220 protein-coding genes and 1 tRNA gene (2 of these 221 cut by a window edge) are annotated in these 226,866 nt (G+C 66.4%); 124 read left to right on the top strand and 97 right to left on the bottom strand.

What is annotated here, in order from left to right:
* Positions 1–63, top strand: the end of a protein-coding gene (locus tag AB4879_RS17600) for a phosphatase PAP2 family protein (protein ID WP_370508609.1). Its footprint begins 657 nt before the window's first position; 63 of the gene's 720 nt are visible here — the last part of the coding sequence; the start codon falls outside the window, past its left edge; its stop codon occupies positions 61–63.
* Positions 64–69: 6 nt separating this feature from the next.
* Here the strand turns inward: AB4879_RS17600 and AB4879_RS17595 are convergent, their stop codons facing one another.
* The 7 genes from AB4879_RS17595 to AB4879_RS17565 form a co-directional block, all read right to left on the bottom strand.
* Positions 70–1,857, bottom strand: coding sequence for a biotin carboxylase N-terminal domain-containing protein (locus tag AB4879_RS17595; RefSeq protein ID WP_370508608.1), 1,788 nt, complete (start codon positions 1,855–1,857; stop codon positions 70–72).
* A 114-nt stretch (positions 1,858–1,971) separates the two neighbouring features.
* Entirely contained in the window at positions 1,972–3,165 is a 1,194-nt protein-coding gene (locus AB4879_RS17590) for a hypothetical protein (RefSeq protein ID WP_370508607.1), read from the bottom strand.
* A 52-nt stretch (positions 3,166–3,217) separates the two neighbouring features.
* Positions 3,218–3,631, bottom strand: coding sequence for a SufE family protein (locus tag AB4879_RS17585; protein WP_199189958.1), 414 nt, complete (start codon positions 3,629–3,631; stop codon positions 3,218–3,220).
* A 2-nt stretch (positions 3,632–3,633) separates the two neighbouring features.
* Entirely contained in the window at positions 3,634–4,530 is an 897-nt protein-coding gene (locus AB4879_RS17580; RefSeq protein ID WP_102808570.1) for a sulfurtransferase, read from the bottom strand.
* Positions 4,531–4,550: 20 nt separating this feature from the next.
* Positions 4,551–5,192, bottom strand: coding sequence for a nucleoside triphosphate pyrophosphatase (locus tag AB4879_RS17575; RefSeq protein WP_370508606.1), 642 nt, complete (start codon positions 5,190–5,192; stop codon positions 4,551–4,553).
* A 7-nt stretch (positions 5,193–5,199) separates the two neighbouring features.
* The gene (locus AB4879_RS17570) at positions 5,200–5,478 is read right to left on the bottom strand and encodes an acyl-CoA carboxylase subunit epsilon (RefSeq protein WP_102808572.1); all 279 of its coding nucleotides are present in this window, start codon (positions 5,476–5,478) and stop codon (positions 5,200–5,202) included.
* 60 nt (positions 5,479–5,538) lie between these two features.
* Positions 5,539–7,167 (bottom strand): acyl-CoA carboxylase subunit beta, encoded by a 1,629-nt coding sequence (locus tag AB4879_RS17565; protein ID WP_370508605.1) that lies wholly within the window; start codon positions 7,165–7,167, stop codon positions 5,539–5,541.
* Between the two features lie 521 nt (positions 7,168–7,688).
* On the opposite strand from AB4879_RS17565, the gene AB4879_RS17560 reads away from it, so the two are divergent.
* The 4 genes from AB4879_RS17560 to AB4879_RS17545 are packed head-to-tail and all read left to right on the top strand — an operon-like array spanning position 7,689 to position 11,408.
* Complete coding sequence (locus AB4879_RS17560; protein ID WP_370508604.1) at positions 7,689–8,945, top strand: methyltransferase domain-containing protein; 1,257 nt, start codon at positions 7,689–7,691, stop codon at positions 8,943–8,945.
* A complete protein-coding gene (locus AB4879_RS17555) occupies positions 8,942–9,724 on the top strand; it encodes a sugar phosphate nucleotidyltransferase (protein ID WP_102808575.1) in 783 nt (260 codons plus the stop codon). The genes AB4879_RS17560 and AB4879_RS17555 overlap by 4 nt, the downstream gene beginning before the upstream one ends.
* A complete protein-coding gene (locus AB4879_RS17550; protein WP_102808576.1) occupies positions 9,717–10,367 on the top strand; it encodes a PIG-L deacetylase family protein in 651 nt (216 codons plus the stop codon). Before AB4879_RS17555 ends, AB4879_RS17550 begins: the two co-directional genes overlap by 8 nt.
* A complete protein-coding gene (locus AB4879_RS17545; RefSeq protein ID WP_370508603.1) occupies positions 10,368–11,408 on the top strand; it encodes an NAD-dependent epimerase/dehydratase family protein in 1,041 nt (346 codons plus the stop codon). It begins immediately after the preceding gene.
* Here the strand turns inward: AB4879_RS17545 and rfbC are convergent.
* Positions 11,380–11,946, bottom strand: a complete 567-nt coding sequence (gene rfbC / locus AB4879_RS17540) for a dTDP-4-dehydrorhamnose 3,5-epimerase (protein WP_370508602.1) — start codon at positions 11,944–11,946, stop codon at positions 11,380–11,382. The genes AB4879_RS17545 and rfbC overlap by 29 nt on opposite strands.
* Before the next feature lie 14 nt (positions 11,947–11,960).
* On the opposite strand from rfbC, the gene AB4879_RS17535 reads away from it, so the two are divergent.
* From AB4879_RS17535 to AB4879_RS17510, 6 genes are read left to right on the top strand one after another with little or no spacing between them, the layout of a single operon-like run.
* Positions 11,961–13,094 (top strand): class I SAM-dependent methyltransferase, encoded by a 1,134-nt coding sequence (locus tag AB4879_RS17535; RefSeq protein WP_370508601.1) that lies wholly within the window; start codon positions 11,961–11,963, stop codon positions 13,092–13,094.
* Positions 13,091–13,954, top strand: coding sequence for a glycosyltransferase family 2 protein (locus AB4879_RS17530; protein ID WP_102808580.1), 864 nt, complete (start codon positions 13,091–13,093; stop codon positions 13,952–13,954). Before AB4879_RS17535 ends, AB4879_RS17530 begins: the two co-directional genes overlap by 4 nt.
* Positions 13,955–13,973: 19 nt before the next feature.
* On the top strand, positions 13,974–14,879 hold the full coding sequence (locus AB4879_RS17525) for a glycosyltransferase family 2 protein (protein ID WP_370508600.1): 906 nt from the start codon (positions 13,974–13,976) through the stop codon (positions 14,877–14,879).
* The gene (locus tag AB4879_RS17520) at positions 14,876–15,820 is read left to right on the top strand and encodes a glycosyltransferase family 2 protein (protein WP_370508599.1); all 945 of its coding nucleotides are present in this window, start codon (positions 14,876–14,878) and stop codon (positions 15,818–15,820) included. The genes AB4879_RS17525 and AB4879_RS17520 overlap by 4 nt, the downstream gene beginning before the upstream one ends.
* Positions 15,817–17,145, top strand: coding sequence for a glycosyltransferase family 2 protein (locus AB4879_RS17515; protein ID WP_370508598.1), 1,329 nt, complete (start codon positions 15,817–15,819; stop codon positions 17,143–17,145). The genes AB4879_RS17520 and AB4879_RS17515 overlap by 4 nt, the downstream gene beginning before the upstream one ends.
* The gene (locus AB4879_RS17510; protein ID WP_370508597.1) at positions 17,112–18,413 is read left to right on the top strand and encodes a lipopolysaccharide biosynthesis protein; all 1,302 of its coding nucleotides are present in this window, start codon (positions 17,112–17,114) and stop codon (positions 18,411–18,413) included. The genes AB4879_RS17515 and AB4879_RS17510 overlap by 34 nt, the downstream gene beginning before the upstream one ends.
* Before the next feature lie 7 nt (positions 18,414–18,420).
* Here AB4879_RS17510 and AB4879_RS17505 read toward each other — a convergent pair whose 3' ends face one another.
* Positions 18,421–19,194, bottom strand: coding sequence for a glycoside hydrolase family 16 protein (locus AB4879_RS17505; RefSeq protein WP_102808583.1), 774 nt, complete (start codon positions 19,192–19,194; stop codon positions 18,421–18,423).
* Between the two features lie 502 nt (positions 19,195–19,696).
* Between AB4879_RS17505 and AB4879_RS17500 the strand changes: the two genes are divergently transcribed.
* Genes AB4879_RS17500 through AB4879_RS17480 form a run of 5 tightly spaced genes read left to right on the top strand, consistent with a single transcriptional unit; the run spans position 19,697 to position 24,685 of the window.
* Positions 19,697–20,917 carry a glycoside hydrolase family 16 protein gene (locus AB4879_RS17500; RefSeq protein ID WP_370508595.1) on the top strand — a complete coding sequence of 407 codons (1,221 nt, stop codon included), beginning with the start codon at positions 19,697–19,699 and terminating at the stop codon, positions 20,915–20,917.
* 40 nt (positions 20,918–20,957) lie between these two features.
* Positions 20,958–23,174, top strand: a complete 2,217-nt coding sequence (locus AB4879_RS17495; protein ID WP_370508594.1) for a hypothetical protein — start codon at positions 20,958–20,960, stop codon at positions 23,172–23,174.
* Positions 23,171–23,365 carry a hypothetical protein gene (locus tag AB4879_RS17490; RefSeq protein WP_102808585.1) on the top strand — a complete coding sequence of 65 codons (195 nt, stop codon included), beginning with the start codon at positions 23,171–23,173 and terminating at the stop codon, positions 23,363–23,365. The genes AB4879_RS17495 and AB4879_RS17490 overlap by 4 nt, the downstream gene beginning before the upstream one ends.
* 51 nt (positions 23,366–23,416) lie before the next feature.
* Entirely contained in the window at positions 23,417–24,139 is a 723-nt protein-coding gene (locus tag AB4879_RS17485; protein WP_370508593.1) for a DUF2510 domain-containing protein, read from the top strand.
* Positions 24,140–24,166: 27 nt separating this feature from the next.
* Positions 24,167–24,685 (top strand): PH domain-containing protein, encoded by a 519-nt coding sequence (locus AB4879_RS17480; protein ID WP_370508592.1) that lies wholly within the window; start codon positions 24,167–24,169, stop codon positions 24,683–24,685.
* Here the strand turns inward: AB4879_RS17480 and AB4879_RS17475 are convergent.
* Positions 24,640–25,299, bottom strand: coding sequence for a GtrA family protein (locus AB4879_RS17475; RefSeq protein ID WP_370508591.1), 660 nt, complete (start codon positions 25,297–25,299; stop codon positions 24,640–24,642). The genes AB4879_RS17480 and AB4879_RS17475 overlap by 46 nt on opposite strands.
* Before the next feature lie 57 nt (positions 25,300–25,356).
* Here AB4879_RS17475 and AB4879_RS17470 point away from each other — a divergent pair, with 57 nt between their 5' ends.
* From AB4879_RS17470 to AB4879_RS17460, 3 genes are read left to right on the top strand one after another with little or no spacing between them, the layout of a single operon-like run.
* Entirely contained in the window at positions 25,357–26,565 is a 1,209-nt protein-coding gene (locus AB4879_RS17470) for a 5-(carboxyamino)imidazole ribonucleotide synthase (protein WP_370508590.1), read from the top strand.
* Positions 26,558–27,070 carry a 5-(carboxyamino)imidazole ribonucleotide mutase gene (gene purE / locus AB4879_RS17465; RefSeq protein WP_102808590.1) on the top strand — a complete coding sequence of 171 codons (513 nt, stop codon included), beginning with the start codon at positions 26,558–26,560 and terminating at the stop codon, positions 27,068–27,070. The genes AB4879_RS17470 and purE overlap by 8 nt, the downstream gene beginning before the upstream one ends.
* A 38-nt stretch (positions 27,071–27,108) precedes the next feature.
* Positions 27,109–28,269: an acyl-CoA dehydrogenase gene (locus AB4879_RS17460; protein WP_102808591.1), complete on the top strand. Its 1,161-nt coding sequence runs from the start codon at positions 27,109–27,111 to the stop codon at positions 28,267–28,269.
* A gap of 1 nt (position 28,270) precedes the next feature.
* Here AB4879_RS17460 and AB4879_RS17455 read toward each other — a convergent pair whose 3' ends face one another.
* The 4 genes from AB4879_RS17455 to AB4879_RS17440 form a co-directional block, all read right to left on the bottom strand.
* A complete protein-coding gene (locus tag AB4879_RS17455) occupies positions 28,271–29,056 on the bottom strand; it encodes a biotin--[acetyl-CoA-carboxylase] ligase (protein WP_370508589.1) in 786 nt (261 codons plus the stop codon).
* 366 nt (positions 29,057–29,422) lie between these two features.
* Entirely contained in the window at positions 29,423–30,415 is a 993-nt protein-coding gene (locus AB4879_RS17450) for a cation transporter (RefSeq protein WP_370508588.1), read from the bottom strand.
* Between the two features lie 112 nt (positions 30,416–30,527).
* On the bottom strand, positions 30,528–31,238 hold the full coding sequence (locus AB4879_RS17445; RefSeq protein WP_370508587.1) for a TIGR03089 family protein: 711 nt from the start codon (positions 31,236–31,238) through the stop codon (positions 30,528–30,530).
* Positions 31,238–32,656, bottom strand: a complete 1,419-nt coding sequence (locus AB4879_RS17440) for an LCP family protein (RefSeq protein ID WP_102808623.1) — start codon at positions 32,654–32,656, stop codon at positions 31,238–31,240. The genes AB4879_RS17445 and AB4879_RS17440 overlap by 1 nt, the downstream gene beginning before the upstream one ends.
* Before the next feature lie 160 nt (positions 32,657–32,816).
* On the opposite strand from AB4879_RS17440, the gene rfbD reads away from it, so the two are divergent.
* Genes rfbD through AB4879_RS17425 form a run of 3 tightly spaced genes read left to right on the top strand, consistent with a single transcriptional unit; the run spans position 32,817 to position 35,661 of the window.
* A complete protein-coding gene (rfbD, locus tag AB4879_RS17435; protein WP_370508586.1) occupies positions 32,817–33,695 on the top strand; it encodes a dTDP-4-dehydrorhamnose reductase in 879 nt (292 codons plus the stop codon).
* Positions 33,692–34,579: a glycosyltransferase family 2 protein gene (locus AB4879_RS17430; protein ID WP_233209402.1), complete on the top strand. Its 888-nt coding sequence runs from the start codon at positions 33,692–33,694 to the stop codon at positions 34,577–34,579. Before rfbD ends, AB4879_RS17430 begins: the two co-directional genes overlap by 4 nt.
* A gap of 5 nt (positions 34,580–34,584) precedes the next feature.
* Positions 34,585–35,661, top strand: a complete 1,077-nt coding sequence (locus AB4879_RS17425; RefSeq protein WP_102808625.1) for a sugar phosphate nucleotidyltransferase — start codon at positions 34,585–34,587, stop codon at positions 35,659–35,661.
* On the opposite strand, the gene AB4879_RS17420 is transcribed toward AB4879_RS17425, so the two are convergent.
* From AB4879_RS17420 to cofD, 3 genes are read right to left on the bottom strand one after another with little or no spacing between them, the layout of a single operon-like run.
* Positions 35,658–36,197: an NUDIX domain-containing protein gene (locus AB4879_RS17420; RefSeq protein WP_370508585.1), complete on the bottom strand. Its 540-nt coding sequence runs from the start codon at positions 36,195–36,197 to the stop codon at positions 35,658–35,660. The genes AB4879_RS17425 and AB4879_RS17420 overlap by 4 nt on opposite strands.
* Positions 36,194–37,537, bottom strand: a complete 1,344-nt coding sequence (locus AB4879_RS17415) for a coenzyme F420-0:L-glutamate ligase (protein WP_370508584.1) — start codon at positions 37,535–37,537, stop codon at positions 36,194–36,196. The genes AB4879_RS17420 and AB4879_RS17415 overlap by 4 nt, the downstream gene beginning before the upstream one ends.
* Positions 37,534–38,535, bottom strand: a complete 1,002-nt coding sequence (gene cofD / locus AB4879_RS17410) for a 2-phospho-L-lactate transferase (RefSeq protein ID WP_370508583.1) — start codon at positions 38,533–38,535, stop codon at positions 37,534–37,536. Before cofD ends, AB4879_RS17415 begins: the two co-directional genes overlap by 4 nt.
* A 392-nt stretch (positions 38,536–38,927) precedes the next feature.
* Here cofD and AB4879_RS17405 point away from each other — a divergent pair, with 392 nt between their 5' ends.
* Positions 38,928–39,194 (top strand): WhiB family transcriptional regulator, encoded by a 267-nt coding sequence (locus tag AB4879_RS17405; RefSeq protein ID WP_172507244.1) that lies wholly within the window; start codon positions 38,928–38,930, stop codon positions 39,192–39,194.
* Positions 39,195–39,221: 27 nt separating this feature from the next.
* Here the strand turns inward: AB4879_RS17405 and AB4879_RS17400 are convergent, their stop codons facing one another.
* A complete protein-coding gene (locus AB4879_RS17400) occupies positions 39,222–39,644 on the bottom strand; it encodes a metallopeptidase family protein (RefSeq protein WP_036340282.1) in 423 nt (140 codons plus the stop codon).
* Between the two features lie 162 nt (positions 39,645–39,806).
* Here AB4879_RS17400 and AB4879_RS17395 point away from each other — a divergent pair, with 162 nt between their 5' ends.
* The 5 genes from AB4879_RS17395 (at position 39,807) to AB4879_RS17375 (ending at position 44,955) form a co-directional block, all read left to right on the top strand.
* Positions 39,807–40,232 carry a DUF3499 domain-containing protein gene (locus AB4879_RS17395; protein WP_199189960.1) on the top strand — a complete coding sequence of 142 codons (426 nt, stop codon included), beginning with the start codon at positions 39,807–39,809 and terminating at the stop codon, positions 40,230–40,232.
* A gap of 77 nt (positions 40,233–40,309) precedes the next feature.
* Positions 40,310–41,701 (top strand): phosphomannomutase/phosphoglucomutase, encoded by a 1,392-nt coding sequence (locus AB4879_RS17390; RefSeq protein ID WP_370508582.1) that lies wholly within the window; start codon positions 40,310–40,312, stop codon positions 41,699–41,701.
* Complete coding sequence (locus AB4879_RS17385) at positions 41,698–42,774, top strand: TobH protein (protein WP_370508581.1); 1,077 nt, start codon at positions 41,698–41,700, stop codon at positions 42,772–42,774. Before AB4879_RS17390 ends, AB4879_RS17385 begins: the two co-directional genes overlap by 4 nt.
* Before the next feature lie 7 nt (positions 42,775–42,781).
* A complete protein-coding gene (gene manA, locus AB4879_RS17380; protein ID WP_370508580.1) occupies positions 42,782–44,008 on the top strand; it encodes a mannose-6-phosphate isomerase, class I in 1,227 nt (408 codons plus the stop codon).
* A 26-nt stretch (positions 44,009–44,034) separates the two neighbouring features.
* Positions 44,035–44,955, top strand: coding sequence for a cation diffusion facilitator family transporter (locus AB4879_RS17375; RefSeq protein WP_370508579.1), 921 nt, complete (start codon positions 44,035–44,037; stop codon positions 44,953–44,955).
* On the opposite strand, the gene AB4879_RS17370 is transcribed toward AB4879_RS17375, so the two are convergent.
* A complete protein-coding gene (locus tag AB4879_RS17370) occupies positions 44,912–46,303 on the bottom strand; it encodes an FAD-dependent oxidoreductase (protein WP_370508578.1) in 1,392 nt (463 codons plus the stop codon). The two genes, AB4879_RS17375 and AB4879_RS17370, sit on opposite strands and share 44 nt — an antisense overlap.
* 58 nt (positions 46,304–46,361) lie before the next feature.
* On the opposite strand from AB4879_RS17370, the gene AB4879_RS17365 reads away from it, so the two are divergent.
* From AB4879_RS17365 to AB4879_RS17285, 17 genes are all read left to right on the top strand, one after another.
* Positions 46,362–47,843 (top strand): amino acid permease, encoded by a 1,482-nt coding sequence (locus tag AB4879_RS17365; protein WP_370508577.1) that lies wholly within the window; start codon positions 46,362–46,364, stop codon positions 47,841–47,843.
* 164 nt (positions 47,844–48,007) lie between these two features.
* A complete protein-coding gene (locus tag AB4879_RS17360) occupies positions 48,008–49,168 on the top strand; it encodes an alkane 1-monooxygenase (protein ID WP_233209405.1) in 1,161 nt (386 codons plus the stop codon).
* Positions 49,165–49,338, top strand: coding sequence for a rubredoxin (locus tag AB4879_RS17355; RefSeq protein ID WP_102808603.1), 174 nt, complete (start codon positions 49,165–49,167; stop codon positions 49,336–49,338). The genes AB4879_RS17360 and AB4879_RS17355 overlap by 4 nt, the downstream gene beginning before the upstream one ends.
* Positions 49,335–49,523 (top strand): rubredoxin, encoded by a 189-nt coding sequence (locus AB4879_RS17350; protein WP_370508576.1) that lies wholly within the window; start codon positions 49,335–49,337, stop codon positions 49,521–49,523. Before AB4879_RS17355 ends, AB4879_RS17350 begins: the two co-directional genes overlap by 4 nt.
* Before the next feature lie 86 nt (positions 49,524–49,609).
* The gene (locus AB4879_RS17345) at positions 49,610–50,152 is read left to right on the top strand and encodes a TetR family transcriptional regulator (RefSeq protein WP_233209406.1); all 543 of its coding nucleotides are present in this window, start codon (positions 49,610–49,612) and stop codon (positions 50,150–50,152) included.
* 106 nt (positions 50,153–50,258) lie between these two features.
* Positions 50,259–51,719, top strand: a complete 1,461-nt coding sequence (ahcY, locus tag AB4879_RS17340; protein WP_102808629.1) for an adenosylhomocysteinase — start codon at positions 50,259–50,261, stop codon at positions 51,717–51,719.
* 16 nt (positions 51,720–51,735) lie between these two features.
* Positions 51,736–52,365, top strand: a complete 630-nt coding sequence (locus AB4879_RS17335; RefSeq protein ID WP_370508575.1) for a dTMP kinase — start codon at positions 51,736–51,738, stop codon at positions 52,363–52,365.
* 72 nt (positions 52,366–52,437) lie between these two features.
* Entirely contained in the window at positions 52,438–53,124 is a 687-nt protein-coding gene (mtrA, locus tag AB4879_RS17330) for a two-component system response regulator MtrA (protein WP_370508574.1), read from the top strand.
* A 22-nt stretch (positions 53,125–53,146) separates the two neighbouring features.
* Positions 53,147–54,820: an MtrAB system histidine kinase MtrB gene (gene mtrB / locus AB4879_RS17325; protein WP_370508573.1), complete on the top strand. Its 1,674-nt coding sequence runs from the start codon at positions 53,147–53,149 to the stop codon at positions 54,818–54,820.
* A gap of 20 nt (positions 54,821–54,840) precedes the next feature.
* Positions 54,841–56,583: an MtrAB system accessory lipoprotein LpqB gene (lpqB, locus tag AB4879_RS17320; RefSeq protein ID WP_370508835.1), complete on the top strand. Its 1,743-nt coding sequence runs from the start codon at positions 54,841–54,843 to the stop codon at positions 56,581–56,583.
* Between the two features lie 11 nt (positions 56,584–56,594).
* Complete coding sequence (locus tag AB4879_RS17315; RefSeq protein WP_370508572.1) at positions 56,595–57,125, top strand: VOC family protein; 531 nt, start codon at positions 56,595–56,597, stop codon at positions 57,123–57,125.
* A gap of 81 nt (positions 57,126–57,206) precedes the next feature.
* A complete protein-coding gene (locus AB4879_RS17310; protein ID WP_370508571.1) occupies positions 57,207–57,527 on the top strand; it encodes a WXG100 family type VII secretion target in 321 nt (106 codons plus the stop codon).
* A complete protein-coding gene (locus AB4879_RS17305) occupies positions 57,520–57,810 on the top strand; it encodes a WXG100 family type VII secretion target (protein ID WP_370508570.1) in 291 nt (96 codons plus the stop codon). The genes AB4879_RS17310 and AB4879_RS17305 overlap by 8 nt, the downstream gene beginning before the upstream one ends.
* Positions 57,811–57,832: 22 nt before the next feature.
* Positions 57,833–60,481, top strand: coding sequence for an ADP-ribosyltransferase (locus tag AB4879_RS17300; protein WP_370508569.1), 2,649 nt, complete (start codon positions 57,833–57,835; stop codon positions 60,479–60,481).
* Positions 60,478–61,047 (top strand): hypothetical protein, encoded by a 570-nt coding sequence (locus AB4879_RS17295; protein ID WP_370508568.1) that lies wholly within the window; start codon positions 60,478–60,480, stop codon positions 61,045–61,047. The genes AB4879_RS17300 and AB4879_RS17295 overlap by 4 nt, the downstream gene beginning before the upstream one ends.
* Positions 61,048–61,050: 3 nt before the next feature.
* On the top strand, positions 61,051–61,509 hold the full coding sequence (locus AB4879_RS17290) for a hypothetical protein (RefSeq protein ID WP_370508567.1): 459 nt from the start codon (positions 61,051–61,053) through the stop codon (positions 61,507–61,509).
* Between the two features lie 166 nt (positions 61,510–61,675).
* A complete protein-coding gene (locus AB4879_RS17285) occupies positions 61,676–62,431 on the top strand; it encodes an SseB family protein (RefSeq protein WP_370508566.1) in 756 nt (251 codons plus the stop codon).
* Positions 62,432–62,447: 16 nt separating this feature from the next.
* Here the strand turns inward: AB4879_RS17285 and AB4879_RS17280 are convergent, their stop codons facing one another.
* Both AB4879_RS17280 and AB4879_RS17275 read right to left on the bottom strand, forming a co-directional pair.
* The gene (locus AB4879_RS17280; protein WP_370508565.1) at positions 62,448–63,677 is read right to left on the bottom strand and encodes an HNH endonuclease signature motif containing protein; all 1,230 of its coding nucleotides are present in this window, start codon (positions 63,675–63,677) and stop codon (positions 62,448–62,450) included.
* A 40-nt stretch (positions 63,678–63,717) separates the two neighbouring features.
* Positions 63,718–64,539, bottom strand: coding sequence for an alpha/beta fold hydrolase (locus AB4879_RS17275; RefSeq protein ID WP_370508564.1), 822 nt, complete (start codon positions 64,537–64,539; stop codon positions 63,718–63,720).
* 52 nt (positions 64,540–64,591) lie between these two features.
* Between AB4879_RS17275 and AB4879_RS17270 the strand changes: the two genes are divergently transcribed.
* From AB4879_RS17270 to secA, 3 genes are all read left to right on the top strand, one after another.
* Positions 64,592–65,221 carry a ComF family protein gene (locus AB4879_RS17270; protein WP_370508563.1) on the top strand — a complete coding sequence of 210 codons (630 nt, stop codon included), beginning with the start codon at positions 64,592–64,594 and terminating at the stop codon, positions 65,219–65,221.
* A gap of 295 nt (positions 65,222–65,516) precedes the next feature.
* On the top strand, positions 65,517–66,191 hold the full coding sequence (gene hpf, locus AB4879_RS17265) for a ribosome hibernation-promoting factor, HPF/YfiA family (protein ID WP_370508562.1): 675 nt from the start codon (positions 65,517–65,519) through the stop codon (positions 66,189–66,191).
* Between the two features lie 99 nt (positions 66,192–66,290).
* A complete protein-coding gene (secA, locus tag AB4879_RS17260) occupies positions 66,291–69,068 on the top strand; it encodes a preprotein translocase subunit SecA (protein WP_370508561.1) in 2,778 nt (925 codons plus the stop codon).
* 19 nt (positions 69,069–69,087) lie between these two features.
* Here secA and AB4879_RS17255 read toward each other — a convergent pair whose 3' ends face one another.
* Positions 69,088–69,549 carry an Rv3235 family protein gene (locus tag AB4879_RS17255; protein WP_370508560.1) on the bottom strand — a complete coding sequence of 154 codons (462 nt, stop codon included), beginning with the start codon at positions 69,547–69,549 and terminating at the stop codon, positions 69,088–69,090.
* 174 nt (positions 69,550–69,723) lie between these two features.
* On the opposite strand from AB4879_RS17255, the gene AB4879_RS17250 reads away from it, so the two are divergent.
* From AB4879_RS17250 to AB4879_RS17230, 5 genes are all read left to right on the top strand, one after another.
* Positions 69,724–71,139: a wax ester/triacylglycerol synthase family O-acyltransferase gene (locus tag AB4879_RS17250; protein ID WP_370508559.1), complete on the top strand. Its 1,416-nt coding sequence runs from the start codon at positions 69,724–69,726 to the stop codon at positions 71,137–71,139.
* 9 nt (positions 71,140–71,148) lie between these two features.
* Complete coding sequence (gene ppk2 / locus AB4879_RS17245; RefSeq protein WP_370508558.1) at positions 71,149–71,997, top strand: polyphosphate kinase 2; 849 nt, start codon at positions 71,149–71,151, stop codon at positions 71,995–71,997.
* A gap of 22 nt (positions 71,998–72,019) precedes the next feature.
* On the top strand, positions 72,020–72,523 hold the full coding sequence (locus AB4879_RS17240) for a hypothetical protein (RefSeq protein ID WP_370508557.1): 504 nt from the start codon (positions 72,020–72,022) through the stop codon (positions 72,521–72,523).
* Positions 72,524–72,582: 59 nt separating this feature from the next.
* Positions 72,583–73,740, top strand: a complete 1,158-nt coding sequence (locus tag AB4879_RS17235; RefSeq protein ID WP_370508556.1) for a ferredoxin reductase — start codon at positions 72,583–72,585, stop codon at positions 73,738–73,740.
* A gap of 70 nt (positions 73,741–73,810) precedes the next feature.
* Positions 73,811–75,073, top strand: a complete 1,263-nt coding sequence (locus tag AB4879_RS17230) for a fatty acid desaturase (RefSeq protein WP_370508555.1) — start codon at positions 73,811–73,813, stop codon at positions 75,071–75,073.
* Positions 75,074–75,163: 90 nt separating this feature from the next.
* Here AB4879_RS17230 and AB4879_RS17225 read toward each other — a convergent pair whose 3' ends face one another.
* The 3 genes from AB4879_RS17225 to aroA are packed head-to-tail and all read right to left on the bottom strand — an operon-like array spanning position 75,164 to position 78,334.
* Positions 75,164–76,012: an aldo/keto reductase gene (locus AB4879_RS17225; RefSeq protein ID WP_370508554.1), complete on the bottom strand. Its 849-nt coding sequence runs from the start codon at positions 76,010–76,012 to the stop codon at positions 75,164–75,166.
* Between the two features lie 40 nt (positions 76,013–76,052).
* Positions 76,053–77,042, bottom strand: coding sequence for a ribosome small subunit-dependent GTPase A (rsgA, locus tag AB4879_RS17220; RefSeq protein ID WP_370508553.1), 990 nt, complete (start codon positions 77,040–77,042; stop codon positions 76,053–76,055).
* Positions 77,039–78,334: a 3-phosphoshikimate 1-carboxyvinyltransferase gene (aroA, locus tag AB4879_RS17215; protein WP_370508552.1), complete on the bottom strand. Its 1,296-nt coding sequence runs from the start codon at positions 78,332–78,334 to the stop codon at positions 77,039–77,041. Before aroA ends, rsgA begins: the two co-directional genes overlap by 4 nt.
* Before the next feature lie 35 nt (positions 78,335–78,369).
* Between aroA and AB4879_RS17210 the strand changes: the two genes are divergently transcribed.
* The 3 genes from AB4879_RS17210 to AB4879_RS17200 all read left to right on the top strand — a co-directional run bounded on the left by AB4879_RS17210 (position 78,370) and on the right by AB4879_RS17200 (position 82,607).
* Positions 78,370–79,134 carry an SOS response-associated peptidase gene (locus AB4879_RS17210; RefSeq protein WP_370508551.1) on the top strand — a complete coding sequence of 255 codons (765 nt, stop codon included), beginning with the start codon at positions 78,370–78,372 and terminating at the stop codon, positions 79,132–79,134.
* Positions 79,135–79,189: 55 nt separating this feature from the next.
* Positions 79,190–80,728, top strand: coding sequence for an aldehyde dehydrogenase family protein (locus tag AB4879_RS17205; RefSeq protein ID WP_102809896.1), 1,539 nt, complete (start codon positions 79,190–79,192; stop codon positions 80,726–80,728).
* Between the two features lie 127 nt (positions 80,729–80,855).
* Complete coding sequence (locus AB4879_RS17200) at positions 80,856–82,607, top strand: diguanylate cyclase domain-containing protein (RefSeq protein ID WP_370508550.1); 1,752 nt, start codon at positions 80,856–80,858, stop codon at positions 82,605–82,607.
* 4 nt (positions 82,608–82,611) lie between these two features.
* On the opposite strand, the gene AB4879_RS17195 is transcribed toward AB4879_RS17200, so the two are convergent.
* Both AB4879_RS17195 and AB4879_RS17190 read right to left on the bottom strand, forming a co-directional pair.
* Complete coding sequence (locus tag AB4879_RS17195; protein ID WP_102809894.1) at positions 82,612–83,457, bottom strand: NAD(P)-dependent oxidoreductase; 846 nt, start codon at positions 83,455–83,457, stop codon at positions 82,612–82,614.
* Between the two features lie 9 nt (positions 83,458–83,466).
* On the bottom strand, positions 83,467–83,955 hold the full coding sequence (locus tag AB4879_RS17190) for a YbaK/EbsC family protein (protein WP_370508549.1): 489 nt from the start codon (positions 83,953–83,955) through the stop codon (positions 83,467–83,469).
* A 244-nt stretch (positions 83,956–84,199) separates the two neighbouring features.
* On the opposite strand from AB4879_RS17190, the gene AB4879_RS17185 reads away from it, so the two are divergent.
* Both AB4879_RS17185 and rsrA read left to right on the top strand, forming a co-directional pair.
* Positions 84,200–84,856, top strand: coding sequence for a sigma-70 family RNA polymerase sigma factor (locus AB4879_RS17185; RefSeq protein WP_199190070.1), 657 nt, complete (start codon positions 84,200–84,202; stop codon positions 84,854–84,856).
* A complete protein-coding gene (gene rsrA, locus AB4879_RS17180; protein ID WP_102809892.1) occupies positions 84,853–85,167 on the top strand; it encodes a mycothiol system anti-sigma-R factor in 315 nt (104 codons plus the stop codon). Before AB4879_RS17185 ends, rsrA begins: the two co-directional genes overlap by 4 nt.
* Before the next feature lie 62 nt (positions 85,168–85,229).
* On the opposite strand, the gene AB4879_RS17175 is transcribed toward rsrA, so the two are convergent.
* Complete coding sequence (locus AB4879_RS17175) at positions 85,230–85,304, bottom strand: 50S ribosomal protein bL37 (protein WP_085976028.1); 75 nt, start codon at positions 85,302–85,304, stop codon at positions 85,230–85,232.
* 140 nt (positions 85,305–85,444) lie between these two features.
* Here AB4879_RS17175 and AB4879_RS17170 point away from each other — a divergent pair, with 140 nt between their 5' ends.
* Together AB4879_RS17170 and AB4879_RS17165 are read left to right on the top strand one after the other, a co-directional pair.
* Complete coding sequence (locus tag AB4879_RS17170; protein WP_036345994.1) at positions 85,445–85,660, top strand: biotin/lipoyl-binding carrier protein; 216 nt, start codon at positions 85,445–85,447, stop codon at positions 85,658–85,660.
* A 5-nt stretch (positions 85,661–85,665) separates the two neighbouring features.
* Positions 85,666–87,162, top strand: coding sequence for a sensor histidine kinase (locus AB4879_RS17165; protein WP_370508548.1), 1,497 nt, complete (start codon positions 85,666–85,668; stop codon positions 87,160–87,162).
* 88 nt (positions 87,163–87,250) lie between these two features.
* Here the strand turns inward: AB4879_RS17165 and AB4879_RS17160 are convergent, their stop codons facing one another.
* A complete protein-coding gene (locus AB4879_RS17160; protein ID WP_047329519.1) occupies positions 87,251–87,505 on the bottom strand; it encodes a WhiB family transcriptional regulator in 255 nt (84 codons plus the stop codon).
* Positions 87,506–87,754: 249 nt separating this feature from the next.
* Positions 87,755–88,762: a diacylglycerol kinase family protein gene (locus tag AB4879_RS17155; RefSeq protein WP_370508547.1), complete on the bottom strand. Its 1,008-nt coding sequence runs from the start codon at positions 88,760–88,762 to the stop codon at positions 87,755–87,757.
* Positions 88,763–88,853: 91 nt separating this feature from the next.
* Here AB4879_RS17155 and AB4879_RS17150 point away from each other — a divergent pair, with 91 nt between their 5' ends.
* A complete protein-coding gene (locus AB4879_RS17150; protein WP_102809889.1) occupies positions 88,854–89,327 on the top strand; it encodes a GtrA family protein in 474 nt (157 codons plus the stop codon).
* Here the strand turns inward: AB4879_RS17150 and AB4879_RS17145 are convergent.
* Complete coding sequence (locus AB4879_RS17145; RefSeq protein WP_370508546.1) at positions 89,287–89,886, bottom strand: TetR family transcriptional regulator; 600 nt, start codon at positions 89,884–89,886, stop codon at positions 89,287–89,289. The genes AB4879_RS17150 and AB4879_RS17145 overlap by 41 nt on opposite strands.
* A gap of 53 nt (positions 89,887–89,939) precedes the next feature.
* Here AB4879_RS17145 and AB4879_RS17140 point away from each other — a divergent pair, with 53 nt between their 5' ends.
* Together AB4879_RS17140 and AB4879_RS17135 are read left to right on the top strand one after the other, a co-directional pair.
* A complete protein-coding gene (locus AB4879_RS17140; protein WP_370508545.1) occupies positions 89,940–90,809 on the top strand; it encodes a lysophospholipid acyltransferase family protein in 870 nt (289 codons plus the stop codon).
* Positions 90,810–90,831: 22 nt separating this feature from the next.
* Positions 90,832–91,224 carry a hypothetical protein gene (locus tag AB4879_RS17135; RefSeq protein WP_102809888.1) on the top strand — a complete coding sequence of 131 codons (393 nt, stop codon included), beginning with the start codon at positions 90,832–90,834 and terminating at the stop codon, positions 91,222–91,224.
* Here AB4879_RS17135 and AB4879_RS17130 read toward each other — a convergent pair.
* Genes AB4879_RS17130 through AB4879_RS17120 form a run of 3 tightly spaced genes read right to left on the bottom strand, consistent with a single transcriptional unit; the run spans position 91,221 to position 93,399 of the window.
* Positions 91,221–91,697, bottom strand: a complete 477-nt coding sequence (locus tag AB4879_RS17130; protein WP_102809887.1) for a GNAT family N-acetyltransferase — start codon at positions 91,695–91,697, stop codon at positions 91,221–91,223. The genes AB4879_RS17135 and AB4879_RS17130 overlap by 4 nt on opposite strands.
* Positions 91,694–92,788, bottom strand: coding sequence for an isochorismate synthase MenF (locus tag AB4879_RS17125; RefSeq protein WP_370508544.1), 1,095 nt, complete (start codon positions 92,786–92,788; stop codon positions 91,694–91,696). Before AB4879_RS17125 ends, AB4879_RS17130 begins: the two co-directional genes overlap by 4 nt.
* Positions 92,788–93,399, bottom strand: coding sequence for an acid phosphatase (locus AB4879_RS17120; RefSeq protein ID WP_370508543.1), 612 nt, complete (start codon positions 93,397–93,399; stop codon positions 92,788–92,790). Before AB4879_RS17120 ends, AB4879_RS17125 begins: the two co-directional genes overlap by 1 nt.
* 70 nt (positions 93,400–93,469) lie before the next feature.
* On the opposite strand from AB4879_RS17120, the gene AB4879_RS17115 reads away from it, so the two are divergent.
* Positions 93,470–94,270, top strand: a complete 801-nt coding sequence (locus AB4879_RS17115; RefSeq protein WP_199190068.1) for a ParA family protein — start codon at positions 93,470–93,472, stop codon at positions 94,268–94,270.
* Here the strand turns inward: AB4879_RS17115 and AB4879_RS17110 are convergent.
* Both AB4879_RS17110 and AB4879_RS17105 read right to left on the bottom strand, forming a co-directional pair.
* The gene (locus AB4879_RS17110) at positions 94,267–95,496 is read right to left on the bottom strand and encodes a hypothetical protein (protein WP_370508542.1); all 1,230 of its coding nucleotides are present in this window, start codon (positions 95,494–95,496) and stop codon (positions 94,267–94,269) included. The genes AB4879_RS17115 and AB4879_RS17110 overlap by 4 nt on opposite strands.
* 20 nt (positions 95,497–95,516) lie before the next feature.
* Positions 95,517–97,031, bottom strand: coding sequence for a DEAD/DEAH box helicase (locus AB4879_RS17105; RefSeq protein ID WP_370508541.1), 1,515 nt, complete (start codon positions 97,029–97,031; stop codon positions 95,517–95,519).
* Positions 97,032–97,281: 250 nt separating this feature from the next.
* Here AB4879_RS17105 and AB4879_RS17100 point away from each other — a divergent pair, with 250 nt between their 5' ends.
* Entirely contained in the window at positions 97,282–97,965 is a 684-nt protein-coding gene (locus AB4879_RS17100; RefSeq protein WP_102807403.1) for a ferritin-like fold-containing protein, read from the top strand.
* Between the two features lie 13 nt (positions 97,966–97,978).
* On the opposite strand, the gene AB4879_RS17095 is transcribed toward AB4879_RS17100, so the two are convergent.
* Positions 97,979–98,545, bottom strand: a complete 567-nt coding sequence (locus AB4879_RS17095) for an MmpS family transport accessory protein (RefSeq protein WP_370508540.1) — start codon at positions 98,543–98,545, stop codon at positions 97,979–97,981.
* A 197-nt stretch (positions 98,546–98,742) separates the two neighbouring features.
* Between AB4879_RS17095 and AB4879_RS17090 the strand changes: the two genes are divergently transcribed.
* Complete coding sequence (locus AB4879_RS17090; protein WP_036340122.1) at positions 98,743–98,994, top strand: DUF3107 domain-containing protein; 252 nt, start codon at positions 98,743–98,745, stop codon at positions 98,992–98,994.
* 12 nt (positions 98,995–99,006) lie between these two features.
* Here AB4879_RS17090 and AB4879_RS17085 read toward each other — a convergent pair whose 3' ends face one another.
* Positions 99,007–99,684 carry a TetR/AcrR family transcriptional regulator gene (locus tag AB4879_RS17085; RefSeq protein WP_370508539.1) on the bottom strand — a complete coding sequence of 226 codons (678 nt, stop codon included), beginning with the start codon at positions 99,682–99,684 and terminating at the stop codon, positions 99,007–99,009.
* Positions 99,685–99,845: 161 nt separating this feature from the next.
* On the opposite strand from AB4879_RS17085, the gene AB4879_RS17080 reads away from it, so the two are divergent.
* From AB4879_RS17080 to AB4879_RS17070, 3 genes are read left to right on the top strand one after another with little or no spacing between them, the layout of a single operon-like run.
* On the top strand, positions 99,846–100,883 hold the full coding sequence (locus tag AB4879_RS17080; RefSeq protein WP_370508538.1) for a DUF3152 domain-containing protein: 1,038 nt from the start codon (positions 99,846–99,848) through the stop codon (positions 100,881–100,883).
* A gap of 17 nt (positions 100,884–100,900) precedes the next feature.
* Positions 100,901–102,076 carry an adenylyltransferase/sulfurtransferase MoeZ gene (moeZ, locus tag AB4879_RS17075; RefSeq protein WP_370508537.1) on the top strand — a complete coding sequence of 392 codons (1,176 nt, stop codon included), beginning with the start codon at positions 100,901–100,903 and terminating at the stop codon, positions 102,074–102,076.
* 48 nt (positions 102,077–102,124) lie between these two features.
* On the top strand, positions 102,125–102,979 hold the full coding sequence (locus tag AB4879_RS17070; RefSeq protein WP_102807407.1) for a TIGR02569 family protein: 855 nt from the start codon (positions 102,125–102,127) through the stop codon (positions 102,977–102,979).
* Here AB4879_RS17070 and AB4879_RS17065 read toward each other — a convergent pair.
* Both AB4879_RS17065 and AB4879_RS17060 read right to left on the bottom strand, forming a co-directional pair.
* Positions 102,976–103,272, bottom strand: a complete 297-nt coding sequence (locus AB4879_RS17065) for an MGMT family protein (protein WP_370508536.1) — start codon at positions 103,270–103,272, stop codon at positions 102,976–102,978. The two genes, AB4879_RS17070 and AB4879_RS17065, sit on opposite strands and share 4 nt — an antisense overlap.
* 2 nt (positions 103,273–103,274) lie before the next feature.
* A complete protein-coding gene (locus AB4879_RS17060) occupies positions 103,275–104,060 on the bottom strand; it encodes an alpha/beta fold hydrolase (RefSeq protein ID WP_370508535.1) in 786 nt (261 codons plus the stop codon).
* A gap of 55 nt (positions 104,061–104,115) precedes the next feature.
* On the opposite strand from AB4879_RS17060, the gene AB4879_RS17055 reads away from it, so the two are divergent.
* Together AB4879_RS17055 and AB4879_RS17050 are read left to right on the top strand one after the other, a co-directional pair.
* Positions 104,116–107,244: an ATP-dependent helicase gene (locus tag AB4879_RS17055; RefSeq protein ID WP_370508534.1), complete on the top strand. Its 3,129-nt coding sequence runs from the start codon at positions 104,116–104,118 to the stop codon at positions 107,242–107,244.
* Positions 107,241–110,474 carry an ATP-dependent helicase gene (locus AB4879_RS17050; RefSeq protein WP_370508533.1) on the top strand — a complete coding sequence of 1,078 codons (3,234 nt, stop codon included), beginning with the start codon at positions 107,241–107,243 and terminating at the stop codon, positions 110,472–110,474. The genes AB4879_RS17055 and AB4879_RS17050 overlap by 4 nt, the downstream gene beginning before the upstream one ends.
* Here AB4879_RS17050 and AB4879_RS17045 read toward each other — a convergent pair.
* Positions 110,449–110,859: a hypothetical protein gene (locus AB4879_RS17045; RefSeq protein ID WP_102807412.1), complete on the bottom strand. Its 411-nt coding sequence runs from the start codon at positions 110,857–110,859 to the stop codon at positions 110,449–110,451. The two genes, AB4879_RS17050 and AB4879_RS17045, sit on opposite strands and share 26 nt — an antisense overlap.
* Before the next feature lie 63 nt (positions 110,860–110,922).
* Here AB4879_RS17045 and AB4879_RS17040 point away from each other — a divergent pair, with 63 nt between their 5' ends.
* Together AB4879_RS17040 and nudC are read left to right on the top strand one after the other, a co-directional pair.
* Positions 110,923–111,999: a TrkA family potassium uptake protein gene (locus tag AB4879_RS17040; RefSeq protein ID WP_102807413.1), complete on the top strand. Its 1,077-nt coding sequence runs from the start codon at positions 110,923–110,925 to the stop codon at positions 111,997–111,999.
* Between the two features lie 4 nt (positions 112,000–112,003).
* Positions 112,004–112,921, top strand: a complete 918-nt coding sequence (gene nudC, locus AB4879_RS17035) for an NAD(+) diphosphatase (protein ID WP_370508532.1) — start codon at positions 112,004–112,006, stop codon at positions 112,919–112,921.
* A gap of 68 nt (positions 112,922–112,989) precedes the next feature.
* Here nudC and AB4879_RS17030 read toward each other — a convergent pair whose 3' ends face one another.
* A complete protein-coding gene (locus tag AB4879_RS17030; protein WP_036340096.1) occupies positions 112,990–113,241 on the bottom strand; it encodes a mycoredoxin in 252 nt (83 codons plus the stop codon).
* 63 nt (positions 113,242–113,304) lie between these two features.
* On the opposite strand from AB4879_RS17030, the gene AB4879_RS17025 reads away from it, so the two are divergent.
* Positions 113,305–115,401, top strand: coding sequence for an ATP-dependent DNA helicase UvrD2 (locus AB4879_RS17025; protein WP_370508531.1), 2,097 nt, complete (start codon positions 113,305–113,307; stop codon positions 115,399–115,401).
* 1 nt (position 115,402) lies between these two features.
* On the opposite strand, the gene AB4879_RS17020 is transcribed toward AB4879_RS17025, so the two are convergent.
* Entirely contained in the window at positions 115,403–115,831 is a 429-nt protein-coding gene (locus AB4879_RS17020) for a hypothetical protein (protein ID WP_370508530.1), read from the bottom strand.
* A gap of 384 nt (positions 115,832–116,215) precedes the next feature.
* On the bottom strand, positions 116,216–116,713 hold the full coding sequence (gene tpx, locus AB4879_RS17015; RefSeq protein ID WP_370508529.1) for a thiol peroxidase: 498 nt from the start codon (positions 116,711–116,713) through the stop codon (positions 116,216–116,218).
* A 277-nt stretch (positions 116,714–116,990) separates the two neighbouring features.
* On the opposite strand from tpx, the gene AB4879_RS17010 reads away from it, so the two are divergent.
* Positions 116,991–117,119: a hypothetical protein gene (locus AB4879_RS17010; RefSeq protein ID WP_370508528.1), complete on the top strand. Its 129-nt coding sequence runs from the start codon at positions 116,991–116,993 to the stop codon at positions 117,117–117,119.
* A gap of 134 nt (positions 117,120–117,253) precedes the next feature.
* Positions 117,254–117,523, top strand: a complete 270-nt coding sequence (locus AB4879_RS17005) for a WhiB family transcriptional regulator (protein ID WP_036340081.1) — start codon at positions 117,254–117,256, stop codon at positions 117,521–117,523.
* 19 nt (positions 117,524–117,542) lie between these two features.
* On the opposite strand, the gene AB4879_RS17000 is transcribed toward AB4879_RS17005, so the two are convergent.
* The 3 genes from AB4879_RS17000 to AB4879_RS16990 all read right to left on the bottom strand — a co-directional run bounded on the left by AB4879_RS17000 (position 117,543) and on the right by AB4879_RS16990 (position 121,182).
* Complete coding sequence (locus AB4879_RS17000) at positions 117,543–118,910, bottom strand: AarF/ABC1/UbiB kinase family protein (RefSeq protein WP_102807420.1); 1,368 nt, start codon at positions 118,908–118,910, stop codon at positions 117,543–117,545.
* 1 nt (position 118,911) lies between these two features.
* Positions 118,912–119,718: a TOMM precursor leader peptide-binding protein gene (locus AB4879_RS16995; RefSeq protein WP_370508834.1), complete on the bottom strand. Its 807-nt coding sequence runs from the start codon at positions 119,716–119,718 to the stop codon at positions 118,912–118,914.
* A gap of 84 nt (positions 119,719–119,802) precedes the next feature.
* Positions 119,803–121,182, bottom strand: a complete 1,380-nt coding sequence (locus AB4879_RS16990; protein ID WP_370508527.1) for a zinc-dependent metalloprotease — start codon at positions 121,180–121,182, stop codon at positions 119,803–119,805.
* Between the two features lie 133 nt (positions 121,183–121,315).
* Between AB4879_RS16990 and AB4879_RS16985 the strand changes: the two genes are divergently transcribed.
* From AB4879_RS16985 to AB4879_RS16975, 3 genes are all read left to right on the top strand, one after another.
* Positions 121,316–122,338 (top strand): PDZ domain-containing protein, encoded by a 1,023-nt coding sequence (locus tag AB4879_RS16985; RefSeq protein WP_370508526.1) that lies wholly within the window; start codon positions 121,316–121,318, stop codon positions 122,336–122,338.
* Between the two features lie 103 nt (positions 122,339–122,441).
* Entirely contained in the window at positions 122,442–125,441 is a 3,000-nt protein-coding gene (locus AB4879_RS16980) for a UPF0182 family protein (RefSeq protein ID WP_370508525.1), read from the top strand.
* A gap of 12 nt (positions 125,442–125,453) precedes the next feature.
* Positions 125,454–126,365 (top strand): ribonuclease Z, encoded by a 912-nt coding sequence (locus AB4879_RS16975; RefSeq protein WP_370508524.1) that lies wholly within the window; start codon positions 125,454–125,456, stop codon positions 126,363–126,365.
* Here AB4879_RS16975 and AB4879_RS16970 read toward each other — a convergent pair.
* Complete coding sequence (locus tag AB4879_RS16970; protein WP_370508523.1) at positions 126,362–126,991, bottom strand: hypothetical protein; 630 nt, start codon at positions 126,989–126,991, stop codon at positions 126,362–126,364. The two genes, AB4879_RS16975 and AB4879_RS16970, sit on opposite strands and share 4 nt — an antisense overlap.
* Before the next feature lie 173 nt (positions 126,992–127,164).
* On the opposite strand from AB4879_RS16970, the gene AB4879_RS16965 reads away from it, so the two are divergent.
* A tRNA-Met gene (locus AB4879_RS16965) sits at positions 127,165–127,241 on the top strand.
* 279 nt (positions 127,242–127,520) lie between these two features.
* On the opposite strand, the gene AB4879_RS16960 is transcribed toward AB4879_RS16965, so the two are convergent.
* The 4 genes from AB4879_RS16960 to AB4879_RS16945 are packed head-to-tail and all read right to left on the bottom strand — an operon-like array spanning position 127,521 to position 130,269.
* Entirely contained in the window at positions 127,521–128,948 is a 1,428-nt protein-coding gene (locus AB4879_RS16960; RefSeq protein ID WP_370508522.1) for a hypothetical protein, read from the bottom strand.
* Entirely contained in the window at positions 128,945–129,487 is a 543-nt protein-coding gene (locus tag AB4879_RS16955) for a Mov34/MPN/PAD-1 family protein (protein WP_370508521.1), read from the bottom strand. Before AB4879_RS16955 ends, AB4879_RS16960 begins: the two co-directional genes overlap by 4 nt.
* Complete coding sequence (locus AB4879_RS16950; RefSeq protein WP_370508520.1) at positions 129,484–129,960, bottom strand: hypothetical protein; 477 nt, start codon at positions 129,958–129,960, stop codon at positions 129,484–129,486. The genes AB4879_RS16955 and AB4879_RS16950 overlap by 4 nt, the downstream gene beginning before the upstream one ends.
* Before the next feature lie 3 nt (positions 129,961–129,963).
* Positions 129,964–130,269, bottom strand: a complete 306-nt coding sequence (locus AB4879_RS16945; protein WP_370508519.1) for a hypothetical protein — start codon at positions 130,267–130,269, stop codon at positions 129,964–129,966.
* A gap of 237 nt (positions 130,270–130,506) precedes the next feature.
* Here AB4879_RS16945 and AB4879_RS16940 point away from each other — a divergent pair, with 237 nt between their 5' ends.
* A complete protein-coding gene (locus AB4879_RS16940) occupies positions 130,507–131,142 on the top strand; it encodes an NUDIX domain-containing protein (protein WP_370508518.1) in 636 nt (211 codons plus the stop codon).
* Positions 131,143–131,708: 566 nt separating this feature from the next.
* Here the strand turns inward: AB4879_RS16940 and AB4879_RS16935 are convergent.
* The 5 genes from AB4879_RS16935 to AB4879_RS16915 form a co-directional block, all read right to left on the bottom strand.
* Positions 131,709–133,436 (bottom strand): SIR2 family protein, encoded by a 1,728-nt coding sequence (locus tag AB4879_RS16935; protein ID WP_370508517.1) that lies wholly within the window; start codon positions 133,434–133,436, stop codon positions 131,709–131,711.
* Between the two features lie 221 nt (positions 133,437–133,657).
* Positions 133,658–133,987, bottom strand: a complete 330-nt coding sequence (locus AB4879_RS16930; protein ID WP_370508516.1) for an XRE family transcriptional regulator — start codon at positions 133,985–133,987, stop codon at positions 133,658–133,660.
* On the bottom strand, positions 133,987–134,286 hold the full coding sequence (locus AB4879_RS16925) for a type II toxin-antitoxin system RelE/ParE family toxin (RefSeq protein ID WP_370508833.1): 300 nt from the start codon (positions 134,284–134,286) through the stop codon (positions 133,987–133,989). The genes AB4879_RS16930 and AB4879_RS16925 overlap by 1 nt, the downstream gene beginning before the upstream one ends.
* A gap of 65 nt (positions 134,287–134,351) precedes the next feature.
* Positions 134,352–135,710: a tyrosine-type recombinase/integrase gene (locus tag AB4879_RS16920; RefSeq protein ID WP_370508515.1), complete on the bottom strand. Its 1,359-nt coding sequence runs from the start codon at positions 135,708–135,710 to the stop codon at positions 134,352–134,354.
* On the bottom strand, positions 135,710–135,877 hold the full coding sequence (locus AB4879_RS16915; RefSeq protein WP_370508832.1) for a helix-turn-helix domain-containing protein: 168 nt from the start codon (positions 135,875–135,877) through the stop codon (positions 135,710–135,712). Before AB4879_RS16915 ends, AB4879_RS16920 begins: the two co-directional genes overlap by 1 nt.
* Positions 135,878–136,865: 988 nt before the next feature.
* On the opposite strand from AB4879_RS16915, the gene mobF reads away from it, so the two are divergent.
* From mobF to AB4879_RS16870, 9 genes are all read left to right on the top strand, one after another.
* Entirely contained in the window at positions 136,866–139,649 is a 2,784-nt protein-coding gene (mobF, locus tag AB4879_RS16910; RefSeq protein ID WP_370508831.1) for a MobF family relaxase, read from the top strand.
* A gap of 322 nt (positions 139,650–139,971) precedes the next feature.
* On the top strand, positions 139,972–141,708 hold the full coding sequence (locus AB4879_RS16905) for an SIR2 family protein (protein ID WP_370508514.1): 1,737 nt from the start codon (positions 139,972–139,974) through the stop codon (positions 141,706–141,708).
* Positions 141,708–142,280: a hypothetical protein gene (locus AB4879_RS16900; RefSeq protein ID WP_370508513.1), complete on the top strand. Its 573-nt coding sequence runs from the start codon at positions 141,708–141,710 to the stop codon at positions 142,278–142,280. Before AB4879_RS16905 ends, AB4879_RS16900 begins: the two co-directional genes overlap by 1 nt.
* Positions 142,192–144,687, top strand: a complete 2,496-nt coding sequence (locus tag AB4879_RS16895; protein ID WP_370508512.1) for an AAA family ATPase — start codon at positions 142,192–142,194, stop codon at positions 144,685–144,687. Before AB4879_RS16900 ends, AB4879_RS16895 begins: the two co-directional genes overlap by 89 nt.
* A 633-nt stretch (positions 144,688–145,320) precedes the next feature.
* Complete coding sequence (locus tag AB4879_RS16890) at positions 145,321–145,650, top strand: WXG100 family type VII secretion target (protein ID WP_370508511.1); 330 nt, start codon at positions 145,321–145,323, stop codon at positions 145,648–145,650.
* Between the two features lie 6 nt (positions 145,651–145,656).
* The gene (locus AB4879_RS16885; protein ID WP_370508510.1) at positions 145,657–147,318 is read left to right on the top strand and encodes an alpha/beta hydrolase; all 1,662 of its coding nucleotides are present in this window, start codon (positions 145,657–145,659) and stop codon (positions 147,316–147,318) included.
* Complete coding sequence (locus tag AB4879_RS16880; RefSeq protein WP_370508509.1) at positions 147,315–147,935, top strand: hypothetical protein; 621 nt, start codon at positions 147,315–147,317, stop codon at positions 147,933–147,935. Before AB4879_RS16885 ends, AB4879_RS16880 begins: the two co-directional genes overlap by 4 nt.
* A 116-nt stretch (positions 147,936–148,051) precedes the next feature.
* Entirely contained in the window at positions 148,052–148,795 is a 744-nt protein-coding gene (locus tag AB4879_RS16875; protein ID WP_370508508.1) for a spermidine synthase, read from the top strand.
* Between the two features lie 112 nt (positions 148,796–148,907).
* Positions 148,908–149,573 carry a DsbA family protein gene (locus AB4879_RS16870; protein ID WP_370508507.1) on the top strand — a complete coding sequence of 222 codons (666 nt, stop codon included), beginning with the start codon at positions 148,908–148,910 and terminating at the stop codon, positions 149,571–149,573.
* Between the two features lie 308 nt (positions 149,574–149,881).
* Here the strand turns inward: AB4879_RS16870 and htpG are convergent, their stop codons facing one another.
* Entirely contained in the window at positions 149,882–151,807 is a 1,926-nt protein-coding gene (htpG, locus tag AB4879_RS16865) for a molecular chaperone HtpG (protein WP_370508506.1), read from the bottom strand.
* Positions 151,808–151,895: 88 nt separating this feature from the next.
* Entirely contained in the window at positions 151,896–152,519 is a 624-nt protein-coding gene (locus AB4879_RS16860; protein WP_370508505.1) for a TetR family transcriptional regulator, read from the bottom strand.
* 97 nt (positions 152,520–152,616) lie between these two features.
* On the opposite strand from AB4879_RS16860, the gene AB4879_RS16855 reads away from it, so the two are divergent.
* Both AB4879_RS16855 and AB4879_RS16850 read left to right on the top strand, forming a co-directional pair.
* On the top strand, positions 152,617–153,540 hold the full coding sequence (locus tag AB4879_RS16855; RefSeq protein WP_370508504.1) for a diiron oxygenase: 924 nt from the start codon (positions 152,617–152,619) through the stop codon (positions 153,538–153,540).
* The gene (locus AB4879_RS16850; RefSeq protein WP_370508503.1) at positions 153,537–153,830 is read left to right on the top strand and encodes a DUF4873 domain-containing protein; all 294 of its coding nucleotides are present in this window, start codon (positions 153,537–153,539) and stop codon (positions 153,828–153,830) included. The genes AB4879_RS16855 and AB4879_RS16850 overlap by 4 nt, the downstream gene beginning before the upstream one ends.
* Here the strand turns inward: AB4879_RS16850 and AB4879_RS16845 are convergent.
* Positions 153,827–154,516: a PAS and ANTAR domain-containing protein gene (locus AB4879_RS16845; RefSeq protein WP_370508502.1), complete on the bottom strand. Its 690-nt coding sequence runs from the start codon at positions 154,514–154,516 to the stop codon at positions 153,827–153,829. The genes AB4879_RS16850 and AB4879_RS16845 overlap by 4 nt on opposite strands.
* A 326-nt stretch (positions 154,517–154,842) precedes the next feature.
* Here AB4879_RS16845 and AB4879_RS16840 point away from each other — a divergent pair, with 326 nt between their 5' ends.
* The 3 genes from AB4879_RS16840 (at position 154,843) to AB4879_RS16830 (ending at position 157,398) form a co-directional block, all read left to right on the top strand.
* Positions 154,843–155,169 (top strand): WXG100 family type VII secretion target, encoded by a 327-nt coding sequence (locus tag AB4879_RS16840; RefSeq protein ID WP_102807435.1) that lies wholly within the window; start codon positions 154,843–154,845, stop codon positions 155,167–155,169.
* On the top strand, positions 155,159–156,871 hold the full coding sequence (locus AB4879_RS16835) for an alpha/beta hydrolase (protein ID WP_370508501.1): 1,713 nt from the start codon (positions 155,159–155,161) through the stop codon (positions 156,869–156,871). The genes AB4879_RS16840 and AB4879_RS16835 overlap by 11 nt, the downstream gene beginning before the upstream one ends.
* A gap of 86 nt (positions 156,872–156,957) precedes the next feature.
* Positions 156,958–157,398, top strand: a complete 441-nt coding sequence (locus AB4879_RS16830) for a hypothetical protein (RefSeq protein WP_102807569.1) — start codon at positions 156,958–156,960, stop codon at positions 157,396–157,398.
* 29 nt (positions 157,399–157,427) lie between these two features.
* Here AB4879_RS16830 and AB4879_RS16825 read toward each other — a convergent pair whose 3' ends face one another.
* The gene (locus AB4879_RS16825) at positions 157,428–158,504 is read right to left on the bottom strand and encodes a phosphotransferase (RefSeq protein WP_370508500.1); all 1,077 of its coding nucleotides are present in this window, start codon (positions 158,502–158,504) and stop codon (positions 157,428–157,430) included.
* A gap of 125 nt (positions 158,505–158,629) precedes the next feature.
* Here AB4879_RS16825 and AB4879_RS16820 point away from each other — a divergent pair, with 125 nt between their 5' ends.
* From AB4879_RS16820 to AB4879_RS16810, 3 genes are all read left to right on the top strand, one after another.
* Positions 158,630–159,223 (top strand): TetR/AcrR family transcriptional regulator, encoded by a 594-nt coding sequence (locus AB4879_RS16820; RefSeq protein ID WP_370508499.1) that lies wholly within the window; start codon positions 158,630–158,632, stop codon positions 159,221–159,223.
* 10 nt (positions 159,224–159,233) lie between these two features.
* Complete coding sequence (locus tag AB4879_RS16815) at positions 159,234–160,103, top strand: LysR family transcriptional regulator (protein ID WP_370508498.1); 870 nt, start codon at positions 159,234–159,236, stop codon at positions 160,101–160,103.
* A gap of 100 nt (positions 160,104–160,203) precedes the next feature.
* Positions 160,204–161,424 carry an MFS transporter gene (locus tag AB4879_RS16810; RefSeq protein ID WP_370508497.1) on the top strand — a complete coding sequence of 407 codons (1,221 nt, stop codon included), beginning with the start codon at positions 160,204–160,206 and terminating at the stop codon, positions 161,422–161,424.
* Here AB4879_RS16810 and AB4879_RS16805 read toward each other — a convergent pair.
* On the bottom strand, positions 161,360–162,010 hold the full coding sequence (locus AB4879_RS16805) for a carboxymuconolactone decarboxylase family protein (protein ID WP_370508496.1): 651 nt from the start codon (positions 162,008–162,010) through the stop codon (positions 161,360–161,362). The genes AB4879_RS16810 and AB4879_RS16805 overlap by 65 nt on opposite strands.
* 66 nt (positions 162,011–162,076) lie before the next feature.
* On the opposite strand from AB4879_RS16805, the gene AB4879_RS16800 reads away from it, so the two are divergent.
* Together AB4879_RS16800 and AB4879_RS16795 are read left to right on the top strand one after the other, a co-directional pair.
* Complete coding sequence (locus tag AB4879_RS16800) at positions 162,077–162,889, top strand: SDR family NAD(P)-dependent oxidoreductase (RefSeq protein WP_370508495.1); 813 nt, start codon at positions 162,077–162,079, stop codon at positions 162,887–162,889.
* 13 nt (positions 162,890–162,902) lie between these two features.
* Positions 162,903–164,504 carry a GMC family oxidoreductase gene (locus AB4879_RS16795; RefSeq protein ID WP_370508494.1) on the top strand — a complete coding sequence of 534 codons (1,602 nt, stop codon included), beginning with the start codon at positions 162,903–162,905 and terminating at the stop codon, positions 164,502–164,504.
* A 26-nt stretch (positions 164,505–164,530) separates the two neighbouring features.
* Here AB4879_RS16795 and AB4879_RS16790 read toward each other — a convergent pair whose 3' ends face one another.
* Positions 164,531–165,718, bottom strand: a complete 1,188-nt coding sequence (locus tag AB4879_RS16790) for a cytochrome P450 (protein ID WP_370508493.1) — start codon at positions 165,716–165,718, stop codon at positions 164,531–164,533.
* Between the two features lie 88 nt (positions 165,719–165,806).
* Here AB4879_RS16790 and AB4879_RS16785 point away from each other — a divergent pair, with 88 nt between their 5' ends.
* The 6 genes from AB4879_RS16785 (at position 165,807) to AB4879_RS16760 (ending at position 172,374) form a co-directional block, all read left to right on the top strand.
* Positions 165,807–166,577, top strand: a complete 771-nt coding sequence (locus AB4879_RS16785) for an SDR family NAD(P)-dependent oxidoreductase (protein ID WP_370508492.1) — start codon at positions 165,807–165,809, stop codon at positions 166,575–166,577.
* Positions 166,578–166,647: 70 nt separating this feature from the next.
* Entirely contained in the window at positions 166,648–167,391 is a 744-nt protein-coding gene (locus AB4879_RS16780) for an SDR family NAD(P)-dependent oxidoreductase (RefSeq protein WP_370508491.1), read from the top strand.
* Between the two features lie 154 nt (positions 167,392–167,545).
* A complete protein-coding gene (locus tag AB4879_RS16775) occupies positions 167,546–168,913 on the top strand; it encodes a cytochrome P450 (RefSeq protein ID WP_370508490.1) in 1,368 nt (455 codons plus the stop codon).
* Positions 168,906–169,769, top strand: coding sequence for an SDR family NAD(P)-dependent oxidoreductase (locus tag AB4879_RS16770; protein WP_370508489.1), 864 nt, complete (start codon positions 168,906–168,908; stop codon positions 169,767–169,769). The genes AB4879_RS16775 and AB4879_RS16770 overlap by 8 nt, the downstream gene beginning before the upstream one ends.
* A gap of 30 nt (positions 169,770–169,799) precedes the next feature.
* The gene (locus AB4879_RS16765; RefSeq protein WP_370508488.1) at positions 169,800–170,978 is read left to right on the top strand and encodes an acyl-CoA dehydrogenase family protein; all 1,179 of its coding nucleotides are present in this window, start codon (positions 169,800–169,802) and stop codon (positions 170,976–170,978) included.
* 22 nt (positions 170,979–171,000) lie between these two features.
* Positions 171,001–172,374, top strand: coding sequence for an LLM class flavin-dependent oxidoreductase (locus AB4879_RS16760; protein WP_370508487.1), 1,374 nt, complete (start codon positions 171,001–171,003; stop codon positions 172,372–172,374).
* 4 nt (positions 172,375–172,378) lie between these two features.
* On the opposite strand, the gene AB4879_RS16755 is transcribed toward AB4879_RS16760, so the two are convergent.
* Positions 172,379–173,023, bottom strand: coding sequence for a TetR/AcrR family transcriptional regulator (locus AB4879_RS16755; protein ID WP_370508486.1), 645 nt, complete (start codon positions 173,021–173,023; stop codon positions 172,379–172,381).
* A gap of 92 nt (positions 173,024–173,115) precedes the next feature.
* Between AB4879_RS16755 and AB4879_RS16750 the strand changes: the two genes are divergently transcribed.
* Positions 173,116–173,700 carry a nuclear transport factor 2 family protein gene (locus tag AB4879_RS16750; protein WP_370508485.1) on the top strand — a complete coding sequence of 195 codons (585 nt, stop codon included), beginning with the start codon at positions 173,116–173,118 and terminating at the stop codon, positions 173,698–173,700.
* Here AB4879_RS16750 and AB4879_RS16745 read toward each other — a convergent pair.
* Positions 173,694–174,593, bottom strand: coding sequence for an MBL fold metallo-hydrolase (locus AB4879_RS16745; protein ID WP_370508484.1), 900 nt, complete (start codon positions 174,591–174,593; stop codon positions 173,694–173,696). The two genes, AB4879_RS16750 and AB4879_RS16745, sit on opposite strands and share 7 nt — an antisense overlap.
* A 105-nt stretch (positions 174,594–174,698) precedes the next feature.
* On the opposite strand from AB4879_RS16745, the gene AB4879_RS16740 reads away from it, so the two are divergent.
* Positions 174,699–175,076: a hypothetical protein gene (locus tag AB4879_RS16740; protein WP_370508483.1), complete on the top strand. Its 378-nt coding sequence runs from the start codon at positions 174,699–174,701 to the stop codon at positions 175,074–175,076.
* Between the two features lie 90 nt (positions 175,077–175,166).
* The gene (locus AB4879_RS16735) at positions 175,167–176,009 is read left to right on the top strand and encodes a nitroreductase (RefSeq protein WP_370508482.1); all 843 of its coding nucleotides are present in this window, start codon (positions 175,167–175,169) and stop codon (positions 176,007–176,009) included.
* A gap of 3 nt (positions 176,010–176,012) precedes the next feature.
* Here the strand turns inward: AB4879_RS16735 and AB4879_RS16730 are convergent, their stop codons facing one another.
* From AB4879_RS16730 to AB4879_RS16685, 10 genes are read right to left on the bottom strand one after another with little or no spacing between them, the layout of a single operon-like run.
* Positions 176,013–176,840, bottom strand: a complete 828-nt coding sequence (locus AB4879_RS16730) for a hypothetical protein (protein ID WP_370508481.1) — start codon at positions 176,838–176,840, stop codon at positions 176,013–176,015.
* A gap of 11 nt (positions 176,841–176,851) precedes the next feature.
* Positions 176,852–177,574, bottom strand: coding sequence for a hypothetical protein (locus AB4879_RS16725; RefSeq protein ID WP_370508830.1), 723 nt, complete (start codon positions 177,572–177,574; stop codon positions 176,852–176,854).
* Positions 177,571–178,536 carry an MlaD family protein gene (locus AB4879_RS16720; RefSeq protein ID WP_370508480.1) on the bottom strand — a complete coding sequence of 322 codons (966 nt, stop codon included), beginning with the start codon at positions 178,534–178,536 and terminating at the stop codon, positions 177,571–177,573. Before AB4879_RS16720 ends, AB4879_RS16725 begins: the two co-directional genes overlap by 4 nt.
* Positions 178,533–179,579 (bottom strand): MlaD family protein, encoded by a 1,047-nt coding sequence (locus tag AB4879_RS16715; protein WP_370508479.1) that lies wholly within the window; start codon positions 179,577–179,579, stop codon positions 178,533–178,535. Before AB4879_RS16715 ends, AB4879_RS16720 begins: the two co-directional genes overlap by 4 nt.
* Complete coding sequence (locus tag AB4879_RS16710) at positions 179,576–180,739, bottom strand: MlaD family protein (RefSeq protein WP_370508478.1); 1,164 nt, start codon at positions 180,737–180,739, stop codon at positions 179,576–179,578. The genes AB4879_RS16715 and AB4879_RS16710 overlap by 4 nt, the downstream gene beginning before the upstream one ends.
* Before the next feature lies 1 nt (position 180,740).
* A complete protein-coding gene (locus AB4879_RS16705) occupies positions 180,741–181,781 on the bottom strand; it encodes an MlaD family protein (protein WP_370508477.1) in 1,041 nt (346 codons plus the stop codon).
* On the bottom strand, positions 181,781–182,791 hold the full coding sequence (locus tag AB4879_RS16700; RefSeq protein ID WP_370508476.1) for an MlaD family protein: 1,011 nt from the start codon (positions 182,789–182,791) through the stop codon (positions 181,781–181,783). The genes AB4879_RS16705 and AB4879_RS16700 overlap by 1 nt, the downstream gene beginning before the upstream one ends.
* Positions 182,788–183,840, bottom strand: a complete 1,053-nt coding sequence (locus AB4879_RS16695; protein WP_370508475.1) for an MlaD family protein — start codon at positions 183,838–183,840, stop codon at positions 182,788–182,790. The genes AB4879_RS16700 and AB4879_RS16695 overlap by 4 nt, the downstream gene beginning before the upstream one ends.
* Before the next feature lie 3 nt (positions 183,841–183,843).
* Positions 183,844–184,704 carry an MlaE family ABC transporter permease gene (locus AB4879_RS16690; RefSeq protein ID WP_370508829.1) on the bottom strand — a complete coding sequence of 287 codons (861 nt, stop codon included), beginning with the start codon at positions 184,702–184,704 and terminating at the stop codon, positions 183,844–183,846.
* 8 nt (positions 184,705–184,712) lie between these two features.
* Positions 184,713–185,690 (bottom strand): MlaE family ABC transporter permease, encoded by a 978-nt coding sequence (locus tag AB4879_RS16685; RefSeq protein ID WP_370508474.1) that lies wholly within the window; start codon positions 185,688–185,690, stop codon positions 184,713–184,715.
* A gap of 657 nt (positions 185,691–186,347) precedes the next feature.
* On the opposite strand from AB4879_RS16685, the gene AB4879_RS16680 reads away from it, so the two are divergent.
* From AB4879_RS16680 to AB4879_RS16640, 9 genes are read left to right on the top strand one after another with little or no spacing between them, the layout of a single operon-like run.
* Positions 186,348–188,042: a thiamine pyrophosphate-binding protein gene (locus AB4879_RS16680; RefSeq protein WP_370508473.1), complete on the top strand. Its 1,695-nt coding sequence runs from the start codon at positions 186,348–186,350 to the stop codon at positions 188,040–188,042.
* Positions 188,042–188,695 carry an SRPBCC family protein gene (locus tag AB4879_RS16675; RefSeq protein WP_370508472.1) on the top strand — a complete coding sequence of 218 codons (654 nt, stop codon included), beginning with the start codon at positions 188,042–188,044 and terminating at the stop codon, positions 188,693–188,695. The genes AB4879_RS16680 and AB4879_RS16675 overlap by 1 nt, the downstream gene beginning before the upstream one ends.
* Positions 188,692–189,714 (top strand): 3-oxoacyl-ACP synthase III family protein, encoded by a 1,023-nt coding sequence (locus tag AB4879_RS16670; RefSeq protein WP_102807452.1) that lies wholly within the window; start codon positions 188,692–188,694, stop codon positions 189,712–189,714. The genes AB4879_RS16675 and AB4879_RS16670 overlap by 4 nt, the downstream gene beginning before the upstream one ends.
* Positions 189,711–189,980 carry an acyl carrier protein gene (locus tag AB4879_RS16665; RefSeq protein WP_370508471.1) on the top strand — a complete coding sequence of 90 codons (270 nt, stop codon included), beginning with the start codon at positions 189,711–189,713 and terminating at the stop codon, positions 189,978–189,980. The genes AB4879_RS16670 and AB4879_RS16665 overlap by 4 nt, the downstream gene beginning before the upstream one ends.
* On the top strand, positions 189,977–191,587 hold the full coding sequence (locus tag AB4879_RS16660) for an AMP-binding protein (protein ID WP_370508470.1): 1,611 nt from the start codon (positions 189,977–189,979) through the stop codon (positions 191,585–191,587). Before AB4879_RS16665 ends, AB4879_RS16660 begins: the two co-directional genes overlap by 4 nt.
* On the top strand, positions 191,581–193,791 hold the full coding sequence (locus AB4879_RS16655; RefSeq protein ID WP_370508469.1) for an MMPL family transporter: 2,211 nt from the start codon (positions 191,581–191,583) through the stop codon (positions 193,789–193,791). Before AB4879_RS16660 ends, AB4879_RS16655 begins: the two co-directional genes overlap by 7 nt.
* Positions 193,784–194,890, top strand: a complete 1,107-nt coding sequence (locus tag AB4879_RS16650) for a methyltransferase (RefSeq protein WP_370508468.1) — start codon at positions 193,784–193,786, stop codon at positions 194,888–194,890. The genes AB4879_RS16655 and AB4879_RS16650 overlap by 8 nt, the downstream gene beginning before the upstream one ends.
* 14 nt (positions 194,891–194,904) lie before the next feature.
* On the top strand, positions 194,905–195,645 hold the full coding sequence (locus AB4879_RS16645; RefSeq protein ID WP_370508467.1) for a class I SAM-dependent methyltransferase: 741 nt from the start codon (positions 194,905–194,907) through the stop codon (positions 195,643–195,645).
* A complete protein-coding gene (locus tag AB4879_RS16640) occupies positions 195,642–196,946 on the top strand; it encodes a cytochrome P450 (RefSeq protein ID WP_370508466.1) in 1,305 nt (434 codons plus the stop codon). Before AB4879_RS16645 ends, AB4879_RS16640 begins: the two co-directional genes overlap by 4 nt.
* Before the next feature lie 32 nt (positions 196,947–196,978).
* Here the strand turns inward: AB4879_RS16640 and AB4879_RS16635 are convergent, their stop codons facing one another.
* A complete protein-coding gene (locus AB4879_RS16635) occupies positions 196,979–198,190 on the bottom strand; it encodes a pyridoxal phosphate-dependent aminotransferase (RefSeq protein WP_370508465.1) in 1,212 nt (403 codons plus the stop codon).
* 178 nt (positions 198,191–198,368) lie between these two features.
* On the bottom strand, positions 198,369–198,680 hold the full coding sequence (locus AB4879_RS16630; protein ID WP_370508464.1) for a hypothetical protein: 312 nt from the start codon (positions 198,678–198,680) through the stop codon (positions 198,369–198,371).
* Between the two features lie 357 nt (positions 198,681–199,037).
* Here AB4879_RS16630 and AB4879_RS16625 point away from each other — a divergent pair, with 357 nt between their 5' ends.
* Both AB4879_RS16625 and AB4879_RS16620 read left to right on the top strand, forming a co-directional pair.
* Positions 199,038–200,204: a serine/threonine-protein kinase gene (locus AB4879_RS16625; RefSeq protein WP_370508463.1), complete on the top strand. Its 1,167-nt coding sequence runs from the start codon at positions 199,038–199,040 to the stop codon at positions 200,202–200,204.
* An 89-nt stretch (positions 200,205–200,293) separates the two neighbouring features.
* Positions 200,294–202,939, top strand: a complete 2,646-nt coding sequence (locus AB4879_RS16620) for a LuxR C-terminal-related transcriptional regulator (protein WP_370508462.1) — start codon at positions 200,294–200,296, stop codon at positions 202,937–202,939.
* Between the two features lie 10 nt (positions 202,940–202,949).
* Here AB4879_RS16620 and AB4879_RS16615 read toward each other — a convergent pair whose 3' ends face one another.
* On the bottom strand, positions 202,950–203,285 hold the full coding sequence (locus tag AB4879_RS16615; protein ID WP_370508461.1) for an STAS domain-containing protein: 336 nt from the start codon (positions 203,283–203,285) through the stop codon (positions 202,950–202,952).
* A gap of 248 nt (positions 203,286–203,533) precedes the next feature.
* Positions 203,534–203,818, bottom strand: a complete 285-nt coding sequence (locus tag AB4879_RS16610; RefSeq protein WP_102807462.1) for a hypothetical protein — start codon at positions 203,816–203,818, stop codon at positions 203,534–203,536.
* Between the two features lie 204 nt (positions 203,819–204,022).
* Here AB4879_RS16610 and AB4879_RS16605 point away from each other — a divergent pair, with 204 nt between their 5' ends.
* Positions 204,023–204,427: a hypothetical protein gene (locus AB4879_RS16605; protein ID WP_102807574.1), complete on the top strand. Its 405-nt coding sequence runs from the start codon at positions 204,023–204,025 to the stop codon at positions 204,425–204,427.
* Positions 204,428–204,437: 10 nt separating this feature from the next.
* Here AB4879_RS16605 and bluB read toward each other — a convergent pair whose 3' ends face one another.
* Positions 204,438–205,082 (bottom strand): 5,6-dimethylbenzimidazole synthase, encoded by a 645-nt coding sequence (gene bluB, locus AB4879_RS16600; RefSeq protein ID WP_370508460.1) that lies wholly within the window; start codon positions 205,080–205,082, stop codon positions 204,438–204,440.
* Between the two features lie 124 nt (positions 205,083–205,206).
* On the opposite strand from bluB, the gene AB4879_RS16595 reads away from it, so the two are divergent.
* Entirely contained in the window at positions 205,207–206,151 is a 945-nt protein-coding gene (locus AB4879_RS16595; RefSeq protein ID WP_370508459.1) for an alpha/beta fold hydrolase, read from the top strand.
* Here AB4879_RS16595 and AB4879_RS16590 read toward each other — a convergent pair.
* The 3 genes from AB4879_RS16590 to AB4879_RS16580 all read right to left on the bottom strand — a co-directional run bounded on the left by AB4879_RS16590 (position 206,141) and on the right by AB4879_RS16580 (position 209,883).
* Entirely contained in the window at positions 206,141–207,481 is a 1,341-nt protein-coding gene (locus AB4879_RS16590; protein ID WP_102807465.1) for a flavin monoamine oxidase family protein, read from the bottom strand. The genes AB4879_RS16595 and AB4879_RS16590 overlap by 11 nt on opposite strands.
* Positions 207,482–207,624: 143 nt before the next feature.
* Positions 207,625–208,737 carry a hypothetical protein gene (locus AB4879_RS16585; protein WP_370508458.1) on the bottom strand — a complete coding sequence of 371 codons (1,113 nt, stop codon included), beginning with the start codon at positions 208,735–208,737 and terminating at the stop codon, positions 207,625–207,627.
* 6 nt (positions 208,738–208,743) lie between these two features.
* Positions 208,744–209,883: a phosphotransferase family protein gene (locus AB4879_RS16580; protein ID WP_370508457.1), complete on the bottom strand. Its 1,140-nt coding sequence runs from the start codon at positions 209,881–209,883 to the stop codon at positions 208,744–208,746.
* 42 nt (positions 209,884–209,925) lie between these two features.
* Between AB4879_RS16580 and AB4879_RS16575 the strand changes: the two genes are divergently transcribed.
* Both AB4879_RS16575 and AB4879_RS16570 read left to right on the top strand, forming a co-directional pair.
* Entirely contained in the window at positions 209,926–210,528 is a 603-nt protein-coding gene (locus AB4879_RS16575) for a TetR/AcrR family transcriptional regulator (RefSeq protein ID WP_102807468.1), read from the top strand.
* 13 nt (positions 210,529–210,541) lie between these two features.
* Positions 210,542–211,429, top strand: a complete 888-nt coding sequence (locus tag AB4879_RS16570) for an SDR family NAD(P)-dependent oxidoreductase (protein ID WP_370508456.1) — start codon at positions 210,542–210,544, stop codon at positions 211,427–211,429.
* A 22-nt stretch (positions 211,430–211,451) separates the two neighbouring features.
* On the opposite strand, the gene AB4879_RS16565 is transcribed toward AB4879_RS16570, so the two are convergent.
* The 14 genes from AB4879_RS16565 to AB4879_RS16500 all read right to left on the bottom strand — a co-directional run.
* On the bottom strand, positions 211,452–212,345 hold the full coding sequence (locus AB4879_RS16565; RefSeq protein ID WP_370508455.1) for a DUF4344 domain-containing metallopeptidase: 894 nt from the start codon (positions 212,343–212,345) through the stop codon (positions 211,452–211,454).
* A gap of 89 nt (positions 212,346–212,434) precedes the next feature.
* The gene (locus AB4879_RS16560) at positions 212,435–213,193 is read right to left on the bottom strand and encodes an enoyl-CoA hydratase (protein ID WP_370508454.1); all 759 of its coding nucleotides are present in this window, start codon (positions 213,191–213,193) and stop codon (positions 212,435–212,437) included.
* The gene (gene nuoN, locus AB4879_RS16555) at positions 213,193–214,755 is read right to left on the bottom strand and encodes an NADH-quinone oxidoreductase subunit NuoN (protein WP_370508453.1); all 1,563 of its coding nucleotides are present in this window, start codon (positions 214,753–214,755) and stop codon (positions 213,193–213,195) included. Before nuoN ends, AB4879_RS16560 begins: the two co-directional genes overlap by 1 nt.
* Entirely contained in the window at positions 214,752–216,311 is a 1,560-nt protein-coding gene (locus AB4879_RS16550; protein WP_370508452.1) for an NADH-quinone oxidoreductase subunit M, read from the bottom strand. Before AB4879_RS16550 ends, nuoN begins: the two co-directional genes overlap by 4 nt.
* A 5-nt stretch (positions 216,312–216,316) precedes the next feature.
* Positions 216,317–218,200, bottom strand: a complete 1,884-nt coding sequence (gene nuoL, locus AB4879_RS16545) for an NADH-quinone oxidoreductase subunit L (RefSeq protein WP_370508451.1) — start codon at positions 218,198–218,200, stop codon at positions 216,317–216,319.
* Positions 218,201–218,211: 11 nt separating this feature from the next.
* Positions 218,212–218,511, bottom strand: coding sequence for an NADH-quinone oxidoreductase subunit NuoK (gene nuoK, locus AB4879_RS16540; RefSeq protein ID WP_370508450.1), 300 nt, complete (start codon positions 218,509–218,511; stop codon positions 218,212–218,214).
* Positions 218,508–219,254: an NADH-quinone oxidoreductase subunit J gene (locus AB4879_RS16535; protein ID WP_370508449.1), complete on the bottom strand. Its 747-nt coding sequence runs from the start codon at positions 219,252–219,254 to the stop codon at positions 218,508–218,510. Before AB4879_RS16535 ends, nuoK begins: the two co-directional genes overlap by 4 nt.
* Positions 219,251–219,769, bottom strand: a complete 519-nt coding sequence (gene nuoI / locus AB4879_RS16530) for an NADH-quinone oxidoreductase subunit NuoI (protein ID WP_370508448.1) — start codon at positions 219,767–219,769, stop codon at positions 219,251–219,253. The genes AB4879_RS16535 and nuoI overlap by 4 nt, the downstream gene beginning before the upstream one ends.
* A complete protein-coding gene (nuoH, locus tag AB4879_RS16525; RefSeq protein ID WP_370508447.1) occupies positions 219,762–220,988 on the bottom strand; it encodes an NADH-quinone oxidoreductase subunit NuoH in 1,227 nt (408 codons plus the stop codon). Before nuoH ends, nuoI begins: the two co-directional genes overlap by 8 nt.
* Complete coding sequence (locus tag AB4879_RS16520) at positions 220,985–223,366, bottom strand: NADH-quinone oxidoreductase subunit G (RefSeq protein WP_370508446.1); 2,382 nt, start codon at positions 223,364–223,366, stop codon at positions 220,985–220,987. Before AB4879_RS16520 ends, nuoH begins: the two co-directional genes overlap by 4 nt.
* Positions 223,366–224,691, bottom strand: coding sequence for an NADH-quinone oxidoreductase subunit NuoF (gene nuoF, locus AB4879_RS16515; protein ID WP_370508445.1), 1,326 nt, complete (start codon positions 224,689–224,691; stop codon positions 223,366–223,368). The genes AB4879_RS16520 and nuoF overlap by 1 nt, the downstream gene beginning before the upstream one ends.
* Positions 224,688–225,422, bottom strand: coding sequence for an NADH-quinone oxidoreductase subunit NuoE (gene nuoE / locus AB4879_RS16510; protein WP_370508444.1), 735 nt, complete (start codon positions 225,420–225,422; stop codon positions 224,688–224,690). The genes nuoF and nuoE overlap by 4 nt, the downstream gene beginning before the upstream one ends.
* Positions 225,423–225,429: 7 nt before the next feature.
* Positions 225,430–226,728 carry an NADH dehydrogenase (quinone) subunit D gene (nuoD, locus tag AB4879_RS16505; RefSeq protein ID WP_102807478.1) on the bottom strand — a complete coding sequence of 433 codons (1,299 nt, stop codon included), beginning with the start codon at positions 226,726–226,728 and terminating at the stop codon, positions 225,430–225,432.
* On the bottom strand, positions 226,728–226,866 hold the 3' portion of the coding sequence (locus AB4879_RS16500) for an NADH-quinone oxidoreductase subunit C (protein WP_102807479.1). The gene runs 557 nt beyond the window's last position; the window shows 139 of its 696 coding nt (coding positions 558–696); its start codon lies beyond the right edge, outside the window; its stop codon occupies positions 226,728–226,730. Before AB4879_RS16500 ends, nuoD begins: the two co-directional genes overlap by 1 nt.

The following is a 226,866-nucleotide window of genomic DNA, read 5'->3' as shown; positions in this document are numbered from 1 at the left end:
CAACGGGTGAGCCCCGCCAGACAGCACGGGGTCAATCAGGCGCGGCGGCGCCTGCGCACCTGATCGGGCTTACTTGATCTCCGCCAACACAGTGCCCTGGGTGATCGCGGCACCCGGCTCGACGGCCAGACCGGTGATGACACCGTCCTTGTGCGCGGTCACCGGGTTCTCCATCTTCATGGCCTCGAGCACCACGACGAGGTCACCGGCAGCCACGGTCTGGCCTTCTTCGACGGCGACCTTGACCACGGTGCCCTGCATCGGCGCGGTCACCGCATCACCCGAGGCGGCGGCGCCGGCCTGGGAGCCGCGCTTGCGCGCCTTCGGCTTCTTGCGGATGGCGCCGGATTCGGCGTGGCCGCCGCCGTTGCCCAACGCCAGGTCGCCGGGCAGTGAGACCTCGACCCGACGGCCGCCGACCTCGACGACCACCTTCTGGCGCTGCTGAGCTTCCTCTTCGTCGACCTGGCCACCACCGGTGAACGGCTCGACGGTGTTGTCCCACTCGGTCTCGATCCAGCGGGTGTGGACGGTGAATCCGTTGCCGTCACCGATGAACGCCGGATCGCTGACGACCGCGCGGTGGAACGGGATGACGGTGGCCAGACCTTCGACCTGGAATTCGTCCAGCGCCCGACGGGAACGCGCCAGCGCCTCCTCGCGGGTGGCGCCGTACACGATCAGCTTGGACAGCATCGAGTCGAACTGCCCGCCGATCACCGAACCGGCCTCGACGCCCGAATCCAGGCGCACGCCGGGGCCGGTGGGGATGTCGTAGCGGGTGACGGGGCCGGGCGCGGGCAGGAAGCCACGGCCGGCGTCCTCGCCGTTGATCCGGAACTCGATCGCGTGGCCGCGGGGAGTCGGGTCCTCGGTGAGTTCGAGCTTCTCGCCGTTGGCGATCTTGAACTGCTGCAGTACCAGGTCGATGCCCGCGGTCTCCTCGGTGACCGGGTGTTCGACCTGCAGGCGGGTGTTGACCTCGAGGAAGGAGATGAGGCCGTCCTGGCCGACCAGGTACTCGACGGTTCCGGCGCCGTAGTAGCCGGCCTCCTTGCAGATGCGCTTGGCCGACTCGTGGATCTCCTTGCGCTGCGCGTCGGTCAAGAAGGGCGCGGGGGCTTCCTCGACGAGCTTCTGGAAGCGGCGCTGCAGCGAGCAGTCGCGGGTACCGGCGACGATGACGTTGCCGTGGGTGTCGGCGATGACCTGAGCCTCGACGTGACGCGGCTTGTCCAGGTAGCGCTCGACGAAGCACTCGCCGCGGCCGAACGCCGCGATCGCCTCGCGGGTGGCCGACTCGAACAGCTCGGGGATCTCCTCGATGGTGCGGGCCACCTTCATGCCGCGGCCGCCGCCACCGAAGGCCGCCTTGATCGCCACCGGCACGCCGTACTCCTTGGCGAAGGCCACCACCTCGTCGGCGTCTTTGACCGGGTCGGGGGTGCCGGGCACCAGCGGCGCCTGGGCGCGGGCCGCGATATGGCGGGCGGTGACCTTGTCGCCGAGGTCGCGGATGGACTGCGGGCTCGGGCCGATCCAGATCAGGCCGGCGTCGAGCACGGCCTGGGCGAAGTCGGCGTTCTCACTCAAGAAGCCGTAGCCGGGGTGGATGGCGTTGGCGCCGGACTTGGCCGCGGCGTCGAGGATCTTGCCGAAGTCCAGGTAGGACTCTGCCGACGTCTGGCCGCCCAGCGCGAACGCCTCGTCGGCGAGCCGCACGTGCGGTGCGTCGGCATCGGGCTCGGCGTAGACCGCCACGCTGGCCAGTCCGGCATCCCTTGCCGCTCGGATCACCCGGACCGCGATCTCACCACGGTTGGCTACGAGGACTTTGGAGATGGTCTGACTGGGCACCGCGCCTCCTGCTTTGCGTGACTCTAAGAACGTTCTTTAAAAATAGGTTCGCACGGCAGTGTAAGCGCCGCTGCTTAGACACGAATCAGCTGGTACCCCTACCAATGAGTAAGTTCAGCATCCGGCGAGCAATCCGATCGGATCCGTCCCGATCGCCTCGGCCGCTTTGCGCAGTAAACGACGGTCGTGGACGTTGTCGTGGTACGAGACCGTGATGCTGCGCTCGTGGCCGATCTTGCCGCTGAAGACCGAGATGTCCGACGGCGCCCACGGCTGCAGTGCCGCGTTGATCGACCGGGGGCGGCCCGGCAGCCAGGGCAGCGCCTCGAACGGGGACAGCCGGCCGACATCGGAGTAGCCCAGCTGAACCGCTGATCGGGCCGCCGGGCGCTTGCCCCGGGTGGCGCGCAGCGGGACGGCTAGCGTGTGCGCTGACGTGGCGGCCAGGGCCAGCAACGGCAACGCCGCCTCCAGATCCTGCTTCACCGCGGCGTCGATCGCGCCGAGGCGCCCGTCGACGGGCGCCGCGACGCTGAGCCCGGAAATGAAGTTGGCGTTGACCCGGTCATCGGACGGCAGATACCGGCGGCAGTCCACGACCAGCCGGGCGGCGTCGGTCAGCGGCAGCCCCGCTCGGGCGAGTGCCGTGCGGACGATCATCAGCCACGTGACCGCTCTGCTGGCGCCCGGGGCGTCGGCTGTCCGCCAGCTGTCGACTTCGCGTTCGAGTGTGGCGTCGACGTGGATCACCTCGACCGCGGGGGAGGGCAGCCCGGTCGGCGCCGGGGGCGGGGCCGCGCGGTGCCAGCCGGGTCGGGGACGTTGCCGCGCTTCGGTCCATGTGGTGAGCAGCCGTCGTGGACTGGCGGCGAACGTGTGCAGCAGCGCGTGCGCGATCGGGTTGGCGGTGTCGCGGTCGCGCAGCCAGCTCGTGTCGACACCGTCGATCAAGCCGAAAATCGTTGTGACGCAATCGACGTAGAGGCGGGCATCGCCGAGTCCGTGATCGATGTCGAACGCGATGTGGCGGTCGGACAGGTAGACGTCCACCGGGCCCCGCGGGCCGGCGGCCTTGTTGATGTACTCGAGCACCGCGCTGGATCCACGGTCCGCGATGTCGGCGGGCAGCTCGCGGACCTCGGGGGCGGACTCGGCCTGCCAGCCCCACATCAGCGCCCGCGGATCGGGACTCAGCCCGAGCCGGGTGTGCGGTCCGCATCGCGTGATGGTGTCCAGTGCCCGGGCCACCAGTTCGCGCGGCGGCACCACGACGTTCTCGAGGCAGCCCACATACCGAGTGCCCGCCATCAACCGGTCGAGGCCACTGGCGTTGGTGCGGCGAAGCAATGGTGGCCCTGCGCTACGTTGTCGCGCGCAGTCGGCGCTTGATCCTGGCCAGCATCGCCGACATTCCCCGCAGCCGAAGCGGACTGATCAACGCGGCCAACCCCAGCTCGGAGTAGAAATCGTCCGGTACGGCCAAGATGTCGTCTTTCGGCTGGCCGTCGAGGCCGGCCGCCAGGATCGACGCGAAGCCGCGAGTGGTCGGCGCCTCCGCGGGGGCGCTGAAGAACAGCCGGACATGTTCGGCGTCGGAGGCGTCGACATGCAGGAACAGCGGCGACTGACACTCCGGCACCGGTTCCATGGCCGCCTCCTCGAGGTCGGCGGGCAGATCGGGGAGGTCGTCGGCGAACTCCAGCAGCAGCTTGAGCTTGTCCTGGCCCTGTACGTCGGCGAAGTCGGACACGACCTCGGCGAGCGCAGCGGGCATGCTCACGATGCCCCGGGCGCTGATCCTGGTTCAGCACCGGCCACGATCGGCACCCGTACGGTGTTGCCCCACTCGGTCCATGACCCGTCGTAATTGCGGACGCCGGGGATGCCCAACAGGTAGGTGAGCACGAACCAGGTGTGACTGGACCGCTCGCCGATGCGGCAGTAGGCGATGATGTCGTCGCCCGGCTCGACGAATGAATACACATCCTCGAGTTCGGCACGGTTGCGGAAGCGGCCGCTGTCCTCGGCGGCCTTGGCCCACGGCACCGACACGGCGGTCGGGATGTGGCCGCCGCGCAGCGCACCCTCTTCGGGATAGTCGGGCATGTGGGTGCGTTCGCCGGTGTACTCCTGGGGCGAACGCACGTCGATCAGCGTCGAATGGCCCAGGGACGCAAGCACATCGTCCTTGTAGGCGCGGATGGCGGCATCGTTGCGCTCGACCACCGGGTAGCCCGATCCGGCCTTGCTCGGGACGTCGAGAGTGGTGTCACGGCCGTCGGAGATCCACAGGTCGCGGCCGCCGTTGAGCAGTCGCACGTCCTGGTGGCCGAACAGGGTGAAGACCCACAGCGCGTATGCGGCCCACCAGTTGCTCTTGTCGCCGTAGATGACGACGGTGTCGTCGCGGGAGATGCCCTTGCGATCCATCAGCTCGGCGAATTGCGCGCCGCTGACGTAGTCGCGCACCTGCGGATCGTTGAGATCGGTGTGCCAGTCGATTTTGACCGCGCCGGGGATGTGGCCGATGTCGTAGAGCAACACGTCTTCGTCGGACTCCACGATGGCCAACCCGGGGGTGCCGAGGTGCGCCGACAGCCAGTCGGCGGTCACCAGGCGCTCCGGGTGGGCGTAGTCCTTCAGGGTGGGGCTGGGATCTGCGGGAAGCGGCACGACGTCGAGCCTACCGCTGATCAGCGGACCGGATTAGCCGCCCACAGATCGCCGATCGGCAGTCCGACGTCGCTCAGCAGCCGACGCGTCACCGACAGGCCCAGGCCGACGACGTTCGACGGATCGCCCTCGATGCCGTCGACGAACCAGCCGCCGAGGCCGTCGAGCGTGAACGCGCCAGCAACACCTAGCGGTTCACCACTGGCCACATAGGCCGCCAAGTCGGCCGCCGTCGGACTGGCGAACCTGACCCGGGTCACCTCCGCCTGCGTCGCGGTGTGCGCCGCCGCGCCGTGCAGTACCCGGATCACGCAGTGCCCGGTATAAAGCAGCCCGACCCGGCCGGCCATCGAATCCCATTGCAGCGCAGCCTGTTCGGCGGTACCCGGCTTGCCGCGGAGTTCGCCGTCGAGGTACAGCATCGAATCACAGCCGATGACAACGCAATCCGATGCGACGCCGGGATTCAGCACCGTGTGCACGGCAGCGGCTTTGGCCTGAGCCAGCGCGGTAACCACATCACCGGGCTCGGCATCGGCGCCCAGGTTCGCCACGATCGCGTCCTCGTCGACGCCGGAGACGACGACCAGCGGATCGATGCCTGCGTTGCGCAGCACCCGCAGACGACCAGATGAGGCCGAGCCGAGAACTACTCGGGTCACGGTGCGCTCATCGGCGCATGTGGGTCCGCTCCAGCAAGGTCACCTGATTCCAGCTGTGGATCGAGTAGCGCAGCTTGTCGACCGGATGGCCCCACAGGTTGAGCTCCTGCGGACCCGGGCCGGCATTGCCGCCGCTGGCCGCGGCCAGCACGGTCACCAGAGCGGCGATGTCCTCGTCGCTGGGGTTGCCCTTCTCGATGCGGATCTCGGGGGTCAGCGGCTCCGGGTTGTCGAGCGTGATGTCCCGGGGGTCACTGAGTTCGGTGATGTCCTCGTGCTTGGTCATCGGCGGTAGCCCCTTGTCACTGGAGTCCGATCGTTCGCTCGTTCGCTGCGCTCACTCGACTCACAGTGGAATGTTCCCGTGCTTCTTCGGCGGCACCTGGGCGATCTTGCGCTCCAGCAGTCGCAGGGCGGTCGAGATGTACCCGCGGGTGTGCGACGGCGGGATCACCGCGTCGACGTAGCCGCGCTCGGCGGCGATGTACGGGTTCACCAGGGTGTCCTCGTAGGTCTGCTGCAGCTCGAGGCGCAGGGCGTCCACGTCCTTGCCTTCGGCCGCCGCTTCCTTGAGGTCCTTGCGGTAGACGAAGCCGACCGCGCCCGAGGCGCCCATGACCGCGATCTGCGCCGTCGGCCAGGCGATGTTGACATCGCAGCCCATGTCCTTGGAACCCATGACGCAGTAGGCACCGCCGTAGGCCTTGCGGGTGATGACGGTGATCTTGGCGACGGTGGCCTCGCCGTAGGCGTAGAGCAGCTTGGCGCCGCGACGGATGATGCCGTTGTACTCCTGCTCGGTGCCCGGCAGGAAGCCCGGCACGTCGACCAGCATCACGATCGGGATGTTGAAGCAGTCGCAGGTGCGCACGAAGCGGGCGGCCTTCTCGGAGGCGTTGATGTCCAGGCAGCCGGCGAACTGGGTGGGCTGGTTGGCCACGATACCGACCGGTCGACCGTCCACTCTGCCGAAGCCGACGACGATGTTCTGGGCGTAGCCCGCCTGGACCTCCAGGAACTCGTCGTCGTCGAGGATGCGGGTGATGACCTCGTGCATGTCGTACGGCTGGTTCGGCGAGTCCGGGATCAGGGTGTCCAGCTCGAGGTCCTCATCGGTGAGGTTGTCCTCGATCGCGCCCGGGTGCGGCGGCGCCGGGTAGCGCGGCGGCTCGGCGTAGTTGTTGGGCGGCAGGTAGCTCAGCAGATCGCGCACGTAATCCAGCGCGTCCTGCTCGCCGGAGGCGACGTAGTGCACGGTGCCGGACTTCGCCATGTGGGTGTGGGCGCCGCCCAAATCCTCCATGGTGACGTCCTCGCCGGTGACGGTCTTGATGACGTCGGGTCCGGTGATGAACATCTGGCTGGTCTGGTCGACCATGATCACGAAGTCGGTGAGCGCGGGGGAGTAGACGTGGCCGCCGGCCGCCGCTCCCATGATCAGCGAGATCTGCGGGATCACGCCGGAAGCCTTGATGTTGTTGTGGAAGATCCGGCTGTAGAGACCGAGCGAGACCACACCTTCCTGGATGCGGGCGCCTGCGCCGTCGTTGATGCCGATCAAGGGGCGACCGGTCTTGAGGGCGAGTTCCTGGACCTTGACGATCTTCTCGCCGTAGACCTCGCCGAGGCTGCCGCCGAACACCGTGGCGTCCTGGCTGAAGATGCAGACCTCGCGGCCATCGATGGTGCCGTAACCGGTTACGACGCCGTCGCCGACCGGACGGTTCTCCTGCAACCCGAAGTTGGTGCTGCGATGCCGGGCCAGTGCGTCGAGTTCCACGAACGAGCCCTCGTCGAGCAGCGCCAGGATGCGCTCGCGAGCGGTGAGCTTGCCCTTGGCGTGGACCTTCTCCACGGCGGTCTCGCCGACCGGGTGCAGCGACTCCTCAGCACGCTGACGAAGATCGGCCAGCTTGCCAGCGGTGGTGTGGATGTCGATCGTGTGGCCCGCGGCCGGTTCCGTAACGCTCGTCATGGGTGCCGATGGTATCGGTCACCTTAAGAAGGCGCTAAGGGACCCACCGGCGCGGTGCGTCCGCTGTCGACGCGGGGCCGCCCGATGTGCGAAATCTGCACGCTCCGGTTAGTTCTCCGCTAATTCCCTGTGATGATGCTGGATTCCCAGAATTGGGAAAATTCTGCCTGCCGCGGTCCGGTTCGCTGAGGGATTGCTGGGAAGAGTGACAAATCTGTGGCAAATCTTCCGGGCCTGTATAAACCTGTCATGAACTGGGTAAAAACCGCATTTCGTGCATATTGACGTAATAGCAGTTAACGCAACACAAGTTAGGTTATGGCGTCCGTCACACTTACCGGTGAACACCCGTCTACCGGTTGCTGGTTCTAACGATTGGTAGCTACAGTTCGTCCGAGCGAACAACTGCCAGTTTCTGTCTACGCGGACTTCGAACACCTCATCGCGTGATCTGAAGGCAGTCAACCAAATCGATGCACCGCCGCCGCGGGGAGCGGAGTGCGGGACTGAATCGAGGTTGCGTGCTTTGCCGTTTGTGTGGACTGAACCGGCTCGTGAGTGTGCTCGACCTGGGCGCCACGCCGCCGTGTGAGAGGTTTCTCGGTGCCGACGAACTCGACGCGCCCGAGCCGACCTTCCCGTTGCACCTGCGGGTCTGCGAGGAATGCCTGCTGCTGCAGATTCCCGCGCTGATCACGCCTGAGGACACCTTCACCGAGTACGCCTACTTCTCGTCGTACTCCGACAGTTGGGTGCAGCACGCGAAGACCTTCGTGGCCGACGCCGTCGCACGCCTTGACCTCGGACCGGACTCGTTCGTCGTGGAGGTGGCCAGCAATGACGGCTACCTACTCCAGCATGTGGTGGCCGCCGGCATCCCCTGCCTGGGCATCGAACCGTCGCACAACGTCGGCGCGGCGGCCCGTAGCCGCGGAGTGCCGACGCGGACAGCCTTCCTCGACGAGGAGCTGGCTCGCGCGGTGGTCTCTGAGCGAGGCGCCGCCGACCTGCTGGTGGCCAACAACGTCTACGCGCACATCCCGGACATCGCCGGGTTCGGCCGCGCGCTGCGAATCCTGCTCGCCGACGACGGCTGGCTCAGCATCGAGGTGCACCACGCGTACAACCTGGTCACCCTCGGTCAGTTCGACACCGTCTATCACGAGCATTTCCAGTACTACACAGTCCTCACCGCGACCAGGGCACTGGCCGCCGCCGGCCTGCGCGTCGTCGACGCCGAACTGATTCCCACCCACGGTGGATCGATCCGGCTCTGGGCCCGGCCGGATTGCGTTGACGCCGAGCCCACTTCACGATTCTTCGACATCCTGGACTCCGAGCAGCGAGCCGGACTGCATGACGTGGGCGGGTACCTCGGGCTGCGCGACCGCACCGAAGCGGTACGCCACGAACTCCTGCGCTTCCTGCTCGAATGCAAGGCGTCCAACCGGCGAGTGGTGGGTTACGGCGCTCCTGGCAAGGGCAACACCCTGCTGAACTACTGCGGAATCCGCAGCGATCTCCTGGAATACACGGTCGACCGCAACCCCTACAAGCACGGCCGGTTCACGCCGGGCACCCGCATTCCGATCAGGGAACCGGAGGCGATCGCCGAAGACCGTCCCGACGTCGTTCTCGTCCTGCCGTGGAATCTGGAAACGGAGCTCACCGCACAACTGTCCTACGTCGCGCACTGGGGCGGTCAATTGGTCTACCCGCTGCCGACCTTGCGCACGGCGCATGAGAAGCCCGAAGTGGTTGGGAGTCAAGCCATATGAAAGTGGTCCTGTTCTGCGGTGGCTACGGCATGCGGATGCGCAACGCCGTCGGCGACGACATCCCCAAACCGATGCAGATGGTCGGGCCCCGGCCGCTGCTGTGGCATGTGATGCGGTACTACGCGCACTTCGGGCACAAGGACTTCATCCTGTGCCTGGGTTACGGAGCGTCGCGGATCAAGGATTACTTCCTGGAGTACCGCGAAACGGAGTCCAACGACTTCGTCATGCGCGACGGCGAGGTCCATCTACTCGACAACGACATCAGTGACTGGACGATCACGTTCGTCGACACCGGGCTGGAGTCGCCGATCGGCGAGCGCCTGCGACGCGTGCGGGATCATCTCGACGGCGACGAGTACTTCTTGGCCAACTATGCCGACGTGCTCACCGACGCCCGCCTCGACGACATCGTGGACAAGTTCCACGCCTCCGGCGCCGCGGTGTCGATGATGCTGGTCCCGCCGCAACAGTCGTTCCACTGCGTCGAGGTCAAGGACTCCGGCGAGGTCAAGGACATCGTGCCGGTTGCGAACTTCCCGATCTGGATCAACGGCGGCTTTTTCGTGCTCTCCCAAGCGGTTTTCGACTACCTACCGCCGGGCGGCGACCTGGTGGCCGACGCCTGCGAGGCGCTCGCCGGTCAGGGCCGGTTGTTCGGGTACCGGCACGAGGGCTTCTGGAAGCCGGCCGACACGTTCAAGGAACGTGCCGAGCTCGACGAGGGCTACCGCCATGGCGTCCGCCCCTGGGCATTGTGGGAGCCGGCGCATGCGTGAACTGTTCACCGGTGGAGTCGACGAGATCGCTGTGCTCGGCGCCCATTGCGACGACATCGCCATCGGGATGGGTGGCACCCTGCTCGCCCTGTGTTCCGACCGGCCGGGGCTCCGCGTGCACGCGCTGGTGTTGTCCGGCGGTGGTGGTGAGCGGGAGGCCGAGGAGCGGGCTGCTCTCGACGCGTTCTGCCCGGGCGCTTCGGTGCGGGTGACGGTCCTCGACATCCCCGACGGCCGCGCCCCAGCCCATTGGCAGCAGGTCAAATCAGCGTTACACGAGTTCCGTCAATCCTGCGATCCCGCCGTCGTTTTCGGTCCGCACCGGCACGATGCACACCAGGACCACCGGCTGCTCGCCGAGTTGCTGCCCACCGAGTTCCGCGACCACCTGATCCTCGGCTACGAAATCGTGAAGTGGGAGACCGACACTCCGCGGCCGAATCTCTTCCATCCGCTGCCGCACGGTGTCGCCGAGACCAAAGCCCGACTGCTTGGCAAGCACTACCCGTCGCAGGCGACGCACGACTGGTTCGACGACGAGGCTTTCCTCGGCTTGGCGCGCCTGCGCGGAGTGCAGTGCCACAGCCGCCACGCGGAGGCGTTCACGGCGGAGAAGTTGTCCATCGGATTCGGAGGTCGTTGAGTGCGAGTTCTCGTCACCGGACATCAGGGCTACCTCGGCACGGTCATGGTCGGCGTGTTGAATGCGGCCGGGCATGACGTAGTCGGCCTCGACGCAGGCTATTTCGCCGACTGCGTGCTCGGTCCCGCGCCGATGGATCCCGAGCAGATCCGTCGGGACGGACCGGTGGACCTGCGGGACATCACCGCCGACGATCTGACCGGGGTGGACGCGGTCGTCCATCTCGCGGCGCTGTCCAATGACCCGCTGGGCGACCTCGCCCCTGATGTCACCTATGAGATCAACCACCGCGCATCCACGCGCCTCGCACACGCCGCCAAAGCCGCTGGGGTGTCGAGGTTCCTGTACGCATCGACGTGCTCGGTGTACGGATCGGCCGGCGACGACCTGGTCGACGAGGACGCACCGCTGCGCCCCCTGACCCCGTACGCGGAAAGCAAAGTCTGGGTGGAGGATGACCTCGCGGCGATCGCCGACTCCGGATTCGCACCGGTATTCCTGCGGAACGCAACCGCGTTCGGCTTCTCGCCGCGGCTTCGCGCCGACATCGTGCTGAACAATCTGGTCGGGCACGCGGTCCTGACCGGCGTGGTGAAGGTTCTCTCCGACGGCACGCCGTGGCGGCCGCTGGTACACGCCCAGGACATCGCCGAAGCCTTCCTGCTGTGTCTGACCGCGCCGGTGAAGACGATCTGGTGCCAGGCGTTCAATGTCGGCACCGAGGCCAACAACCTCACGGTTGCCGAGATTGCCCAGGCTGTCGTGGACGTGGTCCCGGGGACCGAATTGCGCATCACCGGCGAGACAGGTGCCGACCCCCGTTCGTACCGAGTCGATTTCGCCAAGATCCGGGATCGGCTGGGCTTCCAGGCGCAGTGGTCGGTGGCTGCCGGCGCCGCGGAGCTCCACGCCACCTACACCAACCACAACCTGACTCAGGACGCGTTCAGCGGCCGTTTCACCCGGCTGGCCCGCCTGAAGGAGCTTCGCGAGTCGGGCGTGCTCGACGAAACTATGTACCAGGGCGGCCGAGTTGGCTGACCACATCGCGCCAGCTGCCCGCCGCGCGGTCTCGTGCCGAGATCGCGGTGGGCGCAATCGGCCACGCAATGCCCAGATCGGGGTCGTCGAAGGCGACCGCGAGGTCTTCGCTCGGGTCGTGTGGCCGATCGATCCGATAGCAGACGTCGGCGGTCGGCGTGAGGGCCTGAAACCCGTGCAGAAATCCGCGCGGCACATAAAGATGCCGAAAGTCCCTGTCGTCGAGCAGAACCGATACGTGACGGCCGAAGGTCGGCGAGTCACGACGGATATCGACGACAACGTCGTGGACGGCGCCGTTGGCGCATCGGATGAGTTTGGCCTCACCGCGACCGGCGCGGCCGTGCATCCCGCGGATGGTGCCCTGCACCGAGCGCGACTGGGAATCCTGGATGAACGACGCGCTGAGTCCCGGCGCGCCGAGGTAGCTGTCGAAGATCTCCGCGTCGAAGGTCCTGGTGAAGAAACCGCGATCATCGAAAAACGGTTGAGGGACGAGCACCACGAGGCCGGCGATGCCGGTTTGCTTGATCTCCACGAGGCCATGCTGCCATGACTCGTTGCCGAGGATGTCATGGTCGGGGCCTACTGCCCGTGTTGGATGTGGGCCGCGTTCCCGCGCAGGACTTCTTCCCTGCTGCCGCCGAACCCGTTGCGCCCGAGGAATCGTCGCATCCGTTGGCGATGGTCCTGTGTGCCGGTTGCGGTCTGGCGCAGCTGGCCGATGACGACACCGTGACCGACGAGCCGCGCGGGGTGGAACCGGCCGCGTTGCAGCGCCAAGCCGTCGATGCCGTGACCAGGGTGGCCTCCGCGCAGTTGCTGCGCGGATCGACGGTCCGCGAGTTCGGCAGCCCCCACGGCGGCAGTTGGCTGCCGTTGCTGGCCGAGCGCGGATTCGCCACCGCCGAGGTCGCCGACGTGGTGCTCGACAGCTTCGGGTTGATGCACGAACCGGATCAGCGCACCGCGTTCGCACGCCGAGCGCAGGCGACGGCGAACGACGGTGTGCTGCTGGTCCAATACCACTCACTGGCGACGATCGTGGGCAAGAGACAGTGGAACGCCCTGCGCCACGGTCACTTTGCGTATTACTCGACCACCGCGCTGCTCGGCCTGCTGAGGCAGGCCGGGATGAGCGCGGTCGGCGCGTGGGAGTTCGACCTGTACGGCGGGACGGTGTTGGTGGCGGCCAGGCACGGGCATACCGCCCCGCCCGCGTCGGTGCGTCGCATCGTCGCCGCCGAGCAGATCGTCACCGAGCCTGCGGCGGTCGCGACGTTGCAGAGCGCGGCCGACGCCCACTGCCGGGCACTGCGCGACTGGCTCGAAGACCAAGCGGCCCAACACCGCCGGGTCTTCGCCTACGGTGCGGCGTCTCGTGCGGTTGCGCTGTTCGCGCTGGCGGGAGTGACTCGTCGGCTTATCACGGCGGTCGCGGACGCGTCGCGCGCCAAGCAGGGACGACGGATGCCGGGAACCGATGTGCCGATCATCGCGCCCGATGAACTTGTTGCGGCGCAACCAGACTGCGTCCTGCTTACCTTGCCGGACCTGCTCGCCGAGGTCTCGGTTGCCCACCCCCAGCTCACCGGACGGTGGATCAGTGACGACCGCTTCATGACCAGTGAGTCAGCGAACACGCCCCAGTTGCACAGTCTTGATCGAGAGGAGACACGTCTATGAGCAAGGTCGTCGGAATTTGGGAAGCGATGCCGCATTCGGCACGCCGGCCCACGATCTCGGTGGTGATCCCGGCGCTGAACGAGGAGCGCAACCTGTCCTACATCGCGTCGCGGTTGCCCCACGACGTCGACGAGATCGTGTTCGTGGACGGCGATTCCGTGGACAACACCGCGCTGGTGGCGCGGGAGCTCTGGCCGCACGGTGTGCACCTGCGGCAGACCCGAAAGGGTAAGGGCAATGCGCTGGCGTGTGGTTTCGCCGCCGCGTCGGGCGACATCGTGGTGATGATCGACGCCGACGGCAGCACCGACCCCGCGGAGATCCCGCGCTTCGTCGGCGCGCTGATCTCGGGCAAGGACTTCGCCAAGGGATCACGCTTCGTCCAGGGCGGCGGCAGCAGCGATATCACCCGTCTGCGGCGGTTCGGCAACTGGGGCCTCAACACGTTGGTCAACACGTTGTTCGCCACCAAGTACACCGATCTGTGCTACGGCTACAACGCCTTCTGGCGGGATTGCCTCGAGGTGATGGACCTGCCCGACACCGAGATCCAAGCTCCGCAGTGGGGAGACGGTTTCGAGATCGAGTCGCTGATCAATGTGCGCGTCGCCGCCAGTGGGATGCAGATCGCCGAAGTCAGCAGCTATGAGCTCGACCGCATCCACGGCGCCAGTAATCTCAACGCCGCCAAGGACGGTCTGCGCATCCTGTGGACCATCCTTCAGGAGTTCTACCGGGCTCGGCGGCGGGGGTGGCGCCGCAGCGTGCGCAGCGGGGATCTCGAGGTCGCTGTGACATCCCGGTACCGGCTCGACGCGGAGTCACACGACGAGTCCCTGCCCGACGTGCGGCACGCGTGAGATGACGAGGCAGGCGACCGTGCGGCAAGCCATTCCGGCCGAGCGACATACTGAGCGAGGCGGCGGGGCCAGGCGCCCCAAAGTCTCGCTGTGCATACCCGCCTATCAGGCGGGCGAGTTTCTGCGTGACACGCTCGACAGCGTTCTTGCGCAGGATTTCCCGGACCTGGAGATCCTCGTCGTCGACAATCACAGCACCGACGAGACACCGGCGATCCTCGACAGCATCACCGACGATCGCGTTCGGGTGGTCCGCAACGAGACCACCCTGTCGGCGGCGGAGAACCACAATCTGGCGGTCGAGCTCAGCCGCGGTGAGTTCGTCAAGGTGATCAGTGCCGACGACACGCTCAAGCACAACTGCGTCGCCGCCCAGGCCGCCGTACTGCAGAGCAATCCGGATGTGACGGTGGTGGCCAGTCGCACCGATTTCATCGATGACTCGGGTGCGCTGCTGTTCAAGGCCCGAGGATTACGCGGGCTCCTCGGACACCGGACCGGCGAACAGGTGATCCGGCGGATCGTTCGTAGCGCCAAGAATCCCGTCGGCGCGCCGGTATCAGTCATGTTCCGCCGCAGCGACTTCGACCGATGCGGCGGTTTCAGCGGGCCGCACGTGTTCACCCTCGACATGGACCTGTGGGCCCGGCTGCTGGGGCTCGGCCACTTCTACGGCATGCCCGAAACCCTTGCGTCCTATCGCATCCGCGGCGGGTCGCTCACCGCGTTGACCTCGGCGCGATCGCAACTGGTGCAGCAGGATACGTTCACCCGCAAGCTCATCGACGATCCGCGGTGGGAGATTCGGTACTCCGACCAGTTGCTCGGCAAGCTGAACCGCTACGACGTGCTGCTCAAACGGGTGATGCTGTTCAAGCTCAGCAGTGTGCGGGCGTCGCGACGATCCCGGAACCCGGTGAGATGACACGAGAGCTGAGCCTGTCCGTGGTGATCTGTGCCTACACCACCGACCGCTGGGACCGGCTGCGACATGCGGCCGAGTCGGTCTTGACCGGTAGCGCCAACCCGGTGGAGCTGATCATGGTGATCGATCACTGCGACGAGTTGCTGTCCGCCGCCCGGCACCTGTTCGACGGTGACACACGGGTGCGGGTGATTCCGAACGAAGAGACCCGCGGGCTGTCCGGAGCGCGCAACACCGGTGTCCGTGCCGCCCGCGGCGACGTGGTGGCCTTCCTCGACGACGATGCGGTGGCGCAACCGGGCTGGGCCGACGATCTGTGCGATCACTATCGGGACCAGACCGTCGCCGGCGTCGGCGGGTACGCCAGCCCGGTGTGGCCGGACAGCCGACCGAATTGGATTCCGCCCGAATTCGACTGGGTGGTCGGTTGCAGCTACGTCGGACAGCCGGAACAGCTTGCCCCGGTACGCAACCCGATCGGTTGCAACATGTCGCTGCGCCGTTCGGTCCTCGATACGGTCGGCGGATTCCGGTCCGAAGTGGGGCGGGTGGGTGCCACTCCGGTCGGCTGCGAGGAAACCGAGCTGTTCATCCGGGTCCGGGCCGCCGCAGCCACCAACCAGGTGCTCTTCGACCCCGACATCCGGGTCGAGCACCATGTATCCGACGATCGGACCACGCTGCGGTACTTCGTTCGGCGGTGTTATCACGAAGGCATGTCGAAGGCGGTTGTCACCGAGATGACCGGGGCGGCTGCCGGATTGAGCAGCGAGCGGTCCTATGTTCGGCGGGTGTTGCCGGCCGCCGTTGCCCGGGAGATGAGATCGATGACTTCCGACGGGCTGGCCCGGGCAGCCGCCATCTGCCTGGGGCTGGCCGCCACGACGCTGGGCTTCGCCAGGGCCAAGATCAGTCGAAGTCTGTCCCGGAGCGCACCGTGAACGCATCCGATTCAGCCTGCCTGACTCTGGCGCCTGTGCTGCCGAACCCGGATCGGCCGAGCTGGAGCGGTGCGGTCTGGATCGGTGAAGTGTGGCTCGACGCAGTCGAATCCGCCGACCGGGCGAGCGCGCACTCCGGTACGCCTGCGCAGTGCCTGTTGCAGAACGCCGAGGGATTCTCCCGCGCCCGGCTGCTGGTTCGCGATCAGCAACGGGCGGTCGGCTTTGTCGACATCGCCGTCACCGACGGCCAGGTGGCGTTCTCGGAATTGCGAGATCAGGTTGGTGCGCAGCGACAGTGCGCGGCGCGACCAGCACTGGGTTCAGCCGCGCGCTCGTCGGCCGAGTCGGCGCACGTGACGGTGGTGTTGTGCACGCGTGATCGCACCGCCCTGCTGAAGTCGGCGGTGGCCTCCGTTCTGGCCGCCGGGTATCACGATTTCGACGTGCTGATCGTCGACAACGCACCCCGCAGCGACGCGACGCGGGAGTTCGTCACGAGCCTCGCCGACTCACGGGTGCGGTTGATCACCGAGCCGGTGCCCGGTCTTTCCCGGGCACGGAACACCGGCCTGCTGGCGGCAACCGGGGACATCGTCGCCTTCGTCGACGACGATGTGGTCGTCGACCGGGACTGGTTGAGCGTCCTGGTCAAGGGGTTCAGCTACGGCGACTCGGTCGGATGTGTCTCCGGGATGGTGCCGGCCGGCGAGTTGCGCACCCCCGCTCAGGCCTACTTCGAGAATCGAGCCGGGTGGACGGAATCGGCGGAGGTCCGCATCTTCGAGTGGTCGCATGCACCGCACGACGTTCCGCTGTATCCCTTCGAAGTCCGGCACTACGGAACCGGGGCTAACTTCGCCGTCGACCGGCAGGTCGCGTTGAGCCTCGGCGGATTCGACGAACGACTGGGCGCGGGAACGCGGGTCAGCGGCGGCGAGGACATCGACATGTTCTTCCGCATCCTGCGGTCGGGCCGACAACTCGTACGTGAACCAGCCGCGATTGCGTGGCACCGGCACCGCGCGACCGTCGACGACCTGCGCGCCCAGACCCGCGGCTACGGACTGGGTTTGGGGGCCTGGTTGGCCAAGCTCGCCTCCGATCCGGCAATGGCGTTGCTCGCGCTGAAGACGGTGGTGCGGCGCAGGCCGGCGCTGGTTCGCCATCTGCGGTCCACGGCACGGCGAGCCGCTCCGTCGACCACGGTGCGATCCGATTTGCCGTCCGACATCGGCAATGGCACATGGCGATTCATCGCCGCCGGCGCGTGGGTGTATCTCGTCGCGGCGTGGCGCAACCGGCTGCGCAGGGCATCCGGCTGATGGTGACCACCGACGTCGTGCCGCCCACCGCGGGACGCAACATGACCGTCAACTCGATCTCGTTGATCGCCTCCAGCCTGCTGACCGGGATCCTGGGTCTGGTGTTCTGGGGAGCCGCTGGCCGGCTTTACCCCGCAGCCGAAGTCGGGGTGGCCGCCGCATTGCTCACCTCGGCACTGATGTTGTCGATGTTGTCGATGCTCAGCATCGACACGGTCTACGAACGCTTCCTGCCGTTGGCCGGCGAGAAGGCCGGGACGCTGATCACCCGCGGTTACCTGCTCGTCGCGGTGACCGCGCTGCTGGCCGGGTGGGCGCTGGTGGCCTTCGGCCCGCGCGACGAACTGTTCACCTCGCGCTGGGCGATGGCGGGCTACCCCCTGCTGGTGATGGTGCTGGCGGTGTTCACCCTGTTGGACAAGACCGCCGTCGGGCTCGGGGTGACGAAGTGGTCGGCGGTGAAGAACCTGGTCCATGCGGTCATCAAACTGGCGGTTCTGTTCGCCTTGGTCTGGACCGGCAGCGGCGCCTCGATCGTGCTGGCCTGGGGGGCGACCGCTGCGGCCGGAACACTGTTGGTGTTGGCGGCAATGCGCCGGCGGTGGCGCACGCACGCCCAGTTCCGGCAGCCGTCCGAACTACCGGCGCGAGCCCAGCTGCTGTCGTATGTCGGGTCGTCCTTCGGGATCACCACCCTGTGGATCATCGGACCCCTCGTCGTGCCGCTGATCATCGTGAGCAGGTTCGGTGCTGCCGCCAACGCACATTTCGCGGTGACCTGGGCGATCATCAACGCCCTGTACTTCGCGGTGCATCTGGTGATGAGCCCGTTCGTCGCCGAGGTGGCCGCCCACCCCGACAAGGTGGCGGCCCTGTCGACCCGGATGGTGCAGATGATGGCCGTCGTGTCGGTGGTCGGTTCGCTCGGATTGGTCGTGATCGGTCCGTGGGTGCTGGGCATCATCGGCTCCGACTATCGCGCCGAGGGACAGGGACTGCTTCTGCTGGCGGCGGCGTTCGTGCCGCTGTCGGCGGTGAGTGCGGTCTATGAAGGATTCGCGCGGGTGCGCCGCAAGCTGACCCTGATGGTGGTCATGCGGTGCGTGTCCACCACGATCGTGGTCGCCGGCACTGTGCTGATCACCGCACACGTCGGCGTGATCGGCGTCGGCTGGGCTTATCTTGCGGCCGAAGCGATTCCGGCGGTGGTCTTGTTGCCGCCGGCGATCCGCTGGCTGCGTCGCGTCCGGGCGCCCGGCCTGGAATAGGCCAGGTCTAGGCCGAATACTGACGGACCCAGTCGACCGACATCGAGCCCCCGTTGTTGAGGTCGCCACCGAAATTGTCCAGCTGAATGCACAGATGCATCGGCCCGGGAGGAAAGTGCGCCGGGTCGGTGGCCGCCCACCACTGGACGCCGTCGACGAACATCGCGATCCGCTGCGGGGTCCATTCGACGGCCCAGCTGTGCCACTGGGTGGCGTCGATCTGCACCGCGCTCGACTCGCGCTCGTCGTTGGGGCCGTAGTGCAGCCAGCCCTCGACGGACTGGCGGGCGGGATCGGCGATCTCCATGAAGTCCACTTCACCACCGACCGGCCAGTTTTCGGCGTCGGGCCACAGTAGGAGCAGCGCGTGGTAGTCGGGGGAGGCCGGTGAGGATTTGACGCAGGCCTCCCAGCGGCCATGCAGCTGGCCCGGGAGCAAAGCCATGCCGCCCGAGTTTCCTTGTGGATCACCGGTAATCGTGAGTTTGCCGTCCGCCGCAGAGATCGCGTCGCGCGTACGGCGGCCGTTTCCGTCGTGGCCCGGTCCGTCATAGATCGACCACTGGTTGAGTGAACCGGGTCCGTCGAAATTGTCGGTCCGGTTGGGTTCGCCCCAGCCGTGTGCGGCGGCGGCGGTGTTGGGGCAATTGCCGTTGCCCGACTGGGCGTCGGCGACCGGACGCAGGAGTGCGGCCGATCCGACGGTGAGCGCGAAGGTCGCCGCCGCGACGCTGGTCAGTGAAATCGCAACGCGCGCGGCCCGCGAGATGGGGACTGGCATGTGCTCCCTTGGTTCGTCGACCCCGGGACTGCCAGTCTACCCAGCTATCGGGACTGGTCGCCCCGGCCGAGTGACGTGATCCACTGCACCAGCTTGCCGGCCGGGCCGGGTCCACGGAAACGTGGGCATGGGCACAATCCGCACTCGGTCCCACGCCGGTAATGCTCGTGTGCCGAACGGTCGTGTCCACACTTACACAGCCGATCTCGCATAAGTCCCGAACCATACGCCGCCAGCGGACGTGTGGGCCTCATTTGGCCGGGCCGGTGGGCCTGGAGCTGAGAATTCTCAGCCACCGAACTGGACCGGCGGTTGGCGGCCGTCATCGGTATTCCGGTGGTGCTCAGTCCAATTCGATGGCCGGGTCCGACTGGGGCCGACCTTTTCCTTTCGCATGCAACTGTTACCAAAGTGATAGGTGAGCTCAATATGAATAGTGATCCGCCGCGGATTATTGTGACTTCGCTCACTCTCCGAGCGTCGTCAACCCGATGGAGCCACGATGTTCCGGTTGTGCTCGGCTGCAGTGGTGGCCCTGTCGCTTGTCTGGGGTGCGGTGCTGGCCGTGGCGCCGCCCGCCAGAGCGGCGGACAAGGTCTTGTTCGAGGCCGAGGCGATGACCCTCTCGACGACCAGCGGCGCCAAAGTCGTCACAGACGCGGCGGCATCCGGCGGCACGGCGCTAGGGCTGACCGGGGCGGTGACGGTGTCGACGACCCTCGCGCTGCCGCAATCCATTCAAGTTGTCGTGCGCGCCAGGGGATTGCAGTGTTTCGGAGCTCCGGTCGCGGCGGTGCTTGTCGACGGCGCGGTGATCGGGCGCAGTCCGATCACGGCGAGCAGATGGACCGATTACACGGCGACCGCCGCCGTCGCGGCCGGCACGCACACTGTCGGCGTCAAATTCGCCAACCCGCAGTGGTTCTTCTGCGTCCGCGCGTTGTACATCGACACCATCAGCGTCGTCGCGACGGCAACCACCCCGTCAGACGGACTGACCAGTGCGCCGGTGGCCGACCTTCCCGGTTGGAAACACCTTCTGGCGGACAACTTCACAAAGGATGCCGCACTGGGCAGCTGGGCCAATCCGTCGGACCCGGCCAAGATCGTCTACGTGGGCGCCGACGGCCAAAAGTGGCTGACCTATCCGCAGACCTTCACCGACACGTACCAACATCGCCCCTACCGTGCCGACCAAGTGCTCAGCGTCAATAACGGAACCCTGGACTACTACCTGCACAACGTCGCCGGCCAACCCGCGGGGGCGAACCCGTCGCCGGTCTTGCCCAACGGAACTCAGTACCAGACGTATGGCCGCTACTCGGTACGGCTCAAGGCCGACACGTCCGCGCTGAGCGAGTATCACATCGCGTTCCTGCTCTGGCCGCAGTCCGAGCTGTGGCCCGCCGACGGTGAAGAAGACTTCCCGGAGGGCGCGTTGTCGTCGACGTCGAACGCCTACGCCCACTACGCCCGCTCGGCAGGTGGTCAGGACGGCGTCAACACCGGCACGGCATTCACCGATTGGCACGTCTACACGATCGAGTGGTTGCCGGGCCATGTCCGGTTCTATCTGGACGACGCACTGGTGATGGACAGCACCAAATACGTGCCCAGCAAGCCCATGCGCTGGCAACTGCAGATCGAGACGGACGGGAACGGCACCAATAGCGGCCATGTGCTGGTCGACTGGGTTTCGATCTGGTCGTATGCGGGCAGTTGACGCGCGCGCGGGCGATATCAGCTAACGGTAGGCTGATTCAGTGCTGCAACGCGTCGAGAGTTCCCCGGCACGGCCGGGCAACCGCGCGCCACTGCCGCCATGGATACCCCTGACAGTCGTCCTCTCCGGCATCGTGATCGCCAGCTCGCTGGCCGTCACCCTGCTGTCCGCCTTTGGTGTGGCCGGCGTGCTGCCGCCGGCACTGCGTGCAGTGGTCGGGGTTGTGGCGGTGCTGCTGGTCCCTGGGCTCCCGGTCGCGGCATTGTTGCGGCTGCCCACCAACGGGGTATTCGGCGCGGTCGTGGTTTCGCTGTCGCTGGCAGTCAATGTGCTTGTCGCTCAACTGAACTACGCAGGCAATCTGCATCAGCCGTACGCGGCGCAGTTCATCGTGCTGGGCCTCGGCGCGGCCGCCACCGCGGTGCTCGGGCGGCGGTGGCAGCGTTCACGCGAGACGGCGACGGTACGGGACGTGCTGCGCTGGGTACGCCGCGCGGTCGCGCCGACCGGTGACCGCAAGCTCAGTGCGGTCCTGGTGATCGCGGCGATCGCGTTGTTCTTCAGCGCCGTTCGGCGATTGGACGTCTCGGCGGCGGGGAGCCTGGGATTGATCGGTGTGCTCGGGTTCGAGTACTTCGCCGGCCTGGTGCTGCTGTGCGTGCTGCTGGTGATCCAATATCGCCGCGCCGTTCTCGACCGGATCGCAGTCGCCACCGCCAACGTCGTCCTCATCGCCTACATCACCATGCCGGTCGCGTGGTCCATGGGCACGGCGCCGTTCGTGACGGCATACGTGCACCGGATGATCACCAACTGGCTGATCCAATCGGGCGCGCTGCCGCCACCGGTGGATGCCCGGATCAGTTGGGCCGGTTTCTTCTCCGCCGCGGCCAATGTGATCACCACCACCGGCCTGCACGACAGCGTGATCCTTCTGGTCAGCGCCTCACTGGTGTTCGGCATCTGCCTGATGTTCCCGGTGTTCGCGATCGGCTTGTCCATCACCGGCAGCCGCCGGGCCGCCTGGCTGGGCGTCACCATGCTCACCCTGTTCAACTGGTATCAGCAGGACTACTTCGCGCCGCAGGCCGTCGCGATGCAGTTCTACGCCACCCTGCTGGCCGTATTGCTCTGGCAGCTGCGGACTTCCGCGGTGCCCGCGCTCGCGGGTGGACGGATCACCAGGATCGCGACGGCGTGGCGGCGGATACCGGGGCGGGTGGCAGGCCGGGACGCGCCGTGGACTTTGGCGGTCGAGGCCGTTCTGGTCGTCATCCTCGCCGCGATGGTGGTCGCGCACCAACTCACGCCGCTGGCTGCCATCGGCATGCTGGTGATCATCTCGGCCGCCGGCCTGACCCGCTACAAGCTGCTCTGGCTGGCTGCCTTTCTGATCTTCATCGCCTGGTTCCGTTACGGCGCCGCCGCGTACTGGCAAGGGCACCTCGGCCAGGTGATCGCCGATATCGGCGGTGTTGATCAGAACCTCAACTCCAGTGTCTCCCAAAAGATCACCGGCGATCCGACGTACCGTCACATGCAGTTGCTCCGGATCGTCTCGGCGCTGTTGCTGATGTCGATGGCGGCCGTGGGCTGGCTTCGGCTGCGGCGCTTGCCCCGCAGCAGGCCGTGGTTGGTCGCGGCGCTGGCGTTTGCGCCGTTCGTTCTGGTGGTGCTGCAAAGCTACGGCGGCGAGGTGGCGATCCGCGCGTTTCTCTATGCGTCGCCGGTGCTTTCGCCGCTCGTCGCGCTTTGTCTGCTGCCGCTGATGCGTCCACGTACCGACCGCCTTGTCGTCCGTCGGCTGACCGCGGTGGCGGCGGGCTGCGCGCTGCTGCTCACCGGCCTGCTGGTGACCGCGAACCGCGGGCTCAACATCTCCTTCGAGCGAACGACACCGCACGAGTTGGCAATCGGCAACGAGCTCGTCGCGAAGATCGGCGATGCCGGACTGGGCTACTGGGGACAGGGCGCCCTGTACGGAGTGCCGCGGACCTTCGATCTCGAGGACACCTGCTTCTCCTCGGCCGAGGCGCTGGCCGATTGCACGGCGCGGCCCGAAGTCGAGTACTTCTCGGACAGTGCCCAGGACGAGAACTTCATCCGGTTGAGCGCCGGGGTGAGTGAGGCCACCCTGCGGCGCGCAGTGCAGATCCTGCAAACCGAGAAGGGCTATCAGGTGGTGTACGACTCCGGGGGAGTCCTGGTGCTCAAACGGCCCGAGGCGCCGGCCATCAGCTTGGGAGGATCCCGATGATCGCGATCGCATTGTTCGTCGTGGCAGGCGTGCTGTACGTGGCGGCCGGGTACCGGCGAGAACGGGCGGTGCCCGGTGACGGCACGCGCCGACCCGATCGCACGACCGCCATCCTGATGGCGGAGGCGGTGTGCGTGGCCGTCGCCGCAATCGCGGTCGCCACGGTCGATATGGTGACGTTTGTCTCGTAAGGGGAGGTTCATCGGCACGTGGTGGAGCAAGGGCGGTCCGGACGGGCGACGGTGACCTGCGCCAACGGCCATGACAACCCCGACGGACAGTACTTCTGCGGTGAGTGCGGTGACCTGCTGGAGGCAGGGGCGGTCATCTGCCTGGCCGGGCACGCCAACCCCGACACTCGGCGGTTCTGCGGTGACTGCGGCGCGCCGCTGGTCGCACCGCCCGGCGTCGAGCCTGCGGCGTCGACGGCCCGGTGGTCAGTCGATCCCACCGGCCGGCACCAGTGCCGATACTGGGACGGCGTGCGCTGGACCCGGCATGTCGCTGACGGCGGAACCCTCGGGGTGGACCGCCAGTCCAGGCGGACCGAGTCCTGGGTCGCGCTCGTCGCCGGGCTGATCACGGTGGCTCTGCTGGCCGGTGCCGGCGCCGACATCTGGGTTCAGTTGTCACGCGACGCAACCACTCCGTCTGCCGCAACTGCTCCGTCTGCCCCGCCGGCAGAGACCACGTCGTCGTCCGCCCCCGTGGAACCGCCCGCGCCAGGGCCCGCCAAGGTCGCAAGCCCGTGCCGGCCGGACACCGTCGGCGGCGTGGCTGCCGACGGTTCGCCGACCTACTGTGAGCGCCTCGCGGGCACCGACACCTACCTGTGGTCGCTGTCGCCGGGTGACATCCCGATGCCCGACGTCGGGCAGGGAGGCGACCCGGCCGTGGGGGTCTGCATGGCCCAGACGGGCCGCACCGAAGCCGGCTGCCTCGAATACCTCCAACCTGCCCAGTGACCGGGCCGACTAGGTAATCTTCGCCGCGTGGGATATCCCGAGAACGTGCTGGCCGCGAACGAACAGGTCGTGCTGCACCGTCACCCGCACTGGAAGCGGCTGGTCGGCCCGATTCTGGTGCTGCTGATCGCCACGATCCTGGCGGCATTCGTGGCTGCGCTGGTCAACAACACCAACTGGGACACCACCGCGAAGAAGGTGCTGTTCGGGGTCATCGCCGCGATCTGGGTGATCCTGGTCGGCTGGCTGACGTTGTGGAAGTTCTTCACTTGGCTCACAACGCATTTCGTGATTACGGACCGTCGGGTGATGTTCCGTCACGGGCTGCTGACCCGGTCGGGTATCGACATCCCGCTGGCGCGGATCAACAGTGTGGAATTCCGCCACGGTCTGCTCGACCGGATGTTGCGCACCGGCACCCTGATCATCGAGTCGGCGAGTCAAGATCCTCTGGAGTTCGACGACATTCCCCGCGTGGAGCGGGTGCATTCACTGCTGTATCACGAAGTCTTCGACACCCTGGGCTCTGACGAGTCACCCAGCTGACGCTCCTGATTTCTGGCCCGCCGGCGTCGCAGCGGTGTGACCGTGGCGCCCGCCTCGTACTCGTCCTCCATCGCCTCGGCGAAACCGCCGCCGGTGAGGGTGGATTCCAGTCCCTTGTCGTGGCTGGGGCCGAACTCGTCGGGGAAGACCCAACGGCGGAACGCCCAGAACCGGAACGCCATCTGCAGCAGGTTGCCCAGCACGTAGGCGGAGATGAAGTCCGCGATGTTCTCGTTGGTCAGTGAGACGTGCGGCACGCGCAGCTCCAGCACGTAACTGGAGAACCACAACGGGGCCATGCTCAGCAGCACGCCGACGCCGCTGACCCCGAAGAACAGCAACGCCTCGTGGTGACGTTCGCGGCCGCCGCGGTTGCGGAAGCTCCATTCCCGGTTCAGCACGTAGGAGGCGATCACCGCGACGATGCCCGCGATCACCTTGGCGGTGACCGGCTTGGGCTCGAGGATCGTCAGCTTCAGCGTGTAGAAGATCGCGGAGTCGATGATGAACGTCGTTGCGCCCACGATCGCGAACTTGATCAGCTCGTGATGCCGCTCGGCGAAGGGCCGGATCGGTCGGGGCAGCCGAGCGATGGTGGCATCAGCAAAAGACACAAGGAGAAAGTCTACGGAAGTCACCGCAGGTGTGCGTACTCGCGCAGGTCTGACACCATGATGGCCGTGTCGAAGAGCCCCAGACCTCCTATCGTCGCCATGGTCGGCGGCGGGCAGCTGGCCAGGATGACCCACCAGGCGGCGATCGCCCTCGGACAGAGCCTGCGCGTCCTGGCCGTCAGCCCCGACGACCCGGCCGCTCAGGTGACTCCCGACGTCGTCATCGGCGCCCACACCGACCTCGAGGCGCTGCGTCGCGCGGCCGCCGGAGCGTCGGCGCTGACGTTCGATCACGAGCACGTGCCCACCGAGCTGCTCGACACGCTGGTCGCCGAGGGTGTCACCGTGGCGCCGCCGCCCGAAGCCCTGGTGCACGCCCAGGACAAGCTGGTGATGCGGCGCAAGCTGGCGGAGCTGGGCGCGCCGATCCCGCGCTTCACCGCAGTGTCTGGTGTCGACGACGTCGACGCGTTCGCCGCCGACGTCGGTGGCCCGGTGGTGATCAAGACCGTGCGCGGGGGTTACGACGGCCGCGGCGTGGTGTTGGCCCGTGATCTCGCCCACGCCCGGGAGGCGGTCGCCGGATACCTGGCGGACGGGGTTCCGGTGCTCCTCGAGGAGCGGGTGTCGATGCGCCGCGAACTCGCGGCTCTGGTGGCGCGCTCCCCGTTCGGGCAGGGGGCGGCGTGGCCGATCGTGGAAACAGTGCAGCGCGACGGCATCTGCGTCACGGTCGTCGCGCCGGCGCCGGGGCTGTCCGAAGACCTGGCCGCCGAAGCCGAGCAGCTGGGTCTGCGGCTGGCCGGCGAGCTGGGCGTGGTCGGGGTGCTCGCCGTCGAACTGTTCGAGACCACCGATGGCACGCTGCTGGTCAACGAGTTGGCGATGCGGCCGCACAATTCTGGGCACTGGACCATGGACGGGGCGGTGACCAGCCAGTTCGAACAGCATGTGCGGGCGGTCCTGGACTATCCGCTTGGCGACACCCGGCCGATCGCGCCGGTGACGGTGATGGCCAACGTGCTGGGCGCGCCGCAGGCTCCGGCGATGAGCGTCGACGAGCGGCTGCACCACCTGTTCGGCCGCATCCCGGAGGCCAAGGTCCACCTGTACGGCAAGGCGGAACGGCCTGGTCGCAAGGTGGGTCACGTCAACATCGTCGGTGCGGCGGACGGTGACGTGGACCGGGTACGGGAACGCGCGGAACGGGCGGCACACTGGTTGTCGCACGCGGAGTGGACGGACGGATGGGACGGGCATGCCTGAACATGGGCCTCGGGTCGGGCTGATCATGGGTTCGGACAGCGACTGGCCCGTCATGGAGGCGGCCGCCGAGGCGCTGGCCGAGTTCGAGGTGCCTTTCGAGGTCGGCGTCGTCTCGGCGCACCGAACCCCGGGCCGGATGCTGGACTACGCGCGCGGCGCGGCGGCCCGGGGCATCCAGGTGATCATCGCCGGTGCCGGAGGGGCGGCTCACCTGCCCGGGATGGTGGCCTCGGCCACCGCGCTGCCGGTGATCGGGGTGCCGGTGCCGCTGGCCAAGCTCGACGGCCTGGATTCGTTGCTGTCGATCGTGCAGATGCCGGCGGGTGTGCCGGTGGCCACCGTGTCGATCGGCGGTGCACGCAACGCGGGGCTGCTGGCGGTGCGCATCCTGGCCACCGCGGATGTTGCGCTGCGCAAGCGCATGGAGAGTTTCCAGGACGACTTGGAAGCGCAAGTACTGGCGAAGGACCGGGCGCTCCGGGAGCGATTACTCGGTGAGGGATGAGCCGGGTAAAGTTACCGGCGAGTAGCAAGGAGGCTGTGATGGCTGGGAACCCCGATTTCGACGTATTCAAGTTGCCCGAGGAGCACGACGAGCTGCGGACCGCGATCCGCGCGCTGGCGGAGAAAGAGATCGCGCCGTATGCGGCCGATTGCGACGAGAATTCGCGCTTTCCGCAGGAGGCGCTGGATGCGCTGAACGCCTCGGGGTTCAACGCGGTCCACGTGCCGGAGGAGTACGGCGGCCAGGGAGCGGACTCGGTGGCGGCGTGCATCGTCATCGAAGAGGTCGCCCGGGTCGACGCCTCGGCGTCGCTGATCCCCGCCGTCAACAAGCTGGGCACGATGGGTCTGATCCTGCGAGGGTCCGAAGAGCTCAAGAAGAAGGTGCTGCCGTCGATCGCCTCGGGTGAGGCGATGGCGTCCTACGCACTCTCCGAGCGGGAGGCCGGCAGTGACGCGGCGTCGATGCGCACCCGGGCCAAGGCCGACGGCGACGACTGGATCCTCAACGGCGCCAAGGCGTGGATCACCAACGGCGGCAAGTCATCCTGGTACACCGTGATGGCGGTGACCGATCCCGACAAGGGCGCCAACGGTATCTCGGCGTTCATGGTGCACATCGACGACGAGGGCTTCACGATCGGGCCCAAGGAGCGCAAGCTCGGCATCAAGGGCTCGCCGACCACCGAGCTGTACTTCGAGAACTGCCGCATCCCGGGCGACCGGATGGTGGGCGATCCGGGCACCGGCTTCAAGACGGCGCTGGCCACCCTCGACCACACCCGCCCGACGATCGGTGCGCAGGCGGTCGGAATCGCGCAGGGCGCGCTGGACGCCGCGATCGCATACACCAAGGACCGCAAGCAGTTCGGTACCTCGATCTCCGATTTCCAGGGCGTGCAGTTCATGCTGGCCGACATGGCGATGAAGGTCGAAGCGGCCCGGCTGATGGTGTACTCCGCCGCCGCCCGCGCCGAGCGCGGTGAACCCAACCTCGGGTTCATCTCGGCGGCGTCGAAGTGCTTCGCCTCCGACGTCGCCATGGAGGTGACCACCGATGCGGTGCAGCTGTTCGGCGGCGCCGGCTACACCGTGGACTTCCCGGTGGAGCGAATGATGCGTGATGCCAAGATCACCCAGATCTATGAGGGCACCAACCAGATTCAGCGGGTTGTGATGTCCCGGGCGCTGCTGCGCTGATCTAGCCGGCCGGTCTCAGGTGGGTGATGTCGCCCGCCGAGACCGTGATGACCTCGGCGCCGGTATCGATGCGGAGCCGACCGAGTTCGTCGACATCGACTGCGGTACCGGTGATCTCACGGTCACCGGGCATGATGGCCCGCACTTGGCTGCCCAGGGTGCTGCTACGCCGCCGGTAGTCCTCGACGAGTGCCGGGTCGGGTCCTGGTGTGGTTTGCCACTTTTCGATCCGGGCGGTCAGCTCGCGCAGGATTGTCGCCGTCAGCGCGTCGCGGTCGAGCTGGGTGGAGCCGACCATCTGCAGAGAAGTGGCCCTGGGGTCGGGCGCCTCGTCGGGGGTCAGCGTGACGTTGAGCCCCAGACCCACCACGATGACCGGATCGGGTGCGGCCACCTCGGCCAGGACGCCGGCGAGCTTGCCGGTCCCCACCAGGACGTCATTGGGCCACTTCACTCTCGCCTCGATACCGGTGATCGCCGTGACCGCGTCGACCAGTGCTATCCCGGTGAGCAACGGCAGCCAGCCCCAGCTCTCCGCCGGGACACCGTCGGCGCCGACGCCGATCGACAGGGCGATCTGGGAGCGCGGCGGTGCCGACCAGCTGCGGCCATTGCGGCCACGGCCGGCGCTCTGGTGCTCGGCGAGCAGCACGGCGCCTCGGATGTCCTCGCCCGAGGCGTGCCGGGCCAGCAGGTCGGCGTTGGTGGAGCCGGTTTCGGCCACCACGTCGATGCGGCCGGGGAACTGCTCGCGGATCGAGGTGACGTTCACTGCGGCTCGGATCACCTCCGGCAGCCTAGTGCCCGGCCAGAGTCAACGGCTCACCAGAACGTCAGCCCGCTGAATGAGGGACTGTGAACTCGATCGCTTCTCCGCAGTGCTCGCAGGCCATGACGCTGACGTTCGTGGCCACCCAGTGCATCGCGCTACACCGTCGGCACCGCACATTGCGGCACCGCACCGATGATCCGTATTTGACTGCCGTCGACGCCATGGCATCGCTCATTAGTTCGCCCCCCGCTACAACATCCAGGCCCCTGCGCTGAACGTAGCCAGTGTCCGAAAGTACGGCGGCAAAATGGCGTTTTCCATCTGTCTCTGCTTCGCCGTCCGGTAGCGAGCCGGTCGCGATAGCAACGCTGTTCGCGCAGTTCAGGGCATGTGCACGGTGGGCACTGCATGAATGGGCAATGTAGTGAAGACCAGGGTGAGCCGGATCGGCCCGAGCCGATTACGCAGTTCGGCGTAGGTGCGCGCCCGCAGCTCATCCTGTTCGTCCACTGACATCGTGCCGGTGTAGGACACCCGCAGATCCACCTCGGTGGCCTTGCCCCGGCTGATCGCCAGCGCATCGACGAGGGTCAGTTCGTGGTCGAGTTCGTCGGCGTGCTCCTCGGCGACCTCGGCAATGACGGCCCGCACCGTCGCGTCCAGGGCGGGGTCGGCGCGCCGCCCGGACAGCCGGCCGAACTCGAGGCGGATCTGCCGGATCGGTTCGCCCACCAGCAGGGCGCACAGGATCAGCACGATGATGCTGTCGGCGATGTCTTTGATGTTGAAGGTGGCCGACGTCAGGAAGGTGCCTTCGGGTAGGACGGCGACGAGCACCAGTGAGGCGCAGATACCGCCGCTGATGAGGGCCTCCATCTTGGCCGCGGTGGCCTCAACCCGAAGCAACGCTGACGCACCGTTGACCGAGCGGTTGTTGCGTTCGTGATTCCACTTCAAGCCGAAGCAGATCACTACGCACACCGCGGTGTAGACGGCCGCAAGTCCGAACTCAGGCTCGGTGCCCTGACCGGTGATGGCGTAGTCGATCACTTTGATCGAGTTGGTCACCACCCCGACGATCACCACGCCGAGAATCATCAGCGAACGGAACAGGGCGTAGAGGTTCTCCAATGCCATTCGCCCGTAAGGGCTTTCGGCGTCCGGTGGCCTGGACGAGGTGACCGACAGCTTTGCGGCGATGAATGCCGCCGCCGCGTTGATCAGCGAGATGACACCGTCGAGCTGGGTGGCCGACACCCGGGTGATGGCATAGATGGCGAAGCCGAGCACCGCCAGCCCCACCATGGTGAACATGTAGGCACGCAGGCTGCGCCGCTCGGCACGAAGGACCAGGGCCTCCGGGGCGTCCGTCATCGGGTCAGCCTAGCGGTGGCACCAGGTCATCCCCGGCAGCTAGGTGTCGCTGGACTCAGTCCTCTTGTCGGCAGCCGATATTGAACCGGCCGCGCCCACCAAGGCGGCCGCCTCACACCAGATCCTTGGTGACCTTCTCGGTCGTCCGGCGCCGTTCCAGTGCTGCGGCATCGGGGTTGGCCACCTGAACCAGTGACGCGCCCGCGACGAACACTGCGAGCAGGTTGGCGATGACGTCGTCCGCGGAGGTCCACGGCAATGACGACATCACCCGGTCGCCTGCCGTCAGAGCGGCCTCGGCGGCGGAATCGGAAGCGGCAGAGAGCACGTCGTCGACCGACCTGCCATCCAGTGCTGGACCTGGTCGCGGCTCTGCGGCGTACTGGTCGCCGTGCACCCGCACCGCCGTCGCATAATCGGTGACACCGATCGGCAGATCGGGCGCCGGCTTGCCGAACGGATCCAGCGACAGCACCGCGACCTCACCGCCGGCGACCGCGTCGTCGGCCTCGTCCAGCCGCTCAGCGGTGCACAGCGCGAGATCCGCCGCTCCGGAGAGCACGACCTCGGCGCCGATCCACCACACGCCCAACAGCACCGCCGCGGTCTGCCAGTGCGCAGGCAACAGCACGGCCACCCGGGTGCCCGGGCCTGCGCCGAGTTCGTCGCGCAACAGGTTGGCGGTCTTGGCCGCCCAGTTGGCCAGCGTCACCGTCGAGCACTCGATGCGCTCACCGGTCGCGTCGTCGTAGTAGGTGATCCGCGGACCCATCGGGTCGGCCCGCAGCAGCGGATCCAGAACGGCAGCAGTCAGATTGGCCATCAGTTGACGCACTTGGGGTCGTCGGACCCCGCGGTGATGATGGGCGACGGCGGGGGAGCCACACCGTCACCGGCCTGACCGGCCGCCTGGCTGACCGCAGCCGACGTCGGCAGCGAACCCTCCAGGCCCGAGCCCGGTCCGGTGTAATCGCTGGACAGCACCACCCGCACCGTTCCCGCCGGAATCGCACTGTCGGCCACCACCGGCAGACCGCCCAGCTCCTTGGCGACCGCCTGCGCGCCCAGGTCATCCTCCTTGGCCGCCTGCACCTGGCTTTGCGTCACATGGTCCTTGTCGTTGTTGCCGATGTCGCCCGCCCCAAAGCCCCTGCCGGTGAGCACTTCTGACACGGCACCGGCAAGCCCGTTGATGTCGGTGTCGTTGACCACGTCGGCCTTGGTCTGCTCAGGGGAGTAGGCGATCTTCTCGGTCTTGCCCTCGGCTTGATCGTGCAGCAGGCCGGCGACCCATTCCTGAACCTGGGCTGGATCGACCCGGACCACGGACTGCATGCCGTCGTCGCTCCAGCCGGCTTCGTCGAGCACAGGGATGGTCGCGAACGCCACGTTGCCGCCCGCGAGGTTCTCCAGCTGCTTGATGAAATCCATGATGTCCCAACCCGATGAGAGCACCACGGAACGCTGGATGGCGTCCTGCAGCCTGTTCAGGGTCGATGGGCTGGTCAGCGTCTTGCCGGAGATCACCTGGTGCGCCAGGGATGCCATCACAACCTGTTGGCGCACCACCCGGTCGAGGTCACCGCGGGGGAGGTCGTGACGCTGCCGGACGAAACTCAGTGCCTGCGGTCCGTTGAGCTTCTGCCAGCCGGCCGGGAAGTCGGCACCGGAGAGTGGTTCGTAGACGGCATCTTTCAGACACACATTGACACCACCGAGCGCATCGGTGATCAATGAGAAACCGAGCAGGCCGATCTCGGCATAGTGGTCGACGGTCACGCCGGTCAGGTCGGCGACGGTCTTGATGAGCGCTTCGCGGCCCGCTTCGACGGCCTTGGGTTCGGCCTCGGCCGGATCCATGCCCTGCTGCTCGACCAACTGCTTCATCTTCTCGAGCTTGACCTGGCCGTAGACGCCGTTGATTTTCGTCTTGTCCAGTCCTGGCGCCTTGACATAGGAGTCGCGGGGGATCGAGATCGCCGTCGCCGACTTCCCGTTGTTGGGGATGCGGACCAGGATGATCGTGTCGGTGTTGGTCGACACGTCGTCGCCGGCGTGCAACGCCGCCAGCTCGTCTTCGGACAGCGGGTTGCCGTGAGCATCGGTGCGGCTGTCCATCCCGACCAACAAGATGTCGATCGCGCCGTCCTGACCGCCTCCGCCGAGTGCCGAGGTGCTCATGTGGAAGATGCCGTTCTCGAAGGAACGGATCTTGCCCCACGCGACACCGGTGCTGACCATCACGGTCACGGCGATCAACGCGAGCACGAGTCGGGTCACCCGCTGGGCGCCCGTCCGTGCTTCGGTGTCAGCAGGCATCAGCCCAGGCTACTGGCGAGACGGGCGCATACCGGGTAGCGCAAACCGGCGTGCCAGACTCGTAATTGTGGTGTCGAGGATCGTGATTACAGGTGCCGGCGGCCAAGTTGGGACATTTCTCGCAGGTGAGGCGGCCCGTCGGGGCATCGAAGCCAGCGCATTGACGCATCAGGAGTGTGACATCACCGACCCCGCCGCAGTCGAGCGGTTCATCGCCGCATCGGACCTGGTGGTGAACTGCGCGGCCATCGCAAACGTGGACGCCGCCGAGGCCGACCCCGACACCGCCTATGCCGTCAACGCCACCGGAGCGGAGAACGTCGCGCACGCCTGCGCCCGGGTCGGCGCGCCGCTGGTGCACCTCTCCACCGACTACGTCTTCTCCGGCGAGCCGGTCGACGGTCAGCACCGCCAGCCCTATGACGTCGGCGACGAGGCCGCGCCGCTGGGTGTCTACGGGCGCACCAAGCTCGCCGGTGAGGTGGCCGTACTGGCCGCGATGCCGGACGCCCACGTCGTGCGCACCTCATGGGTGTACACCGGCGCAGCGGGCACCGACTTCGTGGCGGCGATGCGCCGGCTCGCAGGCACCGGTGAGTCCGCCGACGCGGTCGACGACCAGATCGGCTCACCCACCTACGTCAAAGACCTCGCCAAGGCGATATTCGAGATCGGTGAGGGGCGCATTCGGGAGCCGATCCTGCACGTCGCCAACGAGGGCGCGTGCACGCGCTTGGAGCTGGCACGGGCGGTGTTCACCGAACTCGGCGCAGACCCGCAGCGGATCCGGCCGGTGAGCACAGCGCAGGCGGGCCGCCCGGCGCCGCGCCCGGCGTATTCAGCATTGTCGATGGGGCTCTCGGTGCGGGCCGGACTCACCCCGCCGAGGCCGTGGCGGGAGGCCCTGGCCGAGGCGCTTGCCCAGCCCGTCCCCGGCGGACAGTTACCCTCTACGCCGTGACGTCGAGCCGCCCCCTGACCGTGGTGACGGTGACCTACTCCCCGGGCTCACATCTGGATCGCTTCCTGTCCTCCTTGACGGTGGCCACCGACCGCCCGGTGACGGTGGTGCTCGCCGACAACGGTTCCACCGACGGCACACCGGAGGAGGCGGTGGAGCGCTACCCGGGCACCCGACTGGTGCGCACGGGCGGGAACCTCGGCTACGGCAGCGCCGCCAACCGCGGTGTGGCGACGGTCCCCGGCGACGACGAGTTCGTGATCGTCGCCAACCCCGATGTGGTGTGGGGACCCAACAGCATCGACGAACTGCTCGCCGCCGCCGACCGCTGGCCGCGCGCCGCGACCCTGGGCCCGCTGATCCGCGACCCGGACGGTTCGGTCTACCCGTCGGCGCGCCACCTGCCGAGCCTGCTGCGTGGCGGCATGCACGCGGTGGTCGGTTTCGTCTGGAAGACCAACCCGTGGACCAGGGCCTACCGCCAGGAGTACCTCGAGCCCACCGAGCGCCCGGTGGGCTGGCTGTCGGGGGCGTGCCTGCTGATCCGTCGCGCGGCATTCGACCAGGTCGGCGGGTTCGACGAGCGCTACTTCATGTACATGGAAGACGTCGACCTCGGTGACCGGTTGGGCCGGGCCGGCTGGCTCAACGTCTACGTCCCGTCGTCGGAGATCCTGCACGCCAAGGGCCACTCGACCGGCCGGGACCCGGCCAGCAACCTGCGCGCACATCACGAAAGCACCTACTTATATTTGTCCGATCGGCATTTTGGCTGGTGGCGTGCGCCGTTGCGATGGACTATGAAGAGCGCGTTGAAGGTTAGGTCACGCGCGGCGGTACGCAAATCCCGTCGCGAGCTGGCGAGAAGCAGGGGGACCCGGTGAGTGGAATTGATCCGTCGAAGGTCGACGCTGTGGTGCTGGTCGGCGGCAAAGGCACCCGGCTACGGCCGCTGACCGTGTCGGCGGCCAAGCCGATGCTGCCGACCGCGGGGTTGCCGTTCCTGACCCACCTGCTGTCCCGCATCGCCGAAGCCGGCATCGAGCACGTCGTGCTCGGCACCTCGTTCAAGGCGGCGACCTTCGAGAACGAATTCGGCGACGGGTCCAAGCTCGGCCTGCAGATCGAGTACGTCGTCGAAGATCACCCGTTGGGCACCGGCGGCGGGATCGCGAACGTCATCCCCAAACTGCGCAACGACACCGTGATGGTGTTCAACGGTGACGTCCTGTCCGGCATGGACCTGCGCCAGATGCTGGCCAGCCACCACGAGTCGCAGGCGGATCTGACCCTGCACCTGGTGCGCGTCAGTGACCCGCGGGCATTCGGCTGTGTGCCCACCGACGCCGACGGCCGGGTGGAAGCGTTCCTCGAGAAGACCGAAGATCCGCCGTCCGACCAGATCAACGCCGGCACCTACATCTTCAAACGCGAAATCCTCGATCAGATCCCACAGGGTCGCGAGGTGTCGGTGGAGCGTGAGGTGTTCCCCGCCCTGTTGGCCGACGGGGTGAAGGTCTGCGGCTACGTCGATTCCAGCTATTGGCGCGACATGGGCACACCGGAGGACTTCGTCCGCGGTTCGGCTGACCTGGTCCGGGGTTTGGCGCCGTCGCCGGCGCTCGGTGGGCGACGCGGGGAAAGCCTTGTGCACGACGGGGCTTCGGTGTCCCCGGGCGCGGTCCTGGTCGGCGGCACCGTGGTGGGCCGCGGCGCCGAGATCGGGCCGGGCGTCCGCCTGGACGGCGCGGTCATCTTCGACGGGGCGCACATCGAGGCGGGCTCGGTGGTGGAGCGGTCGATCATCGGGGCCGGCGCCCGGATCGGACCGCGCGCGTTACTGCGCGACGCCATCATCGGCGATGGCGCGAACATCGGCGCGCGCTGCGAACTCCTGCGCGGTGCGCGGGTGTGGCCGGGAGTTGTCATCCCGGACTGCGGCGTTCGCTACTCGTCCGACATCTAGACCCGCGAGCGGCCGACCGACACCAGGTGTGCGACCGCCGCGTCGATCCCGTCGGGCAGAGCGTCGACCGGCCACCATCGCAGATCGAGCGACTCGTCGCTGATGTGAATGGTCGCGTCCGCGGGTGCGCGGGCGATGAACTGGAGATCCAGATGCCGGGTGGGCACACCCAGCGAGCAGGTCAATGCGTGAACGTGGATGGCGCCCAACGACGCGTCGATGCGCAGGCCGTCGATCCCGGACTCTTCGGCCGCCTCCCGCATCGCGGCCGCGACGATGTCGGCGTCGGCGTCCTCGCAATGCCCGCCGAGCTGAACCCAACGGCCGAGCCGCGGATGCAGGGTGAGCAGCACCTGGTCGCCGGTGTGATTGACCACCAACGCCGACGCGGTGATATGCCCTGGGGTGCAAGCCCGCTCGCAGGCATCGGTGCGGGCCAGCAGAAAGGCCAGGACGGACTGCCGTAGCGAGTCCTGACAGTCGTCCGGCGCATCCCATTCGGTCAGCAGCTCGATGGCCGACTCCCGCACGCTCACTTGCGCACCAGCAGGTCGCCGACCGGCGCCGGCTCACGGGGTTCGGGCGGTTCGACGGGATAGCCGATCGCGACGGCGCCCAGCGGTTCCCAATCAGACGGTAGATCAAGGGTTTCCCGAACCAGTTCGGCCGCGAAGATCGTCGAGCCGATCCAGCAGCTGCCCACGCCGCGCACGGCCAGCGCCACCAGGAGTGCTTGTACCGCGGCGCCGACCGCGACGGTGAACATCGTGTGCTCGGCCTGGGTGCGGACCGGGTCGGGATAGCTGTGGGCGCCCTCGGGCACCAGGAACGGGATGACGACCTCGGGCGCGTCGTAGAGGATCTGACCGCGGGCGACGCGCCGCTCGACGGCGTCGGCGGGCTTACCGTCGCCGGAAAGATCCTCGCGCCAGGCGTCTTTCATCCGGTCCAGCAGTGCGATGCGACGCCCCCGATCCTGCAACCAGACGAACCGCACCGGCCGGGTGTGGTGCGGGGCGGGTGCGGTGAGTGCCTCGGCGACGGCCTCCTCGATGAGCGTGTGGTCGACCGGCTCCGGCGCGAACTGTCGGACCGACCGGCGCACGAGCTGGGCTTGGCGGCGCCCGAGCTCCAGTGCCTCGGCGGTGCCCAGCCAGAACAGGTCGTCCTCACCGCCGCGCAACAGGCGGGCCGCGGTGGACCCGTCGTCCTCGAGCTCGAGGCCGCGGACTACCGCGACGGGCACCGCGGTCAGCTTGCCCTTCACCAGGTCGGCGGCGGCGGCGATCTCGTCGGCGACGGCGACTTCGGTGACCACCAGCTCGTTGCCGTGCCGGTCGACGGCGCCGGCGTATCCGTAGAGGACGGGAAGCCCGGCGGCGCCGATTGCGGCGTCGGTCTGGCCGTTGCGCCAGGCACGACCCATGGTGTCGGTGACCAGAACCGCGACATTCACGCCGAGCCGCTCGCGCAGTGCCGTGCGCAGCGCGGCGGCGCTGCCGTCCGGATCGACGGGCAGCAAGGCCAATTCGGTGGACCCGACGTTGGATCCGTCGACGCCCGCGGCTGCCTGCACGATGCCGTTGCGATTCTCGGTGATCAGCGTCCGACCTTTGCGGGCCAGCACCCGCACGGCCTCCTGGTCGATGATCTTGCGACGCAGGGCGTCCCGTTCGTCGGGGTCCGCCGGTGCCGCGACGATGCGGCCCTCGCACTTGGACATCACCTTGCTGGTGACGACGACGATGTCGCCGTCGCGCAGCCATGGCGCCGCCGAGACGAGGGCGGCCGCCAGATCATCGCCGGGGCGGAACTCCGGAAGCCCGGGGACGGGCAGGATTTCGACGGGTGCTGCGCTGCCATGCTCGAGACTCACGGCGCCACCCCCGCCAATTCGAGCCCGGCGCGCACCATTTCGGCGGTGGCCGCCGGATCGGACATCAGCAGCGGTATCGAGTGCACCGTCAGTCCGGGTACGTCGGCGTGATCGCCTTCGGACACCAGCCAGTAGTCCAGGATTCCGGTCGCCGAGCGCGCGCCGTAGTGACGGGCGACGGCGTGCGAGGAGGTTTCGACGCCGATCACCGACAGGCATTCGTCGGCCATGCCGCGCAACGGCTTTCCGCCGATGATGGGGGAGTAGCCGACGACCGGGGCGGGTGTGGAGCGCAGCGCGGCGCGAACACCGGGGATGGCGAGGATTGCGCCGATGCTCACCACCGGGTTGGAGGGGGCGAGCATGACCACGTCGGCTTCGGTGATCGCGTCGACGACACCGGGCCCGGCAGTGGCGTTTTCGGACCCCACGAACGCGAAACTGTGCGTGGGCACCTGCGCCCGGTAGCGCACCCACCATTCCTGGAAGTGGATCGCTTTGCGGTCACCGGTGTCGGGATCGTCGATCACAACATGGGTTTCGCACCGGTCGTCACTGGCCGGCAGGAGCGTGGCCCCCGGTTGCCAGCGGTGGCACAGCGCCTCGGTCACCTGCGACAGGGGATATCCGGCACGCAGCATCTGACTGCGCACCAGATGTGTGGCGAGGTCGCGGTCGCCCAGGCCGAACCAATCGGGTTGCACGCCGTAGGCCGCCAATTCTTCTTTCGCGTGCCACGTCTCGTTGCGATGTCCCCAGCCGCGCTCGGGATCGATACCTCCACCTAAGGTGTACATGCAGGTGTCGAGGTCGGGACAGATGCGCACACCGTGCATCCAGGCGTCATCGCCGATGTTGACCACGGCGGTCAGCGCGTGATCAAGATCGCCTGTGGCTCCGGATATCTGGCCGGCGAACTGGCCCAGGCCGAGCAATCGCTGTACGCCCAGCAGGAAGCGGGCACCCCCGACGCCGCCGACCAGAACGGTGATCTTCACACCGATCGACACTAGGCGGTCGGGCATTTCGGCGGCCAACGCGGTCACGATCGCGTCACTCCCAAGACACGCCGGGGCATCGACTCGCCGAATTATCCAAGGGAAATGGTATTAATTTCGGTTCAATCGCTTGACCGGGCCACTGCATAAGTGTCTAATCACATCAGTGTCATTTCCCGGTCGGACCAGCCGGTTTCGGTGTCCCAGACCGCGATTCGACCAAGTGTTCGAACGAGTTGGGCACACTTCAATAGTGGGCGACATGCAAAAGATCTACGAAACCAGGTGAGGAGGCGGAAATGTCCTATGAGCACGTGTTCGGCACGATGGGGTTGCCGCAGTCCATTACCGGTTCGCAGACGATGGGGGTAATGGCACGCGCTCACTTGAGTTTGGTGCCAGACCCGATCATCGATGCGACGCCGGATTCGGCCGATGAAGAAGACCAGTGGCAGGAACGCGCGCTGTGCGCGCAGACCGATCCCGAAGCGTTCTTCCCCGAGAAGGGCGGTTCCACTCGCGAGGCCAAGCGGATCTGCTTGGGCTGCGAGGTCCGTGAGTCGTGCCTCGAGTACGCCTTGGCCAACGATGAGCGCTTCGGTATCTGGGGCGGACTCTCCGAGCGGGAGCGCCGTCGCCTCAAGCGCGGCATCATCTGACGACGACCGCGGGTCGGAGAATCCGACTCAGTCGTCGTCGATGGTCGGGTCGATGACCGACGGCTCGACCCCGAGATAGGTAGCCACCTGCGCCACCAGAATCTCGTGCAGAAGATCGGTCAGATCGATCGAGTCCTTGGCCCGGCGCTCGATCGGCTTGCGGAACAGCACAATTCGGGCGCGCGTCGAGTTTCCGCGAACGTCCACTCCGGCTGGGATCAGCCGGGCCAACGCGATCGGCCCGTCGGCCACCACTTCAGCGGGCCACTGCACACTGTCCGGATCCTTCGGCGCGATGCGCGGGATCTCGTCGACGGCAACGTCGAGACCGGTGAGCCGTTGTTGCCAGCGCCGCTCGATCGGCTCATAGGCTTCCAATACCGCCATGTCGAATCGCTCTGCGCGGCTGCGCCACCCCGGCACCGTCGGCGGCAGCAATGGGCCCCGCATCTCACGTCCCCGGCGCGACCCCGGGCTGCCACCGGCTCGTCCACCTCGCCGGGAGCTGCGGGAATCGACCACGGATGTGATCGTAACGGTTGTGAATCGGCCGACCGGCGGCTGCGCGTGTCCCCCGGCAACCTGTGAATGAACCGCGATAGCCTCACGGACGTGAATGTTCCTCGTCGCTGCTGCCGGCCTGGATGCCCCCATTATGCGGTGGCGACGCTGACGTTCGTCTACTCCGACTCGACTGCGGTCGTCGGGCCACTGGCAATCTCCCGCGAACCGCATTCGTGGGACCTGTGCATCACTCATGCCAACCGCATCACTGCCCCCCGGGGTTGGGAGCTGGTCCGCCACGCTGGCCCGCTGCCGGAGTTCCCCGACGAGGACGATCTCGTCGCTCTCGCCGATGCAGTCCGGGAAGGCCGTGAGTTGCCCACACGGCCCCCGATCGCCGGGTTCTCCGATCCCAGCGGAGCCGCGCATGCGCCCGCGACCGGAACTCCGATCATGCCGGCGGCTGCGCATCGACCGACGACCGCCGGCCGACGCCGTGGGCACCTGCGGGTACTGCCGGACCCCACCGACTGACCCGATAGCCGCCCTTGCCGGGGGACCGGAACAGATAGGCTGGCGGCCAAGAGTCCCTCTCGGTCAGGAGATCTGTCATGTCGAGGCCCGCCGACGCGGTTCGCCGTGTGATCAAGGCTTATGACGTGCGCGGTCTGGTCGGGGACGAGATCGACGACGCGTTCGTCTCCGACGTCGCCGCCGCGTTCGCCCGGCTGATCCGCGGTGAGGGCGGCGGCCGGATCGCGATCGGTTACGACATGCGCGAAAGCTCCCCGGCGCTTGCCGCGGCATTCGCCGACGGGGTCACCGCCCAGGGTCTGGATGTGGTGCGGATCGGGCTGGCGTCCACCGATCAGCTGTACTTTGCGTCCGGTTTCCTCGACTGCGCGGGTGCCATGTTCACCGCAAGCCATAATCCGGCCGCCTACAACGGCATCAAGCTCTGCCGCGCCGGGGCCAAGCCTGTCGGCGAGGACACCGGGCTGGCCAGCATCCGCGACGAAGTGATCGCCGGGGTTCCCGGCTATGACGGGCCGCGTGGGCAGGTGAGCGACCGCGATGTCCTCGCCGACTACGGACAGTTCCTTCGATCGCTGGTCGACGTCGCCGGCATGCGACCACTGCGGGTCGCGGTCGATGCAGGTAACGGCATGGCCGGCCATACCACGCCTGCCGTCCTCGGCCCGATCGAGGCGTTGACGGTGCTGCCGCTGTATTTTGAACTCGACGGTTCGTTCCCCAATCACGAAGCCAATCCGCTGGAGCCGGCCAATCTGGTCGATCTGCAGAAGTTCGTGGTGGAGACCGGCGCCGATATCGGGCTGGCGTTCGACGGCGACGCCGACCGGTGTTTCGTCGTCGACGAACGCGGCGGTCCTGTTTCGCCGTCGGCGGTCACCGCGCTGGTCGCCGGCCGCGAACTCACCCGGGAGATCGGTGCCACCGTCATCCACAACCTGATCACCTCGCGCGCGGTGCCCGAGTTGGTCGTCGAACGGGGCGGAACGCCGGTGCGGTCGCGCGTCGGGCACTCCTATATCAAGGCTCTGATGGCCGACACCGGAGCGATCTTCGGCGGTGAACATTCGGCGCACTACTACTTCCGCGACTTCTGGGGCGCGGACTCGGGCATGCTGGCCGCTTTGCATGTGCTGGCCGCGTTGGGCGAGCAGGACCGGCCGCTGTCGGAACTGATGGCGAATTATCAGCGCTATGAGGCCTCCGGGGAGATCAACTTCCGGGTGGCCGACGCGCCGGCGTGCGTCGAATCCGTTCTGAAAGCCTTTGGGCATCAAACTGTTTCGCTGGACCATCTCGACGGCGTGACGGTTGACCTCGGTGCGGGGGCCTGGTTCAACCTGCGCACCTCCAACACCGAACCGCTGCTGCGCCTCAACGTCGAAGCGCGCAGCGCCCAGGAGATCGAGGAGATCGTCCGCCGCGTCTCCGAGGACATCGCCGCCCAGCCGGCCGAGGCGGCGCCATGAGCGCAGCGCATGCCACCGTCGACCTCGATGACACCGAGGGCCTCCTGGAAGCCGACCGCGACGGGCTCCTGCGGGCCGCCGCGATGGCGGGCGCTCAGGTACGCGCCACCGCGGCCGCCGTCGACGAGGGCGAACTGGCACTGCTGGCGGCCGACCATCGGCCGCGGACCGTCATCTGGGTCGCCGCCCGCGGCGCGGCCGAGAGCGCAGGCTCGATGCTGGCCGCCACCCTCGGCGGCGTCGCAGGCGAGCCGATCGTGGTGGCCGCCGAATCTCCGCCCTGGATCGGCCCGCTCGACGTTCTCGTGGTGGCCGGCGACGACGCCGGGGATCCGGCGCTGGTGTCCGCCGCGGCGACGGCGGTGCGCCGCGGCGCCCGGGTGGTCGTCGCCGCACCGTATGAGGGTCCGCTGCGCGACGCCACCGCGGGACGGACCGCGGTGCTCGAGCCCCGGCTGCGGACGCCCGACGAATTCGGGTTGAGCCGTTACCTCGCGGCCGGCCTCGCGACCATGCAGGCTGTCGATCCGGCACTGCAGACCGATCTGGCCACCCTGGCCGACGAACTCGACGCCGAGGCGTTGCGCAACAGCGCGAGCCGCGACGTGTTCACCAATCCGGCGAAGGCACTGGCCGAGCGGATGTCCGGCAGGCAGGTTGTGCTCGCCGGCGATTGTGCGGCCACCCTGGGCCTGGCCCGGTACGCCGCGACGGTGTTACTGCGGCTGGCCGGCCAGGCCGTCGCCGCGGCCGGACTATCCGACGCGCTGGTCGCGTTACGCACCGGCATCGCACATCAATTCGGCGATCCGGTGGATGCGCTGTTCCACGACGAGGAGCTCGACGGTCCGCTCTCGAGGGGCCCGAAGGTGCTGGCTTTGACCCTGGACGCCGAACGCCCGATGCTCGCCGCGCGGGTGAGTGGCTTCGACGACGTCGATCTGGTCGGGGCGCAAGACCTCGGGGAGGGGGGGTCGGTTCCGGCCCCGACCGGGCGAGCCGAACAACAGCTCGCCACGCTGGCCGTCCGATTGCAGATGGCCGCGGTTTATCTCAGATTGGTGGGGGGATAACGTCCCAGTGGAATTGCTACGTGGTGCGATACGCACCTACGCATGGGGATCTCGGACAGCCATCGCGGAGTTCACCGGAAGACCTTCGCCCACAGCGCATCCCGAAGCCGAGCTGTGGCTGGGTGCTCATCCTGGGGATCCGGCGTGGTTGGAGACCGCGGACGGCGAGACATCGTTGCTCGACGCCGTGCGAGCCGATCCGGACGGTCAGTTGGGGACTGCGGTGCGCGGTCGCTACGGCGACGTGCTGCCCCTGCTGGTGAAGGTGCTGGCCGCCGAGGAGCCGCTGTCGCTGCAAGCTCATCCCAGCGCGGAACAGGCCGTGGAAGGTTATGTGCGCGAGGATCGTCTGGGCGTGCCGCTCACCTCACCGATCCGCAACTATCGCGACCGCAACCACAAGCCTGAGCTGTTGGTCGCGCTCAGCGAATTCCACGCCCTCGGCGGCTTCCGGCCGGCCGCGCGTTCGGTCGATTTGATGCGTGCCCTCGCGGTGGCCGAACTCGATCCGTTCATCGGATTGCTGAGTGGCCAGCCCGACGCCGACGGTCTGCGTGCCCTGTTCACCACCTGGATCACCGCACCGCAGCCCGATCTGGACGTGCTGATCCCCGCCGTCCTGGACGGTGCGGTGGATTATATGCGTTCCGGTGCAACGGAATTCGACGATGAGGCCAAGACGTTGCTGGAGCTCGGTGAGCGGTATCCCGGGGATGCCGGTGTGCTGGCGGCCATGCTGCTCAACCGGATCACGCTGGCTCCGGGTGAGGCCATCTTCATGCCGGCGGGCAACCTGCACAGTTACATCCACGGCGTGGGAATGGAGGTGATGGCCAACTCCGACAACGTCCTTCGCGGTGGCCTGACGCCCAAGCACGTCGACGTGCCCGAGCTCTTGCGGGTGCTGGACTTCAGGCCCGCCGATGAGACGATGCTGCGGGCGCCCACTCACCGCGAGGGCATCGAGCTGGTCTACGAGACGCCCGCGCAGGAGTTCGCCGCGTGCATCCTCATGCTCGACGGCGAGAATCTCGGCCACGAGATCGACGCCCCGTCCCGCCATGACGGTCCCCAGATCTTGGTCTGCACCGAAGGTTCGGTGCTCGTACGCGCGAAATCGGATGTGGTGGAGCTTGATCGCGGGGCCGCAGCCTGGGTGGCCGCCGACGACGGTCCGATCCGCTTGGAGGCGACGTCGCCGTCCCGGTTGTTCCGGGCTACGGTTGGCCTGTGAGTAACTGAGCCTGGGGAGGACACCGCATGTCGACCGAGGGCAGCACCAAGGCGATCCTCGCGGCGCTGGCCGCCAACGCGGGCATCGCGGTCGCGAAATTCGTCGGATTCCTGATCACCGGAAGTTCCTCGATGCTCGCCGAGTCGGTGCACTCGGTGGCCGACACGTCGAATCAGGGGCTGCTGCTGTTCGGTCAGCGCCAGGCCCGCAAACAGGCGGACAGCCTGCATCAGTTCGGGTACGGCCGCAGTCGCTACTTCTATTCGTTCGTCGTGGCGCTGGTGCTGTTCAGCCTGGGCTCGATCTTCGCCCTGTACGAGGGCTACCACAAGATCGGCCACCCCGAACCGCTGACCTCGCCGATCGTGGCGGTGGTGATTCTGGCGGTGGCAATTGCCCTGGAGTCCTACAGCTTTCGTACCGCGATGGTGGAGTCACGTCCGTTGAAGGGCACCAGCTCGTGGTGGCAGTTCATCCGTCGTTCCCGCAATCCCGAGCTGCCCGTGGTCCTGCTGGAGGACACCGGCGCCCTGATCGGTCTGGTCTTCGCGCTCGCCGGCGTGGGCTTGACGATTCTGACCGGCAACCCGGTGTGGGACGGCGTCGGCACCATCTTGATCGGTGCGCTGCTCGGTGTCATCGCCGTGATCCTGATGGTCGAGATGCACAGCCTGCTGATCGGCGAGGGCGCCACCCCTGACGAATGCCGGGCGATTCAGTCGGCACTCGAGCAGACCGCCAACGTCGACCGGGTCATCCACCTCCGAACGCAGTACCTGGGTCCCGAGGAGATGCTCGTCGGGGCCAAGATCGCGCTGGCCCCGGATACCGACCTGGCGACGGTGGCCGTCACCATCGACGCGGCGGAGGCGGCGGTCCGCTCTGCGGTGCCCGCCGCGCGGGTTATCTACCTGGAACCGGATCTGGATCGAGCACTGGCGCGGTAGCTCGTTTCTGCGCCCACCACGATGACATGTTGTGCCGGATCGCGCGGCCGATCATCGATGCGGGCGGCACCATGTACAAACTGTCCAGCAGGCTGAACCGACGCAGAAACCATTCCGCCAGAACGCGGTCGGTCTCGGCGGCGCCGAGGAACTGATCGAACAACGCCCCGACCGGTTGGTACCACCACGGCGCCGAGCCCTCGGTGCCGTGCAGGGTCAGGTCGCCGATCGCGTTCATCGTCCAGACGGGATACGTGGATTTCGCGGTGGCGCGGGCCAGTTCACGGGTCAGGTCGCCGGTACCGGAGTCCAACAGCCGGCGCAGATGGCCAGCCTGCAGCGCGGTCATCGTCATGCCCTGGCCGTAGGTCGGGTTGAAACTCACCACGGCGTCTCCGATCGGCACGATCCCGCCGGGAAAACGCTGGAGTTTGTCGTAGCGGCGCCACCGGCTGACCGGATAGCGGTGGAAAGCGATGTCGCCCAGGGGTTCTCCCTGGCGAATCGCGGACGCCAGCGGTGCAGGCAGCACGTCGTCGGCGACCTGGTGTATCTCGGACAGCGTCTGCGGCGGCGGGACGTGATTGACGGTGAACGTGGTCAAGCCCCAGGTGCCGTCCTCGTAGAAAAGCATGCCCAGCCCGGCCTGCTGACTGCGTGACGCCCCCGCCACCACGACCTTTTCGGTGATCAGGCCGTCGGGGATTCTCAACTGCTGTGTGGCGTAAGAGATTCCGACATCGATGGTTTGTTCGCGGGGGCGGGCGAACCCCCACTCGTCCAGCCACGACGGTAGTCGGGTGCCGCGACCGGAGGCGTCCACCACGAGGTCGGAGGCCACGAACTCGTCCCCGCCGGCTGCGGACAACTCGACGCCGGTGACTGTTTGGCGCTCCCCGTCGAATCGCGGTGCGTTCACGTCGCGCTGCACGATCTCCACGTTCGGCAGGGCGGCGGTGCGGCGGCGGATCTGCCACTCGAGCTGCTTGCGGCTGGGCACGTACGCGGTGAACTCACGCCGCAGGGTGTGCCCGGTGCCCAGCACATGGCCGGCGGCGCCGAAGTGGATGCAGTCGGGGCGGTTCTCCAGTTTCGCCACCCCGGCGGCGACCATGTCGTCGAGCAGACCGGGATACAGCGTGTCGAACTCGTGAGCCCCCCGCGCCATCAGGATGTGTACATGCCGATCCTGGGGCACCGCACCGCGGTGCGCGGGTTGCGGGGGCAGGGTGTCGCGTTCGTAGACGGTCACCCGCTCGTAGTGGTCGGACAACACCCGGGCAGTGCACAGCCCGGCGATGCTGGCCCCGATGACGATGGCATGGTGACGCTTCGGGGGTTGGCCCACGACCTCTTAGATACCCGCTCAAACTGTGCCTAACCGGGGTATGAGAAGGAACATGCAGATGACCTCTAAGTGGCGGACCAAGTCGGTGGAGCAGTCCATTCTCGACACCGACGAGCCGGGCACCCGGCTGCGTAAAAATCTGACGTGGTGGGACCTCACGGTCTTCGGGGTCTCCGTCGTGGTCGGCGCGGGCATCTTCACCGTCACCGCCTCGACCTTCGGCAACATCACCGGTCCAGCGATCTCGGTGTCCTTCGTCATCGCCGCCGTGACCTGCGGGTTGGCCGCGCTGTGTTACGCGGAGTTCGCCTCGATGCTCCCGGTGGCGGGCAGCGCCTACACGTTCTCGTACGCGACGTTCGGCGAGTTCGTCGCCTGGATCATCGGCTGGGACCTGATCTTGGAATTCGCGGTCGGCGCCGCCGTGGTGGCCAAGGGCTGGTCCAGTTATCTGGGCACCGTCTTTGGTTTCTCCGGTGGGGTCGTGGCCATCGGCCCGCTGAACTTCGACTGGGGTGCTCTGCTCATCGTCGCGATCGTCACCACCTTGCTGGCGTTGGGCACCAAGCTGTCGGCCAACGTCTCCGCGGTGATCACGGCCATCAAGGTCGCGGTTGTCGCACTCGTCGTCATCGTCGGGGCGTTCTACATCAAGGCTGCCAACTTCTCGCCGTTCATCCCTGCGACCGAGAGCGGCGAGAATGCGTCCGGGACCGGCATCAACCAGTCCGTATTCTCCCTGTTGACCGGCGCCCAGAGCAGTCATTACGGCTTCTACGGGGTGCTGGCCGGCGCCTCGATCGTGTTCTTCGCGTTCATCGGTTTCGATGTGGTGGCCACGACGGCCGAGGAGACCAAGAACCCGCAGCGCGATGTCGCGCGCGGCATTCTCGCTTCGCTGGCGATCGTCACCGTGCTCTACGTGTCGGTCTCGATCGTGCTGTCGGGCATGGTCCAGTTCAGCGACCTGCGAGACAAGGCCGAGAACGGTCACGCCAACCTCGCCACCGCCTTCTCGCTCAACGGGGTGGACTGGGCGGCCAAGGTGATCTCGATCGGTGCGCTGGCCGGTCTGACCACGGTGGTCATGGTGTTGATCCTGGGGCTGTCGCGGGTGTTGTTCGCGATGGCGCGTGACGGCCTGCTGCCCCGTCAGCTCGCCCAGACGGGCAACCGCGGCACCCCGGTGCGGATCACCGTGCTGGTCGGTGTGCTCACCGCCGTCGCGGCCACTGTCTTCCCGATCGACAAACTCGAAGAGATGGTGAACGTCGGGACGCTGTTCGCCTTCATCCTGGTCTCGGCCGGCGTGATCATCCTCCGGCGAACCCGCCCGGACCTGGAGCGCGGGTTTCGCGCGCCGCTGGTCCCGGTGTTGCCGATCTTGTCGATCGCGGCGTGCGGCTGGCTGATGCTCAACCTCACCGGCCTGACCTGGATCCGGTTCGTGGTGTGGATGGTCATCGGGGTGGGGTTCTACCTGCTCTATGGGCGATCGCATTCGGTGTTGGCCAAGCGGGAGGCCGCCGCCGCGTCCTGAGTTTTACAAACAACCATCATTTGTCTAGACACCCGACAAATCTGCCTCTATAGTCAAGTCATCGCAACTTGACGTGGGAGGTAACTGTCGTGACGTCTCAACTGGACTCCGCCGCCATTCCGGCGGCCGCGCCGTGGCGGGATAAGAAGCGCTATCTGTGGCTGATGGGCCTCATTGCGCCGACCGCACTGTTCGTGGTGCTGCCGGTCATCTGGGGTCTGAACCAGCTCGGCTGGACCGCGGCATCCCAGGTGTTCTTCTGGGTCGGCCCGTTCCTGATCTATGCGCTGCTGCCGGCGCTGGATCTGAGGTTCGGCCGCGACGGCCAGAACCCGCCCGACGAACTGATGGAGTACCTGGAGAACGACAAGTACTACCGGTACTGCACGTACGCGTTCATCCCGTTCCAGTTCCTCAGTCTGATCTTCGGCGCCTACATGTTCACCGCGTCGAACCTCAGCTGGCTGGGCTACGAGGGCTCGCTGAGCTGGTTCGCCAAGATCGGTCTGGCGCTGTCGGTGGGCGTGCTGGGCGGTACGGGCATCAACACCGCGCACGAACTCGGCCACAAGAAGGATTCGCTAGAGCGCTGGCTGTCCAAGATCACGCTGGCCCAGACCTGCTACGGCCACTTCTACATCGAGCACAACCGCGGCCATCACGTCCGCGTCGCCACCCCGGAGGATCCGGCATCGGCGCGCTTCGGTGAGACGTTCTGGGAGTTCCTGCCGCGCAGCGTGTTTGGTAGTGCCCGTTCAGCGCTCACACTCGAGGCGGCCCGGATTCGCCGACTCGGCAAGAGCCCGTGGGATCCGCGTACCTGGCTCGGCAACGACGTTCTCAACGCCTGGCTGATGTCGGTGGTGCTGTTCGGTGCGCTGATCGCGGTGTTCGGTCCCGCCCTGATCCCGTTCCTGATCATCCAGGCGGTGTTCGGATTCTCGATGCTGGAGTCGGTGAACTACCTGGAGCACTATGGGCTGCTGCGCCAGAAGAACGACAACGGCCGCTACGAGCGGTGCTCGCCGCAGCACAGCTGGAACTCCGATCATCTGGTGACCAACCTGTTCCTCTATCACCTGCAACGGCACAGTGACCACCACGCCAATCCGACTCGCCGTTATCAGACGCTGCGCAGCATGTCCGAGGCGCCCGAATTGCCAAGCGGCTATGCGACTTTGATCGGCGTGACGTACTTCCCGTGGGTGTGGCGCCGGATGATGGACCATCGGGTGATCGAGCACTACGACGGTGACATCACCAAGGTCAACATCGATCCGCGCCGACGGGCCAAGATCCTGGCCCGGTACGGAGTGCCGGCATGAGCGCCTACCAGTGCCCGATTTGCGATTACGTGTACGACGAAGCGAAAGGTGCTGCGCGGGAAGGCTTCCCGCCCGGCACTGCCTGGGCCGCGGTGCCCGACGACTGGTGCTGCCCCGACTGTGGGGTGCGAGAAAAAGTTGACTTCGAAGAGATGGGTGTCAAGCAATGAACGAGCAGGACTACAAGCTGTTCATCTGCGTGCAGTGCGGATTCGAGTACGACGAAGCCAAAGGCTGGCCTGAGGACGGCATCGCACCGGGCACCCGCTGGGACGACATCCCGGAGGACTGGAGCTGCCCGGACTGCGGCGCGGCGAAGTCGGACTTCGAGATGGTGGAAGTCGCCAGGCCGTGACCACTACTCTCGCGCATGTGAAGAGTCCTCGGGTGCCCTATCCCGAGGCCTCTCGCGCGCTGCTGCGGGACTCGGTCCTCGACGCGATGCGCGAGGAATTGCTGACCAAGGACTGGTCCGCGATCACCCTGTCCGACGTGGCGCGCACCGCCGGGGTCAGCCGTCAGACCATCTACAACGAATTCGGCTCGCGGCAGGGTCTGGCCCAGGGCTATGCGATCCGGCTGGCCGACCGCCTGGTTGATGCGATCGGGACCGCGATCAGCTCCAACGTGGGCGACGTGCTGGCCGCCTTCACCGAGGGCTTTCGGGTGTTCTTCACCGAGTCGGCGGCCGACCCGCTGGTGATCTCGTTGCTGACCGGTGTTGCCAAACCCGACCTGCTGCAGATGATCACCACCGACAGCGCGCCGATCATCACCCGCGCGTCGGCCAAGCTCACCGAGGCCTTCATGAACAGCTGGGTCAGTGCCAGTGAGGCCGACTCGGGGGTGCTGGCCCGCGCGATCGTGCGGCTGGCGATGAGCTACGTGTCGATGCCGCCCGAGGCCGACCACGATGTGGCCTTAGACCTGGCCCGATTGATGACGCCGTTCGCCGAACGCTACGGTGTAGTCGATATTCCTTAGCTGTCAGAGCGCTCCACGCGCCTGTCCCGCGAGCCCGCAGGCTGAGGGTGTCGCCAGCGCGCGTATCGCGCGCTCACCGGCAATGACGAACGAAAAGGGGCTCTACATGTCTGAAATGACCGTCGAGGTGCGCAACGGCATCGACTTCAAGGTGGCCGACCTGTCGCTGGCCGAATTCGGCCGCAAGGAAATCCGGCTGGCCGAGCACGAGATGCCCGGCCTGATGGCGCTGCGCCGCGAATACCACGACGTCCAGCCGCTCAAGGGTGCCCGTATCTCGGGTTCGCTGCACATGACCGTGCAGACCGCGGTGCTGATCGAGACGCTGGTTGCGCTCGGCGCTGAAGTCCGCTGGGCGAGCTGCAACATCTTCTCCACCCAGGACCATGCCGCGGCGGCCGTCGTCGTCGGCCCGCACGGCACCCCCGAGGAGCCGACCGGCACCCCGGTGTTCGCCTGGAAGGGCGAGACACTGGAGGAGTACTGGTGGGCCGCCGAGCAGATGCTCACCTGGGAAGGCGAGCCCGCCAACATGATTCTCGACGACGGCGGCGACGCCACCATGCTGGTGCTGCGCGGTGCGCAGTACGAGAAGGCTGGTGTGGTTCCGCCCGCCGAGGATGACGACTCGGCCGAGTGGAAGGTCTTCCTGGAGCTGTGCCGCAAGAGCTTCGAGAAGGACAACACCAAGTGGACGAAGATCGCCGAGTCGGTCAAGGGTGTCACCGAGGAGACCACCACCGGTGTGCTGCGGCTGTACCAGTTCGCCGCCGCCGGTGAGCTGGCGTTCCCGGCCATCAACGTCAACGACTCGGTCACCAAGAGCAAGTTCGACAACAAGTACGGCACCCGGCACTCGCTGATCGACGGGATCAACCGCGGCACCGACGTGCTGATCGGTGGCAAGAAGGTGCTGATCTGTGGCTACGGCGACGTGGGCAAGGGCTGTGCGGAGTCGCTGGCCGGCCAGGGCGCGCGCGTGCAGGTCACCGAGATCGACCCGATCAACGCGCTGCAGGCATTGATGGACGGCTTCGATGTGGTGACCGTCGAGGACGCCATCGGTGATGCCGACATCGTCGTCACCTCGACCGGCAACAAGGACATCATCACCCTCGATCACATGAAGGCGATGAAGGACAAGGCCATCCTGGGCAACATCGGCCACTTCGACAACGAGATCGACATGGCCGCCCTCGAGCGCTCGGGTGCCACCCGGATCAACATCAAGCCTCAGGTCGACGAGTGGATCTTCGGTGCCGACGGCAAGTCGATCATCGTGCTGTCCGAGGGCCGGCTGCTGAACCTGGGCAACGCGACGGGCCACCCGTCGTTCGTAATGAGCAACAGCTTCTCCAACCAGGTGATCGCTCAGATCGAGCTGTGGACCAAGAACGATGAGTACGACAACGAGGTCTACCGGCTGGCCAAGCACCTCGACGAGAAGGTGGCCCGCATCCACGTCGAGGCTCTCGGTGGCACGCTGACCAAGCTCACCAAGGACCAGGCCGAGTACATCGGCGTCGACGTCGAGGGTCCGTACAAGCCGGAGCACTACCGCTACTGAGCGTTAGGCTCCCGCCGTGCTGATCGTCATCGAGGGACTCGACGGGGCCGGTAAGCGGACGCTGACTGCCGGACTTCAGCGCGCGTTCGAAGCGGGCGGAAGGTCGGTCACCACACTGGCCTTCCCCCGCTACGGCCAGTCGATCCATGCCGACCTCGCGAGCGAGGCACTGCACGGACAGCACGGCGACCTGGCCTCATCGGTCTATGCGATGGCGATGCTGTTCGCCCTCGACCGGGCCGGGGCGATCGATCAGATGGCCGAACTAGGTCGTCGACACGATGTGGTGATCCTGGATCGCTACGTTGCCTCCAACGCCGCGTACAGCGCGGCCCGGCTGCACCAGGACGCCTCCGGTGCGGCGGTGTCGTGGGTGGGCGAACTCGAGTACGGCCGGTTCGCCCTGCCCAAACCCGACCGGCAGATCCTGCTCGACGCCTCGGTCGGGTTGGCCGCCCAGCGCGCCAGGCACCGGGCTCAGCAGGAGGCCGACCGGGCCCGCGACGCCTACGAACGCGACGACGGACTGCAGCGCCGGACGGGCGCGGTGTACGCCGAATTGGGTGCCGCTAACTGGGGCGGGCCCTGGTCGATCGTCGCCCCGGACGTCGATCCGGCGGCGTTGGCGGCCACACTGCTCGGTTAGAGGACCCCACGCAGCGGAAATGTCGCAACTCGCCCGTGTGGTAGCCGGGGTTTGTCGCAATTCGGTGACACCATGGACACCATGAGGCAAAGGATTCTCGTAGTCGACGACGACCCATCGCTGGCCGAGATGCTCACCATCGTGTTGCGTGGCGAGGGTTTCGACACCGCGGTCATCGGCGACGGCTCGCAGGCGCTGACGGCTGTGCGTGAGCTCCGCCCCGATCTGGTGTTGCTGGACCTCATGCTGCCCGGCATGAACGGCATCGATGTGTGCCGGGTGCTGCGCGCGGACTCCGGGGTGCCGATCGTCATGCTCACCGCCAAGACCGACACGGTGGACGTGGTGCTGGGCCTGGAGTCGGGCGCCGACGACTACGTGATGAAGCCGTTCAAGCCCAAGGAGCTGGTGGCGCGCGTCCGTGCCCGGCTGCGGCGCAACGAGGACGAGCCGGCCGAGGTGCTCTCGATCGCCGACATCGACATCGACGTGCCTGCGCACAAGGTCACTCGCGAGGGTGAGCAGATTTCGCTGACACCGCTGGAGTTCGACCTGCTGGTGGCGCTGGCACGCAAACCACGCCAGGTGTTTACTCGAGATGTGCTGCTCGAACAGGTGTGGGGATATCGCCACCCCGCGGACACCCGTTTGGTGAACGTGCATGTCCAGCGGTTGCGGGCGAAGGTCGAGAAGGACCCGGAGAACCCGCAGGTGGTGCTGACCGTTCGAGGAGTGGGTTACAAGGCCGGACCACCGTGATGCGCACGGAGGAGCGCCGCAGGTGATGTTCGGCTCGAGGCGGCGCATCCGCGGTCCGTGGGGACGATCGGGTCCCCTGGTTCGGGGTACGAGTGCGCTGAGTCGAGCACTGGGGTTGATCTGGCGCCGGTCGCTGCAGTTGCGGGTGGTCGTGCTGACGTTGGGTCTGTCGGCCGCCGTGATAGTGGCGCTCGGCTTCGTGCTCACCAGCCAGATCACGAACCGGGTGCTCGACGTGAAGGTGCACGCGGCGACCGAGGAATTGGATCGGGCGCGCAACACGGTCAGCGGAACTGTCAGTGGTGAAGAGGCGCGGTCTCTGGACAGCAGCCTGCAGCTGGCCCGCAACACACTGATCTCCAAGACAGGTCAATCGTCCGGCGCGGCGCTGGCCGGCACGTTCGACGCGGTCCTGATGGTCCCCGGCGACGGACCGCGAGCGGCCACCGCCGCCGGACCGATGGACCAGATCCCGAAGTCGTTGCGTGACTTCGTCAAAGCGGGCCAGGTCAGCTACCAGTACGAGACGGTACGAACCGACGCGTTCAGCGGTCCGGCGCTGTTGATCGGTACTCCGGCGCCGTCCCGCGTCCCGAATCTTGAGCTCTACCTGATCTTCCCGCTCAACAACGAGGAAAACACCATCACCCTGGTGCGCAGCACCATGGCCACCGGCGGGTTGGTGCTGCTGGTGCTGCTGGCGGGGATCGCCCTGCTGGTTTCCCGGCAGGTGGTGCTGCCGGTGCGCTCCGCATCGCGGATCGCCGAGCGCTTCGCCGAGGGTCATCTCTCCGAGCGGATGCCGGTGCGCGGCGAGGATGACATGGCGCGGCTTGCGGTGTCGTTCAACGACATGGCTGAGAGTCTGCAACGCCAGATCACCAATCTCGAGGAGTTCGGCAATCTGCAGCGCCGGTTCACCTCGGACGTCAGCCACGAGCTGCGCACGCCGTTGACCACTGTGCGGATGGCGGCTGATCTGATTCACGACCACTCCGAGGAACTGGACCCGGCGCTGCGCAGGTCCACCGAGTTGATGGTCAACGAGCTCGACCGATTCGAGACCCTGCTCAACGACCTACTCGAGATCTCGCGCCACGACGCCGGCGTCGCCGAACTCTCGGTCGAGGCAGTCGATTTGCGGTCCACGGTGAATAGTGCGCTCGGCAACGTCGGCCACCTGGCCGACGAGGCCGGGATCGAACTGATGGTCACCCTGCCCGACAGCGAGGTCATCGCCGAGGTCGATGCCCGCCGCGTCGAGCGCATCCTGCGCAACCTGATCGCCAACGCGATCGACCATGCCGAGCGCAAGCCGGTCCACATCCGGATGGCCGCCGACGAGGACACCGTCGCGGTCACCGTCCGCGACTTCGGTGTCGGCTTGCGCCCCGGCGAGGAGAAGCTGGTGTTCAGCCGGTTCTGGCGTTCGGACCCCTCCCGCGTGCGTCGTTCCGGCGGAACAGGTTTGGGCCTCGCGATCAGCATCGAGGACGCCCGGCTGCACCAGGGCCGGCTCGAGGCGTGGGGTGAACCCGGCAAGGGTGCCTGCTTCCGGCTGACCCTTCCGCTGGTGCGCGGCCACAAGGTCACCACCAGTCCGTTACCACTCAAACCCGCCGCCGCGGAACGCCAGGATGGCCGCAAAGACTCGCGCCAGGTTCGGCAGCGGGAGCCGGCGGGGGAGAGCGTGTGACACGCCGGCTGCTGGCCCTGATGCTGGCCGGACTGGTCGTGATGGTGGGCGGCGGATGTGCCGGGGTGCCGAATTCTTCTGCGCCGCAAGCGATCGGGACCGTCGAGCGGCCCCAGCCGAAGAGCCTGCCCAAGCCGACCCCCGGGATGGATCCGGACCAGCTGCTGCGGGAATTCCTCAAGGCCACCGCCGACCCGGCGAACCGGCATCTGGCGGCGCGACAGTTCCTCACCGCTTCGGCCTCCAGCGGTTGGGACGACCAGGGCAGTGCACTGCTGATCGACAACGTCGTGTTCGTCGAAACCCGTTCTCCTGACCGGGTTGCGGTCACGATGAAGGCAGACATGCTGGGGTCGCTGTCCGATGTGGGTGTCTTCGAAACCGCCGCGGGGCAACTTCCCGACCCGGGACCGCTCGAGTTGGTCCAGACGCCCGACGGCTGGCGCATCAACAAGCTGCCCAACGGAGTGTTCCTGGATTGGCAGCAGTTCCAGGCCACCTACAAGCGCAACACTCTCTATTTCGTCGACCCGACCGGCAAGACCGTCGTTCCAGATCCGCGGTATGTCGCGGTGTCCGACGCCGACCAGTTGGCGACCGAACTGCTCAACAAGTTGATCGCCGGGCCCCGCCCGGAGATGGCCCGCACGGTGCGCAACCTGCTGGGACCGGTGAAGATGATGGGCCCGGTGACCAGGGCCGACGGCGGCAAGACGGGTATCGGCCGCGGCTACGGCGGAGCGAAGGTCGACCTGGAGAATTTGACTACCACCGATCCGCACAGCAGGCAACTGCTTGCCGCCCAGATCATTTGGACACTGGCGCGGGCCGACATCAAGGGCCCGTACGTGATCAACGCCGACGGCGCAGCTCTCGACGACCGGTTCGCCGACGGCTGGGACACCACCGATGTGGCGGCCACCGATCCGGGTGCGGTCGACGGCGCCGCGGCAGGTGTGCATGCGCTGATCCGCGGATCGCTGGTGTCGCTGGACGGACAACGGGCCACACCGGTGCCCGGATCGTTCGGCCAGATGAACGATCAGGTGTCGGCGGCGCTGTCGCGAACCGGTCAGGCGATCGCGTCGGTGACGGTGCAGCGGCCCGGCGCGCCGGACATGGTCTCCACGGTGTGGATCGGCCCGAACGGTGGGGTGGCGGCGAAAGCCACCGATGCGCGGTCGCTGACGCGACCGTCCTGGGCGCTGGACGACGCCGTGTGGGTGGTGGTGGACGGCAACAGCGTCGTACGGGTGATCCAGGAGCAGGCGTCTGGGCAGCCCGCCCGGATCCCGGTGGACTCCGCCGCGGTGGTGTCCCAATTCCCCGGTGCGATAGCCGAATTGCAACTCTCCCGGGACAGCACCCGGGCGGTGATGGTGATCAACGGGCAAGTGATTCTGGCGAACGTGGAGCAGACCCCCGCCGGCGAGTTCTCGCTGACGTATCCGCGTCGGCTCGGTTTCGGGCTGGGGTCGTCGGTGGTGTCGCTGTCGTGGCGCACCGGCGACGACATCGTCGTCAGCCGAACCGATGCCGCGCATCCGGTGTCGTACGTGAACATCGACGGGGTGAACTCCGACGGGCCGAACGGAAACATCGTGATGCCGGTGACCGCTGTCGCGGCGAACCCGGCGGCGGTGTACGTGTCCGACAGTCGCGGCGTGCTGCAGCTGTCGGGTAACAGCGCCGAGAACAGTCAATCCTGGTCGGATGTACGGCCTTTCCTGACGCCCGGCGCGGTGCCGGTGCTGCCCGGCTGAGAGGAGACCTGGTGCCTGGACCTGTGCTGCCCGGCGTGATCCGCCAAATCGGTTACATCGTGCAGGATTTCGATGCCGCGCTAGCGAACTGGCTGGACCTCGGAGTCGGTCCGTTTTATGTGCTGCGCGGTATCGAGCAGACCGGTATCTACCGCGGCCAGGAGTGCACGGTGAAGCTGACGCTGGGGCTGGCCAACAGTGGCGACATGCAGATCGAAGTCATCCACCAGGACAACGATGCGCCCTCGATCTATTCGGAGTTCACCTCGGCGGGCGGGGACGGCTTCCACCAGCTGGCCTACTGGGCGCAGGACTACGACGCCGCGTTGGCGGCCGGGCAGGCCGCAGGCTGGCCGGTGGTGTGGTCGGGTGGCGACCCGGGCACGGCCCGCTATGCGTACTTCGAGCCCCCACCCGGGACGGCGGCGACGATCATCGAATTGATGGAGCTCACCCCCGCGACGATCGGGATGGGTGAGTTGGTGCGCTCCGCGGCGGTGGACTGGGACGGAAGCGACCCGATCCGGACCCTGTTCGGGTAGCGGTACAGGCGGCATTTCGGGCTCGCCCTGCTGCTCAGGAGTGAATTGTGGAGGCCGTGTCAAGCCAGTAGCGTTTGCTCTGTGAGTGGAACTGGCGACGGCGGCGTGCTGAAAGTCGACCCTGCGGTTCTGCGGGCGGCGTGTGAGGCACTGACCTCGGGGGCGCAGCATCTGCAGGCGGGGCTGCGCGATCTCGACACCGAGGCGCAGCAGGTGCTGGGGACCTGGGAGGGGTCGGCGGGCGGTTCGTATGGCACGGCGTGGAAACAGTGGCATGACGGATCGCTGAAGGTGCAGCAGGCGCTGGCGACCATCGCCGAGCGGTTGGGTCAAGCCGGGCAGGCTTTCGAAGCTCACGAGCAGGCGTCGGCAACACAGTTGCGAGGAGTTCACCGTGGCTGACGCATTTGCCGTCGATCTCGACAAGCTGGCCGACATCGTCGAACGCATGGCGGCCTACCAGGGGGTCGTCGACTCGATGCTCGAAGAGTGTGACGCTGTGGTGGCCAACTTGCATGCGCAGTGGGAGGGCGTCGCCAGTGAATCCCATGCCGCCATCCACAAACAGTGGAAGGAGGGCGCCGACATGATGCGAAATGCGCTGGGCCAGTTGCGGTCCGCCGGGCAGCATGCGCACACGTCCTACAGTGGCGCGGTCGAGGCGAACCAGAAAATCTGGGGCTAATCGATGTCCGCAGTGAGTCGCCATGGGTGAACCGTTGCGGGTGGATCCGCCGGCGCTCTCGGGTGCGGGCTCTGCGGTCGCCGGCCTCAGTGAGGGACTCACCGCGGCCGTAGGCGCTCTGACCGGGTCGTACAACGCGAACGCGGGTCAAGACGCCGCGGGAACCGCGTTCGGATTCGCATACCAGGATTCCGCCAGTGCGTTGGTCGAGGCGGTCGGTAAGGGCGTCAACGCATTACGCCACATTGGCTATCTGATCCAGGGCTCCGCGACCAACTATTCTCGCGCCGAGGCCGCGGCCGATATCGGCGGTAGGGCGGCGCCGTTGCCCGCGCCGATTGCGCCACCGGTCTACTCGGCGCCGGGCGGCGATCCAGATGTCAACGGGCCTGGGCAAACTCCACCGGTGTTGTGGTACCTGGTCGAGTTTCTGGTCGGGGACTGGTGGCCGAATGGTGAGCCCACCGAGCTGAGGGCGGCCGCTGCCGCCTGGGCCGTTTTCGCCACACCGCTGTACGGTGTGTCTGCGGCGAACTCGGGCGCGTACGCCACCATCGGCGCACAGCAGATGCCGGACAAAGAGCCGATGCAGCAGGCAGTGCGTGACGTCGGCACCGCGATGTCGTCGCTGGCCGGCGAGGCGCAAAAGCTCTCGAATCAACTGAGCAGCTTCGCAACCGATGTCGAGACGACGCAGAACGCGATCCGTGATCTGCTGAACAAGCTCAAGGATGTGGTGGGCTCGGTCATCGACCAAGGCATCATGGGCACAGTCTTCGAACTGATCACCGGTGACGCGGAAGAGAAGATCCAAGAGGTCGCCGACGACGTCAAAGCCGTCATCGCCAACCACAAACGGCAGTCTGCTGCCAGGAAAGAGCTACTCGCGCAGCTGAACAACAGCATCAAGAACTACACGCGCGCAATGGAAATCGTCACGCGGGTGGAATTGGTCAACTATCTCGGCGAGGATGCGGGCCGGGTCGCGGCCAACATCAACGACGCATTCACCGATGCAACGACCGGCGCCTCGCTCAGCGCGATCAATACGGTCGGCGGTCTGGTGACGGCATTCGATCCTCTTGGTGATCCGAAAGGCACGTGGAAGAACATCGAAAACCTGAGCAAGATGGCTCTGACGTTCAACCCGATGACTGCGCCGACCGCGTTTGCGATGGATCCCGAGGGCTCGATCGACATGGTCAAGAATGTCACGCACTTCGACGATATCTTCACGAGCAACCGGCCGTTCCTCGGGCTCGGCGAGGCGGGCTTCGACATCGCTACGGCGGTCGTACCCGGCGGAGCGGGTATCAAGGCCGCCGGTGGTGCCCGTGCCGCCGAGGGGGCAGCTGCACGTGCAGAAGTGAGTGCGACCGAGCGGGCCGCCGGTGAAGCAGGCGGGATCGCCTCGGCGACAGGTGGTTTGCGCAGTGCCGCGAGCGACGTCGACCGTGTCACCGCGAAACTGGACGACCTGAACAAGACGGGTCTTGACGGAGGCAAGCCACCGTCCGGAAGCCCGGGGCCGTTGCCCAAGCCATCGGAGCCAGGGCCACCGACGGCGCCGCGTGACCCTGCGCCTGCGCCGACAGGCGGCAAGCCGACGTCGGCTCCGCCGTCAGGTGATCCCGTTTCCCCGCCGGTGACTCACACGCCGGACCCGCACACCCCCGACGTTGCGCCCGCGCCGAAGGCCGAAGTGCCCTCTGCACCTGCGGCTTCCGAGGCGGCGCCGACGCCTGCGTCTTCGGGAGGAGTAAGTCCGTCGCCGAGCGCGCCCTCCGGTGGGCACCCGCCAGCACCTCCGATGGATGCGACAAGCGGGTCGCCGGCTGGCGCCGCGCCGCATGGCGGCGGTGGCACTATTGGCGATGCCCCGCACGATGGTGGTCTGCCCCATAACGGGGATGGCCACGGCTCTCCGTCGACAGAACACCAGCCGAATAACCCGCCACACACCGGATTACACGATCCGCCTGCTAATCACGGGACGCCAGGTGGTCATCTGCCGGACTTGGCAGAGATCAACCAGGAATATCGGATGCCGAGTGGCGCGGTTGACCCGGCTCGATTCGATGAGTGGACGGAAAAGGTCTCCGACGAGTATGAGCCAATATCGCCAGCCGGCGTGGGGGGCGTGTACGACTACAGCACCGAGCTGCATCAGGGCATGAATCCTTATCTGCGTGATATGGATTCGCTGAGCGAGAGGCAGCAATCCGTATTGGGCGTCGACTCGTTGAGTGACCTAACGCCAGAACAACGGGCATTGTGGGAGGAGAGGATCGCCCATACTGACGAAGGTCTCGCAGCGCTGCCGCCCTATCGAGTGGATCCCTCGGAACTGGCCTCGACCACCTGGCGCGGAATGCGTGCGTCGGACTCCTTGCTCGCACAACTTCACGAGGGAGCCATCTTCCATGATCCGGGGTATCTCAGTACGACCACGGATTCGTTCGTTGCCGAATCCTTCGCTAGGGGCGCGCTGCCCGGGGAAACGCCGACTTTACTCAAAGTGGTCGGGTCCGATGGAGTTGATGTGAGCCAGCTTTCCAGGTACATGGATGAATCGGAGATCTTGTTTCCGCGCGGCTCCCAATTCGAAATACTGTCTCGGGAGCTCGGCGACGACGGGGTCCTGCAAATTACTATGAGGCAGGTCAAGTGACGAACCCTGATCAGCTGGTTTCGGCCGAGGCAATCGAAGGCTGGATAAAGCGCCATCCAACCAAGGGTGAGGGAATGACTCGGCCCTACAACAGGAAGTGGGAAAACGGGGGGTGTAGGCCGAGCCATTCTCTTCGGCATTGGCGATCAGACCGAGTCAAGACACTTGCCGAGGGGATTGCGTCGCTACAGCATCCGGTGTTCGGGTTGAGCAACGGAGTGTTGGTGAATGTGGATGGTGTCCCTGTGCGCGTCTCGGGTGACCGCAGCGACCGAGGGGATGGCCCACCGCAGGAGTATCTGATACAAGTCGAAGGCGGTCCAGTGAATTTCGTGGGTGACTCGCCCGAAGTCATCGTCGAGATACTACGAGGGCTCTGGTCACCGACGTCACCGCCCAAAGATGTTGACTTCATCCAGGTGGGGTTCCCCGGCCATGAGCAGGACGAAGTTACTTACGTCGGTAGCTGGCAGTGGGATATTCACGGCGAAGCGCGCGGGCCAGAGTTCATCGACCGCGCGGCGGCAGCCACTTTGGCTGCTATCGACGCCGCGAAAAGGGAGTGATAAGTGGCCGAAGACATTGTGACAACGCTGTCCAAACTTCCGGCGATGCCGGCGATCACGTACAGGGGTATGGCTGGTCCGAGGCCGAACGCGTCCTTCACGCTCAGCGGGATCTTGCCCACGTCGATGGATCCGCGTGTTGCCAGCGAGAACTTCACCGCAGAGTGGTTGGCTGCGATCGTGAGCATCACTGGTCGCCTCGTGGCACCGTTCGCGCGGTATCGCGAGGAGCAGGAGATCGCCATGCTCCCAGGAACATTGCTGCTCTTCGCCGGCTCGGTGGACGTGCCCGAGCTAGGGGACAGTGTGGTGCTTCTTGCCGAGCCAGGGGATGCGCCTGGTTTGCCCACCGACTCAGCGGCACTCAAAGAAGCTGTTATTCAACAGATTAACAGTGCATTGGCGCGTCCTGCTGTCACCGTCAACACCCCGGGGCGGTTCGCATTCCGCCCGCCCAGCTGAATTGCCGCACCAACGCTGCGGTCGCAGTGAGGTACCGATGACACAGGCGTGGGCGGGAAATATGCACCTCAGAGTCGTGCGCGACGCGACCGGCATTCGCGTCGAAGAGCCGAAAACCCTGTGACGGCCTTGCGACTGGTAAGTGCGGAGTGAAAGGAAGCATGATATGAAACAAGTCGACAACACGATCGTCCGCGCGGCAGTCGCATCCTTTGCCGCGCAACCGAACCAGGCGAACGCTCTAGAAGTGCTGCGGTCCTGCATGTTTGGTGACCTGCTGTTGGACACGACTGGCTCCGATGCGCCGACCGCCACTGGCTTCGCGCCCGGTGCACGGCTGCAGATCCGTCGCGGCACAGGCCCAGACGGCAAAGGCGCACTGTTCGCTTACACACGCAACGAAGAAATCGCGCGCCTTCACCCGCCCGGAACAGCCACCATGTCCTTGGTCAACCCCGCGACCGGCGTACTCGAACTCGCCCAGTCGCAGCAAGACGCCTGGCTCTACATCGATCCGGCCGGACCGACCTGTGCGATGTCTGCGGCCGAGATCGACTTTGCATTGCGCAACCCGAACAACGAGCCACTCAAAACCGCCACGGTCGATCTGGCTGCTGGCCGCATCGACCGGCAGAAGGTGCTGGACTTACTCAAGCAGGACGGCCCTCTGCTCCTCGGCGTCGACGAGACGTCACAGCCTGGAAAGATGGCCTTCCGCGCAACAGCGATGCCGGACGGGTCGCCTGGACTCTTCGCGTTCACCAGTGCCCCGGAGGTCGTAGCCCACAACGTGGCGGACGCCGTCATGGCCAGCACGACAGAGAAGGTGATCGAGATAGCCCGCGAGCAGGGCTACGGTGGACTCGTCATCAATCCCAGCGGACCGTATCTCGCGGTCACGCTGGCGGAACTCAACGCCTGACCGCCGCCCACCCAACCTAATTCTCCGGTGGCGCCTGAGGCTGAAACGGTTGGTACCACTTCCAGTCGGCGCGTTCGCCGGTGGGTCCGGGGCAGGGTGGAACCATCGGGGGTGGATGGTGTGGTGGGCGGGCGAGTGAGCGCGAACTGAGGGGTTCGCCGTCGCTGTCGGTGACGGTGAGTTGGTGGGCGGGTCCGGTGATGGTGATGTCGCCGTGGTGGTGTGCGCGGTGGTGGAAGGGGCACAGCAGCACCAGGTTGTGCAGTTCGGTGGGGCCGCCGTTTTCCCAGTGTTGGATGTGGTGGGCGTGCAGTCCACGGGTGGCGCTGCAGCCGGGGACTGCGCAGGTGGTGTCGCGGTGTTCGAGGGCGCGGCGAAGCCGCCGGTTGATGGTGCGGGTGGTGCGGCCGGCGCCGATGGGTTGGCCGTCGCGTTCGAACCATGCTTCGCAGGTGGCGTCGCAGGTCAGGTAGTGGCGGTCGCCATCGGAGAGCAGCGGACCCAGATGCAGTTCCCCAGTCCTCTTGTCGACGTCGAGGTGAACCACCACGGTGGTGCGCTGCCCGTGTGGGCGGCGGGCCACGTCGGCGTCCCAGCCGGCCTCGACCAGGCTCAGGAACGCATCGGTGGTGTTGGGTAGCGGTGGCGCGTTGTCTGCACCACCGTTGTCGTGGTCGCGTTTCCAGTCGGCGACCAGCGCATCGTGGTGGGACTGCAGTGCGGCGTCGACGGTGGCTGCCTCGCGGTGCGGAAGGGTGATCTTCCAGGTGGTGGATTCGTCGCCGACGGTCTTGCGTATCGAGCGTGGCGGGTCGGGTTGGGGGCCAGGCTTGGGTGGGCGGGGTTCGAGCTTGATGGCGGTGCGCAGTTGGCTGACGGTGGCAACCGTGGCCAGTTGTGCGTAGTGCTCGTCGGAGCCGTCGGCGGCGCGTTCGGCGATGACGCCGACCTGATCCAGCGACAGCCGGCCCTCACGCAGCGCTTGTGTGCATCGCGGAAATTCAGAAAGTCGATGCGCGACAGCGGAAATGGTGGTGGCGTTGGTCGGCGAGGTGCCCAGCTTCCAGGCCACCACGGCCGCGACGGAGCGCGCCCCGGTCATACCGCAGAGGTCGTCGCGATCCAATTCGGCGACCAGCTCCACGATGCGCCCGTCGATCGCATTCCGCTGGCCGGCAAGCTCCGCCAACTCCTCGAACACCACCTCCAGGCGCTCCTTCGGGCTGAGCGCGACGGTCGAGGACATGACAACATCATCGCATCAGGGTCCGACAAAAACGGACCGCTCAAAGGTGACTCAGCACCCGCTCCGCGAAGACGTCCGGATGCTCCCGATGCATGAAGTGCCCACCCGGAACTTCCTCAATGACGTAGTCGCTCAGGAACTTCCGCGCAGCCCGGCGATAATCGGACAGTGCGGCCACCGGATCGTCCAACCCGGCGAAAACGGTGGTGGGCACCGTGATGCGCGCCCTCAGAGACGCGGACGGTAGCGGTGATAGCTTGCGGTAGTAGCCGAAGGCTGCGTCAAGGCTGCCCGGGCTGGCGAAGCACTCCCGTACGGCATTGAACTCCGAGGCGGGAGGATTCCACGTCGGTGACCATCGTCGATAGATCGCAGGCAACGCGGCGAAGTCGTTGCCGGCGAACCGTTTCGTGGCGCCCGGCAGCTTGTACGCAACGAAATGCCTGGCACCCCAAAGCTTCCTCGGCGTCGGGACAAGGGTCGCAGGATGGGGGATCGCCACCGTGATCAGCTTGCTGACCCGCTCCGGTCCGAGCGCGGCGGCGCCGTAGGCGGCCGAAGCGCCCCAGTCGTGCCCGATCAATACCGCCTCGGAGGCGCCCAAGGCGTCGATCAGAGCAAGAACATCACGAGCCAATATCTCTTGCGACGCATCAGCGTCCGGCACCTCGGTTGGGTGATACCCACGCATGAACGGGCTCACGGCCCGGTAGCCGCGATCGGCGACGCGCGGACGCAAATCGTCCCAGGTGTGCGCAGTGTCCGGAAAGCCGTGCAGCATCAGCACGAGGGGCCCGGAGCCTTCCTCGAGATAGGCGAACCGAAGTCCATTTGCGTTGGCGAAACCCATCGCACCGGCCATGACCTGTGGACAGTACTCCCGCTGCCCGGCCTCGAGGCGTCACACTCGAGCCATGCTCGACCTCATCCTCCCGCTCGAATGCGGAGGCTGCGGCGCGCCGTCGACCAAGTGGTGCGACGTCTGCGCCGCGACACTGAACGTCCACACCGACGAGCCGCATCTCGTCACCCCGCGCATCGACCCCGGCGTGCCCGTCTTTGCTCTTGGCCGCTACGTGGGCCCACGGCGGCAGGCCATCGTCGCGCTCAAGGAACACGGCCGTCGCGACCTCGCGGCTCCGTTCGCCCGCGCCCTGGCACTGGGCATCCACCAACTCGAAACCTGGGGCATCATCGATATCCCGTTCACCATCGTCCCGGCGCCCACCCGCGCCTTGGCCGCTCGCCGCCGCGGCGGAGATCCCGTCCTGCGCATCGCGACACAAGCCACCCGGGACAACCGCGACATCAGCGTCGTCCGGGCCTTGAAGACCCGGGCGATGGTCCGCGACTCCGTCGGCCTCACGATCGCCGACCGTGAACGCAACCTGGCCGGCCGGATCAAACTGACCACACGTGTGACAGGCGAGGTCCTGCTCGTCGACGACATCGTCACCACCGGCGCCACCGCCCGCGAGGCGGTGCGGACTCTCCAAGAATCCGGTGTGAATGTAACGGCCGTGCTCGCCTTGGCGCACGCCTGACCTGGGCGGGTGACGATCGGTGTAACAGGGGTCGAAAGACTTCGAAACAGGTGGGCCAAAAAGGTGGCACACCGGCGTGAACAACGACTACCGTCGGGGCCAACACACCGTGAACACATCACGGGGGCGGTCTAGTTCACAGGCCCGCCGCTTCGCCGAGTGACGGTAGGAGGTGAGGTTCCTCGACCCCTAGCGCCGGCGGGTGAGTTTCGTGCCAATCCTGTCGGCGCAGCATCCCAAGACAGGCCGGCACGCCAGAGTGCGTGCAACCCGTAACAGAAACGAGTTGTCAAGCATGTCAATCGATTCCGCGAACACCGGTCAATTACTCGCCGACGATGACGACCTTGCAGAATCCGCCAACGCCGAAGTTCAGGTGTGCGGACGCAATGTCGAGATCCCCGATCACTATCGCGTCTACGTGGCGCAGAAGCTCGCTCGCCTCGAACGGTTCGACCGCTCGATCTACCGCTTCGACGTCGAGCTCGAGCACGAACGCAACCGCCGCCAGCGCAAGAACTGTCAGCACGTCGAGATCACCGCGCGTGGCCGCGGTCCGGTGGTCCGTGGGGAGGCCTGCGCGGAGAGCTTCTACGGCGCCTTCGAGGCCGCCGTCCACAAACTTGAGAACCGGCTGCGGCGCACCAAGGACCGCCGCAAGGTTCACTACGGCGACAAGACCCCGGTATCGCTGCACGAGGCCACCGCGGTGACCCCGCTCCTCGACGCGGCCGCAGCGTTCACCCCCGAAAACGCCACCGCCCAGGAGCAGGTGCTCGACGACCATGAACCAGGCCGCATCGTGCGGACCAAGGAGCATCCCGCCAAGCCGATGACGGTCGACGACGCGCTCTACGAGATGGAGCTCGTCGGGCACGATTTCTTCCTGTTCCAGGACAAGGAGACCGATCGGCCGTCGGTCGTCTATCGCCGGCACGCCTACGACTATGGGTTGATCCGACTAGGCTGATCGCCGCTGCCCGGGCCCGACCAGCGCGTCACCTAGGATGGAGGGCGCTTAAGCCTCCAATTCACAGGGGGCCCCTCCTATATATGTTCAGGGGAAAACGTGCTGTCGAAGTTGCTGCGCCTTGGTGAAGGTCGCATGGTCAAGCGCCTCAAGGGGGTGGCTGACTACGTCAACACCTTGTCCGACGACGTAGAGAAGCTGTCGGACGGCGAGCTGCGGGCCAAGACCGATGAATTCAAGAAGCGCGTTGCTGACGGCGAAAGCCTCGATGACCTGCTGCCCGAGGCTTTCGCCGTCGCTCGCGAGGCGGCCTGGCGGGTGCTGCAGCAGCGCCACTTCGATGTCCAGGTGATGGGCGGCGCCGCGCTGCACTTCGGCAACGTCGCGGAGATGAAGACCGGTGAGGGCAAGACCCTGACCTGTGTCCTTCCCGCCTACCTCAACGCCCTGGGCGATGAGGGCGTGCACGTCGTCACCGTGAACGACTACCTAGCCAAGCGCGACAGCGAGTGGATGGGCCGGGTGCACCGCTTCCTGGGCCTCGAGGTCGGCGTCATCCTGTCCGGCCTGACCCCTGACGAGCGCCGCGCGGCCTACGCCGCCGACATCACGTACGGCACCAACAACGAGTTCGGCTTCGACTACCTGCGCGACAACATGGCGCATTCGGTCGAGGAGATGGTGCAGCGCGGCCACAACTACGCGATCGTCGACGAGGTCGACTCGATCCTCATCGACGAGGCCCGCACCCCGCTGATCATCTCCGGCCCCGCCGACGGCGCCTCGCACTGGTACAGCGAGTTCGCCCGCCTGGCCCCGATGATGAAGAAGGACACCCACTACGAGGTCGACATCAAGAAGCGCACCATCGGTGTGCACGAGTTGGGTGTCGAGTTCGTCGAGGACCAGCTCGGCATCGACAACCTTTACGAGGCAGCCAACTCGCCGCTGGTCAGCTACCTCAACAACGCGCTGAAGGCCAAGGAGCTCTTCGAACGCGACAAGGAGTACATCGTCCGCAACGGCGAAGTGCTGATTGTCGACGAGTTCACCGGCCGCGTGCTGATCGGCCGGCGCTACAACGAGGGCATGCACCAGGCCATCGAGGCCAAGGAAAACGTCGAGATCAAGGCCGAGAACCAGACGCTGGCCACGATCACGCTGCAGAACTACTTCCGGCTCTACGACAAGCTCGCCGGCATGACCGGTACCGCCGAGACCGAGGCCGCCGAACTTCACGAGATCTACAAGCTGGGCGTGGTGCCGATCCCGACGAACCGGCCGATGGTCCGTAAGGACCAGACCGACCTGATCTACAAGACCGAGGAAGCCAAGTACATCGCCGTCGTCGATGACGTCGTCGAGCGCTACGAGAAGGGCCAGCCGGTCCTGATCGGCACCACCAGCGTCGAGCGCTCGGAGTACCTGTCGCGGCAGTTCCAGAAGCGGCGCGTCCCGCACAATGTGCTCAACGCCAAGTTCCACGAGCAGGAGGCCGGCATCATTGCCGAGGCCGGCCGCCGTGGTGCGATCACGGTGGCCACCAACATGGCCGGCCGCGGTACCGACGTCGTGCTCGGCGGCAACGTCGACTTCCTCGTCGACACCCGGCTGCGCGAGCGGGGCCTGGATCCCGTTGAGACCCCCGACGAGTACGAGGCCGCGTGGCAGGAGGAACTGCCCAAGGTCAAGGCGCAAGCAGCTGAAGAGGCCGAGCACGTCATCGAGGTCGGTGGCCTCTACGTGCTGGGCACCGAACGTCACGAGTCACGGCGTATCGACAACCAGCTTCGTGGCCGTTCCGGTCGGCAGGGCGACCCGGGTGAGTCCCGCTTCTACCTGTCGCTGGGCGACGAGCTCATGCGGCGATTCAACGGCGCGACGCTGGAAAGCCTGCTGACGCGGCTCAACCTGCCCGACGACGTGCCGATCGAGGCCAAGATGGTGACCCGCGCGATCAAGAGTGCGCAGACCCAGGTCGAGCAGCAGAACTTCGAGATCCGCAAGAACGTCCTCAAGTACGACGAGGTGATGAACCAGCAGCGCAAGGTCATCTACGCCGAGCGCCGCCGGATCCTCGAGGGGGAGAACCTGCAGGAGCAGGCCCACGACATGCTGGTCGACGTCATCACCGCGTACGTCAACGGCGCCACCGCCGAGGGCTACGCCGAGGACTGGGACCTCGAGCAACTGTGGACCGCGCTCAAGCAGCTCTACCCGGTGGGCATCGACCACCACGACCTGCTCGACAACGATGCCGTCGGAGAGCCCGGTGAGCTGACTCGTGAAGAGCTGCTGGACGCACTGATCGCGGACGCCGAAAAGGCTTACGCGCGACGGGAAGCCGAGATCGAAGGCCTCGCCGGCGAGGGCGCCATGCGCCAGCTGGAGCGCAACGTGCTGCTCAATGTGATCGACCGCAAGTGGCGCGAGCACCTCTACGAGATGGACTACCTCAAAGAGGGCATCGGTCTGCGGGCGATGGCGCAGCGCGATCCGCTGGTCGAGTACCAGCGCGAGGGCTACGACATGTTCGTCGGCATGCTCGACGGCCTGAAAGAGGAGTCGGTCGGTTTCCTGTTCAACGTCCAGGTGGAGGCAACGCCGTCGCCGGCGGTCGCGCCGGTGGACACCCCGCAGGGGCTGGCGGATCTGGGCAACCAGCAGCAGGAGCCGGCACCGGCCTTGCGCGCCAAGGGAATCGACGACGAGGACTCCCGGCAGCTGACCTACAGCGGTCCCGCTGAAGACGGCTCGGCGGAAGTCAAGCGCAACGGCGGCGGCAAGCAGGCCGCGACGGCGGGCACCACCCGCAAGGAGCGACGCGAGGCGGCGCGCAAGCAGTCCAAGAGCAGCAGCAGGCTGCGCCGGGGTTAACCGCGGTTAAGTCACGCCGTCAGCCGATGTGCAGGGCCACCACCTGCCAGCGCAATCCGGTCGGCGTCAGCACCTGTTCGACACGACAGGCGATGGCGTGGGTGCGGCCGTCCCGGCTGTAGGTGGCCGCCACTTCGGCCGCCGAGCCGTCGGGCCCGACCGGTTGCACCCGTAGCCGCCGCAGTCGCGCGGCGCCGTCGCCCTCGTGCCGCGCGACGGCAGGCAGCAGCGACTCCACCAATCCGGCGGCCAGCAATGGTCGCAGCTGTGCCAGCGAGCGCCGCCGGTCGATCACCTCGAGGACCCGTCTCAGCGCGGCGTCGGCGAAGCCGCCCGCCGCGCGCATCGGGGCAGACACGGTCGGCTGTTGCAATGGGCGGGGCGACGGTCCGAGGGTGCGGGGACCCGGCAGGTGCACCCGCTCGGGGGCATTGCGCAACACCGGCGGTTCGTAGTCGACGACGGGAACGACACAGGACATGGGCACTCTCCGAAATAGGTCAACGGGTGACCGGCTGCCGGAGAGAGGCGACCGATGGCGACATGATGGCACAGTTCTGTCGTCGGTGTGTGCACCCGCGATGCGCTGACCCGGGGTTGGCGGCTACCGTGTCGGAACGGGGCGGGGATTGTCGATGAGGGGAATGTCGCAACGATGGTGACTAGGCTGTCAGCGTCGGACGCCTCGTTCTATCACCTGGAGAACACCTCCACCCCGATGTACGTCGGCTCCCTGGCGATCGTGCGCAAGCCCCGCGCCGGGTTGAGTTACGAGACCCTGCTGGAAACCGTCGAACATCGGCTGCCGCAGATCCGGCGTTATCGCCAGAAGGTCCGCGAGGTCACCTTCGGTTTGGCGCGGCCGGTATGGGTCGACGATCCGGACTTCGACATCACCTATCACGTCCGGCGTTCGGCGCTGCCGTCACCGGGAAGCGATTCGCAGCTGCACGAACTGATCGCCAGGCTGGGGTCGCGCCCGCTGGACCGGTCACGGCCGCTGTGGGAGATGTACCTGATCGAGGGCCTGTCCAAGAACCGGCTGGCCATTTACACGAAATCGCACCAGGCGCTGGTCAATGGGATGGCAGCGCTGGAGATCGGCCACGTCATCGCCGACCGCACCCAGAAGCCGCCGACGTTCGGTGAGGACATCTGGATCCCGGGCCGCGAACCCACCAACGGACAGCTGCTGCTCGGCGCGGTCGGGGAGTGGCTGGCCCGGCCCCGGATGCAGATGCAGGCGGTCACCTCCGCCGTCGGCGACCTGGCCCGCAACAGCGGGGAAGTGGTCGATCTGGCGCGGCGGCTGACCGACGTGGCGCGCACCGTGGCCCGCGGTACCGCGCCGAGCAGTCCGCTGAACACCAAGGTGTCGCGCAATCGGCGGTTCACGGTGGCCGTCGGTTCCCTCGCGGACTACCGGCTGGTGCGTTCGCGCTACGACTGCGACGTCAACGATGTCGTGCTGGCCGTCATCGCCGGTGCCTTACGCAACTGGCTGCTGTCGCGCGGCGAGCCGGTCACCACCAGCTCCACTGCGCGGGCGATGGTGCCGACGTCGGTGTACCCCGAGGCGGTCTTGGATTCATCCGGTCCGGGCCAGGCCATCAGCGAGGTCGCCCCGTTCCTGGTCGACCTCCCGATCGGCGAGGGCAACGCGGTGGTACGGCTGTCTCAGATTGCCCACACCACCGAATCGCATTCGGCGGCAGCCAGTCTGGTGGACGCCCGCACCATCCTCACCCTGTCCGGCTTCGCGCCGCCGACGTTGCATGCCATGGGTACCCGGGTCGCCACCCAGTTCTCGGCCCGCCAGTTCAACCTGTTGATCACCAATGTCCCTGGGCCGCAGTCGCAGATGTATGTGGCCGGGGCGAAGCTGCTCGAGACGTACGCGGTGCCGCCGCTGTTGCACAACCAGGTGCTGGCCATCGGCGTCACATCGTATTGCGGCATGCTCTATTTCGGCATCCACGCCGACCGCGATGCCATGAGCGATGTGGACGTGCTGCCGACGCTGCTGGCCGAATCTCTCGAGGAACTGCTCGAAGCCGCGCGGCAGACGTAGGATTCGGCGATGGGTAAGGCCAAATCGAAGGGTGACGAGCCGGTCGCCAAGGTTAATCGCAAGATTCCCAACGACATCTACGAAGCCGAATTATATCGGCTACAAACCGAATTGGTGTCCTTGCAGGAGTGGGTCAAGGCCACCGGCGCGCGGGTCGTCGTCGTGTTCGAGGGCCGCGATGCGGCCGGCAAGGGCGGCACGATCAAGCGCATCACCGAGTACCTGAGCCCCCGAATTGCGCGCATCGCGGCGCTGCCCGCACCGACCGAACGTGAGCGCGGCCAGTGGTATTTCCAGCGCTATGTCGAGCACCTGCCGGCTCGCGGCGAGATCGTGTTGTTCGACCGATCCTGGTACAACCGCGCCGGTGTCGAAGTGGTGATGGGCTTCTGCACACCGGTCGAGCACGAGCTGTTCCTGCGGCAGTGCCCGATCTTCGAGCAGATGCTGATCGACGAAGGAATCATCCTGCGCAAGTACTGGTTCTCGGTATCTGACGACGAGCAGCTCCGCCGGTTCAAGAAACGTCGCAAGGATCCGTTGCGGCGCTGGAAGCTCAGCCCGATGGACCTCGAGTCCATCTATCGCTGGGAGGACTACTCCCGCGCCAAGGACGAGATGATGGTGCGCACCGACACCCCGGCCAGCCCGTGGTTCGTGGTGGAGTCCGAGGACAAGAAGCACGCGCGCCTGAACATGATGGCCCATCTGCTGAAGGGCATCGACTACGAGCACGTCGAGCACCTCAAGGTCGATCTGCCCAAACGGCCGCCAATGGGCGATTATCAACGGCCGGCGCGGGAGCTGTCGACCTATGTCGACGACCACGTCTCCACCCTGCTCGGAAACGGCGCTTAGGCGCAGCGGCTAATCTGCCGGGATGCGGGTCTATATCCCAGCCACTTTGGCCATGCTGCAACAGCTGGTCGCCGACGGGTCGCTGCAGCCGTTGAGCGGGACGGCGTTCGCCGTCACGCCGACTCTGCGGGAGTCCTACGCCGAGGGCGATGACGAGGAGCTGGCCGAGGTCGCGATCGGAGAAGCCGCGCTGGCGTCGCTGCGGCTGCTGGCCGCCGAATCCGAACGCGCGGACGCGGAGATGCCGCTGCGCCGGGCGGTGCTGATCGCCGATGCGGATGCGACCCCGCGCCCTGACCTCGACGATGCGGTGGTGCGGGTCAGCGGGCGGGTGAACCTGGACCAGGTGGTGGCCGCCTATGTCGACAATTCCGTGGCCGAGCCGGCGGTCAAGGCCGCGATCGCGGTGATCGACGACGCCGATCTGGGCGATGAGGATGCCGAATTCGTCGTCGGCGACGCTGCGGACCATTCCCTGGCCTGGTACGGAACCCAGGAGCTGCCGTTCCTGCTCGATTTGCTCTGAGCCTGGATACGGAACCGTAAGTTACGGTACCGTAGGTTTAACGGCGAAGGAGGTGCGCAATGGCGAAGAACCAGGTCAAGATCAGTGCGAACGTGGTCGACACCGTGCGACCGAAGGTGGCCGGTGAGGGACGCAATCCCGCGATCGACGCGGTGCGGGCACTGTTCGGGCGGATCACCACACCGCTGCTGCCCGATGACTATCTGAAGCTGGCCAACCCGTTGTGGTCGGCGCGCGAACTGCGCGGCCGGGTGGTCGAGGTGCGGCGGGAGACCGAGGATTCGGCGACGCTGGTGATCAAGCCGGGCTGGGGGTTCACCTTCGATTACCAAGCCGGCCAGTACATCGGTATCGGCCTGCTGGTCGACGGCCGCTGGCGGTGGCGGTCGTATTCACTGACCTCGAGCCCGCACGCCGACGGCGCGGGTCGCTCGCGCACCATCACGATCACCGTCAAGGCCATGCCGGAGGGCTTCCTGTCGACTCACCTGGTCGGCGGCGTCACTCCCGGCACGATCGTGCGACTGGCCGCGCCGCAGGGCAATTTCGTGATGCCGGACCCGTCGCCCGCGTCGGTGCTGTTCTTGACCGGTGGCTCCGGAATCACCCCGGTGATGTCGATGCTGCGGACGCTGGAGCGTCGCGATCAGATCGGCGACCTGGGTCATATCGTCCATATCCATTCGGCCCCAACCGAATCCGATGTGATGTTTGCCGGCGAGCTCGCGCAGCTGGCTCGCGAGCACGACGGATATCGGCTGACCGTCCGTACCACCCGCACCGAGGGTCGCCTGGACCTGGGCCGGCTCGACGATCTGGTCCCGGACTGGCGGGAGCGCCAGACGTGGGCCTGTGGTCCGGAGGGGATGCTCACCGAGGCCGAGAAGGTATGGCAGGCCGCCGGCATCGGCGACCGCCTGCATCTGGAGCGGTTCGCGGCGTCCCGGACGGCCACCCACGGGGAGGGCGGGACGGTGACGTTCGGCCGCAGTGGCAAGTCCGTACAGGTGGATGCGGCGACGTCGCTGATGGAGGCCGGTGAGCAGGCTGGATTGCGGATGCCGTTCGGCTGCCGGATGGGCATCTGCCAGTCGTGTGTGGTGCCCCTGGTGGAAGGCCACGTCCGCGACCTGCGTACGGGTGCGGAGCACGAGCCGGGCACCCGAATTCAGACGTGTATTTCGGCCGCTTCGGGCGACTGTGTGGTTGACGTCTGAGGTTTACTGGCTAGTAACCTACGGGTACGTAGGTTACGGTAGCGTAGGCACAAGAAGGGAGGCGTGACTAATGGCTATTACCGATGTGGAAGCGTTTACGCATCTGACTGATGCAGACATCGAAAGCTTGGCGGTTGAGCTCGACGCCATCCGCCAGGACATCGAAGATTCCCTCGGCGCGCGGGATGCGCGCTATATCCGCCGCACCATCGCCGCCCAGCGCGGTCTCGAGGTCGCCGGGCGACTGATGCTGGCTGCCAGCTCCAAACGATCCGCCTGGTGGGCGGGCACCGTGACCCTGGGCGTGGCCAAGATCATCGAGAACATGGAGATCGGCCACAACGTCATGCACGGCCAGTGGGACTGGATGAACGATCCCGAGATTCACTCCTCGTCGTGGGAGTGGGACATGAGCGGGGCGTCCAAGCACTGGCGGTTCACCCACAACTTCATGCACCACAAGTACACCAACATCCTCGGTATGGACGATGACGTCGGCTACGGCGTCATCCGGGTCACCCGCGATGCCAAGTGGAAGCCGTTCAACCTGTACGGCAACCTGCTGTTCAACACCCTGCTGGCGATCGGCTTCGAGTGGGGTGTCGGCCTGCAGCACCTGGAGCTCGGCAAGATCTCCAAGGGCCGCGACGACCGCAAGGCCACCCTGATCCGGGTGCGTGAGTTCGGCGCCAAGGCGGGACGGCAGCTGCTCAAGGACTACGTGGCCTACCCGGCGATCACGTCGTTGTCGCCCGGCGCCACCTACCGCTCGACGGCCACCGCCAACGCTGTGGCCAACGTGATCCGCAACGTGTGGGCCAACGCGGTGATCTTCTGCGGCCACTTCCCGGATGGCGCAGAGAAATTCACCAAGACCGACATGGTCGGTGAGAGCAAGGGCCAGTGGTATCTGCGCCAGATGCTGGGTAGCGCCAACATCTCAGGCAGCCGCGCCATGGACTTCATGACCGGCAACCTGTCGTACCAGATCGAGCACCACTTGTTCCCTGACCTGCCCAGCAACCGGTACCACGAGATCTCGGTGCGGGTGCGGCAGATTTGCGACAAGTACGACCTGCCCTACACCACGGGCCCGTTCTTGGTGCAGTACGCCAAGACCTGGCGCACGATCGCCAAGCTGTCGTTGCCGGACAAGTACCTGCGCGACACCGCCGACGATGCACCTGAGACCCGCAGCGAGCGGATGTTCGCCGAGCTCGAATCGGGCTACGCGGGTGTGGACCCGGCGACCGGCCGCAAGCGCGGGCTCAAGACCGCGATCGCGACGGCTCGTCAGAAGCGACGCGCCAAGCGCGCGGCCAAGGCCGCCTAGCGTTTTATCGAGATCGACGCCGGCGAGGAAAAGTTCGAATAACTCCCTCGCTGGCGTCGATCTCGTCTTTACCAGCGTCTCGGCTACCGGTTACTTCGGGATGTAGTCGAAGGTGTCCGGGTTCGGACCACGCCGACCGGCTTCGCCCTGGTCCAGCGCGGTGATGGCGTCGATGTCGTCGTCGCCGAGTTCGAAGTCGAAGATCTCCAGGTTCTCCTTGATCCGCTCCGGGGTAACGGATTTCGGGAACACGATGTCGCCGCGTTCGATGTGCCAGCGCAGCACCACCTGGGCAGGGCTCTTACCCAGCCGCTCGGCGATCGTGCCGATCACCGGATCGCCGAGCACCGCGCCCTGAGCGATCGGCGACCACGCCTCGGTGAGGATGGTGTGGTCGGTGCCGTACGCGCGCAGCTCGTCGTTGGCGAAGTAGGGGTGCACCTCGATCTGGTTGACGGCGGGCACCGTCTCGGTGTCGCGGGCCAGGGTCTCCAGATGGTGGATCTGGAAGTTGGACACCCCGATGCTGCGGGCCCGGCCGTCATTCTTGAACTCCTCCAACGTCTTCCAGGTGGAGACGAAGTCGCCGTCATACAGCGTCGGCAGCGGCCAGTGGATCAGGAACAGGTCGACGTAGTCGAAGCCGAGCGCCTCGATCGTCGCGTCGAACGCGCGCCGCGCATCGTCGGGCTTGTGGAATCCGTTGTTGAGCTTGCTGGTGATGTACACCTCGCCGCGGTCGATGCCGAAGTCCCGGACGCCCTGCCCGACGCCCTTCTCGTTCTGATACATCTCGGCGGTGTCGATGTGGCGATAGCCGATTTCGAGGGCGGTGCGCACCGCGGACGCGGTTTCGTCCGGGTCGATCTGGAAGACGCCGAACCCCAGCTGCGGGATCGTGGTGCCGTCATTGAGTGTCAAGCTCGGAACAGTGCTCATGTGTGCGGCGTGCCCTCTCGGTTGGTGTTGCAAACAATTATCAGTACGCCGCGCCGTCTGACAACGCGGCGAGTAGCCGTCGGGCCGCTGCGACTCGCCGCGCGGGCGCGCCGGTGAGCGAGTCCAGGGCGCACTCCGGGTCGGCGGGCGGGCCGAGGTGGCCGCATCCACGCGGGCAGTCTTCGATGGCCTCCGCCAGATCCGAAAACGCCCGCAGCACATCGTCGGGCTGGATATGGGCCAGCCCGAACGATCTGATGCCCGGGGTGTCGACCACCCAGCCGCCGCCCGGTAGCGGCAGCGCCACCGACTGCGTGGAGGTGTGTTTGCCCTTGCCGACCCCGGACACTTCGCCGGTGGCTCGAAATGCCTGCGGAACAAGGCGATTCACCAGAGTGGACTTACCGACCCCGGAGTGGCCGAGCAACACGGTGACCTGTCCCGCCAGCATTTCCTCGACGTCGTCGATCGGGTCGCCGCGCCCCGCGGTCAGCACGGTGAGGTCCAGATCGGTGAACTGCTCGGCGAACGACTCGGCCGGCATCAGATCCGTCTTGGTCAGGCACAGGATCGGCCGTAGCCCGCCGGCGTACGCCGCGATCAGTGCACGGTCCACCAGGCCGGTGCGCGGCGGGGGATCGGCCAGCGCCACCACCATCAGCAACTGGTCGGCGTTGGCGACCACCACCCGCTCGGTCGGATCGGTGTCATCGGCGGTGCGGCGCAACACCGTTCGCCGTTCACCGCGCCGCACGATCCGGGCCAGCGTGTCCGGCCGTCCGGTCAGGTCGCCGACGACATCGACCTGGTCGCCGACGACGATCGGGGTGCGGCCCAGTTCCCGAGCCCGCATCGCCGTGACGAGCCGATGCGGATCATCGCCAAGGACGCAGCCCCAGCGGCCGCGGTCGACGGTGACCACCATGCCCGCCTCGGCGTCGGCGTGCTCGGGCCGGGTTTTGGTGCGCGGGCGCGAGCCACGGCCCGACCGGATCTTGACGTCGGACTCGTCGTACTCGCGTGGGCTCAACCGACCCCCACCATCTCGGTCCACAGCGCCGCGAACTCCGGCAAGGTTTTGGCGGTCGTCCCGATGTCCTCGACTTCGACACCGGGCACGCGGAGCCCGATGATGGCCCCGGCCATCGCCATTCGGTGGTCGGCGTACGAACGCCAGGTGCCCCCGTGTAGCGCTGTCGCGGTGATCACCAGGCCGTCGTCGGTCTCGGTGCACTGGCCGCCGAGCCCGCCGATCTCGGCGCTCAGCGCCGCCAGCCGGTCGGTCTCGTGGCCGCGCAGATGGGCGATGCCGGTCAGCCGCGACACCGAGCCCGGTGCGGCCAGGGCGGCCAGGGCGGCCACCGCGGGGGCCAGTTCACCGACGTCGTGCAGGTCCACCTCGAAGCCGTCGTAGGATTGCGGACCTTGTACCTCGAGGTGCGAATCTGATTGGTGCACAGTCGATCCCAAAAGCTTGAGGATACCCAGGATGGTGTCGGCGGGTTGGACGCTGGCTGACGGCCAGCCGGCGATCCCCACCGCCCCACCGGTCACCACACCCGCGGCAAGGAACGGGACCGAGTTGGACAGGTCCGGCTCGACGTCCCAGTGCCGGGCCGCGATCGGTCCCGGCGCCACCCGCCACTGATTGGTGGTGGCGTCGTCGACGTCGACACCGGCCTCCCGCAGCATCGCCACGGTCATCGCGATGTGCGGAGCCGACGGCACCGACGTGCCGGTGTGCGCGACGGTCAGGCCCTCGGTGAAGGCCGCGCCCGACAACAGCAGACCCGAGACGAACTGGGAGGAGCTCGACGCGTCGATGCGCACCGTGCCGCCGTCGACCGCGCCGCGGCCGTGGACCTCGAACGGCAGGCCGCTGCCGTGGATGTCGACACCGAGTCCCCGCAACGCGTCCAGCAGGGGAGCGATCGGCCGCGTTCGGGCTTGTTCGTCACCGTCGAATACGACGACGGCATTGCTCAGTGCTGCCAGCGGCGGAACGAACCGCAACACGGTTCCGGCCAATCCGCAGTCGATCCGCGCGTATGGGCCCGGGTCGAGCGCCCCGCCGACCGTCAGTTCGGCGCCCGCGCCGGACACGTCGATGCCGAGGGCCGCGATGGCCCCGATCATCAGGTCGGTGTCCCGGCTTCGCAGTGCGCCGCTGATCGTGGAGGTGCCCTGACCTTGGGCGGCGGCCAGCGCCGCGAGCACCAGGGTGCGGTTGGTCTGCGATTTCGAGCCGGGCACGGTGACGCGCGCATGCACCGGCGACGACGTTGACGGCGCGGCCCACAACTCGGTGCTCACGGCATACATCCTGCCCTGTCGGGATCGTGCGCCACCATGGAGTCATGTGCGGACGATTCGCGGTGACCACCGACCCGGCCCTGCTGGCCGAGAAGATCCACGCCATTGACGAAGCCACCGAGGCGGCGAAGGAGGCGCGCGGGCCCAACTACAACGTCGCCCCCACCGCCACCGTCGCCACGGTGGTCAGCAGGCACGACGATCCGGACGACACCCCGACCCGGCGGGTCCGGATGATGCGCTGGGGTCTGGTGCCGCCCTGGGTGAAGGCGACCGCCGACGGGGCCCCCGACAACAAGGGCCCCCTACTGATCAACGCTCGAGCTGAAAAGGTCACCAGTTCACCGGCATTCCGTGCCGCGGCGAAGAGCAAGCGCTGCCTGGTTCCGATGGACGGCTACTACGAGTGGAAGCCCAACCCGGACGCCCCGGCCGGCAAGAAGTCCCGTAAGACGCCGTACTTCATGTTCCGGGCGGACGGCGAGCCGCTGTTCATGGCGGGGCTGTGGTCGGTGTGGAAAGCACGTGACGAGGCGTCGCCGCTGCTGACGTGCACGATCATCACCACCGACGCGGTGGGCGAGCTCGCCGAGATCCACGACCGGATGCCGCTGGTGCTCGACGAGGCGGACTGGGACCGCTGGCTGGATCCCGATCAGCCTGCCGACCCCGAGCTGTTGTCGGCACCGCCCGACATCGCCGGTATCGATCTCCGCGAGGTCTCCACGCTGGTCAACAGTGTCCGCAACAACGGTCCGGAGCTCATCGAGCCTGCCGATCCACACAACCAACCGGTTGGCCTGTTCTAGCGACGCGGTGCCGGTTAGGCTCACAGCCAAGACCTGACCAGCGAGAGGAGCGGCCATGACCGCCGTCGAGCCCAAGGCCGACAAGGCCACGATCACCGTGCACAACCCGGCCGACGGCCGCGTCGCCGGTTCCGTGCCGGTCGACGGTCCGGACGCCGTCGCCGCGAAAGCCCGCGAGCTCCGGTTGTTCCAAACCGAGTGGGAAGAGATCGGCCCGCGCGGACGCAAGGTCTGGATGTACAAGTGGCAGGACTGGATCCTCGACAACGCCGATCACCTGACCGAGGTGTTGATGTCGGAGTCGGGCAAGTCACGCAACGACGCCAGCCTCGAGCCGGTGGCGATCGCCGACTCGATCAAGTACTGGGCCGGCAACGCCGAAGCCTTTCTGGCCGACGCGCACCCCAAGCCGCACAGCCCGCTGTACAAGATCAAGAAGCTCACCACCCGCTACCGCCCGTACCAGTTGGTCGGGATCATCGAGCCGTGGAACTTCCCGCTGGCGATGCTGGCCCTCGACGTGGTGCCCGCGCTCGCCGCGGGGGCGGCGGTGTTGCTGAAACCGTCTGAGGTGACGCCACTTTCGGCCGTCGAGTTCGCCCGGGGCTGGACCGAGGTCGGCGCGCCGCCCGTGCTGAGCCTGGCGACCGGCTACGGCGAGACCGGCGCCGCGGTGATCAACAATGCCGATTACGTGCACTTCACCGGATCGACCGCCACCGGCCGCAAGGTCGCGGTGGCCTGTGCCGAGCGGCTGATCCCGTTCAGCCTGGAGCTCGGCGGCAAGGATCCGGCGATCGTGCTGGCCGACGCCGACATCGATCGCGCCGCCAACGGCATCGCCTGGGGCGGGATGTTCAACTCCGGGCAGGTGTGCATCTCGGTGGAGCGGGTGTACGTGGAGGCTCCGGTGTACGACGAGTTCATCGGCAAGCTCACCGCAAATGTCCGCAATCTTGCTCAGGGGCAAGAAGATTCGGGCTTCAAGTACGACACCGGCGCGATGGCCACCGCGGCCCAGCGTGACATCGTCGACGGCCACGTCAAAGACGCCGTCGCTGCCGGCGCGCGGGTGCTGACCGGGGGCAAGCCCACCGGTGTCGGCACGTTCTACCAGCCGACCGTGCTTGCCGACGTCACCCCGACCATGTCCTGCATTGCCGAGGAGACCTTCGGCCCGACGCTGCCGGTGGTGAAGGTCGCCGACGAGGAGGAGGCCATCCGGTTGGCCAACGACTCCAAGTACGGGTTGTCGGCCACGGTGTGGACCGGCGACATCGAACGCGGTGAGCGGGTGGCCCGTCGCCTGGAGTGCGGCGCGGTCAACATCAACGACGCCCTGACCAACGTGTTCTGCCCGTCGCTTCCGATGGGCGGCTGGAAGGACTCCGGCATCGGCTACCGGGCCGGCGGCCCCAGCGGGCTGATCAAGTTCTGCCGCCAGCAGGCGATCACGGCTCCGCGAATTCCCACCCAGAAGTCAGAGCTGGTCTGGTACTCGTCGTCGCGGCGGCAGGGCCGGATCGCGCTGGCGGCGATGCGGGCCTTCGCGGGCAACGGTGTTCGCCGCTTCGGGCTTCGCCCGAAGAACTAGCAGCGCCCAGGCACTCGCGGCATTGACTTAAGTCACCTGCGTTTGCCGACGTAATGCCCGGTGAACGCGCGTCCCGGTGATACCCCGGTACGGCACAATGCCGGTACACCGTTGTACGGGGGATCCGATGGCCGAGACCGAGCTCGACGCGCAGCTCGAAACTCTGGTGCGTCGAGCCGGCCGCACGGCCTTGGCGGTGGTCTTTGTGGTCACCGCTGCGGACTGGCTCGGCTGGGCGACCGGTACCGAGCGGTTGACGAGAGTGTTTCGGTCGTGGCCGCAGATGACGCCGTGGGGCGCGCTGGTGATGGCCACTCTGGGTGTGGCAATCCTGTTGCAGTCTGGCCGACCCAAACCCGGGCGGGTGTGGGTCGCGCGCGCGTTGGCCATGGCGTGTGCGGCGATAGCGACGGTATTCATCGCCGAATACGCAACCGGCGTGCCCTTCGGCGTGGACAGGCTGTGGTTCCCGGGCGGCGTCGCGGTCATGGAGCGGCCATATCCGGGTCGCCCGGCCGTGCAGACGGCGGTGACGGTCCTCTTGCTCGGGATCGCGGTCGCGCTGATGCGCCTGGACCATCGGGCGGTCAGATCGGTGCGAACTGTGTGCTTGGTGTCCGCGGCGATCATGCCGTTCCTGGTGACGGTGGTCTACACGTTCCACGCGCTCTCCGTCATCGAGACGACGCCGTCAACCGGGATGGGAATTGCGACCGCAGTCAGCTTGCTGCTGCTGATCGCCGCGACCTTCGCCGGGCGCGTCGACGCCAATCCAGTGGCGTGGCTGCTGGCGCGCCCCGATGGTCTGGGACTGGTTCGGATGGCTGCGTTGTTTGTCGCCTTGCCGCTGGTCGTCGGGCTGTCCCGGTTGGCGTTCCTCGCATTCGGGGTCGAGGAGGGTGCGGTGTGGCCGCTGTCGATCTCGGCGGGCGCCGCGGTGATCGGCGTCGCGGTGTTCTATCTGAGTCAGCGTGAACAGCGCCTGCTGCTCGACAGGGCACTGCTGATCCGCGAACGCGAGGACGCCGAAGCGCGCTATCGCATCCTCGCCGAGAACGCCGTGGACGCCGTCATCCATGTGCGAGGAACCCAGGTTGTGTGGGCTTCGCCCTCTGTCCGAACGACTTTCGGCGACCGATCGTGGATCGGCTCGGAGTTCGATCGCCACATCCACGCCGACGATGTGGGTTTGGTCAGCGTGGGACGACAGCCCACCGGCGCCGCGGAACCCGCGGTCGAACGGTTCCGGATCATGCGCGCCGACGGCGGACACCACTGGGTCGACTGTCGCTCGAAACCATACGTGGCCGGCGACGGGGAGACCGACGGTGTGATCGCGGCCCTGCGCGTCGTCGATGACCAGGTCGAGTTCGAGCGCCGGCTCGAGCGGCTGGCCCGGTTCGACGAACTCACCGGGCTGGTCAACCGGGCCGAGGCGATCGCCCGCCTCGAATCAGCGCTGGCCGCCCTGGCGTCCGACGGTGGCTGCCTGGGTGTGCTGTTCTGCGACGTCGACGGTTTCAAACGCATCAACGATGCGTGGGGGCACGCGGTGGGGGACATCGTGCTCGCCGCCCTGGCGAGCCGCATCCGTGACTGCGTGCGTCAGGGCGACACGGTCGGCCGCACCGGTGGGGACGAGATCCTCGTCCTGTTGCCCGCGGTCCGCGACCTCGACGCCGTCATCGAAATCGCGGAATCGATCCGGCATCGCGCGGCCGAACCGATCTTCCATCCGGGCGGAATCATCCACGCCAGCTTGAGCATTGGTGCCACTCTCGCGGTTCCCGGCGAAACTGCCACCACTGCGGCGGCGCGCGCCGACGAGGCGATGTACCGGGCCAAGGAGACCGGCCGCAACACCGTCGTCCAGGTGTAGGCGCCTAGGTGCGATACCCGGGCGGATTGGGGGTGTCGACCCACAGGTCCACCCCCAACTCCGAACCCGGAATGCAGTCATAGACCGACAGGTCGCTGACGCCGGAGTCCACCAGCACGTCCTCGCACAGCAGCGTCTGCCCGGTGTATTCGCGGGCCGGCTTGCTCAGCACCGCGTAGGCGGCGTCGGCGTAGACCTCGGGCTTGCGGGAGCGGGCCATCGCCTCGTCACCGCCCAGCAGGTTCTGCACCGCCGCGGTGGCGACCATGGTGCGCGGCCAGAGCGTGTTGGAGGCGATGCCGGCGTCGCGCATCTCTTCAGCGATTCCCAAGGCGCACAACGTCATTCCGAACTTCGCCATCATGTAGGGGGTTGGCTTGAGCCACTGCGATTCCAGACGGATCGGCGGCGAGAGCGTCAGGATGTGCGGATTCTCCCGGCCCTTCATGTGCGGGATGCACGCCTGCGAGACGGCGTAGGTGCCGCGCACCTGGATACCGTTCATCAAGTCGAACCGCTTGAGCGGCACCTCCTCGATGGAGCCGAGGTTGATGGCCGAGGCGTTGTTGACACAGATGTCGATGCCACCGAACTGCTCGACGGCCTTGGCCACGGCGGCGGCCACCGAGTCGCCGTCGCGGACGTCGCCGACGATCGGCAGAGCCTGGCCGCCGGCCTCTTCGATCTCCTTGGCGGCGGTGTAGATGGTGCCGGGCAACTTCGGATGCGGCTCGGTGGTCTTGGCCACCAGCGCGATGTTGGCGCCGTCGGCGGCGACGCGTTTGGCGATGGCCAGGCCGATGCCGCGGCTGGCTCCCGAGATGAACATGGTCTTGCCGGAGAAGGACATTCCGTCACCCTAGACGGCGCGGATGTCGGCAGTCACCGCCTCGGTCAGCCGAATCAGATCCTGGGGGGCCAGTGCGACATCCCAGCCCCGCTTGCCCGCGCTGCACAGCACCCGGTCATACCCCAGCGCCGAGCTGTCGACCACCGTCGGCAGCCGCTTGCGCTGGCCCAGCGGCGAGATCCCGCCGAGCACGTAACCGGTGGCCCGTTCGGCGGCGGCACGGTCGGCCATCGCCGCCTTGGCGAGCCCCAACGCGGCGGCGGCGGCCTTCAGCGACAGCTTCCACGGCACCGGCAACACCGCCACCGCCAGCACCGAACCGGACGCGATCACCAGCGTCTTGAAGATCTGTTCGGGCACCACCGAATCACCAGCCAGAGCGGCGACCGCCTCGTCGCCATAGGAGTCCGAGCGGGGGTCATGGTGATAACGCAGCACCTCATGGGGTGCATCGGCCGCGATCAGCGTGGCGATCGCAGGGGTGGCCGCACGACTCACGGGGCACAGAATAACCACGGGAAATAGCGCGGTGAGAAATCCTGTTGTGGACATTGGTCGCAGCTCTCGAGGCCCGCGACCGAAAAGATGTTGGTCACAGCCTTAGGATTGGAAGGAGAGAAGTCCGGTGTCAGCTGCAGTCTGCATGATGGCCGATGAGCAGGCACCCGCACTTTTCATCCGTCCGATACCGCTGCTGGAGCCCGTCCCGGGCGCAGCGGCAGAAGGGACTGTGTCACCCACAATGACCGACATCGACAGCGCCGACGGTTCGGGCCCAGCCCAGGTCGCCGAACGCGAAGAGTCCGATGCGGAGTTGACGGCACGCTTCGAGCGTGACGCCATTCCGCTGCTGGACCAGCTCTACGGCGGTGCACTCCGCATGACGCGCAACCCGGCCGACGCCGAAGACCTGTTGCAGGAAACCATGGTCAAGGCGTACGCCGGCTTCCGGTCGTTCCGCGAGGGCACCAACCTCAAAGCCTGGTTGTACCGGATTCTGACGAACACCTACATCAACAGTTATCGCAAGAAGCAGCGCCAGCCGGCCGAGTATCCGACCGAGGAGATCACCGACTGGCAGTTGGCGGCCAACGCCGAGCACACCTCCACAGGTCTGCGGTCGGCAGAGGTCGAGGCCCTCGAGCTGCTGCCCGACACCGAGATCAAGGAAGCTCTGCAGGCGTTGCCGGAGGAGTTTCGGATGGCGGTGTACTACGCCGACGTCGAGGGCTTCCCGTACAAGGAGATCGCCGAGATCATGGATACCCCGATCGGGACGGTGATGTCCCGGCTGCACCGAGGTAGGCGCCAGCTGCGCGGCCTGCTGGCCGACGTCGCGAAGGAACGTGGATTCAGCCGCGGGAACGCGGAAGATGCGCCGGAGGAGGTGTCGTCATGAGCGACGATCAGGTATCGGGCGGCGAAGCTGAGTGGCGCCCGCCGATCGGACCGATCGACCCCGACCACCCCGAGTGCGCTGCGGTGATTGCCGAGGTCTGGACGCTGCTCGACGGTGAATGCACCACCGAGACGCGTGACCGCCTGCGTCATCACCTCGAAGAGTGCCCGACGTGCCTGCGGCATTACGGCGTCGAGGAGCGGATCAAGAAGCTGGTCGCGTCGCGGTGCAGTGGGGAGAAGGCGCCCCAGCACCTGCTGGAGAAGGTACGGCTACAGATCAGCCAGACCACGATCATCCGGCGCGGCTGACGCGCCGACAAATAAAGGGCCCGGCATGATGCCGGGCCCTTTATAACTAGCCTGAGTGTGTATCAGGCGTTGGGACGCCTGCCGTGATTGGCTTTGCTGTGCTTGCGGTCACGCTTCTTACGACCACGCTTGGCCATGATGTACCTCCATTGATTTACAGCTGCATGCTTGAGCTCTGAATAAATTGTCTCACGGCGCAGTCGAACCTCTGACCACCCGGTGTTGTGGTTCGATAGAGCGGCATTGAGAGACGAGCGGTACCAAGAGTGAGGTGAAGATGGCCGAGGATGTGCGCGCCGAAATCGTGGCCAGTGTGCTCGAGGTAGTGGTCAGCAAGGGTGACCAGATCGGCGCGGGAGACACCCTGGTGCTGCTGGAGTCCATGAAGATGGAGATCCCGGTGCTGGCCGAAGTCGGCGGCACCATCACCGAGGTCAGCGTGTCCGTGGGCGACGTCATCCAGGCCGGCGACCTCATTGCCGTGATCGACTAGCCCCGGTGTCCACCCTCGGTGACCTGCTCGCCGAGCACACGATGCTGCCGGGCAGTGCGGTGGATCATCTGCATGCGGTGGTGGGTGAGTGGCAGCTCTTGGCGGACCTGTCGTTCGCCGACTATCTGATGTGGGTGCGCCGCGACGACGGCGCGCTGGTCTGTGTGGCCCAATGCCGACCCAACACCGCCCCGACGGTCCTGATCCGGGATGCCGTCGGCTCCGTCGTCGCGGACGGTGATCTGCCGCTGGTGACGTCGGCCTTCACGTCGGGCGCGATCGGGCGCGGCGACAGCGATCTCGAGCTGCGCGAACCCGCGATCAACGTCGAAGCGGTCCCGGTGCGCTACAGCAACCAGGTGGTGGCCGTGCTGACCCATCAGACCGCCCTGGCCGAGCGGCGCACGTCGTCGCCGCTGGAGCGGGCCTACCTGGACTGCGCGGGCAACCTGCTGCACATGCTGTCGGAGGGCACCTTCCCCAACGTGGGGGACCTGGCGCTGTCCCGGTCGAGCCCACGCGTCGGCGACGGATTCATCCGCCTCGACGTCGACGGGGTCGTCGCCTATGCCAGCCCCAATGCGCTGTCGGCCTATCACCGGATGGGGTTGGCGGCCGAGTTGGAGGGCCACAACCTGGTGGTCATCACCCGGCCGCTGATCTCCGACCCGTTCGAGGCCCAGGAGTTGGCCGAACACGTCCGTGACTCACTGTCCGGCGGGTCGAGCATGCGCCTGGAGGTCGACGCCGGCGGGGCGGCGGTATTGCTGCGCACGCTGCCGCTGGTGGTTCACGGCGCCGCTGCGGGGGCGGCGGTGCTGATCCGGGACGTCACCGAGGTCAAGCGCCGCGACCGCGCGCTGCTGTCCAAGGACGCGACCATCCGCGAGATCCACCACCGGGTGAAGAACAACCTTCAGACCGTCGCCGCGCTGCTGCGCCTGCAGTCCCGCCGGACCAGCAACGAGGAGGCCCGCGAGGCGCTGATGGAGTCGGTGCGACGGGTCGCGTCGATTGCTCAGGTTCACGAGGCGCTGTCGATGTCGGTGGACGAGGAGGTCAACCTCGACGAGGTCATCGACCGGATCCTGCCGATCATGAACGACGTGGCCCGGGTCGACAGCCCCATCCGGATCAACCGGGACGGGGCGTTGGGGGTGCTCGACGCCGACCGGGCCACGGCACTGGTGATGGTGGTCACCGAGTTGGTGCAGAACGCCATCGAGCATGCCTTCGAGTCCTCGGCCAAGCAGGGCTGCGTGACCATCCGGGCGGAGCGGTCAGCGCGGTGGCTGGACGTCGTCGTGCATGACGACGGGCGTGGGCTTCCGGAAGGGTTCTCGCTGGAGAAGTCCGACCGGCTGGGCCTGCAGATCGTGCGGACGCTGGTCACCGCCGAGCTGGACGGCTCGCTGGGAATGCATGACGTCCCGGGCGGCGGTACCGATGTTGTGTTGCGCGTACCACTCGGCAGGCGTTCGAGTGCGCGACTTCCCCAATAGCAAATGTGACCGGGACGACATTTGCAAATAGAAATCGCGGCCCTGGCATTTGCCGGGGCCGCGATGTCAAAATTGCCGAAAGGGCGGGCTAGACGCTGCTGCGTGCGCGGGTGCGAGCATTGCGACGCTTGAGCGCACGGCGCTCGTCCTCGCTCATGCCGCCCCAGACGCCGGCATCCTGGCCGGAATCCAAAGCCCAGGTCAGGCACTCCGTGGTGACCGGACAGCGGTTGCAGACGAGCTTCGCGTCAGCGATCTGGGCGAGCGCCGGGCCGCTGTTCCCCACGGGGAAGAACAGTTCCGGATCCTCGTCACGGCAGACCGCCTTATGGCGCCAATCCATTTGTCGCTACTCCTTACTATGTGCGCAACGAAGCGCACGTGATTTTTCTTCGGCTGTTAATGCGGTGCACACAAATGTTTCTGTGTTGTTGCATCCGATCGTTTCACGTCCTCGACGGATGTCAATAGAACTCAGTTAACACGTGGGCAATGTCACTACAAGGTCTGGCTGGGGGTGGGTTACCGAACCCTCTATCCGTTTGTACTACACTCAACCCATCTGCGCCCTGAATCCTTTGGCGCGACCCCATTACTGCTGGTCAGGGCCCTTCACCGCGGGCGGGGCGACGACGCTGAGGGCGCCCGGAACCACGCGGAACGTCATTTCCGAGCGCAACCCCAGGAAATCTCCGTCGATCTGGCTGGCGACCGGTTCGTCGGCCGTGACCCGCACCCACGCCACGTCGTCGTGGCGGATCAGGTGCTTGGCCTTGATCACCGGCTTCTTCGACAGCATCCGGCGCACCAGCATGAGGTTGCGCCAGACGTTCATGCTGGTGATCGCGAAGACGCCCAGGCCCGTCTCGAAGGTGGTGTCCGGGTTGGTCCACACCGGCCTGGTGTTGGCGTACGTCCAGGGGCTGGAGTTGGAGATGAACGCGAAGTACACACCGCTTTGCGGTGGCTGGCCGGGCAGTTCGAGGGTCATCAGTGGCTCGTTGCGTGCGCTGGCCAGCATCTCGCGGACCGCCACGCGAATGTAGCGGCCCGGGGTGACCTTGCGGCCTTTGGCGCGCTGCGCCTCGACGGCTGCCACCACGTCGCCGTCCACCCCCATGCCTGCGGTGAACACCGCCCAGCGTTCACCGCAGTCCATCAACCCGATCTCGCGCCAGGCCGCGCCGTCGCGGCGCGCGCTGAGCAGGTCGACCAGCTGGTTTGTCGCCACGATCGGGTCGGGGCTGATGCCCAGTGCGCGGGCGAACACGTTGGCCGAGCCGCCGGGTACCACCGCCACCGCGGGCATCGTCTCCGGCAACGCCCCTTGTTCATGCCCGGGTCGCTGCGCTCCTGCCCGTCGGCCTGGCCGGCCCAGCAGCCCATTGACCACTTCGTTCACCGTTCCGTCGCCGCCGTGGACGATGATCACGTCGGTGCCGTCGTTCCTCGCCGCCTCGGCGATCTCGATGGCGTGCCCGCGGTGGTCGGTATGTACGACCGACAGGTCCACTCGGCTCTCCAGCGCGTGGGCGAGGAGGTCGCGGCCGGCCGCAGTGGTGGAAGTGGCGTTCGGGTTGACGATCAGGACGGCGCGCACGAGCCATGAGCCTAGACGGGTGCGGGAGGGCTCTTCGAAGTGTTTGTCTGCTCATCACGAAGCGGACAGCTGCCGGTGGCATGCTCGCGACGTGGTCGTGGGGTCGGAGCCGGATGCGGTCAGTGCTGTCGGCTGGTTCCACCGGGCTTGCGAGTCGGTGGTCAAGTGTTTGCCGTTCGGGCTGAATTCGGTTGTGCCGCCGACCTTCCTGGGCTTCGTGGTGATCAACTCCGGCACTTTCGCGCTCGACCTGCTGGTGCTTACGGTGCTGCACGGGGTGCTGCACGTGACGTTCGGGGCGGCGGTGACGGTGGCCTACGTGTGCGCGTTCGCGGCCAGTTATGTGCTCAACCGGGTAGTGAATTTCCAGTCGCACGGCGCGGTGGGACCGCAGGTTGGTGTCTACGTCGTCGTGGTGGTGATCAACTATCTGGCGTTCATCCTCGGCGTCTCCACCGGATTGCGGGCCCTTGGTGTCGAGTACCACGTGGCCCGGATGGCGGCGGGGGCCTGCGAGGGCATTTTCATGTACTGCGCGATGCGGTGGGTGGTGTTCCGGCGCTAGGGGCGATGACGCGGGCTGCCGCCTCGACGGCCGCGGCGCGTCGACCAGCCAGTACCGCCGCCGAGGTGGTCGCGGCAGCAGGGTCGGGCCAGTGTGCCCAGGCCAACGCGATCCCCAAGAGGATGACGATCAGGTCGGTTGGATCCCAGGACGCGTCGACGTGGCCCGTGGCCTGAGCTTCCTCGATCGCGGCGAGGGCCAGCTGGGGTAGGGGTAGCCCGTCGGCGCTGGGTGGCTCCAGTGGCAGCCCCTCGAGATGTGCCCACGAGACCATCCGGTGGTGCTCGGGCCGGCGCACGCTCAAGTCGAACATCCCGCCGACGAATTCGGGCACATCGTCGGGCAACATCCGCACCGCCTGGAAGAACTCCGCGACGTTGGTGGCGAGCACCTCCCGGAAGAGCGTCTCCTTGTCGCCGAAGTGGGCGTAGAGGCGTTCTTTGCTGGCGCTGGCCGTCGCCGCGATGCGGTCGATGCGGGCGCCGGCGAATCCGTGCCGGGCGAACTCGCTGCGAGCGGCAGCCAGGATCTCCTCGCGCAGCTCTGAGGTGCTTCTCATGAACATCGAGTATAAAGAACGAACTAGTTCGTCTGACGATAGGAGTGGGCGACATGGTCGCCAAGAGCAGCCAAGCAGCCGTCGACGTGGCGGCCGTCATGAATCACCCGCGGCGGGTCCGCGCCATCAAACACGTGCTGGGCGCCGTCGCGGACGGGATCCACCCGGTGGTCGACCTGTGGCGCCCCTACATCGACGGGGTGCACAACCTACCCGCTGACGGCCGATTCCTGTTGGTGGGTAACCACACTCAGGGCGGCGCCGAAGCTCTGCTGATCCCGTACGCGGTGCGCCGGGAGATCGGGGTGCGGGTGCGCCCGCTGGCCGACCGTCAGTTCGGGCAGATGCCTGGCCTGTTCGGCGACCTGCTGGCGGCGTTCGGCGGCGTGGTCGGTGCGCCGGAGACCGCCCGTGAACTCATGCGTCACGACCAGACCATCCTGGTCTTCCCCGGTGGTGGTCGGGAGATCCCGAAATTCAAGGGTGAGGAGTACACCCTGCGCTGGCAGGGCCGGTCCGGGTTCGCGCGGATCGCGGTGGAGAACGGTTATCCGATCGTCCCGGTGGGACTCGTCGGAGGTGACGACGTGTACCGAAGCCTGACGACGCGGGACAGCGCGTGGGGTCGGTTCAGCGAGTCCGTGAGCGGTCGCTTCAGCGGCCGACAGGATATGGCGATGCCGCTGATGCGCGGTATCGGACCGACTCTCATTCCCCGGCCGGAGCGGATGTATCTGCGGTTCGGCACCCCGATCGACACCACCACGCCGGTGGGGATCGACGCCTCGGGCTGGGCTGACGAGGTCAAGCGCAGTACGCAGACCGCGCTCGAGCAGATTCTCGACGACCTTCTCAGCCTGCGGGAGTCGGACCCCTACCGGAGCCTCAGCCCGCTGGGCTGGTCTCGCGCCGCGCGCCCGTGACGCGACCGGTTACCTTACGAAGGTGACCGAATCCGTTGTCCCGCCCGTGGTCCGCTACGCCGGCTTCGCGGCGGCCGCTGAAGGTGTCGTGGCGATCGTGGTGGCCGTGGTGTTGGTGGTGCGCGGTGTGTCCGGCGCTGACCAACACATCGTCAACGGCTATGGCACGGCGGGCTGGTTCGCGGTGATGGGCGCCGCGGTGGCGGCCGCCGGCTGGGGGCTGATCACCGGGCGCCGCTGGGGCCGGGGCATCGCGGTGTTCGCCAACCTGCTGCTGCTGCCGGTGGCCTGGTACATCGTGGCCGCCCATCAGCCGGGCTACGCGATTGCGATGGGTGGGGTGGCCATCGCCGTGCTGGCGTTGCTGTTCAGTCCGCCTGCCCTGCGCTGGGCCTCCCGGGCGCAGGACAACTAGACCTCGGCCGCCAGCGCGTCGAGCTCAGGTCCGCTGACCCGGTAGTTGATCCATTCCGACATCTGCTTGCCGCCGACGGCGTCGTAGAGCGCGATCGCGTTGACGTTCCAGTCCAGCACTTCCCACGCCAACCGGGTGTAGCCGTTGTCGACGCATACCTTGGCCAGCGTCGCGAGCAGCGTGCGGGCCAGGCCGCGCCGGCGGAACTTGTCGCGCACGAAGAGGTCTTCCAGGTAGATGCCGGCGACGCCGTCCCAGGTGGAGAAGGTTCGGAACCACAGCGCCACCGCGGCGGCCTCGCCGTCGATCTCGACCAGGTGGCAGGATCCCACCGGGTTGTCGCCGAAAAGTGCTGCGGTGATTTGACTTTCGGTCACCGTGCACTGATCGAGGGCGTGCTCGAATTCGGCTAGTTCGCGGATCATCGCGACGATTTCGGGCTCGTCGCCGGGACGGGCCATCCGGATGATCATTGCTGCACCCCCAGGGCTGACAGGATGGTTTTGAATTTCGTTGTGGTCTCTGCGACTTCGTCATCGGCGTCGGATTCGGCGACGATACCGCCGCCGGCCTGGGCGAGCGCCCCCAGCCGGTCTGCGGACAGCTGCGCGCCGCGGATCGCCACCACCCATCGGCCGTCGCCGCGAGCATCGCACCAGCCCACGGCGCCTGCGTAGAAGCCGCGGTCACCTTCGAGTTGCGCAATCAGATCGACCGCCGCCTGGGTGGGCACCCCGCCGACAGCCGGGGTGGGATGCAGCGCCAGTGCCAAATCGATTGCGGTGGTGGAAGTGTCACGCAACCGGCCACGGATCGGGGTGGACAGATGCCACAGTGCGGCCGTGCGGCTCAGCTGCGGTTGCGGTGCGATCTCCAGTTCGGCGCACAGCGGCTCGAGCGCGGCGCGCATGGTGTCGACGACCAGCTGATGCTCGTGGCGGTTCTTGCCCGACTCGGCCAGCGCGGCCGCGTTGGCGGCGTCGGTCTGCGGATCGACCGACCGCGGCGCGGACCCGGCGAACGGCTGACAGGTGACCACGTCACCCGACCGGGCGACCAGCAGTTCGGGGCTGGCCCCGACCAGCGCGGTACCGGTGTGGTCACCGCCCGCGACGGACAGGTCGGCCAGGTAGGCGCATGCCTCGGCATCGGCGGCCACCAGCCGGTCCAGGATCGCCCGTGCGTCGAGTGGACCGTCGGCGACCAGGCGCAGTGCCCGCGCCAAAACGACCTTCTGCAAAGCACTTTCGGGCGCGGTCAGGCGATCCAGGGCGGCGCGGATTCGGGCGCGATGCTCAGCCGGCGCCGGAACCATCGCCTCGATGCGCACCGCGGGCAGCGGCGCTGCCGGCCAGGACGGCAGGGCGTCGCCGAACGTCACCGACACCGGCGTCAGCAGCGCCGCCCTGCTCCGGATGTCGAACGGCAGCGCGCCCACCACCACGTCCGCCGAGCCGTCGGCCAGCGCCGCCGCCGCCGCGGCGACGTCGTCGTACCCGGTCCGGATCCCCTCGGCGATGACTGTTCCGGCGGGGCCGCTCAGCACAAAGGTCGGAAGTGCCATCACGTCCCGGTGACCGGCTCGCGGTGGGTGGTCAAGCCCAGCGCCGAGAGCTGTCGCAGACCGTACTCGAAGCCGCACACCGCCACCGAGGCCGCGCCGAACCCGTAGCGCGCACCCTCACGCAGTGGCTGCTCCACCCAGCGCGTGACCACCGAGCGGGAGAAGTGCCCGTGTCCGACGAACACCACGTCGCGGTCGACCATGCGCTCCAGCGCGTAGGACACCGCCTGGTCGGCGCGCATGCTGACCTGGTCGACGCTCTCGCCGCCGGGGCAGCCGTAGGTCCACAGCAGCCAGCCCGGGGTCTCGGTGCGGATCTGGTGGGTCGTCAGGCCCTCGTAGTCGCCGTAATTCCACTCCGATAGCAGCGGCGACACATCATCCACCGTCAGCCCGGCCAGCTCGGCGGTCGCCAGGGCGCGCTTGCGGGGGCTGCTGACCACCAGCGGGTTGTCCAGGCCGAGGTGCTCGATCGTGCGCGCGGCCAGGGTGGCCTGCTCGCGCCCGTGTTCGGTGAGATCGAGGTCGGTGGTGCTGGTGTGTTGACCGCTCTTGGACCACTCGGTTTCGCCGTGCCGAAGCAGGACCAACCGATGCGTACCGACACTCACAATCAATGATTCTGCCCGATGACCAGGCGCGCCGTGGCAGCCGGGACGTAACGGCGGCGAACCTGCAAGGATGGTCGGTGTGACCCGAGTATTGGCGGTGGCCAACCAGAAGGGTGGGGTGGCCAAGACAACCACGGTCGCGTCTCTTGGGGCGGCTTTCACCGATGCGGGTAAGCGTGTCTTGCTCGTCGACCTGGACCCGCAGGGGTGCCTGACGTTTTCGCTGGGCGCCGATCCGGACAAGTTGCCGGTGTCGGTGCACGAGGTGCTGCTCGGCGACGTCGAGCCCAGCGCGGCGCTGGTGGAGACGGCCGAAGGCATGACGCTGCTGCCCGCCAACATCGACCTCGCCGGTGCGGAAGCGATGCTGCTGATGCGCGCCGGACGCGAGTACGCCCTCAAACGCGCACTGGACAAGCTCGACCAGTTCGACGTGGTGATCATCGACTGCCCGCCGTCGCTGGGTGTGCTCACCCTCAACGGGCTGACCGCGGCCGACGAGGTGATCGTGCCGCTGCAGTGCGAGACGCTGGCGCACCGCGGGGTCGGGCAGTTCCTGCGCACCGTCGACGACGTCCAGCAGATCACCAACCCGAACCTGAAGCTGTTGGGTGCGCTGCCCACGTTGTACGACTCGCGCACCACGCACAGCCGCGACGTGCTGCTCGACGTCGCCGACCGTTACGACCTGCCGGTGTTGGCCCCGCCGATTCCGCGCACGGTCCGCTTCGCCGAGGCAAGCGCATCCGGTTCGTCGGTGTTGGCAGGCCGAAAGAGCAAGGGCGGCACGGCGTATCGCGAGCTGGCGGCCGCGCTGCTGAAGCACTGGAAGTCCGGCAAAGCGCTGCCGACCTTCACTCCCGAGGTCTAGGTCTTCGGGCCGAACACGGCCAGCGCGTCACCGTGCTGCTCGATCACCGTCGAGCCGGTGACGGCGGGCACCACCGGTCCCGTGCCGGCCGGATGGGTGACGGCGATGATCCGCTCGCTGGTGCCGCTGGTCGGGTCGTACACCCCGATGCCGTTGGTCAGCGGGATGAGCAGCCGGCCCGCCATCATCGCGCCAGGGCCCAGCGGGGCCACCGCTTCCGACGCTTCGATGGTGTAGCGGTAGGACAGCCGCGCATCGAACACTTCCACGCTGTCGCCGGTCCACCAGGTGTACAAGTCGCCGGCGTGGGTGACGGCCTGGGCCGGATTGGCAAGCACCGGAGCCTTTTTCAGAAGAGTGCTGGCGATCTTGGTGCCCGTGTCGTCGTACACGGCGATCTGCGGTTGGGGGGACGGCAGGTACACCGCGGTGGTGGTGCCCGACACCGCCAGCACGCGGGCCTCGGAGTCGGCACTGACGCCGGGCAGCGGGACGTTCTTGGTGTCGGGCTCGTCTTCTTCCTTCGCCGGCTTGAGCAGCGTCAGGCGCAGGTCTTTCTGGTCGCGGCAGGCTTCCATGACCGAGACGGCCTCGTCACTGGCTGCCGCCGACATCAGGGTGCAGCCCGTGCCGATGCCCTGGTTGACCGGTTTGACCCGGGCATCGATCTCGCCGTAGGACAGCATGCGCACCAGATCTGAGCGCCACAGTTCCAGCCGGGTGGGACCGGCCGACAGCACGGCGCTGCCGTTGGAGCTGAGCACCACCTGCTTGTCGGCGTAGGCGGTGCGGGTCGGTCCGCGTTGGCCGGTGCCGCCGTTGATGCTGCTGACCTGTCCGCAGCCACGCGAATCCGGATACACCGCGACAGCAAGGTCGTAAACGTAGGACACCCCGCACAGGTTCGTATCGCGGGCGAACGTCCAGCGGATCTGACCGTTTTGCGGGTCATGCCCATCGACGGTCCGTCCGTCGCCGGTCACCACGGTGCCGCCGACGACGATCGGGCTCAGCGTGCGCGGGCTGCTCGCGGTCCACAACTGGTGCAGCGTGGCGGGAACCACCCGCGCCGGGACCGGATTGGGCGCCGGCGATGTGGCGGGCCGGCTGATCGTGGCCCGCGCGGAGCTGTTCCACCAGAACAGCGCGGCGATGACGGCCACGACAAGTGCGATCGTCGCCGCGGCGATGAGATCGCCCTTGGTGCGGCGCTCGGGTCTGACCATCTAGGCGACGATAGCGGTCGTCAGCCTGCGGTTGCGGGGGCCTCGGCGGCGTTGCGCGGACGACGCCGGCGACGGCGCTTGCGGGCCGGGCTGTCGTCGCCACCCTCGACCGGCTGGTCGCCGCCTGCGGGGGAGTCGGACTGCGTGGCGGTGTGTCCGTTGGCGCCCTCGCCGCCGCGGGTACGCCGGCGAGAACGGTTGCGGCTGGGCCGCTCCCGGTTGGAGTCGGCGGAGCTGATCCGCGTGCCGTCCTGGGACTTGGCGCTCTGGGACTTGGCGCCCTGCGATTTGCGTGCGGCGCCGACCGTGCCGCCGGCGTCGGTGGGGATGCCGAGCTCTTCGTAGAAGTGCGGCGAGTTCGAGTAGGTCTCGGCGGGATCGGCGCAGTCGAGCTTGAGCGCGGTGTTGATCATCGACCACCGGTCGAGCTCATCCCAGTCCACCAAAGTGATCGCGATGCCGGTCTTGCCTGCCCGGCCGGTACGGCCGATGCGGTGCACGTAGGCCTGCTCGTCCTCGGGAATCTGGTAGTTGATCACATGCGTGATGTCGTCGATGTCGATGCCGCGGGCCGCTACGTCGGTCGCCACCAGCACGTCGATGTCGCCGTTGCGGAACGACTTGAGCGCCTTCTCGCGGGCGATCTGGCCCAGGTCGCCGTGCACGGCGCCGACCTTGAACCCGCGCTCGGCCAACTCGTCGGACACCTTCTGCGCGGTCCGCTTGGTGCGGGTGAAGATCATCGTCGCGCCGCGGCCCTGCGCCTGCAGGATGCGGCTGACCATCTCGACCTTGTCCAGCGCGTGGGCGCGGTAGACGAACTGCTCGGTGCTGTCGTGGGTCGCGGCCCCCTGCACGCCCTCGGCGCGGATGTGGGTGGGCTGGTTCATGAACGTGCGGGCCAGCGTGATGATGGGGTCCGGCATGGTCGCCGAGAACAGCATGGCCTGGCGCTCGGTCGGGATCTGCTTGAGGATCCGTTCGATGTCGGGCAGGAAGCCCAGGTCCAGCATTTCGTCGGCCTCGTCGAGCACCAGAACCGACAGGCCACCGAGCTGCAGGTGGCCCTGCTGGGCGAGGTCGAGCAACCGGCCCGGGGTGCCGACGACGACGTCGACGCCCTTCTGGAGCGCCTCGATCTGCGGCTCGTACGGGCGGCCGCCGTAGATGGCGGTGACGGTCAGCTTGCGCGACTCATCGGCCTTCAGGTACTTCGATGCGGCGACCAGGTCGCCGTGGACCTGCAAACACAGCTCACGGGTCGGGACCACGACGAGCGCGCGCGGAGTGCCGGTCAGCGGCCGCGTGGTGTCGGTGGTGATGCGGTGCAGCAGCGGCACACCGAAGGCGAGGGTCTTGCCCATGCCGGTGCGGGCCTGGCCGATCAGGTCGTCGCCGGCCAGCGCCATCGGCAGGGTCTGCTCCTGGATGGCGAAGGCGAATTCCTTGCCTTCTTCGGACAGCGCCCGGACGATCTCGTCACGTACTCCGAGCTGGGCGAATGAGATTTGGGGATGGATTGTCAGTGGGGTCATGTGGTGGCGTTGTGCCTTCCGTAGTCGGTCCTCGAATGCGTTGTCACGCGCGCACGAGTTCTGACTTCGGAATGGAGTCGGTGCCATCGATTCGATGCCCCGATTCGCCGGGCCCTGCACTGAGGGAGCGGGCCCACTGCGTGCACGCACATTTCGTTGACCACGCCTCACGGCGTTCGTCAGACCCCATCATAGCTGGTCGCGCTCTCCGGGACTGATCGGCGCTCTGGCCGGGACTACAGTGACGGCCATGACGGCCCCCCAGCCCGCCTCGGAGTCACCGGCGCGGATCACCGCCGACCACCCCGGCGTCAACGAGTTGTTCGCGCTGCTGGCCTACGGCGAGGTCGCCGCGTTCTACCGGCTGACCGAGGAAGCCCGGATGGCTCCGGACCTGCGCGGCCGGATCAACATGGCCAGCATGGCCGCTGCCGAGATGGCGCATTACGAGCTGCTGCGTGAGGCGCTGGAAGCGCGCGGTGTCGACGTCGTGCCGGCGATGACGCGGTATGCGTCGGCGTTGGAGAACTATCACCGGCTGACCACGCCCAGCACCTGGCTCGAGGCGTTGGTCAAGACGTATGTCGGTGACGCGCTGGCGGCGGACTTCTACCTCGAGATCGCGGACGTGCTGCCCGACGAGGTGGCCTCGGTGGTGCGCGGGGTGCTGTCCGAGACCGGGCATTCGCAGTTCGTGGTCGCCGAGGTTCGCAAGGCTGTGACCAGCAGTGGACGCCAGCGCAGCCGGTTGGCGCTGTGGTCGCGCCGGCTGCTCGGCGAGGCGATCACCCAGGCTCAGTACGTGCTGGCCGAGCGTGACGAACTCGTCGATCTGGTGCTGGCCGGTCCGGGTGGCCTCGGGCAGGTCGCCGATTTTTTCGACCGGCTGCAGCGCACGCACGCCGAGCGGATGGGCGAACTGGGCCTGACCTAGAACTGGGCCTGACCTAACGGTTGCAGGTCGCCGAGATGGTGTTGTCGGTCGCGGCGGCTACGGTCGCCCCCCGCGCATCGGTAATCCAGCAGTTCAGCTGACTTCCGTTGCTGCTGGCGGTCACGTAGTTGACGGGCACGGTCGGCACGACGGTCAGCCGCCAGGGCAGGGAGACGTTCTCGACGGTGCGCAGGGCGCCCACCTCGTCGGCGTAGGTGATCGTGACCGGGTCGTCGGGGCGCTGATTGCCCGCCACGGTGTAGACGATCTCGGCGGGATCGACCGTCGCCTGCGCCATCGGGGCCGCCGCCGCGCTCGGCGGCGGGACCATGACCGGTGTCTCGATGGGCAGGCCGGGGACGGTGACGGTGACCGGGGCCGGCGGTGGGGTCGACGTCCGGGGACCGGGAATCGCCACCACGGTGCGGGTGGGTGTGGTGCTGGAATCGGCGATGGTGCTGGCGGCGTCCCCGGTCCGCACCACGAACGTCGTCGCGGTGGCGGCGACCAGGACGCCGCCGACGGTCAGCGCCACGCGGGGCCACTGGACCAGCCGCTTCCGGCGCAAGGTGTCGCTCACGAGAAAAGGTTATGGACGCGCGCACCTGGCCACGGCGCGGCGCGCCTGTCCGTTGCCATGCTGTTATCGCAGCTTGACGCACTATTCGCTAACCGCGAACGGCTGGCCGCGACCGTGGAACGTCTTTGGTTCGGAGCGTCCACTAGCCTTCGTTGGGTAGATGCGCACACGACGCAGACGAGAGAGAAGGGGCCAGCGTGGAGGTCAAGATCGGTGTCACGGACAGTCCGCGTGAGCTCGTGTTCGCCAGCTCCCAGACGCCCGCTGAGGTCGAAGAGCTGGTGACCTCGGCGTTCGCCAAGGACGGCCCGGATGTGCTGAGCCTGAGCGACGACAAGGGTCGCCGCTTCCTGGTGCAGACCGCCAAGATCAGCTATGTCGAGATCGGTGTCGCCGACGTGCGGCGGGTCGGATTCGGGATCGGCGCGGGCGGTGCTGCCGGCGCGTAGCCGTTGGGGCCGCTAGGAGCGCGTCAGCGGGACGTGTGACAGTCCGCCCCAGGCGAACTGCACCGTCCCGTCGACCGCGGTCTCCTTGGAGACCGGGCGGTCGGCGTCCAGCCAGTACCTGGCGCAGTCGACGCTGATCGCCACCAGGCCCACCGCGATCATCCGGGCGCGATGCGGATCCAGCCCGGAGTCGCGGCTGATCAGGTCGAACACCGCGTCGGTGCAGGCTTCGGTGGCCACCTTGACCTGCGAGGCGACCTGCGGCTCGGTGACGTAGTCGTTCTCGAAGATCAGCCGGTAGCCCTGGCCGTCGTGCTCGATGAAATCGAAGAAGGCCTGCACCGCGGCGCGCAGTCGCTGCCGGTTGTCGGTGGTGGTCCGCAGGGCCTGCCGGACCCCGGACACCAGGTTCTCGACGTGCCGGTTCAGGACCGCCAGATAGAGCTCGAGTTTGCTCGAAAAATGTTGGTACAGAACGGGTTTGCTGACACCGGCGCGGTCGGCGATCTCGTCCATTCCGGCGGCGTGATAGCCGCGGTCGACGAAGACCTCGCTGGCCGCGATCAGTAGCTGGCCACGGCGCTCGTCGCGCGGCAAGCGGCTTCCGCGCCGCGGCGCGGCCGCGGCGGGACGGTCGCCACTGGCTGTTCGAGCGGACTTCCGCTCGGCCGTGTCGGCGAGTTCGCTCATCGAGTCCTCAATCTGGTTCTGTGGCCGGTCGCCGTGCCCCCGCGCTACCGGCCCGTCGCGTCGACATTACTACCCGGCTGGGGTTACTCGCCCGTAGCTGCGTCCGGCGGGCGCGGGCGCGCCGGAACTCCCGTGTTCGGCTGTTGTGCCATCCTGGGGCGGTGACCTACGACCCGGGGCACCGCGGCGGCGGTCGGGTGCCGGTGCTGCGCGACGAGTGGCGGGAGCCGCTGCGCGCGTTGCGCGACCCGTTGGCGGGGGAGTCGGGCCGGGCCAGATCCAACCGGGATCAGCATCGTCAATGGCGTAAGCAGAGCTGGCTGGGCCGGTTCATATCGACCTACGGCTGGCGCGCGTATGCCTTGCCCGTTCTGGTCGTGGTCACCGGAGTGGTGCTCTACCAAACGATCACCGGCACCGCCGCTCCCGCGGCTCAACACACCGCCCACGGCCCGGTGCAGGGCCCGCCGACGATCGGGTCGAGCGGGACGGCGATCATCGGTGCGCCACCCCGTGGGCTCACCGAGTTCGACGCCAACCTGCCGACCGGGATCCTGCCGGAGGGCGGAGCGTTCACCGAGGCCGGCGCCAAGACGTGGCACATCGTGCCGGGTACGACGCCGAAGGTCGGTGACGGAACCGCGAAGACGTTCACCTACACCGTCGAGGTCGAAGACGGTGTCGACACCGCGTCGTTCGGCGGTGACGAAGGATTCGCCCGGATGGTCTCCGAGACGCTGGGCAACCCCAAGAGCTGGATTCACAATCCGCAGTTCGCCTTTCAGCGGGTCGACGCCCCGGACGTCAAGCCGGACTTCCGGGTGTCGCTGACGTCGCCGATGACGGTGCGTGAGGGCTGCGGCTATGAGATCCCGCTGGAGTCGTCCTGCTACAACCCGGCCTACGGCCCGGACGCGCAACCGCGTGTCTTCATCAACGAGGCGCGGTGGGTGCGCGGTGCGGTGCCGTTCCAGGGCGACATCGGCTCCTACCGGCAATACCTGATCAACCATGAGGTCGGCCACGCGATCGGCTACCAGCATCACGAGCCCTGCGCCGACAGCGGTGGCCTGGCGCCGGTGATGATGCAGCAGACCTTCTCGACCGCCGACGACGACGCGTCGCGCTTCGATCCGGAGTACGTCAAGGCTGACGGCAAGACCTGCCGGTTCAACCCCTGGCCGTATCCGATCGCCTGACGATCCTAGGAGTGCCGGTGCCCTCGTTGCCGCCGCTGGTCGAGCCAGCCGCCGAGCTCACTCGCGACGAGGTCGCGCGGTACAGCCGACACCTGATCATCCCGGATCTCGGTGTCGACGGTCAGAAGCGCTTGAAGAACGCCAGGGTGCTCGTGATCGGGGCGGGCGGGCTCGGCTCGCCGACGCTGCTCTATCTGGCGGCCGCCGGCGTCGGCACGATCGGCATCGTCGAGTTCGACGTGGTCGACGAGTCCAACCTGCAGCGCCAGATCATCCACGGCCAGTCCGATATCGGCCGCTCCAAGGCCCACAGCGCGCGGGACTCCATCCTCGAGGTCAACCCGCTGGTGACCGTCCGCCTGCACGAGCAGCGGCTGGAACCCGACAACGCGGTGCAGCTATTCGAGCAGTACGACGTGATCCTCGACGGCACCGACAACTTCGCCACCCGCTATCTGGTGAACGACGCCGCAGTGCTCGCGCACAAGCCGTACGTATGGGGTTCGATCTACCGCTTCGAAGGTCAGGTCTCGGTGTTCTGGGAGGACGCTCCGGACGGGCTGGGCTTGAATTACCGCGACCTCTATCCCGAGCCGCCACCACCGGGCCTGGTGCCGTCCTGCGCGGAGGGCGGCGTGCTGGGCATCCTGTGCGCGTCGATCGCCTCGATCATGGGCACCGAGGCCATCAAGCTCATCACCGGCATCGGCGAGACGCTGCTGGGCCGGCTGATCATGTACGACGCGCTGGCCATGACGTACCGCACGATCACCATCCGCAAGGATCCGGAGACCCCGAAGATCACTGGGCTGATCGATTACGAGTCGTTCTGCGGCGTGGTGTCCGACGCGGCGGTCGATGCCGCGCAGGATTCCACCGTCACCCCGCGCGAACTGCGTGAGCTGCTCGATTCCGGGAAGAACGTGGCGTTGATCGACGTCCGCGAGCCGGTCGAGTGGGAGATCAATCACATCGCCGGCGCCGAGCTCATCCCCAAGTCGGCGATCGAGTCCGGCGAGGGCCTGTCGAGGTTGCCACACGACCGCACACCGGTGCTGTACTGCAAGACCGGGGTTCGCTCCGCGGAGATGCTGGCGGTGGTGAAGAAGGCAGGTTTCGCCGATGCGATGCACCTGCAGGGCGGCATCGTGGCCTGGGCGAAGCAAATCGATCCCGACATGGTGCTCTACTGACGGCTACTTTGCGTCGCGACAATTTAGGCTGTCGGGGTGGCTGACGGGGTGAGTGATGAGCGCCCGCCTGAGCATGTACTGGCCGCGTTCGGTCTCAAGAGCCACGATCCCGAACCGCTGGGGGCGGGTTGGGAAGGTGGCTTCAAGTGCGGCGAGGTGGTGCTGTCGGTGATCGCCGACCACGCCAGGGCCGCCTGGTCGGCGAAAGCGCGCGAGACGTTGTTCGTCGACGGGGTCCGGCTGGCGCGGCCGGTGCGGTCGACCGACGGACGCTACGTGGTCTCGGGTTGGCGGGCAGACACATTCGTCGCCGGTAGCCCGGAGCCCCGCCACGACGAGGTCGTGTCGGCGGGGGTGCGGTTGCACGAGGCGACCGCCAAACTGGAACGGCCGAGGTTCCTGACCCAGGCGCCGGTCGCTCCGTGGAGCGATGTCGACGTGTTCATCGCCGCCGACCGGGCCGCGTGGGAGGAACGTCCGCTGCATTCACTGCCGCCCGGCGCGCTGGTGGCTCCGGGATCGGCCGACGGCGAGCGGTCGGTGGAACTGATCAATCAGCTGGCCGGCTTGCGTAAGCCCACCAAGAGTCCCAACCAGCTGGTGCACGGCGATCTGTACGGCACCGTGTTGTTCGCGGGGACGGCGGCACCGGGCATCACCGACATCACCCCCTATTGGCGGCCGGCATCGTGGGCGGCCGGGGTGGTCGTCGTCGACGCGCTGGCGTGGGGTGAGGCCGACGACGGTCTGATCGAGCGGTGGGACGCGTTGCCGGAGTGGCCGCAGATGCTGTTGCGCGCGTTGATGTTCCGGCTCGCCGTGCATGCACTGCATCCACGCTCGACGGCGGCCGCGTTCCCCGGTTTGGCCCGTACCGCCGCGTTGATCCGGCTGGTTCTCTAGAACTGGTGTCGGGTCTGCGCCAGGTCGATCCGGCCGTCGTGGGCCAGTACACCTTCGGCGCGCAGCAATTCGAGTTGACGGGTCGTCAGATGAGCGGCCGGACGCCCGGACGCGGTGATCACCCGATGCCACGCCAGGTCAGAGGAATCGGTGCGCATGATCCAGCCGACGATGCGCGGACTGGAAAGCTGTGCCGCCGAGGCGATGTCACCGTAGGTCGCGACCCGGCCTGGAGGGATGGCCGCGACCAGCTCACGCACCCGCTCGACTTGCGCGTCGGTGATCGGGGCCATCGCTACGGCTCCAGCAGATCCCGGATGACCTTCGCGGTCTCCTCCGGTTTGGCGTGCGGCACCATGTGGAGGCAATCGAAATCGGCCAGGGTGAAATCGTCGCCGAGCCGGCCTGCGAGGCCGTCGAGCAATTCCGGACTGACGTACGGCGGATCCGTCCACTGCGCGCGTACCAGCGTCGTCGGAGTCCCGGTACGTGGCAGCACGATATCGCGGGCGAGCTCACTCCAATACGACATCATCGCGGGCACACAGATCCGCCAGCCGACGCGGCCGTTCGGCAGTTCGATCAGGTGCTCGTCGAGATCCTCGTCGAGTTCGGCCGGGTCCACGTCGGCCCATGAGCCGCTGAACTTCTCGGTGCGGGCCTCGTCGCGGTCGGGGTAGTCGGGGGAGGACAGCATCGAGTCGGCGATCTCGCGCATCCACTGCCCGTCCAGGCCGATCGCGGGATCCAGCAGCACCAACCCGGACACCAGGTCCGGGTACGCCGCCGCGAGATTCAGTGCGATCGCACCGCCGAAGGAGTGGCCCACCACCAGCACCGGCCCGTCGGCGTCGTCCTCCAGCAGGCTTGCCAGCGCCGCGACATTGGCGTCGATGGTCCACGGGGCCGACCACGACGACCGGCCGTGCCCGATCAGATCGGGTGCGGCCATGGCGAACTCCGGCAGGTGGTTCTGCGACAGCGCGCGCCAGCGACGGCCGTGGCCGGTCAGACCGTGGATGGCCAGGATCCGGATGGGTCCGGGCGGCCCGAAACGGTGGACGTGAAGATCGTGGGTCACGGGTCTCATGCTGCCAGTTCGCGAACTTGTCGGTGGTGCGTGGTGACATACCCGCATGACCTCCGCACTGCTGGCCCGGGCGACCGAACCTGCCGATGTGCTGCGCCCGGAATTGCGCGGCACGGTTCGGATCGTCGGCGGCCCGGGCACCGGCAAGACCAGCCTGCTGGTGGCGGCGGCCGCGGCACACATCGCCGCGGGGACCGACCCGGAATCTGTTCTGCTGCTGACGGGTTCGGGCCGCTTGGCCGGTGCCACCCGCAGCGCGCTGACCGCCCGGCTGCTCGCGGCTCGCTCGGCTGAGCCGTGCCGTGCGGTGGTGCGGGAGCCGCTGGTCCGGTCGGTGCACAGCTACGCCTTCGCGGTCCTGCGGCAGGCCGCCGCCCGCGCTGGTGACCCGCCGCCGCGGCTGGTCACCGGGGCGGAGCAGGATGGCATCATCCGCGAATTGCTGGCCGGTGACCTCGAGGACGGTGACGCGTCGGCGTCGCGGTGGCCGCAGGTCCTCCGCCCCGCGCTGACCACCGGCGGGTTCGCCAACGAGCTTCGGGATCTGTTGGCCCGCTGCGCCGAGCGGGGAGTGGATCCGCAGCACCTGCAACGCATCGGCCGGTTATCCGGGCGGCCCGAGTGGGCGGCCGCGGGGCGCTTCGCCCAGCAGTACGAACAGGTGATGCTGCTGCGCGCGGCCGTGGGCACCGCTGCGCCACAGGCCACGGTGCCTGCGCTCGGCGCGGCAGAGCTGGTCGGTGCCGCGCTGGAGGCGCTGGCATCCGATCCCGAACTGCTTGCGGCTGAACGGTCTCGAATCCGGTTGCTGCTCATCGACGATGCCCAGCACCTCGACCCGCAGGCCGCGCGGCTGGTCCGGGTGTTGGCGGCCGGCACGGAACTGACTCTGCTTGCCGGGGACCCGAATCAGGCGGTCTTCGGCTTCCGCGGCGCCGACCCGGCTGTGCTGACGGCAGCCGAGACCCCGGTGGTCGAACTGGGCCGTTCACACCGGTGCGCGCCCGCGGTGGCCCGTGCGATCAGCGGGATCGCTGCCGGGCTGCCGGGCAACAGCGCGTGGCGCGTGCTCGACGGCAATGCCGGTGACGACGGATCGGTCAGTGTGCGTATCGCCGGTTCGGCGCACGCCGAGGCGGCGCTGATCGCCGACACGCTGCGCCGCGCGCATCTCGTCGACGGTCTGCCGTGGTCGCAGCTGGCCGTCATCGTCCGGTCGCCGTCGGCGGCCGCGGCGCTGCCGCGTGCGCTGGCCGGTGCCGGTGTTCCGGTCGATGCGGCTCAGCTGGCCGGACCCGTCGCCGAACAGCCTGCGGCGCAAGCGCTGCTGGGTGTGCTGGCGGCGACCGCCGACGGTCTGACCGGCGAGCAGGCGGTGTCGCTGCTGACCGGCCCGATCGGCCGGGTGGACCCGGTGACCCTGCGCCAGCTGCGCCGGGTGTTGCGCCGCGGCGGTTCCGGCGAATTTGGCGAGCAGCTGGTCGCGGCTCTCACCACCGGTCCGGTGGATCTGCCGGTAACACTGGCGCGCCCGGTGAACCGGGTGCGTGCGGTGCTCACGGCGGCGGCCCGCGGACATCGCGGGCACCGCGACCCGCGCTACACCCTGTGGCAGGCGTGGGAGCGCAGCGGGCTGCAGCGCCGCTGGCTGTCGACGGCCGAGCGCGGCGGAACCGAAGGTGCGCTGGCCGACCGGAACCTGCACGCGGTCACCGCGTTGTTCGACATCGCCGACGACTACGTCACCCGCACCACCGGGGCGTCGCTGCGGGGGTTCGTGGATCATGTTGCGGGCCTGCAACTTCCACCGGTAAGCGGCGACGGACAGCCGGCATCGGAGACCGTCGCGGTGCTCAGTCCGCACGCGGCGCTCGAGCGTGACTGGGACCTGGTGGTGATCGCCGGCCTGCAGGACGGCCTGTGGCCCAACACCACACCCCGCGGTGGCGTGCTGGGCACCCAGCGGCTGCTGGACGTCCTCGACGGACTGGGAGACGACGTGTCGGCGCGGGCGCCCCTGCTGGCCGAGGAGCGCAGACTGCTCATCGCCGCGATGGGCCGCGCCCGGCGGGGGCTGCTGATCACCGCCGTCGACAGCGATGCCGGTGACGATGCGGCGCTGCCCTCGCCGTTCGTCGCCGAGCTCGAGGCGTACGCATGCGCCGATGACGTGCGGCCCGCCCAGCCGGTCGTCGCCCCGCCGGTGCTGGCACCGTCGGCTGTCGTCGGCCGGCTGCGGGCGGTGGTGTGCGCGCCCGCGGGTACGGTCAGCGACGGTGAACGCGCCACCGCTGCACAACAATTGGCACGGCTGGCCGCCGACGGTGTGGCCGGTGCCGACCCGGCGCAGTGGTACGGGATGACCTCGGTCAGCACCGCCGAACCGCTGTGGAGCGATGATCAGCACACCGTCACCCTGAGCCCCTCGACCGTGCAGACGCTCACCGACTGCCCGCTGCGCTGGCTGGCAGAACGGCACGGCGGCACGGAACGCCGCGACCTGCGCTCGACCTTGGGGTCGGTGGTGCACGCCCTGATCGCCGGGTCGGCGACCGGCGCGGAGCAGTTGGTGGCTGAGCTGGAAAAGCTCTGGAGCACAATTCCGTTCGACTCGACCTGGTATGCCGACAATGAATTCGAGCGGCACCGCGCCATGCTCGAGGCGTTCGTGGCGTGGCGTTCGGCGACCCGCCACGAGCTGACCGAGATCGGTACCGAGGTCGCCGTCGACGGTGTGATCGCCGAGCCCGGCGAAGGTCAGCCTGGGGTGCGGGTGCGCGGGCGGGTCGACCGGCTCGAGCGCGATGCGGAGGGCCGGCTGGTGATCGTCGACGTCAAGACCGGGAAGAGTCCCGTCACCAAGGACGACGCGCAGCGCCACGCCCAACTCGGGCTGTACCAGCTGGCCATCGCCGAAGGGGCACTGGCCGACGGGGACCGTCCCGGCGGCGGCCGGCTGGTCTACGTCGCCAAACCGAACGCATCGGGCGCCACCGAACGCGAACAGTCCGCACTCACCGCGGACAGCACAGCGCAGTGGCACCAGACCGTGCAACAGGCGGCGGCCGCGACGGCGGGACCGCAGTTCATCGCCCGGGTCAATGACGGCTGCGCACACTGCCCGATGCGCCCGTCCTGCCCTGCACACAGCGCACCGGGAACGGAGTCGTCATGACCTACAGCCCCGTCGAACTCGCTGAGGCCCTTGGTCTTCCGACGCCGACCGAGGAGCAGGCCGCGGTCATCGCTGCCCCGCCAGGACCGCTCGTCGTCATCGCCGGCGCCGGTGCGGGCAAGACCGAGACCATGGCCGCGCGGGTGGTGTGGCTGGTGGCCAATGGATTCGCCGATCCCGGTCAGGTGCTCGGCCTGACGTTCACCCGCAAGGCGGCCGGGCAGCTGCTGCGCCGGGTGCGGTCCCGGCTGGCCCGCCTGGCGGGTCACCTCGGAGGCGCCGCGCCGCAGGGAGCGCCGACGGTGAGCACCTACCACGCCTTCGCCGGTGCGTTGCTGCGCGAGTATGGACCGCTGCTTCCGGTGGAACCTGACGCCCGGCTGCTCACCGAAACCGAGTTGTGGCAACTGGCTTTCGACGTGGTCAGCAGCTACCCCGGGCCGTTGGACACCACCAAGGACCCGGCCGGTGTCACCGCGATGGTGCTCAAGCTGTCCGGCGAACTGGCCGAGCACCTGGTCGATACCGACCAGCTGCTGGGCACCCACCTCGAACTCGACCGACTGGTGCATCACCTGCCGGCCGGGCGGTATCAACGTGATCGCGGCCCGAGCCAGTTCCTGCTCGGCATGCTGGCCACCCAGACCGAGCGCACCGCCCTGGTACCGCTGATCGACGCGCTCCACGCACGGATGCGCGCCGACAAGGTGATGGACTTCGGCGCACAGATGTCGGCCGCGGCGCGGTTGGCCTCGACCTGCCCGCAGGTGGGGGAGCAGCTTCGCGCCCGCTACCGCGTTGTGCTGCTCGACGAATATCAGGACACCGGCCACGCCCAGCGCATCGCGCTGTCGTCGCTGTTCGGGGCCGGCGCCGACGAAGGCCTGGCGTTGACCGCGGTCGGCGATCCCATCCAGTCGATCTACGGTTGGCGCGGCGCGTCGGCGACCAACCTGCCGCGGTTCACCACCGACTTCCCGCAGGCCGACGGGTCCCCGGCGCCCACACTCGAACTGCGCACCAGCTGGCGCAACCCGCCGACCACATTGCACGTCGCCAACGAGATCTCCGCCGAAGCCCGCCGTCGCTCGGTCGCAGTCCGGGCGCTGCGGGCCCGCCCCGGCGCCGAGGCCGGCACGGTGCGTTGCGCGCTGCTCACCGACGTCGCCTCCGAGCGGGAGTGGGTCGCCGACCACATCGCGTCGCGCTACGCCGAGGCGGCGGCAGACAACGCTGAGCCGCCGACCGCCGCGGTGCTGGTGCGGCGCAACGCCGACGCCGGCCCGATCGCCGAGGCGCTCAGCGCCCGCGGCGTGCCCGTCGAAGTCGTCGGTCTGGCCGGTCTGCTGTCGATCCCGGAGGTCGCCGATGTGGCGGCGATGGTTCGACTGGTCGCCGATCCGGCCGCCGGCGCGGCGGCGATGCGGGTGCTGACGGGTCCACGCTGGCAACTCGGCGCCGCCGACCTCGCCGCGCTGTGGCGGCGCGCCATGGCGATCGACGGGGCTCGGCAGGCGGCCGTCACCGCTGAAGAGATCATTGCCTCCGCCGCGCCCGATGCCGACACCGCGAGCCTGGCCGACGCGCTGGCCGACCCGGGGCCGGCCACGGCGTACTCGCTTGAGGGACACCGTCGTATCACCGATCTCGCCGGTGAATTGGCCCGACTGCGAACGCTATTGGGCCACCCGGTCACCGAACTCGTCGGCGAGGTTCGGCGCGTCCTCGGGGTCGATGTTGAGGTGCGGGCTACCCGGCCCGTCGCCGCGGGCTGGGCCGGTGCCGAGCACCTCGACCGGTTCGCCGACGTGGTCGCCGACTATGCGACCCGGCCCGGGGCATGCATCAGCGGGCTGCTGGCCTACCTCGATGCGGCCGCGGTCGTGGAGAACGGTCTGGCGCCCGCCGAGGTCAACGTGGCCACCGGGCGCGTGCAGGTGCTGACCGTGCACGCCGCGAAGGGACTCGAATGGCAGGTGGTGGCGGTCCCGCACCTGTCCGCGCGGGTGTTTCCGTCCACCGCCTCCAAGCGGACCTGGCTCTCCGACCCGGCCGACCTGCCGCCGCTGCTGCGCGGGGATCGGGCCGCCGCTGGTCTGCATGGGGTTCCGGTGCTGGACACCGAACACGTCAACGATCGAAAAGCGTTGGCCGACAGCATCATGGCGCACAAGAAGCAGCTCGAACAGCGCCGCCTCGATGAGGAACGCCGACTGCTCTACGTCGCGATCACGCGAGCCGAGGACACCCTGCTGCTGTCCGGGCACCACTGGGGTTCCACGGAGAGCACACCGCGCGGGCCGTCGGATTTCCTGCACGAGATCAAGGACATCCTCGACGCCGCCGATGCGGCGGGGCAACCGTGCGGCGTGGTGGAACAGTGGGCCCCAGAGCCTGCTGACGGTGAACGAAACCCGTTGCGCGACAGCGTCCGGGAAGCGGTCTGGCCCGCCGACCCGCTCGGCCGCACCCGCGCCGACATCGAGCAGGGCGCCGCGCTGGTCCGGTCGGCGCTGGCCGGCGCGATCCCGGACTCCGGCGAGGACCCGGAGAATTGGGCCGCCGACGTCGACGCGCTGCTGGCCGAACGGGCGCGGATCGCCGCGCCGCCGCCGGTGCAGCTACCCGGGCAGCTGTCGGTCAGCGCACTGGTCGAACTCGACCGCGATCCTGCGGCGCTGCGCCGGCTGACCCGCAGGCTGCCGTCGCGGCCCGATCCGCACGCGATCCTGGGCACCGCATTCCACGAATGGGTGCAGCGCTTCTACGGCGCCGAGCGGCTCTTCGACCTCGACGACCTGCCGGGAGCCGTCGACGGCGCCGCCACTGAGACCGCGGAGCTGACCGTTCTGCAGGACGCATTCACGAAATCGCGGTGGGCGGCGCGCACTCCGGTCGACGTGGAGGTGCCGTTCGAGATGGCGATCGGCGACACGGTGGTGCGCGGACGCATCGACGCGGTGTTCGCCGATGCTGATGGCGGGATGACCGTCGTCGACTGGAAGACCGGCGAACCGCCGGCCGACGACGACGCCAAGAAGCACGCGGCCGTGCAGCTCGCGGTCTATCGCCTGGCGTGGGCGGCGATCAAGAACTGCCCGGAGTCGCACGTCCGGGCGGCGTTCCACTATGTGCGTGCCGGTGTCACCGTGACGCCGGAAAAGCTTTCCGGCCCAGAGGAATTGGTGGCCTTGCTCGCCGAAGCTAGTAGCGGGGAGCGTTGCGCCTGATGGCCAACGCCTGGGTGATCATCGGAATCTGCAACGGCAACCGGGCCAGCGCCACCAGTTTCATCGGCAACGGCTTGTCCTTCCACAACCGGCACATGTTGACGTTGGCCGGGAACACCGCGAGGTACAACGCGATCGCGAACAGCGCGGCAGCGCGACGGGTCCGCGGCACCAGCAGCATGGTCCCGATGCCGACCTCGGCCACTCCGGAGGCGTATGTGTAGAACCGGGCGTCGCCCGGGAGCTCCGCGGGCACGATCTCATCGAAGGGCTTGGGCGCCACGAAGTGCCCGACGCCGATGCCGATGAGCATCAGCGCGGCGCGGTAGGCAGGCAGCTGGCTGGGGCTGCGTGAAGGTTCGAGTTCGGTAGTCGTCGTCGGCATGGGTACATAATGCTGGAGTGGTGGCGCTCACGACGAGAGGGTTGGGCTTGACGACGGAGTCGCGTGGCCAAGGGTAGGTTGCGGCGCAGGCTCGAGGCGATCGACGAGAACCTGGCAGCCAAGCCCGACAGTGCACTCGTCGATTACCTGCACATCCCGGAGAAGTTCGTCAGTCCGGGCCGCCGCATCGCCCGCCGGTTGATCTACGCCCTGACCGCGCTGTTCCTGGCGGTCTTCATCGTCTACCTCGACCGGGACGGCTACCGGGACGTCCGCGACGGGCCGCTGACCTTCCTGGACTGCCTGTACTACGCCACCGTCTCGCTCTCGACCACCGGCTACGGCGACATCACCCCGTACACCGAGACCGCGCGTCTGGTGAACGTCTTGGTCATCACCCCGCTTCGGGTGGCATTCCTGATCGTTTTGGTCGGTACCACCGTCGAAACCCTGACCACGGCGTCGCGGCAGGCTCTCAAGATCCAGCGTTGGAGGAACAGCGTGCGCAACCACACCGTCGTCATCGGCTACGGGACGAAGGGCAGGACGGCGGTGGCCGCGATGATCGGCGACGGTGTCGCGCCGGCCGACATCGTCGTCGTCGACACCGATCAACCGTCGCTCGACCGGGCCAACGCCGCCGGACTGGTCACCGTGCGCGGGGACGCCAACAAGTCCGATGTGCTGCGGCTGGCCGGCGCCCAGCACGCCAATTCGATCATCGTGGCCACCAATAGCGATCCGACCGCGGTGCTGGTCACGCTGACCGCACGCGAGCTGGCCCCGAAAGCCAAGATCATCGCCGCGGTGCGGGAAGCCGAGAATCAGCATCTGCTGCGTCAGTCCGGCGCGGACTCGGTGGTGGTGTCCTCGGAGACCGCAGGCCGGTTGCTGGGCATCGCGACCACCACGCCCAGCGTCGTCGAGATGATCGAGGACCTGCTGACCCCGGATGCCGGCTTCGCGATCGCCGAGCGCGAGGTCGAGCACAAGGAGGTCGGCGGCTCTCCGCGCCACCTGCCCGACATCGTGCTGGGCGTGGTGCGCGGCGGGAAGCTGCTGCGCGTCGACGATCCGGACGTCGATGCCCTGGAGACCACCGACCGGCTGCTCTACGTTCGCGCCACCGGAGAAGACTGACAGCGTGGCTTTCCGACTTCGTAACGTTCCGCTGCTGTCCCGGGTTGGCGCCGACCGTGCCGATCATCTGCGTACCGACGTCGACGCCGCCATCGCCGGCTGGGCCGATGCCGCGCTGCTGCGCGTCGACCACCGCAACCAGGTGATGGTCGCCGACGGCCGGGTGTCGCTGACGGCGGCGGCCAAGCACGCCGATGCGCCGCCGCCCGATGCGGTGTTCCTGGGCCGCCTGGAGGATGGCCGGCACGTATGGGCGGTGCGCGCCGCCTTGGAGGCCCCCGAGCACGGTGAGGGCGAGGTGTCGGATCTGCGCCGTGGCGGTCAGCAGATCGACGACGTCAGCGCTCAATTGCTGGCCTCCGCGCTGGCCCTGCTGAACTGGCACGAGCACGCCCGGTACAGCGCTGTGGACGGGTCACCGACCAAAGCGGTCAAAGCGGGATGGTCGCGGCTGAATCCGCTCACCGGCCACGAGGAGTTCCCCCGCATCGACCCGGCGATCATCGTGTTGATTCACGACGGTCATGACCGGGCGGTGCTGGCCCGCCAGACCGTGTGGCCGCAGCGGTTGTTCTCGCTGCTCGCCGGCTTCGTCGAGGCGGGGGAGTCGTTCGAGAGCTGCGTGGTGCGCGAGGTCAACGAGGAGATCGGCCTCTCGGTGCGCGACGTCGAGTACCTGGGCAGTCAGCCGTGGCCGTTCCCGCGGTCACTGATGGTGGGGTTCCACGCCATCGGCGATCCCGAGCAGGAGTTCGTCTTCCACGACGGCGAGATCGCCGAGGCGGCCTGGTTCACCCGAGCCGAGGTCCGCGAAGCGCTCGAGCACGGCGACTGGAGCAGCGATTCGTCGTCGAAACTGCTGCTGCCCGGCTCGATCTCGATCGCCCGCGAGATCATCGAATCGTGGGCGCACGCCACCTAGCGCCCAAACCGACGATTGGCAGCGAAAGTGCGAGAAGAACGCCGCAATTCGTCGATCTCGGCGCGGGCCTACGACGCCAGCTTGGCCTGTACGTCTTTCAGGCTCGGGTTGGTCAGCGCCGAACCGTCGGAGAACTTCACGGTCGGGACGGTCTGGTTGCCGTTGTTGACTGACATGACGAACTTGGCGGCATCCGGGTCGTGCTCGATGTCGACTTCGGTGAACGCGATGCCCGCCGATTTCAGCGCGGTCTTCAGGCGCTTGCAGTAGCCGCACCACACGGTGGAGTACATGGTGAGCTGGGGATCGTTGCCACTCATGGGCTCGAACCTATCTTCAGCGCCAAACGTGCAATGTCCCCACCCCCTGCCAAGATGGAGCGCATGCCGGTGACCGTCGACCATCTGACCGGCCTCGACGACGAACAGCGCGAGGCCGTGCTGGCCGCCCGGGGGCCGTTGTGTGTGCTGGCCGGTGCCGGCACCGGTAAGACCCGCACGATCACCCACCGGATCGCGCACCTGGTCGCCAACGGTCACGTCGCCGCCGGTCAGGTCTTGGCGGTGACGTTCACCTCGCGCGCCGCTGGGGAGATGCGTTCCCGGTTGCGCGCCATGGACGCGCAGAACATGGGCGCCCCGGTCGGATCGGTGCAGGCGCTGACGTTCCACGCCGCCGCGCTGCGCCAGCTGCGGTACTTCTGGCCGCGGGTGGTCGGTGACACGGGCTGGCAGCTGCTGGACACCAAGTTCTCCGTCGTCGCGCAGGCCGCCAGCCGGGCCCGGCTGCAGGTCAGTACCGATGACGTCCGTGACTTGGCCGGCGAAATCGAATGGGCCAAGGCATCATTGATCAGCCCGGAGGGCTACGCCGCCGCGGTGGCCAAGATCCAGCGCGACATCCCGCTGGACGCCGCGAAGGTCGCGACCGTCTACGCCGGCTACGAGAAGCTCAAGGCCAACCGCGACGGCATCGCGCTGCTGGATTTCGACGACCTGCTGCTGCACACCGCCGGCGCGATCGAGAACGACGCGGCGGTGGCCGCCGAGTTCCGGGACCGCTACCGCTGCTTCGTCGTCGACGAGTATCAGGACGTGACACCGCTGCAGCAGCGGGTGCTCGACGCGTGGCTGGGCAACCGCGACGACCTGACCGTCGTCGGCGACGCCAACCAGACCATCTACTCGTTCACCGGCGCCTCGCCGCGCTACCTGCTCGATTTCTCCCGCCAGTTCCCCGATGCGACGGTGGTCCGCCTCGAGCGGGACTACCGCTCCACCCCGCAGGTGGTGTCACTGGCCAACCGGGTGATCGCGGCGGCGCGCGGCCGGGTGGCGGGCAGCAAGCTGCACCTGATCGGTCAGCGCGAACCCGGCCCGTCACCGACGTTCCACGAACATCCCGACGAGGTCGCCGAAGCGGCGTCCGTCGCGCGATCGATCAAGCGTCTGGTCGAATCCGGAACGCCCGCAGCCGAAATCGCGGTGCTGTATCGCATCAACGCGCAATCCGAGGCGTACGAGGAGGCGCTCACCGAGGCCGGCATCCCGTTCCAGGTGCGCGGCGGTGAGGGGTTCTTCAGCCGTCAGGAGATCAGGCAGTCGCTGCTGGCGCTGCAGCGGGCCGCTGAGCGCCAAACCGAAGGCCCGCTACCCGAGATCGTGCGCCAGATCCTCGAACCGCTCGGCCTGACCGGCGAACAGCCGGCCGGCACCAAGGCCAGGGAGCGCTGGGAGGCGTTGACCGCGCTGGCCGACCTGGTCGATGACGAGGTCGCCGCCCGCCCGCAGTTGGACCTGCCTGCGCTGGTCGCCGAGCTCAGGGTGCGCGCCGACGCCCGCCACCCACCGGTGGTGCAGGGTGTGACGCTGGCCTCGCTGCACGCCGCCAAGGGATTGGAATGGGACGCGGTGTTCCTGGTCGGCCTCGCCGACGGCACGCTGCCGATCTCGCACGCGCTGGCGCACGGCCCCGACAGTGAGGCGGTGGAGGAGGAGCGCCGCCTGCTGTACGTCGGAATCACCCGCGCCCGAATGCATTTGGAGCTCAGCTGGGCACTCGCCCGAACGCCCGGCGGCAGGCAGGGCCGGCGTCCGTCCCGGTTCCTCAACGGCATCGCACCGCAGACCCAGGCCGAGCCGACGCCGAGCCGGCCCCGCAGGCAGAAGGGCGCGACACCGCGCTGCCGGGTCTGCAACGCGGTGCTGAGCACGGCGCCGTCAATCATGTTGCGCCGCTGCGAAACCTGCTCGGTCGACGTCGACGACGAACTTCTCGGCCAGCTCAAGGATTGGCGGCTGCGGACCGCCAAGGAGCTGAAAGTGCCTGCCTACGTTGTCTTCACCGACAACACGCTGATCGCGATTGCCGAGTCGCTGCCCGCCGACGATGCGGCGCTGGTGGCGATCCCCGGCATCGGGGCGCGCAAGCTCGAGCAGTTCGGACCCGACGTGCTCGAGCTGGTGCGCGCCCGCCAGTAGCTCAGTGGCCGGGGCCGAAGTTGACCGTCCTGGTGGTGGAGTTGGTCCCGTTGTCCGCGATGCCGGGGACGCCGCCGCCGGTATAGCTGCTCACGTCGCCGACGCCGAGGCTGGCCGTACCGCCTGGGCTGTTGGTCGTGGCGGCGCCGGTATAGCTGGACGCGTCGCCGACCCCGACCGAGGCGGCCGCACAGTTCTGGTTCGTGATGCCGTCCGTGTACGGCATCGGCCCACCACACACGCTGTTGGACGTCGAGCCGCCGGTGTAGCTCGATGCGTCGCCGACGCCGGCGGACGGCCCGAAGCCCGCACCGGTGACGGCTCCTGAGTCGCCTTCGGCCGCGGCCGTCGCGATGGGGAATCCGACGAGTGAAATTGCCCCGGATACGACTACTGCTGCACCCATCCGGATAATTTGCCGTTTGTTCATCTTCAAGCACCTTTTCGTTGGTCTATTAGACGCGCACTCGTGGTACAAGCGCGAGGCTACGCCGCTTTAATCCCGACGCGGGCGCGAACGGACCGCGAGCGGGGTTTTTTCTCAATCAGACGGCGAGTGACCAGGGTGGTGAGTGGTCGCGGTGGTGCCTGCAGGCGCGATGAATCAGGCTGTGCGTGAGGTGATTTCGTGCGGTGTGAGTCATTCTTCAAGAATGGATGGGCAATCCGCGCGGGTCACGCGACTCATAGTGAAGACAAATGTGACAGGCACCGCCGCCGGCTGGTGCTTGCCGACGTCGGTGCCTGTCAGGCGGTGCTCAGTGCATCAACTCGGGGGCCACGCATCGGCCCCCGAGGTCATGGTTGTCGGGGATCAGCCGCCCAGTGCGGCGACGGCGGCGTCGTAGTCGGGTTCTTGCCCGATCTCGGGGACCAGCTCGGTGTAGGCCACCTTGCCGTCGGCGCCGACGACCACGACCGCGCGGCCCAGCAGGCCCGCCATCGGCCCGTCGGTGATCGTGATGCCGAAGTCCTCGCCGAAGCTGCTGCGGAACGCCGACGCGGCCACAGCGTTCTCGATGCCCTCGGCCCCGCAGAATCGCTTCAGCGCGAACGGCAGGTCCTTGGAGATGTTGACCACCGGCGCGCCGGTGGCTGCTGCGCGCTCATTGAACGTCCGCACGCTGGTGGCGCACACCGGGGTGTCGACCGAGGGAAAGATGTTGAGCACCAAGGCTTTTCCATCGAACTGGCTGCTGGCCAGGTCGCCGAGGTCGGTGCCGGTCAAAGTGAAGGCGGGGGCCTGGGCGCCGACGGCGGGCAGGTCTCCAACGGTGTTGATCGGGTTTCCACGCAGGGTTATCTGTGCCATGGGAATTAGTTTCTCAGGACCGGCGTTGCGGCTGCAGAGCGGGTCAGCCCCGGTGGCTTCGGCGGTTGTCCTGCCAGGACGTCCAACGAGGCTAAAACCGCAGGTCAGAAAATCGCTTGTAGCGAAACGGTGTTAGGGTTTAGCCTCTGAAACGAATCCTGAGCCGATCGATGGCTACAGGGCGGCGTGAGGAAAGGAGGGACCGACGATGATCAGCAGCACTACGAATTTTGGCGTAGCCGCAGTTGCGCGTCGTGCGTGGTCCTTCCGTGCCGTCATGGCGACCCCCACGCATCAGGCTTTCGCTGCTTACGCCGCCGACGCGGCCGCCGTTATTTCGGCGCAGCGTAAGCGTCGCGTCAACGCCGCCCCGACGATCGCGTCCGTGGACAGGAGCTTCATCTAGGAAAGCTCCCAGACACAGCCACTGGCCACGGACCCGAAGTCAAAGGATCCGTGGCCTTTGTGTTTCCACCCGATTCCTGGCCCGGATCCGAAGTAGAGATAGAGCCTTTCGACCAGGAAGCAGGTGAGCGAGACATGTCGACATCGACAGTCCGCGAGGAGAAACTGCCGGTGTTGCCGTGCCACGACGGGAATCCCGACTTGTGGTTCGCCGAGAGTCCCATGGAGCTGGAGCGCGCGAAGGTGCTCTGCGGGGACTGTCCGATCCGGCGGCAATGCCTTGCCGCCGCGTTGGACCGCGGTGAGCCGTGGGGAGTTTGGGGCGGCGAGATCATCGAGCGCGGCAGCATCGTGGAGCGCAAGCGGCCACGGGGGCGTCCGCGCAAGGACGTGATCGCGGCCTAGCGGGTCGGGTCCGAGCCGGCTAGTGCGCCGGCTCGGGCTCGACGAATCCTGGCACGAACTTCGCAGCCAGCTCCCGAGTCGGAACGTGGGCGTCGAGCTGACACGAGATCGCCACGGTCGACGCGATCACCCGCAGCGGGATTGCCAGTTTGGCCGGCAGATCCATCGCCCGGGCGGTCCTGATCTGCTCCGCTGAGACGTTCATATTCGCCGCTGCCATCTTCTGCAGCCACCGGCGGGTGTAGTGAAAGACGTCGACCTCGATGGGCTCGACGTACTGGCGCAGCATGTCGTCGATCTCGCGGACCGAGACCTGCTCACCTTTCTGGATGAAGCCGACGCGTTCCATCGCGGGCAGCAGTTCGTCGTACTTCTTGTCGCGGGCCAGACAGATGATCTGACCGATCTCGACGGGTAGTCCATCCGGCAGCGGGCCGACCGCGCCGAAGTCGATGACGCCCATCCGGCCGTCGGGCAGCATCATGAAGTTTCCGGGATGCGCGTCCCCGTGGATCATGCCGAGCCGTGCCGGTGCGTCGAAGGTGAGCTCGATAAGCCTTGTGCCACAGAGGTCTCGCTCGTCGGGCGTGCCATCCCGGATGATCTGCGCCATCGGGGTGCCGTCGATCCACTCGGAGATCATCACCTTCGGCGCGCTGGCGACCACATGCGGCACGACGAAATGCGGATGGCCTTGATAGGCCTTCGCGAAGGCGCGCTGATTGTCGGCCTCGAGCCGGTAGTCCAACTCCATCTCGGTGCGTTCGATGAGCTCGTCGACCACGCCCTCCACATCGGCGCCCGGCGCGAGTTGTTTGAACACACTGACCAGACGTTGCATGGTCTTCAGGTCGGCGCGCAGTGCCTCGTCGGCGCCGGGGTACTGGATCTTGACCGCCACCTCGCGACCGTCCGACCACACCCCCTTGTGCACCTGGCCGATGCTGGCCGACGCGACCGGGGTGTCGTCGAAAGACTGGAAGCGCTCACGCCATTTGGTGCCGAGTTGGCCGTCGAGCACGCGATGCACCTTCGCCGCCGGCAGTGGCGGAGCGTCCTTCTGCAGCTTGGTCAGGGCCTCGCGGTAGGGCTCGCCGAACTCCGGGGGGATGGCGGCTTCCATCACGGACAGCGCCTGGCCGACCTTCATGGCTCCGCCCTTGAGCTCACCGAGCACGGTGAACAACTGGTTGGCAGCCTTCTCCAACAGCTCGGCCTGGACCTCGTCTTTCGACTTACCGGTCAGTCGTTTGCCCAAGCCCAGCGCCGCCCTGCCGGCGAAGCCGACCGGGATGGTCGCCAGCTTGACGTTGCGGGCCGCGCGGCCTCGCTTGATGTCTGCCACCAGACCATCATCCCTGACGGCGGTCTCCTGGCAACCATGGATGTCAGCATTCGCAGCGTGGATGCCGTGACCAGCGGCGAGCCGTGATCGTGTTGTTACTCACATCGACCTGCAGGGTGGTGTTCAGGGTCGTCGGGGGAGCGCCGGCGGCTTCCTGTCCGCGCACCGCGGTGATGATGCGCTGCAACTGGCCGAGCGCGACTGCGGCGGTTGCTAGAACGGTCGGACGGTCGGCGGTACCGATCACGTCCCGTAGCTGAGCGGCCACCGCGGGCCAGGCGCCGTCCCGGTCGGTGCGGTGCAGGTCGGCGCAGGCCAGACAGCTCGTCACCCCGGGGATCACCAGCGGGCCGACCAGCCCGGCGCCGTCGCGCACCCGGACCGGCAGGTGCGGGACCCCGATGGTGTGCAGGTCACGCACCAGCCGGGGATCGGCCACCAGGTAATCGGTCAGCACGACCATGTCGGCGCGGGCCGTCGACAGCGCGGCGCCGGTGTGACTGGTCTGCGCGATCCGCGCCCCGGAACAGCGCAGCGCCTCGAGCAGAAGATCGGCCAGGGGGCCGCTGCCGTGCACCCGGATCGACAGTGCGCGCGCAGCGGTGGGCCGGGCCCGGCCGCGGACGACGCCGCGGGTTTCCAGCGCGTCCAACAGTTGGTCGAGGTTGTCGGCGAGTCCGTGCGTGGCGGCCAGTCGCTGCAGTTCGGGCTTGCCGAGCGGAACCTGCATGCCGCGCAGCAGGCTGGCCAGCGCGGCGGGTGTCACTCCGTCAGGTGGGCGAACCAGCACGGCGCGGCGGGGATCCCAGCCGACCTGCACCGCGTCGTCGGGTCGCAACAGCACCGGCATCGCCGGGTCGAGCGCGTAGAGCACCTGCCGACTGTGGCACCACGGGGGCGCCGCCCGGCTCAGCTATCCACAGGGCCGTCGGAACTACTTGTCGTCCTCCCCGGACTCCGTGGGCTTCTTGTCCTCGGCCTCGGCCTTCTCGTCTTCTGCTTTCTGGAACTCCGCGATCGCCGAGTCGATGTCCACGCCGCTGGTGTCCCCGCCGATGATCCGGTCGATGAAGCCGGCCGGCTCGTCGAGGTCGGCGGAGCTGGGCAGCAGATCCGGATGCTGCCAGACGGCGTCGCGCGCGTCGATGCCGACGGCGTCGGTGAGCCGCTCCCACAGCGCCGCGGCCTCCCGCATCTTGCGGGGCCGCAGTTCCAGCCCGACCAGCGTCGCGAAGGTCTGTTCCGCAGGTCCGGCGGTGGCCCGGCGGCGTCGCAGCATCTCCGAGAGCGCGGCGGTGCCGGGAATGCGTTCACCGAGTGCGGCGGTGACCACGGTCTGCACCCAGCCCTCGATCAGCGCCAGCATGGTCTCCAGCCGCTCGAGCGCCGCGGTCTGCTCCGGGGTGGCTTTCGGTTCGAACATGCCCTGGCTGAGCAGCTGTTCCATGGCGGCCGGGTCGGTCAGTGCGGCCGGGTTGATGCCCTGCGCCAGTTCCTCGAGGCCGCTGATGTCGATCTTCATGCCCTTGGCGTACGCCTCGACGGCGTTGAGCAGCTGGCTGGAGAGCCACGGCACATGGCTGAACAGCCGATGATGAGCCGCCTCGCGCGCGGCCAGGAACGTCATGACCTCGCTGCGCGGCTGCTCGAGACCCTCGGACAGGGTCTCGATGGCCTCCGGCAGCAGGGCGGCGACGCCGGTCGGTCCCAGCGGCAGGCCGATGTCGGTGGACGTCAGCACCTCGCGCGACAGCTTCCCGAGCGCCTGGCCCAGCTGCGAACCGAACGCCATGCCGCCCATCTGGGTCATCATCGCCATCAGGGGACCGGCCATCGCCTTGGCTTCCTCGGGCAACGACTGCGCCCATACCGACGAGATCTGCTCGGCCATCGGGTCGCACAAGCGCTTCCAGCGGTCCAGCGTGCCGTCGACCCAGTCGTTGGGGGTCCATGCGACGGCTTTGGTCGCCCCGGCGGGCAGCGCGGTCGCCCCGTCCAGCCAGGTGTCGGCCAGGTGCACGGCGTCGGCGACGGCGGTGCTGGTGGCCGACGGGATGGGAGCGACGAAGCCGATCGAGCTCGACGCGAGCTGGCGGGCCACGTCGTAGTTGACCGGTCCCGAACCGCCGGCCATCGGGTTACCGGCGCCGCTGAACATCTGGCCGAGCTTGGTGAAGATCTGACCGAGGTCGGCCATGTTGAAGTCGCCGCCGGCGAAGCCGAACGGGTCACCGGGGCCGGGGTTCGGATCCTTTTTCGGCTTGTCGCGGTCGGGGTCGTCTCCCGCGGAGAAGCCGAACGGCAGGTCAGACATGTCTCAACCGTACTCATCCTGGATCGCTGGCGCGTAACCGGCGATCACGCTGTCAGTGAACCGGGGCCGCCAGGGGCTCCGGCTATTTCCCCGGGTCGCTGCGCTCCTGCCCGCCGCATCTAATGTTGGCGGCGTGAACAGGCGGATTCTGACGCTGCTGACGGCGCTCGTGCCGATTGTCGTCTTCGGTGTGCTGCTGGCGGTCGTGACGGTGCCCTACGTGTCGCTGGGCCCGGGGCCGACGTTCAACACCCTCGGTGAGGTCGACGGCAAGGAGGTGGTGGCCATCGACGGCACCGAGACCCATCCCACCTCGGGGCACCTGAACATGACCACCGTCGCGCAGCGCGACGGGCTGACGCTGGGGCAGGCGCTGACCTTGTGGGTGTCGGGCCGTGAGCAGCTGGTTCCGCGGGATCTGGTGTTCCCGCCGGACAAGTCGCGCGAGGACGTCGAGAAGGACCAGGACGCTGACTTCAAGCGGTCCGAGGACAGCGCGGAGTACGCGGCGCTGGGATACCTGAAGTACCCCTCCGCGGTGCGGGTGGAGAAGGTCAACGATCCCGGGCCGTCGGCAGGCAAACTGCAGGACGGCGACGCGATCGACGCCGTCGACGGTAAGCCGGTAGCGAACATCGCCGAGTTCACCGCGCTGCTGAAGGCCACCAAGCCCGGCCAGGAAATCGCCATCGACTACCGCCGCAAGAACGCCCCGCCGGGCGTCGCGCGAATCACCTTGGGCCACAACCAAGATCGTGATTACGGCTATCTCGGGGTGGCGGTGCTCGACGCACCGTGGGCGCCGTTCAAGATCGATTTCAACCTGGCGAACATCGGCGGCCCGTCCGCCGGATTGATGTTCAGCCTCGCCGTCATCGACAAGCTGACCACCGGCGACCTGAACGGATCGAAGTTCATCGCCGGCACCGGAACGATCAGCGCGGACGGCAAGGTGGGCCCGATCGGCGGCATCACCCACAAGATGCTGGCTGCTCAGGAGGCCGGCGCGAGCGTGTTCCTGGTGCCCGCCGAGAACTGCGATGAGGCCAAGTCGATGCGTGACGACGGGATGGAATTGGTGAAGGTCGACACGTTGAGCACCGCGGTCGATTCGTTGCACGCGCTGACCTCCGGTGGGCGTCCGCCCAGCTGCTAGCTCATTGCTGCAGGACCGCATCGTTCTTGCGATGCGTAGAGTTGTGGCCGTACTGCTGCCTCGGCGCGGCGCGGCCGCCCGACAAGACTCAGGAGCCTGACAGGTGAGTATGCGGCCCGGCGCCAGGATGCCGAAGCTGACTCGGCGCAGCCGGATTCTGATCGGTATTGCGCTCACAGTCGTCGTGCTGTTGCTGGTGGGGCCACGATTGGTCGACACCTACGTGGACTGGTTGTGGTTCGGCGAGCTGGGCTACCGCTCGGTGTTCTCCACCGTGCTGGTCACCCGCCTCGTGGTGTTCCTGGTGGCCGCCCTGGGGGTGGGCGCGATCGTCTTCGCCGGACTGGCGTTGGCCTACCGCACCCGGCCGGTGTTCGTGCCGACGGTCGGGCCGAATGATCCGGTGGCGCGCTACCGGACCGCGGTGATGGCCCGGCTTCGGCTGTTCGGCTTCGGGATTCCCGTTGTCATCGGTGTTCTGTCCGGGGCGGTGGCGCAGAGCTACTGGGCACGGGTGCAGTTGTTCCTTCACGGCGGTGACTTCGGCATCACCGACCCGCAGTTCGGCAAGGACCTCGGGTTCTATGCGTTCGATCTGCCGTTTTACCGGCTGGTGCTGTCCTACCTGTTCGTCGCGCTGTTCCTGGCGTTCCTGGCCAACCTGGTCAGTCACTACATCTTCGGCGGGATCCGGTTGGCCGGCCGCAGCGGCGTCCTGAGCCGCCCCGCCCGTATTCAGCTGGTGGCCCTGATCGGCACGCTGGTGTTGCTCAAGGCTTTCGCCTACTGGTTGGACCGCTACGAACTGCTCAGCCACACCCGCGGTGGTAAGCCGTTCACCGGCGCCGGCTACACCGACATCAACGCTGTGCTGCCCGCCAAGCTGATCCTGCTGGCCATCGCCCTGATCTGCGCGGCCGCGGTGTTCTCCGCCCTCGTGTTGCGGGATCTGCGAATCCCCGCGATCGGCTTGGTGCTGTTGCTGCTGAGCTCGCTGATCGTCGGGGCGGGCTGGCCGCTGGTCGTCGAGCAGATCAGCGTCAAACCCAATGCCGCGCAGAAGGAAAGCGAATACATCAGTCGCAGTATCGCCGCGACCCGGCAGGCGTACGGGCTGACCAACGACCATGTGACGTACCGGGACTACAGCGGCACCGCGCCGACCACCGCGCAGCAGGTGGCCTCGGACCGGGCGACCACGTCCAACATCCGGGTGCTGGATCCCACGATCATCAGCCCGGCGTTCACCCAGTTCCAGCAGGGCAAGAACTTCTACTACTTCCCCGACCAGCTTTCGATCGACCGCTATCAGGGTCCTGACGGGCAGTTGCGCGACTATGTCGTCGCCGCCCGCGAACTCAACCCGGACCGGTTGCAGGACAACCAGCGGGACTGGATCAACCGGCACACCGTCTACACCCACGGCAACGGCTTCATCGCTTCGCCGGCCAACACGGTGCGCGGAATCGCCAACGACCCCAACCAGAATGGCGGTTATCCGGAGTTCCTGGCCAGCGTGGTCGGGGCCAACGGCAACGTCGTCTCGCCCGGCCCGGCACCGCTGGATCAGCCGCGGGTGTACTTCGGCCCGGTCATCTCCAACACCGCTGCGGACTACGCGATCGTCGGCAAGAACGGCGCCGACCGCGAGTACGACTACGAGACCAACACCGAGACCAAGAACTACACCTACACCGGCGCCGGCGGTGTGCCGATCGGCAACTGGCTGACGCGCAGCGTGTTCGCTGCCAAGTTCGCCGAGCGGAACTTCTTGTTCTCCAACGTGATCGGCAACAACAGCAAGATCTTGTTCAATCGCGACCCCGCGCAGCGGGTCGAGGCGGTGGCGCCGTGGCTGACCACCGACAGCACGGTGTACCCGGCGATCGTGAACAAGAGGATGGTGTGGGTCATCGACGGCTACACCACCTTGGACAACTATCCGTACTCGGAGTTGACCTCGCTGTCGTCGGCCACCGCTGACTCCAACGAGGTGGCCGTCAACCGGTTGGCGCCGGACAAGCAGGTGTCCTACATCCGCAACTCGGTCAAGGCCACCGTCGATGCCTACGACGGCACCGTGACGCTCTACGCCCAGGACGAGAGCGACCCGGTGCTGAAGGCGTGGATGGCGGTGTTCCCGGGCACGGTCAAGCCCAAGAGCGACATAACGCCGGATCTGGCTGCGCACCTTCGCTATCCGGAGGACCTGTTCAAGGTTCAGCGCATGCTGCTGGCCAAGTACCACGTCGACGACCCGGTGACGTTCTTCTCCACCTCGGATTTCTGGGACGTGCCGCTGGACCCCAACCCGACCGCCAGCAGCTACCAGCCGCCGTACTACATCGTCGCCAAAGACCTTGCCCGCAATACCGATACGGCGTCGTTCCAGCTGACCAGCGCGATGAACCGGTTCCGGCGGGACTTCCTGGCCGCCTACATCAGCGCCAGTTCCGACCCCGACACGTATGGCCGCATCACGGTGCTGACCATTCCGGGTCAGGTCAACGGCCCGAAGCTGGCGTTCAACGCGATCAGCACCGATACGGCGGTCAGCCAAGACCTCGGCGTGATCGGCCGCGACAATCAGAACCGAATACGGTGGGGCAATCTGCTGACCCTGCCGGTCGGGCAGGGCGGCCTGATCTACGTGTCGCCGGTGTATGCCTCACCGGGCAGCAGTGATGCCGCGTCGTCGTATCCGCGCTTGATCCGGGTGGCGATGATGTACAACGACAAGGTCGGCTACGGCCCGACGGTCAGCACCGCGCTGGACGGCATCTTCGGTGCCGGCGCGGGTGCGACAGCCACCGGTCCGGCCCCGGCCAGTCCACCTGGCGGTCAGCCACCGGGCTCCCGACCGCCTGCTGCTCCGGCACCGGCGCCGGGCAGCGCGCCTGAGGTGCCGACGCCGGTGGCGGGGGTGCCGGCCACGCCGGGTGTCCCGACGACGTTGTCGCCGTCGAAGTCTGCGGCACTGAACGACGTCGAGACGGCGCTGGGCGCGGTGCAGGAAGCCCAAAAGAACGGTAACTTCGCCGATTACGGTGATGCGCTGCAACGCCTCGACGACGCGATGAAGAAGTACGAGGCCGCCAAGTAGCGAAGGTGCCGCATGCGTGAGTTGGTAGTGCTCGGCACCGCCAGTCAGGTGCCGACCCGCTACCGCAACCACAACGGTTACTTGCTGCGCTGGGACGACGAGGGCATCCTCTTCGATCCCGGCGAGGGCACCCAGCGCCAGATGATGCTGGCCGGGGTGTCGGTCAGTGCGGTGAACCGGTTGTGCCTCACGCATTTCCACGGCGACCACTGTCTCGGGGTGCCCGGCATCATCCAGCGGGCGTCACTCGATCAGGTGGATCACCCTCTGGTTGCACACTTTCCGGCATCAGGCCGCGAATACTTCGACCGGTTGCGGCACGCCTCGGTGTTCTATGACCGGGTGGAGGTGCGCGAGCAGCCGGTCTCTGCCGACGGTGTTGTTGCGATCGGCCCGTTCGGTGTGCTCGAAGCTGCCGCGTTGGAGCATTCGACCGATGTGTTCGGCTACCGGCTGGTCGAGCCGGACGGTCGGCGATTCATTCCGGAGTTGTTGTCCCGCTTCGGGATCAGCGGGCCGTTGGTGGGTGAGTTGGAACGCGCGGGATCGCTGCGGGTGGGGGACCGGGTGGTCGATGTGGCGCAAGTCAGTGAGCCGCGGCCGGGGCAGCGGTTCGCGTTCGTGATGGACACCCGGCTCTGCGATGGGGTGTACGCGCTCGCCGACGGCGCCGACATGTTGGTGATCGAAGCGACGTTCCTGACTGAGGACGAGGATCTGGCGCACCGGTACGGGCACCTGACGGCGCGGCAGGCGGCCGCGGTGGCGTCGGAGTGTGGGGTGGGCACACTGGTGCTGACGCACTTCTCACAGCGCTACGTCGGCGCCGCATTGCGGTACGCCGAGGAGGCCGCCGCGGTGTTCTCCGGCGAGCTGGTGGTGGCGGAGGATCTGATGCGGGTGCCGGTGCCGGCGCGCCGTTAAGGCGTGGGCAGACCGACGCGCAGGGCGATGGCTTGCTTCTGGCCGACGTTGGTGACGAAGTCGGCCGCGGCGGGCTGGCCGGGCAGGCCGTCGAACTCGATGCGCGCCAGAGTGGAGCCCTCGGTGAACAGCAGGACGCTCACTGACTTCTTGCCGTCGGGGGAGTTGCCGGCGACCACGGTGCCGCCGGTGCCGACGATCGAGGGCTGCGGAGGGCCGGGCGTGACGGCCTTCTGCAGGCTGGCCTGGGCCTCGGCGAGGGCGGAGGGTCCGGCGGCGGGGTTGTCGAGGGCGACCAGCAGGATGCTGACGGCCTTGGTCTGCTCCTCGTTGACGAACAGCACCTCGGCGCCGGGCCGGCTGTCCGGGTTGGGGGTCGGCGGCTGGTCGACGAAGGCGTCGCCGGTGGCGGAGATGTCGCCGGCCTGCAGCAGCAGGCGGGTGTAGTCGACGGGGGCGGCCTTGGGCTTGGTGCTCGTGGTCGCCGTGACACCCGGCAGAGCGGGTACCGACGCGGCGGGTTTGCTTGTGTCCAGGCCCGATTCGTTGTCACAGGCTGTCGTACCGAGGGCGACCGCGGCGACCATCGCGGCCGCGGCGAAGCGGCGGGTGTGTTTTCGTTTCATCTCCAACGAGCCTGTCGACTTCCGGTCTGAGACGCAAGTGAATACCGGGGGCGTGTGACGAACTCGTGACGGCGGGCTCAGCGTTCGTGACATCGTTCCCAGGGCAACGAATATGCCTCTGAGCACCCGATTTGGAAGCACTGGTCGACGTTGGGTAACGTTGCGTTCACCGACGCGGGGTGGAGCAGCTCGGTAGCTCGCTGGGCTCATAACCCAGAGGTCGCAGGTTCGAATCCTGTCCCCGCTACCAGCGGAAATGGCCCTCAGAGACCTCTCTGAGGGCCATTTTCATGCCATTTGGGAACATAAATGGGAACATAAGGCTGTCTAACTACCGGCTGGGAGCAGCCTAAAATGTGGTCAACGGGCGCTGAAGCAGGGGTCTTGGGCTGAGAGACGGAAGTTTGCTCGCGGTCAATACGGCGGCGTTGTCACATGCCGAAGGAGAACCCATCTCTCCGGACGGCATCGATGAATAACCGTTTGCGTGGGCAGATGGCGCAGTCGGCCGCTCACCCCGCGGGCACCGCTAGTTGGTCACGTCCAGTTGGTCGTGTTGTCGCGGTTGATCTGCCTGGATGATGCCGCGCGCCCGGGCCGGGAGAGTGTGGGGGCAGTGTGCTGGGTGTACCGACCCGCGGAGTTGGACTGCCCGCTCAAAGCACATACGCCAGTGGTTGTGACGACCCTTCAGGAGTGGATGGGTTGGAGACAGCTGCTGAAGGGCTGTCGTCAGCATCAAGCCAGCTGCTGCTGAGAGAAACGGTAGGGCGGCGTCACCGGATTCGGGTCCGGGCTCAGTCGGGCCGGTGGAGCAGAGAAATGTGGCCGAGGCGTTGTGCGGTATGCGACATGCTGGGCAATCGTCGACGTCTGGCAGGTGTCGGTGCAATTCGGCTGTCCAACTCGGGGATGTTGTGGCGTGCAGCAGGATGGGCTCTCCACGGGAGGCCGCATCGGCCCGAACGCCGCGTTCGTTGGCCAGAATGAGTGTCAGGTCACTTCTCGGCGGGTCGGTCTGGGACCACTCGTCGAACCATGTCGGCACAGATTCCGCGGCGATCATCGCCGCGAGTACATCGGCCTTCGCGCGTGGTTCAGCGCCCGGTAGGCCAGCAGGCCATCCAGCGTCGGCAGCGCTCATACCGAGGCAACGGTTGGTATTGGACACATCTGCGATGTCCCCGTCCACCGTGCGCCATTTTCCAAGGTGGCCGAATTCTCTTGCCCACCAGGCAAATCCGTGAGCTACTGCGCCCGCGCCGATGATGGTGACGTCGCCGACATCGAGCGGGCCGCTCACGCTGGTGATCCCGACCCCGTCGAACGGTGTCAAGGAGTCCACTTCACGGCGGGGACCGACGATCGCACTGGCGCGTTCGGCAAGGTTCACTACGCACGACAGAACCTCACGGCCGTGGCTGAGGTGGAATACTGCTCCCGCGGCGAGGCACGCGGCGGTCGCCGCACCCAGGACGTCGGCATCGCCAGCGCCCACGCTGACGACGTCTGCTTCACTCGATAGCTGCGCACGCCCGCCCGACCAGCCGACCCGCACGTCGCAGTCGTCGCCGAAACCGCCGCCCAGGCTGACCGATACGACCTGGGCGGCGTTCTGAAGGTCGATTTCTTTGGTGTCGGTGCGCGTCCCGTTGATTATCAATAGCGCAGCTGGGTTGATGGCGAACACCATCCGGCAGAGGGCTTCTTCGATGGAGGAGGCCGCGATCATCGGTGCGGCAAGCAACGGCGCTGGAGTCAACTGGACGGTGATGTGTCGATGGGTGCGCGCGACCATGTTCGCCAGCGCCAGTAGCGCCACTTGGCCGGGGCGGGTGGTGCTCGTAGCAGTGGCGATCAGGTTCACGGTCACTTGCAATGCTTGTTCGCTGCCGCCGTACTGGACGGTGCGGGCGTCGCGTGCGCTGTAAAACCGGGCGATCTGTTCGGCATTCACCGTCGCGCCCCCTGCTCGTGTGTCGGCGCATGTGCGGTGGCAGGCACGATCACCATCGTGTCGTCGCCTTGCACCTGTACCCACTGGCCGTTCTGATATTGATGAAGTCCCACGCCATTGCCCGCCGCGATCACGCTGGCGCCGTAGGTTGCGACGACCAGTGAAAACATTCCCTCGAAGGGCATCAAGATGAGTTGGTCATCGCCGTCGGAGTGTCGGGTGTCCGTTCCGGGATGGCTGTGTACTTGCGCGATGACACCGAGCCCGAAATTGCGGGCGGTGCGAGACGTGGCGGCGACGGCCGGCTCGTCGAGCAGGACATAGTCGGGCCCGGTGCGGGCGTCGGGGCAGACCATCGCCATCACGATGGAGGTGGAGCCGACGGTCCTGCCTAGCCAGAGGACTAAGCCCTCGTGGGGCCCGTCTGGTCCTCGGCTCGATCGGAGGGCCCGCGTGGTCGGTTCGATGACTTGCTCGGCGACGAGGAGTCGGCCCCTCGCCGGGGCAACGGGTAACGGTGTGTGGCGGTGGACGGTCATGCGGCGATCGCCCGGCTAGCCGACAGGTGCAACGCGAGGGTCGTGAGCATGTCAGCGAGGGTGTGTGCCTGCGTGACTCCGCCGGTCACAGTCTTCCACCCGGTGAGGTCGCCCCAGTCGTTGTGCGGCCCGCCGTGCACGGCGTAGGCCAGCCTGTTCCACGGCGCGCAGATCACTCCGTTGGGATGGAAGATCGAGCCGGAGAGACCTGCTCGGGAGCCGGCGACGGGAAACGCTGCTGACGCCGCGTGACCTGTGCCGTTCAGACAGGTCCATGCCGGTGGTGTTGCCGGATAACCGGTCAAGTCGGCGCAGAACACGATCACTGTCTGGACAACAGGGTGGACAGTGGCAGCGCTCAGTCTCAAAGAGGGTGCGTCGGCCTCAATCGTCCAACCGCGGCGCGATGCCCACGCCGTCACCGCAGGCATTTCTGCTGCGAGAACGGCGCGGGTGATCGTCGCGGTGCTCACGGGCTAGACCCCGCCACCGACATCGACAAGTTCCAGCAGCTGATTGTTGTGGACATGCGCTGCGTGCAGCGAGACCGTGCGGTCCAAAACATCGTCCGTACTGGTCTGAAAGGTGTGGTTGCCGGGTGCATAACCGAAGTCGCGGGCAACCTGCTCGGCGGCCGCGCCGACCGTGGTGGTCCTGTCGAAGACGAAGGTGCGTTCTTCGGGGTCGCGCGGTGCGAACACGCGCACTTCCAGCCAGTGCTCTCGGGTCTGTGCACCTTTGTCGCTGCTGGTGCGGTCCTCAGTGATGTGCTGCTCGGGCATCTATTCCTCCTGAGAGTGAGTACTTACGATCGTGGGATCGCTTACCGATATCAGTATCGGTAAGCGACCGGAAAAAGTCAAGGACGTCTTCTCGCGATTGGTCGACCACTGGATCGTTTGGGGCCGTAGAGTGGGCCGATGCACCCGGATAGCAGTGATCTCCCGCCGCCATCGCAAACGTTCACCGAGTGGAGTGCGGGCTACGATCCGAACGAGTGGGCCGAAGATCGTCAGATGATGGCCACCGACGTCGTGGTGGCGAGCGTGATCGACAACTCGCTTTCGGTCCTGTTGATCAGGCGCACCGAATGGCCGGAGTACGGCAGCTGGGTTCTGCCTGGCGGCTTCGTGCGGCGGGATGACCGATTCGACGATGCGGCGCGGCGCGTCTTGGAGACCAAAGTATCGATCGATCGGCGCCGTCCACTAACCCGATTAAATTTCTTCGACAACCCGAACCGGGACCCACGCACAAAAGTTGGCTCACTGGCGTATCTGTGTCTGGCTGGGCCGTCCGAAGTCGCCCTCGCCGCCGAAGCGCCGTACCGGACTTTGGGAACAATCGTGGGCGACAAGGTTCAGGTCAACGGTGAGTACGTCGAATTAGGATTCGACCATGGCGAAATACTCGCGTACGCCTGCGATGAGATGCGGCGACGCGTTCAGGCTGACACGCTGTGGATAACGCCAGCACTTTCTGACGACGGTACGTTCACCGTCGCGAGCCTCAACCGCGCAAGGGTCACGCTCGGACTGGGCATGACCGAGGATGCTCTCCGGCGTCGGATATCGGGTGATGGACGGGTTACCGCGGACGGTTGGGTCGACTCCGGTACCGGTAAGCCTTCCCGCCTGTACACCACCCAGTTGTGAATGTGCCAGTGATGCGGGGCGAGGGTTTGAGCGTGTCTTGTCGACCCAAGGTGTGGGCATCGACTCCGGTGGGCGGATTCCCGACGCCGGCAATTCCTCTAACCGGGGCGTCGCTCTGATGTTGCTGGGCCGGGAGCGGCGCCTACCATGGCAAGGAGACCCCCGTCGTTGGAGCGCTCGCAAACCAGTCTGGCACCGATCTAGCGATAATCCGGACCGACCGACTGGGAGGCGGCATCCTGAATATGTCGAGGGCCCGATAACGTTGGGGGACGTATGGCATCACGGCTACCGATACGGGTTGGATGCGAATTAGGTATGAGTGGTAACGAGAGCTAGCGGAATACGATGACAAAACGCACTGGATCGAGCGCGCAGCGTAAGGAAGAGCCCGCGTCGCCACGCACGGCCGCGCCAGCGCTTGAAGGCTTGGGGATCGGCACTGGCCTGACGTCGACTCTGCGAATTGATCGGCGCGACCAGCATCTAAAGGCGATGTTCGCAGCCCAGCTAGGGCGCGAAATGGCCCAGCGCCAGGCGTTGCTCGAACGCTCCCATGGGACAGATCACCCTGAGTAGGTGCTGTAGGTCTTCTTGCTGAGGCCAAGGCTCATCTGACCTATGTGCCTCATGCGACGGACGCACTTGTCCAGCAGTGCTGGCTGCGACGCGTTCAGATGCGACTCTTCGGCCATCGAGGCAAGGGTGACGGCCCCGACAGCGTTGCGTCCGTACCCGACCGATACCGAGATCGGTACCGCAAGGAAGGTCCGCCACCGGCTGACGTGCGGGTTGTCCACCGAGGACTGGGCCGTGACTTCGCCGGCGTCGGACAATCGCGGGTGACCCTCGATCAGCGCACGTACCGCGGGGTATGCGCACTCCCGGGTGATCTCCGCGATTGGCGATGTTGCTTCCAGATAGTCGATGTCCCCGTCGTCCCACTGGCTACGTGGCCACCCTGAACTCGCCCACAACCTCATCGTCCGCCGCTGTTCAGATGGGTCCCAAATGCACCAGAGCTCGACTTTCAAATCCTCTTTTCGTCCGGTGGCTTCCAGAATATCTGCCGCCAACTCCGTCAGGAACAGACGAAGATAGCGATCCAAAGCGCGTCGACGCGCGCGATTCCGATAACGCGTGTGGTACCAATCGTCCCACCAAGCACTAAGGCGATCCCAGTAAGGTGAGACAATAGCCTTCGGGCGCTGCGGACCCCAAAGTTGACGGTACATGGAGCAATCGAGTTCGTCGCAGAATTGAGCGACGGAGGAGTAGAAATCCGGAACGAGCAATTCGACGCCAAGAGCTTTCATCCGCGCCACTTGCTGTTTGCAAACAGATTGCGTCTCTTCGGCATTGAGCTCCTGGTGGGTCTGTTCCTGGATCGCCGGAATGGGCAGGAGCGCTACCCGGTGGTAAAGCGTGTCTGACTGTTTGCCCTCGGTCTGAGGAGTGGTGTCCTGCAGGGCAGCTATCAGCGGGGGATCTGTGAGACTGGCGCCGAGAATGAGAAGCGGTGTGTACTTAAAGGTTTCGTATAAAAGCGTCGATACCGCCGACCGGGACTTCGCGTAGTCGATTTCCGTAAAAGCTATGTCGCCGCGTGCTGGTTCTGTCGGAGACGTGGAAATGCGGCCATGCAGGTAGATGAGACTAAGGGCGTCAGCTTCTGCGGGCATCTCGTCGTCGCCTAAGCAGTAAATCGCCAGCTCCGGTACTGAATCTGATAAACCGAAGCGCTCGAAGGATTGGACAAAAGACTCCCGCTGCTCAGAAACGTTCGCTTCAAGAAGCGTGTCATAGTTTGTGGTGATGATGCGGGTCTTCATGCCATTGACCGCACGGACTAGAGCGACGGTCGCAATCCCTCGAGCCAACTCGCCGCCGTTCCACCGCGCACCGGGATACAGACTATAGCCAATGCAGGATATTAATGCGTCGTTCGCCTCGTTTTGATCGAAATTTTCGCCGGTGGCTTTTTGGAAATGTTGAAGAATGGCTGTCGCCGCTTCGAGTGGATTGATCGCGGTACCCAGCATTCTGATATCCGTGTCGTTCACGATATTGTTTGCTCTGACAATGGTGCTCATAGCCACTCGGTGCACTAATTGGCTCCAGCTCAAGCCCCCTTGATCGATTGTCACGCCGGCACCCGCGTAGATCGTTAAATCAGGGGCGGCCGCAAGTTGGTCGATCAAACGATTGGTGCGATGCCTTTTGAAGAACGGACTGGGGTCACGGCGGTAGCTGCGCCCCGTCGTTGATTGTGCGCTCTCATCTGATGCCTGCATCGCCCACAATGCCTTATCTCATCTTCAGGTCTGTAAGTGCCCGGTCAGCGTAACTTCTCGTTTAGGTCAAGGGCACTGCGTTCCTGACTCGCAGCTTCTTTCGTTGCACATGACCAACACGTTGATCGCACGTCGGACGCGCTAGGCGCTGTCGGGGGGATCAGCTCTGGGAGCCAGAATTCCGCGCTGTCCAGGTCAGTTGACCCCGTGGCATCCGCGCGTCAGGCGGTCAATTCGACGGTGTCGTCACCGAACTCGACGACGATGCGCAACTGCCCGCCCAGCGCGGCGACATAAGCCTGCAGGGTGCCAAGCTCGGTGTGGGACAGGTCTCCACCTTCGAGCTTTGAAACGCGGGCCTGAGAAACGCCCATGAGAGCCGCGACGTCGGCTTGTCGGGAGTGGCCCAGCGCCTTACGAATCTCGGCCAGACGATGCGCCTGGACGGCCTCACGCATCTCCTCGCGCGCCGCCCCGGCCCGATCGACATCCAGCGCACCGCGAGCGATCGCATCCGCGCGAATGTCTCGCCAGTTCCGCGCCATGGTCATCACCTTTCGTACTCGGTCGCCAGCCAGCTCTCGAAGCGTGCGTCCGCGATCGGAATGTTCCTGTCGTACCAGCGCTTCCAGTCGCCTGCCTTGTCGCCGCCCAGGAGCAGGATCGCCTGCCGAGCCGGGTCGAAGATGAACAGGACGCGGATGCTCGTGCCGGCCGGGCGCAGCTCCTTCATGCTGTGAAACCTCGAGCCGTTCACCTTGTCGACGATCGGCCGGCCCAGTGTCGGCCCCTCCAGCTCCAACAGGTCGATGGCACCGGTCACCGCCGCCATCGTCTCCCTGTCGAGCATGAAGAACCACTGTTCGACCTCGTCGAGCAGGATCAGGTCCCAACGTTTCGACACCAGTATAACCTCTACGTTATATCGTGCGGAGGTAGATTCGCCGGAGCATCGTCGCCGTCGGTCCAGCTGTCACCGAGCAGGAACGAGGCGGCCTGCTCAGCCGCTTCACTGTCGTCGTTGTCGAGCACGTGAGCGTAGGTTTCCAGGAAGAAGCCGATGTTCGCGTGACCGATGCGCTCGCTGACAATCTTCGGACTCACCCCCGCCCGCAGCGCGCCGGTGGCATAGGTGTGGCGCAGATCGTGAAACGTGATGCGAGACAACCCAGCCCTGGCCGTCAGACGTTCGAACCGCTGGCGGATCGAATCCGGGTGTGGAGGACGCCCGTCGGGGTAGGTGAACACGAAGTCACCCGGGTGGTAGCCGTCGCCGAAGAACTCTCGCTCGGCGTCCTGCTGGGCGCGCCAGCGCCGCAGCGCACCCACCGTCGTCTTGTCGATGGAGATGGTCTGGTCGGCGTTGCGGGTCTTGCCCCCGGCCTTGTCCACGACTTGGCCACCGACGACCACCCGGTTGTCGTGCACCGTCACCTTTCCCGCGTCTAGGTCGACCGCCGACCATTTGAGTCCGCAGATCTGTCCACGTCGGATCCCAGTGGTCAACTCCAGGAGGAACAGTGCTGCGAAACGGTCCTCTCGCGCCGAGGCCAGGAAGGTCCGAATCTCCTCGGGTTTCCACACCTGCCGGCGGGTTCGTGGGTTGCGTGGCGGCTTGACGTTGCTCGCCGGATTCTCGGAGATGTATTTCCAGGCGACGGCATCGGCGAGTGCCCGGTGCAGGAACGAATGAATGTTGCGGACCGTCTTGGGGGCCAGGCCTTGAGTGAGGGTCCGAGGAGTCAGGCCCGCCTTGTAGCGTCGGACAGCGTCACGCGCGGCGTGGATGGAGGTGCCGCACGCCGTGGACAGCTCGCGCGGTGTTGGCGGCGACTTGCCGCTGGCGATCAGTTTCGCCCAGTGGGTGTACATCACCGCATCGTTGTTCGGCTTCACCCGGCCCTTGGCCAGCAGCATCGCGTAAAACTGCAGCAGCACCGGCTCATTGAGCGCCTGAAGCCACTCGCCGCCGATGTGGGGGATGACGTACCACCGGGCATAGTCGCTCCAGCTGCGCCACGTGGAGGCGTCAAGCGCCGGTTGCACCGCCGTCAGCCAGTCGGTGACGAACTCACCGACTGTCTGTTGCGACGGCCGCACGATCCGATTGCGGTCGGCATCGCGCATCGCCTCGCGGCAGGCCTCCCATGCTTCGCGCTCGGTGTCGTGGCCCCCCTTGGTCACCCACGGGAACTGGCCTGTCGAGGGATCTCGATGCGGCAGCCGAAACTTGTAGTACCACTTCGTGCCCCGCCGATATACCGAGCCCTTCATCACGCTCCCAACTCGCGTAGGCCTGCGGTTACCACGTAGATGCGTCCGCCGAGCCGACGAACTGGCAGCTCGCCAGAGTGGACGAGCCGGTAGGCCGCGGCACGGCTGATTCCCAGAAGCTTCGCCGCGTGCGGTACCGCGATGAGCAGGGGAAGATCGCTGAACACGTTATCTTCCAATGTAATTCACCACCTCTCACTGTGTCGATCGATAGACCAAGAAACCCTGGCAACTGTGGATGGCCCGCGAGTTGGTGACGGGCCGCGCTCGACGGTCGCGGGGCTGGTCCTGCCGAGTTGAGGGGCGCCACGTGCCATGGCGTGAAGTGGACCTCGCAGTCACCGGCATAACTGACAGCTAAATGCGCTCGGAACCGCTATGCGACGGTCAAATGAAATCGATTCGTAGCTCATGAATTGGTGCAATTTGGCCTGAGACGCAACGGAACTCTATGCAACAGGTTCTCAATCGACTCGGGTCAACCCGTGCCGGTTCCTTTCAGTTGGATTGAATGCACCCACTGCGAACCCGATAGCGGATCTGCTCGATCACGAATTGCGACGGATATGGACGATGGTTGAGCGCCATGTTCTGACGCGTTCTGCATGAGCATCGACGTGCTGCAGAAGTGCTGCGGCAGTGCCCGGGCTGTCGGCCACCACTGCGATCTCGCCGACCATCGTCCGGTGGCTCGTCGGCTCTGTGGGCGTGGGAGGTCCAGGGGTACTTGGCTCCGCGCACTTATGCGTTCGCGGTTGTCGCCTCCGGCGTAGCGCACCCCACGCGCTACGTTGGTCCTCCCTCGACGGACGGCTCGGTTCGACGCGATGTCTCGTCCCGGCTTCGACCGATTCGACGCGCGTAGCGCCATCCGGGCCGCGGACGTTCGACGCCGCGGCACCACCTCATGCACCCCTACGACTGCCATCGCCCACATCTTCATGACGTCCCTGTAGTCTCAACCATCTCAACACATTCCGTCTGTTACTGCTGTGTCTCCAAACAGGTTGTCTGACAGAGCAACTCAGAGAAACTCACCTGATTTACCTATGGCACATTTGCACAAGCGTGTGCGAGATTGGCGGTAGCGAACGTTGCGTTCGCCGCCCGGCTCTATTGAGCCCCGGGCGATCTCGGGTCCAGGCGGTGATCGACATGCTCACGGTTGCCAAGCTGTCGGCCTGGTCGATCAACTACTACAACATCACCGCCCGCGCCGCTGCCGATGCCCAAATTGCCGGCGGAGGGCTGGGGGAGTACTACTCCGAACACGACACCCGGACACCTGTTTGGTTGTGTGCCGGTGACGGTCGCCGCGCCGCCGAACTGGTCGGCTTGTCGGATCTCGAACGGGTAGGTGCAGAGGCCGATCCCGGGGTCGTCGAGAACTGGCTAGTCGGCGGTAAAGCACCCAACGGCGCAGCCGGTCGCGGGTTCCGAAACGGAAGCGTGCACGGGTTCGATCTAACGTTCTGTGCCCCCAAATCGGTGTCGTTGATTCGCGCGCTTCGGGCCGATGACGTGACAGATAAAGCGATCGCAGGTGCCCACGCGACCGCGATTTCTGAGGCGATGGAATACCTTGCGACTCATGCCGGATACACCCGCGTGCACAACCCAGTGACAGGGGAGAAGGACCTCGTCCGACTGCCGGGTTTGGTGGCGATCGCTTATCAGCACGAGACCTCCCGGGCGGGTGATCCGCACCTGCACACCCACGTGATCGTGCCCAACCGGCAAGCCCGCGACGATGGCCGACTGGTATCGATCGATGGCACGTCGCTGTATCACGAAGCGAAGGCCGCGGGCGTCATCTATCAGGCGACGCTGCGCCGCGAATTGCACCGATCTTTGGGATACGAATGGTTGCCCGTCGACCCGGGAACGGGCATGGCCGAAGTCGCCGGCATCGACCCGAACAGCATCAGCGCGTGGTCGCAACGCTCATCACAACTGCGTGAGTGGGCAGCTGGAAACCTTGCGGTGAAGGAGAGCGGCGAGCCGACGGCATCCCAGCTCGCGGCGGCTCAGAAAGCCACGCGTCCAGGCAAGCCCGAACAACTCGCATGGACGGAACTGCGGACCGGATGGCGCACCGACAACCGTGGCCTCGGCATCGATTCGACAGCGCATCGAAGTGCCCGTCGTGACCGTCTAGCCACGAGCGGGCCACGGTTCGACCAGCATCGAATCGCCGATGCCGCCGCCACGATCGAGAAGGCCGCATTCACCCGAGCTGATCTCGTCGAAGTCATCGGCGCCCAACTTCCCGTCGACACCGCACGGTCGCCACGCGAGCTGGTCGAGGAAGCCGTTGACGAGATCGCGGTGCGGTTGACCGCGCCACGCGAGGTGCACCAGCGCGAGGGTCATGAGCGGTTCACTCTAGATCTGATCCTGGCCGAAGAAGCTGCGGTGCTCGACCTGGTCGACGCTGAAGATCCCCACTCAATACTCTGGGGCTTGCCGAGCGACATCGACGTGTTATCGCCGGATCAACAACGCGCAGTGGTAAATATCGCCGTATCACCCTGGTTGGTGCAGCCACTGAGCGCACCTGCCGGGGCCGGCAAGACTACGTCTATGCGGGCGCTAGTGTCGATGGCGCATCGTCGCCGAAACGGGCGTGTGATCGTGTTGGCGCCGACCGGAAACGCCGTCGATGTCGCGGTCCGCGAAGGCGCCGGCGACATCGGCTACACCATCGCCAAAGCACTACTCGAGATCGACAGTCAACGCCTCATTCTGAACCCGAGGGACCTGGTTATCGTCGACGAAGCAGGCATGGTTGGCACCGACGACTTCCGCCGTCTGCTCTCCGCGACCACCACCGTAGGCGTCAAGACCGTGCTCGTCGGCGATCAGCACCAGCTCGCCCCGGTCAAGGCCCGCGGTGGCATGTTCGCCCAACTCTGCGCCGACCTGCCGTGGACGCAAAAGCTGTCTGAAGTGTGGCGGATGTGCGACCCCGAAGAGCGCAGCGCATCCCTCGCGCTGCGCGATGGGGGACCGGCGCCGGTACGGCGCGCGATTGAGTGGTACCGCAAGAACGACCGACTGCACGCCGGAGATGAAATCGCCATGGCCAGCGCTGCTTTGACTGCGTACCGACGCGACACCGCGGCAGGGAAAGACAGTCTGCTCGTTTGCGACACCAAGGAGATGGCGGACGCACTCAACCAACGCATCCACAACGAGACCATCGACCCGAATGCGCCGGCCGTGACTGCTGCACGTGGACGCCAGATTGCCGTCGACGACCTGATCATCAGCCGCCGCAACGACCTAACAATTGACGTCTTCGATGCCACGGACACGACGACGCATGCCGACCCAGTGCGGAACGGAAACCGTTGGCGCGTCTATGCGATCGACCCTGTCAACCAGCGGATCGCTGCCCGCCGTGTCAGCGACGACGCCCGTACCGTCTTCAACGAGGACTACCTCCGCGACCACATCGCCCACGGGTACGCCCTCACCGTCCACTCCGCACAAGGCGCCACCGCCGACACCACGCACGCCGTGCTGAGCGAAAAGACCACCCGTGCAACGTTCTACGTCGCCATGACCCGCGGACGCCAGGCCAACACTGCATACCTCACCGAGCAGCTCAGCGGTGAGCAGGCAGGTCACTCGCGACCCGAGCTGGTCCAAGTGGCTCGTAGCATGAGTCGACATGCTTCCCAACTTGTTGGCGGAATCCTTGCCAACAAGAGAGAACTAGCCCGCACCGCCCATGACATTGCAGCGGAGGGGCCCGGCGACTGGGCGGGTCTCGGCTACGTTTCTACGCTGCAGTCTCGACGGCTTCGGCAGATCACTGACCGCAGGACTGCACTACAGGAATGGCAACGCGGGCGCTCGGGACTCGCAGACGGGGTTCATCACGGGAAGAGCCAGAGCCGGCAAGCGGGACTCGACGACGGCGCGGAACTTTAGATCCGACATCCGGACGCCGAGAACGGCCGGCGACTCATCAACTGCCAGGAAATGTGACGTCGCAACCTTGGGCAAAAAACTTCAGCGCTGGCACGCCCCGTCAGACGAAGTCTGTTTCGGGCGCACCAATCGAGGCATGTGCCGAAACTCGACGCGGGGATTAAGAACGCAATTGATCAGGTGGGGAGTGCTTTCTGCGTGGCAGGATGACCTGGCGGCGCTGGCGTGTTGGCCGTTCGCGAGCGGGACCATGGAAGAAATCGGGTAGCAGCATCGAAGAAATGGGGACGGGGCGTCGATGGGAGTTGAGCCGGTGAGGACCGTGAAGGGTGTTCTGGATCGGTTTCAGTCGGCGTTTGCAGCCTTCGCCGCTGCCTTTAACGAGGGCCAGTACGTTCTGTGGCTCGGTTCTGGAATCTCGCGGGCGCGAGTACCGAATGTCAACGAACTCCTCGAACGCGTGGTGGAGCATCTCCGTTCGAATATCGTCGGCAGTGACGCAGATTGCCCCTATCGGAAGGCTCTCCTAGAGGTTTTGCGGTTAGCTGGCCTCAGCGATGGCGAGCTGCAAAGCATTGAGTTATCTACTGCCTTCGATGAATGGCCTTTGAGGGATCGTATCGCCTCCACGCTTGTCACGAATTACTCGCGTGTTCTCGACGTACTCGTCGGTGAGGACAGACCCGACGACTACCTGGTGTGGACAGCTCTCGACGTCCCGAACACGTATGGCGCACCCGATCTTCAGCCGGACCTGGAACACTATTGCATCGCGATCCTAATGCTGGAGGGGCTGGTCACATCGGCTGTGACCGCCAATTGGGATGGGTTGCTTGAGAAGGCATTGGACGAGCTAACGCCCGCTTTCGCGTCGCTTGTTCGGGTTGCGGTGAAACCCGATGATTTCCGCTTGGTGGGACCGCGTATCGAAGTCATCAAGTTCCACGGTTGCGCGGTGCGTGCCCGAGAAAATGAGACTGAGTACCGGAGTTTGCTAATCGCACGCGAATCACAAATATCTGGCTGGACTCAGCAGCCAGAGAATCAGTCGATGCGTAAGCACCTTGAGGTGTTATACACTGATCGATTGACTCTAATGGTCGGGCTTTCGGCGCAAGACGCAAACCTCCACACGGTTTTTGCTACCGCTATACAGGACTTAGCTCGCCCATGGCCGGCGTCGCCTCCCGCAGTGGTTCTTAGTGAAGAAAATCTTGGGTCCTATCACCGGCATCTTCTCAAGATCACATACGGTTCGAATCACCAGGGAAACGCGAGCGTTATCGCGCAGTCCGCGCTCCTGGGCGCGTACGGTAAGCCGACATTGCTGGGGCTTGTCTTGTCGTCACTTACCGACAAACTGAGTTATTTGATCGATCACGCCGCCAGGACTGATTGGGGCTCCGCTCCTATAGAGCAATTGCAGACGGACTTAAGCAGCCTGCGTAACTTTCTGGCCTGCCATGCCGATCCCGAAGACTGGGAGACGGTTGAAGGCTCTGCGCTGGCGCAGTCTGAACGAGAGTTTCTTGCTCGATTTATCGATGTCGTTGGTTCGGGGCTATCCGTTTTCCGCACCGGCCGTATGCCGCCAGTAGGTGAACGCCGCTATGAGCCCATATCAGACCGTCCTATTAAGCAGGCGATACACAACCCAGATTTCCCGTCGAAGCAGTTCGGGCGGCTTGGCGTCGCCCTCGCACTGATTGCTCGAGGACTTTCACTCGGCCAGTGGACTGCAGTTGCAGGCGATCGCAACGACCCTGGTGGCGGTGTGGTTCGCCTAGTCACTCCTCAACGGCGTGCTCGGTTGTACTTCGTGAAGGACGCAGCGGCGTCAACGACGCTGGAGTTGGACACTTTGTTTGACGATAGCGATGAGGAGGTGCTGATCGTGACTGCCGACGAGGAGCCCCCCCGCGCCACCCGCTCTCCGAGACCTCGTTTCGGCCGGGACGGCAAAATCGGTCCTGGTCGATTTAGCGTTGCATCAAGCATCACCGAGACGGTCTCAGCCGATGACCTCTACGAAGCGTTTAGACTGGCCGGAGGATTTTGATGGCAAGCGTCCAAGATGTCCTCACAGTGTTAGAGAACGCCGGGTTCGAGCGTTTGCCTAAACCCCTGACTGTGGCCGGCACCGAGTTCGACTTTGACGCTGCTGTTCGCGGAACACATACATCGCATGACCTAGTTCTGATCGCAACCGATCAAGTACCCCGCCGCCGTCTGCAGCGCCTCGTGGCGGGTTTGGCTCGTTCCCTTGACCTGGCCGCGTCGCGCCGGCCGATGAGTCTCGTAATCGTCGGTGGAGTCGCGGCGTCCGACCGAAGCGATTTGGAGCGTTATGCACGCGTACTTCCCGTCGAGTCCACGACGCCTGATGTGGCCGAGATCGAGGAAGCTGTGGCGGTCTTGCTACCGCTCAAACTGCCAGATGCGGACCTAGTTCATGGGACCGATCCGGTCGACGCCGTTATGGCAGCGTTAGGTCCTCAAAACGCGACACCCGACCATATTGGCCTCATTGAGGCTGCGGCCGATGGCTCTGAAGCAGTGCGTGCTGCACTCCGGCGATACGCGAACGAAGGGGCAGGCTGGACGGAACGGATTGAAGACGATGATGAGTGATTTTCCAATTCGCCGTCTGATGGTCTCCGACTTCCGTCGTATCGAGGGAACACGTGAGCTGCCGTTTGATGCTCCTGTCGTCCTGATTCACGGTCCGAACGGCACGGGAAAGACCAGTATTCTCTCCGCCCTTGAGCTTGCCTTGACCGGTCAGATTCGGAGCATGGAGCGACAGTCTGACCGCTACAGGGCACATCTGCCGTTCTTCGGGCAGCCCTACGCAACGGTTCGAGCCGAAGTCGCCGAACACCTGCAGGCGAGCACCTCCGGCGCCCCGCTGACTGTAAGCGGAGCCCGTTTGGAGGGCACTCCGGCATTTAACAACGTGACCGCGAGGTTCTACGCCGAACGGTGTTACCTGGATCAGTCCTCCTTGGGACGTCTGCTCGACTTGTACCAAGCCCGCGAAAGCGATGAACAGACGGCGCTTGAGAAGTTTGTAAATGAACTGCTGGGCCTTGAGAAGTTGGATGCCCTTCGTGACGGCCTCAGCGAAGCACAGGATTTTAGGCTACTAAAGAAGCTCGCGGTCGGCGTTGATGAAGCTGACCGCGAAGCGAAGGCCGCGGCAGCGCAACTGAAAGAACAGAGCGCGATGCGCGCCGAGGCGCGGACTGCGGTCGCTGCCGCGCGGGCATCCACCCGGGAAGCAATCGCGAAGCTTCACCCAAATACGACCGACGGCATGACTGATGGCGACCTTCTCGAGTACGTGCAGTCGGCGCTCAGCTCCGAGACTGTTGCTGGTGAATCTGAAGCGGCTGCAGAGCTTTACGAGCAACTTATCGCTTTGGGTGGTCGCATCTCAGCCCTCACAGAACGTCCGACCGCACAGCGAATACAGGAAGCGCGCGCGGCATTGGCAGCTGCAATCGTCGACAGGGAGGCGTGGGCGACCACCGAAGAGATAACAGTCCGAACTTGGGAAGCAGCCGCACAGGCTGCCGGCGCCGACCCGCGCAGCGAGCCCCGCATCGCCATTGAGCGCGCTAGAAGCCTTGCCCTTCAGGAGTTGAACAACGACTCCAGCATCCGGACCAGGGCCGAAGCGGTTCGCGTTCAACTTGATAATGATCGACTTGAATTGGACGTGCTTCAAACGAGACTCGCTGACGCTCAAGAACACTCAAGCGCTCTCGTCGAGGGCTTGACTGCCCTTCGAAACGCCATCGACGGCAGCAACATATGCCCGGTTTGTGACCGTGACTTCAATGAAATGGGTGCCAACAGCCTCAGCGCGCATATCGATTCGAAACTGGCTGAGCTCACGAGTCATGGGCAGCAGCTCGTCGATCTTCGCACTGAGCGCGACCAACTGGCAGCGCGAGTGGCGCGGGCGGAGCTTGATTACACTCAGCTCACGGTCCAACTCATGCCCGGTGACCAGCGGTTGGCTATAGAGCAACGCCACGCAACGCTGGTCCAACTCACCGCCCAGGTTGACGAAATCGAGGCTGCGAAATATCGCGGGACAAATCTCACGATCCGCGCAGACGCCCTTCAGAGATCACTTGAGAATCTTGAGTCGGCGTCGTCGGAAGAGCGCTATATAGCTAGCGAACTGGCGAAGTATGCGGCTCGGCTGAAGGTTCCCTTGCCCTCGGAGCCCGATTCTTTCGAAGCCATCTCGGCCGAACTGGTGGATCGCGCCGAAGCGGAAGTCGCACGTCTTTCTGATGTCGCTAATCAGCAACGGCTCATGGCCGATGAAGCCCGCGGCCTCGCGGCCGCAATCGAACGCGAGTCCGCCGTTGGGCAACGCCTCGCGAACCTAGCCGAAGACAAAGAGAACTGGGACGAACGTGTCAGCGAATCGAAGCGCCGCCAAGGCGTCGCGAAAGATGTTCACGAGGCTGCGACAATAGCGCGCACAGCCATCGTTCACCGTGTGTTCACAGAGTCCCTCAACGAGGTATGGAGGACTGTATTTACACGGCTCGCGCCCAGCGAAGGCTTTATCCCAAGCTTCGGCATTCCCAGCGCAACTAAGAAGACATTCGATATCACGTTAGAGACCACGCACCGCAATGGAGAAGCTAGTGGTCCGCCCCAAATGATGCTGTCGGCGGGCAACTTGAATACCGCGGCGCTCTCTCTCTTCCTCGCGCTCCACCTCGCAGTCGAACCGATCGTCCCATGTCTCGTTTTCGACGACCCGGTGCAAGCCATGGATGAAGTCCACGTTGCCCAGTTTGCTGGCCTCATCCGACTGCTTGCCAAACAAAACGGACGACAAGTGATAGTCGCGGTCCACGAACGCGAACTGTTTGATTACCTAAACCTCGAGCTCAGCCCCGCTTACGAAGGCGACGAGCTGATCACCATTGAGTTGGGTGAACGCGCAGTTGAGGAAGATCGGGGCATCACCCGCCTCAGCTGGACGCCTGATCCGGCAATAGCCAATTGAACAGTTACAGGCCTGCCGGGGTTAGGCGGCGTAAGGCTGGAGCCAAGCGTTGGTAAGACTTTGGCGCGCTTGGTTGTGGAGGAAACCACTCAAGTCAGGTTTAAGCAAAACAGGATCAGTACGGGCCAGTCGCTGCTAAGGAGTCGCTTGGCATTCACCACGGAGGGCGGCTGTTGGCCATCCCATCTCGCAGCGAAGATTGAGCCGTGTTTGCCGGCAACGCTCTACCTTGCAACCCCCTCTCCAGCTAACACGCAAACGCAAAGACTTCCGATTTGGGAACAAATTTGGGAACAAAACGCGCCGAAACGGGTCGAAATGGATGAGCCGCCCTGGGACGGGCCGAAATGTCAATATCCATTTACCTGCATAAATGAGACTTAACGGACCTAGCAAACTATTGAGACGACAGCTCATAACCCAGAGGTCGCAGGTTCGAATCCTGTCCCCGCTACCAAAGTTGATTGATCGAACCACGGTCCTTCCCAAGGGCCGTGGTTCGTTTTTTGCGCTAGGTAAGCCGTCCGCCGTCAACCGCCACGAAGCGGACCGGGCCTGCCCGAAGCCATGGAGACTGGCGGCCCGCCGCCCTTCGCTGGTATTCATAAATCAGCAGGTCTGAAGGGGGATGACATGTCGCTCCGGGTCAACATCGAGCATTTGGCCGCGTCCGGCACAAAGGTCGCATGCCATGGCGAGGACGTGGCGGCGAAGCACGCGGCGGCGGCCAGCCGCATCGATGCCACCCAGGCCGGCTGGCAGGGCGCGTCCGCCGCGGCGATGGCCCTGCTCTCCGAGCAGTGGGTGGCCACAACCAGCGCGCTTGTCACGCGTCTGAGCGATCACGCACAAGGCCTGCATGCCAGCGCGATCGGTTTCACCGAAATGGAGCAGCGGGGCAGCCAGGCGTTGGAACAACCAGCGCAGGCGGCGAACGCCATCGCCGGCCAGACGAACATGTGAGCCCCGGTGCCGCTGACCGTCCAGGACATCGAGCGCTGGAACGCGGGCGACGTACGTGAGGTGTTCCACGCCGCCTCCAGCCGCGCACAAGCGGCCAAGGATGCCGCCGACGGCCTCGCGACCCTGCCGGCATTCGAGACGTGGGGCGGCCACGCGGCCGACGCCGCCAAGGACGCCATCGGAAAAACGCGTCAGGATCTCGACGCGCACGGTGACGAGGCGCTCGTCGTCGCCAATGCCGCGCGTAACGCCGCCGACGAGATCGAGCGCATCAAATCGGAGCTCGCGACGCTGAAGGCTGACGCCGCCTCACTGGGCATGGAGATTGACCCGGTAGCGGGGACCGTCGTGCCAGGGCCATCGGTCCGCAATCCGATGGAAGCCGAGCTCAAGGAGATGCAGCTGCAGCCGCGGCTGGACAAGATTGTGGCGGAAGCCAACGCGGTCGATATGGCTCTGGCCAACGCCATCAACATGGCAAGCGGCAAGACACCGATCCCGCCGACACTGCATGCCGGTGACCCCGACGTCCAGAACGTTCTCAACGGCGCTCCACTGCCTGATGACCCCAAGCAGTTTCACGATCTGTGGGAGAAGTTGTCCAAGGAGGACCGCGACCTGCTCTACAGCCGCGACCACAACATCGGCAATCACCCGGGCATGAATTGGGGCCAGGATGCGAACGGCGGCGGCAAGGACTACTACAACCGGCTGCACCTCGACGATCTCCAGCACACCAACCAAGCCAACCTCGACAGGCTGCGCGCCGCACATCCCGACTGGGCACGAGGTGATGCACCCTTCATGCTGTCGGACGAATACAAGGATTGGAAAGCCCAGTGGGACAGTGCAAATCAGCACCAGGCCGAATACTCGCAGGTGCGTCAGGGACTGACCTCGCCGGACGGTCTGCCGCGCCTGCTGGGCCTCCTCGACGACAAGGGACACGCCGCCATTGCCATCAACAACCCCGATACTGCGCGGCGAACCGCCACGTTCGTCCCAGGCACCGGCCAGGACGTGAGCCGGCTTGAATTCAGCACCAGCAAGTCGCAGCAGATGCTCCAATCTGCCCTGCGCGCCGACCCCACTCTGAAGCCGGGCGATGTTTCGGTGACGACGTGGATGGGCTATGACCGTCCGATGAGCGTCATCACCGACGCACCGTCGACCAGCTACGCCCATAACGGCGCCCAAGCGCTCGATGACTTCCAGGCCGGCTTGCGTGCCTCGCACAACGCTGTGGCCGCTGGCGGAGCGTCGATCAACACGGTGATCGGACACAGCTACGGGTCGACGTTGGTCGGCGCAGCAGGCCTCGACGGCCACACCCTTGACGCCAATAACGTTGTGGCGGTGGGGAGCCCAGGCGTACTGGCCGGCCACGCGAGCGACCTGAGCCTCGCGCCGGGTGCACACGTCTTCGCGACCCGCGCGGAAAACGACATCATCGGTATCGCCACCTACGCATCGCTGGGCCCCGACCCCATGTCATCGAAGTTCGGTGGCATCCCATTCGAGGCCGCGCCGGGCCCTGCCGGACCCTTGGGGCTGCCGACTATCGACGCCCACAGCAGTTACTGGAGTGCCGGCAACCCGGCACTCGATAACATGGGGCGCATTATTGCCGGACAGACGACCGTCACCCCGCCGCGGTTCACCCCATGACCGCCCGGCGCGTATCCCTTTCTGCCGCGCTGGCGCTTACCGCCGCAGCAGTGGTGGCCTGTTCGTCGTCATCGCCATCGCTTGGACCCCCGTCGCCGACCGGCGCCACCGCCATCCCAGGAGGCCCCATGGAGTCGCTGCCTGTTCCTGCCTCGCCCAAGATCCCGACCAGTCAACAGGAAGCGCAGGACACCCTGACCGGCTATCTGCAGAAGACGGTCGATGCGCTGCCGAAGGGCACCAGCCTCGACGGCACGCGCTACATCGTGGGCGACGGCACCGCGTATTGCGAGGACAACCCCAGCGGCCCGGATGCGCCGGTGCATGTTGAGGATTGGCGAGATATGGAACTGCCGCCTGGTACTGATTTCGCCGCCATCATCAGCCAGACCGGCGACATCTGGAAGCAATGGGGCTGGAAGGTCATCGAGCGTGACGGCTTCACCAAACCAAACCGTTTCGGCTACGCGCCGGACGGTTACATCCTCCAAATTGAAGCGCGTCCTGATCCCAAATTCGCGCCGTCGTTGGTGGGGTCCTCGCCGTGTTTCTCCGGAAATCTGAAGAGCGGCAACGTCTCTAGGCCGCCCATCATTCAGCAGGCTCCGCAGCAGTAGCAAGGCGGCTCCGCTACTGCCTTGGCCGTGGGATTCGGAAAGCTGGGCGCAGGCAGCGGACGCCCGCGCCGACCCGCTGGTTATATCTGTAGGCTTCGTTCGCCGAGATGCTCTCGGTGAAGGACATTGCGGGCGGGCCGGTGGGCGTCGTGAGTGCACGTTTCGAGGAACTCGATTGGTCCGAGACCCCCATGGGCGTGATCAGCCTGCGCAGACGCATCGAGCCGGCCTTGAACGTCAATGTGTACGAGGTCAAGCTCGGCGACGAGTTCCTGATGTCGAGCCTGTTCACGGCGGCCGAGGTAGCTCTCGCGCGCCTCGGCCTGGCCCAGGCGGTCGATGACGACCTCGATGTCGTCGTCGGGGGATTGGGGCTCGGCTACACCGCCCAGACGGCGATGGAGGATCCCCGCATTCGCTCACTCGTCGTGGTGGAGGCACTCGAAGAGGTGATCGGCTGGCATCAGCGCGGCTTGCTACCCAACACCGCCGACCTGGTGTCGGATCCGCGGGTGCGCCTGCAACGGGGCGACTTCTTCGCCATGGCCGGCAGCGAAGCCGGTTTCGATCCGCAGACACCCGGCCGGCGCTTTCACGCCGTGCTCCTCGATATCGATCACACGCCGCGACACGTCCTGCACCCCAGCCACTCCGCGTTCTACACACCCGCGGGGCTGCGGAAGCTCGTCGGGCACCTGCATCCCGGCGGGGTTTTCGCACTGTGGTCCGATGATCCACCCGACGCTCAGTTCGAGGCCGTCCTCGCCGAAGTCTTCCGCCAGTCCGAGGCCTCCGTCATCCGGTTCCCCAACCCGGTGACCGGCGGATATTCGACCAACACGGTCTACGTCGCACGGTAGCTGTCACCGACGGTGCGGTTCGCAAGTGCTGAAATCGTTGTGCGACAGTCGATTCGAGTACGGGCATAGCCGGGTTGTACGTCGTCATCGAACGAGACGGCATGATGGTCGTATGAGTGCACGATCAACCCACCGGCCGCGTCGACTCGTCGGGGCGGTGCTGGCCCTCCTGATGGCGCTGCTGGTCTCCGCGCCGACCGGCGTCGCGCACGCGGCGGCAGCGGCAGCAGCAGGCGATGCGCTCTCGATTGGCGACCCCGACGCACTGGGCCAGATCGATCTCTACGTCGATCCGCTCTGCCCCTTCAGCGGGAAGTTCGTGCGGACACAGGGTGATGAGATCGGAAAGCGCGTGGAGAACGGCGCACTGCGCGTCAACGTCCGGTTCGTCGACTTCCTCGACAAGTACTCCGCCAGTGGCACATACGACCGCCGAGCGATCTATGCGGCGTATGTGGTGGCCGACCAATCGCGATCGAGCGACGTTACGTGGCGCTTCATCAAGGCGATCTACGCCAAGGACACCCAGCCCAAGGAAGGTGGACCCACCGACCTGAGCAACGACCAGCTTGCTGACATCGCCAACCGGGTCGGTGCGCCTGCACTGGCCCAGGACCTCATTCGAGTGGGCCTACCGATCGGCTTCGACTCGCAGGTGATCGCTGCCAACAATCTCGATGTGCTGCACCAATTTCCCGAGCCGGGAGTCCCGCTCGTCGTCATCAACGGCCAGCCGGTCGACGAAGATTCGGACTGGCTGGCGCAGCTTCCCGGCTGAGCTGACAGTGGTTAAAGCTGTCCCAGCGGCCGGCAGACATTGGACAGGGCATTCCAGTACTGACCCGGCCCGCAGTTTTCGGCTTGCCGCGGCGTCTGGCACGTATTCGTGATCGGGTCCCAAAATTGCCCGTTCACACAGTTCAACGGCTCAGCAGCACTTATACCCACACCGAACGGCGCGGCTGCGGCGATGCAAACGCTTGCGACGGCGGCGACCGTCGCGCGACGACGAAGTGATTTCATGTTCTGATCCTTCCCGGGTGTGCGGATGTTCAAACCATCGTCGGCTGCCGCCGGCCAGACCCCTCACATGGTGCGCGCTAACCGCTCCGCCAGAAGCCCAGCGAACTTTGCCGGATCCTCCAGCGTGCCACCTTCAGCCAGAAGTGCTGTGCCGTAGAGCAGTTCGGCGGTCTCGGTCAACTGAGGATCGGTCCCTCGGGCGGCAAGCCCGTCGCGCAAACCAGCGATCAACGGGTGACTTGGGTTGACTTCGAGGATACGTTTCTCCGCAGGGATCGCTTGTCCGGACGCCTGCAGCATCCGCGCGAGCGCCGGCGTGATGCCGAAGCTGTCGGTGATCAGGCAGGCCGGCGACTCGGTGAGCCGGGTCGACAGCCGCACTTCCTTGACATGCTCCGACAGGGTCTCCTTGAGCCACTCGAGCAGACCCGCAAACTCCTGCTCCAGCTGGGAGCGCTCGGCCTCGCTGGCCTCCTCCTCGACAGACAGGTCCACCTCACCCTTGGCCACCGACTGCAGCCGCTTGCCGTCGAACTCGGGCACCATGTCTACCCAGACCTCGTCAACCGGGTCGGTGAGCAGTAGCACCTCATAGCCCTTGGCTTTGAACGCCTCCAGGTGCGGTGAACTCAGCAACTGCTGACGGGATTCGCCGGTGGCGTAGAAGATCTGGTCCTGACCGTCTTTCATGCGCTCGACGTACTGCGCCAGTGTGGTGGCCTCCTCGTCGCTGTGCGTCGAGGCGAAGGACGACACCGCCAGCACCGTGTCCTTGTTGTCGGCGTCCGAGAGCAGGCCCTCTTTGAGGACTCTGCCAAACTGCACCCAGAACGTGCGGTACTCGTCGGGCCGCTCTTTCTGCATCTCGGCAATCGTCGACAGCACCTTCTTGGTGAGTCGTCGACGGATCGCCTTGATCTGGCGGTCCTGCTGCAGAATCTCGCGAGACACGTTGAGCGACATGTCCGCCGCGTCGACAACACCTTTGACGAAGCGCAGGTACGGCGGCAGCAGTTCCTCGCAGTCGGCCATGATGAACACCCGCCGCACGTACAGCTGCACACCCACTCGTGCGTCCTGCTGGAACAGATCGAACGGCGCATGCGAGGGGATGAACAACAGCGCCTGGTACTCGAATGTGCCTTCCGCCTTCATCGGGATGACCTCCAGCGGGTCGTCCCAGGCGTGCGCGATGTGCTTGTAGAACTCGGTGTATTCCTCCTGGGAGACTTCGTCTTTGGGGCGAGTCCACAGGGCCTTCATCGAGTTGACCGTCTCGGTCTCGATGGTGACCTGTTCCTCACCGCCCTCTTCGGCGGCTGGGCTGCGGCGCTCGACCTGCATCCGGATGGGCCAGGAGATGAAGTCCGAGTACTGCTTGACCAGTGACCGGATCTTCCATTCCGAGGTGTAGTCGTGCAGCTCGTCCTCGGTGTCCTCCGGCTTGAGGTGCAAGGTGACCGCGGTGCCCTGCGGCGCGTCGTCGACGTCGGCCACGGTGTAGGTGCCTTCGCCGCTGGACTCCCAACGGGTCGCCGAACTCTCACCCGCCTTGCGGGTCAGCAGCGTGACTGTGTCAGCCACCATGAACGACGAGTAGAAACCTATCCCGAACTGGCCGATCAGCTCCTCGGACGCAGCGGCATTCTGGGCCTCTCGCAGCTGCTGGCGCAGTTCGGCGGTGCCGGACTTGGCCAGTGTGCCGATCAGGCCCACTACTTCGTCGCGGGTCATCCCGATCCCGTTGTCGCGGATCGTCAAAGTGCGCGCGGTCTTGTCGATGTCGATCTCGATGTGCAGGTCGGAGGTGTCGACGTCGAGATCCTTGTTGCGGAACGCCTCCAGGCGCAGCTTGTCCAGCGCGTCGGAGGCGTTGGAGATCAATTCCCGAAGGAATGAGTCCTTATTGGAGTACACGGAGTGGATCATCAGATCCAGCAACTGGCGGGCCTCGGCCTGAAACTCCAGCTGCTCTACCTGTTCAGTCATGGTGAATCCGTTCGAGATGACGAAAGTTGATGCCGGCGATAATAGTGATCCTTCACTGGCCGCCGGCGCGGGTGGTGACTATCAGCGCTCACCCCAGCAGCGGCGGCACCAGATACCGCCGAGCAAATGACCGCAGCGCGTCGTCGTCACCCAGGGCGACGTTCTGCGACGGCGTCAGCACGAACGACACGATGATCCGCACCGTCACCTCGGCGACTTCGAGCAGTTCGAGTTGAGTTCGGCGATCATCGGGCAGCGCGACCGCCAGCTGATGCGCCAGAAACGATGACGCGGTCCGCACCACGCTGTCGCCCTCAGTCGTCAGGAACGGCAGCACCGTCTCCGGTTCGGTCGCGAGCAGCCGCTGCAGAAGGGCATGTCCCCGCAGGGTGTTCAGCGTGAACACGAACCCCTCGACCAGCTTGTCTTCGGCTTCGTCGTAGCCGCCGGCCTCGGCCACCAACTCGGAGAGGAACCGTTCGAGTTCCCGCAGCAGCACGGCCTCGACGATCGCGTCCTTGTTCGCGAACGTCCGGTACAGCGTCACCCGCGCCAGGCCGGAACGCTTGGTGATGTCCTCCACCGTGGACCGGCGAATCCCGAACAGCTCGAACTGCCGTAGCGCCGCGTCCAGGATCTTTTCGGCGTTGCCCTCCACCGTCGGCGACCCGAAGCGCTGCACCGCTTTGGCGAGCAGGCCGCTGTACTTCATTGCTGCAGTGTAAGGCCTGCTCGCACGCTATTGATACAAACAAACTCAGAATGTATCTTCGGTTTCACCGGCTCAACCGCGATCTAGGAGGCTCGACATGGCTGCCGCTTTTTCGATGGCTGCTTCGACCAGGACGGCAACGCCACCGAGTCGAGAGGAGTTCTCCGACCGCCTGCTCAAAGGCTCGGCCCGCAAGTCCTACGCACCCGTCGTCGACATCGACTGGGACACCCCCGTCGTGCCTGACAAGTACTTCCTTCCACCCCGGGTGGTCTCCCTCTACGGCACACAGATGTGGGAGGAGATGAGCCGCGAACAGCAGATCGAGCTGTCCCGGCAGGAGTTCATCAACCTGCTCTCGGCCGGCGTCTGGTTCGAGAACATCCTCAACCAGGCGCTGCTGCGTGGGCTCATGCACGCCGACGTCACCGCGGCCTCCACCCACTACTCGCTCACCGAACTCGGCGACGAGACCCGCCACATGGTCATGTTCGGCCGCGCCATCGCGGCCGTCGACGGTAAACCGTTCCAGCCCAGTCGGCTTCAGCGGATGACCATCAACCTGCTGCCGCTGGTGTTCCAGAAGACCGTGCTCTGGATCGCTGCGCTGGTGGGGGAGGAGATCTTCGACGCGCTGCAGCGGGAGATCCTCGACGATCCCGAGATTCAGCCGATTGTGCGCCGCGTCATGCGAATTCACGTCACCGAGGAAGCGCGCCACATCCAGTTCGCCCGCGACGGTGCCCGCCGCGACGTGCCCAATATGAAGCGTCGAAACCGCTTCCTGCTCGCCACGATCCACGGCGCCGGCGGGCCGTTCTATCGTTACCTGTTCACCAACCGCGCCGTCTACCGCCGCGTTGGACTCGACGGGCATGAAGGTCGACGGCAGGCCCGTGCCAATCCGTACTTCCACCAGACCACGCGAACCGGATTCGCGCCGCTGGCGGCATTCCTCGAGGAGGTCGGGCTGATGAACCGGATCAGCCGGCGGATGTGGAAGCGGAGCAACTTCCTGTGACGGCCGCGGCCGACGACAGCGGTGTCTTCGATGGCGACGCCGAGTTGGACGTCGCCGGCGTGCCTTGTCCCGTCCGGGTTCGCCTCGCTGGACACCTCAACCCGATCGACGGGCAGTACCACTGGCAGGGCCTCGCATACGGCGTGCCCGATACCGTCACGGCAGGCACGCCCGCCCAGCTGGCGATCGGAAACCGCAGTGTCGCAGTGAAACTCGTCGAACGAGTTCCATCCGGTCAACTCATGATCAGCGGCGTCGGCTCACCGCCGTACGACCTGCTGTCGGTCTAATCCTGGCCGACCCGCAGATGCGCGGTCATGAGCAGTCCGTCGTACACCGATCGTTCCGGCATGGCGCCGTCGTGCGCCACACCCTGAAAATCGGTGGCGACCTGCTGGGCGAGGTCTCGCAACTTGACGTTGGTCTCTTGTGAACGCCAGCGCAGCAGGTCGAAGGCCGCGTCCGCGCTGATGTTGTACACCATCATCAGCATCCCTTTGGCCTGATCAATGGGAGACCGGCGGGCGGCGATGTCCTCGACCTCATTGCTCACCTGCTCCTGCGCGCTACGGAGGTCGCCGGTCATGTCGATGTAGAAGCCGTCACTGCCGATCACCTCACCGGCGTCGTTGCGCATCTGGTTGCCCACGACCACCACATGGTGGGTTCGTCCTTCGGTGTCGCGGATACGGTGCCGCGTGCTGAACGGCGCAAGGCTGTGGCGTATCCGCTGCAGCAACTCGCGAAGCTCGTCGCGATCCTCCGGATGCTTGTGGGAGAGCATCAATTCGGTTGTCGGAGTGACGGAGCCGGGCTCGTAGCCATGCATGCGGGCGACCTCGTCCGACCACTCCCAGCGGTCGTCGGTGAAGAAGTACTTGACCCACCCGATCCGCGACAGCGAGCCGGCTTCGGGCGGCCGCGGGCCACCACCGCGGCTGCGTTCACCCCGCCGCTCATCTGGCCGCCCCGACATGTCCCATACCTTTCGGCAAATCTGCGTCAATTATGACCGGCTGTCAGCAATTGTCGTCGCCCATTTTAATCGCTGCAACCGCCGCTGACGTGCATCTTTCGTATCGTCGGGACGGCGTCATCGTTCCTTCATAACTGGTGGGCACTCGCTGACACCCCAGCCGGTGGCCGGGCCGGTCGTCGGCGGCGGAGTCGCGCTGTGCGCCTTGGCATCCGAGTGCGCTCCGGGAGGGCGTGCGCGATATTGCCGGGTGAACACGCCCGATGCTTCTTTGGTGGTAAGTTGGCGGTTCGAACAGTTTGCTGCGCGGGGCGAGGAGGCGGGCCATGGCCGAGCCGCTGAAGGTCAATCCGGAGTCGCTGGTCACTTCGGGCGGAGTGTTGGATCAGCACTCGCAGAACGTGTTCGCCACCCATACGCAGGCGGACCAGACCATCGAGTCGTCATTGTTCAGCTGGGTGGGACAGTCGCAGTCCGCGCTGGCGGCGAAAGCTGCCGCCTGGTCCACGGTGACGACGACCCTGACCACTCGCCTCTACGAGCATGCCGAAGGTCTGCGGGTGAGCGGTATGACGTTCGCTGCGATGGATCAGCGCGACGCCGAGGAACTCGCCGACGTTTATCGGCCGAACGGTCAGGCGCGTGACGCTTAGCGTCGCAGACATCGAGCGGTGGGATCCAGAGGCCGTCCGGGAAGTTTTTCACGCAGCGTCCGCGCGCAGCGGAGCCTCCACCGACGCGGCACGGGCGTCCGAACAGCTCCCGGCATTTGAGTCCTGGGGTGGCGTCTCGGCGGACGCCGCCCGCGACGCGATACACAAGACGCGGGTGGACCTCGACGCTCATGCCCGTGAAGCTCTCGCGGTAGCCCAGGCCGCGCAGAAGGCCGCGCAAGACATCGAGAAGGTGAAGATCGAACTCCGCGAGCTCAAAGACGATGCGAGAAGCCAGGGGTTGGACATCGATCCAGCGACGAACTCGGTGGTGAAGGGTCCGGGATTCACGGGGACGGCCGCGGATCTGGCGGCGACGATCGCGGACCTGCAGGCGCGGTTGAACGCAATCCTGGTCGAAGCCAACGGTGTTGACGCCGAATTGGCCGCGGCGATCAACATGGCGGACGGCAAGCTTCCGATACCCGATGCCCAACCCACTCCGCCGCCACCGCCGGAATCAACCCCGCCCGAGGACGTCAAGAAGTGGTGGGATTCGCTGACACCCGAACAGCAGCAGGCCGAATTGCGCGACAACCCACCATATATGGGCAACCTCAACGGGATTCCCGTCGAGGCCCGTGACGTGGCGAACCAAACCGCCATGCGCACCGACATCGAGAACATCGAGGAAGCCGCCAGCCGGCACGGTGTCTCGGCGCAGGATGTGGTCAACGACCCGTTCCGCTACGGCTGCACCCCGGACGACGTCACGCGCTACACCAATGCGGTCAAGGTGCAACAGGCACTCGAAGACGATCAGATCGCAACCGGCGCCAAGACATTCCTTCAGGTTTATCAGCCGACGAAGTTCGACGGTCAGGGCCGCGCGGCGATCGCGATCGGCAATCCGGACAAAGCCGCCAACACCACGGTGGTGGTGCCCGGTACCAGTCACAGCGTCACCGAAGGCTGGCTCAGCGCCAGCGATGCCAGCAACCTGTACAACGAAGCCGTCAAGGCCGACCCGAGCCGATCGGCGTCCGTCGTCGCCTGGATGGGTTATGACGCACCGAACAGCTTGACCGACCCGCAGGTCGCCCAGACGTCGCTGGCGCACCAGGGCGGCGCGCTGCTCGCGGCAGATGTCAACGGCCTGAACGTCACTCACGGTCCGGGTCCATCCCACATGACCGTGATGGGGCACTCCTACGGCTCGACGACGGTGGCCGACGCGGCAGCGGGCTACGGGATGCACACCAATGACGTGATCCTCATCGGCTGCCCGGGAACCGATATGGCCAAGAGCGCCGCGGACTTCCACCTCGCGCCGGGTGGGCATGTCTTCGTCGGGTCGGCATCGACCGATCCGGTCACCCAGCTCGGCGGTCTTCCGCAGGTACACATCCCGGGTACCGGCGTGAATCTCGCGCTCGGCGCGGATCCGGCGATGGACGGTTTCGGCTCGACGCGTTTCAAAGCGGAGGTCCCCGGCTGGACGATCAACGACCACAGCCATTACTTCGAGCGTGGCACCGAGTCGCTGTTCAGCATGTCCGACATCGTCTCCGGCCACGGTGACGCCCTCGCTCTCGACGGTATGACTGCACAGCATCGCAGCGACAGCATCCTCACCGACATCGGCGTGCTGCCGTCCGATCCCGAGCTGTATCGTGCCCCGACATCAGGCCACTACCACTAGGACGGAGCCGAGTGATCCTGCCGCGCAAGAGAATCCCGCTCGCGGTGACCGTGATGGTTGCCGCCGCACTATCAGGATGTGGAATCATGCAATCCGATGCTGACCGAGTCTCCAACCCGTTGACCCCCGAGCAGTCCAAGGCTCAGGTCATGGATGCCGCGCACGACATCGTCACGACGCTGAACATCAATGTCGTGGAAGCGGCATTCTGGCACGCATCGTGTAACGACCAGGGTGATCCGCCTTTTCGCGGGCAGATGCGCATCGCGTATCCACCCGCGGCGTCGTTCGCCGCGTCCGACACCGAAATCGCCCAGATGGTCCAGCAACTCCGCAACACCGGCTGGGCGTCCGATCCCGGATTTCACACGCACGGCACCGCGTTGAGCAAGGGCAATGTCGTGGCTGTCTTCGGGCCGCAGAACGTCAGCAACCCGAACCGCGACATCGAACTGTTCGGCGAATGCCGTGATACCACCACGACCAAAGACACCAAGGGCCGGGTGGAGCGCGTCACGCTGCCCTGAGTGCTCAGATGCGCTGCGGTGCAGCACCGTTACGAGGTGATCTCCGCGATCGCCGACGGAGTGTCCAGATCGCCATAGGCATTGGCGTAGCGCTGCGCCAGGGCGACGGCGACTTCGAGGCGCTGCCACAGCCCGCCGCCGCTGCTGGCGGTCGCCAGCCACAGCGCCAGTCCATGCGCGACCGATGCGCGATAGCGCAGCCACACCTCCTCCGACGACGGCAGCTCCTCGGCGGGCAGGCCGAGCGCATCGCGGTACTCCTCCAGCAGCGCCCGCTCGTGCTCGCGACGGTCCTCGACGGTCAGCGCACCCTGCAGGAAGTACCCGACATCCAGTGACCAGTTGCCGCGTCGAGCGACCTGCCAGTCCAGGAACCCGACCTCATCGTCAGGCGTGACGTAGGTGTTGCCGATGTGCGGATCGCCATGCAGCAGGGTCTGCGGTGAGGTGGTCAACGTCCGGATGTACGGCTTCCACACTTCCTCGACCAGCTGGTCGATCGACAGCGACAGCACATCAATGGGGGTGCTGTCGTCAAGCTGTTCCAAAGCGCTCGGCAACGGCGCGTACTGAAGGCCGTCGAACGGCTCGAAGGGTTCCAGCCAGCCCAATGTCGGCTCTTGTAGCACGCGATCGCCCCAGAACCGTCCGTGCAGTCGCCCGAGCCCGCGCATGCCGGAACGTGCCTGATCGATTGTCAGCGGGCGCAGGGAATCCCGAGGATCCGCACCCCGCGCGGTGAGGTCTTCCATGACGAGGCAGAAGTCGTAAGCCTCCTCGTCGATGAGCGCCGCGTAGACGATGGGATGCTCCAGCGGGAGTGCGACGCCCGAGCTGAACAGCCGCGGCTCGTGGAACATGCCGCTGGTCATCCGGATCAGCTCTTTGTGGTCGGGGTCGGCGGCCTTGACGAAGACGGTTGCCGGGCCGGTGCCCGCGGAGTAGGACAATCGCAGGCGCGCACGACGATTGGTTCCGTCGTCGCGGAGGTCGATCGCGACGTCGCTGACCGTGGCGCTGGGGTAGTGGGCGGCCAGGGCGTCCGTCATCCAACCCGGCGACACCTCGGCGAAATCGGCGGGCACTGACAATGCGGGTGAGCTCATGTCGGCGGGCACTCCTCGGGTGCGACTCGTCTGAACTATTACGACACGAAGTGTGTCGTAATAGTCGGAAAGGTACCGCACCGTCGCGGACGGCCGTCGGGAATCGGCGAAGTTAAGCTCGCGACATGTCCCAACCGCCCGGCCGGCCTCGAGACGCATCGCTGCACGCGGCGATCCTCGATGCCGCGCGCGAGGTGCTGATGGAATCCAGCTATGCCGAGCTGTCGATGGACGGCGTGGCCGCGCGGGCGCAGGTCGGCAAGAAGACGCTCTACCGGCGGTGGACGTCGAAGGCGCCGCTGGTCGCCGAGGCGGTGCTGGACGCTTATGGCCGAGGCGGTTCGTTCGACGTGCCCGATACCGGCGATCTCGGCGCGGACCTCCAGCGCTGGCTGATCGAGCACGGTGAGTTCATCGCCGAGCCCGCCAATGCCAAGCTCATTCGTGCGCTCGTGGCTGCGGCGGCCGCGAATTCCGGTGATACCGAAGCGCTTTACGAACAGCTCAGCGTGCCGCAGCGCAGCGGACTCGTGGACAGGGTCCGCCGCGCGGTGGACAGCGGTGCCGTGCGCCCCGACGTCGAGCCCGACGCCATCGCCAACGCGCTGATGGGCACCCTGCTCCTGCAGGTCATGAGCAGCCCGGTGGGCGGCGAGGAAGCGGCGGGCCGGTACGGGGCTCTGGTGGATGCCCTGTTGAGCGGCGTCAGTTCGGCCTAGGGTCGTTCACGTGCATCTCGAGGAATTGCAGTGGTTCGTGGTGCTGGCCGAAACCGAACACGCCACCGAGGCCGCGGCCGAACTGGGGGTCAGTCAACCCACGCTGTCGCGCGCCCTGAGCAGACTCGAGCAGAACGCGGGTGTCCCGCTGTTCGATCGAGTCGGGCGCCGACTCCACCTCAACGAATACGGCCGGATCATGCTCGAGCACGCCCGCCGCAGTCTCGCCGAAGTGCAGGCGGCTCTGGATCGCATTGCGGCCCTGCGCGATCCCGACACCGGCCGCGTACGGCTGGCTTTCCTGCATTCACTAGCCAATTGGTATGTGCCCGAACAGCTTCGGCAATTCCGGGAAACCGCGCCGAAGATCCAATTCGACCTGTTTCAGGGCGCCGCGCATGAGATCGCCCGCAGTATCCTCGACGGCGGGTCTGACATCGCCATCACCTCGCCACGGCCCGACCCGGCCGACTTCTCCTGGCACCGCCTCTACGTCGAGCGACTGTGCTTGGCAGTCCCCGTGGAGCACCGGCTCGCGGGGCGCAGCCGGGTCAGCCTGTCGGTGGCGGCCGATGAACCGTTCGTCGCGCTCGAGAAGCCATTCGGGTTGCGGCAGTTGACCGACGAGTTGTGGGTCGAGGCCGGCATCGACCCGCAAATCGTGTTCGAGGCCTCCGAGATCCCGACGATGGAAGGTCTGGTCGCGGCGGGGTTCGGCGTGGCGGTGGTGCCGGTACCGCGGGACGGCGCCGATGCGAGGGTGGTTCATGTGCCCCTGTCGAACAGCCGGGCCAAACGTGAGGTCGGCTTGGCCTGGGCGCGCAACCGTCCGCTGGCGCCACCCAGCCAGCGTTTTGTGGATTTCCTCGCCGACGGCTGAGCCCACGGGGCCCGCCCACCAGCCGTCATGCGCACGGTGCATGGTTAGGCATTGGTCTATGCATTGGACACATCATTAGCGTGTTCCTACCGTGCACTCAGTGACCATTGACCAATCCCAGGAACGCGCTTGGACTGGGCACGCCCGAGGATCGACTGCCTACACGCGACTACTGGCGGCGCTGTTCTGCGCGGGCGTGGCCACGTTCGCGCAGCTGTACTCGCCGCAGGCCGTCCTGCCCCTGATCTCCGCGGACCTGGGCGTCGGTGCTGCCCATGCCGCACTGATCATTTCGGCGTCCACCGTCGGTTTGGCGATCGGCGTGATCCCCTGGTCGGCGCTGGCCGACCGCATCGGCAGGGTCAGGGCCATTACGGTCTCGGTCTCCGGCGCCACCCTGGTGGGGATACTGGTGCCGTTTGCGCCCACGTTCGGGCTGCTGATGGCCGGCCGGTTCATTGAGGGACTGCTGGTCGGTGGGGTGCCGGCCATCGCGGTGGCCTACCTGACCGAGGAAGTCGACCGTGCGCACGCCGCTCGGGCGGCCGGCACCTTTGTGGCCGGAACGACGATCGGCGGTCTGCTCGGACGACTGGTGTCCAGCCCGGTGGCTGAGTTCGCCGGATGGCGCATCGGGGTCTTCACCGTCGCGGTGATCTGCGGGATGGCGGCGATGGGCTTCGTCAAACTGGCTCCCGAACCGCAGGGTTTCACCCCGGCGTCGCACCGCGGCGCCAACCCTGACGGCAGTCTCGCGCATCGGCTCGCCGTCAACCTGCGAACGCCGCGCCAGCTCGTCCTGTTCGCGCAGGGCTTTCTGTTGATGGGCGGTTTCGTGGCGCTCTACAACTTCCTCGGCTACCGCCTGACTGCCGCGCCGTTCGGACTGCCGGCGTCGGTGGTGAGTCTGGTGTTCCTGGCGTACCTGGCCGGAACGTGGGCGTCGTCGCGCGCCGGGGCCGAGGCGGCCCGCTTCGGACGCAGGCGGGTGTTGCTCGTCTCGGTCGTCATCATGATGGTGGGAGTCGCGATCACGTTGAGCGCCAACGTGATCGCGATCCTGATCGGGTTGGTGGTGGCGACGGCCGGGTTCTTCGGCGCGCATTCCACCGCCGCCGGATGGACCGGGCAGGCCGCACCCGCTGGGAAAGCCCAGGCGTCGTCGCTCTACAACCTCTTCTACTACGGCGGCTCCAGCGCGATCGGCTGGCTGGGCGGTGTCGCGTTCGATGAGCACGGGTGGACGGCGGTCGCCGTCACCATCCTGGTGCTGACCGGCGTCGCCGGATCGCTTGCGGCCCTGGTACTGCGGGAAGGCTAGGCGGCAGCGGGATCCCCCGGGTATCAACATGACTCTCGACAGCCAGGTTCCAGCTGTTGAACGCCATCGCGAGGCAGGTATACGTCCCGACGACAAGCGGGATCTCCACCAACTGCTTCTCATCGAAGTGCTCGGCCAGGTGTGTCCATGTGTCGTCTGAGATCCGATGGGAGTCCAGCATTTCGTCGGTAGCGGTGACGAGGTCACATTCGATCGCAGTCCAGGCCGGCGACATCGCGCCGTCGACGAAGGCGTCGATGTCGTCCTGATTGATGCCGTACTGAGTCGCAAGAAGCGCATGGTGTACCCACTCGTACACGGCTCCGGTGCGCCAGGCCACCCGCAACAACATCAGCTCTCGGTAGCGGTGTCCGATTGCCGGCTCTCGCAGCAACACATTGCCGTAAGCCGTGAACGGTCCCGCCAGCGCTGGGTGATGCAGCATCGTCGCGAGGACGTTCGGCGCCTCGCCCGACACCCGCATTTGATCGATGACTCCCGCTGGGAAAGCCTGCCGTAGTGCTTGCAGCGCATCGTCATCCCACTCGTCAACATGCAGCAACTTCAACCGGGGCGATCGTGTCATCCGCCGAATCTACGTTCCCACAGCAGTGGTTGTACAGTCGTACAGCATAGGGGTACGGTGCAGACCATGACGCTCACTCCCGAGACGCTGGGTACCGCGCCAGGCCGCGGTCGGTTGGTCGGCCGTCGCATCGTCGTCGTGGGTGCCGGCACTCGCGCCTGCGATGACGGCGATGCACCGATAGGGAACGGCCGCGCCATCGCTGTGCTGTGCGCTCGGGAGGGCGCGGACGTCGCCTGTGTCGACGTGGACCCGGATGCCGCCCAGCGCACATCGGACTTGTGCCGACACGAGGGTGTGACTGCGGAGCCCATCGTCGCTGATGTCCGCGATGCCGGCGACTGTGAGCGCGCGGTCTCGGAGGCCTGCGCGGACCTTGGCGGACTCGACGGCGTGGTCGCCAACGTCGGATTCGGTGCCGGGCAGGGGCTGGAGGGGACGACACCCGAGCTGTGGGATGACCTCTTCGCGTTGAACGTCCGGTCCCACTTCCTGATCGCCAGGGCGGCCATGCCCGTGTTGGACGACGGCGCCTCGATGGTGTTCATCGGGTCGGCAGCAAGCCTGCGGGCAGGCACCCGATTTCCCGCGTACGACGCATCCAAGGCAGCGCTGTTCGGGGTGTGCCGGCACGTTGCGCTGGAGGGCGCACCTCGGGGCATTCGCGCTAACCAGGTGATCCCCGGTCCTGTCGACACACCTCTCGGTCGGTATGGCAGCACGCACGTGAAATCACGTTCACAGATCCAGTTTCCGTTGGGCCGGCAGGCAACAGCGTGGGATATCGCCTACGCGACCGTATTCATGCTGAGCGGCGAAGCCAGCTACGTCACCGGCGAGTCACTCGTTGTGGCCGGTGGACTGGGTCAGATTCGCTGAGCGGCGGGATCTTATGACCAGCTACGACTACATTATCGCCGGCGCGGGTTCCGCGGGCTGTGTCCTGGCGAACCGGCTGTCGGCCAATCCTGCAATCACCGTCCTGTTGCTGGAAGCCGGCGGTAGCGATCGCAATCCACTGTTCGTGGTGCCCAAGGGATCGGGCAAGCTCTTCGAGAGCGACAAGCACATGTGGCACTACCAGACCACGCCTTTTGGCGTACACCCGCACAGCGAGCAGTGGATGCGCGGCAAGGTACTCGGCGGATCCAGCTCCATCAATGGCATGATCTACAACCGTGGCGGCCAGGCCGACTGGGACCAGCTCGAGCGGCTCGGTAACAAGGGTTGGGGCTGGGACGACATGCTCCCGATCTTTCGGGGCTTGGAGGACAACGAATTCGGTGCCTCCGTCACCCGTGGTAGCGGCGGACCGGTCCACGTCTCGATACCTCGTGATCCGGACCCGCTGTGCGACGAGATGATCGATGCCGGGGTGTCGGCGGGCTTGTCCCGCGTGCAGGACATCAACGAATCAGATGACGAACGCATCGGGTACGCCACGTCGACGATCAAGAGTGGGCGGCGGGTCAGTGCGGCCAGTGCCTTCCTGAAACCCGTGCTGCACCGCCCCAACCTGACGGTCCGTACCCACACCGAAGTGCAACGGGTCATCCTGGAGAACGGCAGGGCGGCCGGGGTGTTGATCTCGCACCGGGGCCGCACCGCCGCTGTGCACGCCGCGCGGGAGGTCATCCTCAGCATGGGCAGTTTGAACACGCCAAAGGTGCTGCAGCTGTCTGGAATCGGGCCGCGCGATGTCCTGCGTGCGGCGGGCGTCGATGTATATCTCGACCGAACGAATGTCGGTCGCAGGCTCCACGAACACCGGTGTGCCACCCTGCGGCTGCAGCTGAACGAGGACCTCGGTTACAACCGGCAACTGTCGAGCAGTGTGGCGCAAGCGATGACCGGGATCCGGTACTTGGCGACGCGCAAAGGTCCACTCGCCGCGCCCTCATTCGACATCGTCGCCTTCGTGAAGTCTCAACCGGGTGCAGAGCGGCCCGACGGGCAGCTGATGATGGGTCCGTGGACCATTCCGCCATACAACACCGGCGAACCGGTTGAGATCGAACGCCAAGCCGGTGTTTCCTGTCTTGGCATGGTGTTACGTCCGACGTCGGAGGGTTGGCTCGAGATCACGTCCGCCGATCCTGCTGCGGCACTGCGGATCAACCCGAACTACCTGCACACCGAGCACGACCGGGAGACGGCCGCCAATCTGTTGCGCACGATGCGAAGGATCTTCGAGCAATCGCCAATCGCACAACGCATCAGCCATGAGACCTACCCCGGACCGCGGGTGCGCTCCGATGACGAGCTGATCGATGCCGCCTTCGACGGCGGATATTGCGGCTACCACGCAGCGGGCAGCTGCGCGATGGGACCCATGGACGACGACGTCGTCGACGGCCAGCTCAGGGTACGGGGCATCGGCGGCCTGAGAGTTGTTGACTGCTCAGTTATTCCCACCATGGTGGCCGGTAACCTCAACGGTCCGATCATGGCGATGGCCTGGCGCGCAGCCGACTTCATCCTCAACGGTCGCTGAGGCGGCTGCATCACTCCAAAGCCGTGTCAGCCGATGACCGCGGGCATACTGTCCCAGCCGCGCACCGTAGAGGTTCGTGATCGGCGTGCGCCGGTCATGTCGATCTCCCACTCGGGCCACCGCTTGAGGACTTCCTCAAGCGCGACGCGACCCTCAAGACGGGCCAGGGGAGAACCCACGCAGAAGTGCGCACCGCGCCCGAATGTCAGATGGCCACCGGGCTTTCGGTGGATATCAAACGTGTCGGGGTCGTTGAAGTGCCGTTCGTCGCGGTTGGCAGAGGCCAGCATGAGCAGCAATGGCTTACCGGAGGGGATCACGCGTCCCTGGAAGGTGACGTCATCGGTGGTGACGTAGCGGGCGACATGCGGACCGGGCGGCTCGTAGCGCAGCAGTTCCTCGATCGCGGTCGGAATCAGGCTGTGGTCCTGCGCCAGCTCCTTGCGCTGGTCGGGATGTTCGGCCAGTACCTTGCCCATCCAGCCGAACAACCGCCCGGTGGTCTCGACCCCTGCACCGGCGACGACCGCCAGGAACACGATGAGCTCTTGCTTGGTGAGCTTGCGCGTGACTGCGTGTTCGTCCTCGAACTCGACGTTGAGCAGTTCGGTGATCAGGTCGTCGGAGGGGTTCTTCTCCCGCCATTCGACATACTCCCCGAACATTTCGCCGGTGAAGTAGCGGTCTTTCTTGATCGCCATCGGCTTGCCGGGTTCGTTGCGCAGCACCTGATTAGCGTGCTCGCGGACGGCGGGTTGCTCGGCGTCCGGGATACCCGCGAGCATGCCGATCGTTCGCATCGGCAGTTCGGCGCCAAGATCTTCCACGAAGTCGAAGTGAGTGCCGCCGACAAGCGGATCCAGGCACGCCACGCAGAAGGCACGGATCTTGTCCTCGATCGCTCGCATCTTCTTGGGTGTGAAAGCCCGGGACACGATCGCGCGGTGGATCGTGTGCAGCGGAGGATCCTCGTTGATGAAGATGCCCGGCGGCATCACCGGATCGGTCATGACGACCTCGAGGATGTCGCCCTTGGCTGAGCTCAGTCGCGCGGTGTCCTTCAGCGCTGCGTCCACGTCGGCGTAGCGGCTCACACCCCAGAAGTCGTGCCGCTCGTTGTAGTAGACCGGGCATTCGTCACGCAGCCGTCGATACGTGGGGTAGGGATCCAGGTCGATATCGAAGTCCCACGGGTCGTAATACAAATCGCTCAACGTCAGCTCCTCCGGGTCGATGCTGTACGACTGTATAGGAACGGTATACGCTCGTACAACATCCGCCCACGCAACCCGAGGGAGCGCAATGAGCAGTCGGTTCTCACTGGACGGCCGCGTCGCCGTCATCACCGGTGGGGGTACCGGGATCGGGCGGGGTGCCGCATTGGTCTTGGCCGAGCACGGTGCCGACGTCGTGCTGGCCGGCCGGCGGCTGGATCCGCTCGAGTCCACCGCCAAGGAAGTGATCGCGATGGGCCGGCGGGCAATGGCGATCTCCACGGACGTGACGACAGCTGATGCGTGCCGAGGACTGGTCGAGGCGACTGTCGCGGAATTCGGGCGGCTCGACATCCTCGTCAACTGTGCCGGCGGCGCGGAGACCAAGTCGATTCTCAAATGGCCGGATGACGACTTCGAGCACGTGCTGGCACTCAACTTCAGTGCGGTATGGCACTTGTCGAAGGCGGCAGCCAAACCGATGATGGCCCAGGGTAAGGGCGCGATCGTCAACATCTCGTCGGGCGCCAGCCTGCTCGCCATGCCTCAAGCGGCGCCTTACGGTGCGGCCAAGGCGGCGGTGAACAACCTGACCGGGTCGATGGCGGCCGCGTGGGCCAAGAAGGGTATTCGCGTCAACGCGATCGCTGTAGGCGCTGTTCGTGCGGCGACGTTGACCGACGACGCCGCACGATACGGCCTCGACCCCGAAGCCATCGCCTTGACCAATGGGCTTGGCCGCCTGGGGGAGCCCGACGAAATCGGTTATGGCGTCCTCTTCTTCGCCTCGGATGCCGCGAGTTTCTGCTCAGGCCAGACGCTGTACATGCATGGCGCGCCAGGGCCCGCGGGCGTATGAGGGCGCATCTTGTGTCGTGTCATGACTTCCGCTATACATTCGTACAGCACTGGATGAGGGAGTGAGCTGAGTGAACCGAACAGCAGTGGTGACCGGCGGGGGATCCGGATTGGGCCAGGCCATCAGTGCGCAGCTCGCCGCCGATGGCCATCGGGTGGCCGTGATGGACGTGAACACCGAAGCCGCGGAGAAGGTCGCCTCAGCGATCAAGGCGGCGGGCGGTGACGCCCTTGCCGTCGGGGTCGACGTGTCAGACGAGGCTGCGGTGGAAACCGCATTCGCGGCAGTTCGAGACTCCCACGGCCCCATCGAGATCCTGGTGACCAGCGCGGCGATCGCGGGCTTCACACGATTCGACAAGATCACCCTCGACGAGTGGAACCGCTACCTCGCGGTGAACCTGACCGGAACATTCCTGTGCATTCGAACCGTGTTGTCGGACATGGTCGCCGGCAAGTGGGGCCGCATCGTGACCATCTCGTCGGCCGCCGGACAGCAGGGCGCGCCGGCGCAGGGGCATTATTCGGCGACGAAGGGTGGCGTCATCGCCATGACCAAGACCGTGGCACTGGACTACGCCCGCAAAGGCATCACCGCCAACACCGTCCCCCCGTTCGTCATCGACTCCCCGATGCTTCGTCAACAGCAGGAGGAGGGCAAACTCCCCGCCACGGAGCTGCTCACCCGTGCGATCCCGGCCGGCCGGCTCGGCGTGGGCGAAGAAGTGGCAGCGGTGTGCTCCTTCCTGTGCTCGGAGGCGGCTGGATACGTCAACGGGCAAGTGATCGGCGTCAACGGTGGTGCGGTCGTCTGATCTCCCTCGGACTCGAAAACCGCTATTCAGCAATAATTTTGAGGAGGTACTGTGCGCGTTGACGGTGATCCACCCTTGGACCCCTTAGAGTCGGCCGAGGTCAGGAATGACACGCGCCTCATGGCTGTGATGGTGGATCAGGTGCTGGCGGGACGTGCCGCTCACGGCCATCCTCGGGTGCGGTGACGTGACTGCCCAGCGATACCACTTCGATCGCCACGCCGCCGACTATCGGGACCGCTTCCTCGACGTCACGCACGAGATGCATCAGCGGTGCCCGATTGCGTGGACTGACACCTACGACGGCCACTGGGTGGCCGCCGGCAGCCGGGAGGTGTTCGAACTCGCCCGGTGTCCGCACGTATCCAATGATCACGACGTCCACAACGAACGCCGAGGATATAAGGGCATTTCCATCCCGTTGATGGTCGAGGCGGAGGGTTTCCGCGGCGGCATGCTGGAGATGGACGACCCCGAACACCGCTACTACCGCACCGCGCTGAACCCCTACCTGTCGCCGGCCGCGGTCAAGCGATGGGAGCCGTTCATCGACGAGGTCGTGCGGGCGTGCCTCGACGAGCACATCGAATCGGGCACGATCGACTTCGTCGACGACCTCGCCAACGTGGTGCCGGCCGTGCTGACTCTGGCAATGCTCGGTGTGCGGCTGGAGAAGTGGACGCTGTACAACGAGCCCGCGCATGCGTCGGTGTACACCCCGCCCGATTCGCCGGACGCTGCGCGGGTGCGGGAGTTGTACATGGCCATGGGCGTCGACCTGTTCACCAATCTCGCCGACATTCGCGAGCACCCCCGCCCCGGCATCATCGACGCCTTGGCGAAGCTGCGGATCGACGGCCAAGCGCCGCCCGACATCGAGCTGTTGGGCATGTTGAACCTGTTGATCGGCGGAGGCTTCGACACGACGACTGCGCTGACCGCTCACGCGTTGGAATGGTTGTCGGACCATCCCGATGAGCGCGACCGGCTCAGTAGGGAACGCACAGCGCTACTCAATCCCGCGACCGAGGAATTTTTGCGGTACTTCACGCCGGCACCAGGTGATGCTCGCACGATTGCCGAAGACATGGACCTTGCCGGCACGACGCTGCGGGAGGGGCAGCGGCTGTGGTTGTCCTGGGCGATGGCCAACCGGGATCCAGCGGTCTTCGGCGAACCTGACGAGGTGATCCTGGACCGGAAAGGCAATCGGCACTTCAGTTTCGGGCTCGGGGTGCACCGGTGCATCGGGTCGAACGTGGCGCGCACGGTGTTCAAGGCAATGCTCACCGCCGTGTTGGACCGAATGCCGGACTACCGGTGCACGGCGGAGGGCACCGTGCACTACGACAGCATCGGGGTGATCCAGGGGATGCGTCACCTGCCCGCGACGTTCACTCCTGGCAAGCGGATCGGCCCTGGCGTTGGCGAAACCGTGGACCGGCTTCAACTCATCTGCGAGGAACAAGGGTTGGCCCGGCCGATCACCGAACTGAAGGAAGCGGCGAGAATCGATGTCTGACAACAGCCCGATTGCGGTGGTCACGGGGGCAAGCCGGGGTGCCGGGGCGGGCATTGCCCGTGCGCTGGGCAGCCACGGCTGCACCGTGTACGTCACGGGGCGTTCCCGTGACGGGGGAGCCTCGACCCAGAAGGGCACCATCGACGAGACCGCCGCTCGGGTAACCGAGGCCGGTGGCACCGGAATCGCCGTCGCCGTCGATCACGGTGATGACACCCAGGTGGAGGCGCTGTTCGGCCAGATTCGCCGAGACCACGGTCGAGTCGACATTCTGGTCAACAACGCCGCGATCATCCGCGACGAAATGATGGGGCGTACCAAATTCTGGGATGAGCCCATCAATGTGATCGACACCCTCGACGTCGGATTGCGCAGCAGTTACGTCGCAACCGTCTATGCGGCGCCGTTGATGATCCCGCAGGGCAAGGGGTTGGTGGCGTTCTCGTCCTCTTCGGGCGCCGTCCACTATGCATTCGGTCCGGCCTATGGCGTGCCCAAGGCAGGCACCGACAAGATGGCCGCCGATATGGCGGTCGACTTCCGCGAATTCGGCGTTGCTGCAGTGTCGATCTGGATGGGATCGCTGCTCACCGATCGGGTGCGAAAGATCATCGCACGCAACCCGGAGAAGTTCGGCCACATCCTCGACAGCGCCGAGACGCCCGAGCTGACCGGCCATGTCATCTGGGCGCTGTACAACGATCCGGACTTGATGGGAGTCAGTGGCCGAACGTTGATCGGCGCGGAGTTGGCCGCCCTGTACGGCATCTGCGACGAAGACGGCCGGCAGCCCCCGTCGTACCGCGACATGTTCGACGTCCACCCTCACCAACAGTGCGCACACGTGATGCGGTAGTGCGGGCCCGTCGAAAAATGAGGAGGGGCAGTGCAACTGGACTTTGATGACGACATCGAGTCTTTTCGCGCCGAGTTCGCGGCCTTTCTGGCCCAACATCTGCCGGACGAAGCTGTAGCCGCCTCCGAACGCCCGTGCTCCAGCGCCGATGTTCCGCCCTGGGCGCGTGAGTGGCAACGTCTCTTGTTCGACAACGGCTGGCTGCAGCCCGGCTATCCTCCCGGCTTCGGTGGTCGCAACGCGTCTGTGGTGGAGCAGTACGTGTACTTCCAGGAGCTGTCGCGGCGGCGCATCTACCAGACTTTCAATCCGCAGGGCGTCGGAATCATCGCCGCCTCATTGATCGAGCACGGCACTCCCGACCAACACCGACGCTGGGCCATTCCCATTCTGCGGGCCGAAATCGTTGCCGCACTGGGTATGAGCGAGCCGGAGGCCGGATCTGATCTCGCGTCGCTGCGCACCAGGGCGGTCCGCGATGGAGCTCACTTCGTTGTCAACGGCCAGAAGGTATGGACCTCGGGAGCCCACGACGCCGACGTCTTGTTCACCTTGGTGCGCACCGATCCTTCGGCTCCGAAGCACAAAGGAATCAGCGTGCTGATGATTCCCACCGATACCTCCGGTGTCACGCGGCGCCCCTTCGCATCAGCGTGTGGACGTGACGACGTCGACTTCAACGAGGTGTTCTTCTCCGATGCGCGGGTACCTGCTGACAATCTCGTGGGTGGCCTGAACGAGGGTTGGATGGTGGCCAATTCGTCGTTGGGACACGAACGAACACTGCTGTGGCTCAGCTACGCCGATCGATTACAGGAGTTCGTCGACGATTGGAGACCCCGGGGGCCGGTTGACCGGGACTCGTACGCCACGCTTGTCATGGACCTGTGGTCGCTTCGGCTTCTCGGATCGGCGGAACTTGCCCGTGCCGCCCGCGGGGCGGCCGATCCATCGTCGATGTCAGTACTCAAATTGCTTGGCTCCGAGTCCATTCAGACGGCAGCGGAGGCTGCGCTGACAACAGCCGGCAGCGCCGGCTTGTGCGACCCTGGCCAAACAAGCGCGTTCTCGCCCTACCACCTAGAGGCCTACACAAGTAGCTGGTTTACCCGCTACCTCCGCAGCTTCGGGGCCACCATCGCCGGCGGTACCTCGGAGATCCAACGCAACGTCATCGCCCAACGGATCCTCGGCCTGCCGCGGTCCTGATAACTCTACAGACGAGGTCGAGATGTCGAAACGCATGATCTTCACCCTGTTGGTGATGGATTCCATCGGGCACAACTTCCATGGCATCTGGCGTCACCCCCAGGCCCGCAATCGCGAATTCAAGAACTTCGACCTCTGGGTGGACCTTGCGAAGCGCGCAGAGCAAGCCAAGATCGACGCCTTCTTCTTCACCGACGTGATCGGCGTCCAGGGCGAGTACAACGGATCGCGTGACGTGATCTTCGAGATGGCGATGAACGTGCCGATCGGGGACTGCACGATGCTCATCCCCGCCATGGCGCACCAGACGACTGACATCGGTTTCCTGTACACCAGTTCGGTCATCCAACATCACCCCTTCGTGTTCGCCCGCGCCGCATCGACACTCGATCACCTCAGTAATGGGCGCATCGGATGGAACATTGTCACGTCGGCGAACGAACAGGCATTTCGCAACCTTGGCCTACCCGGCAACCTCTCTCACGACGAGCGCTATGCCTGGGCCGAGGAGTACGTCGACGTCACGTACAAGCTTTGGGAGGGATCGTGGGACGTCGATGCGGTCGTCAACGACGCCGTCGCCGGCCGGTACGCCGACCCCACCAAAGTGCATGACATCGACCACCGCGGCAAGCGGTACAGCGTCGAGGGCTTCAACCTCATGGAGCCGTCTCCGCAGCGCACACCCGTGCTGGCGCAGGCCGGAGGCTCCCCGGCCGGTCTCGAATTCGCCAGCAGCCATGCCGAACTCATGTTCTTGTCGGCGATGTCGTTGGAAACCATTGCACAGCAGATCGATACCGTGCGCGGACTGGCCCGGGAGCGGGGCCGGCGCGACGGCGACATCAAGTTCTTGCAGGGCATGATGTTCATCACCGGGTCCACTGATGAAGAGGCCTATCGCAAATGGGGCGAGCTGGAGGAGTTCCGCAGCCAGGAAGCGCAGACGGCGTACTTCTCCAGCCTGAGCGGGATGGATCTCGGCCGCTACGAGCCGTCCACGCCACTCGAGGACATCATCGACGAGATCCCCGGGATCCGCGGTGCGTTCCTGTCGATGATCAACGCTTGGCCGGAGGGGGTGAAGCCGACGGTCAAGGATTTCCTGACGTCACTGTCATTGCCCCAAATGGTCGTTGGCTCACCCGAAACCATCGCCGACCGACTTGTCGAGTACCAGGCGGTTGGGGTCGACGGGGTCCAGATCATGAACGCGATGATGCCGCAGAGCTATGACGAGTTCTTTGAACACGTGGTGCCTGTTCTGCAGGCGCGGGGCCTGATGCAAAGCGAGTACCGGTCCGGCACGCTCAGGGAGAAGCTCTTTGGTGGCCGACCCGACATCAGTGATCGCCATCCGGCGTACGGATATCGCGGGATTTTCACGGCCCAGTGAGTGCCTAGCGACCCGTCGCGGGTTTGCGGGCGGCGGACTTTCGCTTCGGCTTCGATGTCGCGCGCGGCTCGACCGAATCAATGTATCGCTCAAAGGCATCGGTCACCTCGGCGTGCGCGGAGTTGACCCCTATGCCCTTTTCGAGGTTCAGGAACTTCGGCAGGCCGGACATCAAGAGCTGCAGAGCCGGCAGTGACAGGTCGCCGATGGGTTTCGCGTTCTTGCCGAATTTGGTGACGAGGGCGTCCAGTTGCAATTTCCGGACCGTTTCAGTGACGGCGGCGATCTCGGTTCGGATCGACTTGCGGTGATTGCCCAGCGCCATGAACTCGGTGATCATCGCACCGGTCGCTTCGTCCCAGCTGTACTCCCACACCGCCCGCAGTGGGTCATCTGTCCGGTGTTGCATCAAGTCGGTGAGGTGGGCGATGCCACGCTCGGAGTATCGCCGGATCGCGGCGATGAAGATGTCGTCCAATGTGGGGAAGTAGTACTGGACCAGGCTGGGCGTGACACCCGCCTTTGCAGCCAGTGCCCGGTATGTGACGCTGGCATAGCCTTCTTCCAGCATCATTTTCTCGACGCAATCGAGCAGCGCGTCCCTGGTCTTGGACGTAGCGGCGCCTACCCGCCGCGGCGATGTCGCCATGTCTCCCCACTCCGTCGGTCACCAGTATTCTGACACGACGCGTGCTATACGATCGTATAGTGTTGATGACAACGCCCAACGTGAGGAGAGGCATGACTACGACGAATGCCGAAATAGACACTCTGCGCAGGGACGTCCGCTACCTCATGGATCGCACCGAGATCCTGGACTGCATTTCTCGGCACGCCCGTGGCTGCGACCGGCACGACATCGATCTGATCACGTCTGCCTACCATGCCGACGGCGTGGACGAACATGGCCACGCGGTCAATGCCGGTCCCGAGTACGGCAAGTGGGCCAATGCGACCCACGCCGAGACATCTCAGGTGCACACCCACAACATCACCACCCACACCTGTGAAATAGACGGCGATACCGCACACGCGGACAGTTACGCGATCGTCGTTCTGATCAGTTCGGACGGCAAGACGGCACAATTCATCACTGGCCGCTACATCGACCGCTTGGAGCGGCGAGACGGCCAGTGGCGCATCGCCGTTCGCCGCTCCACGGTCGAGGGAATGTTCATTGCGGACGCACGAGTCCTGCAATCCTCGTTCTTCACCGAGAAGGGCTACCTTGTCGGTACGCGGGACCGGTCAGATCTGTCCTATGACCGCCCCCTGTCGATCGATACGCCTGCTCCTGCCCGCTGGTACCTGACGTCGCCTCAGTAGTCCCACACCGCGGGCACACACCGGAACACATCACCGGCGGTCGCCACATGGCAGACCGAGGGGAACGGGAGATGAGTGGCCACCAGTGCCTCGCCGGTCGCCGCGACCTCGCGCAGCAGGTTCACCCGCACGCGGGCGGCCTCCTCCGGATCGTGCTCAAAGCCGTTCTGCCACTGCGGATTGTCGAAGCCGGGCGCGAACACCGCGTCGCCGGCGAATGTCAGCCGTTCGCCGCGGGACTCCAGCCGAACGACGCTGTGCCCGGGCGTGTGGCCGCCGGTGCGGGTGACGAGCACGCCCGGCGCCACCTCATGCTCCGTCTCGAACGGCCGGAGTTGCCCGCGGTAGTCGTTCAGGAACCGGGTGGCGGTCCGGCGCAGCACATCCGGGATCGGTTGCGGCATGACGGTGTGGGTGAAGTCGGGCTTCTCCCAGAACTCTGCCTCCCGGCTGGCCACATGCACCTGCAGGTCTGGGCGAAGCCGCGCCTTGAGACCCTCGGTGAGCAACCCGCCGATGTGGTCCATGTGCAGGTGGGTGAGCACGACATCGGTCACCGCAGCCGGGTCGATGCCGGCGGCTTCGAGGCGCGCAACCGTCTGCCCGGCCCGCGGAAAGTCTGGGAACTCCACCCCGAGACCGGCATCGACGAGAATCGTTCGGCCTCCGGTACGCACCACCACGACGTTGAGCGGCCAGTCGACGACATCGCGCGGCAGGAACTGATCGTCCAGCCAACCCGCCAGCTCGGCCGGGGGCGTCGTGGTCGCCAACGTCGACGCGGTGATCGGCAACACCCCGTCGCTGATCACCAGCACCTCGATATCACCGACCGGCACCGCGTAGCGCGACGGAACGAGCTCGTCGGCTCGGGAAATGTTGGCCACACTCATGTTTGTTCTCCTGACCGGTTCGGGAATTGCCCTTCGACTGCCCAGAACGCGTGGTCATTCGCAAAGTCATCCCGGCAGCGCAGCTGTAATGCGAAGGTAGAGCCGATGCGTCGAGGAATGTTCGGTGTGCCGCTGCTGGCCACAACGGTGCTGATGGGCCTGATCGGTGCGCCCACGGCGGCGGCCGGCGACAATGACTGCGCGCTGCTGCTGCCCGCGGCGGACCAACTGGAAGCGGTGTTCAACGAGATCGCACCGACAGGGACACCGCCGTGGGTCGCCGCTCAGGTTCGGGCGCCGCTGAGCCCGCTGCACAATCTGAGCAGTCCGCCCGGGATCGATCTGCGGATCCGGTCCAACATGGTGGCGTCGCAGATCGACAACGGCGACCCGTACCGCCCGGCGACACCGGAGCGACTCGCCGGCGATCTCGCCAAGGCCAGGGCCTTGCTCGTCGCAGTCCGTGACTGGTGTGCGCCCTGACGTCGCGTGCGCGACGAGCACTCTTGTCCTTGTTGCGAGCCGACCCGAGGATAATCGGGAACGACGCGATGGACGGAGGTGACACGGCAGGTGAGTTCCTTGCCCGACGCGGCGACGCTGGAGACAGTGCTCGACGTCGCTGCCCGCGCCCCGTCCCTGCGCAACCTGCAGCCGTGGCGCTGGCAGGTCGACGGCGAGGCCGTGCACCTGTATGCGGACTGGGGTCGGCGGGCCGGTGACGCCCCGGCGGACCGGCGCGACGTCCTCCTCGGCTGCGGGGCGGTTCTCGACCACTGCGTCGTCGCGATGGCGGCTGCGGGCTGGCACCCGAGTGTCCGGCGGTTCCCCGACCGTGCAGACACCAGCCATCTGGCGATCCTGGAAGTGGTCGAGCAGCCGCCTCAGGGTGGGTGGCGCGAGCTGGCCTCGGCGATACCGCGGCGCCGCGCCGACCGCCGTCCATACGGCACTCGACCGATAGCGCCCGGCACGCTCGAGTTGCTGTACATCCGGGCCAGGCGGCTGGATGTGGATGTGCGGGTTGTCCCGACGTCGCGGTGGACTCGACTAGAGGACGGCGCCGTCGAGCTTCACTACCCAACGGGCGCCGGCGAGTGGTCCGAGGAATCACCCGATGGCGCAGTGCTGCTGGTTCTGGGCACTCGCAGCGATGGTGACGACATGCGGTTGCGAGCCGGGGAAGCGCTCAGCCTCGTGACGCTGACGGCCACCGCGATGGGTTTCGCGAGCTGCCCGCTGACCGAGCCGTTGAACGACACCAAAAGCCGACTTGCGCTGGCATGCGAGGTGTTCGACGGAGCAACGTATCCGCAAGCCCTGATCCGTGTCGGACACCCGTTGGACGATGCCGAGCCGCTGCCCCCGACCGACCGTCGCGCGGCCCGCGATATCACCGTGTGGACCAATCGATAGCCCTCAGTTACCGAACACACCCCAGCGCTTGATCTGGACGCGCTCGGCGTCGGGCCAAATCGCCTTGGCGGCAGGTGAATTGCAGAAATAGTCCTCAGCTTGTCGAATGCTCATGTCGACCGCGTGCAGGCCGTCTTCCTGATGCGCGCGGCAGTTGACGGTCAACGCCTTGTTGGTGGCCGGGTCGGCTTCCAGCACTTCGATGGTCAACACCACGACGAGGGTGTACCCGGCACCGGTCGGCAGATAGAAGGTCAGGTCCCGACTGGCCGGGCCGCCGCCATTGCTGACGACATAGCCGTCGCCGCTGGGATACACGGCCTGTCCGACCATCTGGGTGCGCTCGTAATGCCGACTGTCGTCGTGGGCACGCCACACCGCGAACCGCGTGTTCGGATTGGCGCCGTTGAGCAGATTCCGCGAGATCGGGATGATCAGTTCCTCACGCCCGTCGCCGTCGATGTCCTGCAGCCCGACGCCGCCCGGGGTGGACGGCTCCAGGAGTTCGTCGATCGTCTGCACCACCGCGCCCGACCGATCCGTCACGGTGACCTTGACCGCCCCGGGCTTCGGCAATTCGGGCACCCGCCAGTAGTTCACGGCGAAGTCGAGATCGCCGGAGTGCAAGGCGCAGTCGACTTGCGGCGAGGTACCCGACGGTGTGATCACCGGGTTCGACTGCGGGCAGGGCGGCAGCGCGGTGTCCGCGGCCGCGTGCGGACACGTTACGCCGGCCGTCGCGACCGTCAGCGACGCCAGCAGCGCCGACAAGCGCCTGAACGCGTGCCGACTGTGGGTGTTATGCACCGGTTTCGGGCAAATCCCGTGCATAACACCCACACTCACGGACGCGGTGCCGGTTTGGCCGGGGCCGGGGCGGGGGCAGCGGGAACGGGCGGTGCTGGGGGAGCGGGCGCAGCACCGGGAAGCTGCTGCTCCTCGGGTGCCTTGGTGCCGGTCTTCGGGCCGATATCGGTGACCTGCCAGCCGTTTCCGACCTTGTTCACGGTGACCCGCAGCAGGATGATCGACACCTTCGGCGTCGGGTTCTGCAGATTGCGGGTCGTTTGATGGGCGGACACCACCACTTCGTAGGACCCGTCCGGGGTGAGGACCGGGTCGGTGGCCAGCACTTCGCCGGTGGAGCTGACCTGTGCCTGCAGCATCACCGCCTTGAGTAAGTCGGTGGCGTTGACGTACTTGTCCTTGAGTTGTTGTGACACACCGTCTTCGACGGAGCGGAAGAACGCGTCCGGGTCTTCGAAGCTGTAGGTGAGCGACTTCATCGCGTAGTCGCGGGCCAGCTGTGCGGCGGCCTCACGGTCGGCCTGAGCTTGACGTGCCTGGGCGAGTTGGCCGTTCACCTCGCGGTACTTGACGACGCCGAACGCGCCGCCGCCGACGAGCAGCACCGCCAAGACGATCGCCACCCAGAAGCTGCGGGCCCGCCGCGGGCCGGGCGTAACCTGGTCCACCGCGGCGGTCTCGCTCACCGCGTCGTCGACCTTGTCGTCCTCGCCGACAGGTGAATCGGTCATGTCAGAGCTGTCCTCGCTGTCGGTCATTGATGCCACTCAGGTACGTTGAGCTGCACCCGAACGCCGCCGGTGTCGTTGAACGTCGATTCCCAGAAGTCCAGCCAGTGCCCGGCGTCGATCTTGATGTCGTGTAATGGTGCCATCGCGGGCTGCAGGATGGTGGCGAACGTACCCAGCGGGCCGGCCAGCATGTCGAGCCATTCGCCGAACTTGGCGACCAGGATCCCCGCCGGGTCCTGCGGGCCGATCACGCCGATGCCGGTGTGCGACAGGATCTCGATCTGATGGACCAGCTGCAAAAAGGCGGGCACCGACTTCGGCAGCATCTTGCCTGTCTCGCTGATGATTTCGCCGGCATGGATGTCACCCAGGTTGGTGGTGAACGTCGACACATTGCTGAACAACGTGTTCAACAGTTCCTTGTCGTCGCGGATCACCTTGGCGGTCAGACCGGCAGTGACGGCCAGCGAGTCGATCGTCTCGTCGTTGCCCTTGAACGCCGCGGACATGTCGTTGATGATGCCGTGGATCTGGTCGAGGTTCAGCGCCGTGAACAGAACATTGGCCCGGGTGAGCAGGTCGCTGGCGGTCACGATCGGCGCCACCCGGTCTGGCGGGATCACGGCGCCGTCGGCGAAGTAGGGCGGCGCGATCAACGTCGGCCGGAAGTCGATGTACTGTTCGCCGGCCGCCGACAGGTTCTCCACGCTGATCGCGCTGTCGGCCGGAACCTGGTACTTGCGGTCGACGTCCATCGAAACGGCAAGTCCGGTTGCGGTGGTCTGAATGCCGGTCACCCGACCGACCTTGATGCCGCGCATCGTCACTTCCGAGGTGGGCATCAAACCACCGGAAGAGTTGAGCAGCAACGTCAGTCGCGTGACCTGTTTGGTCGGCCCCATGTCGAGCACGCCGAACGACATGTAGGCCGCGCCGGCCAGGGTCATCACCACCAGGATCACCAGGGTGGTGCGCGCACTGAACTTCATGGCACCAGCCCCATCGTCTGCATGGCTTCGACAGCCTGGTTCGCCTTGTCTGCGGGATCGACCCCTTCGTGCCCGGTGGGCGCGTGGAGTTCGGTGATGGTGTACTTCGGACCGCCGTCGCGGAACCACCCGAGCAGCTTGTAGCGCAGCAGCGCCACGAACTTGTCGGCGATCACCGGGATCGTGGTGTCCGCGGTGGCCATCGTATGGATCATCGGCGTGATGTAGGACAGGATCTGCATCAGGTCGCCGGCGATGGGGTTGATCAGATCGCCGCCGAGCTTGCCGACGTCCTTGCTGGCGCCCACGACATTCAGGATGGCCATCGTGACCGCCGACAGTCCGTGGAGTTTCGCCGGGCCTTCGGTCACCAGCCGGTTGAACACCTGGGTGTTGGCCGCGAATCCGGAGGTGATGTTCTCCATGCCGTCGAGCATCTGGTCGATGGTGTCCTGATTGGTGGCCAGGTCGTTGAGCACCCCGGCGACCGTGTGCTGCATGCGGGTCAGCTCGTGCGGATCTTGCGGGAACGCTTTGTTGACGTTGACCACGGTGGTCTGCAGGGTGCCGATCGCGCCACCGGCGACGAGGTTCGACATCGAGCGCAGCAGATCCTCGACGTTGTCGGCCGGTGAGGTGTTGCCCAGCGGAATGGTGTCACCGTCACGCAGCACCGGCCCGGACTTGTCTTCCGGCGGTAGTAGGGCGATGTAGATGTCGCCGAGCGGGGTGGCCTGACGCAGTTCGGCACGGGTCGCGACGGGAAGCTTGGTGTCACCGGCGATTTCGACAGTCGTGACCGCGGTGGTGCCCTGGAGTCGGACGCTGTCGAGCACGCCGATTTGAACGCCACCGGAGTCCACCTTGGCCCGGGCCGGCAGATTGAGCACGCTGGCGAACTCGATGTTGATGTCGTAGGAGTGCCGCGGGCTGTAGGCGCCCGGGACCGGCAGCCGGGTCGGATCCAGTGAACAGGCCGCGGTGAGTCCGATGGTGACGGTGAACAACAGTGCGCTGACCGCGCGCATCGGGCGTCGGGTCATGGCAGCGCCGCTCCCAGAACGAGATTGGTCAGGCCGAGCGTCACCGGGTCGGTGGGGGTGCCCGACGCGCACGCCGCCGCGGCGCCGGGGATGTTGCGTTCGGTGAGTCCTTGGCAAATCGCGCCGGCCTGCGTCGGGGCGATCGACACTTGCGGCGGGATGTAGGTGACGTTGTGGGTGCCCCATGCCGGTTCGTAGATGTCGGCGAGCCAGTTGCTGAACTGCGGCCAGGAGTTGATCATCGCGGTGATCGCCGGGATGTGCCGGTTCAACAGATCACGCAGCCCACCGAACCGCTTGTCGAACTTGTCGTAGAACCGTGGGCCGAACCGGTTGAGCGCCTCGATCAGCGTCGGCAGCAGGTGGGACACGTTGGCCATCGCGGCACCAAAGTTGTCCGACAGGCCTTCCATCAATTGGGTGGTGACCGGCAGGGTTTGAATCACCGAGGCGAAGCTGTCCCAGTTCTTGAGGAAGTCGGAGCTGAGGATCTCGCCGTTCTCGAACAGCTGGCGGTAGTCGGCGTCGGCCTTGTACGGGTCGGCGAGCATGGTGCGCAGGTTGCGCATCGTCTTGTTGATCCCGGGCCCGGTGCCCTGGAGGGAATTGCTTGCCGCGCTGAGACTGTCATTGATCGCCTGCACGCCGGGCGCCGTGGACGGATCCTGGCCCGGTTGGGATCCCAGGATCGCATCGGTGAGACTGCCGATGGCGGAGAACGTTTCGCTGACGCTGATCGGCGTCTTGGTGGACTTGAGTTTGATGCAGCCCGGCCCGGTGAACTTGGGGCCGCCGGTGTAGGGCTTGGTCAGCTCGACGTGGCGATCCGTGACGATGGATTGCGAGTAGGTGACCGCGCCGACATCGGCAGGCAGGACCAGGTCCGCGGGCACGGTGAAGTCCACTTCGACATGGTCGGGTTTGTTGACGATCGCGGTCGTGGAGCCGATCTCGATACCCAGCAGCGCGACCTTGTTGCCGGGGTAGAGGCCGACCGCGTCGGTGAATTCGGCGCACATCGCCCGGGTCGGGTTGATCTTCGGCGCCAGTACTGTGATGCTGACCGCCACCGCGACGGCCAGCACGGTGAGGATCACCACGGCTACGGCGATCCCACGACGTGACCGCAGTCGCGCGCCGACGCTCGATGCTTTCGTCATGTCAGCAGGTCTTCATGATGTTGGGTAGGCAGAGGTCCTGACCGGGGACCAGCCGGTTGTGCTGATCGAAGGTGACACCATTGCCGCTGAGCATGGGCCCGATGATGTTGAGTGTCTGGCCGAGACCGTCCAGGGCCATGCCCCAGCGTTCCGGGTGGGCCGCCAGCGTGTCGCTGATGTCTTCGATTCCCTCGGCGATGGGCATGACGTCTTTGCCGTACCACATCGTCAGCCGGTCGAGGACGCGGGTCAATTCCTTGATCAGAGCGAAGAATTCGACGATGTCGACGGCCTTGGACGTGTACATCTTGCCGAGGATGTCGAACTGCTCGAACAGCGTGATGAGCTGGGCGCGCCCGGCCGTCATGGCTCGCAGCCCGTCGTTGACGAAGTCGAGGCCGCGATGAAAGTCGGTGGTGGATCTGCTCATCGATTCGGTCAACCGGTCGGCGGACTGCAGCAGGTTGCGCACGGCGTCGGGGTAGCGGTTGGCCGCGTTGGCGACTTCGGCGAAGGTGTCGTGGATGACCTGGCCGTCGACCTCTTTCACCACCGGGGTGGCGGCCTGGATGATGTCGTTGACCTCGAACGGCAGGGTGACGCGCTGCGGCGGAATGCCGTTGCGGCCCAATGGAGCTGTTCCCTTGGGGTCCAGCGCGACGTAGTGGCCGCCGAGCGGGGTCAGTAGCTTGATGTTGAGGGTGGAGTCCGAGCCGACCTTCACCGAGTTCTGCACGTCGAACTTCATCTCGACCAAGGCGCCGTCGAGTCGGACGCTGCTGACTTTGCCGACCGCGATGCCGGCCACCCGCACCTGGTCGCCGGCGCGCAGCCCCGCGGAGTTGGGCATGTGTGCGGTGTAGCCCGCCTCGTCGGCCGGATTCAGGTAGGCCATCGCGGTGCCGGCGAGCGCGGCGATGATGACGACGACGCCGATGATCCCGTTGCGGCGGTTGCGGTTGGCGGTGGCACGCTCGTCGCGTGCGCCTTGGCGTCCACCGATTGTGGCGCGCAAGGTGGTGAGGTGCTTGTCGAGTTGCATTACTTGCACACCACCAGGTTCTGCTGCGCGAAGGAGACCTCGCCGATCCCCGGGAGCGTGACCTCGCCGCGGGAGCAGGAGAACGTCGGGGTGGCCGGCTGTTCGTCGACCAGCCAGTCCCGCATGCCCTGGATCAACGATGGCGCGAGTGAGAGGCCCGCGATGATGGTCGGGGTCTGTGGCCACATCCGGCTGCTCAGGTCGTAGAGCGGGCCGGTCGTGCCGTCGAAGGTGCGCTCGAAGTACTGCATGACGTGGGTGGTGTTCCGCAGGACCGGCAGCCCGCTGTCCAGCGACTGGCGGAATTCCTCTGCCTTGGAGCCGAATTGAGCGAGCACCACATTGAGCTGGGCGATCAGCTGGAACAGCTGTCCGGACTTGCCACCCAGATCTTGGGAGATCGCGCTGAGATTACGGATCATCGTGGTGATGACGAGCTGGCGGTCCACCGCCAGGGTGGAGATTTCGTCGAGGTCGTGGAGGAACGGGCCGATGCCCGATTCGTCACCCTGAATGAGCCGCAGCAGGTTCTCGCCCAGCAGGTTGAACTGGGCAGGGTCGAGGGTTTGGAAGATCGGCTGAAATCCGTTGAACAGCTTGGCCACGTCGAATGACGGGATGGTCTGCCCGATGGGAATGGTGCCCCCGTCCGGCAGCCGGTTGTCGGGCTTGGCCGGCTGCACGAGCTCCACGTAGCGCTGCCCGATCAGGGTTTGATACCGCACCGCGGCCACGGTGTTGGTGTAGAGCGGATGGTCGGCCTGGGCGGTGAAATCGACCTTGGCCACCCGCCCGTCGAGCCGGATGGTCTGCACCTTGCCGACTTGAACCCCGGATATGCGGACGTCGTCACCGACGTAAAGGCCCGACACATCGGAGAACGTGGCGGCGTACCCGGACAACGCTCCGGTGACCGGACTGCGCAGGGCCGTCAGCACGATGAGCGTGCACACCACCGCGACCGCCGTGAACACCGTCAGCCAGAACACCGACTTGGTAACGCTTCTCACCGGCCACCGCCGTGCGGGGGCGCCGGGGCGGGGGCCTCGGCGGGCAAGGCGGCGGCCAGCCCGGGCATGGTGTCCAGGGTCAGTTCGAGATTCAACCGGACCTTGCCGTTGATGATCGGAAACGCCGTGCTGGTGCGGTCCAGCAGACCGGAGATCCGGTCGTAGGCCGGCGACATGCTCCCGTACATGTACGCGTAGGGCACAAAGACGCTCATGATGCCGCCGAACAGCGGGACGAGCCACGAGATGTGCTTGGCGAAGATCCCGTCCGTGGTGAAGAGCAGCTTCGCCAGCTGGTCCATGATCAGATTCATCCGGTCCACGCCGTCCGGGTGCGCCAGGAATTCCATCCCGTTGAGCAGGTCGTAGGCCAGGCTGACCAGCGGAACGGCGTCACTGACCCCGTTGACCACCGAGGCGAGCACCGAAAGCGATTGTGAGACCGGCACTTTCTGCGAGTCGGTGACCATCTTGATCAGGTCGAAGTAGGACCGGGTGACCGGCTCGGTGAGGTCGGCGTGCTTCCGCACGATCGCGATGATGTGGTCGATGTCGGGCGAGTCCATGATCCGGCCGAACTTCTGACCCTGGCGCAGCAGCCCGGTGATGGACGCCGAGCGCACAGTGGTGTCGACCGTCAGCGTCTGGTTGGACCCCAGCCGCGGGCCGGTGCCACTGCTGACCAACTCGACGGCGGCCAGGCCAAAGGTGTTGGACGAGGTGAAGTTCGCGGTGGTGTCGGCCGCCAAGGCTGCTGCCTGGCGCGGCTCGAGTTCGAGGGTGATCGTCTGCTTGTTGAAACCGGCCGACTGCAACGTCTTCACCGACCCGATGGTCAGGCCGCGGAATTTCACTTCCGCACCCGGGGTCAGGCCTTCGCCGAGTTTGTCGGCCATCACCGTCAGCTTGAATGTGTCGGCGTAGCCGCCGGTTCCGAGGTGATAGAGGACAGTGCCCGCGACGAGCAACACGATCGCGGCGATGAGGCCGCGGATGCGCAGCGCGCGCGACGTGGGCCTGCGCCCGCCCTGGTCGGCAGATGCGAACATGCCCTATCCCGAGATCCGAATCCCGGGGCTGTTGCCCCAGAACAGCAGCGTCAGAACCATATCCGCGGCGACGACCGTGACGATGCTGGCCCGGATGGCCCGCCCGGACGCGCGCCCGACACCTTCGGGACCGCCGACGGCGTAGTAGCCCTGGTAGCCGTGGATGGCGATGATCAGCGTCACGAAGATGACGGCCTTCAGCACCGAGAACACCACGTCGGAGGGTTGGATGAAGGAGTCGAAATAGTGGTAGTAGGTGCCCGACGACTGGCCGTGCATCACGTTGACCACCAGTGCGCACGACACATAGCTCAGCGCCAGCGTCACCACATACAGCGGGATGATGGTCAGCATGCCGGCGATCACCCGGGTGGTGACGACGAACGGGATAGACCGGATACCAAGCGCTTCCAGCGCGTCGATCTCCTCGGAGATCCGCATGGCGCCGATCTCGGCGGTCATCCGGCAGCCGGCCTGCGCTGCGAAGCCGATCCCGGCGATCATCGGCGCCATCTCCCGGGTGTTCGCGTACGCGGAGACGAATCCGGTCAGCGGGCCCATCCCGACCATGTCGAGGGCGCTGTAGCCCTCGATTCCCACCGAGCCGCCGACCGCGGTGCCCATGAAGATCAGCACACCGATGGTGCCGCCGCCGACGATCAGTGATCCGTTGCCCCACATCACGTCGACCAGCAGCACCCCGGTCTGATGCCGGTAGTGCCGCAGCGTGTGCGGGATCGCGCCGAGCACCTGGGCCAGGAAGCTGACCTGATGCCCGAGGCGCTGGACCAGCGAGTCACCTTGGTCGGCGATCCACAACGGCGCGCGTAACGCATTGGGAATGTGCCGCGACGGCGCCGACACCCGGGCCATCAGCCCATCCTCAGCGGCATCGACATCGAGACACCCTGGGTGATGATCAGGTTGAGGACGAACACGGCCACCACACCGATGACCACCGACGCGTTGACGGCATCGGCCACGCCGCGCGCACCGCCGGTGGCCTCCAGACCGCGCTGGCAGGCCACCAGGATCACGACCACACCGAACAACCACGTCTTCAACATCGCCACGATGACGTCGTTGACACTGGCGAACGAGGCGAAGGACGCGATGTAGCTGCCGGGTGTGCCGGACTGGAAGCCGACGTTGATCGCGTAGCCGGCCGCCAGGCCCATGAAGATGATGAAGGCACACAGCACCGGCGCGACGAACACGATCGCGGCGAGGCGCGGGGTGACCAGTCGCTGCACCGGATCGACGCCCATCACCCGCAGCGCGTCGACCTCTTCGCGGATGGTGCGGGCGCCGAGGTCGGTGGCCACCGCCGAACCGGCCGCCCCGCCGAGCAGCAATGCCGCCACCATCGGTGCGCCCTGCCGGATCACGCCCAGACCGCCGGCGGCGCCCGACACCGAGGAAGCCCCGACCTGCTGGATGAAGTTGCCGACCTGCACGGCCACGATCACGCCGAACGGTATGGACACCAACAGCGCCGGGATCGCCGTGACGCTGATGATGAACCAGGCTTGGTTGAGGGTGTCTCGCCAGGGATGGCGCAACCTGACGAGGTCGGTGACGAGGAAGCCGAGGGCTTGCGCGCCGAGGCCGAAGAACCGGCCCAACGTCTGCAGTGAGGAATCCGTTCGGGACAGGAAGCGCCGGAAGGGCCGGCTCAAGATGTCGGCGACCTGGCGGCCCAACGGTGCTTCCGCGGAAGCCGGGGGATCGACGGGCGGCTCGGAGGTGGCGGCTGCCACGAATGCGTCGATATCGACGCATTCAAGTTCGCTGGCTTCTGTCTCGGTCGCTGCTTGGGCCGCAGTCGCGTCATCGACACCTGCGGTCAACGGCAGGCACCTCCTTAATCGCTGGGTACGGCCAGTTCCCCCAGCAAAGTTCGAGCTTGGTAGTCGCGCGTTTACCAGCGGTACGAGTACGTGCGTTGTACCAGCGGCGGCAGGCATGTGTTCGCAGAAAGAAGATCAGTGTGACGTACGCCACATTTGAGCGTCAAGCCCTGCGTGCGTCGCCTCCGGACGACGGTGGGCGCCACTTTCCTGCGGAAGGGTCAATAACGTGCGCGGATTCGCCGTCAGCCCGCCGGCGGCGGCAAGTTCGCAGCACGGACTGGGGTTTGACCCGATTGGTGCTCGGCGCTCCGCGCCGCATCGGCGGTCCGTGTACCCGGGAAATGCACAGGAATTTGCCAGCCGGTCAAATTGCTGCGCGGCTATCTGCGAGGAGCAGTGGCGACCGCGCCTCTGACCGCCCAACTCGGGCCCGTCGATCGGTAGCGGTACCGCGCACCGCCATGTTCACATTTCGCGTGAGCGTCGCCGAGGGGCAGTCCGGGCAAATGTCGCCATGGCTGTCTGTGAGATCCCCAAACCCCGGCGAAGTGCGGCGCACCTGCATTAGGGTGCGTGCAAGTTAGACACACTAGGTGGGGGTCATGGCGAGCGCTGTTTCTGGACACGTGCCGGGGGCGATTGCGCTCGAACGACATGCCGGTCGGCTCTGACCGCAACGGCGCGGGGGATGGGCGCACGCGAGTAGTCGATTACATCGTCGAGCGCCTCGTTCGCCGCGGCGTTCGCCATGTGTTCGGCGTGGACGGCGCCAACATCGAGGATTTCTACGACGCCGCGCACTTCTGTCCGGACCTCACCGCGGTGGTGGCCAAGCACGAGTTCTCCGCGGCGGCGATGGCCGATGCCTACAGCCGGGCCGGCGCCGGTATCGGCGTCGTGTGCGCCACCTCCGGCGGCGGCGCCCTCAACACGATCCCGGGATTGGGGGAGTCGTTCGCAGGCCGGGTGCCGGTGCTGGCGTTGATCGGCCAACCGCCGACCTCGTCGGACGGGCTCGGCTCATTCCAGGACACCAGCGGCGTCAACGGAGCCCTGCACGGCGAGGCGTTGTTCACGGCGGTGTCGGTGTTCTGCGAACGGGTTGTGACGGCCGACGACATTGTGACCGCGCTGCCTCGGGCGATCTCAGCAGCGACGAGCCTCGGTGGGCCGGCGGTCCTGCTGTTGCCCAAGGACATTCAGCAGGCCGTGGTGGAGCCCATGCATGATGATCCCGCCGACGCGCCAGCGGCGGCCGGGGACATCGAGGAACTGGTGCAGCTGCTGCGCGACACCGACGGGCCGGTGACGATCATCGCCGGTGACCAGGTTGGCCGCGACAACGCCCGGGCCGAGCTGGAGACGCTTCGCGCGGTCCTGCAGGCGAACGTGGCCACGGTGCCCGACGCGAAAGACGTCGCAGCTGAGTCATTGGGCATCGCCGGGGTGATGGGTCATCCGGCAGTGGTTGCGGCACTGGGCGACAGCGCGCTGTGCCTGGTGATCGGCACCCGGCTGCCGCTGATGGCCCGCGGCGGTCTGGACACGGTATTGGGTTCCCTGCCGATCGCGTCGATCGGTGCCGAGGTTCCCTACCTGCCATGTGCGCACGTCGAAAGCCACGACCTCCGTGGCTCACTGACCCAGCTGGCGACGGTGCTGTGCGACACGGCGAGCCGGGTGCCTGCGTCGCAGCCCGTCCGGGGAGAGCTGACGCCACCAGAGCATGCCGGCGCGGGAGTGCGCTACCGCGACGCGATGCGCGCATTGGACGGGCTGCTGCCGCAGGATGCCGACATCGTCGTGGACGCAGGCAACATCGGTGCCGCGGCGATCCACTGGCTGCCCGCCCGGCGCGACGGCCGCTTCCTGGTCGCCCTCGGAATGGGTGGCATGGGCTACAGCTTCGGCGCCGGCATCGGTATGGCCTTCGCCCGACATCGCCGAACCGTCGTCATCGCCGGCGATGGCTCGTTCTTCATGCACGGCATGGAGATTCACACCGCGCTGCACTACCGGCTTCCGGTGACGTTCCTGTTGTTCGACAACCACGCGCACGCCATGTGCGTGACTCGCGAGCAGCTGTTCTACGGTGACCGCTACAGCTACAACCGGTTCGGCCCCAGCCGGCTGGGTGCGGGGCTGTCGGCCATGTTCCCCGCCCTGCCGTCGGTGGATGTCACCGGCATCGGCGAACTCGGCGTGGCCGTCACAGCAGCGCTCGACGCCGACGGCCCATCCGTGGTGGCGGTGGAATGCTCGGCCGACGAAATACCGCCCTTCACAGCATTTTTGGGTGCCACAACACAGCTGGGTCGATCGCCCCAGCCAGATCCGAGGGAACGCTGATGACACTGCCTGCGCTCGAGGACATCGCCGACCCGATTCCGGGGCTGATGCGCATCGAGACCTCGCCCCGGGAGAAAGCCACCCCGGTCCTGATGGAGATGATCCACGCGGTATATCCGCACGACGAGGTCTTCGGCGAGTTCTGCACCGTAAACGAATACATCGACTGCCCGCCCGACGAACTCTTCGACTATCTGGCGGACACCCGGTCCCTGGAGGAATGGACCTACAGTCTGCGGGGATTCACCCGCACCGAGGAGGACGGCCTCTGGCTGGCCTACGACCGGCTGGGTACCGAAACCGAGATCTACACCCGCACGGTGGCCAACCGGGATGCCCGCACCGTGGATTACCACTGCGCCTGGGATCAGGGCAAGCACCTGTGGATGATCTACCTGATGCGGGTGGTCGACGCGCAGGTGGTGCTCAACAAGCCGGGTTCGGTGGTGTTGTGGACGAACTGCCACCACCCGTTCTACGACGAGAACCCGTACCCGGACGCCGCCCCGCCGCAGCGGCCGGTTTGGGTGGGGGACTTCTGGGACATGTTCGGCGCCGGGCACCTTCTGGAGTTGAAGAATCTCAAGGCGATCGCCGAATACCGCCACCGTAACGGCCTGCCGATCACTCCGGATTGGATGCGCGAATCATGAGCCAGCCCACCGTAAGCCTGATCGACGTCGCGACCTATCTGCCGGAAAACCGGGTTCCCGCAGAGTGGTACACCCGATTCAGCGGCGACGACGACATGCGAGACAACCCCATGTTCCGGCCGCCGGACTTCCGTCACCATGCCGCCGATGACGAGTCCAATGTCGACATGATCCAGCGTGCCGTCGGCGCACTGATCGACCGGCACGGGCCCGCTGTGCTCGACGACGTCGATGTGCTGCTGACCCATTCCCAGCTGCCCGATCTGCCGATCCTCGGCGCCGGCGGCGAAGTCGCCAAGCGGCTGGGCATCAATCCCGAGTGGATCATCGACGTCCACAACGGCGGCTGCGCGGCATTCGTGTTGATGCTCAAGCTCGCTCGCCAGCTGCTGGCGAGCGGTGCCGGGCGGACCGCGCTGATCGCGGTCGCGCAGAACGCCGCAGGGAAGATCTTCGAGCAGGACCAGGTACGCAAGCTTGCCCAGGCGTCGGTGCCCGGCGACGGCGCGGCGGTCGGGTTGGTCACCGTGTCGGACAGCTCACCGGTGCTCGACATCGAATGCCGCTACTTCGGCGAGAACGCGACCGACATGACGCTGGCCGCCGATCCCGCGCGGCGCTGGTGGGAGGCCGGGCCCGGTCAGGGTTACGTCGGATTCAACGAAGGCAAGATCATCAAGGTCCTCGCCCGCGGCAACCGGCAGGTACCCCAGGTGGTGCGTGCAGTGTGCGACCGGATCGGCGTGAAGCCGGGCGACCTCGACCTGCTGGTCACCAATCAGCCCAATCGGCTGCTGTTGCGGAACTGGAATGAGGCACTGGGGATTTCCCCGGATCGGCATCGCGACACATTCCAGGAATGTGGCAACCTGTTCGCCGTTGCCATCCCGGTGAACCTGGAGGCGGCAGTCCTCGACGGCCAGATCGGTGCCGGCGACATCGTGATGATGGCGGGGTTCGCGCACGCCGGGGACTTCGCAGGCGCCGCCGCCATCCAGTGGGGCGGAAGCCGCACATGACGGCGGCCGACGGCCAACCGGCGTCGATCAACACCGTCGTCGACGACATCATCGCCCTGATCCAGGCCGAAACCGACAGTGCCGCAACCTTGACCGCAGACTCGGGACTCCAAGACGCGGGCATGGACTCTGCTCGGGTGCTGTCGCTGGTGTTCCGACTCGAAGCCCGCTACGACATCGAACTGGACGCCGAGGACGGCGACGACTTGCGCACCGTCGGCGACTTGGCCCGGCTCGTGCTGCGTCGCATCCAGGAACGCCCATGATCAGCACCCCGGCGATCCGGCCCAAGTTCGAGACGCTCACCGAGATGCTCGACGCGGCAGCGCTGGGCAACCACAGTCTGATCTTCGTCGACCGCAACGAGGTCGACACCGACGTTCCGATGGTCGACATCGCTCGGCGGGCGCGTTCGGTGGCGGCGGGCCTGCACGACAACGGGGTTCAGCCCGGCGACCGGGTGGCACTGGTACTGCCCACCGGTCCGGAATTCGTCGCCTGCTTCTTCGGTGCCCTGTACGCGGGCGCCATCCCGGTACCGCTGTATCCGCCGGTGCGGCTGGGCAAGCTCGACGAATACCGGCATCGCACCGCCGCGATGCTGCAGGCGGTCGACGCCGTCCTGGTGGTCACCGAGGATCGCATACGTCCGCTGCTCGAAGCGGCGGGGGCGTCGTGCCGAACAGCAGCCGAACTCGACGGGGCCGGTCGCCGCGACATCGATGTGTCCGCCGATGACGTTGCGCTGATCCAGTTCTCGTCCGGCACCACCCATGACCCGAAACCCGTCGCACTCAGCCACCGCAACCTGCTGTCCAACCTCGCCGCGATCGCGGACTACTTCGCTGCGGCGGGCATGCCCGACCAGGTCGGTGTCACGTGGCTGCCGCTATATCACGACATGGGACTGATCGGGAATCTGCTGAGCGCGTTCTATCTGCCGCGGCCGTTGGTGCTGCTGCCGCCCGAACTGTTCCTGGCCGTCCCCGCGGCGTGGTTGCGCGCGATCTCGCGGCACCGCGGAACCGTCACCGCCGCACCGAACTTCGCGTTCGGACTGTGCCTCAAGCGGATCCGCGACGACGAACTCGACGGTGTCGACCTGAGCTCGTGGCGGCTGTGTCTGAACGGCGCCGAGCTGACCAGCGCCGAGGTCCAGCGCCGATTCAGTGAGCGGTTCGGGCGGTGGGGATTCGATGCGCGGGCGTTCACCCCGGTCTACGGACTGGCCGAGGCGTCGCTGGCGGTCACGTTCAAGCCGGCGGGCAGCATGTTCGGTGAGCACCGGCTCGGCGACCGGGAACTGGTGAGCACGGGCCGTCCGCTGGCCGGTGTCGAGGTGGAGATCCGCGACGACAACTCCCGGCCGCTGCCCGACGGCGACGTGGGCCACATCTTCGTTCGTGGACCCAGCGTGATGACCGGGTACTTCGGCCGTGCCGACCTCACCGCGCAGGTGCTGTCCGCCGGCTGGCTGGACTGCGGCGACGTCGGGTTCATCCACGACGGTGAGCTTTTCGTCTGCGGCCGCACCAAGGAGACCGTGATCATCCGCGGCGCCAACCACGCACCGCAGGATTTCGAGGCCGCCCTCGACGGTCTGGCCGGCGTCCGCGCCGGATGTGCGGTTGCGGTGGGATACGTTCCCCCCGACGCGCACGACGAGGCGCTGGCGATGCTCGTCGAAACCACCGCCGACGCCCCCGAGGATCTGGCGAGCGATGTCGCGGCCCGGGTGCTGCAGCACACCGGCATCGCCGTCGGACACGTCGAGCTGCTGGCACCGGGCACCCTGCCGCGGACGTCGAGCGGGAAGATGCGCCGCATCGAAGCGCGCACCCAGTGGCTGGCGGGGACCTTGTCGCCGTGTTAGCCGGGATCGCGCGGCTTGCGATGCGCGCTCCCCGGCGGATGATCGCGCTCGCGCTGCTCGTCGTCGCCGGTGCGGCGGCATTCGGCATTCCGGTGGCGGGCCGGCTCTCCGCGGGCGGTCTCACCGATCCCGGTGCCCAGTCGTCACAGGTGAAAGCTCTGTTGGCCAGCACTTTCGGCCAGGGTGACATGCCGCTGCTGATCACTGTCAGCTCACCCGATGGGGTCAATTCAGCGGCTGCGCGCACAGTGGGCACCGGCATCGTGCGCACACTGACTCAGTCGCCGACGGTTGCGACGGTCACCTCGCCCTGGACCGCGCCGCCGTCGGCAGCGACCTCGCTGGTCAGCAAGGACGGCACGATCGGCGTCATCGTCGCCGGCATCACCGGCGGCGACAACAGCGCGCCGAAGAATGCCGGGGCACTGATCAGCACGGTGGTGCACGACCGCGACGACGTGACCGTGCGGGCCGGTGGCGAGTCGGCCATGATGTTGGAGATCAACCAGCAGAGCGAAAAAGACCTGAAAGTCATGGAAGGCGTTGCGATTCCGCTGAGCTTCCTGGTGCTGGTGTGGGTGTTCGGCGGTCTGGTCGCGGCGTCGCTGCCCCTGGCGGTGGGCGCGGTCGCGATCTTCGGCGCGATGGCCGTGCTGCATGCGATCACCTTCGTTACGGATGTGTCGATCTTCGCCCTCAATCTCGCTGTGGCCCTTGGGCTGGCGTTGGCGATCGACTACACGCTGCTGTTGCTGAGCCGGTTCCGCGACGAGCTGGCGGCCGGTGCGCCCCGCGACCGCGCCCTGATCCGCACCATGACGTCCGCCGGCCGGACGGTGTTGTTCTCGGCGATGACCGTCGCGCTGTCGATGTCGGCGATGGTGCTGTTCCCGATCTACACCCTCAAGTCGTTCGGCTACGCGGGTGTCGCTGTCGTCGCATTCGCTTCGCTTGCCGCGGTTTTCGTGACGCCCGCGGCCATCGTGGTGCTTGGTGACCGGCTCGAGTCACTGGACCTGCGCCGGTGGCTGCGACGCCCGGTCGCGGCTGCCGGGCGGGTGGAGGACGGCGGCTGGTATCGGCTGGCGATGTTCTCGATGCGCAGGGCGGTGCCGGTCGGTCTGGTCATCGTGGCGCTACTGGGAGTGCTCGGCGCGCCGTTCCTCGGCGTCAGATGGGGAGTGCCCGACGACCGTGTCTTGCCGACGTCGAGTTCGGCGCACCTGGTCGGCGACCAGCTGCGTACACAGTTCGCCGCGGACCTGGCCAAGAATCTGACCGTCGTCATACCGGATCTCGGTGGCGTCACCCCCGCACAGCTCGACGGTTATGCCGCTGAGCTGTCCCGGGTGTCAGGCGTGTCCTCGGTCTCCTCGCCCGGCGTGACGTTCGTCGGCGGCGCCTCCGTGGGTCCGCCGACGGCGGCGACCGCGATCAGAAACAACAGCGCGTTCCTCACCGTCACCAGCACCACACCGCTGTACTCCCCGGCATCCGAGACGCTGCTCGATCAGCTGCACGCCGTGCCCACCCCGGCCGGTCACCAGGTGTTGATCGGCGGGACCCCCCAGGTCAACCGTGATACCGCCGGCGCCATCGCCTCCCGGCTGGGGATGGTTCTGGCGATCATCGCCGTAATCACGTTCGTGCTGCTGTTCCTGATGACCGGCAGCGTCGTGGTTCCGCTGAAGGCGTTGATCCTCAACGTTTTGTCGTTGACCGCGGCGTTCGGTGCGCTGGTGTGGATCTTCCAGGACGGCAACCTCGATGCCTTGGGCACGACCTCGACGGGCACCCTGGCGATCAGCATCCCGGTGTTGTTGTTCTGCATCGCCTTCGGCCTGTCGATGGACTACGAGGTGTTCCTGGTGTCGCGCATCCGCGAGTTCTGGCTGGCGAGCGGCAAGACCGCCGCCGACAACGACAGGAGCGTCGCGCTGGGGCTCGCCCACACGGCGCGGGTGATAACGGCCGCGGCGCTGATCATGGCGATCACGTTCGCGGCGCTCTCCGGTGCTCAGGTGTCCTTCCTGCGGATGCTGGGCGTCGGTCTGACGCTGGCGATCCTCGCCGACGCCACGCTGGTGCGCGTCCTGCTCGTGCCCGCCTTCATGCATGTGATGGGCCGGTTCAACTGGTGGGCGCCAAAGCCTCTGGCGCGCTTGCACGATCGGTTCGGGATCAGGGAGGCCTCGCATGCCTAGGAACGCCATGGTGCCGCCGGCCGGACTGGCGCGCGCCGTCGAATGGTTGCGCCATCACCTGTTGCTGCTCCATCAGCGGATGTTGCCCGCACCGATGGCGATGATGGAGTTGGTGGTGTCGGGTTGGCCTGCGCAGGCGATCACCACGGCCGCGCAACTGGGCATCGCCGACGCGCTGGCGGACGGACCGCTGCCGATCGACGAGCTCGCCGCGCGGGTGGGCGCGGACCCCGATGCGCTGCGACGGCTGATGCGGGCACTGATCGGGCGGGGCATCTTCCGACGCCGCCGCGACGGCCGGTACGCGCTGAATTCCCTTGCCGATACCCTTCGCGCGGACGCGGCGATCTCGCTGCGAGGTGCGGCGATGTTCCAGGGCTCGCAAGAGCAACGTGAACGCTGGACACTGCTGACCGACTCGGTCCGAACCGGCGAGTCGATCGTCCCCGCCCTGAGAGGCATGGAAGGTTTCGACTACCTCATCGAAATACCGGAGCATGCCAAGCTTTTCGATCAGACCATGACCAGTCTCGCCCAGATGACGCTGGCTGTCGTGGTGGCCAGCTACGACTTCGCCGCGCACCGCACGATCGTCGACGTCGGCGGGGGACAAGGTGCGATGCTGGCCGCCATCCTGGCGAAGGCGCCGCGGTCGCGAGGCGTTCTCTACGACGTGCCCCGGGTCGTCGCGGGTGCACCGGAGTTGTTGCGCGCCAACGGTGTCACCGACCGGGTGCAGATCGTCGAGGGCTCGTTCTTCGACCAGGTTCCCGGCGGCGGCGATGCGTATCTGCTGAAGAACATCATTCACGACTGGGCCGACGACAAGGCGTTGCACATCCTGCGCAATGTCCGGTCGGCCGCAGTCCCGGGCGCCACCGTGCTGCTTGTCGAGATGGTCATCCGCGACAACGGGCGCGACGGACCGGAGAACTGGGTGGATCTGGAGATGCTGCTGAACCTCGGATCCCGCGAACGGACCGCCGACGAGTACCGAATATTGTTGGCACATGCCGGTTTCCGGATGACGCGGGTGGTGACGACTGCGTCGCCGCTCTGCGTGGTGGAGGCCGTCGTCGACGACGCGCTGCCCGGCTAGTCGAGGAGCCTCGGATGGATATCGCGACCATGCCGCGCGCCGGATTCGACGCCTCCTGGCTGGATCGACGTCTGCAGACCGGCCGGCTGGAATACCTGGACCGCGACGATGTCGATGAGCGCGTCAAGCGGCAGGTGATCTGGTCCCTCGACTGGATGGGCCGGATCCTGCGGGATCATAAGCACCTCGCCGCCAGGGCACTGCCGCTCGTCGCGAACATCAGCGAGCCGAGAATCCTGGAGTTGGGGGCAGGTCACGGGGCGCTGTCGCGAGCGGTGCTCGCACTGCGCCCCGACGCGCGTGTGACGGTGACCGACATCGATCCGGTGTCGGTGGCCACCATCGCCGCCGGTGATCTCGGCAGCGACCCGAGGGCAGTTGTCCGCCGCGTCGACGCCACCGATATCGACGCCCCCGATCAGTCCTACGATCTCGCGTTGTTCGCCCTGTCGTTTCATCATCTGCTGCCGGTTCAGGCCGCGCGCGTGCTGGCGGAGGGAACCCGCGTCGCAGACACGGTGCTGATCTGCGATCTGTATCGGCCGTCGGCGCCCGTGCACCTCCTGCGGCTGGCGTCGATGCTGCCGTTTGTGCTGCTGCCATTCGCGCACGACGGTCTGATCAGTTCGCTACGCGCCTACAGCCCTTCGGCATTCCGTTCGCTGGCCGCCCACGCCGATCCGGCCATCAGCCTCGAGTTCAGCCGCCTGGGCCGCAACCAGGTTGTGCTGGCGCGGCGCACGAGGCTGCCGTGAGACCGCCGGCGACGGCAGCCGCACTCGGCCGTGCGGCGTGGGCCGGGATCGACCCGGAGGGCTTCTTCCGCCGCCACGCCGCCGACCGCGCACCGTTCACGGTGCGCTTTCCCGGGTTGGGTAAGGTGTTGTTCTTCACCACCATGGACGGGGCGCGCGACATTCTCAGCGCGCCAGGCGCACTGTGCCGGGCGCCGCTGCCCAACCCGATCGAGCCGGTCGTCGGCAAGAACTCGCTCATCCTGCTCTCCGGTGAGGCACATCGCCGGGCCCGAAGTGTCCTGGCGCCACCTTTTCGCGGCGAGCTCATGCGCGACTACGTCGATCTGATCGCCGAGGCGGCCGAGCGGGAGATCGCGGCGTTGCGGCCGGGCGATCACCTGCTGGTGGGCCGCACCGCGCAATCGATCACCCTGGACGTGGTGATCCGGGTGGTGTTCGGGGTCACCGACGATGCCCGGCGTCGCGAGTTCTCCTCGGTGACAACGCAGTTGCTCCGATCCGGTGGCGCGGCGCTGATGCTGGTTCCCTGGCTGCGCCGCGATATCGCGGGCCGGGGGCCGTGGGCCCGCCTCGTTGCCTTCCGAACCCACCTCGACGACTTGCTGTCCGAGCAGATCGACGAACGACGGCGCGGCGGTGAGCGCGGCGGCGACGTGCTGGCGTTGATCCTCGACGCCACCGATGACGAGGGCAACAGTCTGACCGATGAGATGGTGCGCGACCAGCTGCGGACGATGTTGGCCGCCGGCCACGAAACCAGCTCCACGTCGCTGGCGTGGGCGCTGCACCATATCCACCGCGACGACCATGTCCGCACCCGCGTGCTGGACGAACTCGCCACCGTCGACACACCGGCGGAGATGGCCGCTCTGCCGTACCTCGCCGCGGTCATCCAGGAAACGCTGCGCATCCACCCGACAGTGCCGATCGTCCTGCGCAGGCTCACCGGGCCGCTCACCGTCGCCGGTGTTGCCTGCGCACGCGATGACGTGGTGGGAATCGCGCTGCCAGCACTGCATGCCAACCCCGACCTGTGGACCGATCCGAACACCTTCGACCCCGAACGGTTTCTGAATGCCAGGCCGTCACCATTTCAGTACGCGCCGTTCGGCGGGGGCTACCGCCGGTGCATCGGTGCGGCCTTCGCGCTCGACGAGCTGGCTGTCGCGATCGGCACGATGATGAAGCGGCTCGAGCTGGCGCCTGTACAGCGCGGGCGACCGCCGCGCGCGGTGGCGCGCGGGATCGCGACCAAGCCCAGCCGCGAAATCACCTTGGAAGTGATCGCCCGCCGTTAGTCACCGGCGTCGCGCGTGGAGGCTGTCGGTGATCATTGGCGATAGGTCGTCAGGAACTGCCCGATCGTCCCGATGGTGGCTTCCAGCTCATCGGCCCGCGGCAGCATCACGATCCGGATGTGGTCGGGGTCAGGCCAACTGAGGCCGGTGCCGGGAATGATGTGGATCTTCTCCTGCAGCAGCAGGTCCAGGGCGAACTGCTCGTCGTCGCGGATCGAATACACGTTCAGATCGATTTTCGGGAACGCGTACAGCGCACCTCGGGGTTTGACGCACGAGACACCGGGAATGGAATTCAGCGCCTCCCAGGCGCGGTCGCGTTGCTCGCGCAGCGCGCCAGCCGGAAGTGTGAGCTCGTGCCCGGACCCATCGGCCTCCAGTGCGATCTGAATCGCTTGCTGGCCGGGCACATTCGCGCATCGGCGTAGACCGGCGACGGTCGTCAGTCCGTCGAGGTAGCTCACCGCGTGATCCGTGGGTCCGGACACGGCGAGCCACCCGGCCCGAAATCCCGCGCAGCGGTACGCCTTTGACAGCCCGTTGAAGGTCAGGCACAACAGATCCGGCGCCAACGAGGCCGTCGTGGTGTGAACGGCGTCGTCATAGAGGATCTTGTCGTAGATCTCGTCGGAACAGACGATGAGGTTGTGCTCGCGCGCGATGTCGAGAATGCCGGTCAGCACCTCGGGTGGGTACACCGCGCCGGTCGGATTGTTCGGGTTGATGATGACGATCGCCCTGGTTCGTGCGGTGACCTTCGCTGCGATGTCGGCGACGTCCGGATACCAGTCCGACGACTCGTCGCACCGATAGTGGACGGCGCGTCCGCCGTTGACGTTCACCGCGGCGGTCCACACCGGGAAGTCAGGAGCGGGCACCAGGACCTCGTCGCGCTCGTCGAGCAAGGCCGTCATAGCCATCACGATCAGTTCGGAGGCGCCGTTGCCCAGGAACACATGCTCGACGTCGATGCCCGGGACATCGCGGACGGAGTAGTACTGCACGACGGCGTTGCGGGCCGGCAGCAAACCCTTGGTGGGGCTGTAGCCGGCCGATGTCGGCAGGGCCTCGGCGATCTGGCGAACCAGCTCAGCGGGCGCCGCGAAGCCGAACGGGTACGGGTCTCCGGTATCGAGCCGCATGACCCGGTTTCCGGCTGCTTCGAGTCGCGACACTTGCTCGGCGATGGGCCCCGGCGCTTCGTGCGAGAGGTTGGACAACCTGCTCGACTGCGCGAACTTCATACGGTTCCTTCGCAGGGTCATCCCGGGTCGCGGGGCGGTGTATTAACCGAGGCGTCAAAAGCCTATCGTCCAATCGTCGACTGACCGAGCGATCAGGTGAACGGGTGAGCTGCAGCATTGGTTAGCCTTACCAGCGAAGATGGTGGTTATCGGCCGCCGGCGGCAGGCCCGCGTCCCGCTACGTCCGTCCGCGTTTCAAGAGCACGGCAACGGAGACGACGGCGATGATCAAGACCACAGCCGCCGGAATGGCCTGCTCCCGCCCCCGTTGAGCCGTCAACGGCATGGCCCGGGCTTTCGCCGCTGACTTGGGAAGTGGAACAGAGTGGGCGGACGTGGGCGCCGCGAGCGATGCGTCCGCTGCGGCGACCGAAGGTGGCGTCCCCGAACGGTTCTCGGTCCAGAACCGATGTCCGCCGAGGAACAGTACGGCGGCGGACGAGAACACCACGGCCCCCAATACGAGGCCGCCGCGAGTGATGCGTGGCATGAATTTGGCCTAAGGTCTGGCAACACCGGCCGCTACCGTCGTAGGACGTGTGTGTCGCTGCTTGGCAAGACACCGGCACGGTGATACCTCTGAACCGGCGATCTGCAGGACTATCGAGCCTGTTGTTGCTATCCATATCGCTGTGCCGCACCGCCGCGTTACCGGCCCGATCCGTACCATTGCTTTGTGCTGCTTCAACTTTCGTCGGTCCCCAGCGCCTGGAAAGGCTGGCACCAGCAGAGTCTCCGATGCGGTTAGGCTCATTCGCACCATGAGTCACTCGAGAAACCTCGTCGACGAGCGGCCGGCTCGGTTGAGCCTGGTTTGCGTCGCCGTCATCGTGGCTATGGAGAAGTCATGACCGGCCACGAGATGCTCGTGGACCGCTATGCAATTCACGGTGTTCTCGGCCGCGGAGGCATGGCCGAGGTTCGCGAGGGATGGGACACCAGGCTGAATCGGCCGGTGGCGATCAAACTGCTCCATCCGACGCTGAGTGGCGACCCGGGCATTCGGCGCCGGTTCGAGGACGAAGCCCGGTCAGCTGCTCGCCTCTGCCACCAGAACATCGTCACCGTCTACGACTTCGGCGACCACCAGGGCACCCCGTTCATCGTGCTGGAACGCTTGCCGGGACAGACGCTGGCCGACATCATCGCCGCCGGCCCGATGCCTGCGTCGCACGTTCGCTCCATGCTCGACGATGTCCTTGCCGGTCTCGGCGTGGCCCATGCGGCCGGGGTGCTGCACCGCGATATCAAGCCGGGCAACATCCTGGTGTCGGCCCCGGGTGACTCGATGAAGGTGGCTGACTTCGGTATCGCCAAGACCGGTGGCGCCGCGCACACGATGACCGGGCAGATCGTCGGAACGATGAGTTACATGAGTCCTGAGCGCGTCGCCGGGGCTCCGGCGTCCATCAGCGACGATCTCTACGCCGTCGGCCTGATGGGCTATGAAGCGCTCGCGGGCAGAAGGGTGTTCCCGCAAGACAACCCCGCGGCGCTGGCGCATGCGATCATGGACAACACACCTGCGCCCGTCGCGGCGGTGCGTAGCGATGTGGATCCGGTGCTAGCCGCTGTCATCGACCGCGCCGTCGCCCGAAATCCGTTGCAGCGCTTCGCTAGTGCTGAACACATGCGCGCCGCGTTGGCTGGCGATCAGCGGGCGCTGCGCGGCGATGTCGCCTCTGCGAGACCGCGACCGGCAACCAAAGTCCTGGAAGGACCTCCGATTCCGGCCGCCCCCTACCTGCCGCGGCGACCTCGGCAGCGGATGCGCACGTACGGAATTGCGGCCGGCGTCCTCGGTGTTCTCGCCGTCTCGGCGTTCGCATTGGCGATGGAACCGGCATCGTCGACGCCGGCACCGCACCCAGTCGGCACCAGCACCCCCGCCGCTCCCGCGCCGAGCATCGCACCGCCGCCGAGCCCCGTCATCCAGCAGCCTGCCCCCGAGCAACCTGCGCCGGGGGGACCCGCCGGTCGGGGGCATGGAAAGGGCGACAAGAAGCGGGGCTAGATCACCCGCCCGCTCGACGATGCGGCGCTAGTATCGACTGGCCACGGGAGGCCTGCGCTGCGCCGGAGAGCCTGGGGGAGGAACGTGTTGTGCCATTGGAATGGCCATTCGTAGCGAGAGAAGCTGAGATCGAGCTCGCTCTCGAAGCCGTCGAGGGCTCCTCGTTCAGTGGAGTGGTCTTCACAGGGGAGGCCGGTGTCGGCAAGAGCGCGCTGGCGCGCCAGGTTGGCGAACGGCTCGGCGGGCGGGGAATGCAGACCCACTTTGTTCTTGCCACTCAGACCTCCCGCGATGTGCCGCTTGCCGCTTTCGCCGGCATCGTGCGGATCCCGAGCGCCCTCGAGCCGATTGGCCTGCTCGCCGCGGCCCACGAGGCGCTCGACGATGTTCACGACCTGCTGCTTGTCGTCGACGACGCCCATCTGCTCGACCCGCTTTCGGCGATCGTCGTCCATCAGCTCGCGGTGCGCGGATCTGCGACGCTGATCGTCACCATGCGCGCGGGAGTCGAGGTGCCAGACGCCATAACCGCGCTGTGGAAGGACCACTATCTGCGCCGCATCGACGTAGGTGCGCTGTCGCGGGAAGAGACCGAACGGTTGATAATCGAGGTGCTCGGTGGCCCGGTGTCCGGCACGCTTGTCGACCAGCTTCATGAACTGTCGTCGGGCAATCCACTGCTGCTGCGCAGCCTGCTGGACACCGCAAGTGACGACGGATTGCTCACCGACGACACCGGTTGGTGGCGACTGACCCAGATGCCGCGGCTGGGCTCCGACGTCGAGCAACTATTCGACGCGAGGGTGCGCGGCCTGCCGCCGGCGGAACGGGAAGTCCTCGAAATCATCTCGGCTGCCGAGGTATTGGACTGGGATGCGCTGCGTACCATGTGCGATGCCGACGCGATCAGCGATGCGGAACGACGCGCGGTCATTGAGGTGATCAACGATCCGCAACGCGTGCGTGTCCAGGTGGCCCATCCGGCGCTGGCCGACGTGGTGCGCAAACGGTGCGGGACAGCACGGCTACGGCAGATCAATACCACTCTGGCACAGCACTTCTGGGCACTGATCAACAACGATGACGACGGCGGCGCGGCCAGAGATCCGCGACTGGTCATCGAGTATGCGCGTTTGATGATGAACAGTGACGCGACGCCGGACGTCAGCCTGGTGACCGATGCCGCCGAAAGCGCGATGGCGATGTCGAGTCTGGCGCTGGCTGAGCGGCTGGCGCGGTCCGCCTACGACAATGGCGGCGGCTTGCGCGCCGCCATCCCACTCGCCGACGCCCTGGCTTGGCAGGGTCGCAATCACGAGGCTGAAGAACTGCTGGCGGCCTTCGATCCGCGCGATGAGGTCATGCTCGTTCGGTGGGGCTGCTTACGGGCAACCAACTTGTTCTTCGGGTGCGGTCAACGTGCGATGGCTGAAGAGGTGTTGGGTACCGTCCGGTCCCGCGTCACGCTGACCGTTCTGCGCAGCTACGCCCTGGCGGTCGAGGCTTCGATCGCGTACTTCTCCGGTGACCTCGATACCGCTGCGGCCGCCAGTTCCGCCGTCATCGCCGACCCCGAGGCGATGCCGATGGCGGTGTTGTGGGCAGCAGTACCGGCTGCGGCCGTGGCCAACTTTCGCGGTAGGCCGGACGATGTTGCCGCGGCGGCCAGCCGAGGCAACGATGCGGCGCGGCACTGCGCGTCTGGACCTCAGCGGTATGCCATCTCACTCACGGAGACGTTGTCGGCGCTCAACCAAGGCGACATTGTCTCGGCCCTGGCGATCGTGGAGAGGCAACGACACCAGACCCATGGCGCGCCTCACGCAGAGGCCATCGTCGCCGCGATGGCCGGGCGGGTCGAGCTCGGGGCCGGCAACGCCCAGGCTGCCAGTGACTGGCTGCAGCGGGCGCTGTCGGCCATGGTGTCGACGCTGTCCGGCGGGTGGGTGAATCTGGTGGCGACGTGGGCCGTGCAGGCCGAGGTGCTGCGCGGTGATTCAGCAGCAGCAGCGCGGGCATTGCGCACGGCTGAGGCTAGTTGGGCGCCCGCTGTCGAGGTGTTCCGGCCGCTTCTCGAAGTGGCCAGGGCCTACCTGAGTGCGGCCTCCGGCGATTTCGCAGCGGCACACACCCACATCGGCCGTTCTGCGGATGCCGCTGCCCGCTCGGGGATGATCGTCGGCGAGTTGGAGGCGCTGCACACCGGGCTGCGGTTCGGTATGGCCCCTGATGTCTCCCGCTTCAAAGCGCTTGCCGAACAATTGAATAGCCCGGTCGCTGAGCTCGCCGCCGCGCACGCCGAGGCGGTTGCCGCACACGATGGGGTAGGCCTCGACAGGGTGGCCGGAGGTTGGGAATCACTGCGGATGAGGGCGCACGCGGCAGACACCTTCGCTGCCGCGGCAGTCGCACACCGGGGCGCGGGCGCTCGTCTGCTGGCAATGCAATCGTCGACACGAGCTCATTGGCTGGTGAGCACTTCCGGGCTACACACTCCGGCGACTGCGGTCACTGGAATGCCACTGCCATTGAGCGACCGGGAGCGGGAGATCGCAGCTCTGGTTGCCGACGGGCTGTCAAACCGACAGATCGCCGACCGACTGGTGGTGTCGGTTCGTACTGTGGAGGGACACCTCTACCGCGTGTACAACAAGCTTGGTATCAACGATCGCGAGCAGCTCGTCGGTCTGATCCGCACTGTCGATCCGGATGCACCTGCAACCGGCGGTTACTAGTGTGGCGCCGTCACGCGCACAAGGAGTGACAAAGCGTCATGACACGCGAAACGCACTGTGCCGGTGCTATTTCCAGCGAAACGTTGGCTTCGCTGCAGCGTTCTTCGATGCACTCGAGCGCTGAAATCCCAGCGCAGTCAAAGAATGTCACCCGGGTCATGTCCAGAGTGAGGTGTCGGCAGTTACCCGCACGGCGGAAAACGTAGGCGGTGAATTCGCGGGCGGTGGACATGTCGACGTCGCCAACCGCGGTGACGCGAACGTCAGTGGTGTTGGACCATTCTGCAAAGAGTTGCAGTCGGTCTGTAGGCGGGTCAACGGTCGAATTAGACGTGATCAAATGCATCGAATGGCTCCAATGAGCACTAGAAGGAAATAACAAGTGTGTGTGGGACGCGCCCGAAAGGCTCGCATTGCGGGTGCAACATGCACCGCTCGCCTGCGACGAATACCGAGGCTGGAAATTCAACCTGCTTCGACCCTACACCCACAGGCACGCCACGGCCTAGCTTGGCGAATACCCACTGTTGAGGCGGTCGGGGGCAATCAGATCCCAAGGCAGCCGGCAACAGTGCCGGCCTTGTCGGGAAACTGTCAGCAGGGCATGTCGGCCGGGGTGTAGTACGGCACCCCGTTGCCGGTCAGACACGGCGGGCGCCCGGCTGCGGCTTGAGCTGCCGCATCGTCGGGCGAGGCGACCGGCGGTACCACTCCGGGGCTCAGCTCGATGCCGGGACCGACCATCACATCCGGGCTGACGGCGACGCATCCCGTGGCGTCCTGCGCCGCAGCCGCTGCGCCGCAATCGTCGGCCCGAGCCGGCGAGGGTGCCACCACCAGTGCCGCAGCCACCACCACGACGGCAAAAAGTGTCTTCATCGGACTGTTTTTACCCGCCCGGGACCGTGCTGAGGCGGGTTTCGGCCGCATTGGGCCGGCTCGCGTCGGCCGCCCCCACGGCGCCCTCGCGCACATGGGGGAGCCCGGACCGCGAAATGTCATGGCGGCCAGGCAGAGTCGACGCCCCAGAGGGCTCGGCCACACCCACGATTGCTGATCCGTCAATTCGGGTACGAAATCTGCATGGCACTGAAAACACTCTCTTTGACATCAGTTCTGTTCTCCGGTGCGGCAGCTGCCGCGATCGCGGTCGCCCCACTCGCTGCCGCCGATCCCGCGCCGGGCTGCGTCAACCCTGACGGCAGCCCCTGCCCGGTCGCCACCGCCGGCCCGAACGGCGCGTCCGGCGTCATTCCCGGTGGTCCGGGCGGCGTGGCAGGCCCCGGTGGTGCGTCCGGTGCGATCCCGAATGGTCCCGTCGGCGCAGCCGGTCCCGACGGCGCCAGCGGATCGATTCCCTATGGCCCCGGCGGTACCGCGGACCGTGGCGGCGCCAGCGGCGGGATCCCGAACGGTCCCAGCGGCTCGGCCGGGCCCGGCGGGGCCACCGGATGCATCCCGTACGTGGGTTGCGCCTCCGTCGGCTAATTGAATCTGGCTAGCTCCAACGGTTTTCGCTGACGAATTCGGCGAGTGGACGCCCGAACGTCCACTCGTCGAGTTCGAGCGCCGGACGATCGGGGAAGTCGGGCACTGGGCCGAGGCACAGCACGGCCACCGCCTCACCGCCGGCCGGAATGCCCAGCAGCTCGCCAAGTTGCTGCGGATCGAAAATGGATACCCAGCCCATTCCGAGGCCCTCGGCTCGTGCTGCCAACCACAGGTTCTGGATCGCGCACGACACCGAAGCCAGGTCCATATGCGGCATCGTGCGGCGCCCGAAGACGTGGCTCTCGCGGCCTTCGTCGAGCGCCACCACCAGCAATTCGGCGCAATCCAGGATGCCTTCCACCTTGAGCGCGAGGAATTCTTCTGCCCGGGCACCCAGGGCCGTGGCGGTATGCCTGCGCTCTTCATCGACCAGAGCGTGGATCTTGTGGCGCAACCCCGTGTCGGTGATGCGCAGGAACCGCCAGGGCTGCATCAGGCCGACGCTGGGGGCGGCGTGTGCGGCCGCCAGCAACCGGGCCAGTACCGCATCGGGTACCGACACCTCTGGGGTGAACCGGCGCATGTCCCGGCGCTGGTGAATGACGCGGTAGACGGCCCGGCGCTCGGCGTCGGTGAACGCGTGCTCGGTCACCGGGTCATCCTAAGAGGCACGGTGCGATAACGACCGGCGCGGTGCGACGGTTCGATCGGGTTCGCGGTGGTTACTCTAGGGATCCCGGAGCGGCAGTGGCGCCGTCCCGAGCGAGGAGGGGGCCATGTCAGCGTCCCGTACGGCCGTCAAAAACGGTGTCGACCTGCCGCCGAGCCGAACGGTTGAGGTCAGGGCCGCTGACGGCACCCGCCTGCACACCGAGGTCTTCGGCCCCGACGACGGCTACCCGATCGTGCTGGCGCACGGCATCACCTGCGCACTGCGGGTCTGGCATCAGCAGATCAACGATCTGTCCCGCGACTTCCGGGTGATCGCCTACGACCACCGCGGGCATGGCCGCAGCGGGGTACCCCGCCGGTCCGGCTACAGCCTCGGCCACCTGGCCGGGGACCTCGACTCGGTACTGACGGCGACCCTGCGTCCGGGCGAACGAGCGGTGATCGCCGGGCATTCGATGGGCGGTATCGCGATCAGTTCCTGGGCCGACCGCTACCGCCACCGCGTTGCCCAGCGTGCCGACGCAGTCGCGCTGATCAACACCACCACCGGCGACCTGCTGAAAGAGATCAACCTGCTGCGGGTGCCCGCGCTGCTGGCCGCCGGCCGATCCCTCGCCGCACGCCATCTCATCAGGACATTCGGCGGGGCGCCACTGGTGCGAGGCGCCCAGCCCGGCAGCCGCTGGTTCGTCACGATGATGGCCGTCGGTGCGGGCGCCGACCCCGCGATCGGCAAGCTGGTTCACGACCTGTTCGCCGAGACCCCGGCCGGTGGCCGCGGCGCGTGGGCGCGGGTGCTTGTCGACGAGATGAATGCCCGACACATCGACCTCACCGGTTTGACGGTGCCCACGCTGGTGATCGGCAGCACCGAGGACCGGCTGTTGCCGATGTGCCAGTCCCGCAAGATTGCCGACGCTGTTCCGAACCTGGTCGACCTGGTCGAGACGCCGGGCGGACACTGCGCGATCCTGGAGCATCCCGACGTCGTGAATGGGCATCTTCGGACACTGGTCTCAGCTGTGACCGAGCAGCGCATCAGTTCCTAAGCGCTGCAACGACTTCCGCTGCCGCGCGTCGACCTGACCGCACCGCGCCGTCCAGGAAGCCGGTCCATTCGTCGGCGGTCTCCGTACCCGCCCAATGCAGCGGTCCGACCGGTTCGCGCAGCAGGTGGCCGAACTCCGTCCAGGCGCCGGGCGGAACCGCCGCCGTCGGGCCGCCAGGTGCGAAAGTCTCTGCGCCCCAGCAGTGGTCGAGGTAATCGATGGGGTTCTCGGCGTCCGGGCCGAACAACGCCGAGAAGCAGGCCAGTGCGTGCTTGCGGCGCTCCTCGGCGCCGAGTGCGTCGAATCCGCGGGAGTCGGCGAACCCGAGCAGGATTCCCGGGCCGTCGTCGCCGGGGCTGACGTCGAACGTGATGAACACCGGCCCTTCGTCGGACAGCGCCTGCCCGGACAGGTCCTTGTCGCGCCAGAACGGCCGTGGATAGGCGGCGTACGCCTTGCTCAGGGCGCCCTGCGGCCAGCTTTGGGCCAGCTGCTGGTAGCCGATCGGGGGTGGCGGGGCGATGTCGATGTTCAGCCGGTGCGCCGGCGGGATCGCCACGATGACACGTCGCGCCTCGACGACGCCGGCCGACGACGTGACCGCAACCGCCGCATCGGACCACTCGATTCGGGTGGCTATCGCATTGAGCCGGACGCGATCACCCAGTTCGGCGGCCATCGCGTCGGCGATCTGCTGTGTGCCGCCGGGGAAGTGGTCCTGCTGGGCGCCGCCGACCACGTCGAGCATGCGGTCCAAACCCCCGGCCGCCTTGACGTAGCGCACCGCATGCAGCATCGACACCTCGTCGGGCTCGGCACCCCAGGTGACCCGCGACATGATGGCCATCAGGTCGTGCGAGGACGCGGTCGCGCCCACCGAGCGCAACCAGCCGCCCAGGGACGTGGCGTCCAGCTGCGTGGCCTTGGCCGATGTCCAGGGTCGGGCGACGTCGATGCCGCGGCCAAGCCGCTCGACCTGCCATTGGATCCGGCCGATGTCGAGCAGGCCGATCAGCGACAGCTTGGGGATGGTGCCGCGGTAGGACCGCACCTTGCCGCGCCATCGGATGAGATTGGCGCCGTCGTGGTAGGTGGGGGAGGTGCGACACCCGAGTTCGGTGGCCAGCGCGAGCACCGCGTCCTGGGTGGGGCCCACGAAGGTGCCGCCGAGGTCGACGGGCACACCGGCCAGCGATGCGGTGCTCGAGCGTCCGCCGACGCGGTCGCGGCCCTCCAGCACCAGCACCTCGTGCCCGTGTTTGACCAGTTCACGTGCGGCGGCCAGGCCTGCGAAGCCTGCGCCGATCACCACTACGTCGTAACCCGCCACCCCACCAGTGTTGCCTGTCCCTTTCGCCCAAACCAACGTTTGGCCGCGAAAAGGCGAGTGGTGGCCTGCAGAACGTCGACCTCGGCGACTACCGGGCCAGCTCGTCGACGATCTCGGCCAGCGTCAGAACTTTCACGGTGTGGTTACGGCGCGACCGTCAGCCAGTCGGCGAAGCCCGACGGGTCGTGGCGACCCAGCGCGCCGTGTTCGAACAGGCCCCAGCCCTCGGCCGACGTGGTGCCGTCGTGGCACACCGCGCGCCCGACGTGGTCGATCACACCGAACGCGGAGCGTCCGATGATGGCCGGATCGGTCATGTCATAGGTGAGCCGCTCGGCGAACTTCTCGCCCTTCCACACGCCGTGGATCCAATCCGAGTCGCCGCCATAGCCGCCGCCGACGTGGATCGGGACGGGCAGCTTCGATTCGACGTCAAAACGGAGCAACGCACCCGTGGAATCAGTGGCCTCGATCGTCGCGCCGGTCGGAATGCGGGTGCCGGAGCGGTAGTGGATCTTGACCCGTGGCCAGCCCAGCTGCTCGACCCGTCCGTTGCGCCAGATCCGCGTGCAGTCGTTCAGCGAGCGGAAGCCGTCGGGCGCCTCCTGGATGATGATGACAATCGCGTAGTCGTCAAAGGCCATCGGGACATACAGCCACCACATGCCCTCGAACGGCGGGTCGGCCGGACGACCGGCGGGCTCGGCCTCACCGATCGGACGGATACCCCACGACCGGTCGCGGCTGCCGATCCACACCGACGGGTCGACGGCGATCTCCTCGCCATCGATGACGATATGTCCTGCCCAGGAACCCAATTGGGCGAACCGCTGTGCGTCCAGCGTCACCCGGTTGCCCTGACGCATGATGTGCGGCTGCTCCTGAACGACCGGGAACAACCCCTCCCAAGTGAGGTCGACGGCCATGCCCTCGGTCTCGTCCATGACGATCCGCACCTTCTGCAGCGGATCGATCACCTCGACGCGGTAACCGTTGCAGTGCTGGTTGAGCCGGTCCTGGTCGATCGCGTCGGACACGTGGACCGCGGTCTGCGTGTCACCCCGCCGCACGAGTACGTAGGCATCCTTGACCCCGAGGTTGGGGTAGTAGCCGATGCCGGTGATCAAGAAGATGTCCCCGGTGCGGTCGTGGGCGTTGAAATAGCTGCGGTCGTAGAAGTTTCGGTCCGAGGAGTTCGGCCAGGCGATGGGCAGCGGCGCCTGGTGGACGGGGTATTCGTCGAGCGGTCCGAGCATTGGCGGCTATGCCTCCTCAATGAGCCGGCGCAGCAGCCCGGCGTGGTAGAACGTCGACTCGACATCCTCTGGCCTTTCGATCTCGCCGAAGTGCACGCGGCGCGCACCGGTGCGCATGAACACACAGCACCAGATCACCCCGGAGTAGACGTAGAACCAGCGCAGGTCGCCGAGTTCGACGCCGGTCAGCTTCTGGTAGGTGGCGCGAACATCCTCTTCGCGCATCACGTTCGGCAGGCCGGGCATCCCGGCCAGGCCTGCGAGCTCCTGGAACACCATGTGCGCGAAGATGATCCACGCCACGTCGAGCTCGCGTGGACCCAGCGTCGCCATCTCCCAATCCAGCACCGCGACCGGCCGGAAGTCTTCGTAGAGCACGTTGCCGACCCGCGAGTCGCCCCATGCCAGCACTGTCTCGCCGGCCGCGACATCGGCAGGGAAGTTGTCTTCCAGCCACGTCAGCGCGGTCTCGACCAGCGGCGAGCGGCCGATATCGGGTACCGCGAACTCGTACCAGCCCTTGAGCCAGTTCAATTGGCGACGCAGTGGGGTGTCGCCCTCGGGCACGGCTTCGGCGAGGAAACCAAATGTGTCGGCAGCGTTGGGAATCGAGTGCAGCTTGGCCAGCACCTCGACCGTCGCGTCCTGCAGAGCGCGCTGCTGCTCGGCCGGTGCGTCGGCAAACCAGTTGTCGCCGAACGTATACGGCATCACGTCGGGCGGGACGGTGCCGTCGATGTGGTCCATCAGGAAGAAGGGGGCGCCGAGCACTGTGCCCGTCGGGTCGATCCAGCGCACCTTGGGCACCGGCACATCGGTCAGTTCGTCGACCAGCCGGATGACTTCGAACTGATGGTCCATCCGGTAGGTGATGAAGACCGGGACGTCTTCGGTGGTGGGTGCCACCCGGGCGACCCACTTCTGCTCGACCCGTTTGCCGTCCTGCACCCAGCGGCCGGTCAGGATGATCGTCTCCGACGACATGCCGTTGGAGTCGATGCCGCTTTCGACGGTCACCTCCGGCTTCACGCCGCCGGGCATGACGGTCGACAGCCATTCCGACAGCAGCGCGGGAACGGTGCTGACGTCACGACCGGAACGTTGTAACCGCTCGACGTCGGTCTCCACAGACGGTTGGTTGGTCACCTTTGTCCTCTCCAACCCTATTACGATACGGTGGGTAGCGTTATGAAAGCAGACCCGTCTTCGCTTGACAAGACCGTGGTCCCGGGGAGGCCCCGCGATCCGCGTATCGACGCTGCCATACTGCGTGCCACCGCGGAGCTCCTTGTCGAAATCGGTTATCCGAATCTGACTTTGGCGGCTGTCGCCGAGCGGGCGGGCACGACAAAGACGGCGCTGTACCGTCGCTGGTCGAGCAAGGCCGAGTTGGTCCATGAGGCGGCGTTCCCGACCGCGCCCACGGCGTTGAGCACGCCGGCCGGCGACATTTCAGCCGATGTCCGCGCGATGCTCTCGGCCACTCGCGACGTGTTCACCAGCCCGGTGGTGCGCGCCGCGCTGCCCGGGCTGATCGCGGACATGAGCGCCGACGCGGCGCTGAACGCCCGGGTGATGTCCCGGTTCACCGAATTGTTCGCCGCGGTTCGGGATCGCCTGACCGAAGCGGTGCACTGCCGCGAAGTGCACGCCGACGTCGAGCCGGAACGCCTCATCGAACTGATCGGTGGTGCGACGATGATGCGGTTACTTTTGAGCCCCGACGACGTTCTCGACGAGAGCTGGGTGGACCAGACCGCGGCCATCCTCGTCCACGGGGTGGCGCTATGACTTCAGGAGTGCGATGACCGGACGACTTGCCGGCCGAACCGCCATCGTCACCGGCGCGAGCCGTGGGCTCGGCCGCGCGACGGCCCTGGCGCTGGCCGCCGAGGGCGCCGCGGTGGCGGTGGTGGCGCGAACCCAACAGCAGTGGGACGACCGGCTGCCGGGCACCATCGGCGACACCGTCGCGGCCATCGAATCCGCCGGCGGACTGGCCGTGGCGATTGCCGCCGACCTGCTCGACCGTGACGACCTTCCCCGCCTGGTCGACGAAGCCCGGGCAGCGTTGGGGCCCATCACGATTCTGGTGAACAACGCCGCGTTCACCGCGCCGGGACGTCCGCCCAAGCCGAACGCCGCGCCGAGGGCGCCGAAGCCCACGAGTGCGCCGGCGGCTTCCAACGCCGAATGGCCCGGCTTCGTGACGATTCCGTTCACTGCCTATCGACGGCATTTCGAGATCGGTGTGTTCGCCTCCTACGAGCTGATGCAGCTGGTGTGCCCCGACATGTTCGCCGCCGGTGCCGGCTCGATCATCAACGTCACGTCGGTGGCGTCGCGGGTGCCCGGTGACGGTCCGTACCACAACTTCACCGGCGGGGTGCTGCCCGGCTACGGCGGAGCCAAGGCCGCGCTGGAGCACCTGACCTGGTGCGCGGCCTACGATCTGCAGCGGCACAACATTGCGGTCAACGCGCTGGCCCCGTCGCGGCCGATCCCGACACCGGGCCTGTCCTATTACCGCAATGAATTCGCGAGCGTGTCGCCCGAGGACGAGTTCGCCCGTGCCGCAGTCGAACTGGCCCTCGTGGACCCGAACGTCGTCACGGGCCGCACCATCGGCCATCTCGAAGCGCTCGACGGCAGTTTCGCGCCGTTCACCAACACTGAGTCGGCGCTGGGTTAGCGGAACGACGCTGGTGTCGCGGCTACTTCAGGTGCGGGCCCAGTAACTGGCTCCACGCGTGGCTCAGCTTGTCCCATTCGTCGTCGCACAGCTCGGCCCGGCTTTGCGGTAGATGGCCGTCGCCGACCAGGTCGCCGTTGGCGGCCGGGTTCGACCCGTAGAGCCAGCATTCCATGTTGAAGGCCCTGACCTTGTTCGGCGAATGGCCACCGGCGAGGTCGGTGTCATCGAGTTCACCGGCGGCCTCGGCGTAGCCCTGGAATTCGCGGGCCGAGTCTTTGATGGCCTGCACATTGGCCGGGTCCACCTTGCCGTCCGGCCCCGGCGTCAACAAGATGTAGGCCGAAAGCTGGTCGGCGACATCCTCTTCGCGGCCGGTGATGGGCAGGTCGTACAGGCTGATCACCATGTGGCCGAGCTCGTGGTAGAAGGTGGCGATCTCACCGTTGACCGTGGACGCCCTCGGGTCGGCGTCACCGGCTTTGGTGTAGATCTCCAGACCCTCCGTCGCCTCCTCGTAGCAGAGCGTCACCGAGTTGTCGCCCGGATCCCACCAGGCATTGGCTGTGTCGCACTGCTTACCGACCAACTGGATGTCGTGCGGCAGTTTGAGTGTGTTGTTGACGCTGTTCGAGAGATGGTTCAGGAGGTCGGCCTGCTCTTGGATATCGCGGCCGGTCTTGGCCTCCGGCGAGGTGGCCTCGTCGTACCTCGGAATCATCGAGCCCGGCGAATCGTCGTTGCCTGCCTCGGATGGCTCGCCCGGGTGGGCTGACTGCGCCGGGCTCGCCTCGGCCGTCGAGGGACTGGCGGTGGACTCGTGAAGCTGATGGGGTTGTGATCCCGCGCTGCGGCACCCGCTGAGCAGTACCACCAAGCCGAGGAGAGCCGCACCGGCTCGACCGCAGTCTGTCACAGGGAGTATTGAATCACTCACACGCCGAAATCGACGTTCTGCTGCGATTTACTCGCACATTCGCTGCGGAATGTCGGTTTGGGCGAGAGCTACATCTGCCGCTTGTTGCGCTCGGCGACCTCACGCTGACGCGCGGCCAACTCCTCAATGCTGACATGGGCGTCGGCGGCCACCGCTCGTTCGGCCTTCAACGCAGGCCCGGTGACCGCCGCCGTCCCGGTGCGGTAGATCTCCTTGAGACCCGACATGGTGGGGGAGGGCACTTCCGCGATCTGGCCGGCGAGGTCGAGCGCACGCGGCAGAAGGTGTTCGTGGGCAACGACTTCGGTGACCAGTCCGATCTTCTCGGCCCGCTGGGCGTCGACCACCTCGCCGGTCATCGACAGCCGACGCGCCATCGCGGATCCGACCAGCCGCGGCAGCCGCGCCGTCATCCCGCCGCCGGGCAGGATTCCGACCCGGGCGTGGGTGTCGGCGAAAACCGCACGCTCCGAGGCGATCAGGAAGTCGCACGCCAGCGCGATCTCCAAACCACCGGTGAACGTCGCACCGTTGATCGCCCCGACGACCGGCTTGCTCAGCTCGACGATCGCGTTCATGCAGTTCATCTTGTCGAACCGCCCGAAATAGTCCATGCCCAGGCTCTGCGCCTGTTTGAGGTCGACGCCGGCGCAGAACGCCGGATCGGTGCCGGTGAGCACCACGGCACGCACTGAGTCGTCGGCGTCGGCCGCACCGAGTGCGGCATAGAGCGCCTCGAACAACTCGGTGCTCAACGCATTGCGCACCTCGGGGCGGTTCATCGTCAAAACCCGCACTGCGCCGTGGTCATCGCTGAGAAGAATCATCAGTTCAGGAATCTAGCCGCATGGTCGACGAGGTCGAGCAGCGGCTGGGGCAGCGCACCGAGCGAGAACGTGATGGCCGCGGTCACGGTGATGGTCGCGACGCTCAACGGGCTGGGCGTGACGACCTCCGGGGGGTCCTGCGGCGGGTCGGTGAAGAACATCAGCACGATCACCCGCACGTAGAAGTACGCGGCGATCGCGGAGGCGATCACGCCCACCACCACCAGCGGGATCGCGCCGCCCTGCCCGGCCGCCTTGAACACCGCGAACTTGCTGACGAATCCGCTGGTCAGCGGTATACCGGCGAACGCGAGCAAGAACAGTGAAAACACCACCCCGACAAGGGGATAGCGTCGTCCCAGCCCCGCCCAGCGGGACATGTCGGCTTCCTCGGCCCCGGTCGCGTCGCGGACCACGCTCACCACGGCGAAGGCACCCAGGGTGGAGAACCCGTAGGCGAAGAGATAGAACAGCGTCGCCGACAGCCCTGGCGGGTTCGCGGCGATCACCCCGGTCAGGATGAAACCCGCATGCGCCACAGCCGAATACGCGAGCATGCGCTTGACGTCGGTCTGGGTCACCGCGGTGATGGTGCCGACGACCATGGTGAGGATCGCCACCGCCCACAGGACGGGCCGCCATTCGTGGTTGAGGCCGGGCAGCGCGACGTAGAAGATCCGCAACATCGCGCCGAAGGCAGCCACCTTGGTGGCAGCCGCCATGAACGCGGTGATCGGGGTGGGGGCGCCCTGGTAGACGTCGGGTATCCAGGAGTGGAACGGCACCGCGCCGACCTTGAACAGCACACCGACGGCGACCAGGGCCGCGCCGATCAGCGCCAGGGTCGAGTTGTCGGTACTGGCAGCGATGGCGCGCGCGATGCCGGGCAGGCTCAAGGTGCCCGAGTAGCCGTACAGCAGGGCGATGCCGTACAGGAAGAACGCCGACGAGAACGCGCCCAGCAGAAAGTACTTCAGCGCCGATTCCTGGGACAGCAGCCGCCGGCGGCGAGCCAGCCCGCACATCAGGTACAGCGGCAGCGAGAACACTTCCAGCGCCACGAACATCGTCAACAGGTCGTTGGCCGCCGGGAACAGCATCATCCCGGCCACCGCGAACATGGTCAGCGGGAACACCTCGGTCTGCACCAGCGCCGCCTTTGTGGCGATCTTCTCCGCGACGCTGCCCGGCACCGTTGACGCATCGGGGGTGAAGGCGTCCAACGTGGCTGAGCTGTCCTCGAATTCGGCCGGTGTGCGGCGTTCGGCGATCAACAACACGCCGAGCACACCGATCAGCAGGATGGTGCCCTGCAGGAACAGCGCGGGAGCGTCGACCGCGACGGCGCCGACCACCGCGGACTGACCCACCCCGTGCAGATCGCGGGCCAGCAGAACCACGGCGACGAACGCGGCCACCAGGCCCGCCAGGCTCAGGGTGACTTGGGTTGGGTAGCGGCTCTTGCGGGGCGCGAATGCCTCGACCAGCACCCCCGCGACGGCTACGCCGAGGACGATCAACATCGGCGCGACTTGGCTGTATTCGATGCTGGGCGCGTTCATGGGCGGGCCCCTTCGGCGACCGTCGGCGCCGGGTCGGGTTCATGAATCGATGTCAGTGTTGCGGTCACCGCGGGATTGATGACATCCAGCGCGATCTTCGGGTACACCCCGAGGCCGATCAACAGCGCGATCAGCGGTGCCACCACGAGCAGTTCCCGTGGCCGCAGATCCCGCACGCGGTCGGTTCCATCGGTGACCGGACCGGTCATCATCCGCTGATAGAGCCACAGGATGTAGATCGCCGAGAGCACCAGCGCCACCGACGCGATGACGGCGAACGCCGGGTAGCGGGTGAATGTGCCGATGAGGACCAGGAATTCACTGATGAACGGCGCCAGGCCCGGCAGCGACAGCGTCGCCAGGCCCGCCACCAGGAACGTGCCCGCCAGCACGGGTGCGACTTTCTGGACTCCGCCGTAATCGGCGATGAGGCGGCTGCCGCGGCGGCTGACCAGGAACCCGGCGATCAAGAACAGTGCGGCCGTGGAGATTCCGTGGTTGACCATGTACAGCGTGGAGCCGGCCTGACCCTGGCTGGTCATCACGAATATGCCGAGGATGATGAAGCCGAAGTGGCTGATCGAGGTGTAGGCGATCAGCCGCATGACGTCGGTCTGACCGATCGCCAGGACGGCCCCGTAGACGATGCCGATCACGGCCAGGGCGATGATGACCGGGCGGAAGTACGTTGCGGAATCGGGGAACAGTGGCAGGCAGTAGCGCAGCATGCCGAACGTGCCGACCTTGTCCATCACGGCCATCATCAACACCGCCGATGCGGGCGTGGCCTGGACGGCGGCGTCGGGCAGCCACCGGTGGAACGGCCACAGCGGAGCTTTCACCGCGAAAGCGAACATGAACCCGAGGAACAACGCGTTGGCGATGCCGGGGCTCATGGTGAACTTCCCGGTGGCCACGGCGTCGGCGATCGCGCGGAAGTCGAATGTTCCCGCCTCGAACGCCTTGCTGGCGGAGGTCACCACGTAGAGACCGATCACCGCGGCCAGCATGATCAACCCGCCGAACAGGTTGTACAGCAGGAACTTCACCGCGGCTTTGGATCTTTCCTCACCGCCGAAGCCGCCGATCAGGAAGTACATCGGGATCAGCATGGCCTCGAAGAACACATAGAACAGCAGGATGTCCAGGGCGACCAGCGACATCATCACCATGCCCTCGACGGCGAGTATCAGTGCGATGTAGCTGTGCGATGCGCGGCCGGACAACCCCGGTCGGTCGTCGGCGTCGTTCCAGCCGGCGATCAGCAGGATCGGCACCAGCACGGCGGTGAGCACCACCAGAGCCAGGGCGATCCCGTCGAGGCCGAGGATGTAGCCGGTGCCGAATGACGGTATCCACGGGTGATTTTCGACGAACTGGAATTGTTGACCGGCCGGATCGAACCGCACCGCGAGCACCAGCGACAGCGCCAGAACCGCGAGGGACACCACCACACCGGCGTACTTCGCGAACTGCCGCAGCGAGGCAGGCAGCAGGATGATGATGGCCGCGCCGATGACCGGGATGGCCCACAGAATGGTCAGCCAGGGAATCATGCCACTCACCTCCACGCCGTGAAGAGGACTGCGGCGACCACCAGCGCCGTACCGGCCAACATGGACAACGCATAGGAGCGGGCATACCCGGTCTGCACCTGGCGCAGGCGGTCCGAGAACCGGCCGACCACGAATGCCAGCCCCTGCGTCACCCCATCGACGCCCTTCTCATCCATGGCGACAAGGCCTTTGGTGAGTTCCTGGCCGGTGCGCATGAACGCGGCCTCGTTGAACGCGTCACCGTAGAGGTCGTTGCGCGCCGCGACGGTCAACGCGGAAACGTCCAGCGGCGCGGACTCGGGAACCTTGTGATTCGCGTACTGCCGATACGCCACCGCGATACCGATCGCGACGACACCCAAGGCGGTGACGGTGATGATCCAGGCCGGAAAGACGTGTGTGGCCTCGTGATGGCCGACCACGGGTTCGAGCCAGTGCTCCAGGGTGTTGCCGATGGCGAGCAGCGCCCCGGCGCCGACCGAGCCGACCGCGAGGACGACCATCGGTGCCGTCATCGAGGCGGGGGACTCGTGCGGGTGGGTGTTGGGTTTCCAGCGCCGCTGCCCGAAGAACGTCAGCAGCATCACCCGGGTCATGTAGAACGCGGTGATCCCGGCGCCGAGCAGGGCGGCGCCGCCGAGGAGCAATCCTTTGAGTCCACCGGTGTTGAGGGCGGTTTCGATGATCGCGTCTTTGGAGAAGTACCCGGCGAACGGCGGGACGCCGATAATGGCGAGATACCCCAGCCCGAAGGTGACGAAGGTGACGGGCAGCAGCGTCCGCAGGCCGCCGAAGCGACGCATGTCGGTTTCGTCGTCCATCGCGTGCATGACCGAGCCGGCGCCCAGGAACAGGCCGGCTTTGAAGAAGCCGTGGGTGAGCAGATGCATGATGGCCACCGCATAGCCGGCAGGGCCGAGTCCGGCGGCGAGCACCATGTAGCCGATCTGACTCATGGTGGAGGCGGCGAGAGCCTTTTTGATGTCGTCTTTGGCGCAGCCGATGATCGCCCCGAACAACAGGGTCACCGCCCCCACTGTGACGACGGCGGTCTGCGCGGCGGGCGCGGCGGTGAAGATCGGGCCGGAGCGGACGATCAGATAGACACCGGCGGTGACCATCGTGGCGGCGTGGATCAGGGCGGACACCGGGGTCGGGCCCTCCATGGCGTCACCGAGCCAGGACTGCAGCGGCACCTGCGCGCTCTTGCCGCACGCCCCCAGCAGCAGCAGCAGACCGACGGCGGTCAACACACCCGATGTCATCTGCGGAACCGCGCTGAACACCGTGCTGAAGGTGACCGAGCCCAGCGTGGCGAACAAGACCATCAACGCGATCGCCAGACCCATGTCGCCGACCCGGTTGACCACGAACGCCTTCTTCGCCGCGGTGGCCGCACTCGGCTTGTACGACCAGAACCCGATCAGCAGGTACGACGCCAGACCCACACCCTCCCAACCCATGTAGAGACCGAGGTAGTTGTCGGCGAGCACCAGCAACAACATCGCGGCGACGAACAGGTTGAGGTAGGCGAAAAACCGCCGGCGGCCGGGATCGGTTTTCATGTAGCCGATCGAGTAGATGTGGATCAGCGCCCCGACGCCGGTGATCAACAGCACGAAGCACATGGACAACGCATCGAGTTGCAGGCCGAAGTCCACCCGCAGGACTCCGACCGGCACCCAGGTGAACAGCACCTCGTGCACGGTCCGGTCTTCACCGGGCAGACCGAGTAGGTGGGTGAACAACACCGCGCCGCAGGCGAACGCGCCGATCACCGCCGCGCAGCCCAGAAGATGCCCCCACGCGTCGGTGGCCTTACCGCCCAGCAGCAGGATCACCGCGCCGGCCAAGGGCAGGGCGATGGTCAATAGGAGGAAGGTCTGCATGGCGGTGCCGTTCAATGCCGTAGCAGGTGGGCGTCGTCGACGTTGGCGCTGCGTCGGGTCCGGAAGATCGTCATGATGATGGCCAGACCGACCACCACTTCGCAGGCGGCGACCACCATCGTGAAGAACGCCACCACCTGCCCGTCCAGATGGCCGTGCATACGCGAGAACGTCACGAACGCGAGGTTCGCGGCGTTGAGCATCAACTCGACGCACATGAACATGACGATCGCGTTGCGGCGCAACAACACTCCCGCGGCGCCGATCGTGAACAGCAACGCCGACAAATACAGATAGTTGACCGGGTTCATCGCGGACCGTCTCCGTTCTCGTCGGTGCGAAGGATGGTGCTGACCGACGATTCATCGTCGGTGCCGTCGGGGAGGCGAGCGCGCGTGTTGACGGCGTTGTGGCGGGCGAAGACACCGGGGTTGGGTAGCGGCGTTGCCCGCGCCCCCGTTTGGAAGCGTTCGACGACCATCTCGCGCTGCGTCTTTCGCCGCTCGAAGCGCTCCCGGTGGGCCAAGACCATCGCTCCGAGCGCCGCGGTGATCAGTAGCGCGCTGGTCAACTCGAACGCCCACAGATCGCGGGTGAAGATCAGCGTCGCCAGACCTTGCACATTCCCGCCGGCGTTGGCCTCGGTGAGCCCGACGAATCCGGTGGTGGCGATGTTGCCGATCCCGGCGATCAGCAGGACGCCGAATCCGAGACCCGCGATGATCGCGGCAACCCGCTGTCCCCGAATGGTTTCCACCAACGACTCCGAGGAGTCGACGCCGACCAGCATGAGCACAAACAAGAACAACATCATCACCGCGCCGGTGTAGACCACCACCTGCACGACCCCGAGGAACAACGCGTCCTGCGCGACATACATCATGGCAAGCGCGATCATCGTGGTGGCGAGGAAGATCGCCGAATAGACGGCCTTCGGTGCGGTGACCACTCCGATCGCGCCTGCCACCGCGATGACGGCAAGAATCCAGAATGCGATGGCTTCGGGAGTGGAGGTGCGGGTGAGGGTTTCGGCGGCCAGCAGCGTGATCGTCACCGAACCTCCTTGGGGGTGACGTGTCCCAGGTAGTAGTCGTCGTCCGTGGCCCCCGGCGCCATCGCGTGCGGCGGTTCCACCATGCCGGGCTGCAACGGGGCCAGCAGCTTGTCCTTGTCGTAGATCAGATCAGATCGATTGTCGTCGGCCATCTCGTAGACATTGGTCATCGTCAGCGCGCGGGTGGGGCAGGCCTCGATGCACAGTCCGCAGCCGATGCAGCGCAGATAGTTGATCTGGTAGACCCGCCCGTAGCGTTCGCCGGGCGAAAAGCGTTGCTCCTCGGTGTTGTCCGCACCTTCGACATAGATGGCGTCGGCGGGACACGCCCAGGCGCACAGCTCGCAGCCGATGCACTTCTCCAGCCCGTCGGGGTAGCGGTTGAGTTGGTGCCTGCCGTGGTAGCGCGGCGCCACGGGTCCCGGCTTCTCCGGATACTCCTCGGTGATGGGGCGTTTGAACATGGTCCCGAACGTCACGCCGAAACCCTTGACCGCGTCGAGGAACTTAGGCATCTGCTTTCTCCTTGCTCGGTGCCGGCGAACCGGGCAGCGGAGGTATCGGGAACGATCCTTCGACCGCAGCGGGAGGCGGCGCAGTGCTGCGTTGGATCAGCTTGTGTCGCAGCGAGTTCGCACCCAGCACGGCCAGCAGCAGTATCGCTGCGGCGATCAGGTTGGGAATGATGCCGGTGTGGCCGACACTATGCAGGACGGCCACGATCATGATCCACACCAGCGAGACCGGGATGAGAAGCTTCCATCCCAGTGCCATGAACTGGTCGTAGCGCAGCCGAGGCAGGGTGGCGCGCAGCCACATGAAGACGAACAGGAACGTCCATACCTTGGCCACAAACCAGATCAGCGGCCACCAACCGGTGTTGACACCGTCGATCAGGCTGATCGGCCACGGCGCATGCCAGCCGCCCAGGAACAAGGTGGTGGCCAGCGCCGAGACGGTGGTCATGTTGACGTATTCGGCGAGCATGAACATCGCGAACTTCAGCGAGGAGTATTCGGTGTGGAACCCGCCCACCAGTTCGCCTTCAGCTTCGGGAAGGTCGAACGGGGCCCGGTTGGTCTCGCCGACCATCGACGTCACGTACACCGCGAAACTGGGCAGCAGCAGGAACACATACCAGGTGTGTTCCTGGGCGGCGACGATCCCCGACGTGGACATGGTGCCGGCGTAGAGGAACACCGCCGCGAACGACAGCGCCATCGCGATCTCGTACGAGATCACCTGGGCGCTGGACCGCAGCCCACCCAGAAGCGGGTAGGTGGAGCCCGAGGCCCAGCCCGCCAGCACGATCCCGTACACCCCGATCGAGGTGACCGCCAGGATGTAGAGCACCGCCACCGGCAGATCCGTCAGCTGCAGCGGCGTGCGGTGGCCGAACACCGAGACCAGCGGACCCAGCGGGATCACCGCGAACGCCATGATCGCCGGGATCACCGAAATGACCGGCGCCATCAGGTAAATGGGTTTGTCCACCCCGGCCGGGGTGAGCCCCTCTTTGAGCGCCAGCTTGATGCCGTCGGCCAGGGACTGCAGGATGCCGAACGGCCCGACCCGGTTGGGGCCGTAGCGCATCTGCATGCGGCCCAGGATCTTGCGCTCCAGCAGGATTGCCACCAGAACGGTAAGCAGCAGAAAGGCGAAGACCGCAACCGCTTTGATCAGGATCAACCACCACGGATCGTGGCCGAACACACTCAGATCCGGGTAGCTCATCTGCCGGCCTCCCGCTCGATGCGTACGACGGTGCCCGGGGTGACGCCGAGTTGCCGGTAGACCACGCTGCCGGGCGAGTTGAGCGGCAGCCACACCACGCCGTCGGCCATCTCGGTGATGACCAGTGGCAGAGCGATATCGCCACGACCTGTCGACACACTGACCACCTCGCCGTCGACCGCGCCGATCCCGGCGGCCGTGGCCGCCGACAACCGCACCACGGCCGGGCGAGCGGTCCCCGCCAAGAACGGCTCGCCGTCCTGCAATCGGCCGTCGTCGAGCAACACCCGCCAGCCGGCCAGCACCGCCTCGTCAGAATCCAGCGGCGGCGGCTGTTTCGGCTCCACCGACGGCGCGGCCGGCCGCTCACCGTCCCACCGATCCAGTGTCAGCAGCTCGGCGCGGGCTTCCTCGACGGTGCGGAACCCAAGGTCCACGCCGAGCTCGTCGGCCAGGATCTGCAACACCCGCAGGTCGGGGAAGGCGTTGGAGGCCAGCGCGGGCTCGAACGGACGAATCCGGCCCTCCCAGTTCAGGAATGAGCCGGCCTTCTCGGCGACCGGGGATATCGGGAAGACCACGTCGGCCAGCGCGGTGATCGCGGACTCCCGCAACTCGAGGCTGACGACGAAGCCGGCCGACTCGATCGCCGCCAGTGCCGCCGGCGGGTCCGGCAGGTCGTCGGCGTCGACACCGCCGATGAGCAGTGCGTCGAGTTCACCGCCGGCCGCGGCGGTGAGGATCTCGGTTGCGTCGCGACCCTCTTCTGATGGGAGAGCGTCGACATGCCATGCGCTGGCCAACTGTTGTCGTGCAACGTCATTCGAGGCCGGCCGGGCGCCGGGCAACAGGTTTGGCAGGCAGCCGGTCTCGACGGCGCCGCGGTCACCGGCGCGCCGGGGGATCCAGGCCAGCCGGGCGCCGGTGCGTTCGGCCAGGCGCGCCGCCGCCGACAGCGCACCGGCACTGGTGGCGAGCCGTTCCCCGACCAGGATGATCGCCCCCGACGGCAGCTCGTCGGCCAGCGCATCGAGGGCGGGCGCCTCGTGGCCGGGGGCGGTGAGCACCACCCGTGCGGCGAGCTTCTCCGACCCGCGGGACACCAGCGGAGCGACGCTCACAACCCGCAGGCCGTGCTTGCGGACCGTCTTGCGCAACCGCAGGAACACGATCGGGGATTCATCCTCGGGCTCGAACCCGGCGAGCACCACCATGGGTGCGCCTTCCAGATCCGCATAGCTGACGTCACGGCGACCGGCCACGTGCTCGGCGAGGAAGTCCTGCTCTTCGACCGAGTGCGGGCGGGAGCGGAAGTCGATGTCGTTGGTGTCCAGTGCAATCCGTGCGAATTTGGCGTACGCGTAGGCGTCTTCGACGGTCGCCCTGCCGCCCACCAGAACACCGGCGCGTCCGGACCGCAGGCCCGCTGCGGCCACCGCGATGGCCTCCGACCAGGAAGCCGGCCGCAGTGCACCGTTCTCGTCGCGCACCAGTGGGGTGGTGATGCGATCGCCGACCCGGGTGTAGGTGAAGGCCCAGCGGCCCTTGTCGCAGTTCCACTCCTCGTTGACTTCCGGGTCGTCGCCGGCCAGCCGGCGCAACACCACTCCGCGGCGGTGATCGGTGCGCTGGGCACACCCGGACGCGCAGTGTTCACAGACACTGGGGCTGGACACCAGATCGAACGGGCGGGCCCGGAACCGGTAGGCGGTTCCGGTCAGCGCACCGACCGGGCAGATCTGCACGGTGTTGCCGCTGAAGTAGGAATCGAACGGTTCACCCGGACCGATACCGACCTGTTGCAGCGCACCACGTTCCAGCAGGGAGATGAACGGATCCCCGGCGATCTGCTCGGAGAACCGTGTGCAGCGCGCGCACAGCACACACCGTTCCCGGTCCAGCAGCACCTGGCTGGACAGGTTGATCGGTTTGGGGAAGGTGCGTTTGATGTCCTCGAAGCGGGTTTCGACCCGGCCGTTGGACATGGCCTGGTTCTGCAGCGGGCATTCCCCGCCCTTGTCGCAGACCGGGCAGTCCAGCGGGTGGTTGATCAGCAGCAGCTCCATCACCCCGTGCTGCGCCTTGTCCGCGGCCTCGGAGGTGAACTGCGTGCGCACCACCATGCCGTCGGACACCGTGGTGGTACAGCTGGCCATCGGCTTGCGCTGACCCTCCACCTCCACCAGACATTGTCGGCACGCCCCGACCGGATCCAGCAACGGATGGTCGCAGAACCGGGGGATCTGCACTCCCATCAACTCGGCGGCCCGAATCACCAACGTGCCCTTGGGCACCGCCACCTCGACGTCGTCGATGACAAGGGTGACCATCTCCACCGGAGGCGCCTCGGGGGTCCCGGTCTCCGAGATCTGCGTCATCAGGCACCCACCCCTTCCGGTGCGGAGAGCATCGAGGCGTACGGGTCGAACGGGCAGCTGCCGCCCAGATGGGCCTCGTACTCGTCGCGGAAATGCTTGATCGAGGAGATGATCGGTGATGCGGCGCCATCACCCAACGCGCAGAACGACTTTCCGAAGATGGTGTCCGATATGTCGAGCAGTTTGCCGATGTCGTCCTCGGTGCCGCGGCCCGTCTCGAGCCGCTCATAGATCTGGCTGAGCCAGTAGGTGCCCTCCCGGCACGGCGTGCACTTGCCGCAGGATTCATGGGCGTAGAACTGGGTCCAGCGCCGCACCGCCCGCACCACACAGGTGGTCTCGTCAAAGATCTGCAACGCCTTGGTGCCCAGCATCGAGCCGACCGAGGCCATGCCTTCGTAATCCAGTGGCACATCGAGATGTTCGGCTGTCAGCAGCGGGGTCGACGATCCGCCAGGAGTCCAGAACTTCAACTCGTGGCCGGCGCGGACACCGCCGGCGTACTCGAGCAACTCTCGCAAGGTGATCCCCAACGGGGCCTCGTACTGACCGGGATTGGTGACGTGGCCCGACAACGAATACAACGTGAAACCAGGCGATTTCTCCGAGCCCATCTCCTTGAACCAGTCGACGCCGTTCAGCAGGATCGGCGGCACGCTGGCGATGGATTCGACGTTGTTGACCACCGTCGGGCAGGCGTACAAGCCCGCGACAGCGGGGAACGGCGGGCGCAGGCGGGGTTGACCGCGACGGCCCTCCAGCGAGTCCAACAGGGCGGTTTCCTCACCGCAGATGTAGGCGCCCGCGCCGGCATGCACGATCAGATCCAGATCGAATCCCGAACCCGCGATGTCGGTGCCGAGGTACCCGGCCTCATAGGCCTCGGCCACCGCGGCCTGCAGTCGGCGCAGCACCGGCACGACCTCGCCGCGCACATAGATAAACGCATGCCGGGCGCGGATGGCGTAGGCGGCAATGATCACACCCTCGACCAGGAAATGCGGCGTGGTCAGCATCAGTGGAATGTCTTTACAGGTACCGGGTTCCGATTCGTCGGCGTTGACCACCAGGTACTTCGGCTTGGCCCCGGCTCCGGTGTCATCCTGCGGAATGAACGACCATTTGGTGCCGGTGGGGAACCCCGCGCCGCCGCGGCCGCGCAACCCGGATTCCTTGACCGTGGCGATCACCTCGTCGGGTGTCATGCCCAGCGCCGTTCGCAGGGCCTGGTAACCGTCGTGGCGCAGATACGTTTGCAGGGTCCACGGTTCGGGCTCATCCCAGAAGCGGCTGAGTACCGGAGTCAGCGGGGTTGCCGGTGTCATTGCCCCTCGCTTTCTCTGGACGGAGGCGCTGACATGTCCAGTTCGCGGGCCACCCGAAGGCCTGCCAGGGTCGCCTCACCAGGCGCGCCGCCGCCCGAGTCGCCCCCGCCGGACAACCCGGCCAGCGTTCGCGCGGTGTCCCGGAACGAACACACCCGCGATCCGCGGGTGGCCTGGGGCTGCTCGCCGGTTCGGATGTCGTCGACGAGTTGTCGTGCACTGGAGGGGGTTTGGTTGTCGAAGAACTCCCAGTTCACCATGATCACCGGGGCGTAATCGCAGGCGGCGTTGCATTCGATGTGCTCGAGGGTGATACGCCCGTCGGCGGTGGTGTCCCCGGCGTGGATGCCGAGTTCGGTCTCCAGGGTGTCCAGGATGGCGTCACCGCCCATGATGGCGCACAGGGTGTTGGTGCACACGCCGACCAGGTAGTCGCCGGTGGGAGTACGGCGGTACATCGAGTAGAAGGTGGCCACGGCGGTCACTTCGGCTTCGGTCAGCCCGAGTTGTCCGGCGCAGAAGGTGATTCCGGCTCCGGTGAGATAGCCGTCCTCGGATTGCACCAGGTGCAGCAGCGGCAACAGCGCGGAACGGGGCTGCGGGTAGCGGGCAATGATGTCCGCCGCATCGGCGCTCAGCCGCTCGGTCACCGCGGCGGGGTAGGCGCCGCGGCCGCCGATCGGTGGGCCGGGCTCATCGGGGCGCGGACCCAACACCAAATCAATCGTCATCGAGCTCTCACCTGTCCACACCTCCCATGACCGGGTCGATGGACGCGACGGCGGCGATGACGTCGGCGACCATGCCGCCTTCGCACATCGCTGCCACCGCTTGCAGATTGGTGAACGACGGGTCGCGGTAATGCACCCGGTACGGGCGGGTGCCACCGTCGGACACCATGTGCACCCCCAACTCGCCGCGAGGGGACTCCACCGCGATGTACACCTGGCCGGCCGGCACCCGGATCCCTTCGGTGACCAGTTTGAAGTGGTGGATCAGCCCTTCCATGGAAGTGCCCATGATCTTGGCGATGTGGGCAGGGGAGTTCCCCAGACCGTCAGGGCCGAGTTGCAGGTCGGCCGGCCAGGCCAGCTTCTTGTCGCTGATCATCACCGGACCCGGCTCCAGGCGGTCCAGGCACTGGGCGACGATCTTGAGGGACTCGTGCATCTCGCCGACCCGGATCAGATAGCGGCCGTAGCAGTCCGCCCCGGTATCGGTGATCACGTCGAAGTCGTAATTCTCATAGCCGCAATAGGGTTGGGTCTTGCGCAGATCGTGCGGCAGTCCGGTGGAGCGCAACACCGGTCCGGTCATGCCCAGCGCCATGCAGCCGGTCAGATCCAGATAGCCGATGCCCTGGGTGCGGGCCTTCCAGATGTAGTTCTGGGTCAGCAGGTCTTCGAGCTCGCGCAGCCGGCCCGGCAGGATCTTGAGCAGATCGCGCACGCGTTGGGGCCCGTCGTCGGGCAGGTCGGTGGCCAGCCCGCCCGGGCGGATGTAGGCGTTGTTCATCCGCAATCCGGTGATCGCCTCGAACACCGACAGGATCAGCTCGCGCTCGCGGAAGCCGAAGAACATCGGCGTCATCGCGCCGAGCTCCATGCCGCCGGTGGCCAACGCCACCAAATGGCTTGAGATGCGGTTGAGTTCCATCATCATCACCCGCACCACGCTCGCGCGTTCCGGAATCTGATCGGTGATGTCCAGCAGCTGTTCCACGCCCAGGCAGTAGGCGGTCTCGTTGAAAAACGGTGACAGGTAGTCCATTCGGGTCACGAAAGTGACGCCCTGGGTCCAGGTGCGGTATTCGAGGTTCTTCTCGATCCCGGTGTGCAGATAGCCGATCCCGCAGCGCGCCTGGGTGACTGTCTCGCCCTCGATCTCCAGGATCAGCCGCAACACCCCGTGGGTGGAGGGGTGCTGCGGACCCATATTCACCACGATGCGTTCGCCGGCCTCACCCTGGCGGGCGGCGGCGACGATTTCCTCCCAGTCCTGGCCGCCCAGGACGATCACGTTCTCGTCGGTGGTCATCAGTGATACGACCTGCGTTCGTCGGGCGGCGGAATCTGGGCGCCGTGGTACTCGACCGGCACACCGCCCAGCGGATAGTCCTTGCGTTGTGGGTGTCCCACCCAGTCATCGGGCATCTCGATCCGGGTCAGACCGGGA

It is taken from the genome of Mycobacterium sp. SA01, from assembly GCF_041287105.1.
GTDB lineage: Bacteria > Actinomycetota > Actinomycetes > Mycobacteriales > Mycobacteriaceae > Mycobacterium.
This window is presented reverse-complemented; position numbering and strand designations above follow the sequence as displayed.

What these genes read in the sequence shown, in the direction of transcription:
- purE (WP_102808590.1), top strand. Translation starts at nt 26,558, where the DNA reads ATGCCTGAACATGGGCCTCGGGTCGGGCTGATCATGGGTTCGGACAGC.
- tpx (WP_370508529.1), bottom strand. Translation starts at nt 116,713, where the DNA reads ATGGCACAGATAACCCTGCGTGGAAACCCGATCAACACCGTTGGAGAC.
- AB4879_RS16715 (WP_370508479.1), bottom strand. Translation starts at nt 179,579, where the DNA reads ATGACCCGACGCCCGATGCGCGCGGTCAGCGCACTGTTGTTCACCGTC.
- AB4879_RS16725 (WP_370508830.1), bottom strand. Translation starts at nt 177,574, where the DNA reads ATGACCGACAGCGAGGACAGCTCTGACATGACCGATTCACCTGTCGGC.
- AB4879_RS17445 (WP_370508587.1), bottom strand. Translation starts at nt 31,238, where the DNA reads ATGGCCAATCTGACTGCTGCCGTTCTGGATCCGCTGCTGCGGGCCGAC.
- AB4879_RS17250 (WP_370508559.1), top strand. Translation starts at nt 69,724, where the DNA reads ATGGTGACTAGGCTGTCAGCGTCGGACGCCTCGTTCTATCACCTGGAG.
- AB4879_RS17500 (WP_370508595.1), top strand. Translation starts at nt 19,697, where the DNA reads ATGTTCCGGTTGTGCTCGGCTGCAGTGGTGGCCCTGTCGCTTGTCTGG.
- AB4879_RS17555 (WP_102808575.1), top strand. Translation starts at nt 8,942, where the DNA reads ATGAAAGTGGTCCTGTTCTGCGGTGGCTACGGCATGCGGATGCGCAAC.
- AB4879_RS17210 (WP_370508551.1), top strand. Translation starts at nt 78,370, where the DNA reads ATGTGCGGACGATTCGCGGTGACCACCGACCCGGCCCTGCTGGCCGAG.
- AB4879_RS16825 (WP_370508500.1), bottom strand. Translation starts at nt 158,504, where the DNA reads ATGAGCTCACCCGCATTGTCAGTGCCCGCCGATTTCGCCGAGGTGTCG.
- AB4879_RS17130 (WP_102809887.1), bottom strand. Translation starts at nt 91,697, where the DNA reads ATGATCATCCGGATGGCCCGTCCCGGCGACGAGCCCGAAATCGTCGCG.
- mobF (WP_370508831.1), top strand. Translation starts at nt 136,866, where the DNA reads ATGCTCACGGTTGCCAAGCTGTCGGCCTGGTCGATCAACTACTACAAC.
- AB4879_RS17195 (WP_102809894.1), bottom strand. Translation starts at nt 83,457, where the DNA reads ATGTCCTTCTCCGGCAAGACCATGTTCATCTCGGGAGCCAGCCGCGGC.
- AB4879_RS16710 (WP_370508478.1), bottom strand. Translation starts at nt 180,739, where the DNA reads ATGACGAAAGCATCGAGCGTCGGCGCGCGACTGCGGTCACGTCGTGGG.
- AB4879_RS17360 (WP_233209405.1), top strand. Translation starts at nt 48,008, where the DNA reads ATGGGCCTCATTGCGCCGACCGCACTGTTCGTGGTGCTGCCGGTCATC.
- AB4879_RS17200 (WP_370508550.1), top strand. Translation starts at nt 80,856, where the DNA reads ATGGCCGAGACCGAGCTCGACGCGCAGCTCGAAACTCTGGTGCGTCGA.
- AB4879_RS16585 (WP_370508458.1), bottom strand. Translation starts at nt 208,737, where the DNA reads ATGCTCGGACCGCTCGACGAATACCCCGTCCACCAGGCGCCGCTGCCC.
- AB4879_RS16615 (WP_370508461.1), bottom strand. Translation starts at nt 203,285, where the DNA reads ATGCATTTGATCACGTCTAATTCGACCGTTGACCCGCCTACAGACCGA.
- AB4879_RS17470 (WP_370508590.1), top strand. Translation starts at nt 25,357, where the DNA reads ATGATGGCCGTGTCGAAGAGCCCCAGACCTCCTATCGTCGCCATGGTC.
- AB4879_RS16770 (WP_370508489.1), top strand. Translation starts at nt 168,906, where the DNA reads ATGTCTGACAACAGCCCGATTGCGGTGGTCACGGGGGCAAGCCGGGGT.
- AB4879_RS16795 (WP_370508494.1), top strand. Translation starts at nt 162,903, where the DNA reads ATGACCAGCTACGACTACATTATCGCCGGCGCGGGTTCCGCGGGCTGT.
- AB4879_RS17170 (WP_036345994.1), top strand. Translation starts at nt 85,445, where the DNA reads ATGGCCGAGGATGTGCGCGCCGAAATCGTGGCCAGTGTGCTCGAGGTA.
- AB4879_RS16830 (WP_102807569.1), top strand. Translation starts at nt 156,958, where the DNA reads ATGCAATCCGATGCTGACCGAGTCTCCAACCCGTTGACCCCCGAGCAG.
- AB4879_RS16785 (WP_370508492.1), top strand. Translation starts at nt 165,807, where the DNA reads ATGAGCAGTCGGTTCTCACTGGACGGCCGCGTCGCCGTCATCACCGGT.
- AB4879_RS16670 (WP_102807452.1), top strand. Translation starts at nt 188,692, where the DNA reads ATGAGCCAGCCCACCGTAAGCCTGATCGACGTCGCGACCTATCTGCCG.
- AB4879_RS17385 (WP_370508581.1), top strand. Translation starts at nt 41,698, where the DNA reads ATGAGCGCAGCGCATGCCACCGTCGACCTCGATGACACCGAGGGCCTC.
- AB4879_RS17105 (WP_370508541.1), bottom strand. Translation starts at nt 97,031, where the DNA reads ATGACCCCACTGACAATCCATCCCCAAATCTCATTCGCCCAGCTCGGA.
- AB4879_RS17270 (WP_370508563.1), top strand. Translation starts at nt 64,592, where the DNA reads ATGCTCGACCTCATCCTCCCGCTCGAATGCGGAGGCTGCGGCGCGCCG.
- AB4879_RS17125 (WP_370508544.1), bottom strand. Translation starts at nt 92,788, where the DNA reads ATGGCACTTCCGACCTTTGTGCTGAGCGGCCCCGCCGGAACAGTCATC.
- AB4879_RS17345 (WP_233209406.1), top strand. Translation starts at nt 49,610, where the DNA reads ATGCGCGAGGAATTGCTGACCAAGGACTGGTCCGCGATCACCCTGTCC.
- AB4879_RS17115 (WP_199190068.1), top strand. Translation starts at nt 93,470, where the DNA reads ATGGTCGGTGTGACCCGAGTATTGGCGGTGGCCAACCAGAAGGGTGGG.
- ahcY (WP_102808629.1), top strand. Translation starts at nt 50,259, where the DNA reads ATGTCTGAAATGACCGTCGAGGTGCGCAACGGCATCGACTTCAAGGTG.
- AB4879_RS17590 (WP_370508607.1), bottom strand. Translation starts at nt 3,165, where the DNA reads ATGGCGGGCACTCGGTATGTGGGCTGCCTCGAGAACGTCGTGGTGCCG.
- AB4879_RS16945 (WP_370508519.1), bottom strand. Translation starts at nt 130,269, where the DNA reads ATGCCCGAGCAGCACATCACTGAGGACCGCACCAGCAGCGACAAAGGT.
- AB4879_RS16760 (WP_370508487.1), top strand. Translation starts at nt 171,001, where the DNA reads ATGTCGAAACGCATGATCTTCACCCTGTTGGTGATGGATTCCATCGGG.
- nuoF (WP_370508445.1), bottom strand. Translation starts at nt 224,691, where the DNA reads ATGACACCGGCAACCCCGCTGACTCCGGTACTCAGCCGCTTCTGGGAT.
- AB4879_RS16650 (WP_370508468.1), top strand. Translation starts at nt 193,784, where the DNA reads ATGCCTAGGAACGCCATGGTGCCGCCGGCCGGACTGGCGCGCGCCGTC.
- AB4879_RS16575 (WP_102807468.1), top strand. Translation starts at nt 209,926, where the DNA reads ATGAAAGCAGACCCGTCTTCGCTTGACAAGACCGTGGTCCCGGGGAGG.
- nuoD (WP_102807478.1), bottom strand. Translation starts at nt 226,728, where the DNA reads ATGACCACCGACGAGAACGTGATCGTCCTGGGCGGCCAGGACTGGGAG.
- AB4879_RS17230 (WP_370508555.1), top strand. Translation starts at nt 73,811, where the DNA reads ATGGCTATTACCGATGTGGAAGCGTTTACGCATCTGACTGATGCAGAC.
- AB4879_RS16935 (WP_370508517.1), bottom strand. Translation starts at nt 133,436, where the DNA reads ATGCAGGCATCAGATGAGAGCGCACAATCAACGACGGGGCGCAGCTAC.
- aroA (WP_370508552.1), bottom strand. Translation starts at nt 78,334, where the DNA reads ATGTATGCCGTGAGCACCGAGTTGTGGGCCGCGCCGTCAACGTCGTCG.
- rsrA (WP_102809892.1), top strand. Translation starts at nt 84,853, where the DNA reads ATGAGCGACGATCAGGTATCGGGCGGCGAAGCTGAGTGGCGCCCGCCG.
- mtrA (WP_370508574.1), top strand. Translation starts at nt 52,438, where the DNA reads ATGGACACCATGAGGCAAAGGATTCTCGTAGTCGACGACGACCCATCG.
- AB4879_RS17450 (WP_370508588.1), bottom strand. Translation starts at nt 30,415, where the DNA reads ATGACGGACGCCCCGGAGGCCCTGGTCCTTCGTGCCGAGCGGCGCAGC.
- AB4879_RS17390 (WP_370508582.1), top strand. Translation starts at nt 40,310, where the DNA reads ATGTCGAGGCCCGCCGACGCGGTTCGCCGTGTGATCAAGGCTTATGAC.
- AB4879_RS17570 (WP_102808572.1), bottom strand. Translation starts at nt 5,478, where the DNA reads ATGACCAAGCACGAGGACATCACCGAACTCAGTGACCCCCGGGACATC.
- AB4879_RS17225 (WP_370508554.1), bottom strand. Translation starts at nt 76,012, where the DNA reads ATGAGCACTGTTCCGAGCTTGACACTCAATGACGGCACCACGATCCCG.
- AB4879_RS16750 (WP_370508485.1), top strand. Translation starts at nt 173,116, where the DNA reads ATGACTACGACGAATGCCGAAATAGACACTCTGCGCAGGGACGTCCGC.
- AB4879_RS16840 (WP_102807435.1), top strand. Translation starts at nt 154,843, where the DNA reads ATGGCCGAGCCGCTGAAGGTCAATCCGGAGTCGCTGGTCACTTCGGGC.
- nuoK (WP_370508450.1), bottom strand. Translation starts at nt 218,511, where the DNA reads ATGAACCCGGTCAACTATCTGTATTTGTCGGCGTTGCTGTTCACGATC.
- AB4879_RS16665 (WP_370508471.1), top strand. Translation starts at nt 189,711, where the DNA reads ATGACGGCGGCCGACGGCCAACCGGCGTCGATCAACACCGTCGTCGAC.
- AB4879_RS16845 (WP_370508502.1), bottom strand. Translation starts at nt 154,516, where the DNA reads ATGTCGGGGCGGCCAGATGAGCGGCGGGGTGAACGCAGCCGCGGTGGT.
- AB4879_RS17085 (WP_370508539.1), bottom strand. Translation starts at nt 99,684, where the DNA reads ATGAGCGAACTCGCCGACACGGCCGAGCGGAAGTCCGCTCGAACAGCC.
- AB4879_RS16805 (WP_370508496.1), bottom strand. Translation starts at nt 162,010, where the DNA reads ATGACACGATCGCCCCGGTTGAAGTTGCTGCATGTTGACGAGTGGGAT.
- nuoI (WP_370508448.1), bottom strand. Translation starts at nt 219,769, where the DNA reads ATGCCTAAGTTCCTCGACGCGGTCAAGGGTTTCGGCGTGACGTTCGGG.
- AB4879_RS16880 (WP_370508509.1), top strand. Translation starts at nt 147,315, where the DNA reads ATGACCGCCCGGCGCGTATCCCTTTCTGCCGCGCTGGCGCTTACCGCC.
- htpG (WP_370508506.1), bottom strand. Translation starts at nt 151,807, where the DNA reads ATGACTGAACAGGTAGAGCAGCTGGAGTTTCAGGCCGAGGCCCGCCAG.
- AB4879_RS17365 (WP_370508577.1), top strand. Translation starts at nt 46,362, where the DNA reads ATGACCTCTAAGTGGCGGACCAAGTCGGTGGAGCAGTCCATTCTCGAC.
- AB4879_RS16635 (WP_370508465.1), bottom strand. Translation starts at nt 198,190, where the DNA reads ATGAAGTTCGCGCAGTCGAGCAGGTTGTCCAACCTCTCGCACGAAGCG.
- AB4879_RS17020 (WP_370508530.1), bottom strand. Translation starts at nt 115,831, where the DNA reads ATGAACAAACGGCAAATTATCCGGATGGGTGCAGCAGTAGTCGTATCC.
- AB4879_RS16940 (WP_370508518.1), top strand. Translation starts at nt 130,507, where the DNA reads ATGGCCACCGACGTCGTGGTGGCGAGCGTGATCGACAACTCGCTTTCG.
- AB4879_RS17145 (WP_370508546.1), bottom strand. Translation starts at nt 89,886, where the DNA reads ATGAGAAGCACCTCAGAGCTGCGCGAGGAGATCCTGGCTGCCGCTCGC.
- AB4879_RS17505 (WP_102808583.1), bottom strand. Translation starts at nt 19,194, where the DNA reads ATGCCAGTCCCCATCTCGCGGGCCGCGCGCGTTGCGATTTCACTGACC.
- AB4879_RS16625 (WP_370508463.1), top strand. Translation starts at nt 199,038, where the DNA reads ATGACCGGCCACGAGATGCTCGTGGACCGCTATGCAATTCACGGTGTT.
- AB4879_RS17490 (WP_102808585.1), top strand. Translation starts at nt 23,171, where the DNA reads ATGATCGCGATCGCATTGTTCGTCGTGGCAGGCGTGCTGTACGTGGCG.
- AB4879_RS16900 (WP_370508513.1), top strand. Translation starts at nt 141,708, where the DNA reads ATGGCAAGCGTCCAAGATGTCCTCACAGTGTTAGAGAACGCCGGGTTC.
- AB4879_RS16730 (WP_370508481.1), bottom strand. Translation starts at nt 176,840, where the DNA reads ATGCACGGGATTTGCCCGAAACCGGTGCATAACACCCACAGTCGGCAC.
- AB4879_RS16870 (WP_370508507.1), top strand. Translation starts at nt 148,908, where the DNA reads ATGAGTGCACGATCAACCCACCGGCCGCGTCGACTCGTCGGGGCGGTG.
- AB4879_RS17275 (WP_370508564.1), bottom strand. Translation starts at nt 64,539, where the DNA reads ATGGCCGGTGCGATGGGTTTCGCCAACGCAAATGGACTTCGGTTCGCC.
- AB4879_RS16705 (WP_370508477.1), bottom strand. Translation starts at nt 181,781, where the DNA reads ATGCAACTCGACAAGCACCTCACCACCTTGCGCGCCACAATCGGTGGA.
- AB4879_RS17160 (WP_047329519.1), bottom strand. Translation starts at nt 87,505, where the DNA reads ATGGATTGGCGCCATAAGGCGGTCTGCCGTGACGAGGATCCGGAACTG.
- AB4879_RS16595 (WP_370508459.1), top strand. Translation starts at nt 205,207, where the DNA reads ATGTCAGCGTCCCGTACGGCCGTCAAAAACGGTGTCGACCTGCCGCCG.
- AB4879_RS17010 (WP_370508528.1), top strand. Translation starts at nt 116,991, where the DNA reads ATGGCGACCCCCACGCATCAGGCTTTCGCTGCTTACGCCGCCGACGCG.
- AB4879_RS17400 (WP_036340282.1), bottom strand. Translation starts at nt 39,644, where the DNA reads ATGCGGGGCCCATTGCTGCCGCCGACGGTGCCGGGGTGGCGCAGCCGC.
- AB4879_RS17140 (WP_370508545.1), top strand. Translation starts at nt 89,940, where the DNA reads ATGGTCGCCAAGAGCAGCCAAGCAGCCGTCGACGTGGCGGCCGTCATG.
- AB4879_RS16995 (WP_370508834.1), bottom strand. Translation starts at nt 119,718, where the DNA reads ATGCCGGTGCTGTTGCGACCCGACGACGCGGTGCAGGTCGGCTGGGAT.
- AB4879_RS17185 (WP_199190070.1), top strand. Translation starts at nt 84,200, where the DNA reads ATGACCGACATCGACAGCGCCGACGGTTCGGGCCCAGCCCAGGTCGCC.
- AB4879_RS16800 (WP_370508495.1), top strand. Translation starts at nt 162,077, where the DNA reads ATGACGCTCACTCCCGAGACGCTGGGTACCGCGCCAGGCCGCGGTCGG.
- AB4879_RS17255 (WP_370508560.1), bottom strand. Translation starts at nt 69,549, where the DNA reads ATGTCCTGTGTCGTTCCCGTCGTCGACTACGAACCGCCGGTGTTGCGC.
- nuoE (WP_370508444.1), bottom strand. Translation starts at nt 225,422, where the DNA reads ATGACGATTGATTTGGTGTTGGGTCCGCGCCCCGATGAGCCCGGCCCA.
- AB4879_RS17205 (WP_102809896.1), top strand. Translation starts at nt 79,190, where the DNA reads ATGACCGCCGTCGAGCCCAAGGCCGACAAGGCCACGATCACCGTGCAC.
- ppk2 (WP_370508558.1), top strand. Translation starts at nt 71,149, where the DNA reads ATGGGTAAGGCCAAATCGAAGGGTGACGAGCCGGTCGCCAAGGTTAAT.
- nuoN (WP_370508453.1), bottom strand. Translation starts at nt 214,755, where the DNA reads ATGAACGCGCCCAGCATCGAATACAGCCAAGTCGCGCCGATGTTGATC.
- AB4879_RS16560 (WP_370508454.1), bottom strand. Translation starts at nt 213,193, where the DNA reads ATGATTCTTCTCAGCGATGACCACGGCGCAGTGCGGGTTTTGACGATG.
- AB4879_RS17585 (WP_199189958.1), bottom strand. Translation starts at nt 3,631, where the DNA reads ATGCCCGCTGCGCTCGCCGAGGTCGTGTCCGACTTCGCCGACGTACAG.
- AB4879_RS17030 (WP_036340096.1), bottom strand. Translation starts at nt 113,241, where the DNA reads ATGAGTGGCAACGATCCCCAGCTCACCATGTACTCCACCGTGTGGTGC.
- AB4879_RS17550 (WP_102808576.1), top strand. Translation starts at nt 9,717, where the DNA reads ATGCGTGAACTGTTCACCGGTGGAGTCGACGAGATCGCTGTGCTCGGC.
- AB4879_RS16570 (WP_370508456.1), top strand. Translation starts at nt 210,542, where the DNA reads ATGACCGGACGACTTGCCGGCCGAACCGCCATCGTCACCGGCGCGAGC.
- AB4879_RS16675 (WP_370508472.1), top strand. Translation starts at nt 188,042, where the DNA reads ATGACACTGCCTGCGCTCGAGGACATCGCCGACCCGATTCCGGGGCTG.
- AB4879_RS17110 (WP_370508542.1), bottom strand. Translation starts at nt 95,496, where the DNA reads ATGGTCAGACCCGAGCGCCGCACCAAGGGCGATCTCATCGCCGCGGCG.
- AB4879_RS16610 (WP_102807462.1), bottom strand. Translation starts at nt 203,818, where the DNA reads ATGAAGACACTTTTTGCCGTCGTGGTGGTGGCTGCGGCACTGGTGGTG.
- AB4879_RS16660 (WP_370508470.1), top strand. Translation starts at nt 189,977, where the DNA reads ATGATCAGCACCCCGGCGATCCGGCCCAAGTTCGAGACGCTCACCGAG.
- lpqB (WP_370508835.1), top strand. Translation starts at nt 54,841, where the DNA reads ATGCTGGCCGGACTGGTCGTGATGGTGGGCGGCGGATGTGCCGGGGTG.
- AB4879_RS16605 (WP_102807574.1), top strand. Translation starts at nt 204,023, where the DNA reads ATGGCACTGAAAACACTCTCTTTGACATCAGTTCTGTTCTCCGGTGCG.
- AB4879_RS16645 (WP_370508467.1), top strand. Translation starts at nt 194,905, where the DNA reads ATGGATATCGCGACCATGCCGCGCGCCGGATTCGACGCCTCCTGGCTG.
- AB4879_RS17055 (WP_370508534.1), top strand. Translation starts at nt 104,116, where the DNA reads ATGACCTCCGCACTGCTGGCCCGGGCGACCGAACCTGCCGATGTGCTG.
- AB4879_RS16895 (WP_370508512.1), top strand. Translation starts at nt 142,192, where the DNA reads ATGGCTCTGAAGCAGTGCGTGCTGCACTCCGGCGATACGCGAACGAAG.
- AB4879_RS16975 (WP_370508524.1), top strand. Translation starts at nt 125,454, where the DNA reads ATGCGTGAGTTGGTAGTGCTCGGCACCGCCAGTCAGGTGCCGACCCGC.
- AB4879_RS17460 (WP_102808591.1), top strand. Translation starts at nt 27,109, where the DNA reads ATGGCTGGGAACCCCGATTTCGACGTATTCAAGTTGCCCGAGGAGCAC.
- AB4879_RS17285 (WP_370508566.1), top strand. Translation starts at nt 61,676, where the DNA reads ATGAAACAAGTCGACAACACGATCGTCCGCGCGGCAGTCGCATCCTTT.
- AB4879_RS17530 (WP_102808580.1), top strand. Translation starts at nt 13,091, where the DNA reads ATGAGCAAGGTCGTCGGAATTTGGGAAGCGATGCCGCATTCGGCACGC.
- nuoL (WP_370508451.1), bottom strand. Translation starts at nt 218,200, where the DNA reads ATGCAGACCTTCCTCCTATTGACCATCGCCCTGCCCTTGGCCGGCGCG.
- AB4879_RS16955 (WP_370508521.1), bottom strand. Translation starts at nt 129,487, where the DNA reads ATGACCGTCCACCGCCACACACCGTTACCCGTTGCCCCGGCGAGGGGC.
- AB4879_RS17005 (WP_036340081.1), top strand. Translation starts at nt 117,254, where the DNA reads ATGTCGACATCGACAGTCCGCGAGGAGAAACTGCCGGTGTTGCCGTGC.
- AB4879_RS16855 (WP_370508504.1), top strand. Translation starts at nt 152,617, where the DNA reads ATGGCTGCCGCTTTTTCGATGGCTGCTTCGACCAGGACGGCAACGCCA.
- nuoH (WP_370508447.1), bottom strand. Translation starts at nt 220,988, where the DNA reads ATGAGCTACCCGGATCTGAGTGTGTTCGGCCACGATCCGTGGTGGTTG.
- AB4879_RS16820 (WP_370508499.1), top strand. Translation starts at nt 158,630, where the DNA reads ATGTCCCAACCGCCCGGCCGGCCTCGAGACGCATCGCTGCACGCGGCG.
- AB4879_RS17565 (WP_370508605.1), bottom strand. Translation starts at nt 7,167, where the DNA reads ATGACGAGCGTTACGGAACCGGCCGCGGGCCACACGATCGACATCCAC.
- AB4879_RS17025 (WP_370508531.1), top strand. Translation starts at nt 113,305, where the DNA reads ATGCCGGTGACCGTCGACCATCTGACCGGCCTCGACGACGAACAGCGC.
- AB4879_RS17355 (WP_102808603.1), top strand. Translation starts at nt 49,165, where the DNA reads ATGAGCGCCTACCAGTGCCCGATTTGCGATTACGTGTACGACGAAGCG.
- AB4879_RS17100 (WP_102807403.1), top strand. Translation starts at nt 97,282, where the DNA reads ATGACGGCCCCCCAGCCCGCCTCGGAGTCACCGGCGCGGATCACCGCC.
- AB4879_RS17050 (WP_370508533.1), top strand. Translation starts at nt 107,241, where the DNA reads ATGACCTACAGCCCCGTCGAACTCGCTGAGGCCCTTGGTCTTCCGACG.
- AB4879_RS16970 (WP_370508523.1), bottom strand. Translation starts at nt 126,991, where the DNA reads ATGAAACGAAAACACACCCGCCGCTTCGCCGCGGCCGCGATGGTCGCC.
- AB4879_RS16520 (WP_370508446.1), bottom strand. Translation starts at nt 223,366, where the DNA reads ATGACGCAGATCTCGGAGACCGGGACCCCCGAGGCGCCTCCGGTGGAG.
- AB4879_RS16925 (WP_370508833.1), bottom strand. Translation starts at nt 134,286, where the DNA reads ATGCTCGACAGGGAGACGATGGCGGCGGTGACCGGTGCCATCGACCTG.
- AB4879_RS17350 (WP_370508576.1), top strand. Translation starts at nt 49,335, where the DNA reads ATGAACGAGCAGGACTACAAGCTGTTCATCTGCGTGCAGTGCGGATTC.
- AB4879_RS16920 (WP_370508515.1), bottom strand. Translation starts at nt 135,710, where the DNA reads ATGAAGGGCTCGGTATATCGGCGGGGCACGAAGTGGTACTACAAGTTT.
- AB4879_RS16930 (WP_370508516.1), bottom strand. Translation starts at nt 133,987, where the DNA reads ATGACCATGGCGCGGAACTGGCGAGACATTCGCGCGGATGCGATCGCT.
- AB4879_RS16990 (WP_370508527.1), bottom strand. Translation starts at nt 121,182, where the DNA reads ATGTCTGACCTGCCGTTCGGCTTCTCCGCGGGAGACGACCCCGACCGC.
- AB4879_RS17045 (WP_102807412.1), bottom strand. Translation starts at nt 110,859, where the DNA reads ATGCCGACGACGACTACCGAACTCGAACCTTCACGCAGCCCCAGCCAG.
- AB4879_RS16890 (WP_370508511.1), top strand. Translation starts at nt 145,321, where the DNA reads ATGTCGCTCCGGGTCAACATCGAGCATTTGGCCGCGTCCGGCACAAAG.
- AB4879_RS16755 (WP_370508486.1), bottom strand. Translation starts at nt 173,023, where the DNA reads ATGGCGACATCGCCGCGGCGGGTAGGCGCCGCTACGTCCAAGACCAGG.
- AB4879_RS17440 (WP_102808623.1), bottom strand. Translation starts at nt 32,656, where the DNA reads ATGGTCAGCACCGGTGTCGCGTGGGGCAAGATCCGTTCCTTCGAGAAC.
- hpf (WP_370508562.1), top strand. Translation starts at nt 65,517, where the DNA reads ATGTCAATCGATTCCGCGAACACCGGTCAATTACTCGCCGACGATGAC.
- AB4879_RS17300 (WP_370508569.1), top strand. Translation starts at nt 57,833, where the DNA reads ATGGGTGAACCGTTGCGGGTGGATCCGCCGGCGCTCTCGGGTGCGGGC.
- AB4879_RS16680 (WP_370508473.1), top strand. Translation starts at nt 186,348, where the DNA reads ATGCCGGTCGGCTCTGACCGCAACGGCGCGGGGGATGGGCGCACGCGA.
- AB4879_RS16720 (WP_370508480.1), bottom strand. Translation starts at nt 178,536, where the DNA reads ATGAAGTTCAGTGCGCGCACCACCCTGGTGATCCTGGTGGTGATGACC.
- AB4879_RS16550 (WP_370508452.1), bottom strand. Translation starts at nt 216,311, where the DNA reads ATGATTCCCTGGCTGACCATTCTGTGGGCCATCCCGGTCATCGGCGCG.
- AB4879_RS17065 (WP_370508536.1), bottom strand. Translation starts at nt 103,272, where the DNA reads ATGGCCCCGATCACCGACGCGCAAGTCGAGCGGGTGCGTGAGCTGGTC.
- AB4879_RS16860 (WP_370508505.1), bottom strand. Translation starts at nt 152,519, where the DNA reads ATGAAGTACAGCGGCCTGCTCGCCAAAGCGGTGCAGCGCTTCGGGTCG.
- AB4879_RS17520 (WP_370508599.1), top strand. Translation starts at nt 14,876, where the DNA reads ATGACACGAGAGCTGAGCCTGTCCGTGGTGATCTGTGCCTACACCACC.
- AB4879_RS17280 (WP_370508565.1), bottom strand. Translation starts at nt 63,677, where the DNA reads ATGTCCTCGACCGTCGCGCTCAGCCCGAAGGAGCGCCTGGAGGTGGTG.
- AB4879_RS17240 (WP_370508557.1), top strand. Translation starts at nt 72,020, where the DNA reads ATGCGGGTCTATATCCCAGCCACTTTGGCCATGCTGCAACAGCTGGTC.
- AB4879_RS17375 (WP_370508579.1), top strand. Translation starts at nt 44,035, where the DNA reads ATGTCGACCGAGGGCAGCACCAAGGCGATCCTCGCGGCGCTGGCCGCC.
- AB4879_RS16695 (WP_370508475.1), bottom strand. Translation starts at nt 183,840, where the DNA reads ATGTTCGCATCTGCCGACCAGGGCGGGCGCAGGCCCACGTCGCGCGCG.
- AB4879_RS17535 (WP_370508601.1), top strand. Translation starts at nt 11,961, where the DNA reads ATGACTCGTTGCCGAGGATGTCATGGTCGGGGCCTACTGCCCGTGTTG.
- AB4879_RS16745 (WP_370508484.1), bottom strand. Translation starts at nt 174,593, where the DNA reads ATGAGTGTGGCCAACATTTCCCGAGCCGACGAGCTCGTTCCGTCGCGC.
- AB4879_RS17235 (WP_370508556.1), top strand. Translation starts at nt 72,583, where the DNA reads ATGGCGAAGAACCAGGTCAAGATCAGTGCGAACGTGGTCGACACCGTG.
- AB4879_RS16740 (WP_370508483.1), top strand. Translation starts at nt 174,699, where the DNA reads ATGCGTCGAGGAATGTTCGGTGTGCCGCTGCTGGCCACAACGGTGCTG.
- AB4879_RS16630 (WP_370508464.1), bottom strand. Translation starts at nt 198,680, where the DNA reads ATGCCACGCATCACTCGCGGCGGCCTCGTATTGGGGGCCGTGGTGTTC.